The sequence below is a fragment of the Pseudacidovorax sp. genome (assembly GCF_017991995.1).
Taxonomy (GTDB): domain Bacteria; phylum Pseudomonadota; class Gammaproteobacteria; order Burkholderiales; family Burkholderiaceae_C; genus Xenophilus.
On record NZ_JAGOPN010000007.1, the window covers coordinates 1 to 227857 of the forward strand.

General features: G+C 68.2%; 208 protein-coding genes, 7 tRNA genes and 4 pseudogenes (1 of these 219 cut by a window edge). 71 read left to right on the forward strand and 148 right to left on the reverse strand.

The genetic code is table 11. The features are described from left to right. Both KBC94_RS10980 and rpoH read left to right on the forward strand, forming a co-directional pair. Nucleotides 1-1489: pseudogene (locus tag KBC94_RS10980) on the forward strand (hypothetical protein); the annotation flags it as partial. A gap of 270 nt (nt 1490-1759) precedes the next feature. Further along, entirely contained in the window at nt 1760-2695 is a 936-nt protein-coding gene (gene rpoH, locus KBC94_RS10985; protein ID WP_017761728.1) for an RNA polymerase sigma factor RpoH, read from the forward strand. 108 nt (nt 2696-2803) lie between these two features. Here rpoH and KBC94_RS10990 read toward each other — a convergent pair whose 3' ends face one another. From KBC94_RS10990 to KBC94_RS11010, 5 genes are read right to left on the reverse strand one after another with little or no spacing between them, the layout of a single operon-like run. Beyond that, nucleotides 2804-3448: an SCO family protein gene (locus KBC94_RS10990; RefSeq protein WP_294369923.1), complete on the reverse strand. Its 645-nt coding sequence runs from the start codon at nt 3446-3448 to the stop codon at nt 2804-2806. Then, on the reverse strand, nt 3445-4323 hold the full coding sequence (gene cyoE, locus KBC94_RS10995) for a heme o synthase (protein WP_294370366.1): 879 nt from the start codon (nt 4321-4323) through the stop codon (nt 3445-3447). The genes KBC94_RS10990 and cyoE overlap by 4 nt, the downstream gene beginning before the upstream one ends. Nucleotides 4324-4346: 23 nt before the next feature. Next, nucleotides 4347-5546 (reverse strand): heme A synthase, encoded by a 1200-nt coding sequence (locus KBC94_RS11000; RefSeq protein ID WP_294370367.1) that lies wholly within the window; start codon nt 5544-5546, stop codon nt 4347-4349. Further along, complete coding sequence (locus tag KBC94_RS11005; RefSeq protein ID WP_294369927.1) at nt 5546-6265, reverse strand: hypothetical protein; 720 nt, start codon at nt 6263-6265, stop codon at nt 5546-5548. The genes KBC94_RS11000 and KBC94_RS11005 overlap by 1 nt, the downstream gene beginning before the upstream one ends. Then, nucleotides 6219-7025: an SURF1 family protein gene (locus tag KBC94_RS11010; protein WP_017761733.1), complete on the reverse strand. Its 807-nt coding sequence runs from the start codon at nt 7023-7025 to the stop codon at nt 6219-6221. The genes KBC94_RS11005 and KBC94_RS11010 overlap by 47 nt, the downstream gene beginning before the upstream one ends. A gap of 50 nt (nt 7026-7075) precedes the next feature. On the opposite strand from KBC94_RS11010, the gene KBC94_RS11015 reads away from it, so the two are divergent. Then, complete coding sequence (locus KBC94_RS11015) at nt 7076-7297, forward strand: twin transmembrane helix small protein (protein ID WP_294369930.1); 222 nt, start codon at nt 7076-7078, stop codon at nt 7295-7297. 93 nt (nt 7298-7390) lie between these two features. Here the strand turns inward: KBC94_RS11015 and KBC94_RS11020 are convergent, their stop codons facing one another. The 8 genes from KBC94_RS11020 to KBC94_RS11055 form a co-directional block, all read right to left on the reverse strand. After that, complete coding sequence (locus KBC94_RS11020) at nt 7391-8272, reverse strand: cytochrome c oxidase subunit 3 (RefSeq protein ID WP_017761735.1); 882 nt, start codon at nt 8270-8272, stop codon at nt 7391-7393. A 55-nt stretch (nt 8273-8327) separates the two neighbouring features. Continuing rightward, on the reverse strand, nt 8328-8546 hold the full coding sequence (locus KBC94_RS11025) for a DUF2970 domain-containing protein (RefSeq protein ID WP_017761736.1): 219 nt from the start codon (nt 8544-8546) through the stop codon (nt 8328-8330). Next, complete coding sequence (locus tag KBC94_RS11030; RefSeq protein WP_294369934.1) at nt 8543-9166, reverse strand: cytochrome c oxidase assembly protein; 624 nt, start codon at nt 9164-9166, stop codon at nt 8543-8545. The genes KBC94_RS11025 and KBC94_RS11030 overlap by 4 nt, the downstream gene beginning before the upstream one ends. A 9-nt stretch (nt 9167-9175) precedes the next feature. Then, nucleotides 9176-9286 carry a cytochrome oxidase small assembly protein gene (locus tag KBC94_RS11035; RefSeq protein WP_294370368.1) on the reverse strand — a complete coding sequence of 37 codons (111 nt, stop codon included), beginning with the start codon at nt 9284-9286 and terminating at the stop codon, nt 9176-9178. 25 nt (nt 9287-9311) lie between these two features. Continuing rightward, nucleotides 9312-10946 carry a cytochrome c oxidase subunit I gene (gene ctaD / locus KBC94_RS11040; RefSeq protein ID WP_294369937.1) on the reverse strand — a complete coding sequence of 545 codons (1635 nt, stop codon included), beginning with the start codon at nt 10944-10946 and terminating at the stop codon, nt 9312-9314. A 48-nt stretch (nt 10947-10994) separates the two neighbouring features. Next, nucleotides 10995-12164: a cytochrome c oxidase subunit II gene (gene coxB, locus KBC94_RS11045; RefSeq protein ID WP_294369939.1), complete on the reverse strand. Its 1170-nt coding sequence runs from the start codon at nt 12162-12164 to the stop codon at nt 10995-10997. Between the two features lie 66 nt (nt 12165-12230). Further along, nucleotides 12231-12707: a DUF2244 domain-containing protein gene (locus KBC94_RS11050; protein ID WP_043112312.1), complete on the reverse strand. Its 477-nt coding sequence runs from the start codon at nt 12705-12707 to the stop codon at nt 12231-12233. Between the two features lie 149 nt (nt 12708-12856). Next, nucleotides 12857-13771, reverse strand: coding sequence for a biotin synthase (locus KBC94_RS11055; RefSeq protein WP_294369945.1), 915 nt, complete (start codon nt 13769-13771; stop codon nt 12857-12859). Between the two features lie 80 nt (nt 13772-13851). Here KBC94_RS11055 and KBC94_RS11060 point away from each other — a divergent pair, with 80 nt between their 5' ends. From KBC94_RS11060 to KBC94_RS11070, 3 genes are all read left to right on the forward strand, one after another. Beyond that, complete coding sequence (locus KBC94_RS11060; RefSeq protein ID WP_294369947.1) at nt 13852-14595, forward strand: ComF family protein; 744 nt, start codon at nt 13852-13854, stop codon at nt 14593-14595. Nucleotides 14596-14676: 81 nt separating this feature from the next. Next, nucleotides 14677-15147, forward strand: a complete 471-nt coding sequence (locus KBC94_RS11065) for a tRNA (cytidine(34)-2'-O)-methyltransferase (protein WP_294369950.1) — start codon at nt 14677-14679, stop codon at nt 15145-15147. A gap of 141 nt (nt 15148-15288) precedes the next feature. Further along, nucleotides 15289-15570 carry a DUF4148 domain-containing protein gene (locus KBC94_RS11070; protein ID WP_294369952.1) on the forward strand — a complete coding sequence of 94 codons (282 nt, stop codon included), beginning with the start codon at nt 15289-15291 and terminating at the stop codon, nt 15568-15570. Nucleotides 15571-15592: 22 nt separating this feature from the next. On the opposite strand, the gene KBC94_RS11075 is transcribed toward KBC94_RS11070, so the two are convergent. Both KBC94_RS11075 and KBC94_RS11080 read right to left on the reverse strand, forming a co-directional pair. Next, complete coding sequence (locus tag KBC94_RS11075) at nt 15593-16063, reverse strand: MaoC family dehydratase (protein WP_043115332.1); 471 nt, start codon at nt 16061-16063, stop codon at nt 15593-15595. An 83-nt stretch (nt 16064-16146) separates the two neighbouring features. Next, nucleotides 16147-16770 (reverse strand): ParA family protein, encoded by a 624-nt coding sequence (locus tag KBC94_RS11080; protein ID WP_294369956.1) that lies wholly within the window; start codon nt 16768-16770, stop codon nt 16147-16149. Nucleotides 16771-16856: 86 nt separating this feature from the next. Here KBC94_RS11080 and KBC94_RS11085 point away from each other — a divergent pair, with 86 nt between their 5' ends. After that, complete coding sequence (locus KBC94_RS11085) at nt 16857-17519, forward strand: NAD(P)H-dependent oxidoreductase (RefSeq protein ID WP_294369957.1); 663 nt, start codon at nt 16857-16859, stop codon at nt 17517-17519. 2 nt (nt 17520-17521) lie between these two features. Then, nucleotides 17522-19387: a glutathione-regulated potassium-efflux system protein KefC gene (gene kefC, locus KBC94_RS11090; RefSeq protein ID WP_294369959.1), complete on the forward strand. Its 1866-nt coding sequence runs from the start codon at nt 17522-17524 to the stop codon at nt 19385-19387. Nucleotides 19388-19399: 12 nt separating this feature from the next. On the opposite strand, the gene KBC94_RS11095 is transcribed toward kefC, so the two are convergent. Then, nucleotides 19400-20263 carry an amidohydrolase family protein gene (locus KBC94_RS11095; protein ID WP_017760568.1) on the reverse strand — a complete coding sequence of 288 codons (864 nt, stop codon included), beginning with the start codon at nt 20261-20263 and terminating at the stop codon, nt 19400-19402. A 103-nt stretch (nt 20264-20366) separates the two neighbouring features. Between KBC94_RS11095 and KBC94_RS11100 the strand changes: the two genes are divergently transcribed. The 8 genes from KBC94_RS11100 (at nt 20367) to KBC94_RS11135 (ending at nt 30868) form a co-directional block, all read left to right on the forward strand. Beyond that, nucleotides 20367-21140 carry a crotonase/enoyl-CoA hydratase family protein gene (locus KBC94_RS11100; RefSeq protein ID WP_017760569.1) on the forward strand — a complete coding sequence of 258 codons (774 nt, stop codon included), beginning with the start codon at nt 20367-20369 and terminating at the stop codon, nt 21138-21140. A 25-nt stretch (nt 21141-21165) separates the two neighbouring features. After that, nucleotides 21166-23064, forward strand: coding sequence for a feruloyl-CoA synthase (locus KBC94_RS11105; RefSeq protein WP_294369961.1), 1899 nt, complete (start codon nt 21166-21168; stop codon nt 23062-23064). A gap of 144 nt (nt 23065-23208) precedes the next feature. Beyond that, nucleotides 23209-23973, forward strand: coding sequence for an SDR family NAD(P)-dependent oxidoreductase (locus KBC94_RS11110; RefSeq protein ID WP_294369962.1), 765 nt, complete (start codon nt 23209-23211; stop codon nt 23971-23973). A gap of 72 nt (nt 23974-24045) precedes the next feature. Further along, nucleotides 24046-25851: a tannase/feruloyl esterase family alpha/beta hydrolase gene (locus KBC94_RS11115; RefSeq protein WP_294369965.1), complete on the forward strand. Its 1806-nt coding sequence runs from the start codon at nt 24046-24048 to the stop codon at nt 25849-25851. Between the two features lie 34 nt (nt 25852-25885). After that, nucleotides 25886-26872: a Bug family tripartite tricarboxylate transporter substrate binding protein gene (locus KBC94_RS11120; protein WP_294369968.1), complete on the forward strand. Its 987-nt coding sequence runs from the start codon at nt 25886-25888 to the stop codon at nt 26870-26872. A 72-nt stretch (nt 26873-26944) separates the two neighbouring features. After that, nucleotides 26945-28639, forward strand: a complete 1695-nt coding sequence (locus KBC94_RS11125; RefSeq protein WP_294369971.1) for a tannase/feruloyl esterase family alpha/beta hydrolase — start codon at nt 26945-26947, stop codon at nt 28637-28639. A gap of 17 nt (nt 28640-28656) precedes the next feature. Next, nucleotides 28657-30354: an acyl-CoA dehydrogenase family protein gene (locus KBC94_RS11130; RefSeq protein WP_294369974.1), complete on the forward strand. Its 1698-nt coding sequence runs from the start codon at nt 28657-28659 to the stop codon at nt 30352-30354. A 31-nt stretch (nt 30355-30385) separates the two neighbouring features. After that, on the forward strand, nt 30386-30868 hold the full coding sequence (locus KBC94_RS11135; protein ID WP_294369976.1) for a MarR family winged helix-turn-helix transcriptional regulator: 483 nt from the start codon (nt 30386-30388) through the stop codon (nt 30866-30868). A 183-nt stretch (nt 30869-31051) separates the two neighbouring features. Here KBC94_RS11135 and KBC94_RS11140 read toward each other — a convergent pair whose 3' ends face one another. The 4 genes from KBC94_RS11140 to KBC94_RS11155 all read right to left on the reverse strand — a co-directional run bounded on the left by KBC94_RS11140 (nt 31052) and on the right by KBC94_RS11155 (nt 36813). Then, complete coding sequence (locus tag KBC94_RS11140) at nt 31052-31816, reverse strand: SDR family NAD(P)-dependent oxidoreductase (RefSeq protein ID WP_294369979.1); 765 nt, start codon at nt 31814-31816, stop codon at nt 31052-31054. A gap of 67 nt (nt 31817-31883) precedes the next feature. Beyond that, entirely contained in the window at nt 31884-32654 is a 771-nt protein-coding gene (locus KBC94_RS11145; protein ID WP_294369982.1) for a sulfite exporter TauE/SafE family protein, read from the reverse strand. Nucleotides 32655-32770: 116 nt separating this feature from the next. Next, nucleotides 32771-35767, reverse strand: coding sequence for an EAL domain-containing protein (locus KBC94_RS11150; protein ID WP_294369985.1), 2997 nt, complete (start codon nt 35765-35767; stop codon nt 32771-32773). Further along, nucleotides 35764-36813 (reverse strand): TRAP transporter substrate-binding protein, encoded by a 1050-nt coding sequence (locus KBC94_RS11155; RefSeq protein WP_294369988.1) that lies wholly within the window; start codon nt 36811-36813, stop codon nt 35764-35766. The genes KBC94_RS11150 and KBC94_RS11155 overlap by 4 nt, the downstream gene beginning before the upstream one ends. Before the next feature lie 201 nt (nt 36814-37014). On the opposite strand from KBC94_RS11155, the gene KBC94_RS11160 reads away from it, so the two are divergent. After that, a complete protein-coding gene (locus KBC94_RS11160; protein ID WP_294369990.1) occupies nt 37015-37623 on the forward strand; it encodes a hypothetical protein in 609 nt (202 codons plus the stop codon). On the opposite strand, the gene pcaF is transcribed toward KBC94_RS11160, so the two are convergent. The 3 genes from pcaF to KBC94_RS11175 are packed head-to-tail and all read right to left on the reverse strand — an operon-like array spanning nt 37624 to nt 40236. Further along, nucleotides 37624-38829 (reverse strand): 3-oxoadipyl-CoA thiolase, encoded by a 1206-nt coding sequence (gene pcaF, locus KBC94_RS11165; RefSeq protein WP_294369992.1) that lies wholly within the window; start codon nt 38827-38829, stop codon nt 37624-37626. A 40-nt stretch (nt 38830-38869) separates the two neighbouring features. After that, nucleotides 38870-39529 carry a 3-oxoacid CoA-transferase subunit B gene (locus KBC94_RS11170; RefSeq protein WP_294369995.1) on the reverse strand — a complete coding sequence of 220 codons (660 nt, stop codon included), beginning with the start codon at nt 39527-39529 and terminating at the stop codon, nt 38870-38872. After that, nucleotides 39529-40236, reverse strand: coding sequence for a 3-oxoacid CoA-transferase subunit A (locus KBC94_RS11175; protein ID WP_294369997.1), 708 nt, complete (start codon nt 40234-40236; stop codon nt 39529-39531). The genes KBC94_RS11170 and KBC94_RS11175 overlap by 1 nt, the downstream gene beginning before the upstream one ends. 137 nt (nt 40237-40373) lie before the next feature. Here KBC94_RS11175 and KBC94_RS11180 point away from each other — a divergent pair, with 137 nt between their 5' ends. Together KBC94_RS11180 and KBC94_RS11185 are read left to right on the forward strand one after the other, a co-directional pair. Then, nucleotides 40374-41168 (forward strand): IclR family transcriptional regulator C-terminal domain-containing protein, encoded by a 795-nt coding sequence (locus tag KBC94_RS11180; RefSeq protein WP_294370000.1) that lies wholly within the window; start codon nt 40374-40376, stop codon nt 41166-41168. Between the two features lie 216 nt (nt 41169-41384). Next, on the forward strand, nt 41385-44456 hold the full coding sequence (locus KBC94_RS11185) for an EAL domain-containing protein (RefSeq protein ID WP_294370002.1): 3072 nt from the start codon (nt 41385-41387) through the stop codon (nt 44454-44456). 15 nt (nt 44457-44471) lie between these two features. On the opposite strand, the gene KBC94_RS11190 is transcribed toward KBC94_RS11185, so the two are convergent. The 3 genes from KBC94_RS11190 to KBC94_RS11200 are packed head-to-tail and all read right to left on the reverse strand — an operon-like array spanning nt 44472 to nt 46632. Next, a complete protein-coding gene (locus tag KBC94_RS11190) occupies nt 44472-45674 on the reverse strand; it encodes a beta-ketoacyl-[acyl-carrier-protein] synthase family protein (protein WP_294370008.1) in 1203 nt (400 codons plus the stop codon). Continuing rightward, nucleotides 45671-45922 (reverse strand): acyl carrier protein, encoded by a 252-nt coding sequence (locus KBC94_RS11195; RefSeq protein WP_017759745.1) that lies wholly within the window; start codon nt 45920-45922, stop codon nt 45671-45673. The genes KBC94_RS11190 and KBC94_RS11195 overlap by 4 nt, the downstream gene beginning before the upstream one ends. 26 nt (nt 45923-45948) lie before the next feature. Then, nucleotides 45949-46632, reverse strand: a complete 684-nt coding sequence (locus KBC94_RS11200) for a phosphatase PAP2 family protein (RefSeq protein ID WP_294370011.1) — start codon at nt 46630-46632, stop codon at nt 45949-45951. Nucleotides 46633-46723: 91 nt separating this feature from the next. On the opposite strand from KBC94_RS11200, the gene KBC94_RS11205 reads away from it, so the two are divergent. From KBC94_RS11205 to KBC94_RS11215, 3 genes are all read left to right on the forward strand, one after another. Beyond that, nucleotides 46724-47158: a DUF1841 family protein gene (locus KBC94_RS11205; protein WP_234197961.1), complete on the forward strand. Its 435-nt coding sequence runs from the start codon at nt 46724-46726 to the stop codon at nt 47156-47158. Between the two features lie 57 nt (nt 47159-47215). Beyond that, nucleotides 47216-48202 carry a tripartite tricarboxylate transporter substrate binding protein gene (locus KBC94_RS11210; protein WP_294370018.1) on the forward strand — a complete coding sequence of 329 codons (987 nt, stop codon included), beginning with the start codon at nt 47216-47218 and terminating at the stop codon, nt 48200-48202. A gap of 295 nt (nt 48203-48497) precedes the next feature. Further along, nucleotides 48498-49373: an SGNH/GDSL hydrolase family protein gene (locus KBC94_RS11215; RefSeq protein WP_294370026.1), complete on the forward strand. Its 876-nt coding sequence runs from the start codon at nt 48498-48500 to the stop codon at nt 49371-49373. A 73-nt stretch (nt 49374-49446) separates the two neighbouring features. Here the strand turns inward: KBC94_RS11215 and opgC are convergent, their stop codons facing one another. After that, entirely contained in the window at nt 49447-50640 is a 1194-nt protein-coding gene (opgC, locus tag KBC94_RS11220; RefSeq protein WP_294370028.1) for an OpgC domain-containing protein, read from the reverse strand. A gap of 164 nt (nt 50641-50804) precedes the next feature. Here opgC and KBC94_RS11225 point away from each other — a divergent pair, with 164 nt between their 5' ends. From KBC94_RS11225 to KBC94_RS11235, 3 genes are all read left to right on the forward strand, one after another. After that, nucleotides 50805-56795, forward strand: a complete 5991-nt coding sequence (locus tag KBC94_RS11225; RefSeq protein WP_294370029.1) for an MG2 domain-containing protein — start codon at nt 50805-50807, stop codon at nt 56793-56795. Between the two features lie 125 nt (nt 56796-56920). Continuing rightward, nucleotides 56921-57190 carry a DUF2164 domain-containing protein gene (locus KBC94_RS11230; protein ID WP_294370031.1) on the forward strand — a complete coding sequence of 90 codons (270 nt, stop codon included), beginning with the start codon at nt 56921-56923 and terminating at the stop codon, nt 57188-57190. Between the two features lie 47 nt (nt 57191-57237). Beyond that, entirely contained in the window at nt 57238-59247 is a 2010-nt protein-coding gene (locus tag KBC94_RS11235) for a U32 family peptidase (protein WP_294370032.1), read from the forward strand. Nucleotides 59248-59305: 58 nt separating this feature from the next. On the opposite strand, the gene KBC94_RS11240 is transcribed toward KBC94_RS11235, so the two are convergent. From KBC94_RS11240 to KBC94_RS11325, 18 genes are all read right to left on the reverse strand, one after another. Beyond that, on the reverse strand, nt 59306-59881 hold the full coding sequence (locus tag KBC94_RS11240; RefSeq protein ID WP_294370033.1) for a hypothetical protein: 576 nt from the start codon (nt 59879-59881) through the stop codon (nt 59306-59308). After that, complete coding sequence (locus KBC94_RS11245; protein WP_294370035.1) at nt 59878-60957, reverse strand: type VI secretion system ImpA family N-terminal domain-containing protein; 1080 nt, start codon at nt 60955-60957, stop codon at nt 59878-59880. Before KBC94_RS11245 ends, KBC94_RS11240 begins: the two co-directional genes overlap by 4 nt. 40 nt (nt 60958-60997) lie before the next feature. After that, complete coding sequence (gene tssG / locus KBC94_RS11250) at nt 60998-62164, reverse strand: type VI secretion system baseplate subunit TssG (protein WP_294370036.1); 1167 nt, start codon at nt 62162-62164, stop codon at nt 60998-61000. Nucleotides 62165-62204: 40 nt separating this feature from the next. Further along, nucleotides 62205-64085: a type VI secretion system baseplate subunit TssF gene (tssF, locus tag KBC94_RS11255; protein WP_294370037.1), complete on the reverse strand. Its 1881-nt coding sequence runs from the start codon at nt 64083-64085 to the stop codon at nt 62205-62207. 29 nt (nt 64086-64114) lie between these two features. Further along, the gene (gene tssE, locus KBC94_RS11260) at nt 64115-64723 is read right to left on the reverse strand and encodes a type VI secretion system baseplate subunit TssE (RefSeq protein ID WP_294370039.1); all 609 of its coding nucleotides are present in this window, start codon (nt 64721-64723) and stop codon (nt 64115-64117) included. A gap of 110 nt (nt 64724-64833) precedes the next feature. Next, nucleotides 64834-65892, reverse strand: a complete 1059-nt coding sequence (locus tag KBC94_RS11265; protein WP_294370041.1) for a TagK domain-containing protein — start codon at nt 65890-65892, stop codon at nt 64834-64836. Next, nucleotides 65876-66613 carry a type VI secretion system-associated protein TagF gene (gene tagF, locus KBC94_RS11270; protein ID WP_294370043.1) on the reverse strand — a complete coding sequence of 246 codons (738 nt, stop codon included), beginning with the start codon at nt 66611-66613 and terminating at the stop codon, nt 65876-65878. The genes KBC94_RS11265 and tagF overlap by 17 nt, the downstream gene beginning before the upstream one ends. 2 nt (nt 66614-66615) lie before the next feature. Beyond that, complete coding sequence (tssM, locus tag KBC94_RS11275) at nt 66616-70638, reverse strand: type VI secretion system membrane subunit TssM (RefSeq protein ID WP_294370045.1); 4023 nt, start codon at nt 70636-70638, stop codon at nt 66616-66618. A gap of 20 nt (nt 70639-70658) precedes the next feature. After that, nucleotides 70659-72032 carry a type VI secretion system protein TssL, long form gene (gene tssL, locus KBC94_RS11280; RefSeq protein WP_294370046.1) on the reverse strand — a complete coding sequence of 458 codons (1374 nt, stop codon included), beginning with the start codon at nt 72030-72032 and terminating at the stop codon, nt 70659-70661. 111 nt (nt 72033-72143) lie between these two features. After that, a complete protein-coding gene (locus tag KBC94_RS11285; protein WP_294370048.1) occupies nt 72144-72797 on the reverse strand; it encodes a hypothetical protein in 654 nt (217 codons plus the stop codon). 70 nt (nt 72798-72867) lie between these two features. After that, the gene (gene tssK, locus KBC94_RS11290; RefSeq protein ID WP_294370050.1) at nt 72868-74223 is read right to left on the reverse strand and encodes a type VI secretion system baseplate subunit TssK; all 1356 of its coding nucleotides are present in this window, start codon (nt 74221-74223) and stop codon (nt 72868-72870) included. A 30-nt stretch (nt 74224-74253) separates the two neighbouring features. Then, the gene (gene tssJ, locus KBC94_RS11295; RefSeq protein WP_294370052.1) at nt 74254-74829 is read right to left on the reverse strand and encodes a type VI secretion system lipoprotein TssJ; all 576 of its coding nucleotides are present in this window, start codon (nt 74827-74829) and stop codon (nt 74254-74256) included. 130 nt (nt 74830-74959) lie between these two features. After that, nucleotides 74960-75445, reverse strand: coding sequence for an Hcp family type VI secretion system effector (locus KBC94_RS11300; protein WP_234197943.1), 486 nt, complete (start codon nt 75443-75445; stop codon nt 74960-74962). 62 nt (nt 75446-75507) lie between these two features. After that, nucleotides 75508-77004 carry a type VI secretion system contractile sheath large subunit gene (gene tssC, locus KBC94_RS11305; RefSeq protein WP_294370055.1) on the reverse strand — a complete coding sequence of 499 codons (1497 nt, stop codon included), beginning with the start codon at nt 77002-77004 and terminating at the stop codon, nt 75508-75510. A 36-nt stretch (nt 77005-77040) separates the two neighbouring features. Beyond that, the gene (tssB, locus tag KBC94_RS11310) at nt 77041-77562 is read right to left on the reverse strand and encodes a type VI secretion system contractile sheath small subunit (protein WP_294370059.1); all 522 of its coding nucleotides are present in this window, start codon (nt 77560-77562) and stop codon (nt 77041-77043) included. A 130-nt stretch (nt 77563-77692) separates the two neighbouring features. Beyond that, on the reverse strand, nt 77693-80407 hold the full coding sequence (gene tssH, locus KBC94_RS11315) for a type VI secretion system ATPase TssH (RefSeq protein WP_294370060.1): 2715 nt from the start codon (nt 80405-80407) through the stop codon (nt 77693-77695). Between the two features lie 440 nt (nt 80408-80847). Next, complete coding sequence (locus tag KBC94_RS11320) at nt 80848-81681, reverse strand: ThiF family adenylyltransferase (protein ID WP_294370062.1); 834 nt, start codon at nt 81679-81681, stop codon at nt 80848-80850. A 38-nt stretch (nt 81682-81719) separates the two neighbouring features. Continuing rightward, complete coding sequence (locus KBC94_RS11325; protein WP_294370064.1) at nt 81720-82631, reverse strand: shikimate dehydrogenase; 912 nt, start codon at nt 82629-82631, stop codon at nt 81720-81722. 288 nt (nt 82632-82919) lie between these two features. Here KBC94_RS11325 and KBC94_RS11330 point away from each other — a divergent pair, with 288 nt between their 5' ends. Then, nucleotides 82920-83672, forward strand: a complete 753-nt coding sequence (locus tag KBC94_RS11330) for an IclR family transcriptional regulator C-terminal domain-containing protein (RefSeq protein WP_234197997.1) — start codon at nt 82920-82922, stop codon at nt 83670-83672. Between the two features lie 3 nt (nt 83673-83675). On the opposite strand, the gene KBC94_RS11335 is transcribed toward KBC94_RS11330, so the two are convergent. From KBC94_RS11335 to KBC94_RS11460, 26 genes and pseudogenes are all read right to left on the reverse strand, one after another. Beyond that, complete coding sequence (locus KBC94_RS11335; RefSeq protein WP_294370066.1) at nt 83676-84812, reverse strand: acyltransferase; 1137 nt, start codon at nt 84810-84812, stop codon at nt 83676-83678. After that, entirely contained in the window at nt 84809-85771 is a 963-nt protein-coding gene (locus KBC94_RS11340) for a nitronate monooxygenase family protein (RefSeq protein WP_017760954.1), read from the reverse strand. Before KBC94_RS11340 ends, KBC94_RS11335 begins: the two co-directional genes overlap by 4 nt. 106 nt (nt 85772-85877) lie before the next feature. Further along, a complete protein-coding gene (locus KBC94_RS11345) occupies nt 85878-87668 on the reverse strand; it encodes an acyl-CoA dehydrogenase (RefSeq protein WP_294370071.1) in 1791 nt (596 codons plus the stop codon). A gap of 368 nt (nt 87669-88036) precedes the next feature. Then, nucleotides 88037-88282: a DUF2274 domain-containing protein gene (locus KBC94_RS11350; RefSeq protein ID WP_012202365.1), complete on the reverse strand. Its 246-nt coding sequence runs from the start codon at nt 88280-88282 to the stop codon at nt 88037-88039. Continuing rightward, nucleotides 88279-89553: a TrbI/VirB10 family protein gene (locus KBC94_RS11355; RefSeq protein WP_016451557.1), complete on the reverse strand. Its 1275-nt coding sequence runs from the start codon at nt 89551-89553 to the stop codon at nt 88279-88281. The genes KBC94_RS11350 and KBC94_RS11355 overlap by 4 nt, the downstream gene beginning before the upstream one ends. Nucleotides 89554-89555: 2 nt before the next feature. Beyond that, on the reverse strand, nt 89556-90545 hold the full coding sequence (gene trbG / locus KBC94_RS11360; protein WP_012202367.1) for a P-type conjugative transfer protein TrbG: 990 nt from the start codon (nt 90543-90545) through the stop codon (nt 89556-89558). Continuing rightward, nucleotides 90542-91246 carry a conjugal transfer protein TrbF gene (trbF, locus tag KBC94_RS11365; RefSeq protein WP_012202368.1) on the reverse strand — a complete coding sequence of 235 codons (705 nt, stop codon included), beginning with the start codon at nt 91244-91246 and terminating at the stop codon, nt 90542-90544. Before trbF ends, trbG begins: the two co-directional genes overlap by 4 nt. An 18-nt stretch (nt 91247-91264) precedes the next feature. Next, nucleotides 91265-92637: pseudogene (trbL, locus tag KBC94_RS11370) on the reverse strand (P-type conjugative transfer protein TrbL). After that, nucleotides 92634-92933 (reverse strand): hypothetical protein, encoded by a 300-nt coding sequence (locus KBC94_RS11375; protein WP_012202370.1) that lies wholly within the window; start codon nt 92931-92933, stop codon nt 92634-92636. Before KBC94_RS11375 ends, trbL begins: the two are co-directional and overlap by 4 nt. A 12-nt stretch (nt 92934-92945) precedes the next feature. After that, complete coding sequence (trbJ, locus tag KBC94_RS11380) at nt 92946-93671, reverse strand: P-type conjugative transfer protein TrbJ (protein ID WP_012202371.1); 726 nt, start codon at nt 93669-93671, stop codon at nt 92946-92948. Then, nucleotides 93668-96121 (reverse strand): conjugal transfer protein TrbE, encoded by a 2454-nt coding sequence (trbE, locus tag KBC94_RS11385; RefSeq protein ID WP_016451558.1) that lies wholly within the window; start codon nt 96119-96121, stop codon nt 93668-93670. The genes trbJ and trbE overlap by 4 nt, the downstream gene beginning before the upstream one ends. Nucleotides 96122-96136: 15 nt before the next feature. Then, nucleotides 96137-96409: a VirB3 family type IV secretion system protein gene (locus KBC94_RS11390; protein ID WP_003103993.1), complete on the reverse strand. Its 273-nt coding sequence runs from the start codon at nt 96407-96409 to the stop codon at nt 96137-96139. Beyond that, nucleotides 96406-96789 (reverse strand): TrbC/VirB2 family protein, encoded by a 384-nt coding sequence (locus tag KBC94_RS11395; protein WP_012202373.1) that lies wholly within the window; start codon nt 96787-96789, stop codon nt 96406-96408. Before KBC94_RS11395 ends, KBC94_RS11390 begins: the two co-directional genes overlap by 4 nt. Next, nucleotides 96786-97847 (reverse strand): P-type conjugative transfer ATPase TrbB, encoded by a 1062-nt coding sequence (gene trbB, locus KBC94_RS11400; RefSeq protein ID WP_012202374.1) that lies wholly within the window; start codon nt 97845-97847, stop codon nt 96786-96788. Before trbB ends, KBC94_RS11395 begins: the two co-directional genes overlap by 4 nt. After that, nucleotides 97844-98308: a ribbon-helix-helix protein, CopG family gene (locus tag KBC94_RS11405; RefSeq protein WP_012202375.1), complete on the reverse strand. Its 465-nt coding sequence runs from the start codon at nt 98306-98308 to the stop codon at nt 97844-97846. The genes trbB and KBC94_RS11405 overlap by 4 nt, the downstream gene beginning before the upstream one ends. Further along, the gene (locus KBC94_RS11410; RefSeq protein WP_012202376.1) at nt 98305-100326 is read right to left on the reverse strand and encodes a conjugal transfer protein TraG; all 2022 of its coding nucleotides are present in this window, start codon (nt 100324-100326) and stop codon (nt 98305-98307) included. Before KBC94_RS11410 ends, KBC94_RS11405 begins: the two co-directional genes overlap by 4 nt. Nucleotides 100327-100543: 217 nt before the next feature. After that, nucleotides 100544-100771 carry an EexN family lipoprotein gene (locus KBC94_RS11415; RefSeq protein ID WP_016451559.1) on the reverse strand — a complete coding sequence of 76 codons (228 nt, stop codon included), beginning with the start codon at nt 100769-100771 and terminating at the stop codon, nt 100544-100546. A 13-nt stretch (nt 100772-100784) separates the two neighbouring features. Continuing rightward, nucleotides 100785-101711: a LysR family transcriptional regulator gene (locus tag KBC94_RS11420; protein ID WP_012202378.1), complete on the reverse strand. Its 927-nt coding sequence runs from the start codon at nt 101709-101711 to the stop codon at nt 100785-100787. Between the two features lie 147 nt (nt 101712-101858). Beyond that, nucleotides 101859-102143, reverse strand: a complete 285-nt coding sequence (locus KBC94_RS11425) for a CopK family periplasmic copper-binding protein (RefSeq protein ID WP_016451563.1) — start codon at nt 102141-102143, stop codon at nt 101859-101861. 128 nt (nt 102144-102271) lie between these two features. Further along, nucleotides 102272-103198 carry a copper homeostasis membrane protein CopD gene (gene copD / locus KBC94_RS11430; RefSeq protein ID WP_008063304.1) on the reverse strand — a complete coding sequence of 309 codons (927 nt, stop codon included), beginning with the start codon at nt 103196-103198 and terminating at the stop codon, nt 102272-102274. 4 nt (nt 103199-103202) lie between these two features. Next, nucleotides 103203-103589 (reverse strand): copper homeostasis periplasmic binding protein CopC, encoded by a 387-nt coding sequence (gene copC, locus KBC94_RS11435; RefSeq protein WP_008063308.1) that lies wholly within the window; start codon nt 103587-103589, stop codon nt 103203-103205. 141 nt (nt 103590-103730) lie between these two features. Then, nucleotides 103731-106037 (reverse strand): heavy metal translocating P-type ATPase, encoded by a 2307-nt coding sequence (locus KBC94_RS11440; protein WP_294370374.1) that lies wholly within the window; start codon nt 106035-106037, stop codon nt 103731-103733. 286 nt (nt 106038-106323) lie between these two features. Continuing rightward, nucleotides 106324-106596 (reverse strand): DUF2933 domain-containing protein, encoded by a 273-nt coding sequence (locus KBC94_RS11445; protein WP_008063316.1) that lies wholly within the window; start codon nt 106594-106596, stop codon nt 106324-106326. A 33-nt stretch (nt 106597-106629) separates the two neighbouring features. Continuing rightward, a complete protein-coding gene (locus KBC94_RS11450) occupies nt 106630-107115 on the reverse strand; it encodes a DUF411 domain-containing protein (RefSeq protein ID WP_003090303.1) in 486 nt (161 codons plus the stop codon). A gap of 37 nt (nt 107116-107152) precedes the next feature. Next, nucleotides 107153-108133, reverse strand: coding sequence for a copper resistance protein B (locus KBC94_RS11455; RefSeq protein ID WP_005408883.1), 981 nt, complete (start codon nt 108131-108133; stop codon nt 107153-107155). Nucleotides 108134-108158: 25 nt separating this feature from the next. Further along, complete coding sequence (locus KBC94_RS11460; protein ID WP_016451566.1) at nt 108159-110027, reverse strand: copper resistance system multicopper oxidase; 1869 nt, start codon at nt 110025-110027, stop codon at nt 108159-108161. Between the two features lie 255 nt (nt 110028-110282). Between KBC94_RS11460 and KBC94_RS11465 the strand changes: the two genes are divergently transcribed. Together KBC94_RS11465 and KBC94_RS11470 are read left to right on the forward strand one after the other, a co-directional pair. Next, nucleotides 110283-110975, forward strand: a complete 693-nt coding sequence (locus KBC94_RS11465) for a heavy metal response regulator transcription factor (protein WP_012202383.1) — start codon at nt 110283-110285, stop codon at nt 110973-110975. Further along, nucleotides 110947-112380, forward strand: coding sequence for a heavy metal sensor histidine kinase (locus KBC94_RS11470; RefSeq protein ID WP_012202384.1), 1434 nt, complete (start codon nt 110947-110949; stop codon nt 112378-112380). The genes KBC94_RS11465 and KBC94_RS11470 overlap by 29 nt, the downstream gene beginning before the upstream one ends. A 76-nt stretch (nt 112381-112456) precedes the next feature. On the opposite strand, the gene KBC94_RS11475 is transcribed toward KBC94_RS11470, so the two are convergent. The 9 genes from KBC94_RS11475 to KBC94_RS11515 all read right to left on the reverse strand — a co-directional run bounded on the left by KBC94_RS11475 (nt 112457) and on the right by KBC94_RS11515 (nt 119912). Then, the gene (locus tag KBC94_RS11475; RefSeq protein WP_294370378.1) at nt 112457-114439 is read right to left on the reverse strand and encodes a relaxase/mobilization nuclease and DUF3363 domain-containing protein; all 1983 of its coding nucleotides are present in this window, start codon (nt 114437-114439) and stop codon (nt 112457-112459) included. A gap of 448 nt (nt 114440-114887) precedes the next feature. Further along, entirely contained in the window at nt 114888-115475 is a 588-nt protein-coding gene (locus KBC94_RS11480) for a S26 family signal peptidase (RefSeq protein ID WP_012202386.1), read from the reverse strand. After that, nucleotides 115472-116029 carry a DUF2840 domain-containing protein gene (locus KBC94_RS11485; protein WP_012202387.1) on the reverse strand — a complete coding sequence of 186 codons (558 nt, stop codon included), beginning with the start codon at nt 116027-116029 and terminating at the stop codon, nt 115472-115474. The genes KBC94_RS11480 and KBC94_RS11485 overlap by 4 nt, the downstream gene beginning before the upstream one ends. Beyond that, nucleotides 116026-116301, reverse strand: a complete 276-nt coding sequence (locus KBC94_RS11490; RefSeq protein WP_012202388.1) for a hypothetical protein — start codon at nt 116299-116301, stop codon at nt 116026-116028. Before KBC94_RS11490 ends, KBC94_RS11485 begins: the two co-directional genes overlap by 4 nt. Beyond that, the gene (parA, locus tag KBC94_RS11495) at nt 116298-116936 is read right to left on the reverse strand and encodes a ParA family partition ATPase (protein ID WP_012202389.1); all 639 of its coding nucleotides are present in this window, start codon (nt 116934-116936) and stop codon (nt 116298-116300) included. Before parA ends, KBC94_RS11490 begins: the two co-directional genes overlap by 4 nt. Before the next feature lie 253 nt (nt 116937-117189). After that, nucleotides 117190-118047: a replication initiator protein A gene (locus tag KBC94_RS11500; protein ID WP_012202390.1), complete on the reverse strand. Its 858-nt coding sequence runs from the start codon at nt 118045-118047 to the stop codon at nt 117190-117192. Nucleotides 118048-118073: 26 nt separating this feature from the next. Further along, nucleotides 118074-118364, reverse strand: a complete 291-nt coding sequence (locus KBC94_RS11505) for a helix-turn-helix domain-containing protein (protein ID WP_016451569.1) — start codon at nt 118362-118364, stop codon at nt 118074-118076. A gap of 83 nt (nt 118365-118447) precedes the next feature. Continuing rightward, entirely contained in the window at nt 118448-119221 is a 774-nt protein-coding gene (locus tag KBC94_RS11510; protein WP_016451570.1) for a DUF2285 domain-containing protein, read from the reverse strand. A gap of 343 nt (nt 119222-119564) precedes the next feature. After that, nucleotides 119565-119912, reverse strand: coding sequence for a DUF2958 domain-containing protein (locus tag KBC94_RS11515; protein WP_012202392.1), 348 nt, complete (start codon nt 119910-119912; stop codon nt 119565-119567). Nucleotides 119913-120128: 216 nt separating this feature from the next. On the opposite strand from KBC94_RS11515, the gene KBC94_RS11520 reads away from it, so the two are divergent. Further along, nucleotides 120129-120422, forward strand: a complete 294-nt coding sequence (locus tag KBC94_RS11520) for a helix-turn-helix transcriptional regulator (protein WP_012202393.1) — start codon at nt 120129-120131, stop codon at nt 120420-120422. Nucleotides 120423-120786: 364 nt separating this feature from the next. On the opposite strand, the gene KBC94_RS11525 is transcribed toward KBC94_RS11520, so the two are convergent. From KBC94_RS11525 to cadR, 17 genes and pseudogenes are all read right to left on the reverse strand, one after another. Continuing rightward, a complete protein-coding gene (locus KBC94_RS11525; RefSeq protein ID WP_016451571.1) occupies nt 120787-121101 on the reverse strand; it encodes a DUF736 domain-containing protein in 315 nt (104 codons plus the stop codon). Between the two features lie 790 nt (nt 121102-121891). Continuing rightward, a complete protein-coding gene (locus KBC94_RS11530; RefSeq protein WP_012202395.1) occupies nt 121892-122284 on the reverse strand; it encodes a YkvA family protein in 393 nt (130 codons plus the stop codon). Beyond that, on the reverse strand, nt 122281-123234 hold the full coding sequence (dmeF, locus tag KBC94_RS11535; protein WP_012202396.1) for a CDF family Co(II)/Ni(II) efflux transporter DmeF: 954 nt from the start codon (nt 123232-123234) through the stop codon (nt 122281-122283). Before dmeF ends, KBC94_RS11530 begins: the two co-directional genes overlap by 4 nt. Nucleotides 123235-123280: 46 nt before the next feature. Then, nucleotides 123281-123553 carry a metal/formaldehyde-sensitive transcriptional repressor gene (locus KBC94_RS11540; RefSeq protein ID WP_012202397.1) on the reverse strand — a complete coding sequence of 91 codons (273 nt, stop codon included), beginning with the start codon at nt 123551-123553 and terminating at the stop codon, nt 123281-123283. Nucleotides 123554-123813: 260 nt separating this feature from the next. Next, nucleotides 123814-124023: a hypothetical protein gene (locus tag KBC94_RS11545; RefSeq protein WP_016451572.1), complete on the reverse strand. Its 210-nt coding sequence runs from the start codon at nt 124021-124023 to the stop codon at nt 123814-123816. 63 nt (nt 124024-124086) lie between these two features. After that, nucleotides 124087-126150 carry a ParB/RepB/Spo0J family partition protein gene (locus tag KBC94_RS11550; RefSeq protein WP_016451573.1) on the reverse strand — a complete coding sequence of 688 codons (2064 nt, stop codon included), beginning with the start codon at nt 126148-126150 and terminating at the stop codon, nt 124087-124089. Between the two features lie 64 nt (nt 126151-126214). Continuing rightward, a complete protein-coding gene (locus KBC94_RS11555; RefSeq protein WP_012202400.1) occupies nt 126215-127039 on the reverse strand; it encodes a DUF932 domain-containing protein in 825 nt (274 codons plus the stop codon). Nucleotides 127040-127749: 710 nt separating this feature from the next. Then, nucleotides 127750-128028 (reverse strand): hypothetical protein, encoded by a 279-nt coding sequence (locus KBC94_RS11560; RefSeq protein ID WP_012202401.1) that lies wholly within the window; start codon nt 128026-128028, stop codon nt 127750-127752. A gap of 65 nt (nt 128029-128093) precedes the next feature. Next, a complete protein-coding gene (locus KBC94_RS11565; protein WP_012202402.1) occupies nt 128094-128444 on the reverse strand; it encodes a DUF2958 domain-containing protein in 351 nt (116 codons plus the stop codon). 465 nt (nt 128445-128909) lie between these two features. Further along, nucleotides 128910-129347 (reverse strand): copper-binding protein, encoded by a 438-nt coding sequence (locus KBC94_RS11570; RefSeq protein WP_016451574.1) that lies wholly within the window; start codon nt 129345-129347, stop codon nt 128910-128912. Nucleotides 129348-129455: 108 nt separating this feature from the next. Further along, a complete protein-coding gene (locus KBC94_RS11575) occupies nt 129456-129761 on the reverse strand; it encodes a hypothetical protein (protein WP_016451575.1) in 306 nt (101 codons plus the stop codon). Nucleotides 129762-130178: 417 nt separating this feature from the next. Further along, nucleotides 130179-133349, reverse strand: coding sequence for an efflux RND transporter permease subunit (locus KBC94_RS11580; protein WP_016451576.1), 3171 nt, complete (start codon nt 133347-133349; stop codon nt 130179-130181). Continuing rightward, on the reverse strand, nt 133346-134983 hold the full coding sequence (locus tag KBC94_RS11585; RefSeq protein WP_016451577.1) for an efflux RND transporter periplasmic adaptor subunit: 1638 nt from the start codon (nt 134981-134983) through the stop codon (nt 133346-133348). The genes KBC94_RS11580 and KBC94_RS11585 overlap by 4 nt, the downstream gene beginning before the upstream one ends. Before the next feature lie 20 nt (nt 134984-135003). Then, a complete protein-coding gene (locus KBC94_RS11590; RefSeq protein WP_016451578.1) occupies nt 135004-136317 on the reverse strand; it encodes a TolC family protein in 1314 nt (437 codons plus the stop codon). A 134-nt stretch (nt 136318-136451) separates the two neighbouring features. Next, complete coding sequence (locus KBC94_RS11595; RefSeq protein WP_012202408.1) at nt 136452-136925, reverse strand: hypothetical protein; 474 nt, start codon at nt 136923-136925, stop codon at nt 136452-136454. Beyond that, nucleotides 136922-137431, reverse strand: a pseudogene (locus KBC94_RS11600) (MerR family DNA-binding protein); the annotation flags it as partial. The pseudogene KBC94_RS11600 and the gene KBC94_RS11595, both read right to left, overlap by 4 nt. A gap of 173 nt (nt 137432-137604) precedes the next feature. Continuing rightward, entirely contained in the window at nt 137605-138012 is a 408-nt protein-coding gene (gene cadR / locus KBC94_RS11610) for a Cd(II)/Pb(II)-responsive transcriptional regulator (RefSeq protein ID WP_016451579.1), read from the reverse strand. Between the two features lie 265 nt (nt 138013-138277). Here cadR and KBC94_RS11615 point away from each other — a divergent pair, with 265 nt between their 5' ends. The 4 genes from KBC94_RS11615 to KBC94_RS11630 all read left to right on the forward strand — a co-directional run bounded on the left by KBC94_RS11615 (nt 138278) and on the right by KBC94_RS11630 (nt 144719). Beyond that, nucleotides 138278-141151: a heavy metal translocating P-type ATPase gene (locus tag KBC94_RS11615; RefSeq protein WP_174484806.1), complete on the forward strand. Its 2874-nt coding sequence runs from the start codon at nt 138278-138280 to the stop codon at nt 141149-141151. Further along, on the forward strand, nt 141141-141647 hold the full coding sequence (lspA, locus tag KBC94_RS11620; protein ID WP_016451581.1) for a signal peptidase II: 507 nt from the start codon (nt 141141-141143) through the stop codon (nt 141645-141647). Before KBC94_RS11615 ends, lspA begins: the two co-directional genes overlap by 11 nt. Nucleotides 141648-141734: 87 nt before the next feature. Then, a complete protein-coding gene (locus tag KBC94_RS11625; protein ID WP_012202413.1) occupies nt 141735-142538 on the forward strand; it encodes an undecaprenyl-diphosphate phosphatase in 804 nt (267 codons plus the stop codon). Nucleotides 142539-142769: 231 nt separating this feature from the next. Further along, on the forward strand, nt 142770-144719 hold the full coding sequence (locus KBC94_RS11630) for a cytochrome c/FTR1 family iron permease (RefSeq protein ID WP_012202414.1): 1950 nt from the start codon (nt 142770-142772) through the stop codon (nt 144717-144719). 63 nt (nt 144720-144782) lie between these two features. Here KBC94_RS11630 and merA read toward each other — a convergent pair whose 3' ends face one another. Genes merA through merT form a run of 3 tightly spaced genes read right to left on the reverse strand, consistent with a single transcriptional unit; the run spans nt 144783 to nt 147124 of the window. Then, entirely contained in the window at nt 144783-146471 is a 1689-nt protein-coding gene (gene merA, locus KBC94_RS11635) for a mercury(II) reductase (RefSeq protein ID WP_012202415.1), read from the reverse strand. Nucleotides 146472-146482: 11 nt separating this feature from the next. Further along, a complete protein-coding gene (merP, locus tag KBC94_RS11640; protein WP_012202416.1) occupies nt 146483-146761 on the reverse strand; it encodes a mercury resistance system periplasmic binding protein MerP in 279 nt (92 codons plus the stop codon). Nucleotides 146762-146773: 12 nt separating this feature from the next. Then, the gene (merT, locus tag KBC94_RS11645) at nt 146774-147124 is read right to left on the reverse strand and encodes a mercuric ion transporter MerT (protein WP_012202417.1); all 351 of its coding nucleotides are present in this window, start codon (nt 147122-147124) and stop codon (nt 146774-146776) included. A 71-nt stretch (nt 147125-147195) separates the two neighbouring features. Here merT and merR point away from each other — a divergent pair, with 71 nt between their 5' ends. The 8 genes from merR to KBC94_RS11685 all read left to right on the forward strand — a co-directional run bounded on the left by merR (nt 147196) and on the right by KBC94_RS11685 (nt 151876). After that, nucleotides 147196-147603, forward strand: a complete 408-nt coding sequence (merR, locus tag KBC94_RS11650; protein WP_012202418.1) for an Hg(II)-responsive transcriptional regulator — start codon at nt 147196-147198, stop codon at nt 147601-147603. 175 nt (nt 147604-147778) lie between these two features. Then, complete coding sequence (locus KBC94_RS11655; protein WP_016451582.1) at nt 147779-148108, forward strand: helix-turn-helix domain-containing protein; 330 nt, start codon at nt 147779-147781, stop codon at nt 148106-148108. A 12-nt stretch (nt 148109-148120) separates the two neighbouring features. Then, the gene (locus tag KBC94_RS11660) at nt 148121-148591 is read left to right on the forward strand and encodes an ArsI/CadI family heavy metal resistance metalloenzyme (protein WP_012202420.1); all 471 of its coding nucleotides are present in this window, start codon (nt 148121-148123) and stop codon (nt 148589-148591) included. Nucleotides 148592-148603: 12 nt separating this feature from the next. After that, nucleotides 148604-149101, forward strand: a complete 498-nt coding sequence (locus KBC94_RS11665; protein WP_012202421.1) for an arsenate reductase ArsC — start codon at nt 148604-148606, stop codon at nt 149099-149101. Between the two features lie 10 nt (nt 149102-149111). After that, a complete protein-coding gene (arsB, locus tag KBC94_RS11670) occupies nt 149112-150197 on the forward strand; it encodes an ACR3 family arsenite efflux transporter (RefSeq protein WP_012202422.1) in 1086 nt (361 codons plus the stop codon). Between the two features lie 14 nt (nt 150198-150211). Next, a complete protein-coding gene (gene arsC, locus KBC94_RS11675) occupies nt 150212-150634 on the forward strand; it encodes an arsenate reductase (glutaredoxin) (RefSeq protein ID WP_012202423.1) in 423 nt (140 codons plus the stop codon). Further along, a complete protein-coding gene (gene arsH, locus KBC94_RS11680) occupies nt 150627-151349 on the forward strand; it encodes an arsenical resistance protein ArsH (protein ID WP_012202424.1) in 723 nt (240 codons plus the stop codon). Before arsC ends, arsH begins: the two co-directional genes overlap by 8 nt. Nucleotides 151350-151444: 95 nt before the next feature. Next, a complete protein-coding gene (locus KBC94_RS11685) occupies nt 151445-151876 on the forward strand; it encodes a hypothetical protein (RefSeq protein WP_012202425.1) in 432 nt (143 codons plus the stop codon). A gap of 89 nt (nt 151877-151965) precedes the next feature. On the opposite strand, the pseudogene KBC94_RS11690 reads toward KBC94_RS11685, so the two are convergent. The 7 genes and pseudogenes from KBC94_RS11690 to KBC94_RS11720 form a co-directional block, all read right to left on the reverse strand. Then, a pseudogene (locus KBC94_RS11690) lies at nt 151966-152106 on the reverse strand (transcriptional regulator); the annotation flags it as partial. Beyond that, nucleotides 152106-152630 carry an AlpA family transcriptional regulator gene (locus tag KBC94_RS11695; protein ID WP_012202427.1) on the reverse strand — a complete coding sequence of 175 codons (525 nt, stop codon included), beginning with the start codon at nt 152628-152630 and terminating at the stop codon, nt 152106-152108. The pseudogene KBC94_RS11690 and the gene KBC94_RS11695, both read right to left, overlap by 1 nt. A 4-nt stretch (nt 152631-152634) precedes the next feature. Continuing rightward, nucleotides 152635-152913 (reverse strand): hypothetical protein, encoded by a 279-nt coding sequence (locus tag KBC94_RS11700; RefSeq protein WP_012202428.1) that lies wholly within the window; start codon nt 152911-152913, stop codon nt 152635-152637. Nucleotides 152914-153088: 175 nt separating this feature from the next. Then, nucleotides 153089-154288, reverse strand: a complete 1200-nt coding sequence (locus KBC94_RS11705) for a site-specific integrase (RefSeq protein ID WP_016451583.1) — start codon at nt 154286-154288, stop codon at nt 153089-153091. Between the two features lie 235 nt (nt 154289-154523). Continuing rightward, nucleotides 154524-155456 (reverse strand): electron transfer flavoprotein subunit alpha/FixB family protein, encoded by a 933-nt coding sequence (locus KBC94_RS11710; protein WP_294370180.1) that lies wholly within the window; start codon nt 155454-155456, stop codon nt 154524-154526. Between the two features lie 32 nt (nt 155457-155488). Continuing rightward, nucleotides 155489-156238, reverse strand: a complete 750-nt coding sequence (locus KBC94_RS11715) for an electron transfer flavoprotein subunit beta/FixA family protein (protein WP_294370181.1) — start codon at nt 156236-156238, stop codon at nt 155489-155491. A 273-nt stretch (nt 156239-156511) separates the two neighbouring features. After that, the gene (locus KBC94_RS11720) at nt 156512-157846 is read right to left on the reverse strand and encodes a mechanosensitive ion channel domain-containing protein (protein WP_294370182.1); all 1335 of its coding nucleotides are present in this window, start codon (nt 157844-157846) and stop codon (nt 156512-156514) included. Between the two features lie 142 nt (nt 157847-157988). Between KBC94_RS11720 and KBC94_RS11725 the strand changes: the two genes are divergently transcribed. Next, complete coding sequence (locus tag KBC94_RS11725) at nt 157989-158324, forward strand: hypothetical protein (protein ID WP_017761807.1); 336 nt, start codon at nt 157989-157991, stop codon at nt 158322-158324. Between the two features lie 12 nt (nt 158325-158336). Here KBC94_RS11725 and KBC94_RS11730 read toward each other — a convergent pair whose 3' ends face one another. Next, nucleotides 158337-159296, reverse strand: coding sequence for a histone deacetylase family protein (locus KBC94_RS11730; RefSeq protein WP_294370188.1), 960 nt, complete (start codon nt 159294-159296; stop codon nt 158337-158339). Between the two features lie 77 nt (nt 159297-159373). Here KBC94_RS11730 and KBC94_RS11735 point away from each other — a divergent pair, with 77 nt between their 5' ends. From KBC94_RS11735 to KBC94_RS11760, 6 genes are all read left to right on the forward strand, one after another. After that, on the forward strand, nt 159374-160294 hold the full coding sequence (locus KBC94_RS11735; RefSeq protein ID WP_294370380.1) for an AAA family ATPase: 921 nt from the start codon (nt 159374-159376) through the stop codon (nt 160292-160294). A gap of 11 nt (nt 160295-160305) precedes the next feature. Continuing rightward, a complete protein-coding gene (locus KBC94_RS11740; RefSeq protein ID WP_294370191.1) occupies nt 160306-161274 on the forward strand; it encodes a DUF58 domain-containing protein in 969 nt (322 codons plus the stop codon). A gap of 7 nt (nt 161275-161281) precedes the next feature. Next, the gene (locus KBC94_RS11745; RefSeq protein ID WP_294370193.1) at nt 161282-163282 is read left to right on the forward strand and encodes a DUF3488 and transglutaminase-like domain-containing protein; all 2001 of its coding nucleotides are present in this window, start codon (nt 161282-161284) and stop codon (nt 163280-163282) included. Nucleotides 163283-163492: 210 nt separating this feature from the next. Beyond that, nucleotides 163493-164428 (forward strand): lytic murein transglycosylase B, encoded by a 936-nt coding sequence (gene mltB / locus KBC94_RS11750; RefSeq protein WP_294370381.1) that lies wholly within the window; start codon nt 163493-163495, stop codon nt 164426-164428. Between the two features lie 17 nt (nt 164429-164445). Next, entirely contained in the window at nt 164446-165087 is a 642-nt protein-coding gene (locus KBC94_RS11755) for an N-methyl-D-aspartate receptor NMDAR2C subunit (protein ID WP_294370194.1), read from the forward strand. Between the two features lie 167 nt (nt 165088-165254). Then, nucleotides 165255-166697, forward strand: coding sequence for a HAMP domain-containing sensor histidine kinase (locus KBC94_RS11760; RefSeq protein WP_294370195.1), 1443 nt, complete (start codon nt 165255-165257; stop codon nt 166695-166697). Nucleotides 166698-166719: 22 nt separating this feature from the next. Here the strand turns inward: KBC94_RS11760 and glpD are convergent, their stop codons facing one another. Then, entirely contained in the window at nt 166720-168330 is a 1611-nt protein-coding gene (gene glpD, locus KBC94_RS11765; RefSeq protein WP_294370197.1) for a glycerol-3-phosphate dehydrogenase, read from the reverse strand. Between the two features lie 73 nt (nt 168331-168403). Here glpD and KBC94_RS11770 point away from each other — a divergent pair, with 73 nt between their 5' ends. Further along, nucleotides 168404-169168 (forward strand): DeoR/GlpR family DNA-binding transcription regulator, encoded by a 765-nt coding sequence (locus KBC94_RS11770; RefSeq protein WP_294370199.1) that lies wholly within the window; start codon nt 168404-168406, stop codon nt 169166-169168. A 42-nt stretch (nt 169169-169210) separates the two neighbouring features. Then, nucleotides 169211-170815, forward strand: coding sequence for a glycerol kinase GlpK (gene glpK / locus KBC94_RS11775; protein WP_294370200.1), 1605 nt, complete (start codon nt 169211-169213; stop codon nt 170813-170815). 31 nt (nt 170816-170846) lie between these two features. On the opposite strand, the gene KBC94_RS11780 is transcribed toward glpK, so the two are convergent. From KBC94_RS11780 to KBC94_RS11790, 3 genes are all read right to left on the reverse strand, one after another. After that, nucleotides 170847-171803 (reverse strand): alpha-E domain-containing protein, encoded by a 957-nt coding sequence (locus tag KBC94_RS11780; protein WP_294370202.1) that lies wholly within the window; start codon nt 171801-171803, stop codon nt 170847-170849. Nucleotides 171804-171838: 35 nt separating this feature from the next. Beyond that, a complete protein-coding gene (locus tag KBC94_RS11785) occupies nt 171839-173392 on the reverse strand; it encodes a circularly permuted type 2 ATP-grasp protein (RefSeq protein ID WP_294370204.1) in 1554 nt (517 codons plus the stop codon). A gap of 75 nt (nt 173393-173467) precedes the next feature. After that, nucleotides 173468-175765 carry a DNA internalization-related competence protein ComEC/Rec2 gene (locus KBC94_RS11790; RefSeq protein WP_294370207.1) on the reverse strand — a complete coding sequence of 766 codons (2298 nt, stop codon included), beginning with the start codon at nt 175763-175765 and terminating at the stop codon, nt 173468-173470. A 229-nt stretch (nt 175766-175994) separates the two neighbouring features. Between KBC94_RS11790 and KBC94_RS11795 the strand changes: the two genes are divergently transcribed. The 7 genes from KBC94_RS11795 (at nt 175995) to KBC94_RS11825 (ending at nt 186671) form a co-directional block, all read left to right on the forward strand. After that, the gene (locus KBC94_RS11795; RefSeq protein ID WP_294370209.1) at nt 175995-179522 is read left to right on the forward strand and encodes a DUF2126 domain-containing protein; all 3528 of its coding nucleotides are present in this window, start codon (nt 175995-175997) and stop codon (nt 179520-179522) included. A 163-nt stretch (nt 179523-179685) separates the two neighbouring features. Continuing rightward, nucleotides 179686-182427: a circularly permuted type 2 ATP-grasp protein gene (locus KBC94_RS11800; protein WP_294370211.1), complete on the forward strand. Its 2742-nt coding sequence runs from the start codon at nt 179686-179688 to the stop codon at nt 182425-182427. 2 nt (nt 182428-182429) lie between these two features. Beyond that, nucleotides 182430-183503, forward strand: a complete 1074-nt coding sequence (locus tag KBC94_RS11805; RefSeq protein WP_294370213.1) for a transglutaminase family protein — start codon at nt 182430-182432, stop codon at nt 183501-183503. A gap of 97 nt (nt 183504-183600) precedes the next feature. Beyond that, nucleotides 183601-184056, forward strand: coding sequence for a RidA family protein (locus KBC94_RS11810; protein ID WP_294370214.1), 456 nt, complete (start codon nt 183601-183603; stop codon nt 184054-184056). 4 nt (nt 184057-184060) lie between these two features. Continuing rightward, entirely contained in the window at nt 184061-184360 is a 300-nt protein-coding gene (locus KBC94_RS11815; protein ID WP_294370215.1) for a hypothetical protein, read from the forward strand. Then, nucleotides 184357-185430 (forward strand): PLP-dependent cysteine synthase family protein, encoded by a 1074-nt coding sequence (locus KBC94_RS11820; protein ID WP_294370216.1) that lies wholly within the window; start codon nt 184357-184359, stop codon nt 185428-185430. The genes KBC94_RS11815 and KBC94_RS11820 overlap by 4 nt, the downstream gene beginning before the upstream one ends. 134 nt (nt 185431-185564) lie before the next feature. Beyond that, nucleotides 185565-186671 carry a carotenoid 1,2-hydratase gene (locus tag KBC94_RS11825; protein ID WP_294370218.1) on the forward strand — a complete coding sequence of 369 codons (1107 nt, stop codon included), beginning with the start codon at nt 185565-185567 and terminating at the stop codon, nt 186669-186671. Between the two features lie 82 nt (nt 186672-186753). Here the strand turns inward: KBC94_RS11825 and KBC94_RS11830 are convergent. The 12 genes from KBC94_RS11830 to folC form a co-directional block, all read right to left on the reverse strand. Beyond that, nucleotides 186754-186830: transfer RNA gene (locus tag KBC94_RS11830), tRNA-Asp, on the reverse strand. Nucleotides 186831-186877: 47 nt separating this feature from the next. Next, nucleotides 186878-186953 (reverse strand) — tRNA-Glu (locus KBC94_RS11835). Between the two features lie 21 nt (nt 186954-186974). After that, nucleotides 186975-187050 (reverse strand) — tRNA-Ala (locus KBC94_RS11840). A 60-nt stretch (nt 187051-187110) separates the two neighbouring features. Beyond that, nucleotides 187111-187187 (reverse strand) — tRNA-Asp (locus KBC94_RS11845). Between the two features lie 47 nt (nt 187188-187234). Next, a tRNA-Glu gene (locus KBC94_RS11850) sits at nt 187235-187310 on the reverse strand. Between the two features lie 46 nt (nt 187311-187356). Further along, a tRNA-Ala gene (locus tag KBC94_RS11855) sits at nt 187357-187432 on the reverse strand. Between the two features lie 64 nt (nt 187433-187496). Beyond that, nucleotides 187497-188891 carry a glutamate--tRNA ligase gene (gene gltX, locus KBC94_RS11860; RefSeq protein ID WP_294370220.1) on the reverse strand — a complete coding sequence of 465 codons (1395 nt, stop codon included), beginning with the start codon at nt 188889-188891 and terminating at the stop codon, nt 187497-187499. After that, nucleotides 188888-190114, reverse strand: coding sequence for an O-succinylhomoserine sulfhydrylase (locus tag KBC94_RS11865; protein WP_294370221.1), 1227 nt, complete (start codon nt 190112-190114; stop codon nt 188888-188890). The genes gltX and KBC94_RS11865 overlap by 4 nt, the downstream gene beginning before the upstream one ends. A gap of 2 nt (nt 190115-190116) precedes the next feature. Further along, nucleotides 190117-191637, reverse strand: a complete 1521-nt coding sequence (gene purF / locus KBC94_RS11870) for an amidophosphoribosyltransferase (protein WP_294370222.1) — start codon at nt 191635-191637, stop codon at nt 190117-190119. A 22-nt stretch (nt 191638-191659) separates the two neighbouring features. Continuing rightward, nucleotides 191660-192145 (reverse strand): CvpA family protein, encoded by a 486-nt coding sequence (locus KBC94_RS11875; RefSeq protein ID WP_294370224.1) that lies wholly within the window; start codon nt 192143-192145, stop codon nt 191660-191662. A gap of 12 nt (nt 192146-192157) precedes the next feature. Further along, nucleotides 192158-193084 (reverse strand): SPOR domain-containing protein, encoded by a 927-nt coding sequence (locus tag KBC94_RS11880; RefSeq protein ID WP_294370226.1) that lies wholly within the window; start codon nt 193082-193084, stop codon nt 192158-192160. A 71-nt stretch (nt 193085-193155) separates the two neighbouring features. Further along, entirely contained in the window at nt 193156-194463 is a 1308-nt protein-coding gene (gene folC, locus KBC94_RS11885) for a bifunctional tetrahydrofolate synthase/dihydrofolate synthase (protein ID WP_294370227.1), read from the reverse strand. A gap of 161 nt (nt 194464-194624) precedes the next feature. On the opposite strand from folC, the gene KBC94_RS11890 reads away from it, so the two are divergent. The 3 genes from KBC94_RS11890 (at nt 194625) to KBC94_RS11900 (ending at nt 196040) form a co-directional block, all read left to right on the forward strand. Next, entirely contained in the window at nt 194625-194978 is a 354-nt protein-coding gene (locus KBC94_RS11890; protein ID WP_294370230.1) for an ArsC family reductase, read from the forward strand. 79 nt (nt 194979-195057) lie between these two features. Then, nucleotides 195058-195630 carry a hypothetical protein gene (locus tag KBC94_RS11895; RefSeq protein WP_294370232.1) on the forward strand — a complete coding sequence of 191 codons (573 nt, stop codon included), beginning with the start codon at nt 195058-195060 and terminating at the stop codon, nt 195628-195630. 86 nt (nt 195631-195716) lie between these two features. Further along, nucleotides 195717-196040 carry a pyrimidine/purine nucleoside phosphorylase gene (locus tag KBC94_RS11900; RefSeq protein ID WP_294370233.1) on the forward strand — a complete coding sequence of 108 codons (324 nt, stop codon included), beginning with the start codon at nt 195717-195719 and terminating at the stop codon, nt 196038-196040. 8 nt (nt 196041-196048) lie between these two features. Here the strand turns inward: KBC94_RS11900 and murB are convergent, their stop codons facing one another. Beyond that, on the reverse strand, nt 196049-197104 hold the full coding sequence (gene murB / locus KBC94_RS11905; protein WP_294370236.1) for a UDP-N-acetylmuramate dehydrogenase: 1056 nt from the start codon (nt 197102-197104) through the stop codon (nt 196049-196051). 103 nt (nt 197105-197207) lie between these two features. Between murB and KBC94_RS11910 the strand changes: the two genes are divergently transcribed. Beyond that, the gene (locus tag KBC94_RS11910) at nt 197208-197693 is read left to right on the forward strand and encodes a YajQ family cyclic di-GMP-binding protein (RefSeq protein WP_234194989.1); all 486 of its coding nucleotides are present in this window, start codon (nt 197208-197210) and stop codon (nt 197691-197693) included. A gap of 264 nt (nt 197694-197957) precedes the next feature. Further along, on the forward strand, nt 197958-198623 hold the full coding sequence (locus tag KBC94_RS11915) for a TIGR02281 family clan AA aspartic protease (RefSeq protein WP_294370240.1): 666 nt from the start codon (nt 197958-197960) through the stop codon (nt 198621-198623). A gap of 30 nt (nt 198624-198653) precedes the next feature. Here the strand turns inward: KBC94_RS11915 and KBC94_RS11920 are convergent, their stop codons facing one another. The 12 genes from KBC94_RS11920 to KBC94_RS11975 all read right to left on the reverse strand — a co-directional run bounded on the left by KBC94_RS11920 (nt 198654) and on the right by KBC94_RS11975 (nt 209860). Next, nucleotides 198654-199409, reverse strand: a complete 756-nt coding sequence (locus tag KBC94_RS11920) for a hypothetical protein (protein ID WP_294370241.1) — start codon at nt 199407-199409, stop codon at nt 198654-198656. A gap of 64 nt (nt 199410-199473) precedes the next feature. Continuing rightward, on the reverse strand, nt 199474-199827 hold the full coding sequence (locus KBC94_RS11925) for a RidA family protein (RefSeq protein ID WP_114802493.1): 354 nt from the start codon (nt 199825-199827) through the stop codon (nt 199474-199476). 13 nt (nt 199828-199840) lie between these two features. Further along, a complete protein-coding gene (gene plsY, locus KBC94_RS11930; RefSeq protein ID WP_294370246.1) occupies nt 199841-200497 on the reverse strand; it encodes a glycerol-3-phosphate 1-O-acyltransferase PlsY in 657 nt (218 codons plus the stop codon). A gap of 116 nt (nt 200498-200613) precedes the next feature. Continuing rightward, nucleotides 200614-201111, reverse strand: coding sequence for an aminoacyl-tRNA deacylase (locus KBC94_RS11935; protein ID WP_294370248.1), 498 nt, complete (start codon nt 201109-201111; stop codon nt 200614-200616). Between the two features lies 1 nt (nt 201112). Next, nucleotides 201113-202174: an aldo/keto reductase gene (locus tag KBC94_RS11940; protein ID WP_294370250.1), complete on the reverse strand. Its 1062-nt coding sequence runs from the start codon at nt 202172-202174 to the stop codon at nt 201113-201115. A 121-nt stretch (nt 202175-202295) separates the two neighbouring features. Then, the gene (locus KBC94_RS11945) at nt 202296-203309 is read right to left on the reverse strand and encodes an XdhC family protein (RefSeq protein WP_294370251.1); all 1014 of its coding nucleotides are present in this window, start codon (nt 203307-203309) and stop codon (nt 202296-202298) included. A gap of 5 nt (nt 203310-203314) precedes the next feature. Further along, nucleotides 203315-203869: a CoxG family protein gene (locus KBC94_RS11950; protein ID WP_294370252.1), complete on the reverse strand. Its 555-nt coding sequence runs from the start codon at nt 203867-203869 to the stop codon at nt 203315-203317. A gap of 33 nt (nt 203870-203902) precedes the next feature. Beyond that, complete coding sequence (locus KBC94_RS11955) at nt 203903-205114, reverse strand: VWA domain-containing protein (protein WP_294370253.1); 1212 nt, start codon at nt 205112-205114, stop codon at nt 203903-203905. 16 nt (nt 205115-205130) lie between these two features. Then, on the reverse strand, nt 205131-206069 hold the full coding sequence (locus KBC94_RS11960; RefSeq protein ID WP_294370255.1) for a MoxR family ATPase: 939 nt from the start codon (nt 206067-206069) through the stop codon (nt 205131-205133). A gap of 10 nt (nt 206070-206079) precedes the next feature. Beyond that, nucleotides 206080-206871 (reverse strand): xanthine dehydrogenase family protein subunit M, encoded by a 792-nt coding sequence (locus KBC94_RS11965; protein WP_294370257.1) that lies wholly within the window; start codon nt 206869-206871, stop codon nt 206080-206082. 26 nt (nt 206872-206897) lie between these two features. Next, nucleotides 206898-209339, reverse strand: a complete 2442-nt coding sequence (locus tag KBC94_RS11970) for a xanthine dehydrogenase family protein molybdopterin-binding subunit (RefSeq protein ID WP_294370260.1) — start codon at nt 209337-209339, stop codon at nt 206898-206900. A 17-nt stretch (nt 209340-209356) separates the two neighbouring features. Next, nucleotides 209357-209860 (reverse strand): (2Fe-2S)-binding protein, encoded by a 504-nt coding sequence (locus KBC94_RS11975; RefSeq protein ID WP_294370262.1) that lies wholly within the window; start codon nt 209858-209860, stop codon nt 209357-209359. Nucleotides 209861-210017: 157 nt separating this feature from the next. Here KBC94_RS11975 and KBC94_RS11980 point away from each other — a divergent pair, with 157 nt between their 5' ends. From KBC94_RS11980 to trxC, 4 genes are all read left to right on the forward strand, one after another. After that, nucleotides 210018-211115: a GAF domain-containing protein gene (locus KBC94_RS11980; protein WP_294370263.1), complete on the forward strand. Its 1098-nt coding sequence runs from the start codon at nt 210018-210020 to the stop codon at nt 211113-211115. A gap of 116 nt (nt 211116-211231) precedes the next feature. Continuing rightward, entirely contained in the window at nt 211232-211552 is a 321-nt protein-coding gene (locus KBC94_RS11985; RefSeq protein WP_234194973.1) for a thioredoxin family protein, read from the forward strand. An 86-nt stretch (nt 211553-211638) separates the two neighbouring features. Continuing rightward, nucleotides 211639-211995 carry a hypothetical protein gene (locus tag KBC94_RS11990; RefSeq protein WP_294370265.1) on the forward strand — a complete coding sequence of 119 codons (357 nt, stop codon included), beginning with the start codon at nt 211639-211641 and terminating at the stop codon, nt 211993-211995. Nucleotides 211996-212064: 69 nt separating this feature from the next. Next, a complete protein-coding gene (trxC, locus tag KBC94_RS11995; RefSeq protein WP_294370267.1) occupies nt 212065-212529 on the forward strand; it encodes a thioredoxin TrxC in 465 nt (154 codons plus the stop codon). 178 nt (nt 212530-212707) lie between these two features. On the opposite strand, the gene KBC94_RS12000 is transcribed toward trxC, so the two are convergent. Then, complete coding sequence (locus KBC94_RS12000) at nt 212708-213055, reverse strand: DUF1304 domain-containing protein (protein ID WP_294370382.1); 348 nt, start codon at nt 213053-213055, stop codon at nt 212708-212710. Nucleotides 213056-213144: 89 nt separating this feature from the next. Between KBC94_RS12000 and KBC94_RS12005 the strand changes: the two genes are divergently transcribed. The 5 genes from KBC94_RS12005 to KBC94_RS12025 all read left to right on the forward strand — a co-directional run bounded on the left by KBC94_RS12005 (nt 213145) and on the right by KBC94_RS12025 (nt 220251). After that, complete coding sequence (locus KBC94_RS12005) at nt 213145-213726, forward strand: YigZ family protein (RefSeq protein WP_294370270.1); 582 nt, start codon at nt 213145-213147, stop codon at nt 213724-213726. A gap of 190 nt (nt 213727-213916) precedes the next feature. Next, on the forward strand, nt 213917-215641 hold the full coding sequence (gene poxB / locus KBC94_RS12010; protein ID WP_294370271.1) for a ubiquinone-dependent pyruvate dehydrogenase: 1725 nt from the start codon (nt 213917-213919) through the stop codon (nt 215639-215641). A gap of 186 nt (nt 215642-215827) precedes the next feature. Continuing rightward, a complete protein-coding gene (gene mutS, locus KBC94_RS12015) occupies nt 215828-218422 on the forward strand; it encodes a DNA mismatch repair protein MutS (RefSeq protein WP_294370384.1) in 2595 nt (864 codons plus the stop codon). A 35-nt stretch (nt 218423-218457) separates the two neighbouring features. Next, nucleotides 218458-219288, forward strand: coding sequence for a proteasome-type protease (locus KBC94_RS12020; protein WP_294370273.1), 831 nt, complete (start codon nt 218458-218460; stop codon nt 219286-219288). Nucleotides 219289-219450: 162 nt separating this feature from the next. Next, the gene (locus KBC94_RS12025; RefSeq protein ID WP_294370385.1) at nt 219451-220251 is read left to right on the forward strand and encodes an alpha/beta hydrolase; all 801 of its coding nucleotides are present in this window, start codon (nt 219451-219453) and stop codon (nt 220249-220251) included. Nucleotides 220252-220459: 208 nt separating this feature from the next. Here the strand turns inward: KBC94_RS12025 and KBC94_RS12030 are convergent, their stop codons facing one another. The 10 genes from KBC94_RS12030 to thrS all read right to left on the reverse strand — a co-directional run. After that, nucleotides 220460-221284, reverse strand: coding sequence for an undecaprenyl-diphosphate phosphatase (locus tag KBC94_RS12030; protein WP_017762249.1), 825 nt, complete (start codon nt 221282-221284; stop codon nt 220460-220462). Nucleotides 221285-221398: 114 nt separating this feature from the next. Next, nucleotides 221399-221475, reverse strand: a tRNA-Pro gene (locus KBC94_RS12035). 65 nt (nt 221476-221540) lie between these two features. After that, complete coding sequence (locus KBC94_RS12040; protein WP_294370274.1) at nt 221541-222068, reverse strand: MerR family transcriptional regulator; 528 nt, start codon at nt 222066-222068, stop codon at nt 221541-221543. Between the two features lie 160 nt (nt 222069-222228). Further along, nucleotides 222229-222609, reverse strand: coding sequence for an integration host factor subunit alpha (locus tag KBC94_RS12045; protein WP_017760992.1), 381 nt, complete (start codon nt 222607-222609; stop codon nt 222229-222231). 16 nt (nt 222610-222625) lie between these two features. Next, complete coding sequence (gene pheT / locus KBC94_RS12050; protein WP_294370276.1) at nt 222626-225055, reverse strand: phenylalanine--tRNA ligase subunit beta; 2430 nt, start codon at nt 225053-225055, stop codon at nt 222626-222628. A gap of 15 nt (nt 225056-225070) precedes the next feature. After that, complete coding sequence (pheS, locus tag KBC94_RS12055) at nt 225071-226114, reverse strand: phenylalanine--tRNA ligase subunit alpha (protein WP_294370277.1); 1044 nt, start codon at nt 226112-226114, stop codon at nt 225071-225073. 178 nt (nt 226115-226292) lie between these two features. Then, nucleotides 226293-226652: a 50S ribosomal protein L20 gene (gene rplT / locus KBC94_RS12060; RefSeq protein ID WP_017758897.1), complete on the reverse strand. Its 360-nt coding sequence runs from the start codon at nt 226650-226652 to the stop codon at nt 226293-226295. 28 nt (nt 226653-226680) lie between these two features. After that, on the reverse strand, nt 226681-226884 hold the full coding sequence (rpmI, locus tag KBC94_RS12065; protein ID WP_017758898.1) for a 50S ribosomal protein L35: 204 nt from the start codon (nt 226882-226884) through the stop codon (nt 226681-226683). A gap of 142 nt (nt 226885-227026) precedes the next feature. Further along, nucleotides 227027-227623: a translation initiation factor IF-3 gene (gene infC / locus KBC94_RS12070; RefSeq protein WP_081682094.1), complete on the reverse strand. Its 597-nt coding sequence runs from the start codon at nt 227621-227623 to the stop codon at nt 227027-227029. A gap of 105 nt (nt 227624-227728) precedes the next feature. Beyond that, nucleotides 227729-227857: the 3' end of a threonine--tRNA ligase gene (gene thrS, locus KBC94_RS12075; RefSeq protein ID WP_294370281.1), read on the reverse strand. Its footprint extends 1779 nt past the window's final position; the window shows 129 of its 1908 coding nt (coding positions 1780-1908); its start codon lies beyond the right edge, outside the window — the gene reads right to left on this strand; its stop codon occupies nt 227729-227731.

Consider the following 227857-nt stretch of genomic DNA (forward strand, 5'->3'; position numbering starts at 1 on the left):
GGTGGGCGGTCTGGTCGGCGAGAACGGCGTCGTGGGCGGCCTGCTGGGAGGCGAGCTCCTCGGCGGAGACCTGCTCGGCGGCGTTCTCGGTGAAGACGGCCTGCTCGGTGGCCTCACTGGTGGTGACTTGCTGGGCGGCGGCGTGCTGGGTGAAGACGGGCTGCTGGGCGGCCTCGCCGGTGGTGACCTGCTGGGTGGGGATCTGCTCGGCGGCGTGCTGGGCGAGGACGGTCTGCTGGGTGGCCTCACTGGTGGTGACTTGCTGGGCGGCGATCTGCTCGGTGGCGTGCTGGGTGACGATGGCCTGCTGGGAGGCCTCCTTGGCGACCTGACCGGCGGGGGCGACGGTGGCACGGGTAACCAGCTGCTGGACCCCGCGGTGGGCGTGGTCTCCGACACCGTCGCCAGCCTGGACAGCCTGCCCCTGGTGGGCGAACTGGGCCTGTCGGACACGCTGGCACCGGTCACGGGTCTGGTGGACAACGTGGGCGGCACGGTCAGCGGTGCGCTGTCGCCGCTGCTGGGCGACAGCTTCACGGCCAACGATCCGAACGTGCTGGACCCCGTGGATGACGTCGTGGGCACGGCCACCGGTGCGGTGGACGGCCTGGTCTCGCCGCTGAGCGAAGGGCTGCTGGGCTCGAACATCGTGCACGACGTCCTCTCCGGCGTGACGCAGCAGGTGGACTACGTGACCGACGGCGTGGCGAACATCACCGACGGTGCACTCGGCGGCGACCTGCTGGGCGGCGTGCTCGGCAGCGACGGCCTGCTGGGTGGCGTCACTGGGGGTGACCTGCTGGGAGGTGACTTGCTCGGCGGCGTGCTGGGCCAGGACGGTCTGCTGGGTGGGCTCACCGGCGGTGACCTGCTCGGCGGCATCGCTGGCGACACCGGCATCGTGGGCGGTCTGCTCGACACCGTGGCCGGCGACGGCGGCCTGCTGGGCAGCGTGACCGGCGGCGAACTCCTGGGGGGCGATCTGCTGGGGAATGTGCTGGGTGACGATGGCCTGCTGGGCGGCATCGCCAGCGGCAACCTGACAGGCGGCGACGCCGTCGGCGGCCTGCTCGGCGAAGACGGCATCGTCGGTGGCCTGCTGGATACCGTTGCAGGCGCCGACGGCGTGCTGGGCAACGTCACGGGCGGGGATCTGCTGGACGGCGTCCTGGGTGGTAACGGGCCGGTCGGTGGTGCGCTGAGCGGGGCCACCGGCGCCAATGACCTGTTGGACAGCGTTCTGGGCGACAACGGCGCGCTGGCTGGCGTGCTCGATACCGTCGCCGGAGACAGCGGGCTGCTGGGTGGCGGGCTCGCCGGCTCTGCAGGGGGCCTGCTTTCCGGTGACGGCGCGGTCGGCGGGCTGCTGGGCAGCCTGGTCGGCACCGTCGCGAGCACCACCGAGCCCGTGTCCAGCGGTACGGCCACGGGTGCGGCGAACAGCCCCGTGGGCGCCGTGTCGGGCCTGCTCCACAACCTGCTGGGTTGAGCCGGAAAGGCGCTGCGTTCCGCCCCGGCGGGAACGCAGCGCCACCAGCCGAGCTCTAACCCAGCCAGTCGGTGCTCTCCTTCGGGCGAAGCGGAGCTCATGGACTCCACCAAGGTGGGTTCAGCCCGAGCGCAGGACGCGTCGGCGTATCGGCGGCGTCCACGTCCTACCAATAAAAACTATCGACTATGCGGGAATGATGGGAACTCACCCGGGCGTTAGCACTCCAACCTCCCGAGTGCTAATATCCTCAAGCAAGGAGTAACCCCGATGTCCAACCTGTCTGCTGTGTCTTCGCAGTCACTGGCCGTTGCCAACCCGTGGGCGATGGTGCCCCCGCTGGGCAACCTGGACGCCTACATCTCGGCGGCCAATCGCCTGCCCCTGCTCTCCCAGGAAGAAGAGCGCAACTTCGCGCGCCGTCTGCGCGACGAAGGCGACCTGCAGGCCGCCGGTGCGCTGATCCTGTCGCACCTGCGTCTGGTGATCTCGATTTCCCGCCAATACCTGGGCTATGGGCTGCCGCACGGCGACCTGATCCAGGAAGGCAACATCGGCCTGATGAAGGCCGTCCGCCGCTTCGATCCAGACCAGGGCGTGCGGCTAGTGAGCTACGCGATCCACTGGATCAAGGCCGAGATTCACGAGTACATCCTCAAGAACTGGCGCATGGTGAAGGTGGCGACCACCAAGGCCCAGCGCAAGCTGTTCTTCAACCTGCGGTCGCTCAAGCAGGGTTTCAAGGCCGAGGCGGTTGATGCCGACACGCATCGGGAAACCCTCAACAGCGAGGAGATCGGCCTGGTGGCCGAGCACCTGAACGTCAAGCGCGAAGAAGTCGTGGAGATGGAAACCCGCCTGTCGGGTGGTGACGTGATGCTGGACCCGACGCCTTCGGACGGCGACGACGAGGCTTTCGGCCCCATCGCCTATCTGGCCGACGCAACGCAAGAGCCGACGGCGCAACTCGAGTCGCGCCAGCGCGATCGCCTGTCCACCGACGGCATCGCGACCGCGCTGGAGACGCTGGACCCGCGCAGCCGCCGCATCGTGGAAGAGCGCTGGCTCAAGGTGAATGACGACGGTTCCGGCGGCATGACGCTGCACGAGTTGGCCGCCGATTACGGCGTGTCGGCCGAGCGCATCCGCCAGATCGAGTCGGCGGCGATGAAGAAGATGAAGAAGGCGCTGGCCGAATACGCCTGAGCTTCGCCGCGCGCTACCAATGAAACCCGGCCGAAGCCGGGTTTTTCATTGGGCGTCCGCCCTCCGGCACACCTTGCGCGCGGATGGCGCACCCGTCAACGGTCTGGCTCAGCTCGACGCCAGCAGCGTCTTGAGGTCCGAGGCCATCGCGTCGGTGCCCAGGCCGTAGCGGGCGTACAGACGCAGCCGGCCTTGCGGGTCGTAGACGAAGCTCGCGGCCGAATGGTCCATCGAATAGCTGGTGGGCGTCTTGCCCTCCACCTTCTTGTAGTAGACCTTGAAGTCCTTGGCCAGCGCGGGCAGTTGCTCCGTCGTGGGGATCAGCGCCAGGAAGCTGGGGTCGAAGGCGGTCATGTAGGCCTTCATCACCTCGGCCGTGTCGCGCTCCGGATCGACAGTGACGAACAGCACCTGCACGCGCTGGCCATCGGCACCCAGCTTCTCCCGCACCTGGAGCATCTCGCTCATGGTGGTGGGGCACACGTCGGGGCACTGTGCGTAGCCGAAGAAGAGCACCACCGCCTTGCCCTTGAAGTCCGCCATGGTGCGCTCGCGGCCGTTCATGTCGGTCAGGCGGAAGTCCTTGGCATAGTCGGCACCGGTTATGTCCACGGCCTGGAAGCTGGGCTTGGGATCGGTGCAGGCACCCAGCGCCACGGCAGCGCAGCCGGCGCCCAGCAGTTGCAGCGCGCGGCGCCGGGCCGGCAACGTATGCGCGAGCGTCGAGGAAGGCGAAGGCAATCGGTCGGTCATAGGACGTAGTGGTCCACCAGCAATGCTGCGAACAGCACGCTCAGATGGATGAGCGAGAAGCGGAAGGTCTTGCGCGCCAGTTGGTCGGAATAGCGGCGCCGCAAGGCGTAGGCATAGCCGCAGAAGCCCACGCTCACGGCAATGGCGGCCAGCAGGTAGAGCCAGCCGCTCATGCGATAGATGAACGGCATCAGGCAGGCCGCGAACAGGATCAGCGTGTAGAGCAGGATCTGCAGCCGCGTGTATTCGTTGCCGTGCGTCACCGGCAGCATCGGCAGGCCGGCGCGGCGGTAGTCCTCCACACGGTAAAGCGCCAGCGCCCAGAAGTGCGGCGGCGTCCACAGGAAGATGATGAGGAACAGGATCAGCGCCTCCGGGTCGACGCTGCCCGTCATGGCGGCCCAGCCCAACACCGGCGGCATCGCGCCGGAGGCACCGCCGATCACGATGTTCTGCGGCGTGAGCGGCTTGAGCACCACGGTGTAGACCACGGCATAGCCCACGAAGGTGGCGAAGGTGAGCCACATCGTCAGCGGGTTGACCGCGAACCACAGGATGGCCGAGCCGAGCGCACAGAGCGCTGCAGAGAACAGAAGCGCCTGTCGGTCGGAGAGTTCACCACGGGCGGTCGGCCGCCAGGCCGTGCGCTTCATGCGGGCGTCGATGCCCTTCTCGACCAGGCAGTTGAAGGCTGCGGCCGCACCGGCGACCAGCCAGATGCCAAGGCAGGCCTCGGCCATGCGCAGCAGCTCTGCCAGCGTAGGCACCTCGGGCACGGCCAGCACCATGCCGATGAGGGCGCAGAACACGATCAGCTGCACCACGCGCGGCTTGGTGAGCGCGTAGAACTGCCGCCACACGCTGGTGGCCGGCATCTGGGCGGGATGGGCTGGCGCGCTCACGGTCGAGCCTCCTGCGGACCGAAGGCCGGACGCCGCGTCGGTGCCTGCGGCAGGCCGCCCCGTTGCACTCGGCTCTCGCACAGCGCCCAGGTCATCACCGTGGCCAGCGCGGCGGCACCGCCCGTGTGCAGCACGGCCGCAGCCAGCGGCCAGCCCAGCAGCACGTTGCCGAGACCGGTGGCCAGTTGCAGCAGAGCAAGGCCCCCGAGCCAGCGGGCCTGGGTGCGCAATGCGGGAACATGACGGAGCTTGAGGAAGAGCACGATGAGAACGGCAAAGACCGCGTAAGCCATCAGTCGGTGTGTGTAGTGGATGGCCGTGAGCGAGGCGAATTCGATGGGCGCCCCGGCGGTATCCATGCCGAGGTGGCGCCAGGGCTGGAAGCCCTGGGCGAAATTCATGGTGGGCCACCAGCTGCCCTGGCACTTCGGGAACTCGGTGCAGGCGAGGACCGCATAGTTGGTGCTGACCCAGCCCCCGAGTGCGATCTGCACGACCAGCAGGCCCATGCCCAGCCACAGCCATCCGCGCAACGACGAAGTGACGGCGGCCGGCCGCCGGGCCGCGGCCGCCTGCTGGTAGCGCACGGCCTGGATGCACAGCAGCATCAGCAGCACGACGGCGCCCATCAGATGCAGCGTGACGATGGCCGGGAACAGCTTCCAGGTGACGGTGAAGGCACCGAACGCGCCCTGCAGGCACACCCACACCAGCGTGGCCGCGGGCCACAGGGGACTGAGGACCTGCGGCTCACCGCCCTGGTGAAGCCGCTGCTGCCGCCGCGCCCACCAAGTCGCCAGTGCCAACGTGACGATGAGTGCCCCGACGCCCGTGGCCAGGTAGCGGTGGACCATCTCGATCCAGGCCTTGGCATGCGTGACGGGGCCCGTCGGCTGGGCCGACTGCGCCATGGCGATCTCGTGGCGCGCGCCCAGGGGGCTGGCATTGCCGTAGCAACCCGGCCAGTCGGGGCAGCCCAAACCGGAATCGGTGAGGCGCGTGAAGGCGCCGAACAGCGTGAGGTCGAAGGTGAGGAAGAGCGTCAGCACCGTGAGCGCATGCAGGCGGCGCGCCGCGCCCGCGCCGGCGTTGCGTCGCCACACCCACAGCACCGGGCCGAGCGCCAGCAGCGCACCGCCCAGCAGAAGCAGCGCAACGGGTTCGAAGTCATAGAGGGCCTGCGTCTGCACGTCGATCACCGCCCCGGCTGGTCCCACGAACTCGACGCGCGCAGCAGGCGGTCGAGATCGCGCTTGGCCTTGGCCGCGCCCTTGAGGTCCATGCGGGCGGGAAAGCGCATCATCCAGTTGCCCATCGGGTCCACCACGTACAGGTGCTCGCCCAACGATGCGCCTGAGGCCGGCGCCAGCCACCCCCCCAACGTGTCTGCGGGCACGCGCAGCACCGTCGCACCGTCGAGCGCCGCCTTCAGCCGCTGGGGAATGGGTGCATCGTCAGACACCAGCCAGACCCGATCCACGCGGTCCTTCTCACGGCCAAGCGTCTCCCGCAACTGGCGCTGCAGGTAGAGCTGCTGCTCGCACAGTTCGTTGCACGCGCCGCCGGCCACCGCCACCAACAGCCACTGGCCCTTGAGCTGGGCGAGCGGCTGCGGGGTGCCATCGGCCGTGCGGACGTCGATCGGCGGAAGCGGCCGCTGCGGATCGATCAGCTCGCCGAATACGCTGCGGCTCTGCGGCCGGATCACGTAATAGGTGAAGTAGGAGGCGATCACCGGTGCCGCGCAGCACAGCAGAACCAGCGTCATCTGCCAACGGCCCCGCTTGCGCTGTCGGCCGGCGTCGGCGCCCATGCCCAACGCCTCGCCCGGCGAAGGCATGGAATGGACGGTCAGGCCCAGGGGCTCGTCAGCGAGAGCGGCGACGGCGGGGCGCGATGAGTTGGAACCAGACATAGAGGATGACCACCAGGGCGGCGAGCCCGAACCACTGGAAGGCGTAGCCGTAGTGCTTTTCGATGCCCAGCGCCGGTGCCGGCCACTCGCGCAGCAGGCCTTCGGAGGCAGGGCCGACCTGCTGCAGCGAAAAATCGGTGCGCAGCGGCAGCCCGGTCTCGTTGCGGAAAGTCTCCAGGTCCAGATTCTGCCGGATGCGGGCGTGGGCCACGTCTGCGGGCTTTTCGGTTCCGGGCTGCGCGGCGGACGCGGGCTGGGCCGGCGGATCGGCACCCAACTGCAGCAGCTTGGCGGGCGGCAGTTCGATGCGGGCCTCGATGTCCACCAGGCCGGCGGGTGTGTCGATCGGCGGCAGTTGCGTGCGGTCCGAAAAATTGCGCGGGACCCAGCCGCGCTGGACCATCAGCGTCTGCGTGGTGCCCTCCAGGGCGAGGGGCGTGAGCACGTAGAAGCCGGGCTGCCCGTGCATCTGGCGGTTGTCGAGGAAGACCGTCTGCGTCGGCAGCCAGAGCCCGCGCAACCGCACCTTGCGATGGAGCTCGGTGGTGGGCTGCTCCACCGCGAGGAAGTCTTCCATTGCCAAGGCGGGATACGCCTGCTGCGTCTCGATGCTGGCCTGCAGAGCCTCCTTCTGCGCGGCACGGGAAAGCTGCCAGCGGCCCAAGGCGACCGCTGTGGCCGCGACCAGCAGGGCCGCCAGGGTGATGATCCAGAAACGCACGGCAGGGTGCGCGCGCGACGAGGAAGAGGAAACCCGCATCCGGTCACGCATGGCAATGAACGCGGCCAGGGCCGCACATAATCGAACTCATGAAATATCTCGTGGCCCTGGGCTTCATGGGCATCCTGGGCAGCCTGGCATGGGCGCTGTACCACATGCTCACCGGCGGACGCGACGGCAAGTCCAGGCCGGGTGGCATGGCTCGCGCGCTGACCGTTCGGATCGGGTTGTCGGTGGTTTTGTTCCTGTGCCTGCTGCTCGCCTGGAAGCTCGGCTACATCCAGCCGACGGGCTTGCCGGCCGGACGCTGAGTCCTCAGCGGACGACAACAAAAAAGCGCCTTGCGGCGCTTTTGTGCTTTCTGGACCTCGATCATAGCGAGGCCCCTTCGGCAGCCTTGTCGGTCAAAGCCAATAGACGAGCACGTACAGGCCAAGCCAGACCACGTCCACGAAGTGCCAGTACCAGGCCGCGCCCTCGAAGCCGAAGTGGCGCTCCGGCGTGAAGTGGCCCTTCATCAAGCGCAGCGTGATGAACAGCAGCATCAGCATGCCGACGAACACGTGCAGGCCGTGAAAGCCGGTGAGCATGAAGAAGGTAGAGCCGTAGGCGCCCGAACTCAGCTTGAGGTTGAGTTCGGTGTAGAGGTGGTAGTACTCGTAGCCCTGCACACCGAGGAAAATCACGCCCAGCAGCACCGTGATCCACATGAAGCGGATGGTCTGGGCACGGTGGCCGGCGCGCAGCGCATGGTGGGCGATGGTGAGTGTCACGCCCGAGGACAGCAGCAGCGCCGTGTTGATGGTGGGCAGCCAGAAGGGTCCCACGGTCTGGAAGGGCTCGACGATGCCGGCGGGCGAGCCAGTGGCACCGGCCTGCACGCTGGGCCACACGGCCCTGAAGTCGGGCCACAGCAGCGCGTTGTCCAGGCTGCCCAGCGCCGGCAGCGAGTGGGTGCGGGTCCACCACAGGGCGGTAAAGAAGGCACCGAAGAACATCACCTCCGAGAAGATGAACCAGCTCATGCTCCAGCGGTACGAGAGGTCGATCTTGGCGCTGTACTTGCCGGCCTCGCTTTCTCCCACCGCTTCACGGAACCACTGGAAGAGCACCACCCACCACCAGATCAGGCCGAAGGCGAGCGAATAGGCGCCCCATGCATGGTCATTGATCCACTGCCCGGCCCCGAGGATGACGAAGAACAGGCCGATGGCGGCCATCAGCGGATGACGCGATGGGCCCGGCACGAAGTAGTAAGGCGCGGTGCCGTGGGTGGTCGAACTCATGTTGCTCCTCAGGCTTGATCTCTGTCTTGTGGGTTGCAGGGGAACGGATGTCGGCTCAGGTCGAAACGGCGAACTTCACCAGCGCAAGCAGCACTGCGATGAGCACCAGCACCGCGACGAAGCCCACCGCCACGATGTGCAGCGGTGACAGGCGCGAAATGTCTTCCTGGTACTCGCTGTGCTTGCGCACGCCGAAGAAGCCCCAGGCCACTGCCTTGATGGTGCGCCACAGCGACGGCTTGGGCACCGGGCGGCCATCTTCCGGCGCGGTCACGAGCGCGGCTCCCCGTTGCCGGCCGCCGCCGTGGGCGCGGGCGGCGTACGGCCGCCGACCTCGAAGAAGGTGTACGACAGGGTGATCGTCTTCACGTCCTTGGAGATGCGCGGATCGATCACGAAGGCCACGGGCCACTGCTTCTTCTCACCGGCGTCCAGCGTGTACTGGTTGAAGCAGAAGCATTCCAGCTTGTTGAAGTACGGCGCGGCCTGCTGCGGCGCATAGCTGGGCACGGCCTGTGCAGCCATGCGGCGGTTCTGGACGTTCTGGAACTCGTACATCACCGTATGCAGTTCGCCGGGATGGACCTGCATCGAGCGCTGGGCGGGCGCGAAGTCCCACAGCCCGTGTGCATTGGCATCGAACTCCACCGTGATGGTGCGTGACAGGTCCACCTGCGTATTGGCCGGAACCTTGACCGCCGAGCCGCCCTTGGCGCCACCCGGCACGTCGAGTTCGGACCGGGCCAGCACATTGATGCCCGTGACCTCGCAGATGGCACGGTACAGCGGCACCAGCGCATAGCCGAAGGCGAACATGCCCGCCACCACGATCGCGAGCTTGCCCACCATCTGGAGGTTCTCGCGGCGCAGGCGCCGGGCAAAGTGCAGGGCCATGGAAGATCCTCAGTGGCCCAGCCAGGCCATCCGGATGATGAAGCCGATGAAGAACAGCACCGCGATGGAGGCCAACGTCAGGCCCATGCGGCGGTTGTTCTTCTTCTGGTCGGGCGTCATGGCAGCTGGGGACACGTGTTCAGCCTCAGCCGATCACCTTGGTCGCGGTGGCGTCCAGGCGGGGCGGGTTCTCGAAGGTATGGAATGGCGCTGGCGACGGCACTTCCCACTCCAGGCCTTCGGCGCCTTCCCAGGGCTTCTGGGGCGCAGGCTCGCCCTTGCCTCGCATGGCGGGCAGCACGACGAAGAGGAAGAAGTACACCTGCGCCAGGCCGAAGGCAAAGGCACCGACCGAGGCGATGGCGTTGAAGTCGGCGAACTGCATCGGATAGTCCGCATAGCGACGCGGCATCCCCGCAAGACCCAGGAAGTGCATCGGGAAGAAGGTGACGTTGAACGAGATCAGCGACCACCAGAAGTGCAGCTTGCCCCGCGCCTCGTCGTACATCACGCCGGTCCACTTGGGCAGCCAGTAGTACACGCCAGCGAACATGGCGTAGAGCGAGCCGGCCACCAGCACGTAGTGGAAGTGCGCCACCACGTAATAGGTGTCCTGCAGCTGGATGTCGATGGGCGCCACGGCCAGGATCAGGCCGGTGAAGCCGCCCATGGTGAACACGAAGATGAAGCCCACGGCGAAGAGCATCGGCGTCTCGAAGGTCATCGAGCCCTGCCACATGGTCGCGATCCAGTTGAAGATCTTCACGGCCGTCGGCACCGCGATCAACATGGTCGCGTACATGAAGAACAGCTGGCCCGTCACCGGCATGCCGGTGGTGAACATGTGGTGGGCCCACACGATGAAGGACAGGATGGCGATCGAGCTGGTGGCGTACACCATCGAGGCATAGCCGAAGAGCTTCTTGCGCGCGAAGGCCGGCACGATCTGGCTGATGATGCCGAAGGCCGGCAGGATCATGATGTAGACCTCGGGGTGACCGAAGAACCAGAAGATGTGCTGGTACATCACCGGGTCGCCACCGCCGGCGGGGTTGAAGAAGTGCGTGCCGAAGTGCCGGTCGGTCAGCGTCATGGTGATGGCGCCGGCCAGCACGGGCATGACGGCGATCAGCAGGTAGGCGGTGATCAGCCAGGTCCAGCAGAACATCGGCATCTTCATCAGCGTCATGCCGGGGGCACGCATGTTGAGGATGGTCACGATGATGTTGATCGAGCCCATGATCGACGAGGCACCCAGGATGTGCATCGCGAAGATGCCGGCATCCATGGAGGGGCCCATCTGCAGCGTGAGCGGTGCATAGAGCGTCCAGCCCGCTGCCGGTGCGCCGCCCGGCAGGAAGAAGGAGCCCACGAGCATGAGGGCGGCGGGAATCATCAGCCAGAAGCTGAAGTTGTTCATCCGCGCAAAGGCCATGTCGCTGGCGCCGATCTGCAGCGGGATCATCCAGTTCGCGAAGCCCACGAAGGCCGGCATGATCGCGCCGAACACCATGATGATGCCGTGCATGGTGGTGAACTGATTGAACAGCTCGGGATTCACCAACTGCAGGCCGGGCTGGAACAACTCGGCGCGGATGAGCAGCGCCAGGATGCCGCCGATCATCAGCATGGTGAAGGAGAACAGCAGGTACAGCGTGCCGATGTCCTTGTGGTTGGTGGCGAACATCCAGCGGCGCCAGCCGTGCGGGTGGTCGTGGTGTTCGTCGTGCACATCGCCACCGTGGGCGGTGTGGCCATGCGGGTCGAGGACTGCGCTCATGTCGTTATTCCTTGGCTGACTCTCGGAGGGACTGCAATGGCGCCGGCATCACTTGCCGCGCTGTGCCAGCACCTCGGCCGGCTGCACGAGCTGGCCTGTCTTGTTGGACCAGCTGTTCTTGGTGTAGGAGACGACTGCCGCGATATCGGTATCGGACAGTTGCTTCCACGACGGCATGGCGCCGTTGTTCTGGCCGTTGAGCAGCACATGGATCTGCTTCGTGTGGTCGGCGTCGAGCACCACGGCGGACCCGTCGAGGGGCTTGATGGGGCCGGCGCCCTTGCCGTTGGCCTGGTGGCAGGCCGCGCAGTTGGCGGCGTACACGCGCTCGCCGCGGGCCAGGATGTCGGGCAGCGTCCAGACCTTGTTGGGGTCGTCCTGCTTGGCGGCGGCTTCCTTCTTCTTGGTGTCGACCCACGCGGTGTAATCGGCAGCGGACAGGACCTTGACGTGGATCGGCATGTACGCATGCTCCTTTCCACACAATTCCTGGCATTGACCATAGAAATCGCCAGTTCGCTCGGCGCGGAACCAGGTGTCGCGCACGAAGCCGGGAATCGCGTCCTGCTTGATGCCGAACTGCGGCACGGCGAACGCGTGGATCACGTCGTTGGCCGTGGTGATGATGCGGATCTTCTGCTTCTCGGGCACCACCAGCGGGTTGTCGACCTTGAGCAGGTAGTCGTTGGGCACATCGCCCTTGGCACCAGCGTCGGACAGGGCACGGTGCGAGCTGTCGAGCGTGGAGATGAAGGACAGGCCTTCCCCTTCGCCCTTGAGGTAGTCGTAGCCCCACTTCCACTGGTAGCCGGTCACCTTGATCGTGAGGTCGGCGTTGGTGGTGTCCTTCTGCGCCACCAGGATCTTGGTGGCAGGCAGGGCCATCAGGATCACGATGATGAAGGGGACGATGGTCCAGACCACCTCGACCACCACGGACTCATGGAAGTTGGCGGCCTTGTGGCCCACGGACTTCCGATGCTTCCAGATGGAATAGAACATCACCGAGAAGACACCGACGAAGATCACGAAGCACAGCAGCAACAGCACGTTGTGCAGGAAGTGCTGCTCCTCCGAGATGCGCGTCGCCCCCACCGGAAGGTTGAGCTGGCGCACCATCGGGCCGCCCGGCAGATCCTCGACTGCATGCGCGGCGCCACTGAACGCCACGCCAGCCGCCAGCATCCATCTTGCCGGCACGGTCCAAATGCTCTTCATCGTGTTCACTTTTTTCAGACCTTCAAACAATCCACCGTCTCCACCATCCACCAGCGCCGCGCGAAGCTAGGCTTCGCGCAACGCGCTGCGGATCTCCCGTGCCAGTGCGGCCCGAAGCTCGGGACGCACATAGCGTCCCACGCAGACCGAACGCCCCTGCGCCGACACCTCGATCAGCGAGCGGTCGCTCGCCTGGGGCTCCACGCGCACCTGGTGCCGAAGAAATTCAGCCCGCTCGACGCTGCCGCCATGCTCGTGCTCGATCACGAGCCGACCGTCCTGCAGCGCGATGCGCTCGCCGTCCGTCGCATGCCGGGCATAGAACATGAACGCCAATCCCACCGCCGCCAGTTCCAGCCAGGCGAATGGCAACACGAGCTTGGCGCCCTGCAGCCAGAAGACACCGGCGATCCCGAGAGACACCACGCACAACGACGCATAGGCCCACCCGAGCTGGCTGGGCGTGATCGAGCAATTGCGCCGCAGGAACCAGTGGATGCTCTGGCCCGAAACAGTGGCGAAGCGAAACACGGGATTCGGCACGGGCGGGAGGGGCTCTTTCGAGGGGGTGCCGCTGCAGCCGAGGGCCAGTCCCAGGGCCGCAAGCACTCAAGAATTGTAGCGTGGCACCCTGTTTCGGCAGTCGGGGCAAGCCCTGCCCCGAAGCCCCTTCGCGAGCGTCGCCTGAGCGGTTAGGCGCCGTCGCGGCCGCGTCGCAACATTTGACGCATGTCATTCAGGCCGATGGCGCTTTCCGGGGCGACCGCCACCCGCGAAACCGGCTTGAAGGCATGGCCATAGATGATCTCGAAGGTCAGGGCGATGCGTCCGCCGTGCTCGTCGGACGCCAGGCCGGCCAGCAGGTCGAGCATCTGCGCGCGCCAGCGCCGCCCGCGCAGGGCCGGGAAGCGATCCCGATGCAGGTTGCGGCCCAGCGTGCGCAATTCGGCCAGCGCCGCCTCGGGCGTGCCCCAGGTCAGCACGATGCGCTCCATGTCCATGACCGGCTCGGCAAAGCCGGCATGCACGAGCATGTCGCCCCAGTCGTGCATGTCGGTGAAGGCATGGGCTGGCTCCGGCCAGCCGCGAGCCCGATAGGCGGAACGCAGTTCCATCAGTGTGTCGGGGCCGAGGCCGGAGAACATCAGGAAACCGTCGGTCGCCACGCGGCGGTGCCATTCGGCGATCAGGACCTCGGGGTCCGGCGCCATGTGCAACCCCATGTTGGCCCACAGCAGGTCGACGCCCCCTTCAGGCAAGGCGCCGAAGACTTGCGGCCGGCCGCCCCGCCAGCGCTTCGCGCTCCACCAGGGTGCGGCAAAGGCGGCCGCCGTGAGGGCGTGCAGGGCCGGCTCCGGCTCCTGCACATAGGCAGCCGCCTGGGGATAGCGCTGCGCCACCCGCTCATGCACCTCCAGGCCACCTCGAAGCGGCGACCAGTCGGCCCAGTGCCGCGGCGTGGCCTTGATCCACTGCAGGCGCTCTTCCATCCGCCGGCCCACTTCCTCGTGGAGCCAGGGCGCCGCATCGCCGGGCGCCTGCCGCGCCCAGCGGCGGGCGGCCACCGGGTCGATGGTGGGCGGCCGGGATGCGGAAGAAGAAGACATGTCGATGAAGAGGCGCGCCGCGTGCGAATCGTCACGGCGGCGGGCGGGGTCGGCGAGGGGCGCGCCAGTATATTGAGCCGATGCCGACCTCTGCGCCGACCCGGCTTCGCCTCCCGGCTGCCCGACTGTTCAGCGCCCTGCTCGACCTGCTTCCCAGCCAATGCGCGCTCTGCCGGGCCTGGCCGGACGAGGTGCTCTGCCGCGCCTGTCTGGACCAGTTCGCCGTCCCCGTCCCGCGATGCCGGCACTGCGCACTGGCGGTGCCGCCGGGCCAGCCCGTCTGCGGTGCCTGCCTGCGCGATCCGCCGCCCCTGGACGAATGCGTCGCCGCCTGCGACTACGACTGGCCCTGGAGCGCCTGCGTCTCGCGCTTCAAGTTCGCGGGCGAAGCCGGCTGGGCGGCGCCGCTGGCGGCCGTGCTGCGCCGCCACCCACGGGCGGCGGACCTGATCGACGCCGCCGACCTCGTGCTGCCGATGCCGCTGTCGCAGGAACGGCTGCGCGAGCGCGGCTTCAACCAATCCCTGGAACTGGCACGCCGGCTGGCGCCGGGCCGCTGCAATGCCCACGTGCTGCTGCGGCCGGTCCACACACTGCCGCAGTCGGGCCTGAGCCGGGCCGACCGGCTGCGCAACCTGCGGGGGGCCTTCGCGGTGGAGCCCGCGCGCGCTCACGGCCTGCGGGGCCGCGCCGTGCTGCTGGTCGACGATGTGATGACCACCGGCGCCTCACTGAGTGCCGCCGCCCGGGTGCTTCGGCAGGCCGGCGCGGCGCAGGTGACGGCCCTGGTGCTCGCGCGCACGCCCGCCCCCGGCGACGCGTGACGGATGCACCATCGCCGCGTCGCACGGGGCCATCCAGCGGCGGTTAAGCTCGCCGCCCCTCCCTGCCTGGTCGACCGTCCCATGTTCCGCATCGTTCTCGTCGAGCCCGAGATCCCGCCCAATACCGGCAACGTGATCCGTCTCGCGGCCAACACCGGCTGCGAGCTTCATCTGGTGGAGCCGCTCGGTTTCTCGATGGAAGACCGACTGCTGCGGCGGGCCGGCCTCGACTACCACGAGTTCGCCCGCGTCGAGCGCCATGCCAGTTGGCAGGCGCTGGTCGACCGGCACGCGCCGGCGCCCGAGCGCCTGTTCGCCCTCACGACGCGCGGCACGCGCATGGTGCACGACGTCGCCTTCCAGCCCGGCGACTGGCTGGTGTTCGGGGCCGAGACCCGCGGACTGGCGCCCGAACTGCGGGAGCGCTTCGCCCCGCCGCAGCAGTTGAAGCTGCCGATGCGGCTGGGCCAGCGCAGCCTCAACCTGTCGAACGCGGTGGCCGTGACGGTGTTCGAAGCCTGGCGACAGAACGGGTTCGCCACGGAAGGTTGAGTCGGGGCGGCGCCAGGGAACGTGTATCCGTTGGCTACACGTGAATCCAGGCAGAGGGCGCGGGCGTATCTGGATCAGGCCCCTGTGCAGCCTCACGGCGGCCAAGCGCCATCCCTCCACCTCTTACCAAGGAAGCCTCCCATGATCCGCAAGCTCACCGCCGTTGCCCTCGCCACCCTGTTCACCGCGGGCGCTGCCCATGCCGTGGACGGCGAGATATCGCCCAACCCGCCGGCCCCCTTCCAGTCCACGCTGTCACGGGCACAGGTGCAGGCAGAGGCCGGCAATGCGCCGACGCCCAACAACGGCAGCACCGGCGTGCTCCAGGTGCGCGGCAACACGGATCGGGCCGTGGTCCAGGCCGGTGCGCGGGCCACGGCGCGCGAGGGCTGCGCCAACTGCGCCGAAGTCGGCACGCTGTGAGCCGCCGCGGCGCGCCCTGATTTCAGGGGTAGCGCCGCACCACCGACTCGGCCACGCAGGCGGGCTTCGCGGCGCCTTCGAGTTCGATGGTGCTCTGCCAGACCATCTGGTAGCCGCCGCCTTCGATGGCTTCGCTCGACAGCAGCTTGATATGGGCCCGCAACCGGCTGCCGACCGGCACCGGCGACATGAAGCGCACGCGATTCAGGCCATAGTTGACCCCCATGCGGGCCTCGACCACTTCGACCGCGGTGTCGAAGAAGGTCGGCAACAGCGACAGCGTGAGAAAGCCGTGAGCGATGGGCGCGCCGAACGGGCCGGCCTTGGCGCGCTCCACATCCACGTGGATCCACTGGTGGTCGCCCGTCGCCTCGGCGAACTGGTTGACCTGGGCCTGCGTCACGGTGGTCCAGTCACTGGTGGCGATGTCCTGGCCGACGCAGGCGCTCAGGTCGGCAAGGGTCTGGAAGATGCGCTTGGTCATGCGGCGGATGATGCCCCGGGCCCGCCAGCCCTGCTGTCTGCGCCGGGACAGGAGCGGTCGGTGCTTTCCCGCAAGCGGCTGGCGCCAGGCCGTCAATCGTCGAGCCACTGGATCAGCGGCTGCCACTGCGCCAGGTCGCGCTCGTAGCGCGTGGGCGAAAGGTCGAACAGGGTCAGGCCGTGGGCCGCGAGCTGCACATAGTTCTGCGTCTCGCGCAGTTCCGTGACCAGCGGCATCTTCATCTGCATGGCGAATTCGCGCAGCCGTTCGGCGGCCAGCGTGCGCGCCCCTACCCGCATGCCCACCAGGCCGATGCGCGGCGCCCTCTTGCCCGGCAGGCGCTCCGCCAGCCGGTCGAGGAAATCGCGGGTCGCGAAGATGTCGAACAGGCTGGGCTGCACGGGCACGACCACCTTGTCTGCCAGCGCCAGCACTTCCTTGAAACGCCAGCCATGCAATCCGGCCGGCGTGTCCAGCACGGCGTGGGTTGTCCCCGCGGGTGGACGCACGATGCTGCCCTGCCCCTGCGCCTCCCAGCCGCGGATGCCGACGGCCTGCGCCGGCCGCAGCGAGAGCCAGAGCCGCGAGGACTGCTGCCGATCCACGTCGCCCAGCATGACCGGATGGCCCCGGCTCGCGAAATAGCCCGCGATGTGGGTCGCAAGCGTCGACTTGCCCGACCCACCCTTCGGATTGGCGACGAGAACCACCGGCATGCAGCGCTCCTGGCGTTGAACCAGGCTGCATGGTAGGCCCAGCCGATGCCGGCAGGCCGACACGCGTTTGCGCTATGGTCGCCGCCATGCCGACCATTCCAACCTCAACATCCGGCGCCCCCTCCAGCGAGCCTGACGCGGCCGCGGTCTATGTGCTGGCGGCGCATCCCCACTGGCGGGAATCCCGGGCCAACCGGCGCCTGCGCGACGCCGCCCTGGGTCTTCCACACGTGCAGGTCAACGACCTGTACGCCACCTACCCCGACTACGCCATCGATGTGGCGACCGAGCAGCGGCGACTGGACGCCGCCGAGCTGGTGGTGCTGATGCATCCGATCCAGTGGTACAGCATGCCGCCCCTGCAGAAGCTGTGGCTGGACGAGGTCCTGGGCTACGGCTGGGCGTACGGCCCCGGTGGCCATGCACTGCGCGGCAAGTCGATGTGGCTGGTGGCCAGCACCGGCGGCGCCCAGGACAGCTACCACCCCGCAGGCTACAACCGCTATTTCTTCGACGCCTTCCTGCCGCCCTACGAACAGACGGCGGCCCTGTGCGGCATGCGCTTCCTGCCGCCGCTGCTGCTGCACGATGCCCGGCGCGTGCCCGAGCCCGAACTCGCGGCGCATGTGGAGGTCTTCGCCCAGCGCCTGAGCAGCTATCCGGACTGGCCCGAACTGGCGGAGCTGGAGGACTGCCCCGAATGCCTGGTGCCTGCGGGCGACCGACCCCAGGCCCAGGGGGTGCGCTGAGCATGGAACACGCACCCGCCTGGCTGACCAACAGCCTGATCTACCTCGGCGCCGCCGTGCTGGTCGTGCCGCTTTCGCGCGCGCTCGGCCTGGGCGCCATCATCGGCTACCTGGTGGCCGGCATCGCCATCGGCCCGGCCGGCCTCGGGCTGGTGTCCAGCGTCGAGGAGGTGCTGCACTTCGCCGAGTTCGGCGTGGTGCTGATGCTTTTCCTGGTGGGGCTGGAACTGGAGCCGCGCCGGCTCTGGCTGCTGCGCCGGCCCATCTTCGGCTGGGGCAGCGCCCAGGTGCTGGGCTGCGCCGTGGTGCTCTTCGCGGTGGGTTGCGCGGCCGGCGCGCCCTGGCGGGTGTCACTGGTGGCGGCGCTGGGGCTGGCGCTCTCCTCCACGGCCATCGCGCTGCAGGTCTTCGGCGAGCGCAAGCTGCTCAAGACGGCCAGCGGCCAGGCGGGTTTCTCGATCCTGCTGTTCCAGGACGTCGCCGCCATTCCCATCCTGGCCTTGCTGCCGGTGCTGGCCAGCGGACCGGCCGACGCGCCGCTGGACGCCACGGCCCGCGCGCTCGAAGCCGCCAAGATCATCGGCGTGGTGGGGGGCATCGTGCTGGGCGGCCGGCTGGCGCTGCGGCCGATCCTGCGCTGGATCGCCCGCAGCAACACGCCCGAGATCTTCACCGCGGCCTCGCTGCTGCTGGTGGTGGCCATCGCGGCGCTGATGCAGTTCGTGGGCCTGTCGATGGCGCTGGGCGCCTTCCTGGCCGGCGTGCTGCTGGCCGAGAGCGAATACCGCCGTGAGCTGGAGACCGACATCGAGCCTTTCAAGGGCCTGCTGCTTGGCCTGTTCTTCATCGCCGTGGGCATGAGCATCGACTTCCGCGTGCTGCTGGCCCAGCCGCTGCTGATGGCCGCGCTGGTGGTGGGCTTCATGGCGCTCAAGTTCGGCGTGATCCTGGGGCTGGCGCGCGCCATGGGGCTGCCGGCGCGCGAGCGGCCGGTGTTCACGCTGCTGCTGGCGCAGGGTGGCGAGTTCGCCTTCGTCGTCTTCCAGGCGGCCGTCGGCGCGCAGGTGCTGGCGCCCGAAACCTCGTCGCTGCTGATCGGCGCGGTGGCGCTGTCGATGCTGCTGTCGCCGCTGCTGCTGGTGCTCTTCGACCGCCTCATTCCCGACCCGCAGATCCGGGCGCAGGTGGAGGAGATCTCCGAGCCGCAGGAAGCGCAGGTGCTGATCTGCGGCTTCGGCCGCTACGGCCAGATCGTCGGACGCGTGCTGCTGTCGCAGGGCATGCCGGTGACGGTGCTGGACCATGATCCCGACACGGTGCAAGGCCTGCGGGAGTTCGGTTTCCGCGTGTTCTATGGCGACGCGACGCGACTCGATCTGCTGCGCATCGCAGGCGCCGGCCAGGCCCGTGCCATCGTAGTGGCGGTGGACGAGGTGGCCACCTGCCTGGCCATCGTCGACCTGGTGCGGGAGCACTTTCCGCAGGCCGAGATCATCGCCCGCGCCCGCAACCTGGGGCACTACTACCAGTTGCGCGACCGCGGCATCACCCTGGCCGAACGCGAGCTGTTCGAGTCGTCGCTTCGCAGTGCGCGCTCGGTGCTGGAGACGCTGGGCTGGCCCGCGCACGAGGCCAGTGAGGCGGCGATGCAGTTCCGCCTGCGCAACATGCGCATCGCGGAAGACAGCTATCCGCACTACAAGGACCGCAAAAAACTCATTGCGGTGGCCAAGGAAGGCCGTCAGCAGTTCGAGGAACAGATGGCCCGTGAGCGCGAGGAGCGCCGACGGGCCCGCGACTCGTGGGGCGTGCGGCACGAGGCCCAAGGCGGCGCGACGCAGCAGGCCGGCAGCGCCGACCGGCCGTGACGCGCCTGCCGATCACTTCAGCCCGAGCAGACGCACCGCGTTGTCCTTCAGGATGCCCGGCATCACCTCCGGCTTGAAGCCGGCCTCCTGGAAGTCCTTCATCCACCGGTCGGGCGTGATCAACGGATAGTCGCTGCCGAACAGGATGCGGTCCTTCAGCAGCGTGTTGGCGTACTGCACCAGCTGCTTCGGAAAATACTTGGGGCTCCAGCCCGACAGGTCGATCCAGACATTGGGCTTGTGCGTGGCCACCGACAGCGCCTCGTCCTGCCACGGAAAGCTGGGATGGGCCATGATGATCTGCATGTCCGGGAAGTCGATGGCGACGTCGTCCAGGTGCATCGGGTTGCTGTACTCCAGCCGCAGTCCGCCGCCGCAGCGCATGCCCGAGCCGATGCCACTGTGACCGGTGTGAAAGATGGCCGGCAGCTTGTGCTCGGCAATCACCTCGTACAGCGGCCAGGCCATGCGGTCGTAGGGGTGGAAGCCCTGGACCGTCGGATGGAACTTGAAGCCCTTGACGCCATGCTCCTCGATCAGCCGGCGCACCTCGCGCGCCCCCATCTTGCCCTTGTGCGGATCGACGCTGCCGAAGGCGATCATGATGTCGCTGTTCTTCTGCGCCGCCTCGGCGATCTCCTCGTTCGGGATGCGGCGGCGGCCCAGGTTGGACTCGCTGTCCACGCCGAACATCACCAGCCCGATCTTGCGCTCGCGGTAGTAGTCGATGCTCTCCTGGATGGTGGGGCGGCGGCTGGAGCGGAAGTACTTGTCCGCCGCGCGGTCGTATTCCTCGCCGTAGTTGTCGAAGGGGTTCCAGCAGCTGATCTCGGCGTGGGTGTGGATGTCGATGGCGCTGAGGTTCGCGATGTCCATGAGGCGCGTCTCCGTTCGGGTAAGTACTGATGAGTTGGCCGTTCAGGGCCGTTGAATTGATTATTTTGGATAACCATAATCGATCCAACTTCCGAACGCAATCATGACTCATCAGGACCTCAGCCTCGACATCCAGGGCGACATCGCCATCGTCCGCCTCACGCGCCCTGCCAAGCGCAACGCGCTCAACGACGGCCTCATCCTGGCGCTGCGCAATACCTTCGAGAGCCTGCCCGACACCGTGCGTGCGGCCGTGATCGACGGAGAAGGTCCGCACTTCTGCGCCGGCCTCGACCTGTCCGAAATCAGCGAGCGCGATGCCGGTGGCGGCCTGCGCCATTCCCGCATGTGGCATGCCGCGCTGGAGCTGGTGCAGCACGGCCCCGTGCCCGTCGTCGCGGCGCTGCACGGCGCCGTGGTGGGTGGCGGCCTGGAACTGGCCAGCGCCTGCCACATCCGCGTGGCCGATGCCAGCACCTTCTACGCGCTGCCCGAAGGCACGCGCGGCATCTTCGTGGGCGGCGGCGGCTCGGTGCGCATCCCGCGCCTGATCGGGGTGGCCCGCATGACCGACATGATGATGACCGGCCGCGTCTACAACGCCGAGGACGGCGAGCGCGCCGGCTTCGCGCAGTACCTGGTGCCCGAAGGTGCCGCGCTGGACAAGGCTGTCGAGCTGGCCCGCCGCATCGCCACCAACGCGCCGCTGACCAACTATGCGCTCATGCACGCCCTGCCCCGCATCGCCGAGCAGAACGCCGACCACGGTTTCTTCACCGAGGCCTTGATGTCCGGCATCGTGCAGGACGCGCCCGAGGCCAAGGCCCGCGTGCGCGCCTTCCTCGAAGGCAAGGCCGCCAAGGTCAGCAAGGGCTGAGGCCCAGGCACCGGAGGACAAGAACATGCTGGAGACACTCGACATGCCCGCAGCCCAAACTGCAGCGCCCGCCGCCCGCTACCGCGCGCTCGAATTCGGCATCACCCGCGCCGTGCTGCGCGAGGCCGAAGGCGGCGTGCAATACCTGCAGGCCGACAAGCCGCTGGGCCACCATGCCCACCGCATGACGGACCGCCTGGTGTACTGGGCCGCCATGGCGCCCGACCGGACCTTCGTGGCCCGCCGCGCGCGCAATGCCGACGGCAGCACCGGCGACTGGATCCGCATCAGCTATCGCGAGGCACTGGCCAAGGTCCGTGCCATCGGCCAGGCGCTGCTGGACCGCGGCCTGAGCGAAGACCGGCCGGTCGCCATCCTCAGCGAGAACAGCATCGAGCACCTGCTGCTGGCGCTGGGCGCACTCTATGTCGGCATTCCGCACTGCCCGGTGTCGCCGCCCTACTCGCTGGTCAGCAAGGACTACGACAAGCTGCGCCATGTGATCGGCACGCTCACGCCCGGACTGGTGTTCGCCAGCGATACGCGCTACGCCGCCGCCATCGCCGCCGTGGTGCCGGCCGACACCGAGGTGGTGCTGGGCGGCGGCGCGCTGGAAGGCCGCACGGTCACGCCGCTGTCGCAGCTGCTGGCCACCGAGCCCACCTCTGCCGTCGAGGCGGCCATGCACGGCACGCACCCGGGCACCATCACCAAGTTCCTGTTCACTTCGGGCTCCACCAAGAACCCCAAGGCGGTCATCAACACGCACCGCATGTGGTGCGCCAACCAGCAGCAGCTGCGCGCCTCCATCCCCGCGCTGGGCGAGGAGCCGCCGGTGCTGGTCGACTGGCTGCCCTGGAACCACACCTTCGGCGGCAACCACAACGTCGGCATCGTGCTGGACAACGGCGGCACGCTGTACATCGACGACGGCAAGCCCACGCCCGCAGGCATCGCCGAAACGCTGCGCAACCTGCGCGAGATCGCGCCCACGGTCTACTTCAACGTGCCCACCGGCTTCGAGTACATCGCCAACGCGATGGAGGAAGACCCGGTGCTGCGCAAGAAGCTGCTGTCGCGCTGCCGCATGTTCTTCTACGCCGGCGCCGCGCTGCCGCAAGCCGTGTGGGACCAGCTTCACCGCCTGCAGGAGGCCGAGATCGGCGAACGGCTGGTGATGGGCACGGGCCTGGGCATGACCGAGTCCGGCCCCTTCGGCCTGTACATCACCCGTCCCGAAGTGCGCACCGGCGACCTGGGCCTGCCCACCGCAGGCATGGAGATCAAGCTGGTGCCCACCGACGGCAAGATCGAGATCCGCTACCGCGGTCCCAACGTCACGCCCGGCTACTGGCGCATGCCCGAGGCCACGCACGAGGCCTTCGACGAGGAAGGCTTCTTCAAGACGGGTGATGCCGTCACCTGGATCGACCCCGAAAACATCCACCTGGGCCTGCGCTTCGACGGCCGCATCGCCGAGGACTTCAAGCTGGCCACCGGCACCTTCGTGAGCGTGGGCCCGCTGCGCGCCAAGGTGATCGCGTTCGGCGCGCCCTATGTGCAGGACGTGGTGCTCACCGGCATCAACCTGAAGGAAGTGGGGGCGCTGATCTTCCCGACCCAGGCGGTGCGCGAGCTGGCTCCCTCGCTGCCGGGCGATGCACCGCTGAAGTCGGTGCTGGAGCATCCGGAGGTTCAGCTGCACTTCCAGAAGGTGATCGACCGCCTGGCCGGCGACGCCACGGGCAGTGCCAACCGCATCGCCCGGGCCGCGCTGGTGGCAGAGCCGCCCTCCATCGACAAGGGCGAGATCACCGACAAGGGCTCAATCAACCAGCGCGCCGTGCTCAAGCACCGCGACGCCGCCGTGCAGGCCCTGCACGCCGACACGCTGCCTTTCACCATCAAGCCCCAGTGGCAGTAGCCATTGGCTCCCTCCCCCACTGGGGGAGGGCTGGGGTGGGGGCCTGCGGCGGTCGAAAAGCTGCAACGCATCCAGCGCCCAGGGCCCCCATCCCCACCTTCCCCAAAAGGGGGAAGGTGCAAGACCCGACAAGGAGATGAAGTCATGAAGATCGAAGGACAAAGCGCACTCGTCACCGGTGGCGCCTCCGGACTGGGCGAAGCCACGGCCCGCGAACTCGCCCGGCTGGGTGCCCGGGTGGCGGTGCTGGACCGCAATCTCGATCAGGCGAAGAAGGTCGCCGCCGACATCGGCGGCACGGCCTTCGCCTGCGACATCACCGACACGGCGAGCGTCGACGCGGCCCTGAGCGCCGCGGCCGAAGCCCACGGCCCGGCCCGCATCCTGATGAACGTGGCCGGCATCGGCAGCGCCAAGCGGATCGTCGGCAAGGACGGCAGTGCCGCCCCGCTGGAGGACTTCGCGCGCGTCATCCAGGTCAACCTGATCGGCACCTACAACGTGAGCCGTCTTTTCGCGGCCCGCTGCGCGAAGCTGGAAGCGCTCGAAGGCGGCGAGCGCGGCGTGATGATGTTCACCGCCTCGGTGGCTGCCTTCGATGGCCAGGTGGGCCAGCAGGCCTACAGCGCCTCCAAGGGCGGTCTGGTCGGCATGACGCTGCCCATGGCGCGCGACCTTGCGCAGCACGGCATCCGCGTTTGCACCGTGGCGCCCGGCATCTTCGCGACGCCCCTCCTGCTGGAACTGCCCGAGCCGGTGCAGCAGTCGCTGGCGGCCGCCATCCCCTTCCCCCCCCGTCTGGGCAAGCCCTCGGAATTCGCCGAGCTGGCCTGCCACATCGTGACCAACGGCCACCTCAATGGCGAGGTGATCCGGCTGGACGGCGCGCTGCGCATGGCGCCGCGCTGACCCCCGGAGCGGCCGAGGGGCCGCTCTTTCCTTGTGCGAGACCTTCACGAAGAACCACCACGGAGACACACCATGAAGAAGGAAGACGGCAAGACTTTCGCGCTGCGGGCCCTGGCGGCCGCCGCACCCCTCGCGCTGCTGGCGGCCTGCGGCGGCTCGGGCAACGACAACAACCAGAACGCCGCGCTGGCGGCGGCGCTGATCGCCGCCAACCGGCCCGCGCCTGCACCCGCCCCTGCGCCGGCGCCCGCACCGGCGCCTGCAGTCGAGACCATCCCGCAGCTGTCGGCCGCGGTGGGCGCATCGCTGCAGTCGTGCACCGATCTAGCCACGCGCATCAGCTTCGCCAACACCACCATCGCGTCTTCGACGCTGGTCGCGGCCGGCACGCTCAAGGTGGCCGGCACCGATGTGCCCGAGCACTGCCTGGTCACCGGCAGCATGTTCCCCCGCACCAGCAGCGTGGACGGCAAGAACTATGCGATCAAGTTCGAGATGCGCCTGCCGCGCGCCTGGAACGGTCGCTTCTTCTACCAGGGCAACGGCGGCCTGGACGGCAGCGTCGTGACCGCCACCGGCACGCTGGGCGGCGGACCGCTGACGGGCGCCCTCTCCACCGGCTTCGCGGTGCTCAGTTCCGACGCCGGCCACGACGGCAGCCTGGGCGCCACCTTCGGCATTGACCCCCAGGCGCGCCTGGACTACGGCTACCAGGCCGTGGCCAAGCTCACGCCCATGGCCAAGAGTGCCATCCAGACCGCCTACGGCAAGGGCCCCGACCGCTCGTACTTCGGCGGCTGCTCCAACGGCGGCCGCCACGCCATGGTCGCGGCCTCGCGCTATGCCGACCAGTACGACGGCATCATTGCCGGCGACCCCGGCACCCGCCTGCCGCTGGCGGCCACCGCCAACATCGCCGGCGCCCAGACCTATGCCACGCTGGCGACCACGCCGGGCGACCTGAGCACGGCCTTCACCCAGGCCGAGCGCACGCTGGTCACCAAGGCCGTGCTCGCCCAGTGCGACGGCCTGGACGGTGCCGCCGACGGCATGGTGCAGGACACCGCAGCCTGCCAGGCCGCCTTCGACATCAACCGCGACGTGCCCACCTGCGCCACCACGCGCAACGGCACCTGCCTCTCCGCCGACCAGAAGGCCAAGATCGACAAGCTGTTCAAGGGCGCCACCACCAACAGCGGCACGCGCATCTACAGCAGCTTCCCCTACGACGCGGGCCTGGACACGGGCGGCTGGTCGTTCTGGAAGTTCACCGTGCCGCTGATCCTCGACTCCGGCTCCGTCGGCCTGGTCTTCCAGTCGCCGCCGGAAGACCCGAGCTTCAACGGCCCGAGCTTCGCGCTCAGCACCAACCTGGACACCATCCTGGCCAAGGTGACCGGCACCTCGGGCATCTACACCGAGAACAGCATCTCCTTCATGACGCCGCCCAACTACGGCAAGCTGCCGGCGCTCAAGAAGCGCGGCGCCAAGCTGATGGTCTACCACGGCACGGCCGACCCGATCTTCAGCAGCGACGACTCGGTCGACTGGTACCAGCAACTGCAAAAGGACAACGGCGGCGACGCCTCCAACTTCGCGCGGCTGTACCTGATCCCCGGCATGAACCATTGCTCAGGCGGCCCCGCCACCGACCAGTTCGACATGCTCAGCGCCATGGTCAAGTGGGTGGAGCAAGGCCAGGCCCCTGACCGCGTGGTGGCCAGCGCCCGCGGCACCGGCAATGCCGGTGGCGCCAACACCGACCTGCCGGCGACCTGGTCCGCCACCCGCACCCGGCCGCTGTGCCCCTATCCGAAGGTCGCCCGCTACAACGGCACGGGCAGCCTGGAGGACGCGGCCAACTTCAGCTGCCGCTGACCCCGTTTTCTTCCTTCGCTCTCCGGAGACATCCATGCAACATCGTCGTCAATTCCTCCACACCCTCGGCGGCGCGGCCGCCCTGGGCGCCCTGTCGCCCCTGTCGGCCTTCGCCCAGGCCATCGAGCAGGTCAAGATCATGTACGGCTTCCCCGCCGGCAGCGCCGGCGACACCGTCGCCCGCCGCGTGGCCGAGAAGATCGCCGGCACCGCCTATGCCAAGGGCGCCTACGTCGAGAACAAGCCGGGCGCCGGCGGCCGCATCGCGGTCGAGACGCTGAAGAACTCGCCGCCGGACGGCTCGGTGCTCACGCTGGCGCCGGTGTCGGCCCTGTCGGTGTACCCGTACATCTATCCCAAGCTGGCCTACAAGCCGGAGGACGTCACGCCCGTCTCCATCGGCGCCATCATGTTCCACGGCCTGGCCGTGGGCCCGGCGGTGCCGGCCGAGGTGAAGACGCTGAAGGACTTCCTGGCCTGGGCCAAGGCCAACCCCGGCCAGGCCAGCTACGGCTCGCCGGGCGCAGGCTCCATGCCGCACCTGCTGGGCGCGCTGCTGGGCATGCGCTCGGGCGTGGAGCTGAAGCATGTGCCCTACCGCGGCACCGTGCCCAGCATCACCGACCTGGTGGGCGGCCAGATCGCCGCCGCCATGAACCCCAGCGGCGACTACCTCCAGTACATGAAGAACGGCCGCGTGCGCGTCCTGGCCACCTCCGGCAAGAAGCGCTCGCCCTACCTGCCCGATGTGCCCACCTTCACCGAACTGGGCTACCCGGACGTGACCTCGGAAGAGTGGTTCGGCTTCTACGCGCCGGCCAAGACGCCGGCCGCCACGCTGGCCTCGGCCAATGCGGCGATCAACGCAGCACTGAAGGACAAGTCGGTGATCGACTCGCTGGCGCTGGTGGGGCTGGTGGCCCACGGCACCACGGCGCAGGACATGGCAGCCGACCAGAAGGCGGAATACGAGCGCTGGGGGCCCCTGGTCAAGCAGATCGGCTTTACGGCAGAGTCCTGATCACCCCAGGCTGACCGATCGCGAAGCCGGCTCTTACGATGCCGGCTTCGCGCCGTTTGCGAGACCCCGACCATGAACACCTTCCGCCTTGCCGCCATCGGCGGCGCCATCTCCCTGCTCAGTGCCTGCGGCTCGCGGCCGCCCGAAGCGGCCACGGCCATGAAGGCGGCGCGCCCCGGCGAACTGCACACCTGCGAACGCCTCGAAGCCGCGCCCGGCGTGGTGTTCACCGCGGTGCGCAGCGTGCCGGCCGGACCGGTGGCGGTGCGCGGCGGCAGCGAGCAGGCGCCGGCGCATTGCCTGGTGCAGGGCCGCATGGCCGAGCGCACCAGCACGGTGGACGGCCAGCGCTACGCCATCGGCTTCGAGCTGCGGCTGCCGCAGGCCTGGAACGGCCGCTTCCTGTTCCAGGCCAACGGCGGGCTGGACGGCGTGGTCGTGCCGGCGCTGGGCGGCATCGGCGGCGGCGGGCCGCGCACCAACGCGCTGTCGATGGGCTTCGCGGTGGTCAGCAGCGACGCCGGCCATCCGGCGCCCAATCCGCGCTTCGGCCTCGATCCGCAGGCGCGGCGCGACTACGGCTACAGCGCCGTGGCCCAGCTCACGCCCGTGGCCAAGCAACTCGTCGCACAGGCCTATGGGCGACCGGCCGACCGCTCCTACATCGCGGGCTGCTCCAACGGCGGGCGCCACGCCATGGTGGCGGCCTCGCGCCTGCCGCAGGCCTTCGACGGCGTACTGGCCGGCAACCCGGGGTTCCACCTGCCGCGCGCGGCCGTCGCGCAGCTGTATGGCGCGCAGCAGTACGCGGCATTGGCTACGGGCAAGACGGCGCAGGGCGAGCCGGATCTGCAGACCGCCTTCACGCCTGGGCAGCTGCAGACGCTCTCGCGGGCCGTCCTGGCGCGCTGCGACATGCTCGACGGCCTGACCGACGGCATCGTCGGCGACCTCAAGTCCTGCCAGGCCCGCTTCAACCTGGGCCGCGACGTGCCCACCTGCACCGCCGGCCGGCAGGACAGCTGCCTGGATCCGGCCCAGAAGATGGCCCTGGCCCGCGTCTTCGCCGGCGCCCGCGACAGCAATGGCCGCCAGATCTACAGCAGCTTCCCCTTCGACCCCGGCGTCTCGGGCGCCAACTGGCGCGAATGGAAGCTCGCCAGCCCGGCCACCCGCGACGCCGGTGCCGTGGCCTTCATCTTCAGCACGCCGCCGATGGCCGACCGGCCACAGGGCTTGGCCTTCGCGCTCGGCTTCGACATGGACCGCGATGCACCCCGCATCGATGCCACGCAGGCCCCGTACGACGAATCGGCCATGGCCTTCATGGCGCCGCCCAATGTCGAACGCCTGCAATCGCTGCGGGCCCGGGGCGGCCGGATGATCGTCTATCACGGCACCGGCGATCCGGTGTTCTCGTCCGACGACACGGCCGCGTGGTACGACCGCCTGCAGGCCACGCACGCCGGACGCGCGGGCGAATTCGTGCGCTACTTCCCGGTGCCCGGCATGAACCACTGCAGCGGCGGCCCCTCGACCGACCAGTTCGACATGCTCACGGCACTGGTGGACTGGGTCGAGGGCGGCCACGCGCCCGAGCAGGTGCTGGCCGAGGCCCGCGGCCCCGGCTCGCCGCAGCCCAACCCCGAGGTGCCCGCCAGCTGGGCGCCCGACCGCACCCGTCCCCTGTGCCCCTATCCCGCCGTCGCACGATTCCGCGGCGGCGACACCGAACGCGCGACCAGCTTCGCCTGCGTCGCGCCCTGACTTCCTGCCCGTTTGCCATGGATTACGCCCCTCGCCCTGAAGACGTCCGCTTCCTTCTCGACTCCGTCCTCGGTGCCTCCCAGCAGCTGTCCCGGCTTGCTCCCTTCGCCGAGGTCGATGCCGACCTGCAGGCCCAGGTGCTGGAGCAGGCAGCCACCTTCGTCGGCGAGGTGATCGCCCCGCTGCAGCGCGACGGCGACGAGATCGGCTGCCGCCTCGAAGACGGCCAGGTCCGTACGCCGCCCGGCTTCGCCGCCGCCTACCAGGCCTTCGTGGAGGGCGGCTGGCCCAGCCTCTCCGCCGCGGCCGAGGACGGCGGCCAGGGCCTGCCCGCCGTGCTGGAGGCCGTGCTCTACGAATGGCTGGCCGGCGCCAACCACGGCTTCACCATGGCGCCGGGCCTGCTGCATGGCGCCTACGAATGCATCCACCACCATGCCAGCGACGACCTCAAGGCCCGCTACCTGGGCAAGGTCGCCACCGGCGAATGGCTGGCCACCATGTGCCTGACCGAGGCCCATGCCGGCAGCGACCTGGGCCTGGTGCGCACCCGCGCCGTGCCGCAGGCCGATGGCAGCGTGCGCGTCTCGGGCACCAAGATCTTCATCTCGGGCGGCGAGCACGACCTCACGCCCAACATCGTCCACCTGGTGCTGTGCCGCCTGCCCGATGCGCCGGCCGGTCCCAAGGGCCTGTCGCTGGCGCTGGTGCCCAAGGTGCTCGACGACGGCGAGCGCAACGCGTTGCAGTGCGAGCGCATCGAGGAAAAGATGGGCCTGCACGGCAGCCCCACCTGCGTGATGCGCTTCGACGACGCCACCGGCTGGCTGGTGGGCGAGCCCGGCCGCGGCCTGGCCGCCATGTTCGTCATGATGAATGCGGCCCGTCTGCATGTGGCGCTGCAGGGCATCGGCCTGCTCGACGCCGCCTGGCAGAAGGCGAATGCCTATGCGCAGGAGCGCCGCCAGATGGTGGCCCCGGGCGCCGACCGTGCGGCCGGCCCCAGCCTGATCGCCGAGCATCCCGCGGTGGCGCGCGTGCTCGACGTGCAGCGGGCCTGGATCGACGGCGGCCGGCTCATCGCCTACCGCACCGCCTTGCAGCTCGACGTGGCGCGCCATGCCGAGGATGCCAAGGCGCGCGAAGCGGCGCACAAGTGGTGCAGCTACATCACGCCCGTGCTCAAGGCGGCGTGCACGCAGCAGGGCTTCGATGGCGCCAGTGCCTGCCTGCAGGTGTTCGGGGGCCACGGCTATGTGCGCGAATGGGGCATCGAGCAGATCCTGCGCGACGCCCGCGTGACCATGATCTACGAGGGCACCAACGAGATCCAGGCCATCGACCTGCTGGTGCGCAAGGTGCTGCCCGATGCCGGCGCCGGCTTCGCGGCCACGCTGCTGGCGCTGCGCGACGAACTGGACGCCTCGCGCGACATCGATGCCGACGCCCAGCGCCGCCTGGCCCAGCTGCGCTACCTGACCACGCAGATCGCCATGGCTGCCCACGCCCAGCCGCGCCTGCCCTACGAGCTGGCCGACGACTATCTGCGGCTGGTGATGGTGACGCTGCTGGCCTGGGCCTGGGCCCGGATCGAGCAGGCACCCGGCGCCGGCGAGACGCAGGCCCGCGCCGCGGCCGCCTTCCGCCGCTGGGTGCTGCCCGAGTTCGACATGCGCGCGGCGATCATCAAGAAGGCCTGCGAGCCGCAGAAGTGAGCGGGCCCTGCCGCTCTAGACTGCGCATGCCATGACCACCTCCAAGCCCCGCCCGCGCAAGCCCGTCCCGCCCCCGACCACCGCGCCCGAGCCGCTGGACAGCCATGTGCTCGAAAGCCTGGTGGGCTACAACGCGCGCCGCGCCTACCTGGTCGTGTATGTCGCCTTCGCCGAGCGGATGGCCGTCTATGGCCTCAAGCCGACGGATTTCTCGGTGCTTTCGCTGCTCGCGCACAACCCGGGCGCCACCTCGCGCCAGCTGTGCGCGGCGCTGGACATCCAGCCGCCTAACTTCGTGAGCCTGGTCGCGGCCATGGACCGCCGGGGTCTGATCGAACGACGACCCCATCCGCACGACGGCCGCGCGGTGGGCCTGCACCTCACGCCAGCCGGCCATCAGCTCATGGTCGAGGCGGAAGAGGCCGTGATCCAGCTGGAGAAAGAAGCCAGCCACAAGCTCACCGACCGCGAGCGCGAGACCTTGATCCGGCTCTTGCAGAAGATTTACCTGTAGCGGCGCCAGCGCGCCGCCCGGCATAGACCTGGCGTCACCTTCCTGATCGAACGGCCGCGGAGCAGGCCATGCCAGTGCACCCGAGGAACTGGCTTTGCCAGGCCTCCGGGTGCGCCCCCCTCCCGAGCCGAAGGCGACAGAGAGAGGGGGGAGCCGCGTAAGCGGCTTGGGGGGTGCTTCAGTTCAGGATTTCCGCACATCCCCCACCGGCTGGGCGCCAAAGTCCGGCCGATCCAGCCAGGCCAGCACCTTGCGGGCGGCCGACTCGGGCGAATCCAGTTGCCCGTTGCGGTGCAGGGCCTCGAAGCGGCCGCGATCGGGAAAGAGCGCCGCGTCGGCGCTGCGCAGCGCGATCTGCATGTCGGTGTCGATCACGCCGGGCGCCAGCGACACGATGCGGGCGCCGCCTTCCTCGGCCTCCTCCAGCGCCACGGCGCGCGAGAAATGGTCCATGCCTGCCTTGGCCGCGCAATAGGGCGCCTGGCTGCCCATGGCATTGCGGCCCAGCCCCGAAGAGATGTTGAGCACCTGCCGCGGCATCGACCAGCCGGCGGTCGCCGACAGGAAGGCGCTGGTCAGCAGCAGCGCCGCCTCCAGGCCCACGCGCAGTGCCGCCGACAGCTCGCCCAGCGAAGCCCGGGCCAGTGGCGCCGTGCGCCCCACGGTGCCCGCGTTGTTGATCAGCACGGCACGGCCAAGGGCGGAAGGGTCCTGCTCGGCCAGCCAGGCGGCCAGCCGCTCGGCCACCGGCAGCGGATCGGCCAGGTCGGCCGACCACTGCAGCACCTCGCTGCCCGCGGCGGCTGCTTCGGTCTCCAGCGTGGCATCGGTGCCGCGGGACAGGCACAGCAGCCGCACGCCGCCGCGCGCGAGCAGCTGGCTGGCCATCGCACGGCCCATGCCGCGCGAGGCGCCCGTCAGGACGATGAGTTCGTGGACAGAAGCCATGGGCGAAAAACTCCTTGCAATGGAAAGTCGAGGATGGGCGAGGCAGGCCAGCGAGCGCGCGCCGCCTTCAGAAGAAACCATCCCACACCAGCTTGAGGCCGGTGAGGAACATGCCGCCGTAGACGCAGCGGTAGAACCACGTCGGATCGATGCGCCGTGCCACGTGCACGCCCGCCCACACGCCCAGCGGCGCAAGCGGCATCAGCAGCAGCGAGGTGCTGAAGCTGCGCGCGTCCAGCAGGCCCAGCCAGGCGTAGGGGATCCACTTGGCGAGGTTCACCAGGAAGAACAGGTAGGCCATCGTGGCCGTGAAGACGATGGGCCGCAGCTTCAGCGGCAGCAGGTAGGCGTTGATGGGCGGCCCGCCCGCATGCGAGATGAAGCTGGTGAAGCCCGACAGCACGGTGAGCACCCAGCCCGCGGCGCGCGAGGGCGGCGGCGCATCGGGGCGCGGCGGAAACAGCAGCCGCTGCGCCAGGAAGAGCAGCGTGCACACACCCACGATGCCGGCCACCGTCGCCGCCGACAGCGCATGGAAGAGCAAGGCCCCCAGCACCACGCCTACCAGCGCCGGCGGCACCAGGAAGGCCAGCAGCCGGCGGTCCAGGTCGCGGCGGAAGGCGGCGATGCCCAGCACGTCCATCACGAACAGCAGCGGCATCAGGATGGCGGCCGCGCGCGGCACCGTGATGGCCAGCGACATGAGCGGCACCGCCAGCGAGCCGAAGCCCGCGCCGAAGCCGCTCTTGCTGATGCCCAGCAGCAGCACGGCGGGGACGGCGACCAGGTAGAAGGCAGGGTCCGCGATCGGCGGCGCGAAGAACTCGGGGAAGGACAAGGCGGGGCGGCCGCGCGGCGGGCCGTGGCAGGAAGAGCGAAGCGGGCATTGTGCCGAGGGCCGCCCCGGCGTGCAGGACGCGGCGCGGGACGCCGGGCCGGCCCGCGCCCCTGCCTTCAGAGCGGGATCAGCTCCGTGTCGAGCTGCGACTCCAGCACCTCCACCGGCTGCGGCCGTCCGAAGAGGAAGCCCTGGCACACGCGGCAGCCGTTGCGGGTCAGGAAGTCCAGCTGCGCCTGCGTCTCCACACCCTCGGCCACCACCTCCAGGTCGAGGTTGGCCGCCATGCCGATGAGCGTCTGCACGATCAGCTCGATCTTGGGATTGGTGCCGATGCCGCTGACGAAGAACTTGTCGATCTTGATCTGGTGCAGCGGCAGCTGCGCCATGTACGACAGCGACGAGTAGCCCGTGCCGAAGTCGTCCATCGAGAAGCGGATGCCGATGGCGGCCAGCGACTTCATCTTGCGGATGGTCTCGGCCACCTCGTCGTGCAGCAGGCTTTCGGTCAGCTCCAGCTTGAGCTTGGACGGATCGGCGCCGGTGCGGATCAGCACCTCGCGCACCTTGTCCGCGAAGTCCTCCTTGCGGAACTGGCGCGCGCTCACGTTCACGGCCAGCGTGAGGTGGCGGCGGCGCGGATGGTTGCTCCAGTCGTCCAGCTGCTTGCAGGCCTGCTCCAGCGCCCACAGGCCGATGGGCGAGATCAGACCGGTCTCTTCCGCCACGTCGATGAAGGCGGCCGGCGGGATCAGCCCGCGCTGCGGATGCAGCCAGCGGATCAGCACTTCGGCGCCCACCACGCGCCCTTCGGAGGTCACCTGCGGCTGGTAGTGCAGCAGGAACTGGCCGCGCGCCTTCAATGCCGCGCGCAGCTCGCTCTCCAGCGAGGCGCGCGCATTGACGGTGGTCTGCATGTCGGCCTCGAAGAAGCGCAGCACGTCGCCGCCGGCCGTCTTGGCGTGGAACATGGCGATGTCGGCCTGCTTGAGCAGGTCCTCCAGCGAGGCCGAGCTGGCGCTGATCAGCGTGGCACCGATGCTGCAGGTGCCGTGGTAGGTCATCGCCGGCAGCTGGATGGGCCGGCCCAGCTCGGCCAGCACCGCCTCGCCGAAGGCCTGGGTCTGCATCACGGCGGTGGCGGAGTCGGCGCTCAGGCCCTCGATCAGGATCACGAACTCGTCGCCGCCAAGGCGGGCCACGGTGTCGCCCTCGCGCATGAGCTGCTGCAGCCGCTGCGCCACCTGCTTGAGCAGCACGTCGCCGGCATTGCGGCCCTGCGCGTCGTTGAGCGTCTTGAAGTGGTCCAGGTCCAGGAAGAGCAGCGCCGCCTGGCGCTCGCGCCGCACGTTGGCGTCGATGGCCGACTGCAGGCGGTGCAGCAGCATGCGCCGGTTGGGCAGGCCCGTCAGGTTGTCGTAGAAGGACAGATGGTCGATCTGCAGCTGCGCCGACATGCGGTCGGTGATGTCGCGCAGGATGACGATGAAGCGCGCGTCCGCGCCCTCGCCCACCAGCTTGCGCGAGGCTGAGATCTCGAACCAGGCCGTGCCCTGCGAGGCGCGGCGCTCGAACTGCTTGCCGAAGGACAGGCCCTTCAGATAGGCCTCGCGCATGGCGGCCATGATCTGGATGGCGGCGTCGCCGGGCAGCACCTCCGACAGGGTGCGGCCCACCGGGTCGCCGATGTCCAGCAGCGAGGCGCGCGCCGAATGGAAGCCGATGCAGCGTCCGTCCAGGCACAGCTCCAGCAGCACGTCGGGCAGCGCGTCGAGCGTGGCCTGCAGCTGGGCCTTGCCTTCCACGATGTCGGCCAGGTGGCGGCGCTTCTCGCTGGTGTCGCGGTAGACGCAGACCATGCCTCCGTTGGGCGTCGGGCTCTTGACGACGACCACCGTGCGGCCGTCGGGCAGTTCCAGCTCCTGCTCGCCCGGCGCGGGCAGGCTCGGCGGCAGCAGGGCCGCCTCCTCTGCGCTGCGGCCCGAGACGGCACTCTCGACCGCCACCATGTGCATGCGCGCCTCCAGCGCGACGCGCGCCTGCGGAAAGATCTCGGCGAAGCGCCGGTTCCAGGCCGCCACGCGGCCTTCGGCATCCAGCAGCACGAAGCCGTCGGACATGGATTCGAGGGCCTGGTCCAGCATGCTCTTGGCATGCAGCGCCTCGCGGCGGCGCAGCCACTGTTCGCGCAACTGGTGCAGCGCGTAGGCCGACACGCCCACCACCATCAGCATCAGCAGCACCGTCACGCCCACGATCAGGTTGCGCTCGGTGCGGAAGCCCTCCAGCACCTCCTCCATGGGCAGGCCCGCGCTGAGCACGATGTCCTGGTTGAGCGTGGGGCGCAGCGCCATCAGCGCGTCCTGCCCCATGAGGCGCGAATTGGCACGCACGATGCCGCGCGCATCGGCGGCGCTGCGCAGTTCGGGCAGCGAGGCCGAGCCTTCGGCGATCTCGCTGCGCGGAGGCACGCTGACCAGCAGGCCCTGGCTGAGGCTTTCGAGCGTGACCTCCATGCCGTCGATGCCCGCCCCATGCGCCAGCAGCCGGGCCAGCGACGCCACCTGCACCTCGGCCAGCGCGATGCCTTGCGTGCCGTCGGGCAGGCGCACCATGCGGGTGAAGTACAGCACCTGCTGCGAGGTGCGCGGGCTGAGCGAGGGCGCCGTGGTCATCAGCTCGGGCACGGGCTGGCCCATCAGGCGGGCGGTGAAGGCGGGCGACAGCTGCACCGCCTCGCCGCCCGGAGGCGAGACCACGCTGCCGTCCGGACGCAGCACCTCCAGGCGCTCGACCAGCAGGCTGTGCCGGGCGAGCGACTGCATGCTGGTGGCCGCCCGCTGCGCCGCCGCGGCCATGTCCTCGTTGCCCACGGGGCGCAGCAGCATGCCCAGGTCGGCCAGCAGCAGATCCACGCCCAGCAGGTTCTGGTTGACGGCCGCCACCGACCCGCTGAGGAAGCGGTCGATCTGGTCGCGGGCGTCGTCGACGGCGCGGCTGCGCATCTCCAGCACCGCGAACACGGAGAGGCCGAAGACCACCACGATGAACAGCGTGGCCAGCGCAAGGGTGGACGCGGCCAGTTGCCGCGGCGGGCTGCTGGTCGACTTCATGGCGTCCGCGCCGCCTTGCCGTCGACCACGGGCGCAATCGTGCGCTGCCATAGCCGCGTGCACTCGGTACCGCAGCGCTGCAGCCAGTTGACCAGGATGGTGGAGCGGAGGATCTGGCGGCGCAGGCGGTCGTCCTCGGCGGTGGGCGCGACGGCCACCATGGCGCCGGGCGTGCCGCCGTCGCAGGGACCGGCGCCGGTGTTGCAGGCGACGGCGAGGTCGGTGTCGCGGATGGACTGGTCCCAGATGCGGCGTTCGAGCTGCGGCAACTGCTGCTCCAGCACGATGCGCAGGTCGGCCGGGAGCACCGCCCAGGCGTCGGCATTGGCGCCGAAGATGGCCAGGCCCCAGTTGATCGGCATGGTGAAAAGCGAGCGGGTGATGCGGTGCAGCCCCAGGGTGTTGCCCGAGGCCCCGCCGGTGATGGCGCAGTCGGTGTTGCCCGAGGTCATGTTGCTCATGAGTGCGGCGAAGGCGGTCGGCACCGGGGTGCCGCCCAATGCCTGAACGAAGTCGGCCTGGGTGCCGCTGGAGACCCGGACGCGCCGGCCCTTGAGGTCGGTCAGGCCCTTCATCGGCGTGGCACAGAAGATGACCTGCGCCGGGTAGATGTACATGGCCAGCAGCTTCACGTTGAAGCGCTCGCGCAGCATGCGGTCCATCTCGGGCCGGAAGGCATCGACCACCCGCCGCAACGTGGCGGCATCGGCGCTGAGGCCGGCCACGTCGGGCAGGGCGAGGGCCGGATGCTCACCGCCCACCTGGCTGAGCAGCACGGTGCCGAAAGGCACCACGCCGGTCTCCAGCAGGGTGAGCATCTTGTTGCCGGGCACCCCGGCCTGGTCGAAGGGCGCGATGGTCGCAGCCACCCGCCCCTGCATCAGCCGGGGCAAGGTCTGCGTCCAGAAAGGCGCCTCGTGCTGCGTGTACTGGGCAACGCCGGCCAGCCCCCCCACAACCCGCAACTGCAGGGGCGTGTCCTGTCCTGCCGCGGGCCAGGCGGCGGCCCAGACACAGCAAAAAAAAATCCTCAGGAAGAGGCGCATGGGGCAGAAATGAACGTGCGGCGCGCAATCAATCCCCGCATCTTGAAGAGGAATTGGCCATGTTGCAAATTGTGTCTCGACCTTAGGACTTCGCGACACATTTTTGGAAACCTTAAGTATTCGTTCTGACGTTGCGCGCGCGGCAGGTGTTGCAGACCTGCCTACACTGCCTCGTTTTCGGCATTTCCCTGCGGAACTTTCATGGACTTCCTGGCCTTGCTGGCCCTGGCCGCGCTCGGCCTGCATTTGTTGAAACGGCGCGATCAACAACGTCGCATCGCGCTGCTCGGCGCGAAGCTGGCGCCCTACCGCATCGAACCCCAGATGGAGACGCTGCTCGACGGCTATCTGCGCTGGCTGGACGAGGCGGACGAGGACCGCCGCCGGCAGATCTGGCAGACGCTGTGCGCGACGGAGGAATCGCTGGCCGAGCAGCTGCGGCGCTTCGCTGCCGACGTGGCCGGCACGGAGGCACCGCTGGCGCAGATGAGCAAGCTGCCGATGTGGCTGCCCTGGGCGCAGCCGCTGTTGTCGGGCGGGCTGCTGTTCGATGTGCGGCGCGCCTTCGCCATCCATGCGAAGGGCATCGCGGCCGTGGCGGCCAACGAGCCCGGGCTGGCCGACAAGCCGCGGGCCTTCATGATGAGTGCGGAGCTGCTTCTGCTGCAGCACACCTGCCACTGGTTCTGCCGCTCCAAGGCCGTGGCCAGCGCGCGGCTGCTGGCCCGGCACGGCACCTCGTACGAGCAGGTGCTGGCCTCGGTGTCGCCGCGCACGCGCAGCGACTACCTGGCGCTCATCGGCCGCTGATCAGACCTTTTCGAGGATCAGGGCGATGCCCTGGCCCACGCCGATGCACATGGTGCACAGCGCATAGCGGCCGCCGCCGCGGTGCAGTTGGTTGACCGCCGTGGTCGCCAGACGCGCGCCACTGGCGCCCAGCGGATGGCCCAGCGCGATGGCGCCGCCGTTGATGTTGACGCGCGCGTCGTCGTCCTTCAGGCCCAGCATGCGCAGCACGGCCAGGCCCTGGGCCGCGAAGGCCTCGTTCAGCTCGATGACGTCGATCTGGTCCAGCGAGAGGCCGGTCTGCGCCAGCACCTTCTGCGTGGCCGGTGCCGGACCGATGCCCATGATGCGCGGCGCCACGCCGGCCGTCGCCATGCCGACGATGCGGGCGCGCGGCGTCAGGCCGTTCTTCGCGGCCGCCGCTTCGCTGGCGATGAGCAGCGCACAGGCGCCATCGTTCACGCCGCTGGCATTGCCGGCCGTGACCGTACCCTCGGGCTTGACCACGCCACGGAGCTTGGCGAGCGACTCCAGGCTGGTGTCGCGCGGATGCTCGTCCTTGGCCACGACGATGGCGTCGCCCTTCTTCTGCGGGATCGTCACGGGCACGATCTCGGACTCGAAGAAGCCGGACTTCTGCGCCGCCACCGCGCGCTGCTGGCTGGCCAGGGCCATGCGGTCCTGCGCCTCGCGCTCGATCTTGAACTGCTCGGCCACGTTCTCGGCCGTCTCGGGCATGGAGTCCACGCCGTACTGCGCCTTCATCAGCTTGTTGACGAAGCGCCAGCCGATCGTGGTGTCGTAGACGGCGTTGCTGCGGCTGAAGGCCGACTCGGCCTTGGGCATGACGAAGGGCGCGCGGCTCATGCTCTCCACACCGCCGGCGATCATCAGCTGCGCCTCGCCCGCCTTGATGGCGCGGGCCGCGCTGCCCACGGCGTCCAGGCCCGAGCCGCACAGGCGGTTGATGGTGGCGCCCGGCACCTCGATGGGCAGGCCGGCCAGCAGCGCGGCCATGCGCGCGACGTTGCGGTTGTCCTCGCCGGCCTGGTTGGCGCAGCCGTAGAGCACGTCGGTCACGGCCTGCCAGTCGACCTTGGCATTGCGTTCCATCAGCGCCTTGATGGGGATCGCGCCCAGGTCGTCGGTACGCACGCTGGCGAGTGCGCCGCCGTAGCGGCCGAAGGGGGTGCGGATGGCGTCGCAGATGAAGGCGTCGATGGTCATGCGGAAGGTCTCCTTGGGAATCGGATGAAAGAGGGGGGGTTCAGTCGGCAGCCGTGTCTTCGGCAATGGGCAGGCCCACCAGCCGTTCGAGTTCCTGCAGCGACAGGCCCGGCACGCGGTCGATGCAGCGCAGGCCCTGCGATGTGCAGGCCAGTGTCGCCAGGTCGGTGTAGATGCGCTTGACGCACGCGAGACCCGTGAGCGGGTAGCTGCACTGCGCCACGACCTTGCTCACGCCCTGCTTGGTCAGCAGGTCCATCATGACCCAGGTCTGCTTGGCACCCGTGGCCAGGTCCATGGCGCCGCCGACGGCCGGGATGGCGCCGGGCTCGCCGGTGCTCCAGTTGGCCAGATCGCCCGTGGCGCTGACCTGGAAGGCGCCCAGCACGCAGATGTCGATGTGGCCGCCGCGCATCATGGCGAAGCTGTCGGCATGGTGGAAGTAGGCGCCGCCCGGCAGGAGCGTCACGGGCTGCTTGCCGGCGTTGATGAGGTCGTAGTCCTCCTCCCCCGCGGCCGGCGCCGGGCCCATGCCCAGGATGCCGTTCTCGCTGTGCAGCACCACCTCGCGGCCCGCGGGCAGATGGTTGGCCACCAGCGTGGGCTGGCCGATGCCGAGGTTGACGACGGCACCGTCGAAGATGTCCTGTGCCACGCGGGCGGCGAGCTGGTCCTTGGTTCGGCGTTGGTAGTCGGCCATCACGCCACCTCCTTCTTCTTGAAGCCGCCGGCCTGGGTGGCCGTGCGGTCGATCTTTACCACCCGGCTGACGAAGATGCCGGGCGTGACGATGGCCTCGGGGTCGAGCGTACCCAGCTCGGCCACCTCGTGCACCGTGGCGACGGTCGTCTTCGCGGCCATGGCCATCACGGGGCCGAAGTTGCGCGCGGCCTTCCGGAAGGTGAGGTTGCCCCAGCGGTCGCCCCGCTCGGCCTTGATGAGGGCCAGGTCGCCGTGGATGGGGAGTTCGAGCACGTAGTGCTTGCCATCGATCACGCGGGTCTCGCGGCCGGCCGCGAGTTCGGTGCCGTAGCCTGTCGGGCAGAAGAAGGCACCGATGCCGGCACCGGCGGCGCGGATGCGCTCGGCCAGATTGCCCTGGGGCACCAGCTCCAGCTCGATCTTGCCGGCGCGGTAGAGCCCGTCGAAGACGAAGCTGTCGGCCTGCCGCGGGAAGCTGCAGATGATCTTGCGCACCCGGCCGGCCTTGAGCAGCGCGGCCAGGCCGGCCTCGCCGTTGCCGGCGTTGTTGTTGACCACCGTGAGGTCGCGCGCACCCTGCGCGATGAGGCCGTCGATCAGCGCGTCGGGGATGCCGGCCGTGCCGAAGCCTCCGATCAGCACCGTGGCGCCATCGGGCGTACCCTGGAGCGCCTCCTCCACCGAGGCGGCGAGTTTGTCGATCATGCGGGGTTCCTTCTTCAGGGACGCCAGCCTTTGCACGGGCGGGCGCGGGTCACGGGAAAGTCGACGGGGAAAAGCCGGAAGATGTTCGCAATACGAACATTTGTTCTTAGAATGAATTCTAGCCCGCTTCCTCGACCATGCCATCCACCCCGTCTTCCACCGAAGTCCCCGAAGCGCCACGCCCCGGCGACGGTTTCGTGCAGTCCTTCGCCCGCGGCCTGCAGGTCATCCGCTCCTTCAGCGCCAGCGCGCCGCGCCAGACTTTGAGCGAGGTCGCGGCCGCCAGCGGCCTCACCCGCGCCGGGGCGCGCCGCATCCTGCTCACGCTGCAGACGCTGGGCTATGTGGAAAGCGACGGCCGCTTCTTCTCGCTCACGGCGCGCATCCTGGACCTGGGCTTCGCCTACCTGTCGTCGATGCCGATCTGGAACCGCGCCGAGCCGGTGATGGAGTCGCTGGTGGCCCAGGTCAAGGAGTCGTGCTCGGCCGCGGTGCTGGAGGGCACCGACGTGGTCTACGTGATGCGCGTGCCCACGCACAAGATCATGCGCATCAACGTCGGCATCGGCTCGCGCCTGCCGGCCTACTGCACCTCGATGGGCCGTGTGCTGCTGGCCGCCCTGCCCGAGGACGAACTGCAGCGCCGCCTGGCCGCCTCGCCCATCGCCCCGCTCACGCGCCACACGCTGACCGATCCCGAGGCCATCGCCGCGCGTATCGCCCAGGCGCGGCGCCAGGGCTGGTGCCTGGTGAACCAGGAGCTGGAGGAAGGGCTGATCTCCATCGCCGCACCGGTGCGCGACCGCGCGGGCCGGGTGCTGGCCGCGCTCAACATCAGCGGCCAGGCCAACAGGACCAGCGCCAAGGTGATGCAGGACAGCCTGCTGCCGCCGCTTCTGGACGCCGCGGCGCGGGTGTCCAGCCTGCTGTAGGGTCGCCGCCGAACCCGTAGATTTGATCTAGCGCAATACAAGCAGGGGCGGCGCTGCCCAGAATCGGCGCGCCATGCGCCCTCCCTCCCTGCCCCCGCGGCCCTCCGGGCGCCTGCACCCGCCGCCGCGGTCCGATGCCATGGCCGGATGCGGCGCCATGCCCGCCCGGCCGCACCGGCTGGCACCGTCACCTCAGGCCTTGCCGAAGGCCGCCCCGTGAGCGCGGCGCCCTCCGCCCCACCCTCGGACTGGGGCAGCCTCCAGCCGCGGCACGCCCTGGCCGCGCCGGCGGCGGCCCCCGATGCGCGCCCGGTGCAACTGCCCCGCGCCTGGTACCTGCGGGTGGGCGCGATGGCGGCGCTGCTGCTGGCGGGCCTCACCCTCACCTACCTGCGCGCCGATCCGGCACCGGCCAGCGCGCACATGGCCTTCCTGTGCCAGTTGCTGGGCGTGCGCGAGGCCGATGCCGGCTTCGATGCGCAACTGCTTTCGCTACAGGCCGGGCGCACGGTGGACGACCGCGCGCTGTCGCAGTTCGCCACCCGGGCCGCGCAGCAGATCCAGCAGCTGCAGGCCCTGCCCGACGTCGTACCCGCGGCGGATCGGCCCGCGCTGCAGCAGGCGCTCGCCGCCCTGCGCACGGCCATGGAGGCCAAGGCCGCCGGCCTGCCAGACTTCCGGCGCAGCCACCTCGGACTGGTGCAGGCCCAGGCCGGCCTGCCCTCTGCCGCCCAGGACCTTCTGCAGGCCACCGAGAGCACGCCGCTGCAAGGGGCTGCCCGGCGCTACGTGCTCGGCTTCCTGCCGGGCAGCGGCAACAGCGACAGCGACGGCGCGGAGGCCGACGCGGCGGCCGAGGCGCTGCGGGTGGCCGCCCAGTCCGACCCCGCGCTCGCCCTGCCCGTGCAGCGCCTGCTCACCCAGGGCGACACCATCCATCGCCTGCGCAGCGCCCGCGACGGCGCGGTGGACGCCGTGCGCAGGCTCGACACCACGGCCCGCATCCAGGACGTGCAGCGCCGCTACGAGGAAAGTTGGCGGCGCCTGGACGCCGAGGCCCACGCCTGGCGCCTGGTGCTGTTCGGCCTGGCCATGCTCATGGCCGCTTACCTGAGCTGGGCCTTCCTGCAGTGGCACCGCATGCAGCGCCAGCTGGCGGGCGCCCATGGCGAGCTGCAGCGACGCTACCAGGCGCAGCTGGCGGCCGAGCAGCGCCTGAAGCTGCATGCCACCGCCTTCGAGAACGCCTACGACGGCATCACCCTGACCGACGCGCGGGGCAACATCGTCGACGTCAACCCGGCCTTCTGCCGCATCACCGGCTACAGCCGCGCCGAGGTGATCGGCCGCAACCCCAGCATGATGCAGTCGGGCCGCCACGACCGCGCCTTCTACACGGCCATGTGGAAGCGCATCCTGGAGACGGGCAACTGGAACGGCGAGATCTGGAACCGCAACAAGTACGGCGAGGTGTACCCGGAGCTGCTGTCCATCTCGGCCATCCGCGACGGCCACGGCCAGGTCAGCAACTTCGTCGCCGTGTTCGCCGACATCCGGCACCTGAAGGCGCAGGAGAAGCAACTGGCGCGCATGGCCTACTACGACGCGCTCACCGGCCTGCCCAACCGCGTGCTGCTGGCCGACCGGCTGCAGCACGCCGTGGCACGGGCCCGCGGGCGCGCCACGGTGCTGGCCGTCTGCTACATGGACCTGGACAACTTCAAGCCCGTCAACGACGGCCATGGCCATGCGGCGGGCGACCTGGCGCTGGTCCAGGTGGCGCGGCACCTGCAGGCGGCCGTCCAGCCCGACGACACGGTGGCGCGCACCGGCGGCGACGAGTTCGTGCTGCTCTTCGAGCGCAGCGACACCGAAGGCTGCCACCGCATGCTGCAGCAGGTGGTGGATGCCATCACGCTGCCGCTGCAGGTGGGCGGCGGCAGCCACACGCTCACCGGGAGCATCGGCGTCACCTTCTTCCCGCAGGACGAGGTGGAACCCGAAGCCCTGCTGCGCCATGCCGACCAGGCCATGTACCGCGCCAAGCAGGCCGGCGGCGGTCGCTTCCATGTCTTCGATGCCGAGGACGACCGCCATGCCCGCGATGTCGGCCACCATGCGCAGCGCCTGCGGCAGGCCATGCGCAACGGCGAGCTGGTGCTGCACTACCAGCCCAAGGTGGACATGCGCCTGGGCACGGTGCTCGGTGCCGAGGCGCTGATCCGCTGGCAGCATCCCGAACGCGGGCTGCTGCCGCCCGGTGCCTTCCTGCCCCTGCTGGAGGACGATGCGCTGACCATCGACCTCGGCGAATGGGTGATCGAGCAGGCGCTGGTGCAGGCCGGACGCTGGGCAGCCGCCGGCCTGCGACTGCCGGTGTCGGTCAACGTGGCCAGCGCGCAGCTGCAGGCGGCCGACTTCATGCGCAAGCTCGGCCTGGCGCTGGAGCGGCATCCGGACGCGGCGGACCTGCTGGAGCTGGAGATCCTGGAGACCACCAGCCTGGACGACGTGGTCAAGGCCGCCCGCATCATCGAGCAATGCCACGCCCTCGGCGTGCATGTGTCCATCGACGATTTCGGCACCGGCTATTCCTCGCTCACCTACCTCAAGCGCCTGCCCGCGCGCACCATCAAGCTGGACCAGAGCTTCGTGCGCGAGTTGCTGGAGGACAGCGACAACCTGGTGATCGCGCATGGCGTGATCCGGCTGGTCCACGCGCTGGACCGGCGGGTCATCGCCGAAGGCGTGGAAAGCGAGGCCCACGGCCGCCTGCTGCTGCAGATGGGCTGCGACCGCGCCCAGGGCTACGGCGTGGCCCGCCCCATGCCGGCGGCCGACCTGCCGGTCTGGGTGCAGGTGTGGCAGCCGCCGCAGGCCTGGCGCGACTGCGCGCGCGTGCGCTGGACGGACGAGGTCTATCCACTGCTGCTGGCCGAAGTGCAGGCGCGCGGCCACCTGCAACAGCTGCGCCATGCGCTGCAGCACGGCCGGCGCCTCACAAGTCCGGTGATGCCGCCGCTGCCGACCTTGCCCGACCCCGCCGCAGCACCCACCCTGTCCGCCGTCGACCGCCTCGCGCTGGTCGACCGGGTGCGCCAGGAGCACGCCATCGTGCGCCGGCACAGCGACGAGGTCGGACGGGCGCTTGCTCTGGGAGCGATCGACGAAGCCCGCTCCCGCGTCGACACCTTGCAGGCCGCGCATGCGCAACTGCTGCGGGCCCTGGCCGACATGCAGTTCGCGCTGGCCTCGCCTGCCACCGCGCGACAGGCCGTGCCCGGCTGAAAGCCGGGCGCGCGGTCAGGATCGTTCGAACAGCAGCACCGCGTTGGAGCCGCCGAAGGCGAAGGAGCTGCTGACGGCCGCCCGCAGGTCGGGCGCATCCAGGCCGGCCGCCGGCACCAGGTTCAGGCCGAAGGCCGGGTCGGGCTGCTCGGCATGGGCATTGGGCGGCAACTGGCCGTTCTTGACCGCCAGCACGGTGATGGCCGCCTCCAGCGCGCCGGCCGCACCCAGCAGGTGGCCATGCAGCGCCTTGGTGGAGCTGACGCGCAGCGCGCCGATGGCATCGCCCCAGACGGCACTCAGCGCCTCGGCCTCGACGCCGTCGCCGATTCGGGTGGCGGTGCCATGGGCATTGCAGTAACCGACATCGGACGGCTGCAGGCCGGCCACCTGCAGGGCGGCGCGCATCGCGCGGGCCTGGCCGGCCGCGTCGGGCTTGGTCAGGTGGGTGGCGTCGCAACTGTGGCCCCAGCCGGTCAGTAGGGCATGCGCCGCGGCGCCGCGCGCGCGGGCGCGCTCGGCCGATTCGAGCACCAGGAAGGCCGCACCCTCGCCCAGCGCGAAGCCGGCCCGGTCGGCCGCGAAGGGCCGCACGGCGCGCGATTCCTCGCCCGCCACCACCGGCGCCAGCGTCTGCATGGCCTGCCAGGCCAGCACCACGCCGGGCACGATCAGCGCCTCGCTGCCGCCCGCGATGGCCACATCGACCTCGCCGCGCTGCACCGCCTTGGCGGCCTCGGCGATGGCCACCGCCGACGAGGCGCAGGCCACCGAATAGGTGAACACCGGCCCGCGCGCATTCAGCCGCATCGCCACCTGCGACGCCGGCGCGTTGGGCATGAAGGCGGGAATGGTCAGCGGAGGCACCCGGCCGTTGCCGCGGTAGGCGGCCTCCAGCGCCGTGGCGCCGCCCATGCCACAGCCGCCGTAGACACCGAGGCGCTCAGGCGCCACATCGCGCAGTGCGCCGGCATCGCGGACGGCCATCTCGGCGGCGGCGACCGCCAACTGGCTGACCCGGTCCACGCCGGGCAGCTGCAGCTTGGTGAACCAGCGGGATCCGTCGAACTGCAGCGTGGCCGCGGCGGCGGGCTTGGGCAGGTCGGGAAAGACGGGCCGGATGGCGGATTCGCCCCGCATCAGGGCCGCGAACATGGCCTGCGCGTCCTCGCCATGCGGCGAGACCACGCCCAGCCCCGTGATGGCGACCTGCGTCACGAGGCCTGCTTCGCGGCCGCCTCGGCACGCGCCTTGTCGACCACCGCGGCCAGGCCGGCGAGGGTCTCGATGCTCGGATCCGGATCGGGCATGGAGATCTTGAAGCGGTCCTCGATCTCGAACAGGAATTCAACCAGGGCGAGGGAATCGAGCCCCTTGTCGCGCATGGACTCGTTCGGGTCCAGGGTGGCAGGGTCGATGCCGTATTTCTCCTGGATCAGATCCTGCAATTCCTTCAGCGAGCTCATGAGTCTTGTGTCTGTAATGTCAAATTTCATGATAGCCGTTCGATCCGCGGGGCCTCGTCCGGCTCGCGCCAGCGCCACCGCAGCGAGGCCGCAGCAAACACCAGGCCCAGCGCCGTGCCGCCCACCACGTCCCAGGCCACATGCTGCCGGGTGGCCAGCGTGGACCAGGCGATGGCCAGCACCCAGGCCAGGCTCGTCAGCCGAAGCGCCGCCGGCGCCCCCACGCGCCGCAGCAGGTGCTCGATCCATACCGCCGTGAAGACGGAGATGGCCACGTGCATCGACGGGCAGGCATTGCCCGCCGCGTCGATGCCGGCCAGCAGCGCGAAGCCGGGCGCATCGGCGCGGTCCAGCGGCAGCGGAGGAATCTGCGTGGGCCACAGGTAGAAGATCATCAGCCCACAGGCGCACAGCGCCCCCGCCCAAACGCCATAGACCAGAAGCGGCATGAAGCCGCGCAGCAGCCCCGGGGCGATGCCCACGTACAGCCACAGCGACAGGTAGGGCACCAGCGCAAGGGGCTCGAAGGGCACCCAGGCATCGACCCAGGTCAGCGGCATGACCAGGGGTGGCCGCGCCGGGTGGCGCAGCAGGTAGAAGTAGCCGATGAAGAACACCCACACCCAGATGGTGGTGCCGACGATCTTGAGCGGGGCGCGCTCGCGCATTCGGGAGCCCAGTTCGCGGGCCCAGGGGGGCAGGTTGGTCATCCGGACGGTGAAATGGGGAATCCGCGATCTTGCCTGATGCGCAAGACAGCCCCGCGGCGGCAGCGTGGTGGCCGGTGCTAACCTCGGCAGGATGTTCAATCCCACCCAGGAAGACGTACGGCGCTTCTTCTGCGCCGTCCACGCCAAGCACCGCGCCGGCCAGCCCATGGAGGCGCTCGAGATCATCGCCGCGGAGTGGATTGCGCAGCACCCCGAATACCACGCCGACCTGGCCGACGCCGACGCCGCCGTCGCCCGCGTCTACGACGGCAAGGACGGCCGCGAGAACCCCTTCCTGCACCTGTCGATGCACCTGTCGATCAGCGAGCAGTGCTCCATCGACCAGCCGCGCGGCATCCGCCAGGCGGTGGAACTGCTGGCCGCGCGCCGCGGCTCGCTGCTGGAGGCGCACCACGAGGCCATGGAGTGCCTCGGCCGCATGATGTGGGAAAGCCAGCGCGCCGGACGTCCACCCGACGGCCATGCCTACGTCGACTGCGTGCAGCGCAAGGCGACGCGCGACTGAGCGCGGCTGCCGGATCTCCCCTCTTTCCCCTCTTCCCTCCCTCGCCAAGAACGAGACATGCACAGCAAACGCCAATTCCTAGCCCATTCCGCCGCGCTGGCCGCCGGCAGCCTGCTGCCCGGCCTGGCCGGGGCCCAGGGCACCTTTCCGTCGCGCCCGATCCGCATCGTGGTGCCCAATGCCGCCGGCGGCGGCGCCGACCTGACGGCCCGTGCCGTGGGCCAGGCCATCGCCGGCCCGCTCGGTCAGGCGGTGGTGATCGACAACAAGCCCAGCGCCGGCGGCATCGTGGCGGGCGAGACCGTCTCGCGCGCCGAGCCGGACGGCCACACCCTGCTGCTGATCTCCAGCGGCTCGGCCGTGAGCGCGGCACTGTTCAAGACCATGCCCTTCGACACGCTGAAGGACTTCGCGCCCATCTCGCTGCTGGCCACCTTCGACCTGGTGATCGCGGTGGCCGGCAACAGCCGCTTCAAGAGCCTGCCCGAGATGGTCAGTTGGGCCAAGGCCAATCCCGGCAAGCTCAACATCGGTACGCCGCAGATCGGCACCACGCAGAACCTGGCGGCCGAGATGTTCAAGCTCACGGCTGGCATCGACGCGCAGGTGGTGCCCTTCAACGGCACCCCGCCGGTGGTGACGGCTGTGCGCGGCGGCGAGATCGACGCCATGGTCGACATCCTGGGCCCGCTGGTGACGCAGATCTCGGGCAAGACGCTGCGTGCGCTGGCCGTGCTCGGCAAGGACCGCGCGCCCCAGCTGCCCGACGTACCCGCCGCCCGCGAGACCGGCCCGGCCTTCGCCCAGATGAACCTGAGCTCCTGGAATGGCCTGGCCGCGCCCGCAAAGACGCCGCCCGCCGTGGTGGACCGCCTCAGCAAGGAGATCCAGGCGGCCCTGGCCAAGCCCGAGTTGGTCCAGCGCCTGCGCGACCTGAACCTCACGGCGCGCAGCAGCACGCCGCAGCAGGCACGCGACTTCCTGGCGGCCGACATCCAGCGCTGGAGCGACGTGATCGCCAAGGCAAAAATCCAGAAACTTTGATCCCCCCATGCCGCTTCGCGGCTCCCCCCTCTCTACAGCCTTCGGCTTGGAGGGGGCGCACCCAGAGGCCTGGCGGAGCCAGTTCCTCGGGTGCCCTGGCATGGCCTGCTCCGCGGCCGCTCGATCAGGGCAGAGGCATGCCGTCCCTTGCCAATAAGAGGAGCCGTCGCCCGCGTGGCGAGTGCGGGAATGGGCGGCCGCGCTGGCGCATCGGCGACAGGCTGACCTAACATCCGTTGCTTTTCGGACAGCCGTCAACCGATTGCGCTGCCGTTCGGTTGAGTTCTTCGTGCCGATGACACTCCTGCCCCACCTTTCGTCCCGCCTCGGTGCGCGCGTGCGCCCGGTGGCCCTCGGTCTTGCCGCCCTGCTGGCGACCGCTTCGGCCCTGGCGCAGAGCCCGGTGGCCGTCGCCGCCAACGCGCCCTCGCCCGCCTACCTGGCGGCCCATGCGCGCTGGAAGGCCTCTCTGGAGGCCTTCGAGAAGGCGGACAAGGCGGCCCTGCCGGCCGAAGGCGGCGTGCTCTTCGTCGGCAGTTCCACGGTGCGGATGTGGACCAACCTGGCCCAGGACTTCCGCAATTGGCCGGTGGTCATCAACCGCGGTTTCGGCGGCTCGACCATGGCCGACTGCAGCCTCTTCGTGCGCGACCTGGTGGTGCGCTACAAGCCCAGCCATGTGCTGGTCTACGCCGGCGACAACGACCTGGCCGAAGGCCGCACGCCCTTCCAGGTGCTGGAAGACTTCGCCCTCTTCGTCAACACCGTGCAGAACGAGCTGCCGGACACGCGCATCAGCTACATCTCGATCAAGCCCAGCCCGTCGCGGGCCCACCTGCTGCCGAAGATCCGCGAGACCAACGACATCATCGCGGCCTACCTGCGCACCCAGGCCAAGTCGGACTTCATCGACATCTTCAACCCCATGCTGGGCGCCGACGGGCAGCCGCGGCCCGAACTCTTCCTGCCGGACCGGCTGCACATGACCGAGGCGGGTTATCGCGTCTGGCATTCGGTGATCGCCAGCCAGGTGCAGCCGACGGCCGGGGCGCAGGCGGCGACGCCCGTGCAACCCCCGCCTGCGGTGGGCGCCTCCAGCGCGGCGGCCGCACCCTCGGTGCCGGCGATGGCGCCGACGGGTGCAATGACGACGGCCAGCCGGCCGCACTGACCGGCGACACCCGGCCGGCCCTGCGTGGGTCCGGCGGCGACATGGCCGCGGGCGGTACCCCAGCCGCCCGGCTTCAGGTCAGGCCGGCAGATCCGGCGGGCGCAACGGCCTTCGCCGACCCCAGGTCCTCGGGCGGCTGAACCGTCTCTTCGGGCGGCGCGGCATCCGCGTTCTGGGTATAGCGCGCCACGGCCCACATCCACGCCAGCACCACGGCCAGCAGCAGCGTGTCGCCCCACCAGGGCCGCGAGGTCTGGCTGTCGCCGAAGATGGCCAGCACGGTCAGCACCGCCACCAGATGGGCGCAGAAGGCCGGCAGGGAGGCTCGGCCCATCGTCTCCAGCCAACGCACACGCGGCAGCCAGCGGGCCCAGGTCGGACCGAAGCGGATGGCCACGATGCCCAGCGCGATCAGGTTGAGCAGGCGCAGCGGCCCCAGCTGCCACTTGTCCACCCACAGATTGCGGGCGATGTCCGCGCCGAAGGGCGCCTGGCCATGCTCGCCGAAGTGCCGCCAGTACAGCCCCACCAGCGCCACCGCCACCGCCGGCAGAACCACCGCCCAGTGCAACCGCAGGGGCCGGGCATGCGGCGCGCTGCGCGTGAAGCCCAGCCACAGTCCACCGAACCACAGGAACTGCCAGGCATAGGCATTGAAGGCGCCCATCTCGTTGAAAGGCACCGGCAGGCCCGTCAGCGCGAAGGTCCAGCCGTACAGCCATTCGCTCATCCCGTACTGCGCGCCGATCCACAGCAAGGCGCTGGCCACCATGACCGCCGGCCAGCCCCAGCGCTGATGGCGCAGTGCGAAAGCCAGCACCCAGGGGCTCAGCAGCATGAAGAAGATGTACATCGGCAGGATGTCCAGCAGCGCCGGCTCGTAGACCAGCAGCAGGCCGAAGACGAAGCCTTCACCGGGCTGCGCGAGGTACCAGGACACGAGATTGGTCACCGCCGGCTGCATGCGCCGCACGCCCAGCGCCGTGATCACGGTGAACAGGAAAAGCAGCAGCGCCGCATGCGCCAGGTAGATCTTGAGCACCCGCCGCCAGAAGGCGCTGCGCATCGACTCCACGCCATCGCGCCGTGCATAGCGGCTGTAGACCAGCCCCGCCATGAAGGCCGACAGCAACACGAAGCCCTCGGCCGCGGACACCCAGCCGAAGGGCTGGCCGAGCGGGTCGGTGAAGTGGGTGGGCAGGTGGGTGACGGTCATCAGCACGAGCATCAGCCCGCGCAAGGCGTCGATTTCCCAATGGCGTTTCATGAGGCGGGTGGCGGCGGTCGGGCCTGAAGCGAAACGGCTTACTGCCACCCACGCGCACGGCCTGCGGACGAGGGCGCGATTGTAGGAGGCGGCCGGTTCTGCGGCGGGTATGCCGCGGACATCCGCTAACCTGCCGGGTGCTTTCCGAGTCAGAGGGACAAGAAATGAGACTTGCACGACGCCTTCCGTCCGTCGCCGCCCTGTTTGCGGCCGGCTTGACGGCCCTGGGCGCCCAGGCCCTGCAGATCGCCAACCTGTCGCCCCAGGGCGAGGTGGCCCGCGTGCGGCAGGTGGTGGCCAGCTTCGACCAGCCGGCCGTACGCTTCGGCGACGCCCAGGCCCCCGCGCCGCTCACCGTGAGCTGCGACAACGCCCAGGCCGGCCGCGGCAGCGGCCGCTGGACCAGCGACCGCCGCTGGGTCTGGACCTTCGAAGACGACCTGCCCGCCGGCGTGCGCTGCACCGCCACCCGTGTCGCCAGCTTCAAGTCGCCCGCAGGGGATGCGCTGTCCGGTCCGCAGAGCTATGCCTTCAGCACCGGCGGCCCGGCGGTGCGCAACCACTGGCCCAGCTACGGCAAGATCGACGAGGAGCAGCTCTTCCTGCTCCAGCTCACCGGCCCCGCCACGCCCGAGAGCCTTCAGTCCAACCTCTGGTGCGCCGCTGATGGAATGGGCGAGCGCATTCCGGTCAAGCTGGTCGAGGGCGAGCAGCGCGCGGTGCTGATCAAGGCACGCGGCGTCGAAAGCCTCGCGAAGAAGGAGCCCCTGCGCTTCGTCGCCCTGCAATGCAACCGAACGCTCACGCCCGGCAGCCGGGTGCAGCTGGTGTACGGCAAGGGGGTGGCGACGCCTTCGGGCGTCGCCAACTCGGTGGAGAAGCGCCTGTCCTTCGAGGTGCGCGAGCCCTTCGCTGTCAGCTTCAGCTGCGAGCGTGAGAACGCGCAGGCCGCCTGCCTGCCGCTGCGCCCAATGACGCTGAGCTTCAACGCGCCGGTCACCCGCAAGCTGGCCGGCCAGATCGAGGCCAAGGGCGGCGGCAAGACCATCAAGCCGGTGCTGGAGGACAACGGCGGCGGCGACGACGCGGTGGTCGATTCGGTCACCCTGCCCGCGCCCTTCCCCGAGCGCACCGACTTCACCATCTCGCTGCCCCGCGGCTTCCAGGACGCCTCCGGCCGCACGCTGGGCCAGGAGGACGGCTTTCCGATGAAGACCGCCACCGGCGCCATGCCGCCACTGGCCAAGTTCGCCGCCTCGCCCTTCGGCGTGGTCGAGCGCCTGGCCGAGCCGAACGGCGTGGCGCTGATGCCGGTGACCGTGCGCCGCGTGGAGCCTGCCCTGCGTGTGGAGGCGCTGACGCCCGGCAAGGTGAGCGACCTCAATCCGAAGACCGACGCCGAGATCATCGCCTGGTACCGCAAGGTGCAGCGCTACGACCAGACCACGGTGGCGCGCGACGAGGCCCGCCGCGACAGCCGCGCACCGCTGCCGCCGGTGGTGGACCGCGACAACGCCAAGCGCGTGGAGACGCGCGCCGTCTCGCTGCTGACCAGCCAGGCCGGCGCACGCCAGCTGGACATGCCCAAGTCCGATGCCGCCGACGACCGGCCCTTCGAGGTGGTGGGCATTCCGCTCACGCCCGGTTTCCATGTGCTGGAGATCGCCTCCCGCAAGCTGGGCGAGGCCCTGCTGAACGAGGAGTACGGCGCCAACCGCACGATGTACGTGCGCACGACGGCGCTCGCCACCAATCTGGCGGTGCACTTCAAGCTGGGCCGCGAGAACAGCCTGGCCTGGGTCACCACGCTCGACAAGGGCAAGCCGGTGGCCAATGCGCAGGTGCGCGTGTCGGACTGCCTCGGCAGGGAAATCGCCACGGCCCGCACCGATGCCAACGGCCTGGCCCGTCTGGCCGACGTGCCCTCCGAGCCGACGAGCTGTTCGGGCGAGGACGACTACTACAGCGAGGCCGCCTGGTTCGTCAGCGCCCGCGCCAAGGACGACAAGGGCGTGGAAGACCTGGCCTTCGTCTGGAGCAACTGGCAGCGCGGCATCGAGCCCTGGCGCTTCAACGTGCCCACCAGCATGGACGCGCAGCCCGACGTGGTGGCGCATACCGTGCTCGACCGGCCGCTGCTGCGCGCCGGCGAGACGGTGTCGATGAAGCACCTGATCCGCACCCAGACGGCGCAGGGCTTCGGCCTGCCGACGGACCGGCCGGGCCGACTGGTCATCACGCATGTGGGCAGCGGGCAGGAATTCACCCAGCCGATCAACTGGCGCTCCACCGGCACCGGCGGCCTGAGCGCGGAGAACACCTTCCAGGTGCCGCCGGCGGCCAAACTGGGCGTCTACCAGATCGAGCTGCGGAGTGGATCAGCGCCGCAGCGCGGCGAGGCCGAGGAAGACGGCGATCGCAGTGGCCGCAGCTATTCGACCGGCCAGTTCCGCGTCGAGGAATTCCGCCTGCCGGTGCTGGAAGGCCGCGTGGCGCCCGCCGACAACAAGCCGCTGGTGGCCGTTACCAGCCTGCCGGTGGCGGTGCAGGTGAACTACGTCTCGGGCGGTCCGGCCACCAACCTGCCGGTGCGCGTGTCGGCCATGGTGCGCGGCATGGTGCCGAACTACCCGGACTTCGACGGCTTCAGCTTCTCGCCGCCGCGCAAGGCCGAGGAGCGCTCATCCAACAGTGATGAAGAACAGCCCGAATCCACGCAGGACACCCGCGTCGTCGCCGACAAGCTGCCGCTGACGCTGGACCGCAGCGGCGCCGGCCGCGTCAACGTCGACAAGCTGCCCGCCACGGCCGACACCGGCCCGCGCGAGCTGCTGCTCGAAGCCAGCTATGCCGACCCCAACGGCGAGGTGCAGACGCTGCGCAGCACGCGCACGCTGTGGCCGGCGGCGGTGGTCGCCGGCATCAAGACCGAGGGCTGGGTGTCCACCGACCGCCAGCTGCGCTTCCAGGCCCTGGCGCTGGACCTGGCCGGCAAGCCGCAGCCCAACGCCAAGATCAAGGTCGAGGCCGTGGCCCGCATCACCACCACCAGCCGCAAGCGCATGGTGGGCGGCTTCTACACCTACGACAACAAGACGGAGGTGAAGCCGCTGGGCACCGTCTGCAGCGGCCAGAGCGACAGCCGCGGCCTGCTGCTGTGCGAGGCGCAGATCAAGGAGGCCGGCGAGGTCGAGCTGGTCGCCACGGCCACCGACGGCGAAGGCCGCGCGAGCCGCGCCGCTGGTTCGGTGTGGGTGACCAAGCAGGGCGAGCTGTGGTTCGGCGGCGAGGACAACGACCGCATCGACGTGCTGCCCGAGAAGAAGAACTACCAGCCCGGCGAGGTCGCCAACTTCCAGGTGCGCAGCCCCTTCCGCTTTGCCACCGCGCTGGTGTCGGTGGAGCGCGAGGGCGTGCTCGACACCCAGGTGGTGCAGCTCAACGGCCAGGACCCGACGGTCAACCTCACCATCAAGCCCGAATGGGGCCCGAACGTGTACGTGAGCGTGCTGGCCCTGCGCGGCCGGCTGCGCGAGGTGCCGTGGTATTCCTTCTTCAGCTGGGGCTGGAAGGCGCCGCGTGAATGGTGGACGGCCTTCTGGGTCGAGGGCCGCGAGTATGTGGCGCCGACGGCGATGGTGGACCTGTCCAAGCCGGCCTATCGCCTCGGCGTGGCCGAGATCCGCGTCGGCACCGAGGCGCACCGCCTGGATGTGAAGGTGGCCACCGACCAGCCCAAGTACACCGTGCGGGGCAAGGCGCAGGTGACCATCACCGCCCGCCTGCCGGGCGGCAAGCCGGCGGCGGGCGCCGAGGTGGCGCTGGCCGCCGTCGACCAGGCGCTGCTGGAACTGATGCCCAACGACAGCTGGAAGCTGCTGGAGGCGATGCTGCAGCGGCGCAGTTGGGGCGTGTCGACCTCGACGGCGCAGATGGAGATCGTCGGCCGCCGGCACTACGGCAAGAAGGCCGTGCCCGCGGGCGGCGGCGGCGGCAAGGCCGCCACGCGCGAGCTGCTGGACACGCTGCTGCTGTGGAACCCGCGCGTGGTGCTCGACGCCAACGGCCAGGCCACGGTGACGGTGCCGCTCAACGACGCGCTGACCACCTTCCGCATCGTCGCCGTGGCCGACTCGGGCACGAATCTGTTCGGCACCGGCGAGGCCACCATCCAGAGCACGCAGGACCTGCAGATCATCAGCGGCCTGCCGCCCCTGGTGCGCGAGGACGACCAGTTCCGCGCGCAGTTCACGCTGCGCAACACGACGGCCAAACCGATGAAGGTGGAGGTGGCGCCGCGCGCCACGCTGCTGACGCTGGAGCCGCGCACGGTGGACATCCCCGCCGGCGAATCGCGCGAGCTGGCCTGGGACGTGACCGCCCCCGCCCAACTGGGCCAGACGCGGGCCGAGGCCATCCTGTGGGAGATCGAGGCCAAGGACGTCTCGGGCAACGCGCGCGACGCGCTCAAGGCCAGCCAGCGCATCCTGCCGGCCGTGCCGGTGACGGTGCAGCAGGCCACGCTGGCGCAGGTCGATGGCATGTTCACGCTCGACGTGCAGGCGCCCGCCGGCGCCCTGCCCGGCCGCGGCGGCATCCAGCTGGCGCTGCAGCCGCGGCTGGCCGAGGGCCTGCCCGGCGTGCGCGACTGGTTCGCCCGCTATCCCTTCGCCTGCCTGGAGCAGAAGACCAGCAAGTCCATCGGCCTGCGCGACGGCAAGCTGTGGCAGTCGGTCGCGGCGCAGATCCCCGGCTATCTGGACGGCGACGGCCTGGCCAGCTACTTCCCGCCACAGGGCGGCGACGCCAATCGGGGCAGCGACATCCTGACCAGCTACCTGCTGGCCGCGACGAACGAGGCCGCAGGCATCGACCCTGCCTTCGCCCTGCCCGACGCCGTGCGCACGCCGATGGAGAACGGCCTGATCGCCTTCGTCGAAGGCCGCATCCAGCGCGACTTCTGGAGTCCGCGCAAGGACCTGGACGTGCGCAAGCTGGCCGCGCTGGAAGCCCTGTCGCGCTACGGCCGCGCCACCGGCGCCATGACCGGCAGCCTGACCATCGCGCCCAACCAGTGGCCCACCAGCGCCGTGATCGACTGGATCAACGTGCTGCGTCGCGTGAAGGACGTGCCCCAGCGCGAGCAGCGCCTGCGCGAAGCCGACCAGGTGCTGCGCGCGCGCCTCTCGTATCAAGGCACCAAGCTGATCTTCAGCACCGAGCAGGAAGACTACTGGTGGTGGCTGATGGCGGGCGGCGACGTCAACACCGCGCGTCTGCTGCTCACGGTGATGGACGACCCGGCCTGGAAGGACGACCTGGGCCGCATCGCCGCCGGCTTCATCGGCCGCCAGCAGCGCGGCGCCTGGAACACCACCACGGCCAACCTGTGGGGCAGCCTGGCGCTGGAGAAGTTCAGCCGCGCCTTCGAGAGCGCGCCCGTGACCGGCATCACCGGCGCCACGCTGGGCGACGCCAAGGCGCAGGTGGATTGGGCCCGCGTCGAGCGCGTCAAGGCCAGCGACCCGACCGGCGCGCCGCACCAGGGCAGCGCCATCGGCGCCCCGGCCGCCGCCGGCATGCTGCGCAACAACACCATGAGCCTGCCCTGGCCGGCAGGCGAAGGCCGCGGCACGCTGCTGGTCACGCAGCAGGGCAGCGGCCGGCCATGGCTCACGGTGCAGTCGATGGCCGCCGTGCCGCTGACGGCGCCGGTGGCCGCGGGCTACAGCATCAAGAAGACCATCACGCCGGTCGAGCAGGCCAACGCCGGCCGCTACAGCCGCGGCGACGTGCTGCGCGTGGCGCTGGAGGTGAACGCCAGCACCGACATGACCTGGGTGGTGATCAGCGACCCGATCCCCGGCGGCGCCACCATCCTGGGCAGCGGGCTGGGCCGCGATTCGCAGATCGCGACGCAGGGCGAGAAGTCGGCCTCCGGCCGCGCCGCGCCGGCCTTCGAGGAGCGCAGCTTCGAGGCCTTCCGCAGCTACTACGAGTACCTGCCCAAGGGCGTGGTGAAGATGGAATACACCGTGCGCCTGAACAACGCCGGCGACTTCGCCCTGCCGCCCAGCCGGGTCGAGGCCATGTACGCGCCCGAGATGTACGGCATGGTGCCGAACGCGCGGATGAAGGTGGAGGTGAAGCCATGAGCGCCCGCCCGGCCGCTCCGAAGGGCGCTCACACCGAAGGCGAAGCCGGAGGTTCCTCCGTGCTCACCCGCCCGGCCGCTCCGAAGGGCGCTCGCGCTGCAGCGCGCCAGCGCGGAGGCTTTTGAATGACCATCGAGCTGGAACGCGAGCAGCGCCAGGAGGCCGTGGCCTCCATCGAGCGCTACTTCGCCGAGAACATGGAAGAGCGCATCGGCAACATCGCGGCCGGCGCCCTGCTCAACTTCTTCCTGGAGGAGATCGGCCCGCTGGTCTACAACCAGGCGGTGGCCGAGGTGCAGGAGCGCCTGGGTCGCCGCGTGGCCGAGATCGACCTGGAGGTGCACGAGGACCCCTTCACCTACTGGCAGAAGCAGGGCAAGGCCAAGCGCAAGTAGGCGAGGAACAAGGGAAAACGGGCGCGCTGGGATAATCCGCGCCCACCATGTCGCTCCTGCCCCACCAGCTCGAACTGCTCTCCCCTGCCCGCGACGCCGACATCGGCATCGAGGCCATCAACCACGGCGCTGATGCCGTCTACATCGGCGGCCCGGCCTTCGGCGCACGGGCCGGCGCGGGCAACGACATGCAGGGGCTGGAGCGGCTGATCCGCCATGCGCACCGCTTCGGCAGCCGCATCTTCATCACGCTCAACACCATCCTGCGCGACGACGAGTTGGAGGCCGCGCGCCGCATGGCCTGGCAGGTGTACGAGGCCGGCGCCGATGCGCTGATCATCCAGGACATGGGCCTGCTGGAGCTGGACCTGCCGCCCATCCAGCTGCACGCCAGCACGCAGACCGACATCCGCACGCCCGAGAAGGCGCGCTTTCTGCAGGACGCCGGCCTGTCGCAGATCGTGCTGGCGCGCGAGCTGACGGTGCAGCAGATCGCCGCCGTGCGCGCCGCCACCGACCCCAGCCGCTGCACCATCGAGTTCTTCATCCACGGTGCGCTGTGCGTGGCCTACAGCGGCCAGTGCTACATCAGCCATGCCCACACCGGCCGCAGCGCCAACCGCGGCGACTGCTCGCAGGCCTGCCGCCTGCCCTACCAGGTGATCGACGACGCGGGCCGCTTCGTGGCCCACGACAAGCACGTGCTGTCGATGAAGGACAACAACCAGTCCGACAACCTGCGCGTGCTGATCGACGCGGGCGTGCGCAGCTTCAAGATCGAAGGCCGCTACAAGGACATGGCCTACGTCAAGAACATCACGGCCCACTACCGCCGGCTGCTGGACGAGATCGTCGAGGAACGCGAAGGCGGCGCCGCGCCGCTGGCCCGCGCGTCGAGCGGCACGACGCGCTTCTTCTTCACGCCCGACCCCGAACAGAACTTCAACCGCGAGTTCACCGACTATTTCGTCAACGGCCGCCAGCAGGACATCGGCGCCTTCGACACGCCCAAGAACCCCGGCCGTGCCATCGGCTGGGTGACACAGACCGGCCCCAATTGGTTCGAGCTGGAGACCGCCGACCACGCCGCCGTGCTGCACAACGGCGACGGCCTGTGCTACTACGACCTGCAGCGCGAGCTGGTGGGCGTGGCCATCAATCGCGCCGAGGCGGTGGGCAAGCCGGGCGCGGGCAAGTGGCGCGTGTTCCCCAAGGACCCGATGGAGGGTTTCAAGGACCTGCGCCGCGGCACCGAACTCAACCGCAACCGCGACATGGACTGGGTGCGCATGCTCGACAAGAAGTCGAGCGAGCGCCGCATCGGCCTGTGGGCCCACCTGGCGGAGACGCCCAAGGGCTTTGCGCTCACGCTGACCGACGAGGACGGCTTCGTCGGCGCGGCCGACATCGCGCTGCCGCATGAGGCGGCCAGCGATGCCGCCAAGGCCGAGGCCAGCCTGCGCGAGCAGCTGGGCCGCTTCGGCAACACCGTGTTCGAGTTGATCGACCTGCAGCTGGCGCTGTCGCAGCCGTGGTTCGTGCCGGCCTCGCAGCTCAATGCCCTGCGGCGCGAGGCCGTGGAGGCGCTGGAGTCGGCGCGCGCCGCGGGCTTCCAGCGCCTGCCGCGCGCGCAGCCGGTGGAGCCGCCCGTGTCCTACCCCGAGGATTCGCTGAGCTACCTGGCCAACGTCTTCAACCAGAAGGCCCACGACTTCTACGCCCGCCACGGCGTCAAGGTGATCGATGCGGCCTACGAGAGCCAGGAAGAGGAAGGCGAGGTGAGCCTGATGATCACCAAGCACTGCGTGCGCTTCTCGCTGAGCCTGTGCCCCAAGCAGGCCAAGGGCGTGATCGGCGTCAAGGGCACCATCAAGGCCGAGCCGCTGCACCTGGTCAACGGCAAGGAGAAGCTCACGCTGCGCTTCGACTGCAAGCCCTGCGAGATGCACGTGGTGGGCCGCATGAAGCGCTCCGTGCTGAAGCAGCAGCGCAAGGAGATGGAGGCGGTGCCGATGCAGTTCTACCGCACGCGGCCGATGCCCGGCGTCGGGCACTGAACCACGACGTCCGCACCGGCCGGTCCTGAGGGAAGCCGGGCCGCGGCGCAGAGCGGGCTCAGAGCCGCTTCACCGGCAGACCGGCCGGGGGCCGCAGCGGCGGCTTCACGCGTCGCGAGGGCAGCGGGAGGTCGGCAGGCAGGGCGTCAATCTCCGCGTCGCTCAAGTGCGGCAGTGCGCGCGGCGCCTGCGCACCATCGACCACGGCCGGCCCGGGACTGGCCGGCCCGAGCGGCGGCGCCACGCCGGGGCCGGCAGTTGGCGGCCATGCGGGTGCGGCGGGCACCGGTGCGGGCGCGGGGGGCATTGGCGGGGCGGGCATCCAGCCGTAGGCGGCCAGGGCGCCGCGCAGCACCTCACGCAGCTCGGCCGCATGGTGCGCATCGCGCTCCGCCTGTTCGCGCGCATGGAACTCCAGTTCGACCTGAAGGGCCTGCTGCACGCTCTGCGGCAGGCGTTGCTGTTCCTGGCGCAGGGCGGCGATCTGCGCGGCGAGGCGCTCTTCCACCATGCGTGCGGCACCCGCCTGCAGCTTGCGCCAGAAGACGGCCAGGGCGAACGCCGCCCCCAGCGCGCCGCCTGCACCGGTCAGCAGCAAGCCCAGCGCGATGATGGCGCCTTCGTCGAGGTTCATGGCCGGCCTCCCCGTGACGTCTCCTGTTCGTCGGCGGCCTCCCACTGGCGCAGCAGGTCCAGCGGCACCCAGTCGGCCACCTCGCTGAAGCGCCGCCCGACCATGCGCTCCGCCTGCCGCAGCAGCGCCGAGACGGGGCTGCTGGGTTCATGCAGCTCGAACCAGTCGCGCACCTGGCGGATGGCGGCGAGCGCATCGTCGCGCGTGACCGGTCGCAGGCCCGCGGCCAGCGGCGGTCGGCGCAGGTCCACCACGGCGGGCGTCGAGGTCGCCGCCGGCGAAGGCGGCACGGCGGTCACGGCTTCGAGTTCATCGGCCGCGGGAACGAAGAGCGCCAGCATGCGCTGCAGGGGCAGGAGGTCGGGCGCCTGCTCGCCCAGATGGCTGCGGCACCAGGCCGCGATGGTCTGTACATGGCGGCAGGCGGCGGCCAGCTGGTGCACCGGCACGTCAGGATCCCCCACGGCCGCCCGGCGCAGGGCGGTCAGTTGTCGGCGCACCGACTCCGGCGACCGTGCATCCTCGGGCCGCGGCACCGCCAGGGCCCGCTCCACATCGCGCACGGTCAGGCGCACGCCGGCCCCGGTGTCGAGCGCGATCTCGCGCACGTCGCCCACCAGGCCCTCCGGATCGGCCAGTGCCGCCAGCGCATTGGCGCGAACCGCCGGCTCGGCCTCGCCGTCGATGACCGGCTGCGGATGGATCGTGTCGGGCCAGGCACGCAGTGACTGCACCAGCATGTCCAGGCCCTGCAGCAGCCCCGCCGCCTGGCCCAGGCGGGTGCGCGCGCGGGTGAGGCAGATGATCAGGTGCAGGTCCTTGGTGCGCAGCAGCAGCCGGCGGCAATCGCGCTCGACCTCGGCCCAGTTGGGGCCTTCGGGCGTGTCGACGAAGCTGCCGTATTGCGCCTCGCCCCGCGGCTGCAGGCGCGTCCAGAGCATCGCGTACTCCGGGTCGTACTCCAGATTGGGACCGCAGGGTTCGATGTCGCTGACGGGCAGCAACCAGTCGGCCGAGGCGCCGAGGACATGGCGAGCCCCGGCCAGCGGCGCGGAGTGGGGGACGGCGAGGGTCATGGGAAGGAAACGGAAGAACGTAGAAATGAGGCGGCGTCGGTCAGGCCGGGAGGTAGCGTTCGGGCTCGAAGATCATTCCCACGGCGTGGTCCTTCTCGGGCCCGGCACGGGATGCCACGCGCGGCCGGCCCCGCGGCGGGGATGCGTCATGGTCGGGACCCGCCGCGCCGGTGGACGGCGCGGGCATGCCGGCAAGGCCCAGCCAGGTCGTCCAGCCCAGGCGCTCGCCTTCTTCCAGCCGGGCGGGTGGGGCGCTGTCACGCAGGACGCGCAGCTCGACCTCCCAGGCGAACTCGAAGCCGACGAAGCCGCGCACCCACTCGATCAGCACCGGCAGGTCGGCCCCTCCCGGCGTGAAGCGCAGGTACTGCTGCAACGACAGGGGGCCGATCACCAGCCGGAACTTGTTCTGGCGGTCGGGCACTTTCTCGCCAGCGATGGCGCCCTGGCCCAGCAGTGCGGCCTCGTTGGCCTGGCCAAGCCGACTGCAGTCCGGCTTCTCGATGTCGATCCAGTGCATCACGAACTCCTGGAGCTCGACATGCACCTTGAAGAAATGGGCCAGGGTCGCCGCCAGCCCCGCCGGGTGGCGGGTGCCGCCGGCCAGGTGCGGGGCCGCCGAGAGCCGCGCATGCACAGGCAACGGTCCGTGCTGGATCTCCCCCAGTTCATGCCCGGTGAGCCACGCCACGTACCGGCTGAAGCGCTCGTCGTCCGGCCGGTCGAGCCCGGCCGCCGACTGCCCTTCGGCCCAGGCGCGGTAGACCAGGCTCAGGTAACGGTGGTGGAACAGATCGAGGAAGTCCGCCAGCGTCGGGTCGCCGAGGTTCTCCCAGCGCTCGCGCACGATCTCGGTGTAGTGCAGGGGCAGCGGACCGTTGGGCCCCAGCAGGCCCAGGCCGAAGACACGCACGGCGGGCAGCGCCGGGTTGTTGCCCCGTCGCGGATGGGCGCTCGCATAGGGCGCCGCCGTGGCACGTGCCGGCAGCACGGCTTCGGCGATCTCGCGCGGCGCAAAGGCCAGCGAGGCGCGCTGGCCCAACCGCACCGGCTCCTGCTGTGGCCGTTGCGCATGGCCGATGCGGGGCAGCGCCGGATGCAGGGCCCCCAGGCGCCGAAGCAGCGGCAGGAAACCGAACTTCCAGGGCTGGCGGCTCAGGGCCTCCAGCAAGGCATGGGCACGGGCCGCGGCGGGTTGCTGTCCCATGCCGGTTGCCGGCTCCTGGTCGGTCGCTTCAGCCATGTGCCTAGACGATGCCGCGGCCGCCCATGCGCACCGGCCACTGTGCCACCAGGCCGCGCTGCATCGACTCCAGACGGGTCTGCGTGAAGACGTTGATGCTGACGTGCCGCGCCAGGTACTGCTCCAGCACCAGCCCGAACAGGTAGGGGCTGGCGCCCGAGAAGCCCTGCTCGTCCACGGTCAGGGTGCACTGCACGCCACGCCCGTACACCAGCGGACCGCTGCCGGGCAGGCGGCGGGTCACCGGCTCGATGCGCGAGCCCACCAGGCTGTCGATCTGGCGCAGCTGCGACTCGTCCGCGCCGTTCACGAACAGCCGCAGCAGGTCCCGCAGGCCCTGCGCCCCCGGACGATGGCCGATGTCCGCCAGCGGCAGATGGTTGAAGTTGAGCTGCCGCACCAGCCGCCACGCGAGCTCACGCTCCGCGAACGGCGGCTTGGGCAGGCTCGGCGCACGGATCAGTCCCACCGCCTCCACCGGAATGGAATCAGCCACGCGCAGATCCGCGCGGCCGTTGCGTGGCATGAGTGCCGGCAGGTCGCGGTTGGTGAGCAGCGCCCGCAGCGACAGGTAGCGGATGGCCTCGGGATAGGGCGCCTCGTTCTGGTCGACGAGCGAGATGAACACTTCGGTGCCGACGTAAGGGGTGCGCGTGCCGTAGCGGCGCGCCGTGTCCGACGCGGTGCGCGCCTCGCGGCGGACGCTGAAGTAACGGCCGAGGTTGCCTTCGTCCTCGTTGAGGCTCTGGTAGAGCGGCCGGAACTCCACACCGGCCGTGGTGCGGGCCTGGTGGCCTTCGACGGACCGGATGGCGTAGACCTCGAAATCGAGCGGCCGCGAGCGATCGGGCACCACATGGAACTCGGGCTGGGCGGCATTCATCTCGAGCCGGTCGGTGCGGCGCTCGAAGAGGTTGGCCACCGGCGTGCAGAAGAGCGCGAACTGCCCCTTGTCCACCACAGCCGCCAGCGCGCCGGGCGGCCGGCTCAGCAGCACGACGATCTCCAGCTCGTTGTGCGCCACCTGCCTCACGCCCGGCCCGAGCCCCGCCAGCGAGAAGAAGTAGAAGCGCTCCGGACAGGCGAAATACTCGTGCAGCAGGTTGTGGCCGTGGAAGCTGCGCCATTCGAGCGGCAGCAGGCCCTGTCCGGGCTCCAGCCCATGTTGGACCAGGGCCTGGGACGTGACCGCATGGGGCCGCACCAGCAACTGGCCCGGCGCCCCGGTGAACGACGCCACGGCCGACGTGTGCAGCAGCTCGAACAGATGCGATGCGACCGACGGGTCGCCGCACAGGTACACCGGCAGGCTGTCGAAGCCTGCCAGGTCGTGGAAGCGCAGATCGCCCGCCGTCCTCAGGCGCAGTCGGAGCGCACCGGCCACCTGCACATGGGCCGGCAGGTGCCGCTCCAGGCCGGGCAGATCCGGTGGAGCGCCCGTGAGCCGGGCATCCACGATCTCGATCGGCCAGAGCGTGACATCCTGGCCGGACCGGAACTCGCAAGGCGTCTCCTCACCGGCCGGCACCTGTCCGTGAAAGGCCGTGTCCCGGGGCACCACGAAGCCACGCGCAAGATCGCCCTCCTGGTAGTTGGGGTGGAGCTGCGCGACCGCCATCGACGGCGTGGGCGCCAGATAGTTGGGGTAGAGCACCTCCAGCAGCCGCTGGGTGAAGCGCGGGAACTCGGCGTCCAGCTTGATCTGCATGCGCGCCGACATGAAGCAGAAGGCTTCGATCAGGCGCTCCACATAGGGATCGGCCACCTCGATGCCGAGCATGCCGAGCCGGCCTGCGATCCTGGGATGCGACGCCGCGAATTCGCGCGCCGTTTCCCGCATGTAGACCAGTTCCCGGTTGTAGTAATCGAGCAGTTGGGGATCCATGGTTCCTCACGCCACGCAGCAGGTGGCCGTCATGGGTGCCGGGTGTCCAGGGCGGGGGCCGCCGGCCGCACGGCGATCCGGCTGTTCTCGAGATCGAGCGAGCTGCGCACCGTCAGCTCCAGCGGAAAGGGCTTGCAATCGATCATGGCGTGGATCTCGAAGAGCAGCACGTTGTAGGCGTCCCGGGCCTCGTCGGTCAGCAGCGGCCGCACCTGCACGGTCTGCGGGATCAGGCGCGGTTCGTAGTCGGCGATCGCACGGCGGATGATCCGTTCGATGTCGGCCCAGCGCCGCTCGGACGCATAGCCTCCCGCCAATGCCGGCACACCGAAGTTGAGGGTGGACGACGCGGCGGCCTCATGGCGCCGGCGATCGATCAGGTCTTCGACATTGGTGGTATTGAGCAGGTAGCCGAGGTCGCGCTGCACGATGTCGCGCAACTGGGCGGGCGTGATGCCGTGCTCGGCGCCCGCGCCGGCAGCACGCCCGGGCGCGTCGTCGCGCAGCCGGTCGAAGAGCGTGGGCAGCAGCCGCCCATCGGCGCGCCAGGTGCGCTCGGCCGGCAACCGGGTGAGGCGGACACCCGGGTGCATGGCGCGCTCGCCGCGCTCGTGCGCACGGGTCTGCGGCGCGGCCATGGGCGGCTCCGCCCCGAGCCGCGGGGCCCGGAGCTCGCCGCGCGCTTGCGGCGCGGGCACGGCACCGGCCTGGGGTGCTTCGCCGGATGGGGGGCGCATGTCCTGCGCCGTCATGGCCGCTCGCCCTTGGGAGGGACCGCATCGCCGCCGCCGATGCCGTTCATCGCGCGGCCCAGTCGTACCGCACTGTCTGCGGCCAGGGCATGGTGCTCCCGGCGGGTCAGGTCGGGCAGCCCCGGGGACAGGCCCGCCACGAGCTCAGGCGCGAAGAGCCGCAGCACGTCCGGTTCACCCTCCACGGCCAGCAGGTCGCCCTCGCCCAGGGAGGGGAACTGGTCGATGAGCCTGTCCATGTCCTCCCGGGGTTGAAGGATGTCGCGCAGCAGGGCAAAGGACCGGGCTTCCTCGCACAGGGCCTCGAACGAGGGCGCCTGCCCCCGCGGGTCGGGCGACGTCTCCGGCCAATCCCAAGGCCTTGGGAGCCCGGTGGGGTCGCGCACCGCCCGCACGAACTCCTCGTGCAGTTGCTCGAGCAGCGGCACGCCCGGCTGCGCCGCCCGGGCCGAAGGCTGGGCCGCAGACGGCGGCGCAGACACGGCGCCCACTGGCCCGGGATCCAATCCGAGCAACGCCAGCCACGGGTCCTCAACCGCCGCCGACCGTACGGCGTCCAGACCCAGGACACTGAAGGGGTCCTCCGTGGCGCGTTCGGACTCGACGACCATCGGGCCAGCGACCGACGTCCCGGCGAGGTCCCGCAGGTCGAACTCGGGTTCTGCCTGGCGCCCGGCGGCGGGCCACGCCCGCGGTTCGCGCTCCTCCATCACGCCTGCGATGCCGGCGCCCTCGACCACCAGACGGACCAGGCCGATCTCGAGCTCGTCCCCCGCACGCAAGGCCACCGTCTCGCCCAGCGCCAGGCGCCGGCCGTTGAGGGTGAAAGCCAGGCCCGCCCCCCCATGGCTCAGTTGCCACTGCTGCGCCGCGGCCTGCCAGGCGAGCTGTCCATCGCCCTGCGACCCAAGGTCGGCCGCGTCTTCACCCAGACACTGCAGCACCCGTCCCACGGCCATGCCGGCCGGCTCCAGGACCAGGCGGGCATCGGCCGCCCTGCCATGGCTGTGCGTGAGCCGCAGCCGCAACGGTGGCGCCTCAACCATGCCGTCCATGCCGGCCCTCCCATAGCGATACAAGGTTCTCGGAGGCATTGACGAAGCGCCCGGCCACGTCCTGCTGCCAGAAGGCGCAGTGGCCGCGCACGCCCTGCAGGCGCCGAGGCCAGTCCGACCATGGCAGGTGCCGCACCCCATGCAGCGCGGCCGCGGGGTCGTGGAAGCCATGCGCTGGCGCGCGGACCGCCGGGGCATCCGCGGCCTTGCCTGCCGGGCCTCCGGAGCCACCGTCGCCCAACTCGCACCACAGCCGGTCGACGTGCTGCGCCAGTTGCCGCAGCTCGCAGTCGGCCCGCGCCTGGACATGCTGGGCCAGAAGCCGCGCCAGCCCAAACTGCCAGCTCCGGGGCTCATGAACGTGCCGCTCGTAATGGCGTTCGATCCAGACCCGGCGCGCCACCTGGTAGACCACGAGAGGATGCCGCCTGCCCACGCGGTCGGTCGACGGCAGGATCACGCCGAGCACGAACCGCCCCTGCGCAAACGGCACATGCCCCGGCGGCAGCACGAACGCGATGGGAATCGAGGTACGCAGGGCCCGGCCGGCATCCGGCTCGTGCTGCGAGGACGCTCGGCCGAGTGCGCCCCTCAGCCATGCCTCCCAACCTTCGGCCTCGCCGTGGCGCACACCGTGGCGCACGAAGTCGGCATGCGCCGGCAGGCGCCCCCAGATGGCCGGCGACGTCACCGGTCGGGCATTGAAGAGGTGCGCCAACATGTTCAGCCCATCGCTCCGGGGCAGTGGAACCCGCTGAACAGATCGCTGTTGAGCGGATTCGGCTGGCTGCCGGTGCCGAGATCGAGCACCGCCTTGCGACCATCGAGCACGAACTCCACGGCCACCCTGCCGGGTGTGGCGGTGTTGACGACCCGGCCCTTCTGCATCAGCCGCAGCAGCGCCCACGGCCCCTGGGCCATCAGGGTCGAGCCCGCGGCGGAGATCCTCGGCTGGGCCGTGATCTCCGCCGAGGCGCCCCCGCGCGGCCCCGGCCATTTCACCGGCAGCGGCTCGACCGGGCCATGCACGTAGCGCTGGCCCTGGCCATCGATGTCCAGCATCAGCGCCGTGATGCTCGGCTCGAGTTCGGCGACCCGCACGTCGACCTTCCAGGCCAGCCGCCGGCCGTCGCCCTCGCGGAAGTAGAGGTCGCGGATCTGCTGGGCCCGGTAGAAGGTGTCGAGCCGGGGCCCGCCCTGCTCCAGCAGCTTGAGCAGTTCGCCGACCAGCGTCGGGCCCGTGGAGGCCGGCGCGGGCGCCACGCCATTGGCCACGTTCTCGGCCCCGACGAGTGCATTGCCGGTCGACGGTGGCTTGTATCGCCAGGGGCGCACACCCGTGTCGACGAAGGCGGCCAGGTACTTGGTGAAGAAGGCGTCCGCGGCGCCGCCTGCAGCGAAGACGGCCGTCACGTCCTCGATGGAGGCATCCTGCCCGGATGCCAGGAAGGGATAGCGTCCCTCGATACCCCGGCGGCAGGGCTCGGTCACCTGCATCGCCATCAGGCCCATGATCCGGTCGAACTGCTGCTGAGCCTGCTTCCTGAGGATCTCGGTGGCCCCCTGGTTCACCTTGTCGGCACCGCTCTGCGCCAGGGCGCTCAGCACCTCGCGAAAGGGGGCCGGCAACTTGCCGGCCTCCAGTCTCATGCGTGCGCCGACGTCGTTGCTCGTCGGGGGCAGGCTGCCGGCCGTGATGGCGGTGTCTGCGACCACCAGGACGGTGTAGAACTCGTTGATGAGGCCCAGCACGCTGTCCAGCCCCTGCCGGCCCGCACCTGCCGGCGCGACGCCAGCCGACACATCGGCTTGGCCGGTGACCACCTCCCGCAGGGCGGCGAACCGGTCGTCGACCCCTTCGCGCTCCATGCGCTCCTCGGGACGGATGCCCAGGTTGCGGCCCAGTTCGCGCGTCTTGAGGTCGAGCTGCTCGGTGGCCCGGTCCAGCAGGCTCTTGTCCTGCTGCCGCTCGGCGTCGAGCACGCGAGACAGGGTTGTCTCGCGTGCCGCCGCGCGGGCCAGGCGGGCCAGCGGCGAGTCCGGCGACGACAGCTGCCGCAGCACGGCCAGGTCGAAGCCAAGACTGGTGCCACCTTCGCCCGCACCCACCACGCGGATGGAGTCGAGGAAGGCCGTCCAGCGCTCGGCATACTCGCTGAGGTATTGCCGGCGGACATCCTCGATGAGCACGGCGTTCTGCCTGATCCGCTCGGCCTCGGTGCCCATCGCCTTCGCTGTCGCAGCCGCGTCGGCACGGCCCATGACCCAGGCATCCTCCTGCAGTGCCCGATCCACGAACGCCCCCAGGCGCTTGTTGAACACGGTGTGGTAGCCCGCGTAGGTGAACAGTCCCGGCACGCCCCGGTCGAGCGGTTGCCCGTCGGCACGCGAGAAGACGGTGCCGACCTGCGGCCCAACCGCGCGGATCAGGCTGAACTCCTGGGGCGCCTCGGTGGTCATGGCCGACTTCGCACGCTCGTACACCCGCTGGGTCGACGTGTTGCCGTCGAGGAAGGCCTGGACGTCGCGGATGAGGACTTCCTTGGGAACAGCACCGGACTGCACGAGCCGGTCGCCGGAGAACAGCCGGTCCACGTGCCCCACCATCGCGGCACGCCCGCCGAAGAGGGCATCGCTGTCGCGCCGCTCCCAGTCCTTCATGACCCACTCGCGGACATCCCGCGCGCCGCCCTGCATGTAACGCTCCGGATCATGGAGGAGCTTGTAGGCACGCAGCGTGGCGTAGGCGGAGCGGGTGTCCCGCTCCCGGACGCTGCGGGAGAGTTCATCCTCCATGCGGGCGATCACCACGGGAAGCAGCAGGTCGTCCTGGAGGCCCGCGTAGAGCTGGCGCGCCGCCGCCACGATCGGTGGTGCGCTGTAGAGGCCGAACTGGAAGGAGAGTGGCGGATGGTCGAGATCCAGTCCCGCATAGGCCGGCAGCGCGTGGGCGGCGTCCAGTACCGCGGGCACCTGGGCCGGGTCCACCGTCCGCCCCGCGGTCAGGCCCTGGGCGGCCAGGGCCTGCACCCGCTGCGCCATGATGCTCAGGTACTGGCCGTTGTTCCGGAAGCTCAGCGCCATGCTGGTTCCAAGCCAGGCCAGGACGATCAGCACCAGCGCATGCCCCAGCAGTTGCAGCAGCCGGAAGCGCAGCTCCCACCGCAGATTGGGGCGGACGAGATGAGCCTCAGGGATGATGATCCGCGCGAAGACGTCGTGCAGGAAGAAGCCCCAGTGGCCCGTGGCGGCTTCCATTCCGGCATCGATGGACGTACGCCGCCCGGCGCCGGCCAGCGCCCGCCTGAGGCGGCCGAACACCGTATCGGCAGGGGGTGGCAGTGGCGTCCTGGCCTGCGCACCGCTGGTGAAGTACACGCCGCGCAGCATGGCGTGGGATTGCGTGTCGTCGAAGCGGGAATCCAGGAAGACCTCCTCCAGCACCTGCACGAGCGGCTCGCGCAGCGCATCGAACTCCTGCGGCAGCGCGAACAGACGCCGGCGATGGCCGGTGTCGAATTCCTCGATCAGGCGGCCGCGCAAGCCAGCGGACAGGCGCTCGTGCAGACGGTCCAGTTGCTCGTCCAGTGCCAGCCGCATGGCGGACTGACGGTTGCCCCCCGACACCCGCGCGGCGTCGACCTTGTCGGCCCCGACAGGGAAGGTAAAGCCCCAAGGCTGGGCACGCCCCTCCGAGGTGAGCGAGAGGAAATACTCTTCGAAACCCTGCAGCAGATCGGCCTTGGTCACCAGGACGTAGACCGGAAAGCGGATGCCCAGCGTCCTGCGCAGTTCCAGCAGGCGATCACGGATCAGGGCGGCATGGTCCACGCGTTGGTCCGGCGTGAACGTGCGCAGCTCCGCGACGCTGAGGGCGACGATGGCCCCGTTGATCGGCGCACGTGGCCGGTGCTTGCGCAGCAATGCCAGGAAGCCGGCCCATTCCTCGGTGTCCTTGCCCTTGTCGCTGTCCTGGGTCGTGTAGCGGCCGGCGGTGTCGATGAGCACCGCCTCGTTGGCAAACCACCACTGGCAGTTCAGGGTGCCGGCGCCCGACTCGAGCACGGAGACCCGGGACGCATTGCCCATCTGCCGCGAGACCGGGAACTGGAGCCCGGAGTTGAGCAAAACGGTGGTCTTCCCCGCGCCGGCGCTGCCCACGATCATGTACCAGGGCAGTTCGTAGAGATACCGCCGCCCCTCGAAGATCCGGCGAAGGAATCCGCGACGCAGACGCAGGGTCCGCAACTGCCGAAGGGCTCTTGCGACGATCTCGGACACTGTCTTCAGCTCCTCCGCGGCGACCGCCTCGCGTCGGGCACCGCTTCCGAAGTCCAGCACCTTGCGCAGGAACTCCGTGTCCGTGCGCATGGCCTGCCAGAGCCGGTAGACGCCATAGAGCAGGTAGGCCAGCAGGATGATGGCCACGATCACGACGCGCACCTGCGTCGAAGCGAGGGGCGCGACCTGGCCCACCGCGAGCAGAGGGCCCAGGTGCCAGATTGCCAGGCACAGGGCCGGGATGCCGACAAGGCTCAGCGGCCATGCGACCAGCCACAGGCTGAGCAGCACCAGCAGCATCACGATGACGGTCACGCGCGCAGCGGCGGAAGCGAGCGGCCGCGCACCATCGAACGACAGCAGCGGGCCCACGAACCAGATAGCGCAGGCCAGCGCCACCACGGTGACGAAGGCCAGCATCTGCCGCGAGAACAGGAACTTCAGGAATTGGGTGAGGGCTTGCATCGGTGACCTCCGTGGGGCGCTCAGGGCATGCCTGCGGCAGTGGAAGACGCACGCGGCGCGGCGGCCTTGTCGGCGCCGGGAACGCGCCCACCGCCACCATTCGCCTGCGCAGGCATGGCCGCCGCGGCCGCGCCTTCGGCCGACGCCTCGTCCACCACGATGTCGACCCGGCGGTTCTTGGCCCGACCCGCAGGCGTGAGGTTGTCTGCGAGCGGCAGCGTGTCACCCCTGCCCTGCACGGTGATCCGGTCGCCCCGGACGCCTCGCTGCCGCAGCACGGCGGCCACGGCCTCGGCCCGGCGCTCGCTGAGTGCCTGGTTGCTCGCGAACTCCTGGCTGCGGATGGGCACGCTGTCCGTGTGTCCGGTGACCTGCACCCTGCCCGGGACGCGCGCGATCTCGTCAGCCACCTTGTTCAGCACGGGAAGGATCGCCGCATCCAGGGTGGCGCGTCCCGGCATGAACATGGCGTCGCCGCTGAAACTCACTGCACTGCGCTGCTGGTCCTCCCTCACACTGACGAGCCCCTTGGCAATCTCGCCCGCCAGCAGATCCCGCAGCCGCAGCGAGGCCTGCGGCGCCGGCGGGGCGGCTTCCCCGACGGCCGCCCCGGAGGCGATGGCGCGGATCTTCTTCTCGACAGCGAGCGTGGACTGGTCCAGCTGATAGCGATACCAGGCGAAAAGACCCAGCGCGGCGGCGCAGGCCGCGGCGGCGGTGAGCCAGACCGGCACGCTGCGCAACAGGCCGAGCCGGCCCGGCGCACCGCCCCGCCACTGCGCCGACAGCGCCTGCGGCACCTCGCCACGGACCGCCGTGATCTGGCCCTGAAGGCGGTGGCGGATGGCCTCCAGTTGCCGGCGCCCGTTCGAAGCCGTGCTGAACCGACCTTCGAAGCCCAGGCCCAGCACCAGGTACATCAATTCCAGCAGGTCGATGTGGTCCTGCGGGCTCGCGGCCAGCCGGCCGATCAGCAGGAAGAACTTGTCGCCACCACGGATGTCGCCATGGAATTGCGCCGCCAGCGGCCGGGCGGCCCACACGCCCGCAGATCCGGCTTCGGCACCGCCCCATTGCGTACTGCTGGCGGCTTCGTCGAGGGCCGTGCACAGCGCATAGCTTGCGGCGACGGCATGCTCGTGGCGGATCTGCGCGTCGTTGCACAGCGACTGGAAGACAGCGATCTCCCGCTCCAGGAGGTCGCGCAGCACGCCCACAGCGGTGGGGTCGAGGTCGGTGTCCATGTCTGCCAGGGCACGCAACAGGGGCTGCGCGGCTTCCAGCAACGGATTCGTGGCCGCCTTGACGCAAGCGAGCCGCTCCGCTGCCGCAGGGCCGGGCGCGACGCGAAGGTGGGCCGCGCTTGGATCGCCTTCGGCGACGCCGACGGGCATGTCGTTGGGCAATGCCTCGGGACTCTCGTGATCTGTGATTTCGCCGTCACGCATACAGGGCTGTAGAGAAGAAGGGAAAGGGGCGGTGGCTCGCGGCCAGGGAGCCGGCGTTCAGGACTCGCATTCGGACCCGTCGTTGACGATGCGGTCGAACCGGCTGTTCTGGATGTGGCTGGTCTGCATACGACACGCCACCATCCGCCAGAGGCCCGTGCCCTGGCATCCGTCGATCAGCACGCGGGCCGCCAACGGGGTGCCGCGGTCGGCACGCCGCCCGATCGCGAAGCTCATGTCGGAGAAGCGGCAGCCTTCCATCGTGAGTGCCGTTCCCGCCACCAGCACCTCGCCAGACCCGATGCAGTTGCGGAAGGTGACTTCGCCGGTGCAGCCGATGCCCCGGAAATCCTGCGGCGCCGAGCCGCCTCCGGCAAAACTGCATTGCTCGAACACGACCGCCGTGCTGCCATCGCGCCCACAGACGATGGTGCGGCCCTGGCTGGCGCATTGGCGGAACCGGACTCCCTGCATCACGCCGAAGTCGTGGTCTGCACTGAGGAAGCGGCAGGTCAGGAAGCTGCAATCGCTCATGGCCGCCAAGGCGACGTTGCCACGGCCGCCAAACACGCAGTCGACGAAGCGCACACCGGTCCACGCCACCCCCATGAACGAGCCCGCGGTCATGTCGGCGCCGACGACGGTGATCCCGCCACCGCCTGCGGACAGCACCGCGTGCTCCTTGGCCATGGCCGTGATGGGTGTGGTCATGCGCGGCCTCCACCACCCAGGCCGACGGGGACCCTGGGCGCAGAGACGGGACAGGGCAGGAAGGCAAGGCTCACCGCTCTCGCACTCCCCACAGTTCGAGCCTCAGGCCCGGAAAGTCGCCCGCAAGGTGAAGGGCAAGCCCGCCGAACTTGAGCAGGTGCTCCCAGAGTGGCCCCCGGCTGTCGAGCTGGAAATAGACGAAGCCCGCGTTGAACGGAATCTGGCGCGGCGCCACCGGCAGCGACTGCAGTGCGATCCCCGGCAGATGCGAGCGCAGCAACTCCGTCAGCCGATCGCTCGGCCCCACCTTGCAGCGGGCGGCAAACTGCGCCATCAGCTGGTCGGCAGGCATCTGCGCCGACACGGCGAACACCAGGGCCGTGAAGTCCTGCAGTTGGGTGGGATCGACGCTGGCCACGCGAACCCCATGCGGCCGCTCCTCCAGACGGATGCTCTGGGCACTGCGCACCAGGACGTCGTTCAACTGGGCCTGGATGTCCAGCACCAGGTTTCGCAGCGACAGGTAGGGATCCAGGTGCTGGTAGGCCGGGTGTGGCGGCGGGCGTCGCGAGCCCGTCCGGATGTACGTCGACAGCTCGCCGCTCATCATCTTCAGCGCGGCATAGACCTGTTCGGGCGAGGTCTCCCGCACCCGCGTCCAGTGCTCCAGGAGCGGCTCATAGCGGTTCAAGATCTGGAGCAGCAGGAAATCGGACACCTCGGCCGCTTCGGACGACTTGCCGTCGCTGGCCGTCAGCCGCGCCGCCAGCGACTGCGCGCGCAGCCGGCACAGGCCATGCAGATGGGTGATCCAGTCCGACAGCAACGCGCTCGCGCCATAGCCGGTGACGGGCGGGATCAGGTTCTCGTCCAGGACGATGCTGCCGTCGGAGCGGATCAGCGTGACCCGCGCGAGTGGAAGGCCGATCCACCCCTCGGTCAGTTCGCGCTCCGGCAGCAGCCGCAGGCGCAGATGCGACAGCTGCACGGCCTTCGGCCCCTGGCCGAAGGAGTTGGCATCGCGCAGCTCGGTCTCGAAGACGGAGAAGCGCGCCAGCGAGCCTGCCGCGTCCGCGGAGTCCTCGAAGGTGGTCTCCTCGCCGTTGGGCGTGCGGATGGGCACACCCAGATGGATGACCTGCTCCAGATGCTCTGGACGGATGGTGAGCGGTGGCGGCAGGGGTGCCTGGGCAGGCGCCTCGAAGGGAGTGCCGTCCGCAAAGACGCCCGCCGCTGCCGCCAGCACCACCTTGCCGAGCGCCAGCGATTCCGGGTCGATGGTGTAGCGGCTGAAGCCCCAGAAGAAGGCGTTCAGGGTCGCGGCGCGACGGTGCGCCACGTACTCGAGGTAACGCTCCTGCTGCTGGAAAAGCTGGGGGCGCAGGAACAGCCCTTCGCTCCATGCCACCTTGTTGTACCAACTCATCTGCTCATCCCTGACATGTCTTCGGCGCGCTCATTCACGTTGGAGCACACGCACGCCACGTGATCCGATACGGATGTCGAGGCTGGCCTTGTTGGAAGGCAGCACGGCCCGGTACCAGGCCGCCTCGGGCGCGGGCTCGATCTTCTGGACCGCCCGCCAGTCCGAATTCACCAGGTCCTTGTAGCCCGCGACCACGCCGATGGCATTCACGTCCGGATGGGAGCGTCGCCGCAGGACGCGGGTCTCGCCAGGCTTCAGGACCAGTTCGTCCCGCACGAGCAGGTCGTCGGCGAGCACGGCCTTGTCGCTGTTCTGCAGCGAAAAGTAGTCCGCGGCCAGGAAGACCGCGTCACCCTTGAGTTCGTAGAGGCGGACCATGATGGGCGCGGCACGGCCTTTTTCATCGGGGTTGACGTCCTCGGCCGCCGAGACCCTGATCTCCAGCCGCGTCTGCTCGCGCGGATAGGCAAACTGGGCCTGGGCGGGGCTGAATGGGGCCAGCACCCCCACCATGCCTGCGACCCCGCTGATCAGCGCCGATCGGACGCAAGACAGGCATGTTCTGACCGGCAGCGACAGCGCTGCGCGCACGTGGATGGCGAGCAAGTGAATACCCATGTTCGATCTGCAAGGCGAAACCACGACAGCGGAAGGACCAGACGGCCCCTCCGGCACTTGGCGGAGACACGCACGGGCATCCCCGAGCCGTTGCCGACCCGGGTGCCCCGTGCGCGGGTCACATCTCCTTGTTGGCCTTGATGTCGTAGCCGGCGGTCACCGCGCCGCCGCTGCCACCCTGGGCGTTCTGCACGGCGTACTCCTGCTTCACCTTGGTGAAAGACAGCCGCACCCGTTCGCGGACCCGCAGCTCGTCGTCATTGGAGCCGTGCGGCTGCACGCTGGTGATGATGACGTCCGTGAAGGTGAACTTGAGATATTCGAGAGGGCTGCCGCCCGCCTTGCGCACCACCAGCTTGGCCTCCGGCACATGCTTGCCGGTCAGGCAGTACTTCATCAGATTGGGACTCGAGCGGTCGACGAAATGGATGAACTCGAGGTCCTCCACCGTGGCCTTGCCGGCACCACCACCAGAGCCCGAGTGCATGGTGGACTCCTGGAACACCTTCCAGTCGAAGCTGAGCACTTCGATCTCGTTCTTGTGGTCGGCGTCGAGCGCCTCGCCTTCGATGCCGTTGATCTTCAGAAAGATATCTTGAGACATGGTTTACTCCCTGGGCGGGTCGCCCTTGTTTTGGTCAATGAACAGAGGTGTGACAGCGTGACTCAGGCCGCCTCGCGCAGCGACGGCAACTTGGCGACCAACCGCAGCGACACGGTCAGGCCTTCGAGCTGGAAGTGCGGGCGCAGGAAGAACTTGGCGTTGTAGTAGCCGGGATTGCCCTCGATCTCGTCCACCACCACCTCGGCGGCAGCCAGCGGACGGCGGGCCTTCGTCTCCTGGGAGGAGTTGGACGGGTCCGCATCCACGTAATTCATGATCCAGCCGTTCAGCCAGCGCTGCATGTCGTCGCGCTCCTTGAACGTGCCGATCTTGTCGCGGACGATGCACTTGAGGTAGTGCGCAAACCGGGTGGTCGCAAACAGGTAGGGAAGCCGCGCCGACAGATTGGCATTGGCCGTGGCGTCGGCGTCGTAGTACTCCTGCGGCCGCTGCAGCGACTGCGCGCCGATGAAGGCCGCGTGGTCGGTGTTCTTGCGGTGCACCAGAGGGATCAGGCCGGCCTTGGCCAGCTCGGCTTCGCGGCGATCGGAGATGGCGATCTCCGTCGGGCACTTCATGTCGAAGCCGCCGTCGTCGGTGGGAAAGGTATGGCAGGGCAGGTTCTCGACCGTCCCGCCCGACTCCACCCCGCGGATCATCGTGCACCAGCCATAGAGCTTGAAGCTGCGGTTGACGTTGACCGCCATGGCGTAGGCCGCGTTGCTCCAGACGTAGTTCCTGTGGTCCGCGCCGTCGGTCTCTTCCTCGAAATCGAACTCGTCGACGGGGTTGGTCTTGGCCCCATAGGGCAGTCGTGCCAGGAAGCGCGGCATGGCCAGGCCCACGTAGCGCGAGTCCTCGGTGTCGCGCAGCGAGTTCCACGGCGCGTGTTCGAGGTTGGAGGTGATCTTCGCCAGATCCCGCGGGTTGGCCAGTTCCTGCCACGACTCCATGCCCAGCAGGGACGGCGCAGCGCCCGCGATGAAGGGCGTGTGCGCGGCGGCCGACACCTTCGCCATCGCGTTCAGCAGTTCGACGTCCGGCGGCGTGTGGTCGAAGTAGTAGTCGGCCACCAGGCAGCCGTAGGGCTCGCCACCGAGCTGGCCATATTCCTCCTCGTACACGCGCTTGAAGATGGGACTCTGGTCCCAGGCCACGCCCTTGTGGCGACGCAGCGTGCGCCGCACGTCGTCCTTGGAGATGTCGAGGAAGCGGATCTTCAGCTTCTCGTCCGTCTCGGTGTTCGACACGAGGTGATGAATGCCGCGCCAGGCCGACTCGAGCTTCTGGAACTCATCCTTGTGCAGGACCAGGTTGATCTGTTCGGACAGCTTGCGGTCGATCTCGGCGATCACGGCCTCTATGCTGCCGTAGGCGTCGTCGGAGATCGTGACCGCGTTGATCAGCGCCTGCTCGGCCAGGGTGCGGACGGCCGCCTCGACCGCACTGCGCGCCTCGTCGGTCTTGGGCTTGAATTCGCGGTCCAGCAGGGCGGCGAATTCACCGGGGTCGGCCAGCAGCACACTGGACTCTGCGGACTCGATGGTGTCGGTACTCATGAGCTTGTCTTTCCTGGATGGTGGAGGTGCCGCCCTTCAGCGGTCCGTCGTGGCCGGCTCGGCATCGATCTGCCTGGGTGCCGCGCTCAAGGCCTTCAGCAATGCCGGGTCCTGCATCAGCTGGTTGATCAGGCTTTCGGCGCCAGCCTTCCCGTCCATGTAGGTCTGCAGGTTGGACAGCTGCGTCCGGGCCTCCAGCAGCTGCCGCAGCGGCTCGACCTTGCGCGCGACGGCTGCGGGCGAGAAGTCCTCGATGCTTTCGAACGTGATGTCGACCATCAGCTGGCCTTCGCCCGTGAGCGTGTTCGGCACGGCGAAGGCAACGCGCGGCTGGATCGCCTTCATGCGCTCGTCGAAGTTGTCGATGTCCACGTCCAGGAACTTGCGCTCGCCCACGGGCGGAAGCGGCTGCGCGGGCTTGCCCGACAGATCGGCCAGCACTCCCATGACGAAGGGCAGCTCGATCTTCTTTTCCGACCCGTAGATCTCGACGTCGTACTCGATCTGCACACGCGGCGCGCGATTGCGCGCAATGAACTTCTGACTGCTGTTGCTCATAGGCTCCCTGCTGGTTGATGAAGAAGGCTGACGACTCAGGAACGGAGCACGCGCTCCGGCGAGAGGCTTTGCGGTCCGGGCCTGGCTGTGCCGGCAGTGCGGATCCCAGGGTGGCAGCCCGCACGCACGCTCACGCCGGCACCTCCAGCGTGCTCGCGGCGCAGCGGATGCGGATCTGCGGCGTGGCGGCGCGAGGATCGCGCGGCTCGGACGTGGATATGTCGGCGTCGATCACCACCAGCGGCCGGCCCTGCTCCAGGGCAGTGAGCCAGCAGCGAGCGAGTTCGGGCAGCAGTTCCTGCTCGATGGCGGTGATCAGGCGGCGGACACCCGCTTCATGGTTGCCGCCCACCTCGCGCAGATAAGCGGCCAACCGCGCGCTCGCCTGCATTCGGATGCCGTGCTGTTCCTGGAGACGCCGGGCCACCCGGCCCAGTTGAAGGTCGACGATGGTCGACAGGTCGCGCGCTTGCAGGGGCCGGTAGGGGACGACGGTCACACGCCCCAGGAAGGCGGCTGGAAACACACGTCTCAGGGCCGGCATCGCGACCTCGGCGCTCAATGGCGCGTCCCCGGCGCCGGACGCCAGGTCGGCGGCGTCCATCAGCGCCTCCGCGCCGACATTGCTGGTCAGCAGGATGATGCAGTTCCTGAAGTCGATGCGACGACCCTCGCCGTCCTCCATCCAGCCCTTGTCGAACACCTGGAAGAAGAGCTCGTGCACATCCGGGTGGGCCTTCTCGATCTCGTCGAGCAGCACCACGCTGTACGGGCGGCGGCGGACCGCCTCGGTCAACACCCCGCCTTCGCCATAGCCCACATAGCCGGGCGGCGCTCCCTTGAGCGAGGACACGGTGTGCGCCTCCTGAAACTCGCTCATGTTGATGGTGACCATGTTCTGTACGCCGCCATACATGGCGTCCGCCAACGCGAGTGCCGTCTCGGTCTTGCCCACGCCGGAGGGTCCCACGAGCAGGAACACGCCCACCGGCTTGTCGGGGTCGGTGAGCCGTGCCTTGGCGGCCTGCACCCGGTCGGCGATGGTCTGCAGCGCTGAGTCTTGGCCGATGACCCTTGCAGCAAGCAGCGCCTTGAGCTGGAAGACCGCCTTCGCGTCGTCGCTGACCATGCGCCCGACGGGAATGCCCGTCCAATCCGCGAGCACCTGGGCCACGACGGACTCGTCGACCTGGGCCAGCGCCAGACCTGGCCGCTCGCGGACTTGTTGGTCCAACGCCGCGAGCTCCGCCGACACTGGTGATGCCGCGCCATCCGCTGCGTCGACGCCATCGCGCAGAAGGTCCTGCCGCAAGGCACTGATGCGCTGCACCAGCGCCACCTGCGCTTCCCAGCCCTGGAGCTGCCCGGCCAGCTCGTCGCGGGCCTGCGAGAGCGTGGTACGGACTGCCTGCAGGGACACCTCGGCGGAACCGCCGCTCAACCCGAGCCGGATCTGCTTCTGCAGCAGGTCGACCTCGACCTCGAGCGACGCCACCCGGTGGCGCAGCCGCTCCACGCCGGCAGGCGGTGCGTGCATGGACAGACCCACCCGTGCGCAGGCCGTGTCCAGCAGGCTGATCGCCTTGTCGGGCAACTGGCGGGCCGGCAGATAGCGGCGCGACAGCGTGACTGCCGCACGGATGGCTTCGTCCAGGATCACCACGCCGTGGTGGCGGGCAAAGGCGTCCGCGAGGCCGCGGACCATGTCGATGGCGGCGGCCTCCTCGGGCTCGGCGATCTGCAGCACCTGGAAGCGCCGCGTGAGTGCCGGATCCTTCTCGATGTGCCGCTTGTATTCCGCCCAGGTGGTCGCGCCGATGCTGCGCAATGCGCCTCTGGCCAGTGCCGGCTTGAGCAGGTTGGCGGCGTCGCCCGTGCCTGCCTGCCCACCCGCACCGACCAGCGTGTGGACTTCGTCGATGAAGAGGATGACCGGCGGCACGGCCTTGGTGGCATCTTCGAGCAGTCCTTTGAGCCGGCTCTCGAACTCGCCCCGGACACCCGCACCCGCAAGCATGGCCCCGACATCGACGCTCAGCAGCCGATGCTCGCGCAGTGCCGGCGGCACCTCGCCGGCAGCGACGGCCAAGGCGAGGCCTTCGACGACGGCGGTCTTGCCCACGCCCGCTTCGCCGGTGAGCAAGGGATTGTTCTGCCGGCGACGCAGCAGGATGTCGATGAGCCCGCGAACCTCCAGCTGACGTCCGACCACCGGATCGACCTGCCCGGCCCTGGCCTTTGCCGTGAGGTCGGTGCAGTAGCGCTCCAGGCCCGAGGCATCGTTTCTGCTGAGGGGGCCAGCACCCAGACCGGGTGCTGCTGCGGCATTGCCAGCGACTGCGCTCGCGCCGTCTTGAGGACCTTCACGCCCTTCGGGCGAGCCCTCGACGACCCGGGCCCAGGCCTGCGACAGCCGATCGACATCGATGCGGGCGAAGGCCGGGACGATGCGCAGCAGTGGCGCACGCCGGTCGGCCGATTGCAGGAGCGCCAGCAGCAGCCACGCACCTCGCACGCACTGGCCGCCGTACTCAATGCTGGAAATCACCCAAGCCCACTCCACCGCATCGCTGACATGGCGAGAGATGTCGGAGAGCGAGCTGGCACCAGCGGGCAACTCGGCCAGCGACGCCGCCAGGCCCGCCTCGATGTCTTCGGGCCGGAGATCGAAGTGGCGGACGATGCGGTGCAGGTCGCTGTCACCGGCCTGCCAGAGCTGATGCAGCCAGTGCGTGAGTTCGACGTAGGGATTGCCGCGCAGCCTGGCAAAGGCTGCGCCGGATTCGATGGCGCGGAACAGCGTCGTGTTCAGCCTGCCGAAGAGCGCCTTGCGGGAAACGGCCATCGCACAATGCTCAGCGGGGCGCTGTAAGGTTGTGCGTGGCGCACGCTGCCACCTCGCGCCGGGACATGCGCGGCGCCGCCATCATGGATGTATTCACGAGATCCTCCCTGCCATCGAAATCATGCACCTCGCTTTCGGGTGCTCGCTTCGATTTAAGCCGAGATGCGCAAGGATTCGGCGCCGCGGCCCCAGTAATGAAGAGACTTCGTGAAGTAGTCCACCAGGCTTTACGCGCCGATGTGGCGAAGCGCCTCAGGCGATGTGAAGGAAGGTTGCCGCAGCGTAAGAGGGCATGGATGCGCGCGTGGAAACCGGACACATCCCCTGCGCCTGGCGAAAAAAATGCCGCCGACCTTCACAGGCCAACGGCATCGATGCGGGCCCTGGCGGACCCGGTGCCTACGCCATCCCTGGCGGATGGCCGAGCGACGCTCGAGCGCTCAGTACTTCAGCGTCGCACTCTCACGCAATTCGTCCGCGGTCGCGGTGCCGAAGCCGAAGAACTCCAGGTACGCAGGAATCATCTCGAACAGCATGTCCGTGCCCACCTGCACCTGGCAGCCGCGCGCCATGGCGGCTTTCAGGAGCGGCGTGTACTCGGTCTTCATCACCACCTCGCCGACGAAGGTGGTCGGTGCGATACGCTCCACGTCGAAGGGCAGCGGATCGCTTTCCTTCATGCCCAGCGGCGTGGCGTTCACGACCACGTCGTAGCCAGCCGGGTCGTTGGAGCCCGTGCTCACCGTCAACTGCGGATAGTGGGCGCGCAGGCGCTCGGCCAAGCCTTCGACGGACGCCGTGTTCAGGTCGAACAGCGAGAGGTGCGCCGCGCCCGCCGCCGCGATGGACGCCGCAATGGCGCAGCCCACGCCACCCGCGCCGGAGACGAGCACGCGCGCGCCACGGAAGCTGCGCCCCTTGCGCTCCACGCCGCGCACGAAGCCGGCGCCATCGAACTGGTCGCCGAGCAGGGTGCCGTCATCGCGCAGCAGCACGGCGTTGCAGGCACCGGCGATGCGGGCCGTGGGCGTGGTCTCGTGCACCAGCGACATGGTGGTCACCTTGTGCGGCATGGTGACCAGCGCGCCGCGGATGTTGCTCATCCTGAACAGCAGCGGCAGGAAGGCCACGTAGTCTTCGGGCTTCACGCCCATCGGCACCACCACCGCGTCGATGCCCTTCTTGTCGAACCAGGGGTTGTAGATCATCGGAGCCTTGAAGCTCTCGGTGGGGTAGCCGATGTGGGCGATGAGGGTGGTCTTGCCGGAGATCATGGAAGCAGTGATGGGGGGCGGAAGAACGCGAAAAGCGATCAGCCCTGGCGGCCCCGTGGCGCCTGGGCGATCTCGGCCTGAAGTTCGGCCGGATAGATGATCTGCCGCAGAAAGCCGGCGTCCTCGCGCACGAGGGCCGCGGCCTGCGGCAGGTCGAAGTAATCGAAGTAATGCGCCATCTGCTGGATCAGCATCTCGAAGCCGGGCTGGGCCTGGAGGCCGCGCGCACGCGCGGCGCGCACCAGCGGCGTGGGCTGGCCGCGCAGCAGGATGTCGAACACGGCCGCGTGCGGCGCCATTCGGGTGACGTCGCAGGGCAGCGCTTCTTCGCCCTTCAGGCCGACCTGGGTGGCATTGATGACCAGGTCGTAGCCCGACGGATCGGCCGAGGGCGCGGCCACTACCTCGGCGTCGAAGGCGGCATCGATGCGGGCTGCGGTGCCCGCGGCCTTGCCCGCGGCCGGGTCATAGAAGGCGATGTGGCGCGCGCCGTCGTCGCCGCCGCCTTCAGCCAGCGACACGCCGATGGCGGCAGCGCTCACGCCCGCGCCCAGGATCAGCACCCGCTGCCCGCGGAAAGGAATGCCGAACCAGTCCAGCGCACCGACGATGCCTTCGCCATCGAACAGGTCGCCTTCGAGCTCTCCGCTTTTCGTGCGGCGCACGATGTTGACCGAGCCCGCCACGCGCGCGAACAGGCCGCAGCCGTCGAGCAGGTCCACCGCCAGCGGCTTGTGAGGCGGTGCGATCAGCATGCCCCGGACGTTGTGGCCGAGGAAGCTGGCCTTGAGCCACACGGCAAAGTCGCGGGCGCGCACCTGCACCGGCACCATCACGGCGTCGATGCCGCAGCGCTCGAAGACGGCGTTGAACATGCGCGGCAGGCGCACATTGGTGACGGGATCGCCAGGGATGAGGTAGAGGTCGGTCTTGCCAGTGATGGAAGCCATCGGGTCGTTCACTCCAGGAATCGGATGCGCGAATCGGATCGGTGTCGAGGCCGCAAGAACAACGGCCCGGACTGTAGACAGCAGGGTGCGGGGCCGTCAGTCGGGGGCGGATCGCGGCGTTCGATAATCGCCCAGCACTGAACGATCAACGAACGTCTTAAGGGTTTGTACGTGGTCTCTCGCCGCCTTGCCTCCACCCCCGTCTCCGAGCCATCGCACGAGGACGAAAGCCCCGATTCTCCGTCCTCCCCCGCAGGGAATGCACAGGACGGTCAGGCGCCCGCCGGCCTGGACCGGCGCGACTGGATCGCCGGCCTGGAGCGCGGCGTCGGCATCATTGAGGCCTTCGACGACGCCCATCCCCGCATGACGGCCAGCGAGGCCGGCCAGCGCACCGGCCTCACGCGCACGGCAGCGCGGCGCTACCTGCTGACGCTGCAGCACATGGGCTATGTGGCCAGCGACGGCAAGCTGTTCTGGCTCACACCGCGCGTGTTGCGGCTCGGCCAGTCGTACCTCGATTCGGCGCGGCTGCCGCGCATTGCACAGCCCTTCCTGCAGCGCGTGGCCGTCGGCACGCACGAGACGGCCTACCTCAGCGTGCTGGACGGCGACGATGTGGTCTACATCGCCCGCAACGGTCCGCAGCGGCAGATGAGCACCGGCTACGTGCTGGGCGCACGGGTGCCCGCGCAGGTGACGGCGGCCGGGCTGCTCATGCTGGCCCTGTTGCCCGAGGCCGCTTCGGCGGCCTGGTGGGCCGCACGCAAGCTGCAGGTCTTCACCTCCTTCACGCTGGCCGACCCCGCCGACCTGCGGCGCGAGATGGCCCGCGTCAAGGCCCAGGACTGGGCGCTGTCCGAACAGCAGCTGGACCTGAATTCACGCGGCATCGCCGTGCCGCTGCGCGACCGGCGCGGCGACGTGCATGGCGCCCTGAACATCACGATGCCCATGGGCCAGGAGAGCACCGAGACCGCCGTGGCCCGCGTGCTCCCCGTGCTGCGCGAGGCCGCGCAGGCGATGCGCAACCTGATCTGAGCCTCAAAGGCCGACGGCCAGGCCGCTGAGCAGCAAGCCGGTCCCCCAGACGGCCGGCGCGCGCCACGACATGGCACGCAACTCCACCCGCTCGTGCAGCATGCGGGCCGCGCCCACCGAAAGCACGAAGGCCGCAACCAGGGCGGCGAGGGCCTGCCACGGCGTCAGGGGCGCCAGGCCCGTCTGCGCCGAGGCGCTGACGAGCAGCAACACGGGAAAGTGGATGAGGAACAGCGCGTACGCCCAGGTCCCCAGCCGCCCCAGCGGCGCCCACACCGACAGCGCCAGCCATCCCCGCGGCTGCGCCAGCATGAGCAGCAAGGTGGCGACCAGCGCCAGCGCGATGCGGCTGCGCCAGTCGATCCACAGGGCGACGCCGCCCAGCAGAGCCAGCGCCAACCCGGCAGCGATGCGGGATCGGGGCGCCCGCAGCCGTCCTGCCCAGAAGGCCAGCATGCCCAGGCCATAGCTGCCGAAGAAATAGATGCCCGTGTCGTCCAGCGCGCTGTGCCGGTTGAAGACCACCAAAGAGGCGGACGTCAGCCCCGTCACCATGAGCACCGCCAGCGCCCGGGCCACCGAGGCGTCGAGCCGGCCCTGCCGCCGCCACAGTGCCGCCACCCAGAACAGCAGGAGCGCCAGGCCGTACAGCTGGAAGTCGACCGCCACGTACCACACGCCAGTGGACAGCGCGGGCTGGTTCAGCAGGTCCTGCAGCAGCAGCGCATGGGCCACCATCTGGACGAACGACGGCTGGCCCGGCACGTCGTCGCCCGGCAGCGCCGGACGCACGAGGGCTTCCACGAGCACGCAGGCCACCAGGGCCGCCAGATAGGGCGAAGCCAGCCGCACGTAGCGCTGGACAAGTCGCAGGCAGGGATGCCCCGCACGCAACTCACCCTCGGGTGCCAGGCTGGCCGCCGTCAGGAAGCCACCCAGCACCAGGAAGACCTGGACCGCCAGCCGGCCCTCGCGCCCCAGGACCTCGAACAGCGTCGGCGCCAACGGCCAAGCCGCCACGGGCAAGGGCCCGTAGCGGCTGAAGTGATGGGCCACGATCAGCAGGCAGGCCAGTGCCTTGAGTGCGTCGATCAGGGGCCAGCGAGGCGGCGGCGCGCGGCCGCCGGCGGCAGGGTTCAAAGTGCCAGGCGACGGCGGGCTTCTTCGTACTCGCGCCGCAGCGTGGCGACGAAGTCGGCCGTGGGCTGCACCTTCTTGATGGCGCCGATGCCCTGGCCGGAGCCCCAGATGTCCTTCCAGGCCTTGGCCTTGCTGCCCTCGCCCGACGCGAAGTTCATGGTCTTGACGTCGCCCTCGGGCAGGTTGGCCGGGTCCATGCCTGCCGCCACGATGCTGGGCGCCAGGTAGTTTCCATGCACGCCGGTGAACAGGCTGGAGTAGACGATGTCGTCCGAGTTGCTGTCGACGATGGCCTGCTTGTAGGCGTCGCTCGCGCGGGCTTCGTCGGTGGCGATGAAGGCGCTGCCGATGTAGGCGAAGTCGGCGCCCATGGCCTGCGCGGCCAGCACGGCACCGCCGGTGGCGATGGAGCCCGACAGCGCGACGGGGCCATCGAACCACTCGCGGATCTCCTGGATCAGCGCGAAGGGGCTCTTCACACCCGCATGGCCACCGGCACCGGCCGCAACGGCGATCAGGCCGTCGGCGCCCTTCTCGATGGCTTTCTTGGCGAAGGTGTTGTTGATCACGTCGTGCAGCGTCACGCCGCCATAGCTGTGCACGGCCTCGTTGACGTCGGTGCGCGCGCCGAGGGACGTGATGATGATCGGCACCTTGTACTTCACCACCAGCTCCATGTCGTGCTCGAGCCGGTCGTTGCTCTTGTGGACGATCTGGTTGATGGCGAAGGGCGCGGCCGGCTTGTCGGGGTTGGCCTTGTTGTAGGCCGCCAGTTCCTCGGTGATCTCGGCCAGCCATTCGTCCAGCTGCGCCGCGGGCCGCGCATTGAGCGCAGGCATCGAGCCGACGACGCCGGCCTTGCATTGGGCGATCACCAGCTTGGGGTTGCTGATGATGAACAGGGGCGAGCCGATGATGGGCAGCGGCAGGTGGGCGAGTGCGCCAGGCAGTCTGGACATGGGAAAGTCTCCTCTCGTGTGAATCGATGGTTCGGGCGAAGTTATAGGGGCCGACTGCCGCGCCTGCCGTCCGATGGGCGACAGGTGGGCATGGCCGGCGGCGGCCTCAGAAGGCTTCGAGCGGCAGGGCCGTGACGCTGGCCGCGCCACCGACGATGGCGTCGCGCGTGGCACCGGCCTTCACCAGAATGTGTTCGGCGTAGAAGCGCGCCGTGGCCACCTTGGCCTGCATGAAGGCCGCGTCCTGCTCCTGGGCCTCGGGCGTCAGCGCCACCAGCAGCGAGCGGCCCAGTTGCCAGCCAGCCACCAGGTTGCCGGCCAGCATCAGGTAGGGCACGCTGCCCGCGTACACCGCATTCGGGTCGCCCTTGGCCTGGCCGGCGATGAAGTCCACCACGTCCAGGTAGGCCTCACGCGCGGCCTTCAGGCGCTGCGCCACAGCTTTCGCGTCGTCGCTGGGGCTGGCCAGCAGTTCGGCCTCGGTCTTCTCGACCTGCGCCGCGATGGCACGCGCGGCCTGGCCGCCGTCACGCGCCGTCTTGCGGCCCACCAGGTCGTTGGCCTGGATGGCGGTCGTGCCTTCGTAGATGGTCAGGATCTTGGCGTCGCGGTAGTACTGGGCGGCACCGGTCTCCTCGATGAAGCCCATGCCACCGTGCACCTGCACCCCCAGCGAGGTCACCTCCAGGCTCATCTCGGTGCTGTAGCCCTTGACCAGCGGCACCAGGAATTCATAGAAGGCCTGGTTCTGTTTGCGCACCTCGGCGTCCTCGTGGTGGTGGGCGGCGTCGTAGGCCGCGGCCGCCACGCTGGCCATGGCGCGGCAGCCTTCGGTGTACGCCCGCATGGTCATCAGCATGCGGCGCACGTCGGGGTGGTGGATGATCGGCGCGCTCTTCGTCATCGAGCCATCGACGGGGCGACTCTGCACCCGCTCGCGGGCATAGGCCACCGCATGCTGGTAGGCCCGCTCGGCCACCGCGATGCCCTGCACGCCCACCGCATAGCGGGCGGCGTTCATCATGATGAACATGTACTCCAGGCCGCGGTTCTCCTCGCCCACGAGATAGCCGATGGCACCCCCGTGGTCGCCGTACTGCAGCACGGCCGTCGGGCTGGCCTTGATGCCCAGCTTGTGCTCGATGCTGACGCAGTGCACGTCGTTGCGCGCGCCCAGCGAGCCGTCTTCATCGACCATGAACTTGGGCACCACGAACAGGCTGATGCCCTTGACGCCCTCCGGCGCGCCGCTCACCCGGGCCAGCACCAGGTGCACGATGTTCGGCGCCATGTCGTGCTCGCCGTAGGTGATGTAGATCTTGGTGCCGAAGACCTTGTAGCTGCCGTCGGGCTGCGGCTCGGCGCGGGTGCGCACCAGGGCGAGGTCGCTGCCGGCCTGCGGCTCGGTGAGGTTCATGGTGCCGGTCCATTCGCCGCTCACCAGCTTTTCCAGGTAGGTCGCCTTGAGCTGCTCCGAGCCGGCCGTGAGCAGCGCCTCGATGGCGCCGTCGGTCAGCAGCGGGCACAGCGCGAAGCTGAGGTTGGCGCTGTTGACCATCTCGCCGCAGGCCGCGCCGATGGTCTTGGGCAGACCCTGGCCGCCGAAGTCGACCGGATGCTGCAGGCCCTGCCAGCCGCCTTCGGCGTACTGGCGGAAGGCCTCCTTGAAGCCGGGCGTGGTGCGCACCGCGCCGTCCTTGAAGGACGAGGGGTCGCGGTCGCCGGCCACGTTCAGCGGCGCGATCACGTCCTGCGTCAGCTTGGCGCACTCTTCCAGCACGGCGGCGGCGGTGTCCAGGCCGGCGTCGCCAAAGCCCGGCATCTGGGCGATCTTGTCGATGCGCGCCAGATGCTGGATGTCGAACAGCATGTCCTTGATGGGCGCGGTGTAGCTCATGGAAGTCTCCTCGGATGAAAGTGGCGGAACGGGTGACCGCCCAGGCGCAGGCGATCCCGCGGGGTATGCCGCCCCGCTGCCGGCGATGAAAAATGTCCGCTGTCAAGTCTTTTGTGAGGTCATGCAGCGGCGCAAAAGGTCTTATGGGGCAATAGGTTAGCCTAGATTCGGGCTGCGGCGCGCGCTTGCTGCATTTCTGGCTAGGTGCCACATGGGCGCTTTGCGGTGGCAAACGCAGGGGCGCCGCAGCGGGCAAGATCGCATAGCCATCTTATGCCCCGGCCTGTCGCAATCCATCCCCAGAAAGCGAAAGCGCAACCCGAGGGCTGCGCTTTCATCGTGAGTGGGTGGTGGATGCGTCCACATCGTCAACCCGACTTCGGCGGTGCGGCCTTGCCCCTGCTTCCCTTTCTGAATCCCCGATCCCCCGCCATGAACGTCTCCAGCATGTGCGGGATCAACGTCGTTGCATCGACGGCCTCGCCATACGTCTGCGCGTGCAGTGCGGCGTAGGCGTCCAGGTCGGCTTTCAGGCTGGCCGGGCAGGTGAACGTCAGCTTCGTGCTACCGCTGGACGGCAACGGGCCGAGGCGGAGTTTTCGGGCGGTACTCATCGCGCACCTCCAAGCTGATAGAACATGGGTTGGTAAGGACGCAACACGAGGTCGCGCGCCACGATCACCCGAACCGGCAAGCCCGGTCGTGCTGTCAGCGTCGGCTGGATGTTCATGTTGCGCCGAGTGATCTCCTGGCCGACCTGATTGATGCTGTCCTGTGCGCTGTCGCGCCCGGCGATGACGATGCGGTTGCCGTCCTGGCGGTTCTCCGGCGCGGCCAGCTCGGCGCCCACGCCCAGCAGCGTCGTCAACACGGCGCCGGCGAAGACGCGGTTCCAGTGCCAGTCCACGTCGTCTTCCAGGCCGGCGTAGCCGGCCGGGTCGGTGCCCACGAGGTTGTCGAGCGTCAGCGATGACGTGTCGGGCAGGATGACCCGGTTCCATACCACCTGTACGCGGCTCTGCCCGTAGCTGACCTGGCTGTTGTAGCGCCCGAGGATGCGCGATCCCTGCGGGATCAGCAGGAACTTGCCCGTGGCCGTGTCATAGACGGGCTCCGTGACGGTGGCGATCACATCGCCCGGAAGATCGGACTTGATGCCTGTGACCAGCGCCCCGGCGATCACCGTACCGGCCATCACCTGATACGGCGACGCCGGCAGCGCCAGGTTGCCGGAATTGCGGGTTTCCGTAGAGCCGCCTTTCAGGAACGCCTCCTTCTGGTCTTGCCGGTTCTGCGTGGCGGTCGGGTCGGCGGGCTGGGCCGCCGTCGAGGCCGGCCCGGCGGCGAGCGGGTCGAAGGCTGCGAGCGCGCTTGCAGCACCCGGCGCACCCGGCGCCGCCTGCGCCACCGTTGCGGCCTGGCCTTGGCCCTGGCCGCCGGAGCGGAAGAACACCGACGAAGCCGCAGCGGCTTCCGCCTCTTTGCGCAAAGCGTCATTCGGATCGTGGCCGGGGGCCGCGTAAGCGGCTACGGCCGGCTGCTGCGAAGCGACGATGGCGGGGCCAAGATCGCCCGGCAGCGGCGGCCCCAACTCGGGCACCTTCCGCAGCTTCGAGTAGTCGGAAGGCAGGCCATCCAGCCCCTCGGACTTCGATACGCGATCCACGTTGTAAAGCTCGGTCTGTTCGCCAGTGCCGCGCCGATGCGGCTGCAATGACCAGATCGTGGCCCCGAGCACGGCGACCGACAGGCCGCCGACGAGGACGGCCAGCGTGCGCCGGTTCAGGCGCGTGACCGGACGCGGCTGGGCGCGTAGCGCCACCGCCTCGGGCGCGACCTTGCCCGCCTGCGGCGTGGTGAGGTCGGGGGTGTCGTCCTGGCTCATGGTCAGTTCCCCCGCGTGCCGTCGGTGCGCTCGATCCGCACCACGTCGCCCTTGTCCCCGCCCAAGCGCAACTCGGCAGCGCCGAACAAGCGATCAACGATGAAATACGGCGAGCGGAAGCGGTAGTTCACCAATTGCCCGTCGCCCTGCGCACCGATCACGAACAGCGGCGGCAACTCGCCCTGGGCGATGCCGGCGGGAAACTGGATATATACCTTCTCGCCGTCATCGAAGGCGCGCAGCGGCTTCCACGGCGGATTGCTGCCACTGATGGCATAGCGGAAACGGATCTTCTCCAGCGACAGCCCGGTCTCGACCGGCGCGGCGGCGCTGGCCGCCTGCGCCTGGCGCTGCAAGGCGAGCATCTTGTCCTTGGGGTACTCCCAGGATATCGACGCCATCCATGTCTTCTCTGTCGAGGTCAGTTCCAGCAGATAGGTGCGTCGGCTGGTGGTTACAACGAGATTCGTCTTGAGGCCCGAGCGGATGGGCTTGACCATCACGTTCACGCGCAGCGCATCCCCGCTGCCGCTCGATGTGTCGCCCACGATCCAGCGCACCGTGTCGCCAGCGGCCACCGTCACCAGTTCCTCACCGGGCTGGAGCGCGATCACGGTCACGCGGCCCACGGCCGCATAGACCTGATACAGCGCGCCGTCCGTGAAAGGCCACACCTGAATCGCGTTGACGTAGCCCTCGCGCGTGGGCGCGACGCGCGCCTCGGTATTGGCCCGTGAGACGCGCACCTTCTCGTCGACCGGCTCCGGCGCCGGCTTGGCTTCTTCGCCCTCGGGCGCTGGCTTCAACTGTGCCGGCATCGGCAGCACCTCGGGCACAGCGACCGCCTCCACAGGTGCAGGCGGCTCCGGCAGCGGCTGCGCCTGCACCGGCTCATCGAGCGAGATGGTCGGCGGCGGCTTGCCCTGGGTGGCGCAGCCCGCCAGGGCCGCGAGCGCCAGCACGGAAACGTAAGTACGGAAAGACGGGTTCATGGCTTGGCTCCTTCGGAAGAATCCAGTTCGCGGCTCCACGACAGGCCGTTGACGTAGATGCCCAACGGGTTCTTGCGCAGGCGCTGTTCGGTGCGCGGGGTCTGCTGCACGATGGAAATCACCGCGTTCCAGCGTTCGGTGCCAGCAGGAGCGCCGTTGACGAAGCGTTGTTCCGTCCAGCGCACGTTGAAAGAGGCGTCGCTGGCGCGGGTCACGCTGGTGATCTGCACCGTCACCGACTCCTTGCCGATGCGCGCGAACGGATCGTTCACGCGGGCGTACTCGTTGAGCACCACGGCGCCCTTGTCGGTGGTGTAGTCGTAGGCGTCCAGCCAGTTCTGCCGCACCACGATCGGGTCGATGGACAGCGAGCGCACCAGGCCGATGAAGCGGCCCAGGTGGTAGGCGATCTGCGCATCGCTGGGCCGGTACGGCGTAGCGGCCTCGCCCACGGCGCGCACTTGGCCCGCGTTGTCCACCTCGATGACATAGGGTGTCACGATGGATTGCGCCGAGCGCCAGACCAGGCCCCCGGCCATCAGCACGGCCAGCGTGAGACAGCCGAAGGCCATGAAACGCCAGTTCTTCGCCTGCACGCGGGCCGAGCCGATGCGCTCGTCCCACACCTGTGCGGCGGATTGGTACGGAGTAGCAGGCTGCGGCGTGTCGGCATAGCGCACCTGCGGTCGTTTGAATCGCATGGGTGTTCTCCTTGAAGATCAGGAATCGGAATCGCGCAGACTCGGCCCCTGGCTGGAACTGCCGCCGTCGCCCCCGCGCAGCGTGTGGGCGGCGGTGGTTGCGGCATGGGTGAGTTGCTGGCGGCGATGCAGGCGTTTGGCCCAGGCGGGTTGCTCCTGCGGCGCGGTGGAGGGCGTATCACCACCAGACGCTGGGCCGCCCGATGCGGCGGCTGTACCGCCTCCCGCCGAAGTCGTGCCTTCCTGGCGGAAAGCTGCGGCGGCACGTTCCTTCATCGAACGCGCGCCATCGGCCACCTTCTGCCCGGCTGCCTGAGCGCCTGTCTTGGCGACATTGCCGAAGCCCGCAGCGGCACCCTTGAGGCCGCCGCCGGCCGAAGCGGAACCGGCCTGGAACGCCGACCGTGCACTGCTGGCAGCCCCAGCGGCAGCCCGCGCGCCGCTGCCGGCCAGCTTGGCGGCAGCGGGCGCCATGCGCGCTCCAGCAGCTACCGCGCCGCCGACGCCCGTGGCTGCGGCGCCGACGGCAACGGCAGCGCCCGCAGCGCCCAGCGCAGCACCGGCCATCGCACCCGCGCCAAGCTGCGGCCCGCCAGACACCAGCCCGGTTGCAATGCCTGGCCCGAAGATGCCCAAGGCCAGCAGGGTCAGCGAGGCCAGCATCACGACCACGGAGTGGTCGATGGATGGCTCGGCGGGATGTACCTGAAACTCGGCGAACAGCCCCGAGCCGATGCCCACAATGACGGCGAGCACCAGCACCTTGATGCCGGACGACACCACGTTGCCCAGCACCTTTTCGGCGAGGAACGCGGTCTTGTTCCACAGCGCGAACGGCACCAGCACGAAGCCGGCGAGCGTGGTCAGCTTGAACTCGATCAGCGTGATGAAAAGCTGGATCGCCAGCACGAAGAAGCACAGGATGACGATCAACCACGCGAGGAACATCACGACGATGGGCGTGATGTTCACGAACACCTCGGGGAAGCCCGCCATGTTGCCGATCTGCTCAAGGATCGGCGCACCGGCGTCGATGCCGACCTTGGCCAGCCGCCCAGGGTGTAGGAAGTTCTCCATGCTCAAGGTCGAGCCGCTGGCCGTTAGGCCCAGCCCGGCGAAGGAGCGGAACAGGATGCCGGCCAGCGTGTTGAAGTTGCCGATGATGTAGGCGAAGGCACCGACGTACAGCACCTTGCGGATCAGCTTGGCGATACGTCCTCGCCCTGGCCGACGGCATGGCCCATCGCCCAGAACAGCCCGGCGATCGTCATGTCGATGACGATCAGCGTGGCGGTCAGAAACGCCACCTCGCCATGCAGCAGTCCAAAGCCCGAGTCGATGTAGCGCGAGAAGGTATCGAGGAAGCGGTCGATGATCGTTACGTCGTTCATGGTGAGTCCTCCTGCCCAGGCGCATCGGCATCGGCGGGTTCATCGAAGCTGGGCGGAATCGGCGGCAGGTCGGCTAGCGTCTGATACTCGCTCGGCCCGGTCTGGCCGGAGAGAAAGCGCCGCAGGTCGGCCTGGGCCACCTGCGCGCAAAACGCGCCGTCGTGCGCGCCCGTGCGGCACTGCGCGCGCAGCGTGTGCAACCGGGATGGATCGGCGGCCAGTGAAGCCACCGACAGCGGCTGATCGCAGCCGGACAGCAGGAACGCGAGAGCGAACACGACAGGCGCGTACTTCATGGCCGCACCTCGTCAGTGGTTGTAGAAATCGACGGCTTGCGGCGTGTACGGCGTGCCACTGCCCAGGAAGCGGCGCGTCATCTCACGTCCGCGCTCCGTGGCCGCCGCCTGCCGCGCCAGTTCCAGCGCGGCAGCGCGATCCTGCGTGATCTGGAGCCGCTGCGACTGGATCGACTGCTTGGCCTGCAAGGCCAGCAACTGGTTCATGGCCTGCATCGCCTGCAACGCACCTTCGGCTGACTGGCTCTTGCCCACGAGGTCGGCGAGCACGCTTTCGTCTTCGCCCAGGTTCTGCGAAACCTGGGCCTGCATCCGCATCGTGGTCTGCAAGCCGTTGAGCGTGTTCTTCCATCGCTCCTGCGTGTCGCGGTACATCTGGTCGCCGCTCACCGTGGCGGCGTACTGCTCGGGATACAGGCGCTGAAACTCCCGATCCAGATTCGTCACGTCGTAGGCCAGGCCGCGCGCCTGGTCGATCAGCCGCTGCGTGGTCGCCAGATTGGCGCGCAACTGGCCGACCACGCTGGATGGCAGGCTGGCGAGATTGCGCGCCTGGTTCATCAGCATCTGCGCTTCGTTCTGAAGCTGCTGGATCTGGTTGTTGATCTGCTCCAGCGTGCGGATCGCGGTCAGCGTGTTCTGCACGAGGTTGGTGGGATCGACCACGACCCATTGCGCATGGGCGGTGGCGGTGCAAAGCATGGCCGCGATTGCGGCGGCGACAAGACGCTTTTTCATGACAGGTTCTCCAGGGGTTGATCAGCGAGGGAACCCGGCGCAAGGCCGGGGAACGAGGGCAGCAGGTCGGCCGCCCAATCGAGGCCGCGATGGCGCAGCCAGGCGCCCGCGAAGCCGGGTACGCCGGCGTCCAGCAGCACGCGGTCTATGTCGCGCTGGTCTTGCGGCGTGGAAGCGCCCGCAAACGCCAGCGCGGCCGGCCCCAGGTCGAGGTCGAACAGGCGGTTGCCGAGGCGGGATTGGTAGTAGTAGTCGCGCTTGGGCTGCGCGGTGGCGACGATCTCGATCTGCCGGCTGTTGAGGCCGAAGCCTTCGTAGATCGTGCGAATCTGCGGCTCAGTCGCCTGCGGGTTCGGCAGGAAGATGCGGCTGGCGCAGCTTTCGATAATCGCGGGGGCGATGCTCGAATCCTTGATGTCCGCGAGCGACTGCGTGGCGAAGATCACCGACACGTTTTTCTTGCGTAGCGTCTTGAGCCACTGGCGGATACGCGCGGCAAACACCGGGTCATCGAGGAACAACCACGCTTCATCGAGGATCAGCAGCGTGGGCGATCCGTCGAAGCGTTCATCGAAGCGCGCAAAGAGGTAATGCAGCACGGCCATGACGGCGGCCTTGCTGTGCATCAGCTCCTCCATCTCGAAGCACTGCACGTCGGCCATGCCGAGCCGGTCGTGGTCAGCGTCCAGCAGCTTGCCGTGCGCACCACCGAGCACGTAGGGCGCGAGCGCCTGGCGCAGCGCGTTCGATTGCAGCAGCACCGACAGGCCGGTCATCGTGCGCTGCTCCACCGGCGCACCGGCGAGGCTTCCAAGCGCCGACCAGATAGCCGCCTTCTCGTCGGGGCCGACCGCCACGCCTTCGTGCAGCAAGCGGCCTTCGACCCATTCTGCGGCCCAGGTGCGGTAGCCCTCGCGGTCGATGCGTGCCAAGGGCTGGAAGGCGATTTCGCCATCCGTGCCCAGGTCGTAGTGTTCGCCGCCCAAGCCCAGGATCGTGGCCCGCATCGAGCGGCCCATGTCGAAGGCGAAGATGCGCGAACCGCGATAGCGACGGAACTGCATCGCCAGCGTGGCGAGCAAGACCGACTTGCCCATGCCGGTCGGGCCTGCGACCAGCGTGTGGCCCACGTCGCCGATGTGCGTCACCAGCCGGAACGGCGTCGCGCCATCGGTGCGCGTGACGATCAGCGGCGGGCCGTCGAGGTGGTCGTTCTTTTCCGGCCCCGCCCATACTGCGGACACCGGCATCATGTGTGCTAGGTTCAGCGTCGAGACGATGGGCTGGCGCACGTTGGCGTAAGCATTGCCCGGAATGGATGACAGCCACGCATCCACGGCGTTGAGCGTTTCCGGGATGGTGACGAAGCCGCGCCCCTGGATGACCCGCTCCACCATGCGCAGCTTCTCGTCGGCTACGGCCGGGTCGGCATCGAGCACCGTCACCGTGGCGGTGAGATAGCCGAAGGCGACCTGATCGCTGCCCAGCTCCTGTAAGGCGGCATCGGCGTCGGTCGCCTTGTTGCTGGCGTCAGTATCGACCAACGGGCTTTCCTGCTGGAAGATCGTTTCGCGCAGCAGCGCGATGACGTTCTTCCTTTTTGCAAACCACTGGCGGCGCAGGCGGGTGAGTTCCTTTTCCGCCTCGGATTTGTCGAGACAGAGAAAGCGCGTACTCCAACGATATGCAAAGCCCAAGCGGTTGAGGTCGTCCAGAATCCCCGGCCAGGTCGAGGTCGGAAAACCGCGCACCGACACCACGCGCAGGTGCTGGTCGCCCAGCATGGGCGCCAGGCCACCGACCAGCGGCGAGTCGGTCAGCAGGGCGTCGATGTGGAACGGCACTTCGGGCACACCGACGCGGTAGCGCCGCGTCGAGATGGTCGTGTGCAGGTAGGTCAGCGTCTGGCTGTCATCCAGCCAGACGATTTCCGGCATCACGCCGTCGAGCAGGTCAAAGACGCGATCCGTTTCCGCGACGAAGGCTTGCAGCCGCTCGCGCCAGTCCACGCCATTCGTCGGTGTGTTCTCGTAGAGCATCTTGGCTGCACGGGCGCGGGATTCTTCCGGCGGCAGGTAAAGCAACGTCAGGTGATAGCCGCTCTCGAAGTGATGGCCCGATTCCTCGAAGGCGGCCCGGCGTTCTTCCTCCACCACCCACGAAAGCGGCTCGGGAAACTCCGAGTGCGGATAGTCGGCCGCAGGCCGGCGCTCGGCTTCCATGAACAGCGCCCAGCCCGATCCCATGCGGCGCAGCGCGTTGTTCAACCGCGCCGACGTGGCGATCAGCTCGCCTTGCGTCGCGCTGTCGAGGTCAGGCCCGCGAAACCGGGCCGTGCGCTGGAAACTGCCGTCCTTGTTCAAGACGACGCCCGGTGCGACCAGCCCGGCCCAGGGCAGCCAGTCGGCAAGCAAGGCCGGGCGCTGGCGGTATTCGGCGAGGTTCAGCATCGCGGCGTCCTCCCCTCACACGTCCAGCAGCGGGCGGTGCTTGATGTGCCGGGCGAAGACCTGCATGAACTGCGGATCGACGCGCGCACCCCACACCGCCAGCGAATGGCCGACGATCCAGAGCACGACGCCCGGAATCCACAGTTGCAGGCCCAGGCCGACAGCGGCGGCCAGCGTGCCGTTAGCGATCGCTACGGTGCGCGGCGCACCGCCCAGCAGAATCGGCTCGGTCAGCGAGCGATGCAGCGGCACCTCGAAGCCGTCCGCGAAGGTGTCAGGGGCACTCATACGACCGCCCCGCCGGAGAAGCTGAAGAACGACAGGAAGAAGCTCGAAGCGGCGAACGCGATGGACAGACCGAATACGATCTGGATCAGCTTGCGGAACCCGCCGGACGTGTCGCCGAACGCGAGCGCGAGGCCCGTGGCGATGATGATGATGACCGCGACGATGCGCGCCACCGGCCCCTGGATGGATTCGAGGATGGATTGCAGCGGGCCTTCCCACGGCATCGAGGAACCGGCGGCCTGCGCGGCTCCGGCCAGGAACAACAGCAACGCGGCCAGCAGCAGCCCTTGCCCCGCAGGACGGGCCAGGCAGCGCAGCCGCGCAAGACGCAAAGCCGGATTTGCAGAAAAACGGAAAGCAGGAATGGTCATCTGCGTCATGGCAGTTCTCCAAGTGAGTCAAGGGATGAGGAAGTCGCCGCAGCGGGTACGGCATCGGGGTTTGGCGACAACTCGGGAAACGGCGTGTCCAGCGCGTCCGCCTCCCAATCCGCCAATCGGTAGCCCACGCCGTCAAAGCCGACGACGCGGGCGATGCTCTCGATGCGGCGCTTGCGCCCGCGCCCGGCGATATGGATCACCACGTTGACCGCCTCGGCGATCAGCGCACGCGGCGGGTTCACCGCCACTTCGAGAATCAGTTGCTCCAGGCGCAGCAGCGCGCCGAGCGCGGAGCCGGCGTGGATCGTGGCGATACCGCCCGGATGGCCGGTGCCCCACACCTTGATGAGATCCAGCGCCTCGGCGCCGCGCACCTCGCCGACGACGACGCGATCAGGCCGCAGGCGCATGGACGACCGCACCAGTTCGGTCATGGACACGACGCCGGCGCGCGTGCGCAGCGGCACATGGTCGCGGGCCGCGCATTGCAACTCGATGGTGTCTTCGAGCACCAGTACGCGGTCGCCCGTGGCGGCGATCTCGGCCAGCAGCGCATTGGCGAGCGTGGTCTTGCCGCTGCTCGTGGCTCCTGCGATCAGGACGTTCTGGCGCTCGCGCACGGCGCGAACGAGAAAGCCCGCCTGCTCGGCGGTCATCATTCCGTCCTCGATGTAGCGCGACAGAGGGATGACGCCGATGGCGCGCTTGCGCAGCGCGAAGGCCGGCCCCGGCGCAGCGGGCGGCAAGATGCCCTCGAAGCGTTCGCCGGTTTCGGGCAACTCGGCGGACAGCAGCGGTTGCCCGCGATGGACTTCTGCGCCAACGTGGGCCGCGACCAAGCGGATGATTCGCTCGCCGTCCGTCTCCGGCAACTCCGCGCCCATCGGCGCGCGCCCACTGGAAAGCCGATCCACCCAAAGGGTGCGATCGGGGTTCAGCATCACCTCCACCACGTCCGGGTCTTCGAGCGCGGCGGCGATCAGCGGCCCCATCGCCGTGCGCAGCATCTGGATGCGGCGGTCGAGCGAGGTGGTGAGGGATGAAGGCGCGGCGCTCATGAGGCACGCTCCTGCGCTTGCGCGGCTGCCGCCGCGTCTTCCATCCGCATTGGGTCGGGATGCAGTTCCTCCACCACGTCGCGCACCAGGCTGCGGCCCCGCAGCAGGTGGCGGCCAAGCTGCTCGGTGAACTGCTCGAAGCGCGCCTTGCCTTGCGCGCGTGCCGCGTCTTGGTGCGCCTCGGGAACCGGAGTGCTCACGGTCAGGTAGTAGCGGATGAACAGCGCCAGCGTTTCGATGGCGATGTTCTGGTCGCGCTCCATGCGATCGGCCTGGCGCGAGAGGCGATCCAGCCGCTTGGCAATGGCCGCCTCGCGCTGGTCGGCGGCATCGGGCGACAGCCATGATGCGAGCGCCGCCGCGACGATGGACGACTTGGACACGCCTTTCTTGGCGGCCAGCTCATCGAGCCGCTTGGCGTGCTCCGGCTGGATGAACAGGTTGAGGCGATAGTGGCTCATAGCTCGATTCCGTCGTTGGGGTCGAGGGAAGCCAGCCGGGCGCTGCGCTGCATGGCCGGATCAAGCTGGCGAGGAAGGGGAAGCGGCAGGTCGTCGTCGTCATCGAGCAGCGCGAGGTCGGCCGTGGGAGCGGCCAGCTCGGAGTCGTAGGCGACGGTTTCGGAGAGTTCGGGCTGACGGCGCGGGCCGCCGTCGTCGGCCGAACCCAAGTTCTCCAGGCCATCAGCGGACGCGGCGGCCAGTGCAGCGGGCACGGACGGAATCGCCAACCCGCTCCAGTCGTCGGGCCGCAATGGCGGCGCGTCGGCGTACTGCCCATCCGCCAGCGCGGGCGGTGGCAGCACGCGACGCTTGAAATTGGCGTCCGCGTAGTAGCGCAGCTTCTTCGCCTTGATCGGCGCCACGCTGGACACCATCACCACGGCCTCGTCAGGCGGAAGCTGCATGACTTCGCCCGGCGTCAGCAGCGGGCGCGCGGTTTCCTGGCGCGACACCATCAGGTGGCCCAGCCACGGCGCGAGCCGATGGCCCGCGTAGTTGCGCTGCGCGCGCAGCTCGGTAGCGGTGCCGAGCGTTTCGGAAATGCGCTTGGCCGTGCGCTCGTCGTTCGTGGCGAACGTCACGCGCACATGGCAGTTGTCCAGAATCGAATGGTTCTGGCCATAGGCTTTGTCGATCTGGTTGAGCGACTGCGCGATGAGGAAGCTGCGGATGCCGTAGCCCGCCATGAAGGCCAGGGCCGTCTCGAAGAAGTCGAGCCGCCCCAGCGCCGGGAACTCATCGAGCATCAGCAGCAGCTTGTGGCGGCGCTGAATGCCGTCGGAGCCGTCGAGCGATTCGGTGAGGCGCCGGCCGATCTGGTTGAGGATCAGGCGAATGAGCGGCTTCGTCCGCGAAATGTCCGAAGGCGGCACCACGAGGTACAGCGATACCGGATGCTCGGCAGCGATCAGGTCAGCGATGCGCCAATCGCAACGCGAGGTGACTTCGGCCACCGTGGGATCGCGGTACAGGCCGAGGAACGACATGGCCGTGGACAGCACGCCCGAGCGTTCGTTATCGCTCTTGTTGAGGACTTCGCGCGCAGCGGATGCCACCACGGGATGTGGGCCACCACCTTCCTCGTTCACGAGGTGCGGCGTAGTCATCATCCGATGCAAGGTCAGCTCGAACGGACTGGCCGGGTCGGAGAGGAAGTTGGCGACGCCGCGCAGAGTCTTGTCTTCGCCTGCGTAGAGCACATGCAGGATGGCCCCAACCAGTAGCGCGTGCGAGGTCTTTTCCCAATGGTTGCGCTTCTCCAGCGCACCTTCGGGATCAACCAGAATGTCCGCGATGTTCTGCACGTCGCGCACCTCATGCGCGCCGCGCCGTACCTCCAGCAGCGGGTTGTAGGCCGCTGACTTCGCATCGGTCGGGTTGAACAGCAGGCAATGCGAGAAGCGCGAGCGCCAACCGGCGGTGATCTGCCAGTTCTCGCCCTTGATGTCGTGGATGACGGCCGAGGCTGGCCAGGAAAGCAGCGTCGGCACCACCAGGCCCACACCTTTGCCCGAGCGCGTGGGCGCGAAGGTCAGGACGTGTTCCGGGCCTTCATGCCGCAGGTACTGGCGGTCGTGCTGGCCGAGGAACACGCCGGCCGGCTGCGTGAGGCCAGCCTTGCGAATGTCATCCGCGTTCGCCCAGCGTGCCGAGCCGTAGGTCGTAACCAGCCGCGATTGGCGCGAGCGCCAGATCGACATACCGATGGCGACCACCACCGCCAGCAGGCCACTGCCGCCCGCGATGGCGCCGCCGGTATCGAACACGCGCGGCGCGTAGGCATCGAAGAAGAACCACCACTCGAACAGTTTCCACGGGTGGTAGATCGGTGTGCCGAGAAGATCGAACCAGGGCGAGCCAAGGCGTAGCTGGTAGCCAAGGGCTGCTGCTGTCCATTGCGTGGCGCTCCATACGCCAGCGATCACGATGCCGAATACCACGGCGATCTGACCGAACAGCACGTTCGTCCCTTGCATAACCTCGCCTCCGATCACCGCACACAGAGGTGCCGCAGCACTGAGGATCAAGGCGTTCGCGCAGGTCGGTCAAAGGCCGATGTGGCGGCAATTTAGGCCCAAAAAGTCAGATTTCCTTTAGTGGCGAAAGCAATAAAAACGCCGCAAGCGCGAGCGCATTGCGGCGTAGTGAGGTAACAGCGAGAACTTCGTCGCAGCGAAGCGACCGAGAGATAACCTACTTGGATTTTTGCTCGGGCCGATCACCGAAAAATCGCCGTTTGGCGGCTTCGGCAGCACGCAGACATAGTTCGTCGCCAACCTTCGCGCGGTCTTCCTTGCATTGACGTTGAATCTCTTTGATGCGTTCGGGATTGGCTACGAGCGCATCCACGGTTTCCGAAGGTTGAGAAGGACCGCATGCAGGCAGTGCAGTGACCAATATCAGCAATATCACTTTGTTCATAGCCTTATTCCTACTATCGGTCGCGTGGAAGGTCTTCGGGGATGCCGAGTTCATCAGCCGAATCAATAAAATCTACTCGTTCGATAAATCGAGCCAGCATTTCGGACGGCTCCGTATCGCGGCGCAGCAGATAGGTCATGAGCATAGTCGGCTTGCCCGCCAAGCGCCGGGCCACGACTCCCGGCTCGCGGCTGGAAGCAATGTGCGCCTCGCCCGCCAAGCCCAATGCTAAGCCGGCGGAGACTAAAGTCATCATCACGTCGAAGGTCGCCACGCGCTGCGCGATCAGCGGCTCTTGTCCGCATGTGCGTAGGAACCGATCGACCTGGCGCGCGTGGCCTTCGCACACTGCTGGGTCGCCCAGCGCCAGCGGATGGCGCAACACCTCCTTCAGCGGGATCTGTTTGAAGGCAAGCACCGGATGGCGGGCTGGTACCGCCACCATCAATTCGTCTTCCCATGCAGGAGTGACGATGATGCCATCACCTGCATCCTCTGCCATCGAGAAGCCCGCGTCATACAGGTCGCTATGAAGCCCCTTGATCTGCTGATCCAAAGGCACCTCGAACAATCGGATTTCCACCTCGGGGTCCTCTTCGCGGCTGCGCGCCAGCAATGCCGGCAGGCGCGAAGGCGTGACGCCATCGGACAAGGCAATACGCAACTGGCCGCAAAAGCCGTTGGCGGCGGACTTGACACTATCGCGGGCCTGCTCCAGCACTGTAAAGACTCGCTGAACGTGCTCCAGAAACAGCCGTCCAGCGCGGGTCAGTTGTGTGCTGCGAGTGGTGCGGACAAACAGGCGTGCGCCGAGTTCTTCCTCCAACTCCTTGATGGTGCGAGATAACGGAGATTGGTCGATGTGCAACCGCTCGGCAGCGCGGGCAAAGTGAAGCTCCTCTGCTACAGCGAGGAAACACCGTAGATGACGAAGCTCCACAAATCAATCTCCTATTAAGTGTTATTTGAACCTACACATTGAATCTTCTGTCCGGGGTAGTCACCGAAGGCCATGCGCCTATCCGAATCGGACAGGCGCTGGGACTTCTTTCTGACGCCATTGGGAGGCATCAGCAGATCGCGCGAATTACCCGCCGTGCTCCTGTTCAAGCAGCGAGCTGAGGCGAGCAACTTCATTGCTGGTAATGGCAATGTTCCGCCCGTCCTTCGTCGCCACTGAGGCGCCGATGGATTGATACACGGCGCGTCCGAAGCGACTTTCCTGTGCCATCTTTCCATCCTTGAAGACGTACAGCGTTCCCCCGTCAGCCAGCGGAACCATCTCCTTGGCTGCCTGGGCTGCTGCATGACCGGCGAAGGCAGGCACGGAGAGGGCGCTCAACAGGGCGGCAATGACAATTTGCGATTTCATGATCGACTCCTTTGTGAAAACGACGACAACTTGCGCCGCGCCGTTAAATGTAGAAGCGCGCGATCTACAGATCGCTTACCCGTGCATTACATTCAATTCATGTGCTGTCATTTGGTGCCAGTCAAGGATTAGGTGCCGTTGGGAGAAAGGATGCCAAGCCACGCAACGCTCGCCAAAACCAGAACGGCTAATGTCGCCTCCGTGAACAGACTCTGCCGTAGCTTGACGACCGCGTGTGCGTGGTTGCCTGTTCTCAATGCCGCCTCCAGACTTGGGCTCAGTCGAAACCGATTGGCTGCCGCCAGCGCGAGCATTCCTCCGAACAACAGGAGTTTTCCTACGAGCAGGCGGCCATAGAGCGTTGAGAAGAGCGGATCAAGCGATGGCCCAGCGATCAACAGGTAATTCAGGGCTCCGGTCACGACGAGTGCCGCCACGATCACAGTACCTATCCGAGCGAAACCATTGGATGTTCGGCTCAGGATCTCTACTGAGCCTTGCCCGGTATTTGGTTTGTTCGCCGCAAGCACCAAGAACGCGATCAATGCGCCTACCCAGGCACCGGCCGCCCAGAGGTGCGTGATGTCCGAAGCGAGATGAATGTATCCGCGCACGCCGTCATCCATGGCGCCATGTCCCGCCCATGCAAGGGTCGCCAACGCCACACCACTGGAAGCGGCCATCGCTGCAAAACGCAGTGTTGAATTCATGCGCAACACTGCGATGAGCACACACGTCACTAACGCCAGGATGCGAATGCACCAGGCGATGCCCATGTGCGTGCCCGTAATGAGCATGTCGAAAACGTGCGTTGACAGCTCCGCGTAGCTTTGGGCGCCGGACATGGCCTTGGCCATGACCGTCATGCCCCACATCGACAGGACAATGCCGATGGCGGCGGATGCGCCAATGAGTACGCGATAGCGGCGCGAGATCGTCGAGGATCGCTCGTCGTTGCCCAAAGCATAGAGTCCGAACATGGCGACGCCAAACGCCGCCGCCAGGTCCAGATAAAGCGCCAGGCGCAGGACGATGGTCAACCAATCCCCGGCCATGGGCTTACTTCACCTTGAAGGTGACGTTACCCGTGATCGGATGCGTGTCCGAGGAGACGGCACGCCATTCGACGCGATAGTCGCCCGGCTGGAGCGCCTGTGCCGGCGTGATGACCATGGTCTTGCCGTCGCCGGCACCCGCGACGCTGGCGTTGATCTTCATCGGGCCATGGCTCGCCATTCCCGGCATGCCCGTCATGACAAGGCTTGCGGCGGAGAACTGCGGCACCAGCGTTTCGGAGAACTTCAGCTCGATGGTGGCTGGCGCGGAAACCTGCGACTTGTCGGCCGGCGTTGAAGACACCAGCGAAGGATGCGCGAATGCGGCGGTGGCGAACAGGCCAGCAGCGATCGGCGCGACGAGCTTGGCGATGAAATGTGAACGGGTCATAGAAGTTTCTACCTGGATGTGTGAGGTGTGGTTTAAGAACGAAATGCCGAGATAAGGCTTGCACCTTCGCAACGGCGTGGAACGAAAGAAACGGTTCGCTGGGCGATAGCAGACTCCTGTTGGTTCTGAAAGATGTTTCGGTCACAGTCGGCTCGCTCTCAGCCGCAAGGCGTTGCCCACGACCGATGCCGAACTCAGGCTCATCGCCAATGCTGCGATCAGGGGCGACAGCAACCAGCCCGTGAGGGGATAGAGAACCCCGGCGGCGATGGGGATGCCCAGCGCGTTGTAGAGGAAGGCGAACATGAGGTTCTGCTTCATGTTGCCCACGGTACTCACCGAGAGCGTGCGAGCGACAGCAATGCCACGCAGGTCGCCCTTGACCAGCGTGACCTGAGCGCTGTTCATCGCCACGTCGGTTCCCGTTCCCATGGCGATGCCCACGTCTGCCTTCGCCAAGGCCGGCGCGTCGTTGATGCCGTCTCCGGCCATGGCGACGATGCGGCCTTCTTTCTGCAGCCGCTCGATCAACATGAGCTTGTCCGCCGGCTTGACCTCACCATGCACCTCGTCGATGCCTAGGCGTGCACCGACGGCTTTGGCGGTGGTCTGCCCGTCCCCGGTGGCCATGATGACCCGCAGGCCCGCAGCCTTCAACGCGGCCAGGGCCTCGGGGGTGCTGCCCTTGACCGGGTCGGATACGGCGAGCAAACCCGCGAGTTGCCCGTCCACAGCCAAGTACATGACGCTGGCCCCTTCGCCGCGCAGAGTTTCGGCCTGGGGTACGAGCGGTTCCACCGATACGCCAGACTGTTCCATCAGCACTGTGTTGCCCAACGCCAGTTGCCGGTGCTCAACCTTTCCGCGCACGCCGATGCCGGTTCCCGATTCAAAGCTCTGAGGCTTCACGAGTTGGAGGCCCTGGGCACGCGCGGCCTGCACGATGGCGTCGGCCAGGGGGTGTTCACTGCCCTGGTCCAGGCTGGCCGCAAGACGCAGCACCTCATCGTTCGTAAAGCCGGGTGCTGCGACGACCTGATCGAAAGCAGGTCGGCCTTCGGTCAGGGTTCCTGTCTTGTCGATGACGAGGGTATCGACCTTGCGAAGATTCTCGATCGCCGCGGCATCGCGGAACAACACGCCCTGCGTGGCGCCACGGCCCGTTGCGACCATGATCGACATCGGCGTGGCCAGACCCAGCGCGCACGGGCAGGCGATGATCAGGACGGCCACCGCATTGATCAGTCCATAGACCCAGGTGGGCTGTGGCCCGAAGAATCCCCATACAAAGAGCGTCGTGACCGCAATGGCGACGACGGCCATCACGAAGTAGCCGGCAACGACATCGGCCATGCGTTGCATCGGTGCCTTGGAACGCTGCGCCTGGGCGACCATCTGGACGATCTGCGATAGAACGGTGTCCGAGCCGATCCGCTCCGAACGCATGACCAGCGCGCCGTTGGTGTTGAGTGTGGCCCCGATGACCTTGTCGCCCGCGCGCTTGCTGACGGGCAGCGGTTCGCCGGTCAGCATGGATTCGTCAATCGAGCTGCTGCCCTCGTGCACGATGCCATCCACCGGCACCTTCTCGCCGGGTCGGATGCGCAGCAGGTCGCCGACGTGCACATGGCTGAGCGGCACGTCTTCCTCGCTGCCGTCCGCATTGATGCGCCGCGCGGTCTTGGGCGCCAGCCCCAGCAGCGACTTGACGGCCGCCGAAGTCTGGGAGCGGGCCTTGAGTTCCAGCACCTGGCCGAGCAGTGTCAGCGAGATGATGACGGCGGCGGCCTCGAAATACACGCCGACCCGTCCCATGGACATGAAGGAGGCTGGAAACACTTCCGGCGCAACGGTTGCCACGACGCTGTAGATGAATGCCGCACCCGTTCCCAGGCCGATCAGTGTCCACATGTTCGGGCTGCGGTTGACCACGGACAGCCAGCCGCGGGAGAAGAAGGGCCAGCCGGCCCACAGCACGATCGGCAACGACAGCACCAACTCGACCCAGCTCTGCGTAGCCATGTCCATCAGGTGCAGCCGCTCGCCCAGCATCGCCAGCGCCAGGACCACGAGCGTCAACGGCAAGGTCCACCAGAAGCGACGCGAGAAGTCACGCAACTCCGGGTTGTCGTCGTCGAGGTCGGGCAGCAGGGGCTCCAGCGTCATCCCGCACTTGGGGCAGGTTCCCGGATGATCCTGGCGGATCTCCGGGTGCATCGGGCAGGTGTAGATCGTTCCGGGTGCGGTTGGCGATGCCGCCGGGGCCGGTGAAACTGCGGTGCTGGCATGGTGATGCGGCGCATGGCCGCTGCCTGTGCCTATGCCCGCGCCACCGCTGGCATATCGCGCCGGATCGGTGTCGAATTTGGCCTTGCATCCGGTGCTGCAAAACAAGTACGTGTTCCCCAAGTGCGTGGAGCGGTGCTCCGACGCCGCCGTGACCGCCATGCCACACACCGGATCGCGCGTCGCGGCATCGGGCTGCGAGTGGCTTGAGGACCCGCCCGCGTCGTCACTGCCGGCATGGCTGGCGTGATGGTGGTGCGTATGCGGGCCGGACGTTGTGGCACCCGCCGCCATGCCTGCGTGCTCATGTCCTGAAGACTTGCTGGGTGAATTCATAGTGACAAGTGCCCTCCGCCGTTAACCGTTGGTGTCTGGTGATCGCAGCAGGCCGCAGGCGCGCAAGGAGACAAGCGCGGCGTCGCGTGCTCGCACGGTGCGAGCACGCGACTCATTGCTTCTGCTCCTTGGCGGGTGCGGCACCTTCCTCACCCTGACGCGCGGCATGATCGTGTCCGCCGTGGCCGTGACCACGGTGCATGAACAGGTGCATCAGCGGACAAGCCGCCAGCAGCAGGAAGGGGAGATAGCCGGCAACATGTGCCGTGTGCTCCTTGAGCAGGAAATACGCGGCGACAGCGGCGATGATGAGGAACGCCACGCCGTAGCGCGATCGCCAGAACCGGGGACGATCGCTGGGGGTCTGTGTGTGCTGATGCTGCATGGCATATCTCCACGGAAAAGGGTTGATGGATGGTCAGCGATGCGACTGATAGACCGTGCTACTACCGTTTTTCCCGATCAGCAGCACGTCGTAGGCGTCCTTGCGTCCACCATAGGCCGGACCATCCATGCCGGGCGAACCGACCGGCATGCCCGGCGCCGCGAGGCCGATGGCCTGCGGGGCTTCGCGCAGCAAGCGTTGAATGTCCGAGGCAGGCACATGACCCTCGATGGCATAGCCGCCGATCTGCGCCGTGTGGCACGAACCGTACTTCTGCGGGATGCCCAGCCGCGTGCGCGCTGCCGTGTTCCCGGTGTCAAGAACCTGCACATCGAAGCCTGCGCCTTGCAGGTGTGAGACCCAGTCCTTGCAGCAACCGCAGCTCGGGTCCTTCCACACCTTGGCGATCGGTCGGCTCTGCGCCAGGCTCGGTCCTGCGAGTGCCATCACCAACAAGCCAGCGATCAATGCTTGGCGTCTCGGCACTTTGCCCTGGCTTCTGTCGTAGTGCATGTTCATAGATTGCCTCTCATCAGATGATCAAACCCACAAGGTTCTAGAACCAGAATCGCACGCCAGCCACCCAGCGCGTCTGCTGCGCGCGGCCACCTTCGGCGCGCACATAGTCCGCGGTGCGTCCGAAGCTGCCCGCCCGTTCCACGCCGATGTAGGGGGCGAACTGGCGACTGAATTCATAGCGCAGGCGCAAGCCAGCAGACGCTTCGGCCAAGCCCTTGCCGATACCGCGTTCCGGGTCGTCCTTGCCATAGAACTGCAATTCGGCACGAGGCTCCAGAATCAGTCGCTGGGTCAGCAGCAGCTCGTAGCTTCCTTCGACACGCAGCGCCGTACGTCCGCCACTTCCCACGTAGCCCGTCGCCTCCAGCTCGAACCAGTAGGGGGCGAGGCCCTGGATGCCGAAAGCCAACCATTGACGGCTCGGGCCTTCTCCGTTATCCACCCGAACGCCGAGCTGGGTGTCCCAGTACGGTGCGACGGCGTGCCCCCAGAGAAGCTCGGTACGCGATTCTTCGAGCTTTCCTTTGGCGATATCGCCTTCGGCCTTCACGACGGCCTTGTTGTAGGTCGTCCCATACCAAGCCTGGAGGTCGTAGGCCGTGGAATCGTCCCCTTTGCGCGTGAAGCGGCGTTCCAGGGTTTCGCCGCGCAACGAGAAGAACCTGTGTTCGTCGGCCAGCATCAGCCGCGGCACACCGGGTACGGCGTAGTCGCCCGATCCCAATGTCAGGCCATTGGAGTAGCCATGCGGATCGCGGGCGTCAGGAGGCGCCGACCCGCCCTGCATCTGCATGTTGCCGTGATCCATGGCCGGGGCCGCGGTCGAGCCGCTCGCCGACGTCGCGTGACCCGCGTGCGGGTCGGCGGCAGGAGCCACGGTCTGAGTGGATGGCGCGGCCGTTTGAGCGTCGGCCTGGCCGTGCGCTGCATGGTCGTTCTGTGCTTGTGCCTGGGCGGCGACGCTTACCAGGGCCAGAAGCGTCGTGGCCAGTGCGCGAGTGGGGAGTGCTTTGGACATTCTTGGTCTTCCTTGTGCGCTGGGTTCAAGACACCACGACTTCGCGGAACATGCCGGCATCCATGTGGAACATCAGGTGGCAGTGCCACGCCCAGCGGCCGAGCGCGTCGGCTGTCACCAGGAAGCTGATGCGTTGTGCCGGCTGCACCGGCAGGGTGTGGCGGCGCGCAAGGAAGCGACCGTCGGGGCTTTCCAGCTCGCTCCACATGCCGTGCAGGTGCATGGGATGGGTCATCATGGTGTCGTTGTGCAGAATGACCCGCAGCCGCTCGCCGTGTTTGAAGTGCACCGGCGTGGACTTTCCGAACTCCAGCCCGTCCAGGGACCATGCGTAGCGTTCCATGTTGCCCGTGAGGTGCAGTTCGACCTCCCGGCCAGGGCCTCTCTTGTCCAGCGGCCCCGACGGGGTATGCAGATCCGCGAGGGTCAACACGCGCCGACCGTTGTTGCGCAGTCCGATGCCGGGGTCATCGAGGTTGGTGCGCGCCATGTCAACGCGCATGTCCGTGCTGGCACCATACTCGGTGCGAGCGTGGCGAGCAGTAGTGCTGGGCACGGCCAGTCCCCCCGCAGCCGCGGCGTGTTGGCTGTGATCCATCGCCATGCCACCGTGGTTCATGGCGCCGTGATTCATGCCAGCCATCGCCCCATGATCCATCCCGGTCATCCCGGTCATCCCGGTCATGCCCGTCATCTCCATGGCTTGGCCGGACCCGCCGTGGTCCATGCCCCCCATCATGCTGCCCATCATGTCGTTCATGGTCAGCCATTCGACCGGATCGAGGGCAGGCACGGGAGCTTGAAGACCTTCACGCACGGCCAGCGTGGCCCGCGCGTAGCCTGTCCGGTCCATCGCCTGGGCGAAGATCGTGTAAGCGTCATCCCGTGGCTGGACGATCACATCGACGGTTTCGCCCGGACCGAATCGGAACTCATCGACCGTCACCGGCTCCACGTCAACACCATCGACGTGCACCACCGTGAGTTTCAGTCCGGGAATGCGTACGTCGTAGAAGGTGTTGCCCGCACCGTTGACCATGCGCAGCCGCACGCGCTCACCCGGTCGGAACAGCGCCGTCCAATTGCCGGCGGGGGTGACGCCGTTGGCCAGATAGGTCAGCGTGGCGGCGGACAGATCGGCGAGATCCGTCGGATTCATCCGCATCTCGTTCCACATCTTGCGCTTGTCGATCGCAGCGGCCATGCCGTCGCGCGAGGCGTCCCGGAAGAAGTCGAAGACGGTAGGTTGGTTGTAGTTGTAGTAGTCGCTTTGGGACTTGAGCTTGGTGAACACCCGCATCGGGTCTTCGTCGGTCCAATCCGAGAACAGCAGCACGTGGTCACGGTCGGCGCGGATGGTCTCGGCACCAGCGGGGTCGATGATGATCGCCCCGTACATGCCCGTGAGTTCCTGGAAGCCGGAGTGCGAGTGGTACCAGTAGGAGCCGCTTTGCTGAACCTTGAAGCGGTACGTGAAGGTCTCGCCGGGAGCGATGCCATTGAAGCTGATGCCCGGCACGCCATCCATCTGATACGGCAGGATGATCCCGTGCCAGTGGATGGATGTGGCTTCACGCAGCTTGTTGGTCACACGGATTGTGACGGTGTCACCCTCGCGCCAACGCAATGTCGGTGCCGGCAGCGAGCCGTTGATGGTCGTAGCCACGCCTGGCTTGCCCGTGAAGTTCACGGGCGATTCGGCGATCACCAAGTCGAACTCGGTGCCCTTCAGCACAGGGGCGGCACCGCGCGTCGCGGAGCCTTGTTGGGCAAATGCCCTGAGCGCCGGGGTGGACAGCCCGGCCAGGACGCCGCCAGCGGCCAGCCCCTGAACAAAACGCCGACGAGACAGGCCCAGTGGGGGCGCGATTACAAAGGGCGAACGAGGCGGCATGGCCTGAAATCCTCCATAGATAACTTGAAAGTCGTCTTTAGAGCCGCCTTTGGTCTTGGGCGGCACGGTTCGACGCATGGAGGTCATGCTATGGAGTGACCACTTTCGGATGAATGACCCTTGGATTACATTCATGTAATGGTCGCGTCATCTTCGTGGCAGGAAGCGACTATTACATTGCCCCTAAGAAGCAGATGAATGGGGCATCGTGGGCGGCAAAATTCCTTACGCCGCAGCGATTTCATGGGGCATGCGATGAAGCTGTTGGTCGTTGAAGACGAGAACAAGACGGCGGATTACGTCCGCCAAGGTCTCATGGAGGCAGGGTTCGTCGTGGATCTGGCGCGTAACGGATTGGACGGACACCACTTGGCCATGAGCGAGACCTACGATTTGGTGGTCTTGGATGTCATGCTGCCGGATGTCGATGGCTGGCGCATCGTGCGTTCGCTGCGAGATGCTGGCAAACAAGTCCCTGTGCTATTTCTAACCGCACGTGGCAGCGTAGATGACCGCGTCAAGGGGTTGGAACTGGGGGCAGACGACTATCTCGTCAAGCCGTTCGCGTTCTCGGAATTGCTGGCGCGGGTGCGGACGCTGCTGCGACGCGGAAGCGCTCCGAGCCAGCCTGATCGCATCCAAGTTGCCGATTTGGTGCTGGACTTGCCGCGCCGACGTGCAACGCGCGCTGGTCAGCGCATCAATCTCACCAGCAAGGAGTTCGCGTTGCTCGAACTGCTGGCACGCCGACAGGGTGAAGTTCTGCCGCGTTCGTTGATTGCGTCTCAGGTATGGGACATGAATTTCGACAGCGACAGCAACGTCATTGATGTGGCCATCCGTCGTCTGCGCGCAAAGATCGACGATGCGTTCAATCCAAAGCTCATCCACACTGTACGTGGCATGGGATACACGCTCGATGCGCCTGATGATGACCTCGCGCCATAAGCCACGGCGAAGCCGTCCCGCGTCGCTTGCATTGAGGGTCACGGCCCTGGTTGGCATTGCCACTACCTTGGTATTTCTAGCGTTCAACTGGGTTGTCGTTAGATCCCTGGAGCACCACTTTGCCCAACAGGACGCCCATGAACTGGACGCAGTGGTCACGGCCTTGGCAGAGCCGTTGCGACAGATCGCTAATGACATGGACAAAGATGAGTTGCGGCAGCATTTAGCCAATGCAGTGGCAGGACATCATGGGATGACCTATGGTGTCTATGATCGGCCGGGCAATACCATCTATGCCACGCCGGGTCCTGACCTGTCGAAACTTGCCAGCAGCAAAAAGTTGGTCAACCGCATCACCGCCGACGATTTGACGGTGTGGCAAGAGAATCAGAGGTCTTATCGAGGTGTGGCGCTACAACTGCCTGCCGACGATTCGGCGGCACCTGGCTACCGCATCGTCGCTGCCATGGACATCGGCTTTCATCTCGATTTCTTGGCAGAGTTCAAGCGCATGCTCTGGTGGGCGACCTGCCTTGTTCTCTGCATTGCGCTCGGGGTGGCTTGGCTGGCCGTGCAATGGGGCCACCTTCCAATCCGCAAGGTCAACGAGGAGATTCGCACGATCCGCTCTTCAAAGCTAGATGTGAGACTTGATCCTCTGGACGTACCTATAGAACTGGCTGAACTTGTGGTCGCCTTCAACGACATGCTGGCCAGAATCGAGGAAGGGTTTGTCCGCCTGTCGCACTTTTCCGCCGACATTGCGCACGAGTTGCGTACACCCGTTACCAACCTGATTACGCAGTCCCATGTGGCGCTCGGGCAACCCCGCAGTGCAGAGGAATATCGGGAGATCCTCTACTCCAACTTGGAGGAGTTTGATCGCATGAGTCGCATGATCGGCGACATGTTGTTTCTAGCTCAAACGGAAAATGACCCTCGAAATCTCCGCCTCGGCGAAATCGACTTGGCTGAGTTGATCCGAGGTTTGTTTGACTACTTCGAGGCATTAGCTGAAGACCGCAACATCACACTTTACGCAAAGGGTGCTGCCGAACCAATACGAGCGGATCGTGAGATGTTGCTGCGGGCGCTCAACAATCTTCTTTCCAACGCAATCCGTCATACTCCCTATGGGTCGCGTATTACAGTCGCTTTGGCGCAAGATGAACGATGGACAACGATAAGTGTCGAAAATCCGGGCGAGCGAATTTCGGAGGCTGATCTGCCGAAGTTATTCGATCGCTTTTTCCGAGTAGATCCTGCCCGCCAACGAAAGAACGCAGGTGCAGGGCTAGGGCTGGCCATCGTCAAATCAATTGCCGAAGCTCATGGTGGACATGTGCAGGCAACGTCCAGCGATACAGCGACTAAATTTGATCTAACGCTGCCTCGCATCGCTTAAGTTGGCCTCTCGCCATTGCGGGAGAATGCAGATCGTGGATGGGCGCAGTTTCGACTCGTCGGAAGCAGGTTGCTCGTCAGATGATGGACATGCCTTTCTGCCGTCCAATCTCCCATGACACGCCACCGCCGCGTACAGTGGCAGCAAGTTGCTGACCTAGCCGTTGCTCGATCACTGGTTTCCACGGCACTAGGCTGAATCCCATGCCGTCATCGAGCATCGCGTAGCGCCCGCTGGCGAGCATGACGCTGCGCCGGTAGATGCCGGCCACGCGCTGCCCATCGGCCACCGGGCGATGCTCCAGGCCGGTTTCGCCGGCAATGTCCTTCGCGGCCTGTGCCAGTTCCCGGTTGCGCAGCGTGCCCAGCAGGTTGCGCGCCAGGATCACGCGCTGCCCGCGCCGCTCGGCCAGTCCCTGTTCGGCCAGGAAGTCGGCGCGCTGCTGCATCGCCTGCTTGGCCTCGCCGCCAAAGCCCAGGTCGCCCAGACCCGAGCCGCCGCCGATCAACTGCTGGTCGAGCCAGGTGGCCCCGATCACTCGGGCCTGCCGCTCGATGGGCAGGTGCGATTTCAGCTCCACGGCCACGCCGCCCAGGCGCTGCGCGTCGTAGCGGCGGCCCTGCTCGGGCAGATCGTCCGGCACCTTCCATAGACCTTCGGCCACGCGCTCCACAATGCCGGCGCGGCGCAAGGCTTCCAGCCGACGGACATGGGCTGCGACGACTTCCTGTGGATCGCGGCCGGGCATGGCCTGACCCTGCGCGATGGCGAGGTGGTGGTCGGTGCGGTACAGGCCATCGCTCGCCAGCGCGGCGATGTTCTTGTCGGCCGCGCGCACATCGGCCGATCCCTTCACCTCCACCACCGCGTCGGCCGGATAGTTCGCCAGTTCGTCGCGGGTGTTGAGCGCGACGTAGTGGGCCTTGCCGTCCACGCCGTCGATGACCAGATAGCCCCGGTCGCGCAGCTCGTCGGCCAGCCCCTTCGCGGCCACGCGGCCGAGGATGGTTCGGCCATCGTCGCCCGCCTCGAACACCGCCAGCTCGCGCGGCTCGCCGCGCATGGCCCGCTGCATGGTGCGGATGATGTCGCCACGCTCGCCCAGGGCGCGCAGCGTCTTTTCGGCATCGGCGTGGACGGCCCAGGTGCCCGGCTGCATCTCGTCGGCCAGGCCCAGGCGCTGCAAGCGTTGCAGGCGGCCGATCAGCAGCAGGCGCTGGCGTTGCAGCCGCGGTTCGTTGAACCGTTCGACATGCACCAAGCCATCGTCGCCCAGTTCGCGTTTGAGCGTGCGATCCAGGCTCGTCCATCGCTCCTGATCCACTTCACGCTGCAAGGTCTGCTGGATCTCCAGCTCGGTGCGTGGCCCCAGCCATTCGGTCGCCAGCTCGGACGCGCGATGCCGGAAGCCATCGGCGATGTAGTCGCCCGCGATGATGAGGTCTTTGCCGGTGTCGTCGCGTCCGCGCACGATCAAGTGGGTGTGCGGGTTGTCGGTGTTCCAGTGATCGACCGCCACCCATTCCAGCCGTGTGCCCAGGTCGGCTTCCATGCGGCCCATGAGATGCCGCGTGTAGGTGCGCAGGTCGTCCAGTTCCGCGCCATCCTCCGGCGAGAGGATGAAGCGGAAATGGTGCCGGTCGTCGGCGCAGCGTTCCTTGAAGGCGTCGAGGCCGGCAGCATCGGTCTGCGGCCCATAGGCTTGGCCTGGCTCGCCGTCGCGGCCGGCGCCGTCGCGCTCGATGTAGCGCAGGTGCTTGGCGAGCGACTGCGGACTGGCCCGCTGCTGATTGACCAGCAGCGTCTTGATGGTCACGCGCCGCGACATGGGCGTGAGCTTCGCGCCCGCGAAGCGCGCCGCCGTGTGGCCGCGTCCCAGCCGCGAGCCGGGCCGCTGGCCGATGCCGGCGCCCTTGCCACTGCCGCCAGGACGGCGCACCGCCGACTTGCCGCTGCTGGCCTTTCCTGCCTGTTTGAGCACCTTGGAAACGAAGCCCTGGCCCCGGTTCTTCGGGGCGCTGGGGCGGATGCGGAAATCGTCATCGCGGCGGTTGGTCATGGCTGGGCTCCCTGCAAGCTCTGGCGTGTCCGGGCGTGCGAAGCACGTGGACATGACTGCATCGGCGCGGGCTTCGCGCCCCAAGCGGCACGGCGGCAAAGCCGCTCCGTGCCGCGCCACCCCCACGTGCAGACAGGCTTTCGACGCGGCCCGGTGCCGCGTCCTTTTGTCTTGCCTTCCGCATTTGCCTCCCGCATCCGCTCCCGGCAATCGCGGCCCGGTGGCGCTGCTGCACCAGCAGCCAGCGCGCCGGCGAACGCGGATACGGCCGCAGGCCGGGCGCGTTCGAGGCAAGACGCCTGCACGTTGGACGGCTGCGCCGGAGACAGCGCGAAGTGCGGTGCGAATGCACCCGCACTGCACGCGCGACGACACGGCGACGACCAGCAGGACGACACGCCCGATGGCACGATGAGATGCATGGCAACGTGCAGCGAATCGACGGCCATCATGGGCGGGATTCCAGCCAGATCGGATGCGCGACGCCGATCACGGCGGATGCGCTGACCGGCCCGAAATACCGGCTGTCGAACGACGCCGGGTTGGTCACGCTCAAGAGGAACAGTTCGCCAGGCCGAAGCTGGCGGCACTGCCGCCAGGAAGGCAGCGGACGGCCCAGCCGGTCGGCGGGCAGCACGGCGGCCACCGGCACGCCGTCGATCCAGACCAGCGCATCAAACACGCACACCGTTTGCGGCGCGACGGCGCCCACGCGCTTGAGCAGCGGCACGCGCGCCGGCAGGTAGCGGCGCTGCGCGGCCAGCGCGGCGGTGTCTGCCGGCAACGTGGTCAAGACGATGCTGCCAACGGACAAAGGCTGGTGCAGCGAGTCGGTACGCTGGTGGAGCGGTTCCACGCGATACCAGCCGACCGCCACGCTGTCGGACGGGTTGTAGATGATGCGCGGCAGCGGATGCACGAAGGACGCCCAGGCCAGCGCAGCGAGGCCGCAGGCAGACAGGCACGCGAGCACGATGCGAGCGCGCAGGCGTGAGCGAGGACGCGGCGCGGTGCCGACAGTCGAAACGGCGGTCATGGCAGCGCCCTCCCGATGAGCCATCCGGCGTGCCGCTCGGCGGTGTATTCGGGCAGCGGCAGGCGCGCAGCGAGCCGGTTGGCGAGCGTGCGCCAGTACGCGGGTGAAGCGGCGGATGGCGCGATCCCCAGCGCCTCGATGGCGTCGATGCGCTCCAGCACGGCGCGCACCTGGTTCTCGCCCTCGGTGTGCAGCAGCAGGCGTGCGCCCGGCTGCACACCGGGGATGCGCTGCGCCGCGTCCAGCGGCGTGCAAGCCTGCATCACCATGAGCTGCCAGCGAACAGTGCCGTAGTCGGTGGACTGCCAGCGAATGCGGCAGAACATGGCATTCGGCATGAATACGGCGAGACTGCGCCAGCGGTCGAGCCGCAGCGTGCGCGCCGGTTCGCCGAAGCGCAGGTAGAGCTTGAAACGGTGCTCCAGGAAGGCCAGCGAAACGCGCGTTAGCGGCGTTGATGTTGGCCCCGTCGCGTGTGCTAGGAGTGGCGGCGACGGTGCAGCCGTGGCCGCGAAGGCAACAGGCGCGGGGGCAGACGAAGCGGATGCGGTCATGGTGTGTTCTCCCTGCGTTGTTCTGGAAACTCGCGCTCCAGCAGGCCGCGCAGCAGTTCGGCCACCGTCACGCCTTGCGTGAACGCCGACACCTTGATGCGCGCCCGCATTGCGGGCGTGATGTCGAGCGTCAGGCGTGCGGTGTAGAGGTCGCCCTTGCCCAGCGCATCGGCGTCGCCCTGGCGAATCCACGCCTCGGCGTGCGGATTCGCGGGCGGACGCGCGCCGATGCCGACGCGCTTTGTCGTGCGCTTGCTGGCGGGGCTGCTCATGTCGGCCACCGCAGCAGTTCGTCCACCAGTGCGGTGATTTCGCGCGCGGCGACGCTGTCCGGCGCCGTCTCGCGTGCCAGCCGGCCAGCAGCCACGCTGTCGGCGAACACGATGCGTTGATGCACTTCCGCGCGCAGCGCAGGAAGCGGCTGCTCGGCCAGCGCGCCGCGTGCTTCGCGTCCGATCACCGTGGTGCTCACGCGCCGGTTGATGACGAAGGCCGCGCGCAGCGCAGGCCGAAACACCTGCGCCTCGCGGATCAGCGCCACCATCTCGGCGCTGGCCCACAGGTCGTAGGGGCTGGGCTGCACCGGGATCAGCACGCGCTCGGCCGCCAGCAGCGAGGAGCGCGCCAAGGCGGCGATGCGCGGCGGCCCGTCGATGACGACGTGATCGGCCCGCCTGGCGAGTTCTGGCGCTTCCTGGTGCAGCGTTTCGCGTGCGAGGCCCACGGCGCTGAACAGCCTTGGCAAACCTTGCTGGCTGCGGCGCTGCGTCCAGTCCAGCGCGGAGCCTTGCGGGTCGGCGTCCAGCAACACGACGTGTTGGCCGCGCATCGCCAGCTCGCCAGCGATGTGGGTAGCCAGCGTGGTTTTGCCGACGCCGCCTTTCTGGTTGAGCAGCGCGACGATCATGGCCTGGCCCTCCCTGTTGGAAAGCCCGGTTGTTGCCGCTGTGCTTCGCGCCGCGTGGCGGTTTTCCACCGAGGTGCGGCGCTTCTACTACCAGTTAGATGTTTTAAGTTAGGGAAGTTAGGGGAGGCCGAAACCCGCGCCGTTATTGGCTTTGCGGCCGATCCGTACTCCTGATAGCACGAGAGTCGTACTCCCGATAGCACGATACCTCGTACTCCTGATAGCACGAGCCCGTCCACAAGCTGCGCACCGTTTATCCCCGTGCCGCGAACGGCACGGGCCGGAAGGTCAGCAGCTCGGCGCTGTTGTCCGGCATCCGCTCGATGCCTAGGACGTAGCCGGGCAGCGACTGCCGCGCGACCAGTGCGCGCAGGTCGTAGGCGAAGTCTGAGAAGCGCGTGGCACTGCCCGATTTCCGATACAGGTGTCGGAAATCGAATTGCCAACCACCCGGCTGTCGCCCGCCGTGTTTGCGCACCAGCCGGTACAGCCATCGCTCGATGCCGCCCGTGAGCCGGAAATACGCTGGGTCGATGGTCAGCACCAGCGCGGCATCCATGACGCCCGCGTAAAACCAGTCCGGCAGGATCAGCTCCAGCCCTAAGGGCGTGCCCTTGGTATCGGCCAGTTCCTTCCATTCGTTGATCCACGAGAAGCGGTGCAGCCGTCTTCCCGTGGTCTCCCGAATGGACGTGGCCACCGTCGTGGATTGCAGGCGATCCAAGGCCGCCTTGAGGCGCTGGTAGTCGCGCAGCGACGTACCGCGCCCAATGAATCGCTGGATCTCGTAGGGCGTGGCCTGCATGAGCCGCGATGGACGCAAGCCCGCGTCGCGCGCCTCCACAATCTGCGAAGCCGCCCAAATGAGCACATCTGCATCCCAAATCGTGGCGATGCCATGCTCCTGCGTTCCCTCCACGCGGATCGTGATGCCGCTGGCGCGGAAGTCGATCGGCGCCACGCGCCGCGACTTCGCCAGCGAGAAGAACGGAAAGGCCATCAAATCCTGGCTGTCGCGCGGCGCCATGTCGCCCGGCAGGGCACGGAACAGGTCGAGCTGTTCGCGCTCTGGCACGAGCCGCTGCCGGGACGGCAGCGCAGGGCTGGACATGGCGAAAGCCACCCGCGCGCCAGCGGTCAGCGCGCACGGCTGTCCGCCGAATGCTGCTCGGCGTACTCGGGATCGGATGTGCTCTCGAAGCTGCGCTCGGAAGCCCAGGCATCGAGATCGGCCACGGCGTACATGACGCGGCGGCCGAATTTGCGGAACTTGGGGCCGCCGCCCAGCACGCGCTGCTTTTCCAGCGTGCGCGGTGACAGTCGCAGGTAGTCGGCGGCTTCGTCGTTGGTGAGATAACGCTGCGGTTGCGCGACAGCGGCCGAGGTGGTTGCGGGAGCGGCGGCAGGCCGCAAGGGAGCAGGACGCATGGTGAGAACCTCCATCGGTTGCAGGGCTCCGGCCACACAGCGCAACCGGATGGAGGCAGTCTCAGAAAATGAAGCTCTCTTGCTCAGGGTCGTTTTGCGTGGCCTTCAAAACGACCCTTCTCAAGCGGCGCAAGCTGTGCTAGGCGGCGATAGCCGCCGCGCATCAGCGCATCGCCGCGCCGCGTCAGGCGGCGCACCTTGGAGCGCAGGCCGCCGTCGCTGTACCAACCGGCTGCGGCATCCACGCCGAACAAGCCTTCGGCCACATCGCGCAAGGACGCACCCGCCAGGGTTGCGTCGAGCGCCTGCAAGGTGTGCAGTTCCAGCAAGGCCGAATGCGATGGCCGGGGCCGAGCATTGGCCAGCGCCGCACCGGGCGCATGGCCGCGTGCAGGTGCGGCAGCACCGCCGTGATGGGCATAGGCGACAGCCATGCCGTCCTCCAGGCCGGGTGCCAGCGCGAAGCGCAGGCAATGGCCAGGGCTGCGCGCGATCAGCACCAGCCGCTTGCCATCGTGGATCAATTGCTTGTGACCAGGGATGCGCCAGAACGCGAAGGCGGTGGCATTCTGCGGTGGGTCGGCATCGGGGTAGAGCTGCACCACGCCGGCATGGCCGGGGAGCCAGGCCGGATGCGCGTCGCGCGCATCCAAGGCTGGGTCTTCCAGCAGGCGTAAGCCCCAGCGATGCGCCGCGTGCTGTGCCGCCTGCGGCCGGCGATGACGGTGCAGCCAGTCGAGCCGGTAGTCGGGATGGCGCCGCAGGTACTCCCAGGCCAGTGCGAGTGCATCGAGCCGCAGAACGTAGAGGTAGGCGGCGGTGGGATACCAGTGCGGGAAATGGTGAGGGCTGACCATGACGAAAGCTCCTGTCGAACAGCAGGAACGTCGCCACGGGCCGATCAAAACGAAGCTATCGCATCCAGATCAAAACCATCATCTGCATCAATTCAAGCATGTAACATGCGGTGTCAAGACTGATTGGCTCCGGTGTATTGCGAATCCCGTCCGAATGCGACGACCGCCCGACCCGACAACGTCATGCGGCACAAAACACCGTGCCCGTACCCGCATAAAAGATCGTGACTGATTGGGTCACACCAGCACGGGTTGAATGCAAGAGTGCGGATTCAGACCGGACAGGTCTGGAATAAGACTGAAATAGTCCCAATACGCCCCGCTTGGCCGCAGTGCGAACGGTTCAATCGAGGATGGAACCATTCTCCTGGGCCAGCCGCAGATATTCCGACAGCGGGCGTGCCGCCTGAAAATACCGATCCCGCATCACGGGCTGCTTGCGTGGCCCGACGATGGATTCCAGATCGGACAGCTTCACGGTGCCCAGCTCGGGCATTCCCAGCCCCAGGTCGATCAGGCCAAAGGCCGTATCGCCATCGGCCGGATCGAGCGCGGCCAGCAGCCAAGTGAGATGCGCGTCCGGCGTGAACAACCGCACCACGGGCAACGGGTCGATGGAGCCGCCAGCGGCGCGATTCTGGCCGTGGGCCAGCAACTGCCTGCGCTCGTCCTCGGTGATGAGTCGGTTCATGGGCAGCCCTTTCTTGGAACAAATCCACCGAAGCGTGAAAGCGTAAAGCCGTATCGGCGGATTTGAGGAAATGCACGGATTCGGTTTTGTGCTTCCGTGAAAAACCGCAAATGCGTATTTCTGTAAAGACGTAGAAGCACGAAAAAGGATTGATTCGGAATGAATGAGTTAAAGATAACGTGGTTTTAATTGTGCTGCGAATTGACGCTTCTGTCTATGCAGAAGCGAACCGTCCAGCGCGGCCGACCGGCCGGCTCCACCACCCATGACGCCGAGCTGGCCCACGCCTTCGGCGCGGCGGTGCGTGCTCTGCGGATGGAGCGCGGCATCGCGCAGGAATCGCTGGCACACCAGGCCGGCATCGAGCGTTCCCACATGGGGAAGATCGAGCGCGGCGAGCACATGCCCACGCTGGCGATCATTTTCAAGATCGCTGGCGCGCTCGAATGCAGCACGGCAGTGCTAATGAGCGAGGCTGAAAGCCAGCTCGCAGCGGCGGCCCCGCCGTAGGCGCTGGCCCGGCCGATCCGGCGCAAGCCGGTTCGGCGGTGTTCAAGGGGCGCCAAGTGCAGCGCGGCGGGGATGGGCCTTGCGCCGATCCCCTGGAGCAAGCGACGCGCGCAGCGCCGCAGGCGCGAAGGCGTGAGGGATTGGCGCCGAATGGCCGTGACGACAAAGACGGCACGGGGCGCAGCCAGCTAAGCCCGGCGGTGCAAGGCACCGACACGCCCGGCCGTTCTTGCAGCCGCAGACTCGCCCCATGCCTCAACAGAAGCGGCCCAACATGGGCCACGCTCCTGCAATGACCAGGCTTCCATGCAGCTCTGCGAAAGCGGCACGGCGCCCCGCCGCGTGGGCGGGGCGCTGGCGGCCATCAGGCCGCCTGGGGCTTGCTGCGCGACCAGATCAGCGTGTGCGTGCCGTCCTCTTCCTCGATCAGCCGGGCATAGACCGTTGCTGGGAACGAAGGATCGTCGAGGGTCACGGACACGTAGGGCCGTTCGGCCTTGCTGACTTTCTTCCACGCCGCGCCGATGTCGAAGCCCGCCGCCTGCACGCGGAAGTCGGGGGCGTGTTCGTTGTCCCCCTTGTCGTTGGGAACCAGCTTGGCCTTGACGTTGAGGGTCAGGGTGCGCAGCGTGCCGGTGAAGCCGTCTTTGTCCGCGGTGAAGGTGCCGATGGTTGCCATGATGAATCTCCTTACGATTGAACAAGGTTCGCGCCCATCGCGTCCTTGTTGTGATCCGACCGGCGGGAGACGGGCTGGCTGCACCGCTTGCGGTCGCAACGCAGTGGAGAACCGGGAGGCGAAAAGAATTTGTCCCGCGAGGAATGCGCGCAGCGCAGGGGGAAATTGTTTTCGCCGGACGGTTGCAGCCATAAAGCCCGAGGCGCAGCCGTGCCACCGCCAGGATTCACAACAAGACAAGGACGCCTTGGGCCGAACCGCTTCGAAAGGAGACAGGGCTGACTCGGCATCCCCGCACGAACGCTGCACTGGCTCGCTCCCAGACGCGGGCCAGGTCAACACCCCAATGACGGGCGAGAACGCCCCGGTCACACCTTGCGGCGCCAGTCTTGAGGCGTGGCATGGAAGCTCCATAGCGATGCCGGGCGGGATGCCCGTGAACCGTCCTTCGTAACGTGATGGGCAGGAACCGTCAGCGTCGGGGACGGCACGCATCCGTACAACCTGCCGCAGCAAGCTCCAGCGTATTCGCCAGTTCCCCGCCCATCGCGGCGGGGGCGCCGGCTTGGCCGATCCGGCGTTGCCGGTTCGGCGGTATTCGACGGGCGTCAAGCACCGCGCGGCAGGGATGAGCCTTGCGCCGATCCTCAGGAGGCAAGCGCAGGCGCGAAGGCGTGAGGGATTGAAGCCGAATGGCCGTAATTCGGCACGAAGCACGGGACGCAGCTCGAAAGCCCGGCGGCGCTTCGCGCCGACACGCCCATGCCATTCAATATGCCCTCAGGAAAAACTAAAGATGCGGCATGAGCCAGAACCACAATGCCACCCCCATCACCAGCCACAGCGCCACGATCATCACTGCCCCGAACCGGCTCCGCGGCTTGGCGCCTTCCGCCAGCATCCATTCATCGGCCTGAATACGGCATTGCGCCAGCACATCGGATGGCAGCAGCTTCACAGTCAACCAGATCAGCACGGGCAACAAGATCACATCGTCCACATAACCCAGCACCGGAATGAAGTCTGGAATCAGGTCAATGGGACTGAGCGCATAGGCCACCACGAACAGCCCCAGCGCCTTGGCATACCAAGGCGTGCCGGGATGCTTGCCGGCAAACCACAGCGTCACGCCATCACGCTTGATCCGCCTGGCCCAAGCCTTCAAGGTGACGCCGATGCTCATGCGGCCCCGCGCTGCACTTCGATCGTGACATGCGACAGTTCGTGAATATGCGCGAGCAGTGCCTTGTAGTGCGCGGGCTCCTGGGGCTCCCGAGCCACCAGTGAGACGATGGCCGCGAAATGCCCTGGCCCCACCTGCCAGACATGCAGATCTGTAACCTCGCTTCCCGTCGGCTCCACGGCCTCCCGAATCTCCTGCCGCACTTCCTCGCCCTCGACTGCCGCATCGAGCAACACGCTGCCGGAGTCCCGGATCAGCCCCCATGACCAGCGGGCAATCACCAGCGCGCCCACCACACCCATGACCGGATCAGCCCACAGCCAGCCGTAGCTGCGGCCGAGCAGCAGCGCGACGATGGCGAATACGGATGTCAGCGCATCGGCCAACACATGGATGTACGCGGCGCGCAGATTGTTGTCGCGGCTCTTGCCTGGCACATGATGGTCGTGATCGTGGTGGTGATGTCCATGATTGTGACCGTGATGCGCATGGTCGTCCTTCAGCAGCCAAGCGCAGACCAGGTTGACGCCCAGGCCCACGACAGCCACGGCGATCGCCTGGTTAAAGTCGATATGGATGGGTTGGGTGAGCCGTACCAGACTTTCCCAAGCGATCAGCAGGGCAATCAAGGCCAGGACGATCGCGCTGGCGAAGCCGGCCAGATCGCCGAGCTTGCCCGTGCCGAAGGTAAAGCGCGGATTGCCCACATGCTGGCGCGCAAAGCGGTAGGCCAGCGCGGTAATCAGCATCGCGCCCGCATGGGTGGACATATGCCATCCATCGGCCACCAGCGCCATGGAGCCGTAGATCGAACCGGCCACGATTTCCACCAGCATCATGCTGGCCGTGAGAGCGATCACCAGCCACACCTTGCGCTCATTGCGCTGGTGGTCGCTGCCGAGAAAGAAATGGTCGTGGCCTGAGGCCGAGGGGGTATAGGTCATTGTCATCGGGGAGTCCCTGTCATCTGGAAAAGGTCGCCGGCGGGCGGCGGGTTTATTTCATGTAGGCTCGGATGACCTCGACCATTTCCTCGCCGCCCTGGCGGCGCTCCTTGTCCGTTTCAACTTCCAGGACGTGCTCGCGCAAATGGTCTTCCATCACCTCGGCGGTCAGGCCATTGACCGCGCCGCGCACTGACGCGATCTGGCGTAGCACTTCCACGCACGCCGCGTCTGATTCCAAAGCGCGCTCGATGCCTTCCAACTGCCCTTTGATGCGGCGAACACGGGCGACCAGCTTGTCTTTCTGGCGAGAGGTATGGGACATGACAGCCGACAATTAATATAGTCTAGGGGGCTATATTATAACAACAGCAAAGACGGCATGAGGCGCAGCCGGAAAACCCGACAGCGCGTTGCCGGGCGTGACGCCCGGCAATTTCAACGCCGCCGCCTGAGTGCCAGCGAAGGCGGCGGCGTTCTGATGGAGCTGTTGGGCCTTCAACACCGGGCGCGGCCACCGCCGCGCCCGGATTGGGCTTTTACCGCGCCCAGGACGGAACGGCCTGGGCGCGGTGCTGATCGCGGTTATTCCTTCGTTTTGATGAGCCACCACACGGCGCGCGGCAAGGCGCGTCCCGTGATGGGGTGAATGTCGGCGAGGTCGGCGCGCGTCGTCCAGCCCGAGGGCGGGAGGTAGCCGCACACGTCGCCATCGCCGCGCCAGCGGCGGGCGCGCACCGTGCCGGGCGCGTAGATCGCCTCCATGCGCGGGCGGCTGGTCGTGGTGCGGGTCATGGGGCGGTTCTCCTTCCAGCGAAGCGCCCCGGTCAAGGCCGGGGCGATTGCCATTGGCGCGGGTCAAGCAGCCAGCGCCTCGGCGGGTTCATCCGCCATTACCTCGGCATCCTCCGGGGCGTCCTGTTCCGGGCCTTCCTCCTGCGCAGCTCCCTGCGAGCCTATGGCCTTGAAGATGGCGGGCATCCAGCCCGTACCATCGGCCAGTCGTTCGGCTTCGCTGGCAATGTCGGCTTTCTTCAGCTTTGCCAACCGGGTGACGTGCTCGGGCGCGTACTCGCCCACGGCTCGCAGAATCACGGCCTTTGGAACATGCCGGAAATACCCCTCGGCAGTCGGCTGCCACCACGCGGCCATGTCCAGCCCCACGGCCTGCGCTAGTTCCGCGCCCGGCTGCTGCACCGTGGCACGCGGCGTCACCACGTCCACCGTCGAAGCCACGCACACGGCCAGCAGCTTGACCAGTTCGCCTTGCTCCATCGCCAGCAGCGCAGCGAACAGTTCGGCGCTGTCCTCGGGCAGCTTCTCGCCCCATGCCTGCTGCGCCTCGTGCAGAGCCACAGCAGCAGGCGATTCCGGCCAGTCCGGGGCCATGCCTTCCAGCCTGTCCTGCACCGTGAGGCGAACCCCCAGCGGCAGATCGTGGCCGTAGTGACTGCCCTGCAAGATGGTTTGCACCATGCCATGCACCAGCGCCGCCAGCGCCACCTGCGGATGCCGGGCGACTTCGGTTTGCAGCGCGGCGGTGCGGTGGGCGCTCAAGCGTTGGGCCAGCCGGTCGGACATGGCTGCGGCCTTGGGTGCTTCGTCGGCATCTTCGCCGTCGTCGTCGCCTTCGATTTCCGCGCCGCTAAAACCTTGGCGCAGCTTCTCCAGCGTGCGCAGCGCCTTGGCCTCGGCTTCGCGCAGCAACCCGCGATGAATGACGGCTTCGCCGTTGCGGTCGATGGTGACGATGGCACCGGCTGCGGCCTTCACGCTCGCGGCATAGTCCAGCAAGCCATCCTCCAATGCCTGCAACTGCTCGCCCAGGCGCTCGCCTTCTTCCTGCAAGGCTTCGGCCTTGTCCTCGTCGTCGGCGTCCATCGCGGCATCAATGGCTTCGGCCACTTCCTGCATCTTGGCCTGCAACTTCTCGATGCGCTGTGCGTCGCGCTTGCCCGGTGCGCGGCGCTCCCTCGGCGCACGCTGAAAGGCGTGCAGGTCGGCATGGGTCACGCCCGGCGTGGCATCCACCCATGCCCAGCCCTCGGTGCGGATTGTGTCGGCAATGCTCGCCAGCTTCTGGCGCACCAGCGTTTCCAGCAGAGCGGCATCGTTGAGGTACACGCCCGCATCGCCTTCCGCGAACAGGTCGCGGCGGATGCCTCCGCCTGCCTGCTCGTAGGTGTCCAACCCGACAAAGCGCACCAGCGGATGCGATGCCCCAATCTCGCGCTCGGTCAGCCGCTCGCGCAAGTTGGACGGGTTGCGCTGCCACTGTGGCGCATCATAGAACGCGGCCTCCTGCGCGGCGTGGTCGTCGGTGATGGACAGCGCCATCAACTGATCCAGCGTCACGGCATCGGCGCGATAGTCGGCCATCAGGCGGGGCGAGACATTCGCCAGCTTCAAGCGGCGCTGCACCACCAGCGGCGTGACGGAGAAATCCGCCGCAATGTCCTCGATGGGCCGGCCCTCGGCCACCAATGCCGCAAACGCTTCAAACTGATCTGCGGGGTGCATGGCTTCGCGCTGCACGTTTTCGGTGAGGCTGGCCGTGCGGGCCGTGCCATCGGCCACCTGCAGGCAAGGCACCTCCCAATCCTTGGCGATGCGGTGTTTCTTCGCCAGCAGCTTGAGGGCTGCAAGGCGTCGGCCACCGGCCACCACCTCGTAATGCTCGCCATCAGCGGCGGGAATCACGATCAGGTTTTGCAGCAGGCCAACGCGCTGGATGCTCGCGGCCAGTTCGGGGATGGACATGCGCGGGGTCTTGCGCACATTGCGGCCCGTGGGGCGCAGCACCAGCCGCGACAGCGGAACCAGAATCATGTGCTTGCTCGGGTCGGCGGCTTGCAGCACGTTCGCTGCGCTGCTGGCTGCGGTGTGGACGGCGCGGGCTTCGGTAGTGGTAACGGCGTTCATGGTGAATCTCCAATAAGTGAAACAAGGAAATGGAGGGGAACCGCCCCTCCGGCGGGGGAACGGTTCAAGCCTTAAGCTGGCGCATACCATCGGCCAGCAGCCACAGGGCACGGTTCAGCCGAATGTCGGAATCAATGCCCTGCACGGGGCGGGTCTGCTGCCTGCGTCCGTTGGTGCTGCGCCCGGACAGGCCGCCTTTGGTGAGGTTTTCTTGAGTGCGGTTGAACACGCTCCACAAGTCCGGGCGGCGGTCGTCGAAGCGGCGCGGCATCAGAATTTGCGATTCGGTGACAGGCGCTGGCTTGTCCGGGTCGTCGTACTTCAACGCCAGCGCAGCACGGGCGAACACCTCCGATTCGCCATCGTCCAAGGTGATGCCGCGCATCAGGTCGCGCGATTCCTTCACCCGCTCGAAGCCGCTCAACACCTCATAAGCGCCTTCGATGACGTGCCCGGCCACGTTGCCTTTGTGGGGTACGCGCACATCGGCCACGGTGTCACCGCACACCAGCCCATTGCTGCACACGAAGCGGAACATTCCGGCCAGCATCTGGTAGCTGCTCGTGCCGTCATGGGAGTTCAGCAGCACGATTTCGTTAGCTTCCGCGCCGTTGATCTGGCTGGCATGGCGCAGGCGCAGCATGTGTTTCGTGTGCTCGCGCTTGCCTTCATCGCGCACGCGGGTCTGCGTCACCATGAAGGGTTGAAACCCCTCTTTGCGCAGTTCGGTCAGCACGGCGGCGGTGGGGATATAGGCGTACCGCTCGGAACGGCTCTCATGCGGTGCATCCGCGAAGATGGACGGGGCCACCCTGCGAATCTGGTCATCGGACAGCGGGTAGCCGCTGCGCAGCGCCGGGGAGTGGGAAGCGAAACGGGTTGCAAGCATGTCGTTCTCCTGAACAAAAAGGCTGTTGAAGAAAACCGCACACCGGATTCCTAGATTCGGAGCCCAGCCTTTCGGCTGTTCGGTGCGGTCGGCACGAGGAACCCGGTTGGCCCTGTTGCCACCGTCCTTCCTGAGTTCATCGCCCGCGACGGTCAGGAGCGCGCGGACGGGGGCCGTCAAGGAGACAAGCGCAGGGTTGGTGCGGCCCGCAGGCGCAGCCGAGGACACGGCCCTGCGCGCCTTGACGGCACACAGCCGCGGGCTACAGTCGCGGTGAAGGTGATGAAGTCAGGGAAGACGGCTGGACATGGCAACGGCCGTCCCTACACACCGACCGCACGGCAAGCGAAGCGCGCAGGCCCGAAGCTGGAAGCCGGGCCGGAGGCGTCAGCCGAGCGGAGCGAGGGAACGATGGAAGCCCGAAGGGGCGAGACGCCGCAGGCGGCTCGATGCGCCACGCGCACGACAGCGCGACCGGCTATCTCCCAGGTGGCCGGGGACGCCCAGCCTTCAAAGTGGAATGAACAACTGGATCAGGATGAGCAAACGCGAGGCATCGTCGATCTGCGGCTGATGTTGTCTGGCCGATCCGGCGCAGCCGGTTCGGCGGTCTTTGAGGGGTGCCAAGCATCGCGCGGCGGGGATAGCCCGCAGGGCTTTCCCCTGGAGGCAAGCGAAGCGCGCAGCGCCCCGTCAGGGGCGCGTAGGCATCATGCCGAGTCGTCAGGACGCAGGCTGGATTCCGCAACCGGCATCCACGGCGATGACGAGTCCAGCAGGTATCGCGCACCGCGCGCGTACAGACCCGACAGCCCGGTGGGCTGGTAGAACCCGGTGACGCGGCGCCGGAACTGTGCGCCGTACTCGTTGGTGTAGATCACCGCGTCGCCGATCTTGAAGCGCAAGGGCTGGCCGTTCTCCGGCGCGAACGGCTTGAGCGCATCGTGCTGCGCCGTGATTTCGATGATGTAGTCGTGATGGCTGCTCATGGCATTGATCTCCTTCGATGGTCGAGAAAGCACAAGGAGCGCCTTGCGGCGCTCCCAAGGCCAGGTCAGACAGCGATCCGCCCGGCCAAGCGCGCATCGCGCGCATAGGCGCTCAACCGCTTCTCGGCGCGGAAAGACAGGTCACGCTCGATCGGCAACCCCAGCCGCCCGCGCACCGCTGCCAGCTCGCCCAGGCTGACCCAGCCGATTTCCGGCATCCCCAGGCCCAGGTCGCAAAGACCAAAGACGTGGTCGTGGTCGTCGGGATCAATCTCGGTCAGCAGCCAGGTCGCGCCCGCATCGGGCGTGAACAGCTTGACTACGGGCGCCGGATCGAAGTCCGGGTTCTCCAAGGATGCGCGGCCGTTGGCCAGCAGCAGCGCACGCTGCTCGTCGGTGATGAATGCGTAGTTCATGCTGAACTCCTGAAAGGATGCCGGGCGGAATTGCCCAGCCCCTGCGGGTCACGGCGCAGCGCAAGCCGTCAAGGGGCACGACGGCCGCAGGCCGCAAGCGCCCATGGCGCGCCGCCCTTTACGGCGCGAACGCCGTGGCACCATGGGGAGACAGCAAGCCGCCACACCCCACCATCCAGCTACACCCGGTCTTGGCAAGCGCAGCGCGCAGGCCCTGGTCAGCAAGTTGGGCCGGAGGTGTCAGCGATGAGAGCCCGCATGGGGCGAAACCCGCAGGGGTTCAATGCGCAGCACGACAGCGTGGCCGGCCATGCTCCAGTGGCCGGGATCGCCCTGCATCTGCGGTGAAACAGAAAAACGCCTTGGGTGACGATGCTGATCACCTTGATCAATTTGCAGGAAGGATGCGACTACGAAACGCGTGCGCGTTCACCGTAGTCGCAGGCTCACATCGTCTGCGGCGCGTTATTTGACCGAGGTCACGACGTAGCCGTCACCCTCTTTCTTGAACCCGACGTGGACTTTCGCGCCCACGGCGAGTTTGTCGTACAGGGCCTTGTCCTTGACGCCAAACGCCATGGTCATCGCGGGCCACCCCAGGCTCTTGACGGGGCCATGCGCAAGGGTGACCTTGCCCTGGACCGCGTCAAATTCCTTCACCACGGCATCGGCCTCATGGGCCGCGGACTTGGCGGTGCCTTTGGCGTCCATGCCTTTCATCATGTCCTGGCACTTCTTGGCATCCATGTCCTTCATGTCCATGCCCTTCATCCCCTTCATGTCCATGCACTCCTGCATGCCCTTACCCTCCATCTTCATGCTGCCCATGTCGCCGGATTGGGCGAAGGTGGCAGCAGAAAACGCCAAGGCGGCGATCAGCGTTGCGGTTGAGACGAGTTTCATGATGGATTTCCTTTTCTGAGCTTTAAAAATGGGGCCGGCCTTCTGGCAGGCCCCGGATGGAACGCGGCCACTGGGAATGGCCAGCGTTGGAGAGTCATGGGCTGGTGCTCACGACCCGGGGTTCGTGCATGCCTTGACCTGGGCCTCGTAACGCGCCTTGCGCATCCGGTTTTCTCCAGGCGTCGTTTGGGCACGCGGGCCGTGATCCAGCGGCAGCACCAGCGGGTCGGTCGGGCAGTTCACCCGCTGACCTGTGGTGCCGTCGACTCGGGTGGTACTGGCCGTTTGCGATGCTGCTGCCGCCTGTTTGGCTGCGCGTGCCTTCTCGATGGCCTGGAAGTCGGGGCCGGCCAGTGCAGGCAGAGAAGCGCCCAGCGCCAGGGCGGCGATGAGGGGGAGCAGTGATTTTTTCATGATGGTTTTCCAAGGTTGGTTGATCCAAAAAGTCCGAGAGGAGCCTCATCGGATCAATCCAGCCACCGGCAGAACGCTAGGCGTACAGGCCATCGCAGTCGACCGCCTCCCGCATCAAAGAACCAGGTCGGCGCCGGCGCCACCGTCGCAAGCGCGAGCCAGGCCACCGGAGCCTGCTCTCGCGCTTCGCCTTCGCCGGTGAATGCGTGAGCCGCTGGTGCCGGTGCGATGGCACAAGCCGGGCATACCTGGCAATCGTCGGCGCTGCTGGGCAACGGGCGCGAGGCCACCATTGCCGTCATCACCGGGCCGGCGTGCTGAATCTCCTGGGCGGAAACGGCAGCGCGTGTCGCTGTGCCCAGCAGCAGCGACAGGCAAAGCACCGCCGCACCCCATGCGCGGCCGCCACCGGAGCGTTCAAGTGGCCGCATGACGACGCCTCCAGAACATCCGCCGCGATGCCTTGCGCTCGCGCGGCCGCCGCATCAACAGGTAGGCCGCGGGAATGACGAACATCGACAGCAACGGGGCCGTGACCATCCCTCCCACCATCGGCGCGGCGATGCGCTGCATCACCTCGGAGCCGGTGCCCGTGCCCCACATGATCGGCAGCAGGCCGGCCAGGATGACGGCCACCGTCATCGCTTTGGGCCGCACGCGCAGCACGGCGCCCTCGCGAATGGCATTCAGCAGATCGGCCTCGCTGGTCGTGCCGCGGCCGACTCGCTCCTGCCAGGCGTTCTTGAGGTACAGCAGCATGATCACGCCGAATTCGGCGGACACGCCAGCCAGTGCGATGAAGCCCACCGCACCCGCGATCGACAGGTTGTAGCCCAGCAGGTACAGCAGCCAGATGCCGCCCACCAGCGCGAATGGGAGCGCAGCCATGATCAGAAGCGCTTCACCGAACGCGCCGAAGGTCAGGTACAGCAACACGAAGATGATGAGCAGCGTGAAGGGCACCACTACCTTGAGCTTGGCGGTGGCCCGCTCCAGGAACTCGAACTGTCCCGACCAGGAGATTGAGTAGCCCGGCGGCAGCTTTACCTGCTTGGCCACGGCCTGCTGCATGTCCTGCACCGCGGAGCGCAGGTCGCGGTCCCGGATGTCGACGTACACCCAGCCCGACAGGCGCGCGTTCTCGCTGCGCAGCATCGGCGGCCCGTCGGCAATGCGGATGTCGGCCACGTCGGACAGCACCAGGCGCTGGCCGCGCTCGGTCACGACGGGCAGGGAGCGCAGTTTTTCCAGCGAATCGCGCATCTCGCGCGGGTAGCGCAGGTTGATCGGGAAGCGCTGCAGGCCTTCCACCGTCTCGCCGATGTTCTCGCCGCCCACGGCGGACGAGACCACCGACTGCACGTCGGCGATGTTCAGGCCGTAGCGGGCCGCATCGTCGCGCCGGATGTTCACATCCACATAGCGCCCACCCGTGAGCCGCTCGGCCAAAGCGCTGCTGACGCCGGGCACGTCCTTGAGCGTGCGTTCGATCTCTGCGGTGATGCGATCGATGGTTGCTAGGTCGGTGCCCGCGACCTTAACCCCCACAGGGCTCTTGATGCCCGTGGCCAGCATGTCAATGCGGTTGCGGATCGGCGGCACCCAGATGTTGGACAGGCCCGGCACCTTGACGATGCGGTCAAGTTCCTCGACCAGCTTGTCGGTCGTCATGCCGGCGCGCCACTGGTCGCGCGGCTTGAACTGGATCGTCGTCTCGAACATCTCCAGCGGAGCGGGGTCGGTGGCGCTCTCCGCGCGGCCGGCCTTGCCGTAGACGCTCGCGACCTCCGGCACCGTCTTGATCAGGCGGTCGGTCTGCTGCAGCAGCTCTCCCGCCTTTCCTGCCGACAGTCCCGGCAGCGCCGAAGGCATGTACAGCAGGTCACCTTCGTCCAGCCGCGGCATGAACTCGCCGCCGATGTGCTGCAGCGGCCACAGGCTGGTGGCCAGCACCACGACCGCCACCACGAGCGTGAGCTTTGGGGCGCGCAGCACCCTGTCGAGCAGCGGCCGGTAGACCGCGATCAACAGGCGATTGAGTGGATTGTTTTTCTCATCGGGGATGCGGCCACGGATCAGGTAGCCCATGAGCACCGGAATCAAGGTCACCGACAGGCCGGCCGCAGCCGCCATGGCGTAGGTCTTGGTGAACGCCAGCGGCGAGAACAGGCGTCCCTCCTGCGCTTCCAGCGTGAACACAGGCACGAAGGACAGCGTGATGATCAGCAGCGAGAAAAACAACGCCGGCCCCACCTCCGCCGCCGAGTCACCGATGACCCGCCACCGGGCCGGCCCTTCGAGCACCTCGCCGGGGTGCTCATGGCTCCAGTGCTCCAGATGCTTGTGGGCGTTCTCGATCATCACCACCGCCGCGTCGACCATCGCACCGATGGCGATCGCGATACCCCCCAGCGACATGATGTTGGCGTTGACGCCCTGGTAGTGCATCACGATGAACGCCGCCAGGATGCCCAGGGGCAGAGAGATGATCGCGACCAGCGCCGAGCGCAGGTGGAACAGGAAGATGAAGCAGACCACCGCGACGACGATGAACTCCTCGATCAGCTTGTGCGTGAGGTTGTCGACCGCGCGTTCGATCAGCCCGGAGCGGTCGTACACCGGCACGATCTCCACGCCCCGCGGCAAGCTGGACGCCAGGCCCTTGAGCTTGTCCTTGACCGCGGCAATGGTCTGCAGCGCGTTCTTGCCTGAGCGCATGACGATCACGCCGCCGACGGCTTCGCCCTCGCCATTGAGTTCGCCGATACCGCGGCGCATCTCCGGACCGATCTGCACCCGGGCCACGTCGCCCAGGCGCACTGATACGCCGGCGGCTGTCGTCATCAGCGGCACCTTCCTAAAATCCTCAAGACTCCCCAGGTAGCCCGAGGCGCGCACCATGTATTCGGCCTCGCCGAGTTCGAGCACCGAGCCGCCGGTCTCCTGGTTCGCGCGCTGGATCGCCTCCACGACCTTGGTGTGCGGGATGCCGTAGGCCGCGAGCTTGTCCGGATCAAGCACGATCTGGTACTGGCGCACCATGCCGCCTACCGAGGCAACCTCGGCCACGTCGGGCACGGTCTTGAGCTCGTACTTGAGGAACCAGTCCTGCAGGGCGCGCAGTTGCGAGATGTCCATCTTGCCGCTGCGGTCGACCAGTGCGTACTCGTAGATCCAGCCCACGCCGGAAGCGTCCGGACCGAGCGAGGCCTTAGCCTGGGCCGGCAACCTCGACTGCACCTGGTTGAGGTATTCGAGGACGCGGGAGCGCGCCCAATATTGGTCGGTCCCGTCCTCGAACAGCACGTAGACGAAGGAGTCGCCAAAGAACGAGTAGCCGCGCACCGCCTTTGCGCCCGGCACCGAGAGCATCGTCGTCGTCAACGGGTACGTGACCTGGTTCTCGACGATGCGCGGCGCCTGGCCCGGATAGGTGGTGCGGATGATGACCTGCACGTCCGACAGGTCGGGCAGCGCGTCCAGCGGCGTTCGCTGTACCGCATAGATGCCCCAGGCGCTGAGTGCCAAGGTGGCCAGCAGCACGAGGAAGCGGTTGGCGATGGACCAGCGGATCAGCTTGGCGATCATGGCTTGCCTCCGGCCGCCATCGGCGTGACGTGCGTGAGCTGCGGCAGGTCGTCCGCGCCCATGAAGAACTCGAAGCGCACGCGATCACCGACCTGCACGTTGCGCGCCGCGCCGTCGGGCGGCAGTTTGAAGTCCATCGTCATCGGGCCCCACTTCATTGTGGGAATGGCGCCGTGCGACAGGGTCAACGCGTCCTTGCCGACGCTGACGACCTTGGCCTCACCGACATGCCGTGGCGCGCTGGCGGCCACCGGGGCCGAAGGCGAAGCTGGGGCAACCACGGCCGGCTCGCTGTTCAAGCGGGCCTCGACACCCTTGAGGCTGGCCTCCGAGTCGATCAGGAACTGCGAGGACACGACGACGCGCTGCCCCGCCGACAGGCCGCGCTTGATCTCGGTCTGGCCACTGTTCTCCAGGCCCGCCTCGACATCGACCGGACGGAAGCGCCCGTTGTCTTCGGCCACGATCACCACCGTGCGTTTGCCGGTCTGGATCACCGCCTCGGTGGGCACGAGCAGCGTCTTGTCGGGCCGCATGTCCACGAAGTTCATCGTGACGAACATCCCCGGTACCAGCCGGCTGCCAGGATTGGCGAGCTCCAGGCGAGCCTTCAGTGTGCGCGTGCTCGGATTCACCTCGGGCAGGATCGCCTGCACCTTGCCATCGAAGCTGCTGCCGGGCGCGGCCGGGCTACGGGCCTGCACCTTGGCGCCCGGGCGCAGCAGCGCGGCCTGGCTCTCGGGCACCTCGGCGTTGGCCCACACGGTGGACAAGCCGTTGATGCGGAACAGCGTCGCGCCCGGCATCACCGTCATGCCTTCACGCGCCAGCAATTCGACCACCACGCCGCCGATGGGCGCGCTCAGCGTGATGCGTGGCTGGGTCTTGCCGCTGCGCTCGACCAGCGCGATCTGGGCATCGTCCATGCCGACCTGGCGCATGCGCTGGCGCGCACCGTCGACCAGCCCACCCAGGTCCGTGCCTTTCATGCGCCGTACTGACAGGAACTCTTCCTGCGCAGCAACCCAGTCCGGGACATAGAGGCTGACCAGCGGTTGCCCCTTGGCGACCGGGTCCAGCGTGGCACGCACGTACAGGTGCTCGACGTACCCGGTGGCACGCGCTTGCACGATCGCCTGGTCACGCTCGTTGAAGGCGATGCTGCCCACCGCCGACACCTGCGGCGACAGCGTGCCTTCGGTCACTTCGGCGGTGCGAACGCCGAGGTTCTGCTGGATGCGCGAGCTGACAGTGACGTTTCCCTTATCTGCATCCCCGTCGGCATAGACCGGCGACATCATCATGTCCATGAAGGGTGACTTGCCCGGCTTGTCGAACTTGTTCGCCGGTACCATGGGATCGTTGTAGTACAGGATCTTCTTGCCATTGGCGGGATCGACGTCGCCGGCCTTGAGGCCGGCCGCGATATGCCGCCGCGTGGCGTCCTCGCCCGACTCATTGGCAGGCGCAGCAACAGCGGGAGTCGCCGCTTGCGGCGATGCCATGCCACTGGGATTCGAAGGCGTGGCCGGCATGTCGGCTCCGTGGCGCATGCCGAGGGTGTAGAGGCCGTAGCCGGCGGCGCCCAGCACGCCGGCGGCGACGAGGGCCATCACGAGGTTTTTGGTTTTCATGGGAGGTCTCTCGGTTGTGCTCAGGGGCGGGGTGCGGCCGTGTCGTGACCAGCCGGCACCAGGTAGTTCAGTTGTGCCCACAGGCGCGCCGCGCCCATTTCCAGGCGCAAGCGTTCGACGCGCGTGTCAATCTCGGCGCGGCGTGCCTCTAGCACCGCGGTCAAGGTGCCCGCGTTGCCGCGGTAGGCGGCGATCGAGGCGCGCGTGCGCTCGGTGGCCAGTGGCAGCAGCGAGCTGTCGTAGCGCGCCAGGCGCTCTCGGTCGCTGCGCCATTCCTGCAGCATCGCCAGTGCCTCGGCCACATGGGCGCGCGTGGCTTCCTCGCGCTCGGCGCGCTTTTGCTCGACACTGGCGAGCTTGGCGGCCAGCTCGCGGTCCTGGCGGTTTTTCTGGTCCCACTGCAGCGGGATCGAAACATTGAGCGAGACCATGTTCGAGTAGGCCGGGCCGCGCTGGCTGTACATCAGCTCGACGCTCACATCGGTCTTCTTGTTGGCTTGCGCGATGTCGGCTTCGGCCTGCGCGACCTCTTCCTGCTTTTGCATCACGGCGATTTCAGGGTGGTGGGCCAACTGGGCTTCCAAATCCTGCGGGCTCAGGCGAACCGTATCCAATGCCGGAACCGAGCCCAGGGGATCGCTTGCGACGGAGCCAATCCAGCGCGCCAGTTGCGTGCGGGCCGTGGCGACCTGGCGCTCGGCCTGCTCGATGCGGTCGTCGATCTGGGCGACCGCCGAACGGGCGGCGAACACATCGGCTTGCGTGCCGCGCCCGCCCCGGTAGGCGGCATCAGCGGCGTCGATCTGCAGGCGCGCTTCGTCGCGCTGGGTCACCAGCATGTCGCGCACACGCTCCTGGAAGAGACGGTCCAGCCAGGCCAAGGCGGTGTCGCGCTGCAGGTTGGCGAGCGCCAGGCTGCGCCCGGCCTCGGCGACTTCGGCCTCGCGCTCGTAGCGCCCGGCACGGGCCTTGAGTTTGTCTTCGCGTGTGAACTCCTGCATCACGCCGATGGAGCGCATGGTCATGAAGTCGCGCGTCGGGCTGAACCGATCCGCGCCGTTGACGGGCAGGTTGTTGATGCCGAGCTTGAGGGTGGGGTCTGGCCGCTGTCCGGCGGCGACCGCCATGTCCCGTGCGGCCGATGCCGTCGCATCCTGGGCCACGAGCGCGCGAGAACGGGTTTGTGCCAGGCGCAGCGCCTGATCCAGCGTCAGGCCGTCGGCGGCATGGGCTGCACCGGCGCCCATGGCGAATGCCGCAACGATGCCGGCAGCAAGCCTGCGCCATGGCACAGCGCCGCCCGGCGTGCGGAAAGAAAAAGAGTCGATGAACATGGGATCTCCAGTTGACGAATGCCATCAGGTCGAATGGAGCTTGGCGGGGGCGAGCGGAAACTCGCGGACACGCGCAAGCGCGACCGATCGGTCTGGTTCAGCCGGCTCAGGCCGGCCGCACCAGCGTCAGGAGATCAAATGCGAAAACAGCAGTGCAGGATGGCGTGCGGCGGAGACGCCGCGACGCGCCGGAATATCACGTCGGCCGAAGGCCAGCCATGCCCGAGAGGCTCGGGTTGCACCGGAAGGGTGTAGAGGGTCGTCAGCAGCGCCGCGGGTACGGTCGGGGCCGACGCATGGTCGGCGCTTTGCTGGCCGAAACGGCAGTGCTCTACGCACAAGTTGGCGGCGTTGTCGTCGATTTGGTCGCAGCTCGCCATGGCGGCCATGTCTGACGTTGCGACCATGTCGGGCGACACGGCCATCGCAGCACCGGCCTCATCACCGGGCATCGCCGCGGCCGACGCATTCAGGGCCATCGTCGGAAGCGACTGCGGCATGCCCGACAGTGCGGGGCAGGCGTAGGCAGCGATGGCCAACTGGCCGAAGACCAGCACACCGAGCATCAGCCGGCAGACGAATCGCCTGAACATGCGCGTCATCGTCATGCGGCCACCCCATCAGTGCGGTGATAGGCTTCAGCGCCCGGCCGCACGGATCTGCGTCGGCCGGCAACGCTTGCCTGCGCAACGAGGCTCGGATCGGCGATGGCCGGATCTAAGTCCTGCTCCCCGGTCAGCGCGGCGATGATCGAACAGGCCGAACCTTCTGGCGCTTTGGCGCAGCAATCGGCCAGATTTTCCAGCGCCGAGGCCATCGACTGCAGGTCGGCCACGCGCTCCCGGATCTCCGCGATGCGTTCGCGGGTGATTTCCCGCACGCGCAGCCGATCACGCTTGGTACTCAAGGACATCAGTTCGGCGATGTCCTCCAGCGAGTACCCCAATGCCTGAGCCCGCTTGATGAAGCGCAGACGACGGACATCGTCCTCCGAATTGCCGGAAGCCGCCGTCCACGCGATCCGGCGCAGCCAGCAATCCACCGCGCTGGTAATAGCGCACCGCCTCCACGCCAACGCCTGCCGCGTCGGCGAGTTTGCGTATGGTGAATGCATGGGTCGGCATGGGGAAAAGAATGGCTCAGGCGATCGAACGACGAAAAGACTCTATGTCTGTTGTTTGGTACGTAGTTTAGGCGGTCTTGCCGGCGCATGTCAACACAGCCTTCGCCTGCTGCCAGTGCTTGCGCACAGGCGTCTTGCCCTGCGCCATCGATAGATCTGTTTGACTACGCTTCCCGCTGCGCTGCAGAGACCAGCTCGCCAAGGATGCCGCACTCTTTCGCTTGATGTCCTGCGGAGCAGCGGGCGCGCAGCGTCGTCAGTTGCCTTTCCAGTGCTTTCAAGCTGGTCAGGCGGGCACGCACCCTCGCAATCTGCTCGTCGACCAGCCGGTTGATGTCCGCGCAATCCTCATCCGGACGGGATGTGAAGTTCAGGAGCCGCCTGACATCGGCCAGAGGAATGTCCAAGGCCCGGCAGTGGCGGACAAAGGACAGTCCATCGATGTGTTCCGTCCCGTATACCCGGTATCCATTGGTCTGCCGAGCTGGCGGCGGCAACACCCCCGTCCTCTCGTAGAACCGGATCGTGTCGGTGTCCACGCCGGTGGCGTGGCTCAACTCGCCAATTTTCATCGCAGAACACTCACATGTTGTCAGGACATGCATCGTAGCCGCTTGACCTTGGAGCTACTCCAAGGTGTGAAATAGCCCTTGTAAATGAAAGCACAAGGGGAACGGCACCTGTCGCAACGCTGTCGGCGTCTGCGCTTTGGCTCTCCTGCGCGGAGACTGGCAAAGCTGGCCCGTCTCACCACCTGACTCTTGAAGAAGAACGGATCGATCCATGAAAGCAGACACCGAAACCTCCTGCACCACGGCGTGCTGTTCAGCGAGCGCCATGAGCGCAGCGGCGACCGTTGAGCCACTCGTGACCCACTTCGGGATAGCCAACATGGATTGCCCCAGCGAGGAGGCTCAGATTCGCAAGCGCTTGGCGCAGGTCGATGGCGTCCGGGATATGGCTTTCGACTTGACCCGTCGCCGCCTTGAGGTCACACACGAACCAGCTGGACAGAACGCCATCCTGCGCGCGCTGCACGACATCGGCATGCGGGCGGTCGTGGAACCCGCGCCGCAGCAGGTCATCTACTTCATCAAGGAGATGGACTGTCCCAGCGAAGAGCGCCAGTTGCGCTCGATGCTGGAGCCACTGGCGGGCGTGCAGGCGGTGGACTTCGATCTGAAGGCCCACACGCTGACGGTGACCCATTCGCTGACCGATACAGCCCCGATTGCCAGGACCATCGAAGGCCTGGGAATGAAGCCGGTGGAAAAGACGGCGGGCAGCATGCCAATCGCTGTCGAAGCCCTCATCCCCAGCACGGCGGCGTCGCAAACCCCGGCACCGGCGACAGGGAACGGTACACGCTTCCTTATTCCGAACATGGATTGCCCTACCGAAGAGGCAACGATCCGCAAGCGCCTTGGTGCGGTCGATGGCATCGAACGGCTGGATTTCGACCTGATGGGGCGACGGCTCGATGTCCAGCACCGTCTGCCCGACCCCGCGCCGATCCTCAAGGCCCTGAACGATGTAGGCATGAAGGCCAGCATTGAGCACGCTGACGACACCGGGCCGCAGGGCCAGGCCGTGTACCTGATCGAAAAAATGGACTGCCCGACCGAGGAGGGCCTGCTGCGCAAGGCGCTCGAAGGCATGCCTGGGGTGAAGGCCCTGGATTTCAACCTGATGGGCCGCACGCTGACCGTGAGCCACGAGCTTGTCGATCTGGCTCCGGTGACCAGCGCGATCGAGCGGCTCGGCATGGCTCCAGTGCTCCAAAGCGCCTCCGACCCGGCGCCATCCGCTCCCCGTGAGTTCGGCACCGGCATCTCGCGCGGGCAATGGATTCGGATGGCGGTCTCCGGCGTGCTGGCGCTCGGCGCGGAGGCCATGGTCTTCGCGGGTGCTCCCGAGGCCTCCTGGCCCATCATTCTTGCTTGCCTCGCGGCCATCGGCCTGGGTGGGGTCGAGACCCTCAAGAAGGGCTGGATCGCGCTGAAGACGCGTTCGCTGAACATGAACCTGTTGATGACGGTCGCCGTCATCGGCGCGGCGCTGATCGGCCAGTGGCCCGAGGCGGCGGTGGTCATCTGGCTCTTCGGCATCGCCGAGATGATCGAGGCCTTGAGCCTGGATCGGGCCCGCAATGCCATCCGCAAGCTGATGGACCTGGCGCCAGAGAACGCATTGGTGCGCCAGCCCGACGGTCAATGGCGCGAGGTCAAGGCGGATACCGTGCCACTCGGAAGTGTTGTGCGGGTGCGTCCGGGCGAACGCATCGCACTGGATGGCGAAGTCGTCGCGGGACAGTCGTCGGTGAACCAGGCGCCGATCACCGGCGAAAGCATGCCGGTGGAGAAGACCGCCGGTGCCACGGTCTTCGCCGGCACCATCAACGAGCGCGGCACGCTGGAGTTCCGCGTTACCTCGCGCAAGGGCGAAACCACCCTCGACCGCATTGCACGATCGGTCCAGGAAGCGCAGGGACAACGCGCGCCCACGCAACGCTTCGTGGACAAGTTCGCCGGCATCTATACACCCGCGGTGTTTGCGCTTGCCCTTGCCGTGGCGGTCATTCCTCCGCTCGCTTTCGGGCAGCCCTGGTTCGAATGGGTCTACAAGGCGCTGGTGATGCTGGTCATTGCCTGCCCCTGCGCATTGGTGATCTCCACGCCGGTTACCGTGGTCAGCGGCCTGGCAGCTGCCGCACGCCGAGGCATCCTGGTCAAGGGCGGTCTTTACCTCGAACAAGGGCGGCACCTGAAATCGGTGGCCCTGGACAAGACCGGGACCCTGACCCATGGGCGCCCCGCACTGACCGATGTCATATCGCTGCGCGGCCTGCCGAAGGAAGAAGTTCTGCGCATTGCAGCGAGCATCGATGCTCTGTCGGAGCATCCTGTGGCCACCGCCATCGTGGCGGGCTACAACCAACCGCATGCCCAGGTGGACAAGTTCGAGGCGATCCCTGGACGCGGCGTCAAAGGCAACGTCGATGGAGATGTCTATTACGTCGGCAACCACCGGCTGATCAAAGAGCTGGGACTTTCAACACTTGAGGTCGAGACTCAGCTCGATGCGTTGGAGTACCAGGCCAAGACCGTTGTGCTCCTCGCCACGGACCAGCAAGTACTCGCCCTGCTGGCCGTGGCCGACACAGTGCGCGACACCAGCCGGCAAGCGATCGCCGAACTCAAGTCGCTGGGAATCGAACCAGTCATGTTGACTGGCGATAACGCGAAAACCGCGCAAGCCGTGGCTGCCCAGGTCGGCATCACCAGCGCCAAGGGCGAGTTGCTGCCGCAGGACAAGCTGCAGGCAATCGAAGAACTGCTCTCACGCGGGCCAGTCGGCATGGTGGGCGACGGCGTCAACGACGCACCGGCATTGGCCAAGTCGAGCATAGGCTTCGCAATGGGCGCAGCTGGCACCGACACGGCAATCGAAACGGCCGACGTCGCATTGATGCAGGACAACCTGCGCAAGCTTCCAGAGTTCATCCGGCTGTCACAGCGCGTAGCCGGCATCCTGACGGCCAACATCGTCTTTGCGCTTGGAACAAAGGCGGTGTTCATGGCCTTGGCCTTTACTGGACATGCAAGTCTGTGGCTGGCGATTCTGGCCGACATGGGTGCCAGTCTGGCGGTCGTTTTCAATGGGATGCGCTTGCTGCGGTCGTCTGAGGACATCAAGCCACATGGCCATTGATAGGGCTGTCTTGCGGATGTACCTGTTGGCCGTGACGGTGCTTGCCGCCGACGTAGCGACCAAGGCGGCCATCGTCGCGTGGATTCCCTTGTATGGCTCCCATGAAATCACGCCATGGTTCAACATCGGGCATTGGCTGAATCCAGGCGCGGCCTTCAGCTTCTTGGCGCAGGCGGGTGGGTGGCAACGCGGCTTTTTTATTGTTATTGGCGTCGCTGCTTCTGCCTTTCTCACCTGGCTCATTGCCCGCGAGAAGACTGCAACACCTGAGGCCGTGGGCTATGCAGCAATTCTCGGCGGCGCGCTCGGCAATGTTCTTGATCGAGTGCGGCATGGGGCCGTGGTGGACTGGCTCGATTTTCATTGGGGCGATTGGCACTGGCCTGCGTTCAATGCAGCCGACGTTGGCATCACCCTGGGAGCGGGGCTTCTGCTGATCGCCGCGTTTCGCGGCCGCGGCCGAAACGGCGCAGATTCCCATTCGCCAGCACGATGATCCAGATTTTCATTGACACATGCGGAGCCGTGAGCACGGCTTCGGAGAAACCGATGTCCCACTCGGCGCTACCACTGCCGCCTGCAAATGCACGCTGAACTCGTTCTCAAGACGCTAATGATGGGCGTCGTCGAAGGCATCACGGAATTCTTGCCAGTCTCCTCGACGGGGCATTTGATCCTAGCGGGCAATGCGCTCTCATTCCTTGCGAAAGAGAAGCGCGACGTCTTTGAAGTGTTCATCCAGTTCGGCGCGATGCTCGCGGTCATCTGGGAATATAGGGCTCGTCTGGCAAGCGTTGTTGTCTCAGCGCATGCCGACCAAGGCTCCCGCCGGTTTTTAGTGAACCTTGCCATTGCATTTATGCCCGCGGCAGTGCTCGGACTGCTGATTGGATCTCATGTGCAGAGGCTGCTTTTCAGTCCGGGGCCGGTGGCCGTCGCACTCGTTGTCGGTGGCATCGCGATCCTGTGGGCTGAGCGACGCCCCGTGCAAGTGAAGGCTGAGCGTGCCGAACAGATCAGCCGAATCGACGCACTGAAGATTGGTTTCGTGCAGTGCCTTGCGCTCTGGCCGGGTACTTCGCGCTCAGGCGCGACGATTATCGGCGGGCTATGGTTCGGGGCTTCGCGGCAGGCTGCGACGGAGTTTTCGTTTTTCCTCGGCATTCCAATCTTGGGGGCCGCCTCGGTATACAACCTCTTCAAGCACTGGGGCGCATTGTCGAGCGACGACATCGGCGTTTTTGCAATGGGTTTCATTGCTTCTTTCGCATTTGCGCTGCTTGCGATACGCCTTCTGATGCGTTATTTGACCGGACATGGATTTGGAGTTTTTGCGTGGTATCGCATTGCACTGGGAACGCTAATCTTGGTAGCGGTCGCCACGTAACCTTTCACTGGCGATGACGACGACCCATGTGGACGCTGTTGAAGGCCTTCTGCACAACAGGCCGTGGCGCAGGGCCATACGTGCAGCGAAAGGTGCGCGGCGTAGTTAGCCCCATCATTTTTCGCCGGCAACAGGCAAATCTTCGTTTTAGAACCTTCGCTCGCACTGCATCGTGCAACGCCCAGTGGTCCGAGTCATCGATAAAATGAGAATCAATAACATTTATACATCATGAAAATGCTTTCTCTTTGCGCCAGGCGATTCCTGGCAATAGCCGCGTTGTTCGCACTCTGGTCGGCTTCTCCCGCCTGGGCTGCCGCCCCTGCCGCCAGCGACCAGGCCAAGCAGACCTGGCAATTGCTGGACTACCTCGCGGTTGACTACGGCGGCGCGGTGAGCAACGGCCAGATTCAAAGTGCCAGCGAGTACGAGGAGATGAAGGAGTTCGCGGCAACCGCCGCACAGCAGCTTGCCGCACTGCCGAGCACTGCGGCGCTGCCCGAGTTGCAGCGGCAGGCCAAAGCGCTCGGAGACCTCATCGCCGCAAAGGCGGACGCCAAGGCCGTGGCCGACAGCGCCCATTCGCTGGCCGCAGCGCTGGTCAAAGCCTATCCGTTTCCGCTCTCGCCGACCCAGCCGCCGGATCTCGCACGCGCCAAGGTGCTGTTTGAAGCCAACTGCGCGGCATGCCACGGGGCAACCGGTGCAGGCGACGGCCCGCTCGGCGCCAAGCTCGAACCGCCGCCGATCGCCTTCACCGATCGTGATCGTGCCCGTTCGCGCAGCGTGCTCGCGCTGTACCAGGTCATTTCTCAAGGCGTGACCAGCACGTCGATGCCCAGCTTCGCCACGCTCTCCGACGAGGATCGGTGGGCATTGGCATTTTTCGCCGGCACACTGTCGCATGACGATGCCATGCGCGCACGCGGCGAACAGTCCTGGGGGCGAGACGCCAGCGCCAAGGCTGTCTTTCCCGACCTGGCTGCTGCCGCCACCTTGACCGAAGCCGCCTTGTCCGAGCGGATGCCCCCGGACGCAGCCCGCGACCTCACCGCCTATGTTCGCCGCCACCCGGAAGTCACCGCTGCCGCGAGCGGCTCGGGCGGACTGGCCTTGGCCCGCACACGCCTTCAGGAGAGCCTTGCCGCGGCGCGCGCGGGCGACCGGGCCAGCGCAACGCGCCTGGGCCTGTCGGCCTACCTGGATGGATTTGAGCCTCTGGAGCCGGCATTGCGCGCACGCAACCAGACACTTCTCACGGAAGTCGAAAACGCCATGCTGGCCTATCGCGGCGCGCTCGCCGGCGGGAAACTGGAACAAGCCGATGCCACGGCGCAGAAGCTGGACTATCTCTTTGCCCAGGTGGACGCCGAACTCGGCGCGGACAAGGCAGACCCGCTGACCACGTTCATCGCCTCCCTCACCATCCTGCTGCGCGAAGGGGTTGAAGCGCTGTTGATCGTCGTGGGCATGCTGGCCTTCCTGAAGAAGGCAGAACGGCGCGATGTGCTGGGCTATGTGCATGGCGGCTGGATGGCCGCACTGGCTTGCGGTGGCCTGACCTGGGCGGTGGCCACCTACTTCGTGAGCATCAGCGGCGCAAGCCGTGAGGTGACCGAGGGGGTTTCATCCCTGTTTGCGGCCGTTGTGCTGCTGAGCGTCGGGCTCTGGATGCACCAGAAAAGCACGGCGGGCAAGTGGCAGGCCTACCTGAAGGAAAAACTCTCCGCAGCCATGACGCGGCGTTCGGCATGGGCATTGTTCGCCTTGTCGTTCATTGCGGTCTACCGCGAAGTTTTCGAGACGGTGCTTTTCTATTCGGCCCTGGCCGGCGACGGCAACAATGGAGCCCTGCTCGGTGGATTGGTGGGCGGAGTGGCCGTTCTGGCCGTCCTCGCATGGTTCATGCTGCGCACCAGCGCCCGCATGCCGATCGGCAAATTCTTCAGTCTCAGCTCGATCCTGGTAGCGGTGCTCGCGGTCGTGCTCGCCGGCAAGGGGGTTGCCGGCCTCCAGGAGGCCGGCCGGTTGAGCGCCAGCCCGATCCATTGGCCGCGCATCGAAGTGCTTGGCATCTATCCGTCAGCGGAAACCGCCATTGCGCAAGCCGTGGTGCTTGCCGTTGCTCTGGCAGGCTTTGCCATGAACGCCGTGAAGGCGCGAAATCCCCGGCCCGCGTGAAACAAGCCGGCGTCACTGCCGAGCGTGACTCCTGGAAAAAATCGCGCTCAGCAAGAGATGACGCTATCCGGCACAGCAGGACAGCTGCTTCACGTCCTTGCTGAAGGTCTGCGCCGCGAGCTTCAGGCCCTCGACCATCGTCAGGTAGGGGAATAGCTGATCGGCCAGCTCCTGCACGGTCATCCGGTTGCGGATCGCCAGCGCCGCCGTCTGGATCAGTTCGCCCGCTTCCGGCGCGACCGCCTGCACGCCGATCAGCCGTCCGGTGCCGGCCTCGGCAACCAGCTTGATGAAGCCGCGCGTGTCGAAGTTGGCCAGCGCCCTCGGCACGTTGTCGAGCGTGAGCGTGCGGCTGTCGGTCTCGACGCCGTCGTGGCGCGCTTGCGCCTCGCTGTAGCCCACCGTCGCCACCTGCGGATCGGTGAACACCACGGCCGGCATCGCCGTCAGGTCCAGCGTCGCGTCGCCGCCGGTCATGTTGATGGCGGCGCGCGTGCCGGCCGCCGCCGCGACGTAGACGAATTGCGGCTGGTCGGTGCAGTCGCCGGCCGCGTAGATGTGCGGCGCGCTGGTACGCATGGTGTGGCTGACGAGGATGGCCCCCTGGGGATTGACCTCGATGCCCGCCGCTTCGAGGTTCAGCGTGCGGGTGTTCGGCGCGCGCCCCGTGGCAATGAGCAGCTTGTCGGCGCGCAGCTCGCCGCGATCCGTCGTCAAGATGAACTCTTCCTCTGCATGGGCGACTCGACTGGCCTGGACATGCTCCAGCACCTCGATGCCCTCGGCACGGAACGCGGCCGTGACGGCTTCGGCGACGGCGGGGTCTTCGCGAAAGAGCAGTGTGCTGCGCGCGAGGATCGTGACCTGGCTGCCCAGCCGGGCAAAGGCTTGCGCCAATTCGACTGCCACCACCGACGAACCGATCACGGCCAGCCGCGAGGGAATGGCATCGCTCGCCAGCGCCTCGGTGGAGGTCCAGTAGGGAGTGCCCTTCAAGCCAGGAATCGGCGGGAGCGCGGGGCTCGCACCAGTGGCGATGAGACAGCGGTCGAAGGCCACCGTGCGCTCACCGCCTTCCGCCAGTTGCACGGTCAGGCAGTTTTCATTCATGAAACGGGCCTCGCCATGCAGCACGGTGATAGCCGGGGTGCTCTGCAGGATGCCTTCGTACTTGGCATGGCGCAGCGCATCGACGCGGCCTTGTTGCTGGGCCAGCAGCCGCTCGCGCAGAATGGACGGCGGCGTGGGCGGCAGGCCGGCATCGAACGGGCTTTCCCGGCGCAGATGCGCAATGTGCGCGGCGCGGATCATGATTTTGGACGGCACGCAGCCGACATTGACGCAGGTGCCGCCGATGGTGCTCCGCTCGATTAGCGTCACGCGCGCGCCTCGCTCGACCGCCTTGAGTGCCGCCGCCATCGCCGCGCCGCCACTGCCGATCACGGCCACATGCAGCGCCCGCTCGCCACCACCGTGACTCGGTTCGCTGCCCAGCCAGCCCAGCGCCTTGCCCAACAAGCCCGCAGCCTTGTTCGGCGTGTCGGACACCCGTGCGCGGTAACCGAGCGCGGCCATCGCCGCGACCAGCGGACCATGGTTCATGTCCGCATCCGCCTCGACCTCGGCCCGTCGCCGCGGATAGGACACCGAGGCCGAGCGCACCCCGGGCACCTTCTCCAGCGCCTCTCTGACGTGCTCGGCGCACGACGCGCAGGTCATGCCGTCGATGTGCAAGGCGATCGCTTCGGCCATGGCGGGCAACCTCACTGCTTGACGGTGGCGGGGTAGCCCGCGTTTGCGGTGGCCTTGGCCAAGGCCCCGGCGTTGGTCTTGGCATCGTCGAAGGTCACGACGGCTTCCCGCTTTTCATAGCTGACCTCGGTCTTCTGGACCCCGGCCACCTTGAACAGGGCCATCTTGACCGTGATCGGACACGACGCGCAGGTCATATCGGGCACCGACAGTGTGACGGTCTTGGTGGCGGCCCACGCCGGAGCGCCCAGGGTAACGGCCAGGGCAATAGCGGTGGCAAGTTTCTTCACGGTGGATTCCTCTCAATAGAACAACGGCAGGACGTACGGAAAAGCGAGGGCAATCAAGACCAGCGCGACCACGATCCAGAAAATGATCTTGTAGGCCGTCCGCACGCGGGGCACGGCGCAGACCTCATCCGGCTTGCAGGCGTGAACCGGCCGGAAGATGCTGCGCCAGGCGAAAAACAGCGCCATCAGGGCCGCGCCGATGAAAATCGGCCGGTAGGGTTCCAACACGGCCAGGTTGGCGATCCAGGCGCCCGAGAAACCGAGCAAGACCAAGATGAGGGGGCCGAGGCAACAGGCCGACGCAAGAATGGCGGCGAGGCCGCCAGCGGCCAGGGCGCCACGCCCGCTCTTGGGTTCCGACATATGGTTTTCCTTCCGGGACTTCGCTTGATGCTGTAAGGTTACTTCCGTAGTCAACTACGGAGTCAAGCGTCATGGAAAGCGCCTCGGACAATCTGACCATCGGCGCCTTTGCCAAGGCGGCCACAGTCAATGTGGAGACGATCCGGTTCTATCAGCTCAAGGGCTTGTTGCCCCAGCCGGAGCGGGCCTACGGCCGCATCCGCCGCTACGGGCCGGCAGATGTGGCGCGGGTGAAGTTCGTGAAGTCAGCCCAGCGCCTGGGGTTCAGCCTGGATGAAATCGGCCAGCTTCTGAAACTTGAGGACGGCACCCATTGCAATGAGGCGGCGGAGCTGGCCTCGCTGCGGCTGGCCGATGTGCGCGCCCGCCTGGTGGACCTCACACGGATTGAGGCGGCATTGTCGAAATTGGTGGGTGAATGCGACGCGCACCATGGCAATGTGTCCTGCCCGCTGATCGCGGCATTGCACTGCTGTTGAGCGGAGAAGTTCGGCCGTTCACCTCGCGGCGAAGGGGCGGACAGGCAAGCGCGGCGCGCGAACCAGATTTAAGGTATTGAGCCGGAGGCGCGATGGGATCAAGACCGGATGGCCACAATTCGGCGCGATAGTGCCCTTTTGCACATTAATTCAATAAATGTTGTATTATCGAAATATGAAAGAGACCCAAGCCGTTTCCGCCCTCGGCGCCCTGGCCCACACCCAGCGCCTGCGGGTTTTCCGCGCCCTGGTGGTCGCCGGCCCCGAAGGGCTGACACCCAGCGCCCTCGCCGACCAGCTCGACGTGGCCCGCAATTCCCTGTCCTTCCACCTGAAGGAGCTGGCCCATGCCGGCCTGGTCACCATCGAGCAGCAGGGCCGCAACCTGATCTACCGCGCCGACTTCACCCAGATGAACGGACTGCTCGGCTACCTGACCGAGCACTGCTGCCAAGGCAGCACATGCGAGGTCAGTGATTCCTCCTCTGCCTGTACTTCCTGCTGAAAGGATCTCCCCATGAAGCGCTTTCACGTTCACCTGCACGTCGATGACCTGAACCGCAGCATCGGCTTCTATTCCCAACTGTTCGCCGCGCAGCCCGCGCGTGTCGAGGGCGACTACGCCAAGTGGATGCTCGAAGACCCGCCGGTCAACTTCGCTATCTCCACACGGGGCAACAAACCAGGCATCGACCATCTGGGCATCCAGACCGACGATGCGGAGGAATTGGCCGTGCTGAAGGCACGCGCCGAGGCGGCCGACATGGCGCTGCTCGACGAAGGCACCACCACCTGCTGCTACGCGCGCAGCGAGAAGCACTGGATCACCGATCCGCAGGGCGTGGCCTGGGAACACTTTCATACGCTGGGCAGCATCCCGGTCTTCAACGAAGCGGCGCCTGCAACGGGTTCTGCCGCAGCCTGCTGCGCCCCGGCGCGCGGCAAGCCGGTGGGCGTTGCGGTGAAGCCGGCTTCGTCCTGCTGCTGATGTGAGACATCCATGACCACCAACAAGACCTACAACGCCCTGTTCATCTGCACGGGTAACTCGGCCCGCTCCATCCTGGCCGAAGGCATCCTCAATGAATTGGGCCAGGGGCGCTTTCGCGCCTACTCGGCGGGCAGCCACCCCAAGGGCGAAGTCCACCCGCTGGCGCTTGCCACGCTGGAACGGCTGCATATGCCGATCGTCGGCTACCGCAGCAAGAACTGGGACGAGTTCGCGGCGCCCGGTGCACCGGAGCTGGATTTCATCTTCACGGTGTGCGACAACGCCGCCGGCGAGGTCTGCCCCGTATGGCCTGGGCGCCCGATGTCAGCGCATTGGGGTGTGCCTGATCCTGCAGCCGTTGAAGGCACCGACGAGCAGAAGCGCAAGGCGTTCACGGATGCGGCGCTGACCTTGCGCCGGCGCATTGAGCTGTTCCTGTCGCTGCCATTGCAGCGGCTCGATGCCATGTCGCTGCAGCACGAGCTGCGCAGCATTGGTACGAAGTGAGGTCTGCGCGATGAGTGTTGGAACCCAAACGGCCGGCCGCGTGCCGGCCACCTCCACCATGAGCGTCTTCGAGCGCTACCTGAGCGTGTGGGTGCTGCTGTGCATCGTCGCCGGCATCGCGCTGGGCCAGTTCGCACCCAACGTATTTCAGGCCATTGGCCGCATGGAGATCGCCCAGGTTAATCTGCCGGTCGGTCTGCTGATCTGGATCATGATCGTGCCGATGCTGCTGAAGGTGGACTTCGGTGCGCTGGGCCAGGTCAAGCAGCACTGGCGCGGCATCGGCGTGACGCTGTTCGTCAACTGGGCGGTCAAACCGTTCTCGATGGCGCTGCTGGCCTGGATCTTCGTCCGCCAGGTCTTCGCTCAGTGGCTGCCGGCCGACCAGCTCGACAGCTACGTTGCCGGCCTCATCCTGCTGGCCGCCGCGCCCTGCACGGCGATGGTGTTCGTCTGGAGCCGGCTGACCGGGGGCGATCCGGTATTCACGCTGTCGCAGGTGGCGCTGAACGACACCATCATGGTGTTTGCCTTCGCGCCCATTGTCGGCCTGCTGCTGGGCCTGTCGTCCATCACGGTGCCGTGGGCCACGCTGCTGGTATCGGTCGGCCTGTACATCGTGATTCCGGTCATCCTGGCCCAGCTCTGGCGCCGTGCTCTGCTGAACAAGGGCCAAGCCGCCTTCGACCGGGCGCTGGAGCGCATCGGCCCGCTGTCGATCGCGGCGCTGCTGCTCACGCTGGTGCTGCTGTTCGCCTTCCAGGGCGAGGCCATCATCCGCCAGCCGCTGGTCATCGCCATGCTGGCGGTGCCGATCCTGATTCAGGTGTTCTTCAACTCCGGCCTGGCCTATTGGCTCAGCCGCAAGGCCGGCGAGCAGCACAGCATCGCTTGCCCCTCGGCGTTGATCGGCGCCTCCAACTTCTTCGAGCTGGCTGTAGCGGCCGCCATCAGCCTGTTCGGCTTCCAGTCCGGCGCGGCGCTGGCCACCGTGGTCGGCGTGCTGATCGAGGTGCCGGTGATGCTGCTGGTCGTTCGGATCGTCAACCAAAGCAAGGGCTGGTATGAGTGCGGCCCGAACCCTGCCCGCAGATAAGCAAGGCATTTCCCATGAGCAGTATCACGATATATCACAACCCCGTCTGCGGCACGTCGCGCAACGTGCTGGCCCTGATCCGCAACAGCGGCGAGGAACCCACGGTCATCGAATACCTGAAGACACCGCCCGACCGCGAAACCCTGCAACGCCTGATCACGGACATGGGCGTGCCGGTGCGCGCGGTATTGCGCGAGAAGGGCACGCCCTACGCGGAACTCGGCCTCGATGACCCGAAGTGGAGCGATGCGCAGTTGATCGACTGCATGCTCCAGCATCCCATTCTGATCAACCGCCCTATCGTGGTGACGCCGCTGGGCACGCGGCTGTGCCGGCCTTCGGAGGCCGTGCTGGACATCCTGCCGCAATCACAGCGCGGCGCGTTCAACAAGGAAGACGGCGAAGCGGTCGTGGACGCGGAAGGCCGCCGTGTCTGAATCCAGAATCGACCTACCCAATATCGACACCGCGCTATTCCAACTGCCCGATACCCAACGGCTGCTGACACCCGAGCGCGCCACGCACGCGCCGCGCTTCCTATTGCTCTATGGCTCGCTACGCGAGCGCTCGTTCAGTCGCTTGGCCGCTGAGGAAGCGGCTCGCATCCTGCGCGCGCTCGGCGGTGAGACGCGCATGTTCAATCCCTCGGGCCTGCCACTGGTGGACGATGCACCCGCCGACCATCCCAAGGTCAAGGAACTGCACGAGCTGGCCCAGTGGGCCGAAGGCATGGTGTGGAGTTCGCCCGAGCGCCATGGGGCCATGACGGGGTTGATGAAGACGCAGATCGACTGGATTCCGCTGTCGGCCGGCGCAGTGCGCCCGACGCAGGGCAAGACGCTGGCGGTGATGCAGGTCTCGGGCGGCTCGCAGTCCTTCAACGCCGTCAACCAGATGCGCGTGCTGGGCCGCTGGATGCGGATGCTGACCATCCCCAACCAGTCCTCGGTCGCCAAGGCGTACCAGGAGTTCGACGAGGCCGGGCGCATGAAGCCCTCGGCCTACTATGACCGCATCGCGGACGTGATGGAGGAGCTGATGAAGTTCACCCTGCTCACGCGCGATGCGGCGCCGTACCTCGTGGACCGCTACAGCGAGCGCAAGGAAAGTGCGGAAGCACTGAGCCGGCGCGTCCAGCAGACGGCTATCTGAACACTCCCCCTAAAAAACAAGCACTTCACTCACCAATCCGTCGTGACGCTAATCTGATGCGCCATCGCAGCGACAGAAACGGATCGGAGAACAGAATGGGAATTTCCAGCAGCAAGGTCTACAAGCAGGCCGATGAGGCCGCTGCGTTTGCGCATATCAGGGAGCTCGCAGAAAAGGAACCCGTCGATGACGAGACGGCTTCGGAATTGTGGCTTGAGGCAGAAGCCATCGTGGACACCTACATCGAGGCCGCTGAGTCGCGGTCCATAGAGGACTTGCCCTCCAGGCAGGAACTGGGCGAGTCCTGCTTTTGGCTGTTGTTCCAGACGAAAGTTTTGCGGGAGGACGAGCATTACCGGCTGATCGTCGAACTGCTGTCGCCACAGCTCGGGCTGTCCCTGTTCGATTTGCTGCCCCGCGTCCGAAAGCTCCGCGAAGCGGCCCTTGACGCACTGGAGGCCATGGTCAAGAAGCCATCAATGGATCGTCCGACAGCGCCGCAAGCGTGCGAGGACGACCTTTTCTGATGGGAAGCTGGTGGCACCTCCGAGCCGAAATTCTCGTATCAGCGATACGAGAATTCATCGGCTGCGGAAGATCGAGCGTCAGCACCGAACGTCCGCGCCATCTGGCGCAGCACAGTCGGCAGTTCGGCCTGGTCGCCGTCCTCCAGAACACCGTTGATGACTTCGAGCGCGAGCGCCGGGTCGCTGCGGTACAGCTCGGCCATCGCTTCGTCATGGGGTCTGCTTTTCATCAGCCCACCAGCGCTTCCAGTTCCTCGAACGCCAGGCGCGGCAAGCGCCGGCCTTCCTTGGCCACGTTGACCTGCAGGGCGGCCCGCGCCACGTCCAGCACCTCCCGCGCCAGGGCATAACCGCCCTTGGCCTGCATCCAGCCCAGCACATCCGCCAGATGCCAGATCGACGCGCTGCCCTCATGCACCGGCGCCGGGAAGCTACCCGGATGGGCCAGCATCAGCTTGCGCATATTCTGCCGCGACACGCCCACGATGTCGGCCACATCGGTCAGCCCAACCAGATCAGGCGCCACTTCGATCAGCCGGGCCGAGGGTGCGGCACGGCGCACATCGGCCAGCGCGCTGCGCACTGCCTCATCTGCATCCACCGCCTCGCGGGTAAATTCCAGCGCCAGCCGCCCCGGCTGCCCGATGCCGACCAGGGCATCGTCGCAGCCGGCTTCACCCAGGCGCTCGACCAGTGTCTGCGAATCGCGGTCGTCATCGGTGAGCTGGTATTTGAGGGTAAAGGTGTATTCCATCGCGCTATTCCTGGGTGCCATCGTCATCCGCCTCGCGCTGCTGGCGGTCCATGGTGCAGTTGTCCACGGCGCGCCGTAAGGCGCGGGCATGGTTGCCGGGGTTCTTCGGCGTGCTCCATACACTGGTAATGCAGAACTCGCCGCAACGGCATTCCTCATCGTTGTACGGGCAGTACATCCGCCCCCAGGCATGGCTACCGCCGACTTCGACACGCCAGCCTTGCCCTTCGGCGTGTCGCAGCGCATCCTCGACCTCTTTCTTCGGGTGAGAGGAACGGGCCATCAGCGACCTCCAGTATGGGGATGATGCGCAAGGTTGTCAAGTGACAACCTTGCTGCAAGGCTTGGTGACCCACGCTCGAATTGTCGCGACAGCGTCGCGACAATTCGGCGGGCCTGATTTCCGACACGAAAGGCTGGCAACGCCGCGCCTGCCGCAGCCGACGGCATCTTGCCGTTCATGCGGACGCCTGCTCGGTGCGTTGCGCCCCGGTGATCGTCTTGCGCCGGTTCGCCACCAGCTCGGCGGCCTGCCGCACCGGATCGTCCTCCGTGTGGACGTACCGCATGAACATCGCCACGGTCTTGTGCGCCGTCAGCGCCATGCCCACCTTCACCGGAATCCCCGAGTTGGCGATGTCAGTGGCCGAACGGTGGCGGATGCCATGCGTGCCCACGTGCGTAGCGCCCGCCGCCTTCAGGATGCGGCACCAGGCACCGTAATACTCGCCCTCGGTGAGATGCTTGGCCGGGTCGTTCGGCGACGGCAGCACGTAGGGGCAGCCGTCCCGGCGCGGCGCGGTGGACAGCAGCCGGTAGGCTTCCTCGCTCAAGGGCTTGGACATGCCACCTGTCTTGCTATCGGGCCAGACCACGCGGCGGTTGTCCAGATCCACCCATGCCCATTCCAGCGAGATGATCTCGGAGCGCCGCCCGGCAAACTCGAATTGCAGGCGGATCGCCAGCGGGATGACGTAGTTCTCCAGCCCTTCGGCCTCGATACCGTCAAGGTGCCGGAACAGCTTGCCCATGTCCTCGTCGCTGATGAGGTGGGTGGCCTTGCCGTCGGGGTACACCGGGACGTGGCGGCATGGGTTGGTGCCGTCCGGCCGATAACCCCAGACCTCGGCCAGGTTGAACATCTTGCGCATGACGCTGAAAGCGCGGTTCGCCTCGGCGGGCTTGTGCGCCATCTTCTTCATCGCCCCGGCCACGTCCGGGCGCTTCACGTCCTGAACCTTGATGCGGCCCAGGAAGGGGACGATGCAGCGGTCGATGACGCCCTGGTAGCCCCGGCGGGTGCTGGGCTTGTTGCGTTGCTTGGAGTGATCCTCCATGAACTTCACGCACAGTTCCGTGACCGTGGGCGCCTTGCGCGCCGCCGCCTTGTCGGCGGCCGGGTCGCCGCCCCGGCGTACCTGGGCCAGCCATTCCTGGGCCAGCGAGCGGGCCTGCTCGACGGTCAGTTCGCCATACAGGCCCAAAGCGGGTTTGCGGCGCTCGCCGGCGTTCGTGCGGTACTGGAGCATGAACACCTTGCGGCCCGCTGGTGTAATCTTGCACAGGAAGCCGGGCACCAGCGTGTCCCGCAGTTCGACGGCCTGCGCCTGGGGTTGTGCCGCATCCACTGCGGACTTGGTGAGCTTGATTTTTGCCACGATGACTCCTCGGAAAGACCCGGTTTCCAGGGGCCACATGGGAGCCACGAGGCAGGAAGCCGGATCAGGTTTCAGAAAGCACCGGCATATGATGAACGCGCCTAAGTTATTGATAAACCTGCTGTATCTGGCTTCGGCGTAGTCCAGCGAATTACGGTACTGAAGTCAGTGTGAAATGAAAAAAGGGCATCGCGAACGATGCCCTTGAAGTTGCGCTTCGGCGGTGGCGAGGGCCTCAGAGCGCCTTCACCAGCTCCGGCACGGCCGTGAACAGGTCGGCTTCGAGGCCGTAGTCGGCCACGCTGAAGATCGGCGCTTCGGGGTCCTTGTTGATCGCCACGATCACCTTGGAGTCCTTCATGCCGGCCAAGTGCTGGATGGCGCCCGAGATGCCGGCGGCCACGTACAGCTGCGGCGCCACGATCTTGCCCGTCTGGCCCACCTGCAGGTCGTTGGGCGCATAGCCCGCGTCCACCGCGGCGCGGCTGGCGCCGATGGCGGCACCCAGCTTGTCGGCCAGCGGCGTCATCACTTCCTGGAACTTCTCGCTGCTGCCCAGCGCGCGGCCGCCCGAGACGATGATCTTGGCCGCCGTCAGCTCCGGACGGTCGTTCTTGCTCACCTCGCGGCCCACGAATGCACTCTTGCCGCTGTCGGCAGCGGCGTCCTTGGTCTCGACCTGCGCGCTGCCACCGGTGGCAGCGGCGGCGTCGAAGCCCGTGGTGCGCACGGTGATCACCTTCTTGGCGTCGGCCGATTGCACGGTGGCGATGGCGTTGCCGGCGTAGATCGGGCGCTCGAAGGTGTCGGGGCTGTCGACCTTCGTGATGTCGCTGATCTGCGCCACGTCCAGCTTGGCGGCCACGCGCGGAGCGACGTTCTTGCCCGCGGCGGTGGCCGGGAACAGGATGTGGCTGTAGTCGCCGGCCAGGGCCAGCACCTGGGCCGCGACGTTCTCGGCCAGGCCCTCGGCCAGGCTCGCGCCGTCGGCATGGATCACCTTGGCCACGCCGGCGATCTGCGCGGCGGCCTGGGCGGCGGCGCCCGCGTTCTGGCCGGCCACCAGCACATGGACATCACCGCCGCAGGCGGCAGCGGCCGTGACGGTGTTCAGCGTGGCGGGCTTGATCGACTGGTTGTCGTGTTCTGCAATGACGAGTGCGGTCATGTCTTGTCTTTCCTTCGTCGTGTTTGTGCCGATCAGATGACCTTGGCTTCGTTCTTGAGCTTGTCGACCAGGGTGGCGACGTCGGGCACCTTCACGCCGGCACCGCGCTTGGCCGGCTCGCTGACCTTCAGGGTCTTCAGGCGCGGCTTGACGTCCACGCCCAGGTCCTCGGGCTTGACGGTGTCCAGCGGCTTCTTCTTGGCCTTCATGATGTTGGGCAGCGTGACGTAGCGCGGCTCATTGAGGCGCAGGTCGGTGGTGACCACGGCCGGCAGGCTCAGGCTGATGGTTTCCAGGCCGCCGTCGACTTCGCGCGTGACCTTGGCCTTGTCGCCTTCGACCTCGACCTTGCTGGCGAAGGTGGCTTGCGGCAGGTCGGCCAGGGCGGCGAGCATCTGGCCGGTCTGGTTGGCGTCGTCGTCGATGGCCTGCTTGCCCAGGATGATGAGCGCGGGCTGTTCCTTGTCGACCAGGGCCTTGAGCAGCTTGGCCACGGCCAGGGGCTGCAACTCTTCGGTGGTCTCGACCAGGATCCCGCGGTCGGCGCCGATGGCCATGGCGGTGCGCAGCGTTTCCTGGCACTTGGCCTCGCCGCAGCTGACGGCGATGACCTCGGTGGCCACGCCCTTTTCCTTCAGCCGCACCGCCTCTTCGACGGCGATCTCGTCGAAGGGGTTCATGCTCATCTTGACGTTGGCGATGTCCACCCCGCTGCCGTCGCTCTTGACGCGCACCTTCACGTTGTAGTCGACGACCCGCTTGACGGGGACCAGAATCTTCATTGGCTTGACTCCGTTGATTGCAAAAGGCGTGTTGCTGCGCAACTCAGCAAAACATTCTAGGGCGACCCCTCCGGCGGGCGTGCTTTGCCCGCTGGGGCGACGCGGGCGGCCAGCGCCGGCGCCATAAAAAGAACGATCGTGCTTTTTTGAAGATTATAGTGACGGATTCCTCGTGCGCTGCAGCATTGGCGACACGAACCGAGGGACAAGGCCGGCGCTGGAAAGGCCGTTCATCACCGGTCGGGCCCCTTTCGCGGCCCGCAACGGCCTCGTTCAGGCGCCTCCGGTGGCGATCCGGTCCCCAGCCGAGGGCTGGCTGTCGCCGCCCCCGCCCGGGGGCGTCTGCGGGCCCGCACCGGCCGGCAGCGACGCCACCCGCACGACGCGCTGCGGAAAAGGAATGTCGATGCCGGCTCGCCGCAGTCCTTCCAGCACCGCGATGTTGACCGCCGAGCGCACGTTGTCCCTGCCCTTGTCCGGATCGCTGATCCAGTAGTTGAGCGTGAACTCCAACCCGTCGGCACCAAAGTTGGTGAGGAAGGCCACCGGCTTCGGGTCGGCCAGCACCCGGTCCTGCGCGGCGGCGGCCTCGCACAGGATCGCCTGCACCTGCGTCGGCTCGCTGTCGTACCCCACGGCGATGACGGTGTTGAGATTGGTCTTGAGGTCCGCGAGCGTCAGGTTCTCGACGCGGCCCGTGATGATCGACTCGTTGGGCACGATGGCCTGCCGGCCGTTGCCGGCGCGGATCAGCGTATAGCGGGTTTTGATGTCCGTGATGCGGCCTTCGAACGTGTCGACCTTGACGCTGTCGCCGATGCGGATCGAGCGCTCCAGCAGGATCACGAAGCCGCTCACATAGTTGGCCGCGAGCTTCTGCAGGCCGAAGCCCAGGCCCACGCCCAGCGCGCCGCCCAGCACCGAGAGCGCGGTCAGGTCCACGCCGACCGCCGACAAGGCAAACAGCAGCCCGACCAGCAGCAGCCCGGCACGCACCGCGTTCGAGGCCACCTTGCGCATCGACAGGTCACTCACCGCCGGCGTGAGCAGCCGCTTCTCGATGGTGGACGAGATCCACAGCGTGATCATCAGCACCACGCCGCACGACAGCACGCCTTCAAACAGCGTGCGCAGGCTGACCCGCGTCTTGCCGAAACCGAGGTTGATCGCCTCCAGCTCGTCCAGCACGGGCGGCAGCAGCCCCACGATCCAGAGAATGGCGGCCGCCCACGCCACCCATGAGATGGTGCGCTCCACCAGCCGCACCAGCGCAGAAGCCGGGAACACCCGCCGCAACACCCGCGCGAAGAGCCGGATGGCCAGCAGCGCCAGGAAGATCGACACCGCCACCCGCAGCAGCAGCGTGGGCTGCACCGTCAGCAGCAGCCGCCGCGCCAGATCCGTGAAGGCCAGCGCCAGCAGGGGAAAGAGCAAGCCGTCGAAGCTCTTCTCGCCGAACCACAGCGAATCACCCGGCTGGTCGCGGCCGAACCACCGGGTCACGCCCCAGGCCAGCAGCAGGCACAGCACCAGCGCGGCGATCTCGGTCCACAGTGTGCGGGCATGCACCTCGGAGAGGCGCTGTACGAATCCATTCCAGTCGAGCATGCGCTGGCGGCTTCCCCTTCGGGGAAGATCACGGGAGTTGCGGGAGGCGCGAGGGTAACAAGCGGCGTTGGCCCGGCAAGCAGACGTCGATGTCAGCCGGCAACCTTCGGCATGCGGGGTGCCGACGCACAATCATCGGCCCATGCCGCGCCGCCGCTCACGAGACCACCACCACGTCTACGTCGTGCTGCTGTCCGAGCGCGTGTGGAACGAGCCGGCCTTCCGGCGCGCCAACCCGGACCACGACATCCTCAAGCCCTGCGTCTACGTCGGCATGACCGGCCTGGACCCGGACCTGCGCTTCGACCGCCACATGGCTGGGGTGCAGGCCAATCGCTTCGTCTTGAAGTACGGCGAGCGACTCATGCCCGAGTTGTACGAGGCCTACAACCCCATGCCCTACCGCGCCGCCGTCGAGATGGAGGTGGAACTGGCGATCGGCCTGCGCGAGGCCGGCTATGGCGTATGGCAAGCCTGAGCGCGCCAGCGCTCAGAGGTCGGCCAGCACCCGCACATGCGCCTCGACGCTGCGCGCCAGCGCGTCGAGGTTGTAGCCGCCTTCCAGCATCGAGACGATGCGGCCCTTGGCATGCCGGTCGGCCACCTCGCGGATGCGGCTGGTGATCCAGATGTAGTCGTTCTCGTTGAGGCCGAGCTGGCCCAGTTCGTCCTCGCGGTGGGCGTCAAAGCCGGCGCTCACGATCAGCAGCTCGGGCCGGAAGGCCTCCAGCCGGGGCATCCACACCGCCTCGATCATCTCGCGCACGTCCATGCCGCGGGTGTACGCCGGGATGGGCACGTTGACCATGTTGTCGGCCGGATGGTCGGTGCCGCTGAACGGGTAGAAGGGATGCTGGAAGATGCCCACCATCAGCACCCGTGGGTCGCCGGCCAGGATGTCCTCGGTGCCGTTGCCGTGGTGCACGTCGAAGTCCACCACCGCCACGCGCGAGATGCCGTGCTCGTCCAGCGCATGCCGCGCCGCGATGGCCACGTTGTTCAGGAAGCAGAAGCCCATGGCCTGCTCACGGCAGGCATGATGGCCCGGCGGGCGCACGGCGCAGAAGGCGTTCTGCAGCTGCCCGCCCATCACCGCGTCGGTGGCCGCGATGGCGGCACCGGCCGCGCGGCGTGCCGCCAGCAGCGTGCCGCGACAGAGGGAGGTGTCGGGGTCGACGGGGGCATGGTCAGGGCCGCCGGCGGGCGCATCGGCCACCAGGCGCTGGGCCAGGGCTTCGAGCCGCTCCATATGCTCCGCGCTGTGGGCCCGGGTGATCTGGGCCAGCGTGGCCAGGGGAATGTCGTCGTCGTGGCGCTCCAGCGCATCGGCCACGCCGGTGACGAGCAGCCGGTCCTCGATCGCGTCCAGGCGCTCGGGGCATTCCGGGTGGCCGCGCCCCATTTCGTGCTTCCAGAAATCGCGGTGCGTGTAGTAGCCGGTGTTGCCCATGTCTCGTCTTCTCGTGCATGGCCCCAGGCGGCGGCCGGCCGGGGCGCATGCGCTATCTTCTGCGGATGGATACCAAAATGGACGTGGCCGCCAAGCTCGCCGCCTTGCTGAATCAGCTTAACACGGTGATCGTCGGCAAGGCCGCCCAGGTGCGCGACGGCGTGGCCTGCCTGCTCGCCGGCGGGCACCTGCTGATCGAGGACGTGCCCGGCGTCGGCAAGACCACGCTGGCCCATGCCCTGGCCCATACCTTCGGACTGCAGTTCTCGCGCGTCCAGTTCACCGCCGACCTGATGCCGGGCGACCTGTCGGGTGTGTCCATCTACGACCGCGGGCAACAAGGCTTCGTCTTCCATCCCGGCCCGGTGTTCACCCAGGTGCTGCTGGCCGACGAGATCAACCGCGCCAGCCCCAAGACGCAGAGCGCGCTGCTCGAGGCCATGGAAGAAAAGCAGGTCACCATCGAAGGCCAGACCCGCCCCCTGCCCGAGCCCTTCTTCGTCATCGCGACGCAGAACCCGCTGGATCAGCTCGGCACCTTCGCGCTGCCCGAGTCGCAGCTGGACCGCTTCCTGATGCGCATCTCGCTCGGCTACCCGGACCGGGCGGCCGAGCTGGAACTGCTCTCGGGCGCCGATCGCCGCCAGATGCTGGGCACGCTGCCCGCGCTGCTGACCGCGGGCGAGCTGCGGGCGATCCAGCAGCGCGTGCTGCAGGTGCATGCCGCCCCGGCACTGCTGGCCTACCTGCAGGACCTGATCGAGGCCACGCGTTCCGGCCGATGGTTCTTGCAGGGTCTGTCGCCGCGCGCAGGCATCGGCGTGCTGCGGGCCGCCAAGGCTCAGGCGCTGCTCGCCGGCCGCGACTATGCGGCGCCCGACGACATCCAGGCCGTGCTGCCGCAGACCATCGCCCATCGCCTCAACCCGGTGGGCGATGCCGGCCGGGGCGCCGTCGAGCAGGTGCGCGCCATGATGGCCGCCGTGGCGCTGCCCTGACACACGCGCTCATGGCCCTCGCCCTGCGCCAGCGCATGGAGACCTGGCTGCTCGCGCGCCGGGCGCCCAGCGACCAGGTCACGCTCACGCAAAGGCAGGTGTACATCCTGCCGACCCGCGCCGGGCTGCTGCTGGCCGCCACGCTGCTGGTGCTTCTGGTGGCCTCGATCAACTACCAGCTCAACCTGGGCTACCTGCTGACCTTCCTCATCGCTGGCTGCGCGGTGGCGGGCATGCATGTGGGCCACGGCACGCTGCGCGGCCTGCAGATGCACCTGCTGCCGCCCGTGCCCGGCCATGCGGGCACGGCGGCCGTGCTGCGGGTGGTGCTGCACAACACGGGCCGGCGCACGCGCTTCGGCATCGGGCTGGCCGTGCGAGGCAGCGGGCATTGGTCGTGGACGGATGTGCCCGCGCAGGGCGAGACCCCGGTGGACATCGGCTTCCTGCCGCCACGCCGCGGCCTGCATGCCGTGCCCATGCTCACGGCCGAGACGCGCTTTCCGATGGGCGCCTTCCGCGTCTGGACCGTCTGGCGCCCGGCGGCGCAACTGCTGGTCTGGCCTGCCGCCGAGGTGGGTGCGCCGCCGCTGCCCACCGGCCCCGCGGATGCGGACAACACCAGCCCGGCCCGGCGCCAGGCCGGCGGCAGCGGCTTCGAAGGGGTGCGCGTCTACCAGCGTGGCGACCCGCTGCGCCAGCTGGTGTGGAAGCGCGTGGCCCGCGCGCAGGCGGCCGGCTCCGAGGAATTGGTCAGCCGCGACAGCCAGCAGTCCTCGCGCCATTCGCTCTGGCTGGATGCCGCCGCCACCGGCCTGCCCGATGCCGAGGCGCGGCTGTCCCGCCTGACTGCCTGGGTGCTGCAGGCCGACCGGCTGGAGCTCGACTACGGCCTGCGCATCGGCGGGCGCAGCCTGGGGCCGTCGCGTGGCGAAGCCCACCGACGTGCCTGCCTCGAAGCCCTGGCCCTTGCCCCGTGATGCCGCCATGACCGCCCTGTCCCCGCGCCTTCGCGCGCGCGCCGCCGGCCTGCCGCGCGACGCGCGCGACACGCTCTTCCTGCTGGCCGTCATCGCGGTGGTGCTGCTGCCGCAGGTGCCAACGCTGCCCCTGTGGACCAGCGTCCTGGCCGGCGCCGTGCTGGTGGGGCGCGGGCTGCTGGCCTGGCGCTCTGCGCCGCTGCCGGGGTGGCGCTGGCGCGTGGGCATGTTGCTGCTCGCGCTGGCGGCCACCTGGCTGAGCTACCGCACGCTGATCGGCCGCGAGGCAGGCGTCACGCTGGTGGTGGTACTGCTGGCGCTCAAGACGCTGGAACTGCGCGCCCGGCGCGACGCCTTTGTGGTGTTCTTCCTGAGCTTCTTCGTGATGCTCACCAGCTTCTTCCAGTCGCAGTCGCTGCTGACGGCGGCGCTGATGCTGTTGGCGCTGATGGGGCTGCTCACTGCGCTCGTCAATGCCCACATGCCGGTTGGCCGGCCGCCGCTCGCGCAGTCCGCGCGCATCGCGGCCTTCATGACCCTGGCCGGCGCGCCCGTCATGCTGGCCTTGTTCCTTTTCTTCCCGCGGCTGGCGCCGCTGTGGGGCACGCCCAACGAGGGCATGACCGGGCGCAGCGGCCTTTCGGCCACCATGCGCGTGGGCACCATCGCGCAGCTGGCGCTGGACGACGGCATCGCCGCGCGCGTGCGCTTCGACGGCGACGCCCCGCCCACTCGCACCGCGCTGTACTTCCGCGGGCCGGTGCTGTCGCGCTTCGATGGCGTCGAATGGACATCGCCCGAGCCCTGGGAGCGCGGCCTGCCCCAGCTGCGCAGCCGCGGCGAGCCAGTTGGCTACGAGATCACGCTGGAGCCCAGCAACCGCCCCTGGCTGCTGGCCCTGGACGCCATGCGCACGGCGCCCGCCCTGCCCGACGGCCTGCGCGCGCTCCAGGGCGGCGACCTGCAGTGGAGCACCAACCGCCCCATCGGCGACCTGCTGCGCTACCGCGGCCAAAGCCAGTTGGATTTCACGAGCGGCCCGGTGCGCCGAGCCGGCCTGCCCGGCTTCTACCTGGCGCTGCCGCCCGGCAGCAATCCGCGCACAGCCGAGCTCGCCCGCCAGTTGCAGGCCCAGGCCGGCGGCAGCACGACCGCGCTGGTCGACGCCGTGCTGCAGCGGCTGCGCACGGGTGGCTACGTCTACACGCTGGAGCCCGGCGTCTATGGTGCACAGACGGCCGACGAGTTCTGGTTCGACCGCAAGGCCGGCTTCTGCGAGCACATCGCCTCGTCCTTCGTGATCCTGATGCGGGCTGCAGGCGTGCCGGCGCGCATCGTCACCGGCTTCCAGGGCGGCGAGATCAACCCGGTGGACGGCTACTGGACGCTGCGCAACAGCGACGCCCATGCGTGGGCCGAGGTGTGGGAGGAAGACAAGGGCTGGTGGCGCGTGGACCCGACGGCGGCCGTGTCGCCGGGCCGCGTGGGCCAGTTCCAGCGCCTGGTGCCCCCGCCCGGCTTCTTCGCCGGGGCCATCGGCGCCATGAGCCCGACGCTGATGCAGCACGCCCGCGCGCTGTGGGAGGCGGTCAACAACGCCTGGAACCAGCGGGTGCTGAACTACACGCAGACCCGGCAGCTGGACCTGCTCAAGGCCCTCGGCATGGACAGCCCCAGCCCGGCCGACCTGGCCCGGGTACTGCTGATGGCACTGGTGGCCGCCAGCCTGGGCGGCGCGGCCTGGGCCTGGCGCGAGCGTCGACGCACCGACCCGTGGCTGCGGCTGCTGGCCCGGGCGCGTGCCCGGCTCGCCCGGGCCGGCGTGAGCGTGCCGCCCGACAGTCCGCCGCGGCGCATGGCGGAGCTGCTCGCCGCGCGTTTCGGCGAGGCCGCCACACCGACGCGCGACTGGCTGCTGCGGCTGGAGGCCCAGCGCTACGCACGCGATCCGGCCGACGACCTGGCCGCGTTGCGGCGCGACTTCCGGCGCCTGCGCTGGCCAGGGTGAGCGATGCGCGCACCCTTCGGCACAATCGGCCGGATGCGCTCCTTCCCGTTCCTGCCGCTCGCGCTGTGCGCGTCGCTGGCCCTGCCGGCCCTCGATGCCGGCGCCACGTCCAGGCGCGGCGACGCTGCCCGCTCCGCCAAGCAGGGCGGCAAGCAGGCCGCCAAGCGCACCGCTGCCGTCGGCGAGGCCTATGCCGGCCGCGCCGATGCCATGGCCTTTGCCGACGAGATCGCTGCCCGCCAGAGCCTGGACCCCGCCTGGGTCCGCGCAACGCTCGGCCAGGCCCGCCTGCTGCCCAACGTGCCGCGGTTGATGCTGCCCGCACCGGCCGGCAGTGGCGCCAAGAACTGGGCCGCCTACCGCAGCCGCTTCGTCGAGCCGGTGCGCATCGGCGCCGGCGTGCGCTTCTGGCGCGACAACGCCGCCACCCTGGCGCGGGCTGAGCGGGACTACGGGGTGCCGGCCGAGATCATCGTGGGCATCGTCGGCGTCGAGACCATCTACGGCCGCCAGATGGGCAGCTTCCGCGTGCTGGATGCGCTGGCCACGCTGGCCTTCGACTTTCCGCAGGCCCATCCGCGCGCCGCGCAGCGCCAGGCCTTCTTCCGCGGCGAGCTGGAGAACTTCCTGACGCAGGAGGGCCGCACCCACGCCGACCCCACGACGCCGGTCGGCAGCTACGCCGGCGCCATGGGCATGCCGCAGTTCATGCCCAGCAGCATCGCCAAGTACGCGGTGGACTACGACGGCGACGGCCGCATCGACCTGGTGAACGATCCGCAGGACGTGATCGGCTCGGTGGCCAACTACTTCAAGGCCTTCGGCTGGCAGCCGGGCCTGCCGGCCACCTACGGCGTGCGCGTCGATGCGGCCCGCGCCCAACTGCCCGTGCTGCTGGCGCCCGACATCGTGCCCAGCTTCAGCGCCGATGCCTTCGTCGCCGGCGGCGCACAGCTCGACGCCGACGGCCTGCGCCACCGGGGCCTGCTGGCCCTGATCGAGCTGCAGAACGGCCCGAGTGCGCCGGCCAGCTACGTCGCCGGCACGCAGAATTTCTACGTCATCACGCGTTACAACTGGAGCAGCTACTACGCCATGGCGGTGCTCGAGCTGGGCGCCGCCGTCCGCGCCGCGATGGCGCAGTGAGCGAAGAAGCCGCCGCCATGGACCGCGACACCTTCCTTGCCCGCCATGGCGCCGGCTGGCTGCAGGCCTGGACCGAAATCGGCACGCGAGCACCGGCTGGGCTGCTCGAACAGCTCTGCACCCGCTATGTCGAGCCCCAGCGCCACTACCACACGCTGCAGCACCTGGACGAGTGCCTGCACCTGCTGGCCGCGCACCGCGATCTGGCCGAACGGCCCCCCGAGGTCGCGCTGGCCCTGTGGTTCCACGACGCCGTGTACGACGTGCAGGCCGGCGACAACGAGGCGCGCAGCGCCGATTGGGCACGGGATGCCCTGATCACGGCGGGCGCGCCCGCCGAAGCGGCCGGACGCGTGCATGCCCTGGTGATGGCGACGCGCCACGGCCAGCCCGGCGCGCAGGCGCCGCAAGACCTAGACACCCGGCTGCTGCTGGATGTGGACCTGGCCATCCTCGGCGCACCGCCCGCCCGCTACGCCGAGTACGAGCGCCAGATCCGCGCCGAATACGCCCATGTGCCGCCCGAGGTGTTCGAGCCGCGGCGCCGGCAGTTGATGGCGGGCTTCCTGGCGCGCCAGCCGCTCTACCTCACGGCCGGCATCCGTGCCGAACGGGAGCCGCAGGCGCGGCGCAACCTCGCTGCCGCCGTGGCGGGCTGACCGCCAGCGCACGCCGACCCGGCAGGCGGCGGGCGGCTGGCCAGGTCGGCCTCTTGTCCCACTCGAACTTTGGTGTTCATCGTCCGTCCGGAGCCGGCCACCCCCGCCAATGTCCTACAAAGGCGCGACACTGGGCGCCTCCGCCCCCCCGGACCCACTTTCCACCCATGAGCGCTGACGCCCTTTCCTTCCCGACGCCCGGCGCGGGACCCCAGCGCATCACCGGCGCCTCGGCTGCGGCGCTCTGCCCGCCTGAATCCGAGATCGACCTCGCCGTCCGCGAACCTGCCCGCGTCGCGCTGACCGCAGCACTGGGCCTGCTCGACCGCGACGTGGACGAAGCCGTCGGCCATGCGGTGTCCCTGGTCCGCAGGCTCACGCATTCGCCAGTCTCGTTCTTTGGCGCCATCGGGCCCGAGGTCGACCACTACAAGGCGATCGAAGGTGCGGGGCCTCCGCTGTCCGACACCCGCACCATGGCGGGACGCACCTTCTGCCACTACACCCATGCGCTCGGCCGGACACTGGCCATCGAGGACACCCGGGCCGAGTCGCCGTGGCGCGAGGTGCCGACGGTACGCACGCTGGGCGTGGCCGCCTACCTGGGCGTGCCGGTGCGGCACCAGGGGCAGGTGGTCGGCAGCCTGTGCGTCATCGACCAGGTGCCGCGGCGCTGGGGCGAGCAGGAGATCGACCTGCTCGAGGCCATGGCCCAGTCCATCGAGCGTGAACTGGCCTTGCGGGCCACGCTGCGCGTGGCCCGGGAGGACATGCGGCGCCAGGCCGAGCTGGTGCTCGAACGCGAGACGCTGGTGGCCAACGTGCTGCACGACCTGGCCACGCCCATGTTGTCGCTGCAGCTGAGCCTGGCCATGCTGCGAAAGCGCCATCCCGGCGAGGCCGACGCCCTGGCCGGCCTGGGCCATGCCACCGACATGCTGCGCGAGCTGGTCGGTGCCCTCAACGGCCGGCGGCTGGCGCGTGGCGGCGGCGCCGACATGCCCCCGATGCCCGCCGAGCCCACATCGCCCACCAAGGCGGGCCTCGCCTCGCGCGAGCTGCAAGCCACGGTGCCCGCGGCCGACGAGCCGGCCACCGGCCCCCTGGCGCTCGACGCCGTGCTGGTGGACGTCGCCCGCATGGTCCAGCCCATCGCGGCCCGCGACGGGCTGCGCCTGCAGACCCATCTGGACAGCGGCGGCCGGGTGGCCGTGGGCCGCGGCGAGTTGCTGCGCGTGGCGGGCAACCTGCTCAACAACGCCATGAAGTTCAGCCGGCCCGGTGGCACGGTCACCCTGGCCAGCGGCCGCGACGCACAGCCCGGCTGGGTCTGGATGGCAGTGCGCGACGAGGGCGTGGGCATGACGCCCGAAGAGGTCGCCCGCTGCACCGAACGCGGCTACAGCAACGGCAAGGGCCGCGCGCATAGCACCGGGCTGGGCCTGGCCATCGCCCGGCAGTTCGCCCTCGAAGGGGGCGGCGAACTGCGGGTGCGCAGCGAGGTCGACCGCGGCACCGAGGTGCTGATCCGGTGGCCCGACAGCCGCCCCTCTGCGCAATCCGGCGCATCCTGGTGGGGCACGCCGGCCCAGTCCTCGACCGTCGGCTGAGGGCCAAGGGGGGCGCCCGGGCTCAGTGGGCTGCGCGCAGGCTGGGCCCGATGGCGAACTGGCGCATCCAGGCGTCCACCGCCTCGCGCTGCGACGGATCCAGGTGCAGGCCAAGCTTGGAGCGGCGCCAGAGCACATCGTCGCCGGTGCGTGCCCATTCCTCGTCGGCCAGGTAGCGCAGCTCGCGCTCGAACACGCCCGGCGCCACGGCGGCCCCCAGGTCCGCCATGGCCGCCGCATCGCCGAGCACCTGGGCGATGCGGGTGCCGTAGGCGCGCGACCAGCGCCGCGCCAGCGCCGCCTCGAGCCAGGGATGGCGCCGCTGGACTTCCTGCACGAAGCGCTCGAACTGTGCATCCGGCGGCAGCCGGCGACTCTCCGGGGACAGCCAGCTTGCCAGCTCGCCGCCGGCCAGCGGGGCGGTCTCGGTCCAGGCCGGACGCCGGTCGTTCAGCATCTCGCCGACGGCATCGGCCGCATCCTCGGCCAGCTTGCGGAAGGTGGTGATCTTGCCGCCCCAGACCGACAGAAGCGGCGCGGCCTCGGTGTGGCGCTCCAGCAGGTAGTCGCGCGTGACCGCGGAGGGATCGCCCGAGGCGTCGTCCAGCAGCGGGCGCACGCCGGAATAGGTCCACACCACGTCGGCCGGCGTCACGGCACGCTCGAAGTAGCGGCTGGCCTGTTCGCACAGGTAGTCGATCTCGCCCGGGGTGATGCGGCCGGCCCGCGGGTCATGGCCTTCCAGTTCCAGGTCGGTGGTGCCGATCAGCGTGAAGTCCTGCTGGTAGGGGATGGCGAAGATGATCCGCTGGTCAGGGTTCTGGAAGATGTAGGCATGGTCGTGCTCGAACATCCGCGGAACGACGATGTGGCTGCCCTGCACCAGCCGTAGGCTGCGCTTGGCCAGCGACTCGCCGCCCGCGGGCGTGGCCGCGCCGCGCAGGAATGCCTCGGCCCAGGGGCCGGCGGCGTTGACGAGCGCCTTGGCCTGCACGGCGCGGGCGGCATGGTCGGCCGTCTCCAGCGTGCAGGTCCAGCCCTCGGCGCTGCGACGCGCCGCCACGCAGCGGGTGCCGGTGAGGATCTGCGCGCCGCGCGCCCGTGCGTCGAGGGCGTTGAGCACCACCAGTCGGGCGTCGTCCACCCATCCATCGGAATAGACGAAGCCGCGCTTGTAGCGCGACTTGAGCGGCGCACCGGCCGGGTGGCGGCGCAGGTCGACGCTGCGCGAACCCGGCAGCACTTCCCGCTTGGCCAGATGGTCGTAGAGGAAGAGGCCGGCGCGGATCATCCAGGCCGGCCGCATGGCCGGGTCGTGCGGCATCACGAAGCGCAGCGGCCACATGATGTGCGGCGCGCTCTTGAGCAGCACCTCGCGCTCGGCCAGCGCCTTGCGCACCAGCGAGAACTCGTAGTACTCCAGGTAGCGCAGACCGCCATGGATCAGCTTGGTGGAGGCCGAGGAAGTGTGCGCGGCCAGATCGTCCTGCTCGCACAGCACCACCTTGAAGCCGCGGCCGGCCAGGTCGCGCGCAATGCCGCAGCCGTTGATGCCGCCGCCGACGACCAGCACGTCGCACTGGATGGGGTCGAGCTCGAAGCTGGCGGCGCGAATGCTTTCGGATTCGTTCATTTCGATTCCTTTTGGCGCGATTTTGCCGCAAATTTTTGCCCTTATCATTTCGTTTGTTTTCGGATCGACGCGCGTGAACCACTCCAACCCTCGCCAAGTCCAGCTGCTGGACACCGTCCGCACCCGCGGAAGCGCCACCGTGGAGGAGCTGGCGGAGGAACTGGGCGTGACGCTGCAGACGGTGCGCCGCGACGTGCAGCGCCTGGCCGACGCCGGCCTGCTGGCTCGCTTCCATGGCGGCGTGCGGGTGCCGGTTTCCACCATCGAGAACATCGCCCATCCGCAGCGGCAGATGCTCCATGCCGAGGCGAAGGCCCGCATCGCGCGGGCCGTGGCGGCGCAGGTGCCGCACGACTGCTCGCTGATCCTCAACGTGGGCACCACGGCCGAGGCCATCGCCCGGGCGCTGCTGCAGCACCGCGGGCTGCGCGTCATCACCAACAACCTGCATGTGGCCCACATCCTGGCCGGCAACGAGGCCTGCGAGGTCATCGTGGCCGGCGGCACGGTGCGCGCCCGCGACCGCGCCGTCGTCGGCGAGGCGACGATGGATTTCATCCGCCAGTTCAAGGTGGACATCGCCCTTGTCGGCTGCTCGGGCATCGAGCAGGACGGCACCGTGCGCGACTACGACCTGCGCGAGGTGAAGGTGGCCCAGGCCATCATCGGCCAGGGTCGGGAAGTGTGGCTGGCGGCCGACGCCAGCAAGTTCAACCGGCCGGCGATGGTTCAGGTGGCAACGCTCACGGCCATCGATCGGCTCTTCACCGACGCCGAACCGCCGGCGCCCTTCCCCGACCTGCTCGCGCAAGCGCAGGTGCGCTGCGAGATCGCCTGAACGGCGGCGACCCAGCGCCAACCATTCAACGGAGACGACACCATGGCATCCCCCACCGACTACCTGCTCGCCCTGGACCAGGGCACCTCCAGCTCACGCAGCATCGTGTTCGACCGCGGCGGCCGCATCGTGGCCATGGCCCAGCGCGAACTGCCGCAGATCTATCCGCAGCCGGGCTGGGTGGAGCACGACCCGATGGAGATCTGGCGCGGCCAGTTGGCCACCGCCCGCGACGCGCTCGCCAAGGCCGGCCTGAAGGCCAGCGACGTCCGTGCCATCGGCATCACCAATCAGCGCGAGACGACCGTGCTGTGGAACCGCCGCACCGGCCAGCCCGTGCACCATGCCATCGTCTGGCAGGACCGCCGCGCCGAGCCGCTGTGCGCAGAGCTGCGCGCCCAGGGCATGCAGGCCGAGATCCAGCGCAAGACCGGCCTGGTCATCGACGCCTACTTCTCCGCCACCAAGCTGCGCTGGCTGCTGGACGAAATGCCCGGCCTGCGCGCGCAGGCCGAAGCGGGCGAGCTGGCCTTCGGCACCGTGGACAGCTGGCTCATCTGGCAGCTGACCGGAGGCCGCGTGCATGCGACGGACGTGACCAACGCCTCCCGCACCATGCTCTTCGACGTGCATCGCAATGTCTGGGACGACGAGCTACTGGCTGCGCTGGACATCCCAGCCGCGCTGCTGCCGCAGGTGCAGCCCTCCAGCAGCCTGTTCGGCGAAACAGACCCAGCCCTGCTGGGCGCCGCCCTGCCCATCGGCGGCGTGGCCGGCGACCAGCAGGCGGCCCTTTTCGGCCAGGCCTGCTTCGACGCCGGCATGGCCAAGAACACCTATGGCACTGGCTGCTTCCTGCTGATGCATACGGGCGAGCGCTTCCAGCCGTCGAGCAATGGCCTGGTGGTGACCAGCGCTGCTCAGTTGACGGTAGCGCCTGCCGGCCGTGGCGCCGCGCCGCGGGCCACCGGAATCCAGAACGGCCTTGTCGCTGGAGGCGGCGCGCCGGGCGCGGCTACAGCCCAGGCTGCGGTCGCCCAATACGCGATGGAAGGCAGCGTCTTCGTCGGCGGTGCCGTGGTGCAGTGGCTGCGCGACGGCCTGCAGGCCATCAAGGGCAGCGCCGAGGTGCAGGCCCTGGCCGAGAGCGTGCCCGATGCCGGCGGCGTGATGATGGTGCCCGCCTTCACCGGCCTGGGCGCGCCCTACTGGAACGCCGACGCCCGCGGAACCATCACCGGCCTGACGCGCGGCACGACCGTGGCCCACATCGCCCGCGCCGCGCTGGAGAGCATCGCCTACCAGAGCGCCGCGCTGCTCGCCGCCATGAGCCGCGACGTCGAGGCCGCCGGCGGCACGCCCGTCGCCGAGCTGCGCGTGGACGGCGGCGCCTGCGTCAACGACCTGCTGATGCAGTTCCAGGCGGACCTGCTGGGCATTCCGGTCGTCCGCCCCGCGGTGGTCGAAACCACGGCCCTGGGCGCCGCCTTCCTGGCCGGCCTGTCGAGCGGTGTCTACGCCGGCACGGAAGAGCTGTCAGCTTTGTGGAAAGCAGAGCGCCGTTTCCTGCCCACACTCAGCCGCACGCAGGCCGAGGCGGCCATGGCGCGGTGGGAACACGCCGTACGGCAAGCGACGGCAGGCTGAGCAGCCACCGCAAAGCGGCTGAGGGGGTTCCTTAATTCGTCGGAACCAGGAAATCCTGGCTGACCCGCATCCCCAGCTCATTGATGCGATCCAGGAATTGCGTGAGATACGCATGCAGCCCGGTGGCCAGGATCTCGTCCACGCGGCCGTACTGCAGTTCGGCCAGCAGCTTGCCGGCGCGGCGCAAGGTTTCGGCGCTCTGGTCGTTGGCGACCTTGCTCAGGTTGTTGACCACCTCGACCAGGCTGGCGTGCAGCGAGCGCGGCATGTCGGCGCGCAGGATCAGCAACTCGGCCACGCGCTCCGGCTTGATCACGTTGCGGTAGACCTTGCGGTAGACCTCGAACGCCGAGACGCTGCGCAGGATCGCGCTCCAGTGGTAAAAGTCGTATTCCTGGTGCTCTTCGGTGCCGCCACCGAAGAACTCGCTGTTCATGGCGTGGAACTTCACGTCCACCAGCCGGGCCGTGTTGTCGGCCCGCTCCAGGAAGGTGCCCAGGCGCAGGAAGTGGTACGCCTCGTCCTGCAGCATGGTGCCCTGCGTGACGCCGCGCGACAGGTGCGAGCGGAACTTCACCCATTCGAAGAACTGGCCCGGGTCGCGCTCGAACTCGCCCTGGCGCAGCATGCGAAGCACGTCCAGCCAGGTGGTGTTCTGCGTCTCCCACGACTCGGTGGTGAGGGCGCCCCGCACCGCGCGGGCGTTCTCGCGCGCGGCCTTGAGGCAGGACACGATGGAGGACGGATTGCTCTCGTCCTTGACCATGAACTCCATGACGCCCTCGGGCGTGATGGCGTCATGCTTCTGGAAGTAGGCGGGCCGCAGTTCGCTGATGGACAGCACGCCCTGCCAGCCCAGCTGGGCCACTTCGGCCGACTGGGGCAGCAGGGAGGTCTGGTAGTTGACGTCGAGCATGCGCGCCGTGTTCTCGGCCCGCTCGGTGTAGCGCGACATCCAGTAGAGGTGGTCGGCGGTACGGGACAGCATGGGTCTTGTCTTTCTCGAAATCGAAGGGTGCTGCCTCAGGCCGCGGAAGAGGACGAGTTCATCGACTGGCTCTGGGACTGCGACTGCCCCTGGCCACCCTGGGTCTGCGACTGGCTCTGACCGTTCTTGCCGGCGAAGCGGCGGTCGGGCTCCAGCACCCAGGTGTCCTTGGTGCCGCCGCCCTGCGAGGAGTTGACGACCAGCGAGCCTTCCTTGAGTGCCACGCGCGTGAGGCCGCCCGGCACCATCTGCACTTCCTTGGCCGACAGCACGAAGGGTCGCAGGTCGATGTGGCGCGGCGCGATGCCGGCGTCGACGAAAGTCGGCGACGAGGACAGGCTCAGCGTGGGCTGCGCGATGTAGCCATCGGGCTTGGCCCGCACCACCTCGCGGAACTCGTCGATCTCGGCCTTGGTCGACGCCGGGCCGATCAGCATGCCGTAGCCGCCGGCGCCGTGCACCTCCTTGACGACCAGGTCTTCCATGTGCGCGAGCACATAGTCCAGGTCGTCCTTGTTGCGGCACATCCAGGTGGGCACGTTCTTCAGGATCGGCTGCTCGCCGAGGTAGAACTCCACCATCTTGGGCACGTAGGGGTAGATGGACTTGTCGTCGGCGATGCCCGTGCCCACCGCATTGCAGATGACCACGTTGCCCGCCTTGTAGGCGCGCATCAGGCCGGCGCAGCCCAGCGTCGAATTGGGGCGGAACACCTCGGGGTCGAGGAAGTCGTCGTCCACGCGGCGGTAGATCACGTCGACGCGGCGCGGGCCGCGCGTGGTGCGCATGTAGACGAAGTCGTCCTTGACGAACAGATCCTGGCCCTCGACCAGTTCCACGCCCATCTGCTGGGCCAGGAAGGCATGCTCGAAGTAGGCGCTGTTGTACATGCCGGGCGTGAGCACCACCACCGTGGGCTCGGCCGTGGCCGGCGGCGCGCTGGCGCGCAGCGTCTCGAGCAGCAGGTCGGGATAGTGGGCGACGGGCGCCACGCGGTTCTGCGCGAACAGCTCCGGAAAGAGCCGCATCATCATCTTGCGGTTCTCGAGCATGTAGCTCACGCCGCTGGGCACCCGCAGGTTGTCTTCCAGCACGTAGTACTCGCCCTTGCCGGCGCTGTCGGGCGCGCGGACGATGTCGATGCCGGAGATGTTGGAATAGATGTTGTTGGGCACGTTCACGCCCATCATCTCGGGGCGGAACTGGGCATTGCCCTGGATCTGCTCGGCCGGCACGATGCCGGCCTTGACGATCTCCTGGTCGTGGTAGATGTCGTGGATGAAGCGGTTGAGTGCCGTCACGCGCTGCACCAGCCCCTTCTCCATCGACGCCCACTCGTCGGCCGGGATGATCCGCGGCAACAGGTCGAAGGGGATGAGGCGCTCGGTGCCCGAGCCATCCTCGTCCTTGGCGCCGTACACGGCAAAGGTGATGCCGACCCGGCGGAAGATCATCTCCGCCTCTTCACGGCGCGAACGCATCACCTCGGGGGGTTGCTTCGCGAGCCATTGGTCGTATCGCTGGTAGTGCTGTCGGATCGCGGCCCCTTCGTAGGGGAGCCGCTCATACATTTCATCGAACTTGTGCATGGAACGACCAATCTCCTTGAGCCATAGCTTAGCAAGTTCAAGGCCATCTCCCGGCCCCACCGTGCGCAAAAGTTTTCATTCTTGACCTTCGGGCGGCGGCGGTCGGTGGTGCCAGTACAGGGCTGCATGCACCCGCTCGCAGCGGACGGCATCCGGCTCGGTGCTGCGCCAATGGGCCGCCCCGCAGCGCGCGGATTCGAAGAAGGGGATGCCCTCGGACAGGTAGCGTGCCCGCACCTCGGGCGCCGGGTGGCCGAAGGGATTGCGCCAGCCGTTCTGGGCGACGGCCACGCGTGGCCGCACGGCACGCAGCCAGGGCAAACTGGACGAGCTGCGGCTGCCGTGGTGGGCCACGATCAGCAGGTCGGTGCGAAGACTGTCGCCCCTTTCCTGCACGAGTTGCAGTTCCTGCGCCTGCTCGACGTCGCCGGTCAGCAGGGCGCTGGCGCGGCCGTTGTCGATGCGCAGCACGCAGGAATCGGCATTGCGCTGGGCCAGCGGCTGGGCGGCCTCGGGCGCGGGGTGCAGCACCTCGAAATCGACGCCTTCCCAGCGCCAGCGCAGGCCGCGTGCGCAAGGAGCGCCGAAGTCGGCCACCGCCGGCTGGGCGGCGCGCACGGACTCGGCGCCGCCGGTGTGGTCGGTGTCGCGGTGACTCAGCAGGAGCCGGTCCAGCCGCAGGCCCAGGGCGCGCAGCAGCGGCACCAGCACCCGCTCGCCGGCATCGCTGCGCGGGCCGTAGCGCGGGCCTGCGTCGAACAGCAGCACATGGCCCGCCGTGCGCACGACGATCGCACTGCCCTGCCCCACGTCGGCCGCCAGCACCTCGAAGTCGCCGGGCGTCACGGGCTCGGCCTTCCACAGCAGCACCGGCAGCGCAAGCGGCAGACCGAGCAGCCGCCAGCGCCAGGGGCCGGGCATGACCAGCAGCATGCCGCCGAGCACGCCCGCGGCCGCCGCCCACAGCGGCGGTGCGGCCGCACTGAAGGTCGCACCGGGCAGCGTCGCCGCCCAGGCCAGCGCGCTGCGCAGCGCCTCCACCGCCAGTGCCGCCATATCCCAGCAGGCCGGCACGGCGATGCCTGCCATGGCCAGCGGCGTCACGACCAGCGTGATGGCCGGAATCGCAATCAGATTCGCCGCCAGGCCCACCACCGAGACCTGCTGGAACAGCATCAGCCCCAGCGGCGCCAGCGCGACGGTCACCACGCCCTGCTCGCGCAGCAGGCGCCGCAATGCCGCACCCCGCCCCTGCGGGCCCACGGCCGGCCCCGCATCGGTGGCGAACAGTACGGCGACCGCGACGAAGCTGAGCCAGAAGCCCGCCTGCATCAGCCCCCACGGATCGATGGCCACCACCAGCGCGAAGACCACCAGCCATGCCACCGGCCAGGGCCAGCGCCGGGCCGACAGCCGCAGCAGCACGGCCAGCGCGAGCATCCACACCGTGCGCTGCGAAGGCAGCCCCCAGCCGCTGAAGGCCGCGTAGAGGGCCGCCAGCAGCACGCCGCCGGCCAGACCGGCATGCTGGGCCGGCCAGCGCAGCATCAATCGCGGGCTGAGCCGCCAGAGCCAGCCGACCACGGCCGCTGCCAGCCAGGCGAACATGGTCACGTGCAGGCCCGAGATGCTCATCAGGTGGGCGACGCCCGTCAGGCGGAAGACGGTCCAGTCGGCCGGCGCGATGGCCGACTGGTCGCCGGTGACCAGCGCCGCCACCACCCGGCCCGCGCTGCTGCCGCCCGTGCGTTCGAGGATGCGGTCGCGCACGGCCTCACGGGCACGCTCGAGCGGCCACTCCCACCACGAGGGCGTCTGCAGTCGCAGGGGAGCCGGCGCAGGTCGTACCGAGCCGGTCGCCTGGATGTCCTGCTCGAACAGCCAGAGCTCGTAGTCGAAACCGTGCGGATTGAGCGTGCCGTGCGGTGCACGCAGCCGTACCGGCAACCGCCAACCCTCGCCCACATGCAACGGCGCGGGCGACGCGACGGCGTCCGGCCAGAACAGGATCAGCCGACCGGGCAGCGGCGCCTCGCCCTCGGTCGTGAACTCGAAGCGCAGGCCGCCATCGCGCCGCTGCGGCATGCCCGTCACGCGCCCCTGGAGGATGAGATCGCGGCCTTCGAGGGCCGGCGCCAGCGCCCCGGCCAGGCGATCAACGGCACGCCAGCCCGTCTGGGCGAATCCCCCCGCCAAGCCGGCCACCAGCGCCAGCAGCAGGCCGGCGCGATGGCGCTGCACAGGCAGGAGGCCAGAGAGCAGCCAGGCCGCCAGCCCCACCAGCGCCGCCACGGCATAGGGCCCGACCGGCCAGAGCGCGGGCTGCCGCAGCTGCAGCGCGATGCCGACGATGGCGCCGGCCAGCCCCGCCATCAGACCCGGCCATCCCCTGCCCCGCCATGACCCCGTCACGGCGCGCAGGCACCCTCCTGCGCGCACCGCCACCCTGCCTGTGTTCAAGCCTGTTTCTCTCCCTGAACGGCCCGCCGCATGGGGGGTCCGATGGCGCAGTCCTTGCTTGCTTCTCGGCTAGCATGCGCCCTCGGGCCCGTCATTGCTGCACGCGCGCCGTCACCAGAATAAGCCCAAACCACCGAGTCCCATGTCGATCCACGCCGCCCTCCACCACGTCACACGCTACAAGTACGACCGGCCCGTCCAACTGGGCCCGCAGGTCGTGCGGCTGCGCCCCGCGCCGCACTGCCGCAGCAACGTGATCTCGTACTCGCTGCGCGTCGAGCCGGCCGAGCACTTCATCAACTGGCAGCAGGATCCCTTCGCCAACTACCAGGCGCGGCTGGTCTTCCCGAAGAAGACGACCGAGTTCACCGTCACGGTCGACCTCGTGGTCGAGATGGCGGTCTACAACCCCTTCGACTTCTTCCTCGAGCCGCACGCGGAGACGGTGCCCTTCAAGTACTCCAAGGCGCAGGCCGAGGAACTGGCGCCCTACCTGGTGACGGAGCCGGCCACGCCGCTGGTGGCGGCCTACCTCGAGAAGATCGATCGCAGCGAGAAGCGCACCATCGACTTCCTGGTCCAGCTCAACCAGCAGGTGCAGCAGGACGTCAAGTACCTCATCCGCATGGAGCCCGGCGTGCAGACGCCGGAAGAGACGCTCGAGAAAGCCAGCGGCTCCTGCCGCGATTCCGGCTGGCTGCTGGTGCAGTTGCTGCGCCACATGGGCCTGGCGGCGCGCTTCGTGTCGGGCTACCTGATCCAGCTCACGCCCGACGTCAAGTCGCTCGACGGCCCGAGCGGCACCGAAGTCGACTTCACCGACCTGCATGCCTGGTGCGAGGTCTACCTGCCCGGCGCCGGCTGGATTGGCCTGGACGCCACCTCCGGCCTGCTGGCCGGCGAAGGCCACATCCCGCTGGCCTGCACGCCCAACCCGTCGAGCGCCGCGCCCATCGAGGGCCTGGTGGACGAGGCCGAGGTCGAGTTCGACCACGAGATGGTCGTCAGCCGCATCTACGAATCGCCGCGCGTCACCAAGCCCTACACCGACGACCAGTGGGCCGAGGTGCTGGCCCTGGGCGAGGCGGTCGATGCCCGCCTGGCCGCTGGCGACGTGCGCCTGACCATGGGCGGCGAGCCCACCTACGTGGCCACCAGCGACCGTGACGCCGCCGAATGGAACACCGACGCCCTCGGCCCCACCAAGCGCGGCTATGCGACCGAACTGGTGGACCGCCTGCGCGCCGAATACGGCCACGGCGGCTTCCTGCATTTCGGCCAGGGCAAGTGGTACCCAGGCGAGCAGTTGCCGCGCTGGGCACTGTCGATCTTCTGGCGCGCCGACGGCCAGCCGATCTGGCACAACCCCGCCCTCTTCGCCGACGAACGCAAGCCCGCCCACTACACCAGCGCCGACGCCGATCGCTTCACCCGCACCCTGGCCGGCAAGCTGGGTTTGTCGGAGCGCTTCATCCAGGCAGGCTACGAGGACGTCTACTACTACCTCTGGCGCGAGCGCCGGCTGCCGGTCAACGTCGACCCCTTCGAGTCCAACCTCGACGACGAACTGGAGCGCGCCCGCCTGCGCCGCGTGTTCACGCAGAAGCTCGATGCCGTAATCGGCTACGTGCTGCCGCTGGAGCCCTCCTCCAACGCGACGGACAACCCGTCCCTGGCCGGTGCCGGCTGGAAGACCGGCCCCTGGTTCCTGCGCGACGACCGCATGTACCTGATCCCGGGCGATTCGCCCATGGGCTACCGCCTGCCGCTGGATTCGCAGCCCTGGGCGGCCAAGGGCGACTTCCCCTACCTGATCGACCGCGATCCGCATGCGCCGCAGGCCGCGCTGCCCCCGGCCGCCGAACTGCGGGCCCGCTATGCCGAAGCCTGGGGACAGGGTGGCATGGGCGCCGCAGCCGGTGACGTGGCCTATGTGCAAGGCGCACCGCGCAGCGCCAGTGCCACGGTGCGCCTGCAACCGCCGAGTGCGACCGGTGCCACCGGCGGGGACGTGGCCCCCGGCGACGGCAGCGCGCGCCATGTGGCGGACGGCGCCAACGTCCGCTTCCCGAGCCGCGGCGAATCGGCGCACTGGATCACGCGCACGGCCCTGTGCGTGGAAGCACGCGACCCGCGCCGCGCCAACGGCCCGGCCGCCGAGAAGGTGGGCCAGGCCTCGGGCGTGCTCTACGTCTTCATGCCGCCCCTGGCCTTCCTGGAGGACTACCTCGACCTGCTCTCCGCGGTCGAAGCCACGGCCGAGGAGCTGGGCATGCAGATCGTGCTCGAAGGCTACCCGCCGCCGCGCGATGCGCGCCTCAAGATGCTGCAGGTCACGCCCGACCCGGGCGTGATCGAGGTCAACATCCACCCCGCGCACAACTGGGGCGAACTGGTGCAGCACACCGAGTTCCTCTACGACGCGGCCTTCCAGACGCGCCTGACGGCCGAGAAGTTCATGACCGACGGCCGCCACACCGGCACCGGCGGCGGCAACCACTTCGTGCTGGGCGGCGCCACGCCGGCCGACAGCCCCTTCCTGCGCCGGCCCGAGCTGCTGGCCAGCCTGGTGCTGTACTGGCACAACCATCCCTCGCTGTCGTACCTGTTCTCGGGCATGTTCATCGGCCCGACCAGCCAGGCGCCGCGGGTGGACGAGGCCCGCAACGACCAGCTCTACGAGCTGGAGATCGCCATCAAGGAGATCGTGCGCAACCGCGAGCTCTACGGTCAGGGCATGCCGCCCTGGCTGGTGGACCGCACGCTGCGCAACATCCTGATCGACGTCACCGGCAACACGCACCGCAGCGAGTTCTGCATCGACAAGCTCTACTCGCCCGACGGCCCGACCGGCCGCCTGGGCCTGCTCGAGTTGCGCGCCTTCGAGATGCCGCCCCATGCCCGCATGAGCATCGTGCAGCAGCTGCTGCTGCGCGCCCTCATCGCCCGCTTCTGGGACACGCCCTACCAGGCGCCGGCCACCCGATGGGGCACCGAACTGCACGACCGCTTCCTGCTGCCCACCTTCGTCAAGATGGACTTCGACGACGTGATCGCCGAGATGCGCCAGGCGGGCTTCCCCTTCGAAGCCGAATGGTTCGCGCCGCATTTCGAGTTCCGCTTCCCGCTGGTCGGCGAGGTGCAGGCCATGGGTGTGGAGCTGTCGCTGCGCAACGCGCTGGAGCCCTGGCACGTGATGGGCGAACAGGGCGCGCCCGGCGGCACGGTTCGCTATGTCGATTCGTCGCTGGAGCGGGTGGAGGTGCGCGTCACCGGCCTCAACCAGAGCCGCTATGTCGTCACCGTCAACGGCAAGGTGCTGCCGCTGCAGCCCACCGGCGTGGCCGGCGAGTACGTGGCCGGTGTGCGCTACAAGGCCTGGAACCCGCCCTCGTCGCTGCACCCGACCATCCATCCGCATGCGCCGCTGACCTTCGACATCGTCGACACCTGGATGAAGCGCTCGCTGGGCGGCTGCCAGTACCACGTCGCCCACCCGGGCGGGCGCAACTACACCACCTTCCCCGTCAATGCCTACGAGGCCGAAAGCCGGCGCCTGGCGCGCTTCTCGCGCATGGGCCACACGCCCGGCATGCTGCGCACGCCGCCGGCCAACATCGAGGTGGTGGGCAGCCGCGAGTTCCCGTTCACGCTGGACCTGCGGCGGTGATCGCCGGGGCCGCGGCCTGGCCCGCGGGCGGCCGGTGCGGCCGCCCCTGGCGTGCGCCGCGGCTCTGCGCCACGCCGGGCCGTCGTGCAATCGATCACGGTCAGCGGGCCGCCCTCGGGCGCCCGCCGGTCCTCTGTGAATCCGATGTGACAATCCGCCGGCTGTGGATCCGCTGAACGACTCTCTCTTCGACGCCCAGGGGCTGGAAACACCAGCCGCCTTCGCGGCCGCCTTGGCGCCCGCGGCGGAGCCGGGCCACTTCGACGAACTGCGTGGCCGCACGAGCCCGCAGCGGCCGGCTGTGCCGCCGGCCGGCCCGGTTTCCACCGCTGCCCCCGCGCTTGCCCTGGCCACCGCAGAGCCCGTCGCCGATGAGGCCGACGAAGCGCCCACGCCCCCGGACGAAGCAGCCGGCACACTGACGCCGGCCTGGACGCAATTCTTCGAGGAACTGGGCCCCGAAGGTTTCGCCGACCTGCCGCGCCGGGCCCTGAGCCTGGAACGCCAGATCCGCGACAACGGCGTCACCTACAACGTCTATGCGGACACCGACGGGCCGCAGCGGCCCTGGTCGCTGGACCTCTTCCCGCTGATCGTGCCGCCCGGCAGCTGGGCGCAGATCGAGACCGGCGTGCTGCAACGCGTGCGCATCCTCGACCGCGTGATGGCCGACGTGTACGGCCCGCAGGCCCTGCTGCAGGAAGGCCTGCTGCCCGCCGCCCTGGTGCGCGGCCATCCCGGCTATCTGCGCCAGATGCACGGCGTGAAGCCGCCCGGCGACACGTGGCTGCGCATTGCCGCCTTCGACCTGGCGCGCGGGCCGGACGGCAACTGGTGGGTCGTCTCCCAGCGCACCCAGGCGCCCTCGGGTCTGGGCTACCTGCTGGAGAACCGGCTGGCCGTGTCGCGGCAGTTTCCACAGGCCTTCGAGTCGCTGCAGGTGCAGCGCCTGGCCGCCACCTACACGGCCATGATGGACGGCCTGCAGCGCATGTGCCCGGCCGGCTCGCCGCCGCACATCGCCCTGCTGACGCCAGGGCCGTACAACGAAACCTACTTCGAGCACGCCTATCTCGCGCGCTACCTGGGCGTGACGCTGGTGGAGGGCAACGACCTCACCGTGCGCGACGAGCGCCTGTATCTCAAGACGCTGCAGGGCCTTCGCCCGGTGCACGGCCTCATCAAGCGGCTGGACGATCCCTTCCTCGATCCGCTGGAGCTGCGGCCCGACTCCACCCTGGGCGTGCCCGGCCTGCTGCAGGTGATCCGCGCCGGCAATCTGCTGATCGCCAACATGCCGGGCTCGGCCTTCCTCGAATCGCCCGCGCTGCTGGGCTTTCTGCCGGCGCTGTCGCGGCGCCTGCTGGGCGAGGAACTGGCCCTGCCGGCCCTGCCCACCTGGTGGTGTGGCGAGCGGGCCGCCATGGAAGCCGCCCTGCCCCGCCTGGCCGAATGCGCGGTCAAGCCCACCTATCCGGGCTCGACCATCCATCCCAGCTTCGAGGCCGTGCTCGGCACCCAGCTGGACCAGCGTGCGCTGGACGAATGGGCCGGCCGCATCATCCGCCAGAGCGACGCCCATACGGTGCAGAGCTACCTCCCGCTGTCCCAGATGCCCACCTGGGCGCAGGACCTGGGGCCCGGCCGCATCGTGCCCAAGGCGGTGATGCTGCGCGTCTTTGCCGTCAACGACGGGCCGCAGAGCTGGCGCGTGCTGCCCGGCGGCCTGGCCCGGCTGGCCGGCCAGGATGCGCAGATCGCCTCGATGCAACGCGGCGGCAGCAGCGCCGACGTGTGGGTGCAGACCGAGGGCGAGGTGGACCGCAGCACCCGCCTGGCGCCGCAGAGCACGCCGGCTTCGCTGCAGCGCCACCGCGCGCCAGTCACCAGCCGCGCGGCCGAGAACATGTACTGGCTGGGCCGCTACACCGAGCGGGCCGAGAACACGCTGCGCCTGGCCCGGCTCACGCTCGAGAACCTGAGCGGCGAGGACCAGTTCTCCCGCCCGCTCGTGGCCTGGCTGCATGAGATGGCCCTGCGCAACGCCCTGGTGCCGCGCGAGGTGCCCGGCCTGGCACGCCAGCACGAAGGCGCCCGCGCCGCGCACAGCCGGCGCCTGTTCGAGCGCGCGCTGATCGCCGAACTTGGTCAGGCGCAGAACGGCCGCAGCGTGGGCTTCAACCTGCGCTGCCTGCGCGAGGCGGCGCAGGCCGTGCGCGAGCGCCTGTCGCAGGAGCACTGGAATCACATCGTGCGCGCCGAGGCCGACCTCGTGCGCCGCTTCCAGGAGCAGGCCGGCGAGAGCGGCGAAGGCCGCTATGCCGTGGGCGCCACGCTGCGCACGCTGGAGGCCACGAGCGCCGCACTTGCCGCCATCACCGGTGCCCAGACCGACCGCATGACGCGCGACGACGCCTGGCGGCTGCTGTCCATCGGCCGTCACATCGAGCGGCTGGCCTTCCTGGCCAGCGCGCTGGCCGCGGGCTTCGAGCACGGCACCGTGCACGAGGCCAGCGGCTTCGAGGCGTTGGTGGGCCTGTTCGACAGCACCATCACCTTCCATGCCCGCTACCAGCAGCGGCGCGACGTGGCCTCGCTGGTCGATCTGCTCGTGCAGGACGGCGACAACCCGCGCTCACTGGCCTGGGTCACGCACACGCTACGCAAGCGCCTGGCGAAGCTGGCCGGCAGCGCGCCCGACCGGCTCACGGCGCTGTCGTACGAATTGCCCAATCCGGACGACTGGTCGCTGGAGCTTCTGTGCGACCCCGGCCCCGACGGCCGCTACGGCACGCTGATGCAGACGCTCGCACGCTGCGAGACGGCGGCCTACCACGTGTCGGACGCCATCGGCGTGCGCTACTTCACCCTCACCTTCGAGACCGTGCGCTCGGTGGGCGTCTGACCATGCTGCTGCACGTCACCCACGAGACCCGCTACGACTACGCGCCCGCCGTCGAGACGGCCCAGCACATGGCGCACCTGCGCCCACGCGACCTGGGCTGCCAGGCCGTGCTGGACCATCGCCTGGCCATCTCCCCCGCGCCCGTGCACCGCAGCGAATCGGACGACATCTACGGCAACCGCCGCACCTTCTTCGCCCTCGAGTCCACGCACGACCAGCTGGTGGTCACTGCGGAAAGCCTGGTGCGCACGGCGCAACCGGCGCTTTCGCCGCAGGCCGACACACGCCTGGCCTGGGACGTGGTGCGCGAGCGCTTCCGCTACCGGGCGGGCCAGCATGACGATGCGGCCTCCGACTTCGTCTTTCCGTCGCGCCACGTGCCGCCGCACGACGACTTCGCCGCCTATGCGCGGGCCAGCTTCCCGCCGGGCCGGCCGCTGTTCGAGGCAGCCATGGAGCTCACGCTGCGCATCCACCGCGACTTCGAATACGCCAGCGGCAGCACCGAGATCAACACGCCGGCCGTGCAGGCGCTGGCGCAGCGCCGCGGCGTCTGCCAGGACTTCGCCCACATCATGATCGCCTGCTGCCGCGCGCTGGGCCTGCCCGCGCGCTATGTGAGCGGCTACCTGTTGACGCAACCGCCGCCGGGCCAGCCGCGGCTGGTGGGCGCGGACGCCTCGCACGCCTGGGTGGAGGTCTACCTGCCCGGCGCCGGCGCCGGCGCCGATGCGCAGCATCCGGCCTCCGGCCTGGGCGACTGGGCCGGCTTCGACCCCACCAACGGCCGCCAGCCCGGCCCGGACTATGTGGTGCTGGCCGTGGGCCGCGACTTCGCCGACGTCTCACCCATGCGCGGCGTGCTGCACGGCGGTGCCCGCCATGTCCTGGACGTGGGCGTCACCGTGCAACCCTTCGACGAACTGCCGGCCGCCCGGCGCGAAGGCCTTGCGGCGGCGCTGGCACAGGACGTGGCCGCGACGTCGGCCGTTGCTGCTTCCTCGATCGCGCCTGCCGCGGCCGGTGCCGAGGACCGCGACGGCGGCCGGCCCGCGCCCATGCCGGACAATCGCTGACCCTGCGCCTGCCGCCCGACGGCGGGCAACCCTGCCGGCGACGGCGCCCGTCCCGGCCGCGACCCTACTTTCTCCATCCCGAATCCCGGAGTCCTCCATGTCCATCCAAGACACGCTCAAGCAACTCGGCATCGAACTGCCGCCCGTCGCCGTTCCCGCCGCCGCCTACGTGCCCTTCGTGCAGACCGGCAACCTCGTGTTCCTGTCCGGCCACATCGCCAAGAAGGACGGCAAGCCCTGGGTGGGCCAGCTGGGCGTGGACATGGGCACCGACGAAGGCAAGCAGGCCGCCCGCGCCATCGCGATCGACCTGCTGGGCACCCTCCAGGCTGCCGTGGGCGACCTGGAGCGCGTGCGCCGCATCGTCAAGGTGATGAGCCTGGTCAACTCGGCCCCCACCTTCACCGAACAGCACCTGGTGACCAACGGCGCCAGCGAACTCTTCGCCGCGGTCTTCGGCGAACGCGGCGCCCATGCCCGCAGCGCCTTCGGCGTGGCGCAGATCCCGATGGGCGCCTGCGTCGAGATCGAGCTGATCGCGGAAGTGGGCTGAGCCGATGCGCGTACGCCTTCTCGCGCTGGCAGGCACAGCCGCGCTTCTTCTCGGCGCCTGTGCGGCGCCGGCGGACGGCCCGCGGCCCGTCGATGCCATCCCTCTCGCGCCCCCGCCACCGCGCATCGTCGGCGCGGACGGCAACGGCGCCACCGAGGGCCCGCAAAGCTGCAAGATATCGGCCGGCTACCTGTGGTGCCAGGCCGTCCAGCGCTGCGAGCGGCCCTGGGAGCTGGCCCGGGACAAGGGCTTCCCCAACACCCTCGAAGGTTTCCAGGCCTTCTGCCAGCCGCCTGCGAAATGAGTCAGTTCTCGCAAGACAGCGCGCGTGCCTGGCTGAACAACGCGATGCGCCGCATCGAGGCCGATTACCAGCGCAGCGCCGACACCCACCTCATTCCCCTGCCGCTGCCCGCCTTCGAGGCGGCCGGCATCGACCTCTACCTGAAGGACGAATCCACCCACCCGACCGGCAGCCTTAAGCACCGGCTCGCGCGCTCGCTCTTCCTGCACGCGCTGGTCAACGGCTGGGTGCGCGAAGGCACCACGGTGATCGAGGCCTCCAGCGGCTCGACGGCTGTGAGCGAGGCCTACTTCGCCCGGTTGCTGGGTCTGCCCTTCGTGGCCGTGATGCCGCGCAGTACCTCGGCCGAGAAGGTGGCGCAGATCGCCTTCTACGGCGGCCGCTGCCACTTCGTGGACCACGCGTGGGAGGTCTACGACGAGGCGGAAGACCTGGCCCATGAATGCGGCGGCCACTACATGGACCAGTTCACCTATGCGGAACGGGCCACCGACTGGCGGGGCAACAACAACATCGCGGACAGCATGTTCCAGCAGATGGCGCAGGAGCGGCATCCCGTGCCGGCCTGGATCGTGGTGGGCGCCGGCACGGGCGGTACCAGCGCGACCATCGGCCGCTACGTGCGCTTTCGCGGGCATGCGACACAGTTGGCGGTGGTCGACCCCGAAGGCTCCGCCTTCGCCGAGTTCCACGCCACGGGCGACTGGGACTGCGAAGGCGCCGGCTCGCGCATCGAGGGCATCGGCCGTCCACGCGTGGAGCCGAGCTTCATCCCCAGCGTCGTGGATCGCATGATCCCGATGCCCGACGTCGCCTCCATCGCGGGCATGCGGGTGCTGTCCAATCTGCTGGGCCGCAAGGTGGGCCCGTCGACGGGCACCAACTTCGTCGGCATGCTGGCGCTGGCGCACGAGATGCGCGAGCAGGGCCGCAGCGGCTCGGTGCTGTCGCTGCTGTGCGACTCGGGCGAGCGCTACCTTGCGACCTACCATGACGGGCGCTGGGTCGAGGGCCGGTTCGGCGACTGCGCCGAGGCTGTCCGGGGCATCGAGGCGGCGCTGCACGGCTGAGGGACTCGAAGCGGGCCACCGCCGATGCGCTCGGCAGGCCCGTGCCGCGCGCACTCACCGTCCCACGCCTCCGGTGAGAGGATGGTGCTACCCCGCTTCTGCCGCGGGCGTGCGCCATCGGCGATCATCCACCGATGCCTTTTGTGCCCTTGAGTCCGCTGCTCGCCGGCCGGACCGCCACCCGGCGACGCGTGTTGGCCCTGCTGGCTGGCGGGTTCTTGCCATTGCCTTCGTCCTGGGCGCTGCCTGCGCGCGCCCTGCACTTTCCCCGTGACCACGGCAGCCATCCCGGACTGCGCACGGAATGGTGGTACGCCACGGGGCATGCCGAGTCGCCGCAAGGCGCACGCTACGGCTTTCAACTCACCTTCTTCCGCTCGCGGGTGGACGGCACGCAGTCTCTGCGGTCGGCGTTCGCGGCACGGCAACTGCTGTTCGCCCATGCCGCGCTGACCGACCTGCAGGCTGGCAAGCTGCACCATGACCAGCGCATCGCCCGTGCCGGCTTCGGCATCGCCGAGGCTGCCGAGGACGACACGCACGTGCGGCTGCGTGACTGGTCGCTGGTGCGCAATGCCGACAGCGGTGCCTATGCCGCCGAGGCGCCGGGCGCCGATTTCGGCCTCTCCCTGCGCCTGCAACCCACCCAGGCCGTGTTGTTGCAGGGGAAGGCCGGCCTTTCGCGCAAGGGCCCCGAGGCGGCGCAAGCCAGCTACTACTACAGCCAGCCGCAACTGGCGGTGCAAGGTCGCATCGCCGTCAAAGGACAAGCACCCCTGCGGGTGGAGGGACGGGCCTGGCTCGACCACGAATGGAGCGAGGCGCTGCTGCACCCGCAAGCGGTAGGCTGGGACTGGATCGGCATGAACCTGGACGACGGAAGCGCCCTCACGGCCTTCCGCCTGCGCCGTGCGGACGGCAGCGCGCTCTGGGCGGGCGGCTCGTGGCGGCCGGCGGGCGGGCAAGCGCAGGCCTTCGAAGACAAGGACGTGCGATTCGAGCCGCTTCGGTTCTGGACGAGCCCGCTCTCGCGGGCACGCTACCCGGTGCAGTGCCAGGTCCATACACCCGCCGGCCGCTTCGAGGTCCGCGCCCTGGTCGACGACCAGGAACTGGACAGTCGCGCCTCGACCGGCGCCATTTACTGGGAAGGCCTGAGCGATCTGCTCGACACGACCGGTCGCCGCGTCGGCCGCGGCTACCTCGAAATGACGGGGTATGCGCAGGCATTGAGGCTTTGAACGGCGGCAAGGCCCCTGCAGTGCACTGCGCAGGGCCCAAAGAAAAAGCCCTTGCTGCAGAACGGCAAGGGCTTTGGATGACTGGCGGAGTGGACGGGACTCGAACCCGCGACCCCCGGCGTGACAGGCCGGTATTCTAACCAACTGAACTACCACTCCTGGCAGGCAGCATTGCGCTCTGTAGACAGAGCCAAGCGCTACGAACTTGGCGACCCTACGGGGATTCGAACCCCGGTACTCACCGTGAAAGGGTGATGTCCTAGGCCTCTAGACGATAGGGTCTAAACCTGGACTGGTTTGAAGTGGTGGAGGTAAACGGGATCGAACCGATGACCTCTTGCATGCCATGCAAGCGCTCTCCCAGCTGAGCTATACCCCCACTGATCTTGGCTTTCACCGAGACCTTGAGATCGAAGGCTTGCGCCTGCGAACTGGAATCTGGCGGAGTGGACGGGACTCGAACCCGCGACCCCCGGCGTGACAGGCCGGTATTCTAACCAACTGAACTACCACTCCTGGCAGGCAGCTTTGCGCTCTGCTGACAGAGCCAAGTGCTACGAACTTGGCGACCCTACGGGGATTCGAACCCCGGTACTCACCGTGAAAGGGTGATGTCCTAGGCCTCTAGACGATAGGGTCAAAACCTTGGACGAAAGTCTTGCGACTCTCTACGACGACACCTTGATGGTGGAGGTAAACGGGATCGAACCGATGACCTCTTGCATGCCATGCAAGCGCTCTCCCAGCTGAGCTATACCCCCGTTTCGACCGACGCTTTTGACGTCGACCCTGTCAGGTGTCGAGCCTTGCATTATATGCAGGTTTTTACGCGTTGCGCAATCTTTCTTGCACGGTGTCCGGAGAAAAAAGCGCGAGCACGGCGTCGAGTGAAGGCGTCTGCGGCGTGCCCATCACCAGCACGCGCACGGGCATGGCCAGGGCGGGCATCTTGAGGCCGTGCTGGGCCAGCACTTCCTTGATCGCCGCGGCGATGGAGGGCTTGTCCCAGGCCGCCACTCCGGCCAACTTCTCGGCCAGCGAAGTGATCGCCGGGCGCACAGCGTCGGTGATGTGCTGCGCGCGATCCGCCTCGCTGGCGGTGACGGGCGCGTAGAAAGCCGCGCTCCAGTCGGCCAGTGCCACGGTGGTGTCGCAGCGATCCTTGAACAGGCCGCAGATGGCTGGCAGGCGCTCGTCCGCCGTGATGCCGCGCTTGGCAAGCTGGGCTGCCACCAGCGGCGCGAGCTGGTCGTCGGCCATGGCCTTGAGGTGCTGGGCATTCACCCAGCGCAGCTTGGCCTCGTCGAACTGGGCGGCGCTGCGGCCCAGGTGGTCCAGGTCGAACCATTCCAGGAACTGCGCGCGGCTGAAGATCTCGTCGTCGCCATGGCTCCAGCCCAGACGGGCCAGGTAGTTGACCATGGCGTCAGGGAGGTAGCCCTCGTCGCGGTACTGCGTCACCGGCTTGGCGCCGTTGCGCTTGCTCATCTTCTCGCCCTGCTCGTTCAGCACGGTGGGCAGGTGGGCATAGACCGGTGGCTCCTTGCCGAGAGCGCGGAAGATGTTGATCTGCCGCGGCGTGTTGTTGACGTGGTCGTCGCCGCGGATGACATGGGTGATGGCCATGTCGATGTCGTCGACAACCACGCAGAAGTTGTACGTGGGCGTGCCGTCGGGCCGGGCGATGACCAAGTCGTCCAGCTCGTCGTTGCGGATCTCGATGCGGCCCTTGACCTTGTCGTCCCAGGCGACGACGCCGCCGACGGGGTTCTTGAAGCGCAGCACCGGCTGCACGCCCTCGGGGACTGCCGGCAGCGTCTTGCCGGGCTCGGGCCGCCAGGTGCCGTCGTAGCGCGGCTTTTCCTTGGCGGCCATCTGGCGCTCGCGCAGAGCGTCGAGCTCCGCCACGCTCATGTAGCAGGGATAGACCAGGCCCTGGGCCTGCATCTCCGCCAACACCGCCTTGTAGCGGTCCATGCGCTGCATCTGATAGAAGGGACCTTCATCATGGTCCAGGCCCAGCCAGGCCATGCCTTCGATGATCACGTCGACGGCGGCCTGGGTCGAGCGCTCGAGGTCGGTGTCCTCGATGCGCAGGATGAAGTCGCCGCCAGTGGAGCGGGCGAAGGCCCAGGGGTACAAGGCCGAGCGGATGTTGCCCAGGTGGATGAAGCCCGTCGGCGACGGGGCGAAGCGGGTCCGGGTGCGTGCGTTCGTCATGCGGGAAGGGAGCTCAGGCCGCGGTCGAGGTCCGCGGCGACATCGTCGGTGTGTTCGAGGCCCACGGCCACGCGAATCAGGCCCTGGCCCACGCCAGCAGCCTGGCGCTGCGCCTCGGTCAGGCGACCGTGCGAGGTGCTGGCCGGGTGCGCGCACATGGTCTTGGTGTCGCCCAGATTGGTGGCCAGCGACAGCCACTGCATCGCGTCCAGCACATGGAAGGCGCGGCGGCGAGCCTGCTCAGGGTCGGAAGCCTTCACGTCAAAGGACAGCACCGCCCCGCCGCTGCCCGATTGCTGCGCCATGGCCAGTTCATGCTGCGGATGGCTGGCAAGGCCAGGGTAGTACACGCGCCCGACGCCGGGATGCGCCTCCAGCCAGCGCGCCAACGCCAGCGCCTTGGCGGCCTGCGCCTTCATGCGGATGTCCAGCGTCTCCAGGCCCTTGAGCACCACCCAGGCGTTGAAGGGCGCGAGCGTCATGCCGGCACTCTTGAGCACCGGCAGGAACTTCTCCGTGACCATCTTCTGGCTGGCGCACAGCGCGCCGGCCATCACGCGGCCCTGGCCGTCGAGATACTTGGTGCCGGAGTGCATGACGATGTCGGCGCCCATGGCCATGGGCCGCTGCAACGCCGGCGTGGCGAAGCAGTTGTCCACCGCCATCAGCGCGCCGTTCTCGTGCGCCAGATCTGCCAGGGCGGCGATGTCGCACACCTCCGTCAGCGGATTGGTGGGCGTCTCGGCGAAGAGCAGCCGCGTGGTACCTGGCCGCACGGCGGCCTTCCAGGCCGCGATGTCGGTCTGCGGCACGAAGCTCGACTCGACGCCAAACTTGGCCAGGTCCGAGCCGATCAGCTTGATGGTGGAGCCGAACATCGACTGCGAGCACACCACGTGGTCGCCGGCCTTGAGCAGGCCCATGCACATCATCAGGATGGCCGACATGCCCGAGGCGGTGGACATGCAGGCCTCGGCGCCCTCGAGCGCGGCCAGGCGCTGCTCGAAGCTGGCGACCGTCGGGTTGCCGTAGCGGCCGTAGGTGAAGCCTTCCTCATCGCCGGCGAAGCGGCGGGCGGCGGACTCTGCCGACGGCTGGACGTAGCCGCTCGTCAGGTACAGCGCTTCGGAGTTCTCGCCGTACTGGCTGCGCGCCGTGGCGCGGCGCACGGCCTCGGTCTCGGGATGCAGGCCAGCCGGCAGTTCGCGATCTTGCGGGCTCATGGTCATTCGCTGTGGTTGGGCAGGGTCAGGCGCGAGGAATCGATGTCGGTCTCCTCAATGCGCGGACGGTTGCCGTTCATGCGCGTGATGGCCTCGGTGTCGATGTCGCCGGTGACATACACGCCGTCGAAGCAGGAGGCCTCGAAACCGCCCAGCGGCACGGCGCCGGGCGTCTTGGGCGCGGCCTTCATCACGGCGCGCTTCATGGCGTCCACGTCCTGGTAGATCAGGGCGTCGCAGCCGATGATCTGGCGGATCTCCTCGATGGTGCGGCCGTGGGCCACCAGCTCGTCCTTCGTCGGCATGTCGATGCCGTAGACGTTGGGAAAGCGCACCGGCGGCGCGGCGCTGGCCATGTAGACCTTGCGGGCGCCGGCGTCGCGCGCCATCTGAACGATCTCGCGGCTGGTGGTGCCGCGCACGATGGAATCGTCCACCAGCAGCACGTTGCGGTCCTTGAACTCGCTGGCGATCACGTTGAGCTTCTGGCGCACCGATTTCTTGCGCACCGCCTGGCCCGGCATGATGAAGGTGCGGCCCACGTAGCGGTTCTTGACGAAACCCTCGCGGTACGGCACGCCCAGCAGGTGCGCGAGCTGCGTGGCGCTCGGGCGGCTGGACTCGGGAATCGGCACGATCACGTCGATCTCGCTCGGCGGCACGGTCGAGACCACGCGCTGCGCCAGCGTCTCGCCCAGGTTCAGGCGGGCCTGATAGACGGAGATGCCGTCCAGCGTGGAATCGGGCCGCGCCAGGTAGACGAACTCGAAGATGCAGGGATGCAGGCTGGCGTTGGGCGCGCACTGGCGCGCATGCACCTGGCCTTGCAGGTCGATGAAGACGGCCTCGCCCGGCAGCACATCGCGCTCGAAGGTGAAGCCCGAGCCTTCCAGCGCCACCGATTCGCTGGCCACCATCACGCCGCCGTCAGCATTGCGGCCGAGGCACAGCGGGCGGATGCCGTACGGGTCGCGGAAGACCAGCAGGCCGTGGCCGGCGATCATCGAGATGACGGCGTAGGAGCCGCGCAGCCGACGGTGCACCGCCTCGACGGCCGTGAAGATGTCCTGGATGTGCAGGGGGATGCCGCGCGTGGCGCGCTCGATCTCGTGCGCCAGCACGTTGAGCAGCACCTCGGAATCGCTCTCGGTGTTGGTATGGCGATGGTCGGTCGAGAACAACTCGGCCCGCAGCGCATGCGCGTTGGTGAGGTTGCCGTTGTGCACCAGCACGATGCCGAAGGGCGCGTTGACGTAGAAGGGCTGGGCCTCTTCCTCGCTGTAGGCATTGCCCGCCGTCGGATAGCGCACCTGGCCCAGGCCCGTGGTGCCCGGCAGCGCGCGCATGTTGCGGGTGCGGAACACGTCGCGCACCATGCCCTTGGCCTTGTGCATGAAGAACTTGCGCTCCAGCATCGTCACGATGCCGGCGGCGTCCTGGCCGCGGTGCTGCAGCAGCAGCATGGCGTCATAGAGCAGTTGGTTGACGGGCGCGTTGCTGAAAACGCCGACGATTCCACACATGGGAGATCCTTGATTTCCTGAACTACGGAAGGTAGCTGGCCAGTTTCTGCGGCAGCGCGGGCTTGAGACCCTGCAATGCCGCATCGATGAAGGGCGCGCCGGCCGACTCGCGCCACCAGGCCTGGTCGTGCCAGGCCATCACATGAACCACCACGGCGATCGCCAGCAGCGCCACGGCTGCGCGGGCGGCGCCGAATAGTGCGCCGAGCGACCGATCCACCGGCCGCAGCCCGGCCACGGTGATCAGGCGGCGCGTCATCGACGCAATGGCGCCGCCCACGAAGGCGACGACGATGAAGATGAGCGCAAACGCCACCCCGTAACGCCAAGGTGCCTCCGGTTCACCGAAAGGCAAGACCGCAGCCAGACTGCCCGCCAGCCACTGCGCACACAGGAAGGCCGCGACCCACCCCGCCAGCGACAGCACTTCATAAACCAGCCCGCGCCACAGGCCCATCAGCATCGACACCGCGATCAGCATCACGGCGATCCAGTCGAAGAGCGCCATGGCGCAGCGCGATCAGAGTGTGAGCACGGCAGCCGGCAGGGCCAGCGCCTTGATGCGGGCGGCGGCCTTGTCGGCGTCGGCACGCGAGGAAAAGGGCCCGACCCGCACCCGGGTGCGCTCGCCCTGGGGCGTCTTCGCCACATGGGTGTACGTCTTGAGACCGGCACGCTCCAGCTTCTGGCGCGTTTCCTGGGCCTTGGCGGCGTCGGCGAAGGCGCCCACCTGGACCACAAAGCGTCCGGCGACCTCGGCGGGTGCTGCGGCCGCGGGCTGTGCCTGCGCCACGACCTGCTGCTGCGGGGCCTTGCCTTCGAGCAGGGCGCGGGCGCGGGCGCCGTCGTCGCGGCCCGGCGCCGGCGCCGGCGAGGCTGGCTTGGCGGGCTCGGGCTTCGAGGGCTCGGCCTTGGCGACCTCGCTCTTGGCTTCGGTCTTGGGGGCCTCGGACTTGGTCACCGGCGTCTTGGCCGGTTCAGGCTTGGCGTCGACACGCGCTGGCTCCGTGCGCGGTGCCTCGCTCTTGGCCGGTTCGGAACTGGCAACGGCCTCGCGGCGCGGCTCCGGTACCGCGGCAGGGGGCGCCACCGCCACCTCACTGCCATCGGCGCGTTCCGTGATCACACCATTGGCGGGCGGCGGCAAGGCGATGCCGCCGGAAGCGCTGCGCGAGGTGTCGGCCGCCGGCGCCTCCGCCTGTGCCAGCGGCTTGACCTTGGCCCGGTCCGGCATTTCGATGGGAATGTCGACGGCCACGGGCCGCGGCTGGGTGTCGAACAGGAGGGGAAAGCCGATCACGCCGAGTAGCACCAGCACGGCGGCGCCGACGAGGCGGTGTCGCGCGCGGCGGCGCAGCGATTCGACGCTTTCGGCCGGTGCGGCCGAGACGTTGCCGCGGCCTTCCTTGCCCGGGGAACCTTTGGATCGAAGCTTGAAGAAAGCCATGTGGACGTCGAATCCCCGAGCGGAGCGGCTGTCTGGCGGACGAAGGGCGAATAGCGCCGCAGCGACCGAATTCAGGTACCCGGCTGCAGATGCCGGGCTGTCAGCCGGGGCACACCGTGCGCGAGAACACCGCCGACGGTGAAGAAAGAACCAAAGACGACGATTCTATCAGCCGGGTCTGCCGCCGCCGTGGCCGCGGAGAGGGCCGCCATGGGGTCGGCGTGCAGGGAGGCACTGGCGTCCGTGCGGCGGTTCAGCGCCGTCCACATGCGCATCAGGTCCGCGGCCCGCGCGGCGCGCGGCGTGGGCAAGTCCGTAAAGTACCAGCGATCCACCAGGGGGCCCAGGCGTTCGAAGATGGGCGCCAAGTCCTTGTCTGCCATGGCGCCGAAGACGGCATGCGTGACCGGAAAGAAGCCCATCGCGTCCAGGTTCTCGGCCAAGGCCGCCGCCGAATGCGGGTTGTGGGCCACGTCCAGCACCAGCGCCGGCTGGCCGGGCACGATCTGGAAGCGGCCCGGCAGCTCGACGGTGGCAAAGCCCTGGCGGATGGCCTGGGCCGACACCGGCAGCCGCGGGCGCAGGGCCTCCAGCGCCGCCAGCACGCCCGCCGCATTGATCAGTTGGTTGGCGCCGCGCAACGCCGGATAGGCCAGGCCCGCATAGCGGCGCCCACGGCCCGACCAGGCCCACTGCTGCTTGTCGCCGCTGACGGTGAAATCGCGGCCGGAGAGCCACAGGTCGGCGCCCAGGTCCTCGGCGCGGGCCACCACGCTGCGCGGCGGCATCGGATCGCTCACGATGGCGGGCCGGCCCGCGCGCAGGATGCCGGCTTTTTCCGTGCCGATGCTTTCACGGTCGGTGCCGAGGAATTCGATGTGGTCGATGTCCACGCTGGTGATCACGGCGCAGTCGGCATCGATGATGTTGACGGCGTCGAGCCGGCCGCCCAGGCCGACCTCGAGGATCGCGGCATCGAGGCCCGAGGCTGCCATGCACGACAGGATGGCGAGGGTGGTGAACTCGAAATACGTCAGCGCAACGGCTTCGCCGCCGGCCGTGCGCGCGGTCTCGACGGCGTCGAAATGCGGCAGCAGCGCCTCGCCCTCGACCGATTGCCCGCCGATGCGCAGGCGCTCCTCGAAATGGACCAGGTGCGGCGAGGTGTAGACGCCGGTGCGGTAGCCGGCCTGGGCCAGGATGGCCTCCAGCATGGCGCAGGTGGATCCCTTGCCGTTGGTGCCGGCCACGGTGATGACAGGGCAGGTCAGCGCGAGGCCCATGCGCCGTGCCACGGCCTGGACCCGGTCCAGCCCGAGGGCGATGTTCTTGGCATGCAGTTGCTCGGCGTAGGCGAGCCAGTCGGCGAGGGTCTTCATAGGAGGGCGGCATTGTCGCCGAGCCCTCTGACGCGCTCCCCGGCCCCGAACCAATGACCGGCCAAGCGACGGGAGATGCCCCGGGACGGCGCTCGCCGCGCCGCGGCAGGGGGCGCGCCGCGCGCCACGGGCCGCCAACGGCTGAGGCATCATCGCGCCCCATGATCGACGTCTACGGCATCCCCAACTGCGACACCGTCAAGCGCGCCCGCACCTGGCTCGACAGCCAGGGCCAGGCCTACACCTTCCACGACTTCAAGAAGCAGGGCGTGCCCGAGACGGCCCTCGCCCGCTGGCTGGCGGCCCTCGGCTGGGAGCCGCTGGTCAACCGCCGCGGCACCACCTGGCGGCAACTGGACGAAAGCGCGCGCCAGGCGGTGGTCGACGCCGATTCGGCCGCCGCCGCCCTGCGCGCCAACCCCAGTCTGGTGAAGCGCCCGGTCGTCGAATGGCCGGGTGGCGCGGTTACCGTTGGTTTCGATGCCGACACCTGGAAGGCCCGCATCGGCCATTGAGGGATTGAACCCGCCGCAACGGGTGGCGTCCAATCGAGGTTGCGGCGCGTCCGCCGCCTCTCACACGCAGGAGATGTCCATGACCTTCCCCCGTCCATCGCTCGGCGCTCTGGCCTTGGCCGTGCTCGGCAGCCTCGCCGCCCCGACCTTCGCCCAGAGCCAACCCCAGTACGCCGAGGGCCGCGTGCTCTCGAGCACCCCGGTCGTCGAGAACGGCCGCACCAGCTACAGCGTGCGCTACGAGTACAACGGCCGCACCTACACCACCCGCACCGACACGCCGCCCGGCCAGACCATCGGCCTGCAGGTGAGCGACCTGGGCGTCAGCACCTACCCGGTGACGCCGCAGCCGAGCATGCAGACGGGCCAGGTTCCGCCTCCTGCCGGCAACACCTACGCCACCCGCGCCCCTTGGGAGCAGGTGGCCCCGGAGCCCGGGGTCGTGGTGTCGAATGCACCGATGCCCGTTGCCGCGCCCCAGGCCGTCGTGGCGCCCGGCTATCCCGTCTACACGACCACGTACCCGGCGCCCGTCTATTACCCCGCCCCGGTGGCTGCGCCGGTCTATGCCTACCCGTCGCCTTATGTTTACCCGCCGGTGGGCCTGTCGCTCAACTTCGGCTACTCGCGCGGCTGGCACCGGCGCTGGTGAGCGAGCCCGGCAGGGCTGCGCCGGTGCGCGACCGACCGGCCCCTAGAATCCGCGGCCCTGTTCCATCCTCCTCATCGCTGCAGTCCATGAGCATCCAGAAGACCCTCGACGGCGTGTCCGTCGCCACCTCGGCCAATGTGTATTTCGACGGCAAGTGCGTCTCGCACGGCGTGACGCTGGCCGATGGCCGCAAGTGCACCGTCGGGGTGATCCTGCCGTCTTCGCTGACCTTCAGCACCGGCGCGCCCGAGATCATGGAATGCACCGCCGGCAGCTGCGAATACCGCCTCGACGGCGAAAGCGACTGGAAGCGCTCCGCCGCCGGCGAGAAATTCAGCATCCCCGGCAACGCCAAGTTCGAGATCCGCGTGAGCGGCGAACCCTACAGCTACATCTGCCATTTCGGCTGAACGCGCGTTCAGACGACGACCGGCTCCGGCTCCAGCCGGATGCCGAAGCGCTCGTAGACGCTGGTCTGGATGGCCTTGGCCAGCGTCATCACCTCGCCACCGGTGGCGGGGTGCGTGTTTCCCCCGCGGTTGACCAGCACCAGCGCCTGCTTTTCGTAGACGCCGGCATTGCCCACCGACTTGCCCTTCCAGCCGCACGCGTCGATCAGCCAGCCCGCCGCCAGCTTCACCGTGCCGTCGGGCATGGGGTAGTGAACGATGCGCGGCTCGCGGGCGATGATGTCCGCGCACTGCTCCGGCGTGACCGTCGGGTTCTTGAAGAAGCTCCCGGCATTGCCCAGCACGCGCCAGTCCGGCAGCTTGGCCTGACGGATGGCGCAGACCCAGTTGAAGACCTGCATGGGCGTGGGCTCGTCGATGCCGCTCTCGGCCGCCTTGCGCGCCAGGTCCAGATAACCCAGCTCCGGCTTCCAGGGCCGCGGCAGGCGCAGCCGCACCCGTGTGATGAACGCGCGGCCGGCCAGGCCGAAGTCGTTGGGGCCGCTCCCCGGCGGATGCTTGAACACCGAATCGCGGTAGCCGAAGGCGCACTGGGCCGCGTCGAGGGTGAAGCGGCGGCCAGTTTCCAGGTCGATGCCGTCGAGCGACTCGAAGCGGTCCTGCAGTTCGACGCCGTAGGCGCCGATGTTCTGCACCGGGGCGCCGCCCACGGTGCCCGGGATCATGGCCATGTTCTCCAGGCCCGGGCAGCCCTGCTCCAGCGTCCAGCGCACCGTGTCGTGCCACAGCTCGCCGGCGCCGATCTCGACGATGCAGCCCTTCGGCGTGTCTTCGACCACGCGGCGACCGGGGATCTCGACCTTGAGCACCAGTGGCTTGACGTCGCCGGTGATGACGATGTTGCTGCCGCCACCGAGGACGAACTTGGGCATCTCGCGCCAGTCCTCGCGGGCCAGCACCTCGGCGATGTCGTCCTCGCTGCGGATGCGGACGAGTTGCTGCGCGCGGGCGACGATGCCGAAGCTGTTGTGGGGTTGAAGGGGGACGTTGCGCTCGGCGATCATGGGAGAATTTTCGCATCTGCTGCCTCAGGGCTTCGTCCGCGGGCGGCGCCCTCTTCCGTCCCGGCGCAGGCGCCCGGGCGCGACACCTTCAGGAGAACACCCCATGCCGTCTTTCGACACCGTCTGCGAACCCAACATGGTCGAGGTGCGCAACGCCATCGACACCGCGTCCAAGGAAATCGCCACCCGCTTCGACTTCAAGGGCACGCCGGCCTCGGTCGAGCTCAAGGACAAGGAAATCATCCTGATCGGCAATGCCGACTTCCAGCTGGCGCAGATCGAGGACATCGTGCGCGGCAAGCTCACCAAGCGCAACGTGGACGTGCGCTTTCTGGACAAGGGCGACGTGCAGAAGATCGGCGGCGACAAGGTCAAGCAGGTCTTCAAGGTCAAGAGCGGCGTCGACTCGGACACGGGCAAGAAGATCCAGCGCCTGCTCAAGGACAGCAAGCTCAAGGTGCAGGCGGCCATCCAGGGCGATGCCGTGCGCGTGACCGGCGCCAAACGGGACGACCTGCAGGCGGCGATGGCGCTGATCCGCAAGGATGTGGCCGATCTGCCGGTCTCTTTCGACAACTTCAGAGATTGATCTTTTGAACCCCCCATGCCGCTTCGCGGCTCCGGGCGGCCGCCAGAGGCGGCTGCTCTTCGGGCACGTCCAAGCCTGCGCAGGCAGGCTTGGAGCCGCGACCCTCAGCCCCTCTCTTGCGCCTTCGGCTTGGAGGGGGGCGCACCCCGCGGCCTGGCAAAGCAAATTCCGCGGGTGCACTGGCATGGCCTGCTCCGCGGCCTTCGGCACAGGGAGCGATGCTGTGCCGTCGGCGGTGTCGATGCGTTGCGGCGGATCGCGGCGATGAAACGGACACGCGCACACATCCTCGCCGCATTGCTGGCAGCGGGTTTTGCGGTCGCCACGCAAGCGCAGGCTCAGACCCAATCGATCACGCTGACCGGCACCATCGGCAGCCGCGCGATCCTGATCGTGGGCGGGGGCGCGCCCCGGACGCTGGCGCCCGGAGAGAGCCTGCAGGGCGTGCGGCTGGTGAGCGTGCAGGACGGCGAGGCCGTGGTGGAGTCCGGCGGCAAGCGGCTCACGCTGCGCATGGGCGCGCCGGTGAGCGTCGGCGGCTCTGGCGGCGGCGGCGGCGGCAGCAGCCGCATCGTGCTGACGGCGGACAGCCGCGGTCACTTCGTGACGGCCGGCGGGATCAACGGCCGACCGGTGACCTTCATGCTGGACACGGGCGCCACCGCGGTGGCCCTGTCCATGGCCGACGCGCAACGCATCGGCCTCGATCCCACACGCGGGCAGCCGGTGACCATGAACACGGCCAACGGCACGGCGCCGGGCTGGCGGATCAAGCTGGATTCGGTGAAGGTGGGCGACGTGACGGTGTACGACGTCGATGCCGTCGTCTCGCCACAAGCCATGCCCTATGTGCTGCTGGGCAACAGCTTCATCAACCGCTTCTCGATGCGGCGCGACGCCGACCAGATGGTGCTGGAACGGCGCTACTGACTCGCCCGGACCGCTGGCGACGGGCGCGTATCAGAGTTTGGCGACGATGAGCTGACCGAAGAACTGCAGCATCAGGATGGTCATCGTGGCCGCCGTCGCGAAGGCCCACAGCCAGTTCATCTCGGCCCGCAGCACCAGGCGTGCGCGGGCGTCGAACCGTCCTGCGTCCCGCCGGCGCCGCTGGCGGTGGGTCAGCGCGACGGCCAGCAGCCCGAAGACGACCAGGGGCAGGTAGCCGAAGAGCAACATCGGCAGTTGCCGCCGGGTGGCCGTGCCCGAGCCCAGCCGCCAGACCAGCCGCACCAGCTCGACCTGGTGTTCATAGGGCATGAAGCCGTACAGCAAGCCGGCAAGCGTGAGCACGTAGAGCAGCGCATGCCGCGCGCGCAACGTCCACGGCCAGGACACAGGCGGCGCCGGGGGCGTGGATCGAGGACCGGGCGGCGGCACCCGATCGCCCGGCCGCCATTCACCGCGAGCCACGGCGCGTTCCTGGTTCCAGAGCAGCCGGTACATCATGCGCTGGATCAGGAAGAGCATGACCACGGCGATGAAGGGCACCAACACGTACAGCAGCGCCACCGCCCCGGCATTGCGGTCCGTCGAACCGCGCCACAGCGCCACTCCGATCCACGAGGCGAACAGCCCGCTGAAGAACACGACGAAGATCACCGCGCCTACCATAGCGCGGCGCAGCGGGCGGCCTTCCATCCAGACCCACAGGCGATCGATGAACCGGGGTGGGCCGACCGTGAGTGCCTCGTCGTCCGGGCTGCTGCCGTGCATCGCGGTCCGAAGTCGCGTCGTGCTCGAAGCGCTCGCGCGCCGTCGCGCCGTCGCGCCGTCGCGGTCAGGCCAGCGCGGCCGTGACGACTATCTCGATCTTGTAGGCCGCATTGGCCAGCGCCGCCTGCACGGTGGCGCGCGGCGGAGTGTGGCCCGCGGGCACCCAGGCATCCCACACCTCGTTCATCGCCCCGATCTCGCTGATGTCGGTCAGAAAGATCTGCGTCATCAGGATGCGCGTCTTGTCGCTGCCGGCTTCGGCCAGCAGGCGGTCGACCATCGCCAGCACCTGGGCCGTCTGGCCGCGGATGTCCTGCGTGGTGTCGTCCGGCACCTGGCCAGCCAGATAGACGGTGCCGTTGTGGATGGCCATCTCCGACAGGCGGGGGCCGACGTGGAAGCGCTTGAGTTCTGCCATGGGGAAATCCTGATCAGGAGGAAGGAGTCTTGGCCTTGGCCTTCGCCTTGGCGCCGAGCCGCGATTCGGTGCCGGCCAGAAGCCGGCGGATGTTCTCGCGATGGCGCCACACCAGCAGCAGACCCATGACCACGATGGCCGCCAGCACGCCGCGGTACAGGGGCCAGGCGATGCCGCCGCCCAGCAGGTAGTAGGCCGGCGCGAAGAAGGCGGCCACTAGCGCGGCCAGCGAGGAATAGCGGAAGAAGAAGGCAATGATGATCCAGGTCAGCCCCGTCGCCAAGCCCAGCATCCAGTCGATGCCCAGCAGCACGCCAGCGGCCGTGGCCACGCCCTTGCCACCCTTGAAGCCGAAGAACACCGGGTACAGGTGGCCCAGGAAGGCGGCCAGCCCGGCGAGTGCCGCCACGTTCTCGTCCAGCCCGTAGGCCGCGCCGAAGCGCCGCACCAGGAACACCGGCAGCCAGCCCTTGGCAGCATCCAGCAGCAGCGTGGCCAGGGCCGCGCCCTTGCGGCCGGAGCGCAGCACGTTGGTGGCGCCCGGGTTGCCGCTGCCGTAGCTGCGCGGATCGTCCATGCCCATCAGGCGGCTGACGATCACGGCAAAGGACAGTGAGCCGATCAGATAGGCGGCAACGACGACGAGGATGGAGGACAGAGGCAGGCTCATGGAAGGACCTTCGCCGGCCGCTCAAGCGCGGCCGTTGGGCGCCGCGCATGAGGCGGCGTCTTGGCATTCGGGAATCGTGGGATACGTGGTCGGGACGGCCTGGTTCGGGCCGCGCCTCATTCTGCCAGCGCGCATTGCACCGGCTTGGCACCGAGCAGTTGCACGCACACCTGCGGATCGATGCCGACCAGGTAGCCGCGCCGCCCGCCGTTGATGCAGATGCGCGGCAGGTCGAGGATGGTCGACTCGATGTAGACCGGCATCTCCCGCCGCGTGCCGAAGGGCGAGGTGCCGCCCACCTGATAGCCGCTGTGGCGCTGGGCCACCTCGGGCTTGCACGGCTCCACCGACTTGGCGCCGATCTGCCGCGCGAGGTTCTTGGTCGACACGGTGCGGTTGCCGTGCATCAGCACGATGAGCGGTTTGGCGTCCTGATCCTGCATCACCAGCGTCTTGACCACCGTGAACGGGTCGAAACCCAGCACCGCCGCGCTGTGCTGCGCGCCGCCGTGTTCCAGGTATTCGTACGGATGCTCAGTGAAGGCCACCTTGGCCGCGCGCAGCACGGCCGTGGCCGGGGTCTCGGAAACGTGGGCCTTGTCCTTCTTGGCCATGTCAGTTCGCGGGGTCGCGCAGCTCCCAGCGGATCTTGTCGATCTCGGCCAGCAGCTCGGGCGACAGCGTCGTGCCCCAGGCGTCCAGGTCCTCATCCAACTGGGCCTTGGTGGTGACGCCGATGATGGTGCTGGCCACCTGCCACTTGGTGTAGCAGAAGGCCAGGGCCAGGCGCGCGGGCGTCATGCCGTAGTCGCGCGCAAGCTGGTTGTAGCGGCGCGCGGCGACCAGCGCCTCGGGCCGGCCCCAGCGCTGCTTGCGCACCGATTCGTAGCGGGCGATGCGGCCGCTCTTGGGCGCATCCGGGCCTTCGGTGCCGCTGGCGTCGTACTTGCCGGTCAGCAGGCCGAAGCCCAGCGGCGAATAGGCCAGCAGCGAGACGTCCAGCCGGTGCATGGTCTCGTCCAGGCCGTTCTCCAGCGCGCGGCTGAGGAGGCAGTAGACGTTCTGCACCGTGGCCACGCGCGGCAGGTTGTGCTGTTCGGCCAGTCGCACAAACTCGTGCACGCCATAGGGCGTCTCGTTGGACAGGCCGATGTAGCGCACCTTGCCCGCCTTCACCAGTCCGGCCAGCGCTTCGAGCTGCTCGTGGATCGAGGTCTGCGTGCGCTCCTTGGTGGGGTCGTAGTACATGGTGCCGAAGGCGGGCACGTTGCGCTCGGGCCAATGGATCTGGTAGAGGTCGATGACGTCCGTTTGCAAACGGCGCAGGCTGCCCTCGCAGGAGGCCACGATGTCGGCAGCCGTCATGCCGCCCCCTTCACGCACCCAGGGCATGCCGCGCGAGGGGCCGGCCACCTTGGTGGCCAGCGTGAGCTTCTGGCGCAGGCCCGGGTTCCTGGCGAACCAGTGGCCGAGGATGGTCTCGGTGGCGCCGTAGGTTTCCTTGCGGGCGGGCACCGCGTACATCTCGGCCGTGTCCAGAAAATCGACGCCGCGGGCCACCGCATGGTCGAGGATGTCGTGCGCGGTGGGCTCGTCCACCTGTTCGCCGAAGGTCATGGTGCCCAGGCAGATGGGCGTGACGTGCAGATCGCTGCGACCGAGCTGGATGCGTTGCATGGCGGGAAAGAGCTGAAGCGGAAAAGCCCGGCACTGTAGCGCGACGGGTGCGGCCTTGCAGGCGCGCGCGCAGTGCCCCGCCCGGGCCGGCACCCCAAACCGGCGCCGATGTGGCCGCCGCCTACCCCGTCTGCGCGTTCAACTGTTCCTTGGCCTGCGCCACCGCCATCTCGCGCGGCAGGGCCACGCCGTTCTTCACGGCCAGGATCTCGGCCATCACGCTCACTGCGATCTCGGGCGGCGTCTTGCTGCCGATGTACAGGCCGATGGGGCCGCGCAGGCGGGCGAGCGACTCGGGCGTCTGGTCGAAGTGCTCGATCATCCGTTCGCGCCGGGCCTGGGCGTTGCGGCGCGAGCCGATGGCGCCGACGTAGAAGGCGTCGGTCTCCAGCGCTGCCAGCAGCGCCAGGTCGTCGAGCTTGGGGTCGTGCGTGAGGGCGACGACGCAGCTGCGCCGGTCGGGCCGGAAGGCGGCGACGGCGTCATCGGGCATCTCGGTAGACAGGCGTACGTTGGGCAGCGACCAGGCGCCGCGGTATTCCTCGCGCGGATCGCACAGCGTGACGGCGAAACCGCTGAAGCTGGCCATGGTCGCCAGGTACTCGGCGAGCTGGCCGGCGCCGATCAGCAGCATGCGGTACTCGGGGCCGAAGGTGTTGACCAGCCGGGCGTCGTCGATGGTCAGCTCGGCAGGGGCGTGCGCCGCTTCGAGCATGACGGCGCCATCGCTCAGGTGCACGATGCGCTGCGTGAGCTGGCCGCCTTCCAGGCGTTGGACCAGCTCGGCCAGTTGGCCCGCGTCGGGGTCGAACTCCAGCACCAGCTCCAGCGTGCCACCGCAGGGCAGGCCGAAGCGGTGCGCCTCGTCCGCGGTGATGCCGTACTTGACACGCGCCGGTGCGCCCGTCGGCATGGCCTGCTGGCCCACGCGGCTGTGGCGGGCGATCAGGTCGTCCTCGATGCAGCCGCCGGAAACGGAGCCAACCACCGCGCCGTCTTCCGCCAGCGCCATGATGGAGCCCACCGGCCGCGGCGACGAGCCCCAGGTGCGCACCACCGTCGCCAGCAGCGCCCGGCGGCCGGCCTGGCGCCAGTCGCGCAGCTGGCGCAGCACCATCACATCGAGGTTTTCCATCGTGTTCAGCCCTCCTCGGGCTTGTCTTTCTTGCCGAAGCCCATCTTCTGCATGAGACCGGCGACGGCGCCGGTCTTGGGCTCTTCTGCCGGCTCGGCAGCGTTGGGGGGCACGCCGTGCACGCGCTGCATCTCGGCATCGAAGCGCTTGAAAAAGTCGTCCGCCATGGACTTGGCCGCGCCGTCGATCAGGCGCTGGCCCAGTTGCGCGATCTTGCCGCCCACCTGTGCCTGCACGGTGTAGCTGAGCGTGCAGCCGGTGTCGGTGGGCGCCAGCGAGACCGAGGACGCGCCCTTGCCGAAGCCGGCCACGCCGCCCTGCCCTTCGAAGCTGAGGCGGTAGCTTTCGGGCGGCTGGATGTCGCTGAGCGTGACCTTGCCCGCGAACTTGGCCGACACCGGGCCCACCTTCACGGCCATGGTGACGGTGTACTGGCCTTCGCCCGTGGCCTCGAACTTGTCACAACCGGGCAGGCAGCGCTTGAGCGTCTCGGGGTCGTTGAGGGCCTCCCAGGCCTGTTGCTGGGTCACGCCCAGGGGGCGGCTGCCTTGCATGTCCATGTGGGTCTCCTGAAATGAATGAAGGTGAGGGATTCAGCGCAGTCGGCGCAGCAGCGCGGCCAGACTGTCGGCCAGTTCGTCCAGCGCCTGCAGGTTGTGCACGGCCAGCATGGCATCGGCGTGGCGGTCGAGCAGTGCGGCGCCGCGCGCCAGCGGCGCATAGCCGGCGAAGCGCAGAAGGGGATTGAGCCACAGCAGCGCGCCCGTGTGGCGACGCAGCCATTCCAACTGGGCATCCAGCTCGGCCGGCTCGCCGGTGTCCAGCCCGTCGCTGATCAGCAGCACCAGCGTGCGCCGGCCGACCAGGCGACGCGCATGCTGCCGGCGCAACTGAGCCAGGGCCTCGCCCAGGCGCGTGCCGCCGGCGAAGTCGGCGATGGCACGGCCGGCCTCGGCCAGCATGATGTCGGTGTCGGCATGGCGAAAGGCGGGCGTGAGGTCGGTCAGCCCAGTGCCGAAGGCGAAGACGTCGCGCCGCGCGCCCTCGCCCACCAGCGGCCGCGTGGCCGCATGCAGGTAGGCCAGCAGCAGTCGCGCATAGCGCTCCATGGAGCCGGAGACATCGACCAGCACCAGCAGCGGCCGGGGCCGTGCGCGCCTGACCTGCCGCGGCAGGCGGGGGATCTCGCCGCCGTGCCGCGCGGCCTGGCGCCACACGCCGGGCCAGTGGATGCGGGCCGACGCACCGGCCTGCGCCACCGGCCGCAGCCGGCGCGATGCATAGGAGGGCACGGGCAGCGCCTTCTCGCGCGCCAAGCGCTCGACCAAGAGGTACTCGGCAGCGCCCAGGCTGTTGAAATCCGCATGCTGCAGGCGCTCGCGCGTGCCGGCACTCATGGCGGCGTCGAGCTGCAGTTCCTCGTCCTGGGGGGCGGGCTTGAGCCTGGTCGGCGCGGCGAGGGCCTCGCGCACGCGGTTGCGGCGCTGCACCGGCTCGGCCCGGCCCTCGGCGTTGGGCAGCATGCGCGCCAGCATCTTCTGGGCGAGGGCCGGGTCCTGGAACCAGGCGTCGAAGAGTTCCCGGAAAACCAGCCGGTCCTGCTCGCGGCTGACCAGCACCGATTCCAGCGCCGCCTGAAGGTCGGCCCGTTGCTCGATGCCCACCAGCAGCGCCGCCTCCAGCCCCAGCGCGATGCGCGAAGGATCGATGCGCACACCGGCCCGCCGCAGCGCCCGGCCGAAGCCCGCCAGGTGACCGGCCAGCTTGCCGCGTCGCGCGTCGCCGAGTTGCTGGATGCCTTGCATGGCCACAGCACCCTCGTCAGGCGGCTTCCGGCGCGAGCAGATCGGTGGCCAGCTGGTGGTTCAGTGCCGCCACGTCGTCGCGCTGCTTGAACAGGATGCCGGCGGTGTCGACCACCACCTCGGGGTCGAGCACCACGGTGTCCAGCGCCACCAGCGCGCGCGCCCATTCCACGCTCTCGGCGATGCCGGGCGCGCGCTGGAAGGCATTGGCGAAGGGTTGGGCACGCACGCGTTGCACGAAGTCCGCCACCTGGGCCGACAGCGCCTCGCCGGCCTGCGGCACCTGGGCGCGAACGATGGCCAGCTCGCGTTCGCGCTCCGGGTAGTCCAGCCAGTGGTAGAGGCAGCGACGCTTGACCGCGTCGTTCAGGTCGCGGGTGCGGTTGCTGGTGAGCAGGGTCACCGGCGGCACCGCGGCGCGCACCGTGCCCAGCTCGGGAATGCTCACCTGGTACTCGCCCAGGTATTCGAGCAGGAAGGCCTCGAAGGGCTCGTCGGCGCGGTCCACCTCGTCGACCAGCAGCACAGCGCCGGGGGCCGGCGCCTGCAGGGCCTGCAGCAGCGGGCGCTGGATCAGGTAGCGCGGCTGGTAGACCTCGGCCTCCGCGTCGCGTGCGCCCTCACCTCCCGCGGCGCCGCCGGCCTCGGAGGCGCGAAGGTGCAGGAGTTGTGCCGCGTAGTTCCATTCGTACAGCGCCTCGCGCTGCTCCAGACCGTCGTAACACTGCAGGCGCAGCAGCTGGCGGCCCAACAGGCCGGACAGCGCCTTCGCCAGCTCGGTCTTGCCCACGCCCGGCTCGCCCTCCAGCAGCAGCGGACGCTGCAGCTTCAGGGCAAGAAAGACGGCGGTCGCCAGCCGCCGGTCGGCCAGGTACCCGCGTGACGCCAGGCCCCGTTCCAGCGCGTCGATGGAGGAAAGGTCGGGCGCGGGCGCAGGGCGGTGGGCGTCGGTCATCGTGCCGAGCTTAGCGGCTCGCCTTGATCACCGCGCGCTGGGCCAGCACGCTGATCAGGTTGGCGCGGTAGGCCGCGGTGCCGTGCAGGTCGCTGTTGAGCTCGCTGGCGTCGATCTCCACACCGCCGGCCGCCTGGGCCGTGAAGGCCTGCGACAGCGCCTGCTCCAGGCCTGCATGGCGGAACACGCCATTGCCCGCGCCCGTGACGGCCACACGCACGCCGTCGTCGAAGCGGGCCACGAACACGCCCACCAGCGGGAAGTGCGAGGCCTTCTGGCGCAGCTTCTCGTAGGCCGCCTGTTTGGGCAGCGGGAAGCGGATCGCCTTGATCAGCTCGCCCTCCTCCAGCGACGTGGCGAACAGGCCCAGGAAGAAGTCGTCGGCCGCGATTTCACGCTGCGTGGTGACGATGGTCGCGCACGAGGCGAGCACGGCGCTGGGGTAGCAGGCGGCCGGGTCGTTGTTGGCTACCGAGCCGCCCAGCGTGCCCATGGCCCGCACCTGGCGGTCGCCGATGCGCGAGGCCAGGTCGGCCAGCGCGGGATAGGCTTCGCGCACCTGCGGATTGACCGCGACCTCGGCATGGCGCGTCATGGCGCCGATGACCAGCTCGCCGTTCTGCAGGCCAATGCCCGACAGCTCCTTGCAGCGGCCCAGGTCGACCAGCTGTTCGGGTGCCGAAAGGCGCAGCTTCATCGAAGCCAGCAGCGTCTGGCCACCGGCCAGCGGCTTGCCGCCCGCGGCTGCCAGGCGTTGCGCCTCGTCGAGTGCGGTGGGCTGTTCGAAGGTGAATGCGTACATGGAAAAGGCTCCTTCCTTCGAGGGTTTCAAGCGGCCGGACGGCCCTGGGTGCTGGCCGCCAGCGAGGGCGTCTGCGGTTGCTGCTGGGGCGTGGTGCTGCCGCGCTGCATGGCTTCCCACACGCGGGCCGGGGTGGCGGGCATGTCGAACTCCTTGACGCCCATCGGCGCCAGCGCATCGAGCACGGCGTTGATGACGGCCGGCGGCGAGCCGATCGCGCCCGCCTCGCCGCAGCCCTTGGTGCCCAGCGGGTTGTGGGTGCAGGGCGTGCAGATGGTGTCGAGCTTGAAGTTGGGAAAGTCCGCGGCCCGCGGCATGGCGTAGTCCATGAAGCTGCCGGTGAGCAGCTGGCCGGTCTCGTTGTCGTAGACGCAGTTCTCCAGCAGCGCCTGGCCGATGCCCTGCACGATGCCGCCCTGCACCTGCCCTTCCACGATCATGGGGTTGATGATGGTGCCGAAGTCGTCCACGGCGGTGAAGCGGTCCACCTTGACCTCGCCCGTGGCCTTGTCGATCTCCACCTCGCAGATGTAGGTGCCGGCCGGATAGGTGAAGTTGGTGGGGTCGTAGAAGGCCGTCTCGTTCAGGCCCGGCTCCAGCTTGTCCAGCGGGTAGTTGTGCGGCACATAGGCCGTCAGCGCCACTTGGCCGAAGGGGATCTTCTTGTCGGTGCCCTTGACGCTGAATTCGCCACCACTGAAGTCGATGTCGGCATCGCTGGCTTCCATCAGGTGGGCGGCGATCTTCTTGGCCTTGGCCTCGATCTTGTCCAGCGCCCGCATGATGGCCGCGCCGCCCACGCTGATCGAGCGCGAGCCGTAGGTGCCCATGCCGAAGGGAATGCGGCCGGTATCCCCGTGCACGATGTCCACGTTCTCGACCGGAATGCCCAGCCGCGCCGCCACCACCTGCGCGAAGGTGGTCTCGTGCCCCTGGCCGTGGCTGTGCGAGCCGGTGAACACCGTCACGCTGCCGGTGGGATGCACCCGCACTTCGCCGGCCTCGAACAGGCCGGCGCGCGCACCCAGCGCCCCGGCGATGTTCGACGGCGCCAGGCCGCAAGCCTCGATGTAGCTGGAATAGCCGATGCCGCGCAGCTTGCCGTTCTTCTCGCTCTCGGCGCGGCGGGCGTCGAAGCCGCTCACCTCGGCCAGTTCCTGCGCGCGCTTCATGCAGGCCTCGTAGTCACCCACGTCGTACTGCAGCGCGACGGGCGTCTGGTACGGCCATTCGCGGATGAAGTTGCGGCGGCGGATCTCGTCCTGGCCCAGGCCGATCTCCCAGCCGCAGCGGGTGACCAGGCGTTCGAGCAGGTAGGTGGCCTCGGGCCGGCCGGCACCGCGATAGGCATCAACCGGCGCCGTGTTGGTGAACCAGGCATCCACCTCCACGTAGATCTGCGGCGTGGTGTACTGCCCGGCCAGCAGCGTGGCATAGAGGATGGTGGGCACCGCCGTCGAGAAGGTCGACAGGTAGGCGCCCAGGTTGGCGTCGGTGTGCACGCGCATGGCCAGGAACTTGCCGTCCTTGTCCATGGCCATCTCGGCATGGCTCACATGGTCGCGGCCATGGGCGTCCGAGAGGAAGCACTCCGAGCGCTCGGCCGTCCACTTGATGTTGCGGTTGAGCTGCTTGCTGGCCCAGGTCAGGGCCACGTCTTCCGCGTACAGGAAGATCTTGGAGCCGAAGCCGCCGCCCACGTCGGGCGCGATCACGCGCACCTTGTGCTCGGGCAGGCCCAGCACGAAGGCGGTCATCAGCAGCCGCTCGACGTGCGGGTTCTGGTTGGCCACGTACAGCACGTACTCGTCGCCGGCGCGGTTGTAGCCGGCCACGGCCACGCGCGGCTCGATGGGGTTGGGGATCAGGCGGTTGTTGACCAGGTCCAGCTTGGTGACGTGGGCGGCCTTCTCGAACGCGGCATCGACCTGTGCCTTGTCGCCCAGCGTCCACTTGTAGCACTGGTTGTCGGGCGCGATCTCATGGATGGCGGGGCCGGTCTTCTTGGCTGCGTCGACGAGGCTCACGACGGCGGGCAGCACGTCGTACTCGACCACGATGGCCTCGGACGCATTGCGCGCCTGCTCCACCGTTTCGGCCACCACCATGGCCACATGGTCGCCCACGTAGCGCACCTTGCCGATGGCCAGGATGGGATGCGGCGGCTCCTTCATGGGCGAGCCGTCGGGGTTGTTGATCTGCCAGCCGCAGGGCAGGCCGCCCATCTTTCCGTCGATGTCGGCGCCAGTGAAGATGCCGACCACGCCCGGCATCTGCTTCGCGGCCGAGGTGTCGATGGACGTGATGGCCGCATGCGCATGCGGCGAGCGCAGGAAGACGGCATGCGCCTGGTTGGCCAGCACCACGTCGCCGGTGTAGTTGCCGGCGCCGGTCAGGAAGCGCAGGTCTTCCTTGCGGCGGATGGCCTCGCCGATGTGCGGCAGCTTGGAGAAGTCGGATGCACCCATGGCGGACTCCTTTTCGCTCAGGCCGTGGCGGTGGCGGATGAGGTGGCCGACTGGCCTTCGGCCATACCCTGGCCGCCCATCTTCACGGCCTTGACGATGTTCTGGTAGCCGGTGCAGCGGCACAGGTTGCCGTCGAGCAGCTCGCGGATCTCCTGCTCGTCGGCACCGGGATGCTGCTGGCACAGGTCGATCGCGCTCATCACCATGCCGGGCGTGCAGAAGCCGCATTGAAGGCCGTGGCATTCCTTGAAGGCGGCCTGCATCGGGTGCAGCGTGCCGTCGGGCTGGGCGATGCCCTCGATGGTGGTGATCTCGGCGCCAGCCGCCTGGGCCAGCAGGATGTTGCAGGACTTCACCGCACGGCCGTTCATGTGCACCGTGCAGGCGCCGCACTGGGCGGTGTCGCAGCCCACATGGGTGCCGGTGAGCTGCAGATGCTCGCGGATGGCCGTGACGAGGAGGGTGTTGGGCGGCGCGTCGAGGTTAACGGCGCGGCCATTGACGCTGAGGGATACCTGCATGCTGGCTGTCTCCATTCGAGGGGATGGCTGGGTGGCACGAGGGCCGAAGCGTCTCATGTTCCGCGCGCACCCAGGGGCGGCGCTCAGGCAAAACCCTAGCGCGATGGACGGTCGGGCCCGAAATTCTCAAAATGGAACACCCCCACGAAAGCCCCCCATGGAGACATTGGTCCATCGCGCGCCCGACCGTGCCGGCGCCATCGCGCTGGCGCGCGGGCACTGGCTGCATGGCACACAAGGACGCCATGCGCCCCCCATCGAACCCTGGATTACGCGCTCCTGGCAGCGCTGCCTGGCGGCCGGTCGCCAGCCGGGCGAGCGAGTGCAGTTCGACCCCATCTCGGCGCCCCGGCTGCGCCAGGCCATCGAGGGGAGCCGGCGACTGATCGAGGCTGCCCGGCCGGTGATGGGCCGGCTCTCGCGCGCCATCGCCGCGACCCGCTACTTCGCGCTGCTGACCGATGCCCAGGGCATGGTGCTCGAAGTGGGCACGCTGCCGGCGCAGGACGAGCGCGCCATCGCGGACATCGCGCGCGTCGGCGTCGACCTGTCGGAACGCGCCGTCGGCACCACCGCCATCGGCGCGGCCTTGGCCGAGCAGGCCCCGGTCTGGCTGCACCGCGGCGAGCATTTCTTCGACGACACCAGTGTCTACACCTGCGCCGGCGCGCCGCTGTTCGACCCACAGGGCCGCTGCATCGGCATGCTGGACCTGACCGGCGTGCAGGTGGACGAGCGGCCCGAGCTGCAGCACCTGGCCCGCCACGCGGTCCAGACCATCGGCAACCGGCTCCTGCGCGCGCAGCCTCATGCGCTGCTGCTGCAGTTGAACTGGCCGGGCTGCCTGGCCCCGGTCGAGGGCGCGGACGGCGACGGGCTGCTGGTGCTCGACGCCGACGGCCGCATCACCGGGGCGAACGCGCTCGCGCGGCAACTGCTGGGACTGCAGGGCACGGGGCCCTGGCCGGCGGAAGAGGTGTTCGCTGCACCGGCGCATCTGCTCTTCGATGCCGCCACCCGCGGCGGGGCGCCGCTCGAAGTCCCGCTCTGGAGCGGCCTGCGCACCCAGGTGCGTGCCACGCGAAGCGGCGGCACCAGCCCCCGCGTCGCCGCGCGCCCGCGGCTGAAGGAGGCGCAGGCCGCGTGGATCCGCCAGGCCGTCGACGACGCCCAGGGCAATGTCGCCGAGGCGGCGCGGCTGCTGGGCGTGAGCCGGGCCACGGTCTACCGCAAGCTGGCGCGGCGCGGCGGCTGAGCCCGTCGCCCGCCTTGCGGCCCGCCGCTCACGTCCCATCATCCGACTCCCCCTGCCGACATCCCACGCCGGCACCGCCGCACACACCGCCCGCGCAGCGCTGCCACACTCGCCCCATGACACGACCCTACGAACCCGAAAGCCTGCGCCAGGACGAGGTGGCCGCCCTCACCGGGCCCACCGTCCTCGAATTCGGCGCCAACTGGTGCGGCATCTGCAAGGGCGCCCAGCCCGCCATCGCCGAAGCCCTGGCCGAAGCGCCGGAAGGCCTGCGCCACATCAAGGTGGAAGACGGCAGCGGCCGGCCGCTGGGCCGGGCCTTCGGCGTCAAGCTGTGGCCGACGCTGGTCTTCCTCAAGGACGGCCGGGAAGTGGCCCGCGTGGTGCGGCCCGCATCGGCCGACGCCGTGCGGGAACCGTTGCGGCAGTTGGCCTGAGGCACAGCAGCAGGCGCCCCGCGCACGCCTGCGGCGGCGCGGGGGCGCCTCTTGCAAAGCGCCTGTATGCCCCAAAACTCGGTGGCATGAACACCTCTCGCACCCACACCCCCCATGCCGTGCTGCTCGCCCACGATCTGGAGCGGATGGAGCGCGGCCACCCCGATGCCGGCCAGTACCGGCTGGTGGCGCAGCGGCTGGCCGCCGCGCTGGACCAGGTCCAGGACACGGACGTGCTGCAGCCGCTGCTGCAGGCCTCGCCGGCCGCAGCGGCCATCTACGAAAACCTGCGCTATCAGCACGCCGGCCTGTGCCGGGCGCCGCTGGAGGCGGCACTCGCGGCCGAGCAGAGCGCCCGCGCCGCCATCGCCCGTGCGCAGGATCGCGCCCGCGGTGGCGCCACCCCGTCGGGCGAAAAGGCGGAAGGTCCGTCAGCCGCCTGACCGCGCGGCCCGTGCCGCCACGACGCCGCCCCGTCACCGCCATTGCCGCCGCAGGAAGGAGACCCCTCCATGACCACCGCCACCGCAGACAGCCTGCACGTCGTCTGCCCGCACTGCCAGACCACCAACCGCGTGCGTACGGCTCAGCTCGGCAGCGCGCCCGACTGCGGCCAGTGCCACCAGCCCCTGTTCACCGGCCATCCCGTGGCGCTGGATGCCGCCGCCTTCGACCGCCATGTGGGCCGCGGTCAGTTGCCGGTGCTGGTGGACTTCTGGGCGCCCTGGTGCGGCCCCTGCCGGCAGATGGCCCCGGCCTTCGAACAGGCCGCCCGCACGCTGGAGCCGCAGGTGCGGGTGGCCAAGGTCGACACCGAGGCGCAGCCTGGGCTGGGCGCACGCTTCAACATCCGCAGCATCCCGACGCTGGCCCTGTTCGTCGGGGGCCGGGAGATCGCACGCCATCCCGGGGCGATGGGTGGCGCGGACATCGTGCGCTGGACGCAGCAGGCGCTGGGGCGTGCGGCAGCTGCGTGACAGGTGGCCCTCCCCGATCAATCACCGCAAGTCAGGCGCCACCGTTCGGGCTGAGCCTGTCGAAGCCTCGCATCAGCGCTTCGACGGGCTCAGCGCGAACGGGCGTGCGGCATTGAGCAGAGGTGTCGCATCGCGCGAGGTCACGTCACAGGGAGCAGACAGCCCCCATGGCGCGGCCTCAGCCCAGCAACAGTGCCGCCATCGCCAGCACGGCCGGCACTGTCTGCACGAACAGGATCTTCCGGCTCGACGTGGCAGCGCCATACAACCCTGCCACCGCCACGCAGGCGAGGAAGAACAGCTTGACCGCGATGCCCGCGGCGCCGAGCCACAGGCCCCAGAACAGGCCCGCCGCCAGGAAGCCGTTGTACAGGCCCTGGTTGGCCGCCAGCACGCGCGTGGCACGGGCGAACTCGGGTTTCAGGCCGAAGGCCTTGTGGCCGCGCGGCGTGTCCCAGAAGAACATCTCCAGCACCAGGATGTAGACGTGGATGAGGGCCACCACGGCCGTCAGCAGGTTTCCGATCACGTTGTTCTCTCTTTCCTCTCGACCGCCATTCGGCCTGCGGCATCATCGCCGACCCGCCCTTCATGGCGCCTTTCGCCCTCTTCCTCATGCCTTTCTCCATCGCGGCGCCTGCCGGCTTCGAACTGCTGGTGCGCAAGAGCCGCTTCCTGGCCTGCGTGCAGGCGGTGCCCGACCGGGCGGCCGCGCAGGCCATCGTGGCGCAACTGCGGGCGCAGCATCCGGATGCAGCCCACGTCTGCTGGGCCCTGATGGCGGGCGGCCAATCCGCGGCCGTGGACGATGGCGAGCCTGCGGGCACCGCCGGCCGGCCGATGCTGGAGGTGCTGCGCCACCATGAGCTCGAAGGCGTTCTGGCCACGGTCGTGCGTTACTTTGGCGGCGTGAAGCTGGGCGCCGGCGGCCTGGTGCGCGCCTATACCGACGCCGTCGCACAGGCGCTGAAGGCCGCGCAGACCGTGCCGCTGCAACGGCGCGTCGCGCTGAGCTGCGAAGTGCCCTACGCCCTGGAAGGCACCGTCCGCCGCGAACTGGCACACGCCGGCGCCGCCCTGCTGGAGGTGACCCACGGCAGCGTCGTGCGGCTTCGCTTCGAGATGGTCGACGAGGCGGCGTCCGCGCTGAAGGCCACCATCACCGATGCGGCGCAGGGGCGCGTGGGCTGGGGCTGACACGCTCCGAGGGCAAACGGCCAAGCGTCACAGGGGCGCAGGCGCTGACGGCCCCGCGCCGTGCGGACCGCCTGAGGCGCAGGCCGCACGCATCGAGGTCCGGTATCGCTCCGTTCCTACGCTAGCGCCCCAGCGAAATTCTTAGGATGAATGCGAGTCCATTCGTATTTACCCTTGATTTGGAGCTGCCATGCCCTTCACCGTCGCCGACCTCCTCGCCCACAGCCTTGCCGACCTCGGCGTCGAGCGCATCTGGGGCGTGACGGGCGACAGCCTCAACGGCCTCAACGACAGCCTGCGACGTCTGGGCCGCATCGAATGGATGCATGTGCGGCACGAGGAATCGGCCGCCTTCGCCGCGGGCGCCGAGGCGGCGCTGACCGGCCGGCTGGCGGTCTGCGCCGGCAGTTGCGGGCCCGGCAATCTGCACCTGATCAACGGTCTGTTCGACTGCCAGCGCAATCGGGTGCCGGTGCTGGCCATCGCGGCGCACATTCCCTCGTCGGAGATCGGGCTGGGCTACTTTCAGGAGACGCATCCGCAGGAGCTTTTCCGGGAATGCGCGGACTATGTGGAGCTGGTCTCCAACCCTGCACAGATGCCGGCCGTGCTGCACCGCGCGATCCAGACGGCCGTGGGGCGTGGTGGCGTGGCCGTGCTGGTGATTCCCGGCGATGTGGCGCTGGCCGCCGCGCCGGTGGAAAAGGCGCCGCGCATCCCGCTCGCACCGCGGCCGCGCGTCGTGCCGCCGGACGCCGCGCTCGATGAACTTGCCGCCCACCTGGACGGAAGCCGGGCCATCACCCTGCTGGCCGGCAGCGGTTGCGCGGGCCACCACGACGCTGTTGTGGCCCTGGCCGAACGGCTGAAGGCGCCCATCGTCCATGCGCTGCGCGGCAAGGAACATGTGGAATGGGACAACCCCTACGACGTGGGCATGACCGGCCTGATCGGCTTCGCCTCCGGCTACCACGCGATGGAGAACGCCGACACCCTGCTGATGCTGGGCACCGACTTTCCCTACCGCGCCTTCTATCCCAAGGAGGCGCACATCGTGCAGATCGACCGCGACCCCGGCGCCCTGGGCCGCCGGGCGCCGCTGGCGCAGGGCCTGGTCGGCGACGTGGGCGACACAATCGCCGCACTGCTGCCGCGGCTCCAGGACCACGACGACCGGCGCTTCCTCGATGGCGCACTGGCCCACTATGCGAAGGCGCGCGAAGGCCTGGACGACCTGGCCGTGGCCGCTGGCATAGGCCGGCCACTACACCCGCAGTACGTGGCGCAGCGGGTGAGCGCCATGGCGGCCGACGACGCCGTCTTCACGGCCGATGTGGGCACGCCCACGGTATGGGCCGCGCGGTACCTCAGGATGAACGGCCGGCGCCGGCTCATCGGCTCCTTCAACCATGGTTCGATGGCCAACGCCATGCTGCAGGCCATGGGCGCGCAGGCGGCAGCGCCCGGGCGGCAGGTGGTCTCGCTCTCGGGCGATGGCGGCTTCACCATGATGATGGGCGACTTCCTGAGCCTGGTGCAGCTGGGCCTGCCGGTGAAGGTGATCGTCTTCAACAACGGCAGCCTGGGCTTCGTCGCCATGGAGATGAAGTCCGGCGGCTATCTGGACACCGGCACCGACCTGGCGAATCCGGACTTCGCGGCCATGGCGACGGCCATGGGTGTGCGAGGCATCCGCGTCACCAATTCGGCCGAGCTGGACGGCGCCCTCGCCGCCGCCTTCGCGCACGACGGCCCTGCGCTGGTGGACGTGGTCACCGCCAAGCAGGAGCTGGTGCTGCCGCCCAAGATCGAGGCGGAACAGGCCAAGGGCTTCGGCCTGTACCTGCTCAAGGCCATCATCAATGGCCGCGGGGACGAGGTGGTGGAACTGGCGCGGACGAACCTGTGGCGCTGAGGGCAGGGCGTCCGGGTCGATAATCCACGCCCTTCGTCGGCCCGCCCCGCAGCGGGCCGACCTCGCGCACAGCATTCGCCATCCGGCAGCAGGCATGCGCGGCCCCTGGACATCGACAAGCAATTGCAAGACCCGAGCACCGCCCTGCCGACGCCGGCCAGCGCCGACTTCTCCGCCCACACGCCGATGATGGCGCAGTACCTGCGCCTCAAGGCCGACCATCCCGAGACGCTTCTGTTCTACCGGATGGGCGACTTCTACGAGCTGTTCTACGCCGATGCCGAGAAGGCGGCGCGCCTGCTCGACATCACCCTCACCACGCGCGGCCAGTCGGCCGGCTCGCCGGTGGTCATGGCCGGCGTGCCCTTCCATTCGGTCGACACCTACCTGGCGCGCCTCATCAAGCTGGGCGAGTCGGTCGCCATCTGCGAACAGGTGGGCGAGGTCGGCGCCGCCAAGGGGCCGGTCGAACGCAAGGTGGTGCGCGTGGTCACGCCCGGCACGCTCACCGACGCCGAACTGCTGGCCGACAAGAACGATGCCATCCTCATGGCGGTGCATGCCGGCGCGCGTAACGTCTGCGGCCTGGCTTGGCTCAGCGTCACGGGCGCCGAGGTGCACCTGGCCGAGTGCGACGCGAATGCGCTGGAAGGCTGGCTGCAGCGGGTGGGCCCGAGCGAGTTGCTCTACAGCGCCGAGGTCACGCCCGCCTTCGAACAGCGCCTGAAGCTGCAGCGGGAGCCCGGCGGCTTCACGCTGTCGGTGCGGCCCGCCTGGCAGTTCGACCCCGGCCTGGGCGAGCGCAAGCTGCGCGAGCAGCTGGGCGCCGCCAGTCTGGCGGCCTGGGGCGCGGAGTCGCTGGGCCAGGCCCATGCCGCCGCCGCGGCGCTGCTGGGCTATGCCGAGCACACGCAGGGCCGCACGCTGTCGCACCTGCAGCGCCTGGCCGTCGAGCGCGATGGCGAGTTGATCGAGCTGCCCGCCACCACGCGTCGCAACCTGGAGTTGGTGCAGACGCTGCGCGGCGAGGAGTCGCCCACCCTCTTCTCGCTGCTGGACACCTGCATGACCGGCATGGGCAGCCGCATGCTCAAGCGCTGGCTGCTGGCCCCGCGCCGCGACCGGGCCGAGGCCCAGGCCCGGTTGGGCGCCATCGCTGCCCTGCGCGCACCCGCGCCCGGCGAAACCGCGGCACCCTGGAAGCTGCTGCGCGAGCAGCTCAAGAACACCAGCGACGTGGAGCGCATCGCCGCGCGCGTCGCCCTGCGCCAGGTGCGCCCACGCGAGCTGGTCGCGCTGCAGCTGGCGCTGGTCAAGTGCGAGCGCCTGGGGCCGCTGCTGCCCATGGGCGCGCCACTGCTCGGCTACTTCGCCGAAGAGCTGGTGCCACCGCCCGGCTGCGCCGGGTTGCTGGCCCGCGCCATCCAGCCCGAACCCGCCGCGCTGGTCCGCGAGGGCGGCGTGATCGCCACCGGCTTCGACGCCGAGCTGGACGAGTTGCGGGCCATCGGCGAGAACTGCGACGGCTTCCTGCTGGAACTGGAGACGCGCGAGCGCGCCCTCACCGGCATCGCCAACCTGCGGGTGCAGTTCAACCGCGTGCATGGCTTCTACATCGAGATCACGCAGAGCGCCCTGTCGCGCGTGCCCGAGCACTACCGCCGACGGCAGACGCTGAAGAATGCCGAGCGCTTCATCACGCCCGAGCTCAAGGCCTTCGAGGACAAGGCGCTGTCCGCGCAAGACCGCGCCCTGGCGCGCGAGAAGTGGCTCTACGAGCAGTTGCTCGACCAGCTACAGCCGCACGTGCCGGCCCTCACGCGTGTTGCGGCAGCGCTGGCCTCGCTCGACGCCCTCGCGGCGCTGGCCGAACGCGCTCACATGCTCAACTGGAACGCGCCCAGCTTCGTGGCCCATCCCTGCATCGAGATCGAGCAGGGCCGCCATCCGGTGGTGGAGGCACGCCTGGCCGAAAAATCGAGCGGCGCCTTCATCGCCAACGACACGCGCCTGGGGCCCAGCCAGCGCATGCAGGTCATCACCGGCCCGAACATGGGCGGCAAGTCGACCTACATGCGGCAGGTGGCGATCATCGTGCTGCTGGCTTCCATCGGCTCCTGCGTACCGGCCCACAGTTGCAGGCTCGGGCCCATCGACGCCATCCACACCCGCATCGGCGCGGCCGATGACCTGGCCAACGCCCAGTCCACCTTCATGCTGGAGATGACCGAGGCCGCGCAAATCCTGCACAGCGCCACGCCGCATTCGCTGGTGCTGATGGACGAGATCGGCCGCGGCACCAGCACCTTCGACGGCCTGGCGCTGGCTGCGGGCATCGCGGCGCATCTGCATGACCGGGCGAAGTCCTTCACCCTCTTCGCCACCCACTATTTCGAACTGACGGAGTTCCCGGCCACGCACCGCGCCGCGCTCAACATGCACGTGAGCGCGACCGAGAGCGGCCGCGACATCGTCTTCCTGCACGAGATGCAGCCGGGCCCTGCCAGCCGCAGCTACGGCATCCAGGTGGCGCGGCTGGCGGGCATGCCGGCGGCGGTGATCCACCATGCCCGCGGCGCGCTGGAGGCGCTGGAGTCGCAGCAGACCCAGGCGCAGGCCCAGGTCGACCTGTTCGCGCCACCGCCCGTGGCCCAGACGCCGCAGGAGAGCCCCGTAGAATCCGCGTTGGCCACGCTCGACCCCGATGCGATGAGCCCCCGGGAGGCGCTCGAAGCGCTCTACACACTCAAAAAGCTGCACCAACGCGAGCGTCGGGACTGAAGCCTCCGCGGCCCGCCCGCCGACCGCGCATCACCATGACGTACTGCGTAGGCATCAAACTCAACGCCGGCCTGGTCTTCCTGTCGGACTCCCGCACCAACGCGGGCGTGGACCACATCAGCACCTTCCGCAAGACCATCGTCTACGAGAAGCCCGGCGACCGCACGATGGTGCTGCTGTCGGCCGGCAACCTGTCGATCTCGCAGTCGGTGCGCGAGATCCTGCAGATCGAAGAGCTGGAAGAGCGCGGCCGCGAGGGCCCGCCCATCACCATCTGGAACGCCCGGAGCATGTTCGACGCCGCCCGCGTGCTGGGCTCCGCCGTGCGCCATGTGTACGACCGCGATGGCGAGGCGCTGAAGGCGGCCGGCGTGGACTTCAACGTGAGCTTCATCCTCGGCGGCCAGGTCAAGGGTGAGGGCATGCGGCTCTTCCTCGTCTACTCGGCCGGCAACTTCATCGAGGCGACGCCCGAGACGCCCTACTTCCAGATCGGCGAGGCCAAGTACGGCAAGCCCGTGCTCGACCGTGTGCTCACGCCCGACACACCGCTGGACGAGGCTGCCAAGTGCGCGCTGGTGTCGATGGACTCGACCATGAAGTCCAACTTGTCGGTGGGCCTGCCGCTGGATCTGGTGGTGTACGAAGCCAACCGCCTGCAGACCGACAAGGTGATCTGCATCGACGCCGACAACCCCTACTTCCGCATGATCCGCGACGGCTGGGGCCGCAAGCTGCGCGAAGTCTTCGACAGCCTGGAAGACCCGGTCTGGAACGACGACCACACGGCGCACCCGCTGAAGATGCCGGCCGGCCGCCACGGCGCGCTGCGCAAGATCTCGACGCGGGACGAGAAGCTCATCTGAGAAGGCCCGCCCGCTCGGCCTGCGGATTCGTCCGCGCATCGTGGCCGGGCGGTGCCGCACCCCGTCCGGCGTCTGCCCCTGTCCTTCCACCCCGATTCCCGATTCCACCGCTTGCTGCCGACCGTGCCTGCCTCCGCGCCCTTGCCATCCGCCGCGGCCACGCTGCCGCCCATCGTCTTCTCGCATGGCAACAGCTTTCCGGCCAGCACCTACCGGGTGATGCTCGACAGCCTGCGCGCCCGCGGCTTTGCCGTGCACGCCATCGAGAAGTTCGGCCATGACCCGCGCTTTCCGGTCACGGACAACTGGCCGCACCTGGTCGAGCAGTTGGCCGAGTTCACGGCCCCCATCGCCGACGGCGCGGGCACCGCGCCCTTCCTCGTCGGGCATTCGCTGGGCGGCATCCTGAGCGTCATGTGTGCGTCGAAACATCCCTTGCTCGCACGCGGCGTGGTGATGATCGATTCACCCATCATCGACGGCTGGCGTGCCGGCACGCTGGGGCTGGTCAAGCGCACGCCGCTGATGCGCCGCGTCTCGCCGGGCATGGTCAGCCGCAAGCGCCGCGACAGCTGGGAAGACCGAGAGGCGGTGTTCGAGCACTTCCGCCACAAGAAGGCCTTCGCGCGCTGGGATCCGCAGGTGCTGCACGACTACATCGACCATGGCACCTTCGTGCATGGCGATGCCCGCGCCCTCGCCTTCGACCGCGATGTCGAGACCGCGATCTACGACAACCTGCCCGACAACATCGGCCGCCTGCTGCGCAGCCGGCCGCTGCAGTGTCCCTGCGCCTTCATCGGCGGCCGCCAGTCGGTGGAGATGAAGCGCGCAGGCATGGCGGCCACGCTGCGCCTGACGCGCGGGCGCATCAGCATGCTGGACGGCACGCACCTCTTTCCGATGGAAAAGCCGATCGCCACGGCAGCAGCCATCGAAGCGACGCTGCGCAACCTGCTCTGAGGGCTTTCTCGGACCGCGTGGGACATGGGGGTCGGCGAGCGCCACGCGGTGCGCCAAAGGACAAAAGCCACCGGCCTGCGACCGGTGGCTTTTCTGTTTGCACCTCATGTGCAGGCTCAGGGAACCGCGCTGCACCCGGCGTATGCGCCCTCCAACCGTTCGGGCTGAGCTGGTCGAAACCGGGGCGCGATGACCCGCCCCGCGCCACTCAATCCGCCCAGACCACCATCCCGCTCCAGGCCGTACCCAGCACGATCAGGCCGAACACGATGCGGTACCAGGCGAAGGGAATGAAGCTGTGGGTGGAGATGTAGCGCAGCAACCAACGCACGCACAGCCAGGCGCTGATGAAGGAGAACACGAGGCCGACGGCGAACATCGGGATGTCCGCCACCGACAGCAGCGCGCGCTCTTTGTAGAGGCTGTAGACGCCCGCGCCGATCAGCGTGGGAATGGCCAGGAAGAAGGAGAAGTCGGTCGCCGCCTTGCGCGAGAGGCCCAGCAGCATGCCGCCGATGATGGTGGAGCCGCTGCGGCTGGTGCCGGGGATCATGGCAAAGCACTGCACCAGGCCGACCTTGAGCGCGTCCCAGGGCGTCATGTCATCCACATGCTCGACGCGCACGGCACCCGGCGGCCGCTTCTCGGCCCAGAGGATGATGAAGCCGCCGATGATGAAGGTGCTGGCCACCACGGTGGGGATGAACAGGTGTGCCTTGATGGCCTTGCCGAACAGCAGGCCCAGCACCACGGCGGGCAGGAAGCCGATCAGCACATTGAGCGCCAGACGTTGCGCTTTTCGCTGACGGGGCAAGGCCACGACGGTGGACTTGATCTTCTGCCAGTAGACCAGGATCACCGCGAAGATCGCGCCGGTCTGGATCGCGATGTCAAAGACCTTGGCCTTGCCGTCATCGAAGCCTAGCAGCGAGCCGGCGAGGATGAGGTGACCCGTGGAGGAAATCGGAAGGAACTCGGTGAGCCCTTCCACGATGCCCATGATGGCGGCCTTGGTCAGCAGAACGATGTCCAAAACGGAACTCCTGTTTTCGAAAGCCGGGCCGTTCAGCCCGCGAGACACACAACACCCAAAACAAAAAAGCCGCTGTGGATTTGACTCCACAGCGGCTTTCAGCTTCTTTAATAGTGGTCGGTGTGAAAGGATTCGAACCTTCGACCCCTTGCACCCCATGCAAGTGCGCTACCAGGCTGCGCCACACACCGAAGCCATAAAGTATATACCGGATTTGACCGTCTTCGCGAACTTCGAAGAGAGAAATTCGCTTCGCTCAGTAGAAGCTGAGCAGGTCTCGGATCTCCACCAGCTCGCGGCGCAGCAGCGCCACGGGATAAGCGTCCGAGATCATCGGCAACGGCGACCCGACGACCAGTTCGGCGTCGGCCGCGACACGATGCGCCGAGTGGCGCGCGCCCTCCGCCACGAACGCGGGCGGCTCCTCGAAGACGGGCTCGTCGTCGAAGGACGGCTCGGCGAAGGCAGGTTGGGCGTCGACCTCGTCGACAGGCATGTCCCCACGGCGGCGACGCTCGCGCTCGGCTTGCGCCAGTTCCTGCAGCCGGTTGCGGGCGCCGCTGATCGTGAAGCCCTGCTCGTAGAGCAGGTCCCGGATGCGGCGGATCATCAGCACCTCGTGATGCTGGTAATAGCGGCGATTGCCCCGGCGCTTCATGGGCCGCAACTGAGTGAATTCCTGCTCCCAGTAGCGCAGCACATGCGGCTTGACCCCGCACAACTCAGCCACCTCACCGATGGTGAAGTAGCGCTTGACGGGAATCGGAGGGAGGCTGTTCTCCATCGAAATCAACACGGTGCGAGGCAAACGTGCGAGGTTACTCCAGCAGTGCAGCACATACCAGACACCGAACGTTCAAAGTGCGCGCAGATGTGACCGGGTCCTCGTGCCCGGGTGCCGCAGCACTGCGTGCGCTTGGGCGCCCTGCGGGCTCGCACTGACATCAACCAAGCTCGGCGCGCTCGGCCTCGATGGGGGCGGCCGTGACCGGCGATGCGGCGTCGGCCGCGACGGCTTCGTGCAACTGCTCCTTGAGCTTGGCGCTGGCGTGGAAGACCGCCACCCGGCGCGGGCCGATCGGGATCGATTCGCCCGTGCGCGGATTGCGCCCCGGCCGCGCCGCCTTGGTCCGGATCTGGAAGTTGCCGAAGCCCGAGATCTTGACTTCGTCACCTTCGATCAGGCGCTGGGCGATGACCTCGAAGAAGGCCTCGACCATGTCCTTGGCTTCGCGCTTGTTGAGGCCGATCTGCTCGAACAGCAGTTCCGACAGCTGCGCCTTGGTCAGCGCGGGCGTCTCGATGGCGTCGATCTTGAATTCCATGTCGTCGTCCTCGGTGTCAGCCACGCAGGCGGGCGCCGACCTGTTGCTGGGCCTTCGCCACGATGGCCGCCACGGCGGCATCGACCTGCTCGTCGGTCAGCGTGGCCTCCCCCAGGAAGGCCAGGCGCACGGCCATGCTCTTCTCGCCCGCGGCGAGGGCGCCGGCCGCGGCAACATTCGCCTCAGGCGCCGGCCGATAGATGTCGAACAGCGCCGCATCGCGCAGCAGGCCACCGGTGTCGGCGGCGCGCACGGCGTCCAGCAGGGCGTCGTGGCTCACCGATTCAGCCACCACCACGGCGATGTCGCGCTCCACGGACTGGTGGCGCGGCACCGGACGCAGGGCCGGCATGGCTCGCGCCGTCACGGCGTCGAGGGACAGCTCGAACAGCATGGGCGCGAAGGGCAGATCCCACTGCTGGCGCCAGCGCGGGTGCAACTCGCCGATGAAGCCGACCGGCTGGCCATCCACGAGCACCCGGGCGCAGCGGCCCGGATGCAGCGCGGGATGCTCCGCCTTCTCGAAACGCACGGCGCGCGGCGCGAGCAGCGCTTCGACATCGCCCTTGGCGTCGTAGAAATCCACGCGCTGCGGCTTGCCGTCCCAGCGCGCAGCCTCGTCATCGCCCCAGGCCAAGCCCGCCACATGCACCGGCTGGCGTACGCCCTTGACGCTGCTGTCGCTGGTCACGACGGCGTCGTCGCGCACGAACACGCGGCCCACCTCGAACACGCGCACGCGCGGCGCCTTGCGGTCCAGATTGAACTTGAGCACGGCCAGCAGCGAACCCATGAGCGAGGAGCGCATCACGCTCATCTGGCTGGCGATGGGGTTGAGCAGTTGCACCGGGTTGGCGTTGCCCGCGAGGTCACGCTCCCAGGCGGCCTCGACGAAGCTGAAGTTGATCGTCTCCTGGTAGCCCAGGTCGGCCAGGCGACGGCGCACGGCGAAGCGGCTGCGCTGCGCTTCCGAGAGCACGCGGGCGCGGATGGGCGCCAGCGGCGGCGTGGACGGCAGGTTGTTGTAGCCGACGAGGCGGGCGACCTCCTCGATCAGGTCTTCCTCGATGGCGATGTCGAAGCGGTGCGGCGGCGGCGTGACGGTGATGGTGCCCTCGCCTTCGGTGAAGTCGAGGTGCAGCTTGCGCAGCACGTCGGCGCACTGGGCCTGGGTGATCGGCATGCCGATCACACGCTCGGCGCGAGCGACGCGGAGGGTGACCGGCGCGGCCTCGGGCAGCTTCAAGACTTGGTCGTCGATGGGGCCAGCCTGGCCGCCGCAGATCTCCTGCACCAGGCGGGTGATGCGCTCGATCATGGCGACGGTGCGACTCGGGTCCACGCCACGCTCGAAGCGATGGCCGGCGTCGGTCGAGAAGTTGAAGCGGCGCGAACGGCCTTGGATCGCGGCCGGCCACCAGAAGGCCGCCTCGATGTAGATGCTGCTCGTGTCGTCGGACACGGCCGTGGCGTCGCCACCCATGATGCCGGCCAGGGACTCGACCTCGCGCTCGTCGGCGATCACACCCACCTGTTCGTCGACAGTGACGGTGTTGCCGTTGAGCAGCTTGAGCTGCTCGCCCGCGCGACCCCAGCGCACCGTCAGGCCGCCGTGGATCTTGTCCAGGTCGAAGATGTGCGAGGGCGAGCCGTACTCGAACATCACGTAGTTGGAGATGTCCACCAGCGGCGACACGCTGCGCTGGCCGCAGCGCGCCAGGCGGTCGACCATCCAGGCCGGCGTGGCGGCGCGCGTGTTCACGCCGCGCACGATGCGGCCGGAGAAGCGGCCGCACAGGTCGGCGGCTTCAACGCGCACCGGCAGCTTGTCGTCCAGCTGTGGCTGCACGGGCTCGATCACCGGCGTCTGCAGCGGCGCACCCGTTAGCGCCGAGAGTTCGCGCGCGATGCCGTAGACCGACAGGCCATGCGCCAGGTTGGGCGTGAGCTTGATGGTGATCAGCACGTCGTCGAGCTGCAGCAGATCGCGCACGTCGGCGCCCACCGGCGCATCGCCAGTGAGTTCGAGCAGGCCGCCGTGGTCGTCGCTCAGGCCCAGCTCGCGGGCGGAGCACAGCATGCCCTGGCTTTCCACGCCGCGCAGCTTGCCCAGCTTGATCTTGAAGGGCTTGCCGTCCTCGCCCGGAGGCAGCTCGGCACCGACGAGCGCGCAAGGCACCTTGATGCCGACGCGGGCGTTGGGCGCGCCGCAGACGATGTTAAGCAGCCCACCCTGGCCAGCGTCCACCTGGCACACGCGCAGGCGGTCGGCATTCGGATGCTGCACGGCCTCCTTGATCTCGCCGACGACGATCTTGGTGAAGGGTGGCGCGGCGGGGCGGCGCTCCTCGACTTCGAAGCCGCCCATGGTCAGCGTGTCGGCCAGGGCTTCGGAGGACAGGGGCGGATTGCAGAAGGCGCGCAGCCAGGATTCGGGGAATTGCATCGGGTCGCCCTCGTCTTATTGGAATTGGTTCAGGAAACGCAGGTCGCCGTCGAAGAAGAGGCGCAGGTCGCTCACGCCGTAGCGCAGCATGGCCAAGCGGTCGATGCCCGAACCGAAGGCGAAGCCGATGTACTTCTCCGGGTCCAGGCCCATGTTGCGCACCACCTGCGGATGCACTTGGCCGGAGCCCGAGACCTCCAGCCAGCGGCCGGCCAGCGGCCCCTTCTCGAACATGATGTCGATTTCGGCGCTGGGCTCGGTGAAAGGGAAGTAGCTGGGGCGGAAGCGCAGCTTGAGCGCGCTGGTCTCGAAGAAGGCCTGGATGAAATCCAGGTACATCACCTTCAGGTCCTTGAAGCTGACGTTCTGGCCGATCCACAGGCCCTCGACCTGATGGAACATGGGCGAATGCGTGGCATCGCTGTCCACACGGTAGGTGCGGCCCGGCGCGATCACACGGATGTCGGGCATGCTCTCCTGGCCGGCGTACTGGCGCGCATGAGCCTGGGCATAGCGCACCTGCATCGGCGAGGTATGCGGGCGCAGGTTGAACAGCTGGCCGTCGTCGTCCTTCATGTCGACGTAGAAGGTGTCCTGCATCGAACGCGCCGGATGGTTGGGCGGGTTGTTCAGCGAGGTGAAGCTGAACCAGTCGGTCTCGACCTCGGGGCCGTCGGCCACGTCGAAGCCCATGCTGGCGAAGATGGCCTCGATGCGTTCCTGCGCGCGCGCCACCGGGTGCAGGCCGCCCCCGACACGGCGACGGCCGGGCAGCGTGACGTCCAGCGCCTCAGCCTGCAGCTGTGCGTTGAGTTCAGCATCGGCCAGTTCCTGGCGCCGGGCATTGAGCGCGGCCTCGATCGCCTGCTTGGCCACGTTGATGGCGGCGCCGCGGCTCTTCTTCTCGTCGACCGGCAACTGGGCCAGGCCCTTCATCAGTTCCGTGACGCGGCCGGACTTGCCCATGAACTGCGCCTTCGCGTTCTCGAGCTCAGCGGGTGCCCGGGCGCCAGCGAAGGCGGCACGGGCTTGGTCGACCAGGGTGTCCAGTTCGTTCATGGAATGCGTGCGATGCGGAGAAATGGAGAGGGCCGTGACCGCTGGGGGCAAACGCACCAACCTGGGGTCGATGCGCGCGCTGCGGGGCCCATGAAAAAGGGCCGGAGCTTTTTCAAGCGCCAGCCCTGGAACCGTGGGCGTGCGCGGCTCCGCCGGAGCGGACGCGCACTGGGCGGAATCAAGCAGCCAGCTTGGCCTTGACCTGCTCCACGATGCCGGCGAAAGCCGCCTTGTCGTGCACGGCGATGTCGGCGAGGACCTTGCGGTCGATCTCGATGCCGGCCTTGCGGATGCCGTTGGCGAACTGGCTGTACGTCAGGCCCAGTTCACGGGAGGCGGCGTTGATACGCGCAATCCACAGACGACGGAAGACGCGCTTCTTGGCGCGGCGGTCACGGTAGGCGTACTGGCCCGCCTTCATCACCGCCTGCTTGGCGATGCGGAAGACGTTGCCGCGACGACCGCGGAAGCCCTTGGCAAGGGCGAGAACCTTCTTGTGGCGGGCGCGAGCGGTTACACCACGTTTGACGCGAGGCATGTTGAATCCTTCCTAGTTCGTCGGTTGATCAAATGCCTTGGCCGGGCAGCATGGCGGCCATCGAAACCATGTTGGTCTCGTGAACCGTCACCGCACCGCGCAGGTGGCGCTTGTTCTTGGTGGTCTTCTTGGTCAGGATGTGACGCTTGAAGGCTTGACCGCGCTTGACGGTGCCACCGGGACGAACGCGGAAGCGTTTCTTCGCGCTGCTCTTGGTCTTCATCTTGGGCATGTGAATGCTCCTTTTACTTGTGCTCGCAAGGCGCCGGGAATCCTTCCCGAACTTGTTGGCCTTCGAGGCACTTCTTCATCCCGCCACCCGCGCCTTGCGGCGCCGGCGGCGAAATCCTTTGCAGGCAGGCGAAGCTCGCGCTTCAGGCCTGGCCGGACGTTGCCGGCTCGGCGGCCTTGGGAGCCGCCCCACCCTTCTTGCGGCCCGGCGCGATCATCATGATCATCTGCCGGCCTTCCAGCTTGGGGAACTGCTCGACCACGATGGCGTCGCCCAGTTCGTCCCGGATGCGCTGCAGCAGGGCCAGGCCCAGCTCCTGGTGCGTGATCTCGCGACCGCGGAAGCGCAGCGTGATCTTGCACTTGTCGCCGTCGTCCAGGAAACGCCGGATGTTGCGCATCTTGATGTTGTAGTCGCCATCGTCGGTACCGGGCCGGAACTTGACTTCCTTGACCTCGATGACCTTCTGCTTCGACTTCGCCTCGGCGGCCTTCTTCTGTTCGAGGAACTTGAACTTGCCGTACTCGATCAACCGGCAGACCGGCGGATTGGCGGCAGCAACCACCTCGACTAGGTCCACGTCGTGCTCGCCGGCCAGACGCAATGCCTCGGAAAGGCTCACAACGCCCAGGGCCTCGTTTTCGGGTCCGAACAGGCGAACTTCCGGGGCCATGATTTCCCGGTTCAGGCGGTGTTGGCGTTCCTCGCGTTGGCGACGGTCGCGAAATGCAGTAGCGATGGCTTCAGTCCTTCATCAGATGCTACAAATTCTGTAGCTAACGCCGTTGTTGGCACGCACCCAAGTAAAGCGCAGGCCCGGCAGGAAAGCCGGACCTGAGGGTTGTCAACGCTTGCTGGAGATGTCGTCGGCGATCTTTTGGGAGAACGCCTCCACCGACATGACACCGAGGTCGACATTGCCTCGGGCGCGCACCGCAACGGCACCGGCTTCCTTTTCCTTGTCACCCACGAC

Coding starts and splice junctions, on each gene's coding strand:
- rpoH (WP_017761728.1), top strand. CDS start 1,760: ATGTCCAACCTGTCTGCTGTGTCTTCGCAGTCACTGGCCGTTGCCAAC.
- KBC94_RS10990 (WP_294369923.1), bottom strand. CDS start 3,448: ATGACCGACCGATTGCCTTCGCCTTCCTCGACGCTCGCGCATACGTTG.
- cyoE (WP_294370366.1), bottom strand. CDS start 4,323: ATGCCGGCCACCAGCGTGTGGCGGCAGTTCTACGCGCTCACCAAGCCG.
- KBC94_RS11005 (WP_294369927.1), bottom strand. CDS start 6,265: ATGTCTGGTTCCAACTCATCGCGCCCCGCCGTCGCCGCTCTCGCTGAC.
- KBC94_RS11010 (WP_017761733.1), bottom strand. CDS start 7,025: ATGCGGGTTTCCTCTTCCTCGTCGCGCGCGCACCCTGCCGTGCGTTTC.
- KBC94_RS11015 (WP_294369930.1), top strand. CDS start 7,076: ATGAAATATCTCGTGGCCCTGGGCTTCATGGGCATCCTGGGCAGCCTG.
- KBC94_RS11020 (WP_017761735.1), bottom strand. CDS start 8,272: ATGAGTTCGACCACCCACGGCACCGCGCCTTACTACTTCGTGCCGGGC.
- KBC94_RS11030 (WP_294369934.1), bottom strand. CDS start 9,166: ATGGCCCTGCACTTTGCCCGGCGCCTGCGCCGCGAGAACCTCCAGATG.
- KBC94_RS11035 (WP_294370368.1), bottom strand. CDS start 9,286: ATGACGCCCGACCAGAAGAAGAACAACCGCCGCATGGGCCTGACGTTG.
- ctaD (WP_294369937.1), bottom strand. CDS start 10,946: ATGAGCGCAGTCCTCGACCCGCATGGCCACACCGCCCACGGTGGCGAT.
- coxB (WP_294369939.1), bottom strand. CDS start 12,164: ATGAAGAGCATTTGGACCGTGCCGGCAAGATGGATGCTGGCGGCTGGC.
- KBC94_RS11055 (WP_294369945.1), bottom strand. CDS start 13,771: ATGTCTTCTTCTTCCGCATCCCGGCCGCCCACCATCGACCCGGTGGCC.
- KBC94_RS11060 (WP_294369947.1), top strand. CDS start 13,852: ATGCCGACCTCTGCGCCGACCCGGCTTCGCCTCCCGGCTGCCCGACTG.
- KBC94_RS11065 (WP_294369950.1), top strand. CDS start 14,677: ATGTTCCGCATCGTTCTCGTCGAGCCCGAGATCCCGCCCAATACCGGC.
- KBC94_RS11070 (WP_294369952.1), top strand. CDS start 15,289: ATGATCCGCAAGCTCACCGCCGTTGCCCTCGCCACCCTGTTCACCGCG.
- KBC94_RS11080 (WP_294369956.1), bottom strand. CDS start 16,770: ATGCCGGTGGTTCTCGTCGCCAATCCGAAGGGTGGGTCGGGCAAGTCG.
- KBC94_RS11085 (WP_294369957.1), top strand. CDS start 16,857: ATGCCGACCATTCCAACCTCAACATCCGGCGCCCCCTCCAGCGAGCCT.
- kefC (WP_294369959.1), top strand. CDS start 17,522: ATGGAACACGCACCCGCCTGGCTGACCAACAGCCTGATCTACCTCGGC.
- KBC94_RS11095 (WP_017760568.1), bottom strand. CDS start 20,263: ATGGACATCGCGAACCTCAGCGCCATCGACATCCACACCCACGCCGAG.
- KBC94_RS11100 (WP_017760569.1), top strand. CDS start 20,367: ATGACTCATCAGGACCTCAGCCTCGACATCCAGGGCGACATCGCCATC.
- KBC94_RS11105 (WP_294369961.1), top strand. CDS start 21,166: ATGCTGGAGACACTCGACATGCCCGCAGCCCAAACTGCAGCGCCCGCC.
- KBC94_RS11110 (WP_294369962.1), top strand. CDS start 23,209: ATGAAGATCGAAGGACAAAGCGCACTCGTCACCGGTGGCGCCTCCGGA.
- KBC94_RS11115 (WP_294369965.1), top strand. CDS start 24,046: ATGAAGAAGGAAGACGGCAAGACTTTCGCGCTGCGGGCCCTGGCGGCC.
- KBC94_RS11120 (WP_294369968.1), top strand. CDS start 25,886: ATGCAACATCGTCGTCAATTCCTCCACACCCTCGGCGGCGCGGCCGCC.
- KBC94_RS11125 (WP_294369971.1), top strand. CDS start 26,945: ATGAACACCTTCCGCCTTGCCGCCATCGGCGGCGCCATCTCCCTGCTC.
- KBC94_RS11130 (WP_294369974.1), top strand. CDS start 28,657: ATGGATTACGCCCCTCGCCCTGAAGACGTCCGCTTCCTTCTCGACTCC.
- KBC94_RS11135 (WP_294369976.1), top strand. CDS start 30,386: ATGACCACCTCCAAGCCCCGCCCGCGCAAGCCCGTCCCGCCCCCGACC.
- KBC94_RS11140 (WP_294369979.1), bottom strand. CDS start 31,816: ATGGCTTCTGTCCACGAACTCATCGTCCTGACGGGCGCCTCGCGCGGC.
- KBC94_RS11150 (WP_294369985.1), bottom strand. CDS start 35,767: ATGAAGTCGACCAGCAGCCCGCCGCGGCAACTGGCCGCGTCCACCCTT.
- KBC94_RS11155 (WP_294369988.1), bottom strand. CDS start 36,813: ATGCGCCTCTTCCTGAGGATTTTTTTTTGCTGTGTCTGGGCCGCCGCC.
- KBC94_RS11160 (WP_294369990.1), top strand. CDS start 37,015: ATGGACTTCCTGGCCTTGCTGGCCCTGGCCGCGCTCGGCCTGCATTTG.
- pcaF (WP_294369992.1), bottom strand. CDS start 38,829: ATGACCATCGACGCCTTCATCTGCGACGCCATCCGCACCCCCTTCGGC.
- KBC94_RS11170 (WP_294369995.1), bottom strand. CDS start 39,529: ATGGCCGACTACCAACGCCGAACCAAGGACCAGCTCGCCGCCCGCGTG.
- KBC94_RS11175 (WP_294369997.1), bottom strand. CDS start 40,236: ATGATCGACAAACTCGCCGCCTCGGTGGAGGAGGCGCTCCAGGGTACG.
- KBC94_RS11180 (WP_294370000.1), top strand. CDS start 40,374: ATGCCATCCACCCCGTCTTCCACCGAAGTCCCCGAAGCGCCACGCCCC.
- KBC94_RS11195 (WP_017759745.1), bottom strand. CDS start 45,922: ATGAGCTCGCTGAAGGAATTGCAGGATCTGATCCAGGAGAAATACGGC.
- KBC94_RS11200 (WP_294370011.1), bottom strand. CDS start 46,632: ATGACCAACCTGCCCCCCTGGGCCCGCGAACTGGGCTCCCGAATGCGC.
- KBC94_RS11205 (WP_234197961.1), top strand. CDS start 46,724: ATGTTCAATCCCACCCAGGAAGACGTACGGCGCTTCTTCTGCGCCGTC.
- KBC94_RS11210 (WP_294370018.1), top strand. CDS start 47,216: ATGCACAGCAAACGCCAATTCCTAGCCCATTCCGCCGCGCTGGCCGCC.
- KBC94_RS11215 (WP_294370026.1), top strand. CDS start 48,498: ATGACACTCCTGCCCCACCTTTCGTCCCGCCTCGGTGCGCGCGTGCGC.
- opgC (WP_294370028.1), bottom strand. CDS start 50,640: ATGAAACGCCATTGGGAAATCGACGCCTTGCGCGGGCTGATGCTCGTG.
- KBC94_RS11225 (WP_294370029.1), top strand. CDS start 50,805: ATGAGACTTGCACGACGCCTTCCGTCCGTCGCCGCCCTGTTTGCGGCC.
- KBC94_RS11230 (WP_294370031.1), top strand. CDS start 56,921: ATGACCATCGAGCTGGAACGCGAGCAGCGCCAGGAGGCCGTGGCCTCC.
- KBC94_RS11235 (WP_294370032.1), top strand. CDS start 57,238: ATGTCGCTCCTGCCCCACCAGCTCGAACTGCTCTCCCCTGCCCGCGAC.
- KBC94_RS11240 (WP_294370033.1), bottom strand. CDS start 59,881: ATGAACCTCGACGAAGGCGCCATCATCGCGCTGGGCTTGCTGCTGACC.
- KBC94_RS11245 (WP_294370035.1), bottom strand. CDS start 60,957: ATGACCCTCGCCGTCCCCCACTCCGCGCCGCTGGCCGGGGCTCGCCAT.
- tssG (WP_294370036.1), bottom strand. CDS start 62,164: ATGGGACAGCAACCCGCCGCGGCCCGTGCCCATGCCTTGCTGGAGGCC.
- tssF (WP_294370037.1), bottom strand. CDS start 64,085: ATGGATCCCCAACTGCTCGATTACTACAACCGGGAACTGGTCTACATG.
- tssE (WP_294370039.1), bottom strand. CDS start 64,723: ATGGCCGCGCCGCAGACCCGTGCGCACGAGCGCGGCGAGCGCGCCATG.
- KBC94_RS11265 (WP_294370041.1), bottom strand. CDS start 65,892: ATGGACGGCATGGTTGAGGCGCCACCGTTGCGGCTGCGGCTCACGCAC.
- tagF (WP_294370043.1), bottom strand. CDS start 66,613: ATGTTGGCGCACCTCTTCAATGCCCGACCGGTGACGTCGCCGGCCATC.
- tssM (WP_294370045.1), bottom strand. CDS start 70,638: ATGCAAGCCCTCACCCAATTCCTGAAGTTCCTGTTCTCGCGGCAGATG.
- tssL (WP_294370046.1), bottom strand. CDS start 72,032: ATGCCCGTCGGCGTCGCCGAAGGCGATCCAAGCGCGGCCCACCTTCGC.
- KBC94_RS11285 (WP_294370048.1), bottom strand. CDS start 72,797: ATGACCACACCCATCACGGCCATGGCCAAGGAGCACGCGGTGCTGTCC.
- tssK (WP_294370050.1), bottom strand. CDS start 74,223: ATGAGTTGGTACAACAAGGTGGCATGGAGCGAAGGGCTGTTCCTGCGC.
- KBC94_RS11300 (WP_234197943.1), bottom strand. CDS start 75,445: ATGTCTCAAGATATCTTTCTGAAGATCAACGGCATCGAAGGCGAGGCG.
- tssC (WP_294370055.1), bottom strand. CDS start 77,004: ATGAGTACCGACACCATCGAGTCCGCAGAGTCCAGTGTGCTGCTGGCC.
- tssB (WP_294370059.1), bottom strand. CDS start 77,562: ATGAGCAACAGCAGTCAGAAGTTCATTGCGCGCAATCGCGCGCCGCGT.
- tssH (WP_294370060.1), bottom strand. CDS start 80,407: ATGGCCGTTTCCCGCAAGGCGCTCTTCGGCAGGCTGAACACGACGCTG.
- KBC94_RS11320 (WP_294370062.1), bottom strand. CDS start 81,681: ATGATCTCCGGCAAGACCACCCTCATCGCCCACATCGGCTACCCCACC.
- KBC94_RS11325 (WP_294370064.1), bottom strand. CDS start 82,631: ATGGCTTCCATCACTGGCAAGACCGACCTCTACCTCATCCCTGGCGAT.
- KBC94_RS11340 (WP_017760954.1), bottom strand. CDS start 85,771: ATGTCCAGACTGCCTGGCGCACTCGCCCACCTGCCGCTGCCCATCATC.
- KBC94_RS11345 (WP_294370071.1), bottom strand. CDS start 87,668: ATGAGCTACACCGCGCCCATCAAGGACATGCTGTTCGACATCCAGCAT.
- KBC94_RS11350 (WP_012202365.1), bottom strand. CDS start 88,282: ATGAGTACCGCCCGAAAACTCCGCCTCGGCCCGTTGCCGTCCAGCGGT.
- KBC94_RS11355 (WP_016451557.1), bottom strand. CDS start 89,553: ATGAGCCAGGACGACACCCCCGACCTCACCACGCCGCAGGCGGGCAAG.
- trbG (WP_012202367.1), bottom strand. CDS start 90,545: ATGAACCCGTCTTTCCGTACTTACGTTTCCGTGCTGGCGCTCGCGGCC.
- trbF (WP_012202368.1), bottom strand. CDS start 91,246: ATGCGATTCAAACGACCGCAGGTGCGCTATGCCGACACGCCGCAGCCT.
- KBC94_RS11375 (WP_012202370.1), bottom strand. CDS start 92,933: ATGAAGTACGCGCCTGTCGTGTTCGCTCTCGCGTTCCTGCTGTCCGGC.
- trbJ (WP_012202371.1), bottom strand. CDS start 93,671: ATGAAAAAGCGTCTTGTCGCCGCCGCAATCGCGGCCATGCTTTGCACC.
- trbE (WP_016451558.1), bottom strand. CDS start 96,121: ATGCTGAACCTCGCCGAATACCGCCAGCGCCCGGCCTTGCTTGCCGAC.
- KBC94_RS11390 (WP_003103993.1), bottom strand. CDS start 96,409: ATGAGTGCCCCTGACACCTTCGCGGACGGCTTCGAGGTGCCGCTGCAT.
- KBC94_RS11395 (WP_012202373.1), bottom strand. CDS start 96,789: ATGACGCAGATGACCATTCCTGCTTTCCGTTTTTCTGCAAATCCGGCT.
- trbB (WP_012202374.1), bottom strand. CDS start 97,847: ATGAGCGCCGCGCCTTCATCCCTCACCACCTCGCTCGACCGCCGCATC.
- KBC94_RS11405 (WP_012202375.1), bottom strand. CDS start 98,308: ATGAGCCACTATCGCCTCAACCTGTTCATCCAGCCGGAGCACGCCAAG.
- KBC94_RS11410 (WP_012202376.1), bottom strand. CDS start 100,326: ATGCAAGGGACGAACGTGCTGTTCGGTCAGATCGCCGTGGTATTCGGC.
- KBC94_RS11415 (WP_016451559.1), bottom strand. CDS start 100,771: ATGAACAAAGTGATATTGCTGATATTGGTCACTGCACTGCCTGCATGC.
- KBC94_RS11425 (WP_016451563.1), bottom strand. CDS start 102,143: ATGAAATCGCAAATTGTCATTGCCGCCCTGTTGAGCGCCCTCTCCGTG.
- copD (WP_008063304.1), bottom strand. CDS start 103,198: ATGGCCGGGGATTGGTTGACCATCGTCCTGCGCCTGGCGCTTTATCTG.
- copC (WP_008063308.1), bottom strand. CDS start 103,589: ATGACCCGTTCACATTTCATCGCCAAGCTCGTCGCGCCGATCGCTGCT.
- KBC94_RS11440 (WP_294370374.1), bottom strand. CDS start 106,037: ATGGCGGTCACGGCGGCGTCGGAGCACCGCTCCACGCACTTGGGGAAC.
- KBC94_RS11445 (WP_008063316.1), bottom strand. CDS start 106,596: ATGCAGCATCAGCACACACAGACCCCCAGCGATCGTCCCCGGTTCTGG.
- KBC94_RS11450 (WP_003090303.1), bottom strand. CDS start 107,115: ATGAACATGCACTACGACAGAAGCCAGGGCAAAGTGCCGAGACGCCAA.
- KBC94_RS11455 (WP_005408883.1), bottom strand. CDS start 108,133: ATGTCCAAAGCACTCCCCACTCGCGCACTGGCCACGACGCTTCTGGCC.
- KBC94_RS11460 (WP_016451566.1), bottom strand. CDS start 110,027: ATGCCGCCTCGTTCGCCCTTTGTAATCGCGCCCCCACTGGGCCTGTCT.
- KBC94_RS11465 (WP_012202383.1), top strand. CDS start 110,283: ATGAAGCTGTTGGTCGTTGAAGACGAGAACAAGACGGCGGATTACGTC.
- KBC94_RS11470 (WP_012202384.1), top strand. CDS start 110,947: ATGCGCCTGATGATGACCTCGCGCCATAAGCCACGGCGAAGCCGTCCC.
- KBC94_RS11475 (WP_294370378.1), bottom strand. CDS start 114,439: ATGACCAACCGCCGCGATGACGATTTCCGCATCCGCCCCAGCGCCCCG.
- KBC94_RS11480 (WP_012202386.1), bottom strand. CDS start 115,475: ATGACCGCCGTTTCGACTGTCGGCACCGCGCCGCGTCCTCGCTCACGC.
- KBC94_RS11485 (WP_012202387.1), bottom strand. CDS start 116,029: ATGACCGCATCCGCTTCGTCTGCCCCCGCGCCTGTTGCCTTCGCGGCC.
- KBC94_RS11490 (WP_012202388.1), bottom strand. CDS start 116,301: ATGAGCAGCCCCGCCAGCAAGCGCACGACAAAGCGCGTCGGCATCGGC.
- parA (WP_012202389.1), bottom strand. CDS start 116,936: ATGATCGTCGCGCTGCTCAACCAGAAAGGCGGCGTCGGCAAAACCACG.
- KBC94_RS11500 (WP_012202390.1), bottom strand. CDS start 118,047: ATGTCCAGCCCTGCGCTGCCGTCCCGGCAGCGGCTCGTGCCAGAGCGC.
- KBC94_RS11505 (WP_016451569.1), bottom strand. CDS start 118,364: ATGCGTCCTGCTCCCTTGCGGCCTGCCGCCGCTCCCGCAACCACCTCG.
- KBC94_RS11510 (WP_016451570.1), bottom strand. CDS start 119,221: ATGGTCAGCCCTCACCATTTCCCGCACTGGTATCCCACCGCCGCCTAC.
- KBC94_RS11515 (WP_012202392.1), bottom strand. CDS start 119,912: ATGAACCGACTCATCACCGAGGACGAGCGCAGGCAGTTGCTGGCCCAC.
- KBC94_RS11520 (WP_012202393.1), top strand. CDS start 120,129: ATGCAGAAGCGAACCGTCCAGCGCGGCCGACCGGCCGGCTCCACCACC.
- KBC94_RS11525 (WP_016451571.1), bottom strand. CDS start 121,101: ATGGCAACCATCGGCACCTTCACCGCGGACAAAGACGGCTTCACCGGC.
- KBC94_RS11530 (WP_012202395.1), bottom strand. CDS start 122,284: ATGAGCATCGGCGTCACCTTGAAGGCTTGGGCCAGGCGGATCAAGCGT.
- dmeF (WP_012202396.1), bottom strand. CDS start 123,234: ATGACAATGACCTATACCCCCTCGGCCTCAGGCCACGACCATTTCTTT.
- KBC94_RS11540 (WP_012202397.1), bottom strand. CDS start 123,553: ATGTCCCATACCTCTCGCCAGAAAGACAAGCTGGTCGCCCGTGTTCGC.
- KBC94_RS11545 (WP_016451572.1), bottom strand. CDS start 124,023: ATGACCCGCACCACGACCAGCCGCCCGCGCATGGAGGCGATCTACGCG.
- KBC94_RS11550 (WP_016451573.1), bottom strand. CDS start 126,150: ATGAACGCCGTTACCACTACCGAAGCCCGCGCCGTCCACACCGCAGCC.
- KBC94_RS11555 (WP_012202400.1), bottom strand. CDS start 127,039: ATGCTTGCAACCCGTTTCGCTTCCCACTCCCCGGCGCTGCGCAGCGGC.
- KBC94_RS11560 (WP_012202401.1), bottom strand. CDS start 128,028: ATGAGCAGCCATCACGACTACATCATCGAAATCACGGCGCAGCACGAT.
- KBC94_RS11565 (WP_012202402.1), bottom strand. CDS start 128,444: ATGAACTACGCATTCATCACCGACGAGCAGCGTGCGCTGCTGCTGGCC.
- KBC94_RS11570 (WP_016451574.1), bottom strand. CDS start 129,347: ATGAAACTCGTCTCAACCGCAACGCTGATCGCCGCCTTGGCGTTTTCT.
- KBC94_RS11575 (WP_016451575.1), bottom strand. CDS start 129,761: ATGAAAAAATCACTGCTCCCCCTCATCGCCGCCCTGGCGCTGGGCGCT.
- KBC94_RS11580 (WP_016451576.1), bottom strand. CDS start 133,349: ATGATCGCCAAGCTGATCCGCTGGTCCATCGCCAACCGCTTCCTCGTG.
- KBC94_RS11585 (WP_016451577.1), bottom strand. CDS start 134,983: ATGAAAACCAAAAACCTCGTGATGGCCCTCGTCGCCGCCGGCGTGCTG.
- KBC94_RS11590 (WP_016451578.1), bottom strand. CDS start 136,317: ATGTTCATCGACTCTTTTTCTTTCCGCACGCCGGGCGGCGCTGTGCCA.
- KBC94_RS11595 (WP_012202408.1), bottom strand. CDS start 136,925: ATGACGATGACGCGCATGTTCAGGCGATTCGTCTGCCGGCTGATGCTC.
- cadR (WP_016451579.1), bottom strand. CDS start 138,012: ATGAAAATTGGCGAGTTGAGCCACGCCACCGGCGTGGACACCGACACG.
- KBC94_RS11615 (WP_174484806.1), top strand. CDS start 138,278: ATGAGCGCAGCGGCGACCGTTGAGCCACTCGTGACCCACTTCGGGATA.
- lspA (WP_016451581.1), top strand. CDS start 141,141: ATGGCCATTGATAGGGCTGTCTTGCGGATGTACCTGTTGGCCGTGACG.
- KBC94_RS11625 (WP_012202413.1), top strand. CDS start 141,735: ATGCACGCTGAACTCGTTCTCAAGACGCTAATGATGGGCGTCGTCGAA.
- KBC94_RS11630 (WP_012202414.1), top strand. CDS start 142,770: ATGAAAATGCTTTCTCTTTGCGCCAGGCGATTCCTGGCAATAGCCGCG.
- merA (WP_012202415.1), bottom strand. CDS start 146,471: ATGGCCGAAGCGATCGCCTTGCACATCGACGGCATGACCTGCGCGTCG.
- merT (WP_012202417.1), bottom strand. CDS start 147,124: ATGTCGGAACCCAAGAGCGGGCGTGGCGCCCTGGCCGCTGGCGGCCTC.
- merR (WP_012202418.1), top strand. CDS start 147,196: ATGGAAAGCGCCTCGGACAATCTGACCATCGGCGCCTTTGCCAAGGCG.
- KBC94_RS11655 (WP_016451582.1), top strand. CDS start 147,779: ATGAAAGAGACCCAAGCCGTTTCCGCCCTCGGCGCCCTGGCCCACACC.
- KBC94_RS11660 (WP_012202420.1), top strand. CDS start 148,121: ATGAAGCGCTTTCACGTTCACCTGCACGTCGATGACCTGAACCGCAGC.
- KBC94_RS11665 (WP_012202421.1), top strand. CDS start 148,604: ATGACCACCAACAAGACCTACAACGCCCTGTTCATCTGCACGGGTAAC.
- arsB (WP_012202422.1), top strand. CDS start 149,112: ATGAGTGTTGGAACCCAAACGGCCGGCCGCGTGCCGGCCACCTCCACC.
- arsC (WP_012202423.1), top strand. CDS start 150,212: ATGAGCAGTATCACGATATATCACAACCCCGTCTGCGGCACGTCGCGC.
- KBC94_RS11685 (WP_012202425.1), top strand. CDS start 151,445: ATGGGAATTTCCAGCAGCAAGGTCTACAAGCAGGCCGATGAGGCCGCT.
- KBC94_RS11695 (WP_012202427.1), bottom strand. CDS start 152,630: ATGGAATACACCTTTACCCTCAAATACCAGCTCACCGATGACGACCGC.
- KBC94_RS11700 (WP_012202428.1), bottom strand. CDS start 152,913: ATGGCCCGTTCCTCTCACCCGAAGAAAGAGGTCGAGGATGCGCTGCGA.
- KBC94_RS11710 (WP_294370180.1), bottom strand. CDS start 155,456: ATGACCGCACTCGTCATTGCAGAACACGACAACCAGTCGATCAAGCCC.
- KBC94_RS11715 (WP_294370181.1), bottom strand. CDS start 156,238: ATGAAGATTCTGGTCCCCGTCAAGCGGGTCGTCGACTACAACGTGAAG.
- KBC94_RS11720 (WP_294370182.1), bottom strand. CDS start 157,846: ATGCTCGACTGGAATGGATTCGTACAGCGCCTCTCCGAGGTGCATGCC.
- KBC94_RS11725 (WP_017761807.1), top strand. CDS start 157,989: ATGCCGCGCCGCCGCTCACGAGACCACCACCACGTCTACGTCGTGCTG.
- KBC94_RS11730 (WP_294370188.1), bottom strand. CDS start 159,296: ATGGGCAACACCGGCTACTACACGCACCGCGATTTCTGGAAGCACGAA.
- KBC94_RS11735 (WP_294370380.1), top strand. CDS start 159,374: ATGGACGTGGCCGCCAAGCTCGCCGCCTTGCTGAATCAGCTTAACACG.
- KBC94_RS11740 (WP_294370191.1), top strand. CDS start 160,306: ATGGCCCTCGCCCTGCGCCAGCGCATGGAGACCTGGCTGCTCGCGCGC.
- KBC94_RS11745 (WP_294370193.1), top strand. CDS start 161,282: ATGACCGCCCTGTCCCCGCGCCTTCGCGCGCGCGCCGCCGGCCTGCCG.
- mltB (WP_294370381.1), top strand. CDS start 163,493: ATGGCCTTTGCCGACGAGATCGCTGCCCGCCAGAGCCTGGACCCCGCC.
- KBC94_RS11755 (WP_294370194.1), top strand. CDS start 164,446: ATGGACCGCGACACCTTCCTTGCCCGCCATGGCGCCGGCTGGCTGCAG.
- KBC94_RS11760 (WP_294370195.1), top strand. CDS start 165,255: ATGAGCGCTGACGCCCTTTCCTTCCCGACGCCCGGCGCGGGACCCCAG.
- glpD (WP_294370197.1), bottom strand. CDS start 168,330: ATGAACGAATCCGAAAGCATTCGCGCCGCCAGCTTCGAGCTCGACCCC.
- glpK (WP_294370200.1), top strand. CDS start 169,211: ATGGCATCCCCCACCGACTACCTGCTCGCCCTGGACCAGGGCACCTCC.
- KBC94_RS11780 (WP_294370202.1), bottom strand. CDS start 171,803: ATGCTGTCCCGTACCGCCGACCACCTCTACTGGATGTCGCGCTACACC.
- KBC94_RS11785 (WP_294370204.1), bottom strand. CDS start 173,392: ATGCACAAGTTCGATGAAATGTATGAGCGGCTCCCCTACGAAGGGGCC.
- KBC94_RS11790 (WP_294370207.1), bottom strand. CDS start 175,765: ATGGCGGGGCTGGCCGGCGCCATCGTCGGCATCGCGCTGCAGCTGCGG.
- KBC94_RS11795 (WP_294370209.1), top strand. CDS start 175,995: ATGTCGATCCACGCCGCCCTCCACCACGTCACACGCTACAAGTACGAC.
- KBC94_RS11805 (WP_294370213.1), top strand. CDS start 182,430: ATGCTGCTGCACGTCACCCACGAGACCCGCTACGACTACGCGCCCGCC.
- KBC94_RS11810 (WP_294370214.1), top strand. CDS start 183,601: ATGTCCATCCAAGACACGCTCAAGCAACTCGGCATCGAACTGCCGCCC.
- KBC94_RS11815 (WP_294370215.1), top strand. CDS start 184,061: ATGCGCGTACGCCTTCTCGCGCTGGCAGGCACAGCCGCGCTTCTTCTC.
- KBC94_RS11820 (WP_294370216.1), top strand. CDS start 184,357: ATGAGTCAGTTCTCGCAAGACAGCGCGCGTGCCTGGCTGAACAACGCG.
- KBC94_RS11825 (WP_294370218.1), top strand. CDS start 185,565: ATGCCTTTTGTGCCCTTGAGTCCGCTGCTCGCCGGCCGGACCGCCACC.
- gltX (WP_294370220.1), bottom strand. CDS start 188,891: ATGACGAACGCACGCACCCGGACCCGCTTCGCCCCGTCGCCGACGGGC.
- KBC94_RS11865 (WP_294370221.1), bottom strand. CDS start 190,114: ATGAGCCCGCAAGATCGCGAACTGCCGGCTGGCCTGCATCCCGAGACC.
- purF (WP_294370222.1), bottom strand. CDS start 191,637: ATGTGTGGAATCGTCGGCGTTTTCAGCAACGCGCCCGTCAACCAACTG.
- KBC94_RS11875 (WP_294370224.1), bottom strand. CDS start 192,145: ATGGCGCTCTTCGACTGGATCGCCGTGATGCTGATCGCGGTGTCGATG.
- KBC94_RS11880 (WP_294370226.1), bottom strand. CDS start 193,084: ATGGCTTTCTTCAAGCTTCGATCCAAAGGTTCCCCGGGCAAGGAAGGC.
- folC (WP_294370227.1), bottom strand. CDS start 194,463: ATGAAGACCCTCGCCGACTGGCTCGCCTACGCCGAGCAACTGCATGCC.
- KBC94_RS11890 (WP_294370230.1), top strand. CDS start 194,625: ATGATCGACGTCTACGGCATCCCCAACTGCGACACCGTCAAGCGCGCC.
- KBC94_RS11895 (WP_294370232.1), top strand. CDS start 195,058: ATGACCTTCCCCCGTCCATCGCTCGGCGCTCTGGCCTTGGCCGTGCTC.
- KBC94_RS11900 (WP_294370233.1), top strand. CDS start 195,717: ATGAGCATCCAGAAGACCCTCGACGGCGTGTCCGTCGCCACCTCGGCC.
- murB (WP_294370236.1), bottom strand. CDS start 197,104: ATGATCGCCGAGCGCAACGTCCCCCTTCAACCCCACAACAGCTTCGGC.
- KBC94_RS11910 (WP_234194989.1), top strand. CDS start 197,208: ATGCCGTCTTTCGACACCGTCTGCGAACCCAACATGGTCGAGGTGCGC.
- KBC94_RS11915 (WP_294370240.1), top strand. CDS start 197,958: ATGAAACGGACACGCGCACACATCCTCGCCGCATTGCTGGCAGCGGGT.
- KBC94_RS11920 (WP_294370241.1), bottom strand. CDS start 199,409: ATGCACGGCAGCAGCCCGGACGACGAGGCACTCACGGTCGGCCCACCC.
- KBC94_RS11925 (WP_114802493.1), bottom strand. CDS start 199,827: ATGGCAGAACTCAAGCGCTTCCACGTCGGCCCCCGCCTGTCGGAGATG.
- plsY (WP_294370246.1), bottom strand. CDS start 200,497: ATGAGCCTGCCTCTGTCCTCCATCCTCGTCGTCGTTGCCGCCTATCTG.
- KBC94_RS11935 (WP_294370248.1), bottom strand. CDS start 201,111: ATGGCCAAGAAGGACAAGGCCCACGTTTCCGAGACCCCGGCCACGGCC.
- KBC94_RS11940 (WP_294370250.1), bottom strand. CDS start 202,174: ATGCAACGCATCCAGCTCGGTCGCAGCGATCTGCACGTCACGCCCATC.
- KBC94_RS11945 (WP_294370251.1), bottom strand. CDS start 203,309: ATGGAAAACCTCGATGTGATGGTGCTGCGCCAGCTGCGCGACTGGCGC.
- KBC94_RS11950 (WP_294370252.1), bottom strand. CDS start 203,869: ATGGACATGCAAGGCAGCCGCCCCCTGGGCGTGACCCAGCAACAGGCC.
- KBC94_RS11955 (WP_294370253.1), bottom strand. CDS start 205,114: ATGCAAGGCATCCAGCAACTCGGCGACGCGCGACGCGGCAAGCTGGCC.
- KBC94_RS11960 (WP_294370255.1), bottom strand. CDS start 206,069: ATGACCGACGCCCACCGCCCTGCGCCCGCGCCCGACCTTTCCTCCATC.
- KBC94_RS11965 (WP_294370257.1), bottom strand. CDS start 206,871: ATGTACGCATTCACCTTCGAACAGCCCACCGCACTCGACGAGGCGCAA.
- KBC94_RS11970 (WP_294370260.1), bottom strand. CDS start 209,339: ATGGGTGCATCCGACTTCTCCAAGCTGCCGCACATCGGCGAGGCCATC.
- KBC94_RS11975 (WP_294370262.1), bottom strand. CDS start 209,860: ATGCAGGTATCCCTCAGCGTCAATGGCCGCGCCGTTAACCTCGACGCG.
- KBC94_RS11980 (WP_294370263.1), top strand. CDS start 210,018: ATGGAGACATTGGTCCATCGCGCGCCCGACCGTGCCGGCGCCATCGCG.
- KBC94_RS11985 (WP_234194973.1), top strand. CDS start 211,232: ATGACACGACCCTACGAACCCGAAAGCCTGCGCCAGGACGAGGTGGCC.
- KBC94_RS11990 (WP_294370265.1), top strand. CDS start 211,639: ATGAACACCTCTCGCACCCACACCCCCCATGCCGTGCTGCTCGCCCAC.
- trxC (WP_294370267.1), top strand. CDS start 212,065: ATGACCACCGCCACCGCAGACAGCCTGCACGTCGTCTGCCCGCACTGC.
- KBC94_RS12005 (WP_294370270.1), top strand. CDS start 213,145: ATGCCTTTCTCCATCGCGGCGCCTGCCGGCTTCGAACTGCTGGTGCGC.
- poxB (WP_294370271.1), top strand. CDS start 213,917: ATGCCCTTCACCGTCGCCGACCTCCTCGCCCACAGCCTTGCCGACCTC.
- mutS (WP_294370384.1), top strand. CDS start 215,828: ATGATGGCGCAGTACCTGCGCCTCAAGGCCGACCATCCCGAGACGCTT.
- KBC94_RS12020 (WP_294370273.1), top strand. CDS start 218,458: ATGACGTACTGCGTAGGCATCAAACTCAACGCCGGCCTGGTCTTCCTG.
- KBC94_RS12040 (WP_294370274.1), bottom strand. CDS start 222,068: ATGGAGAACAGCCTCCCTCCGATTCCCGTCAAGCGCTACTTCACCATC.
- KBC94_RS12045 (WP_017760992.1), bottom strand. CDS start 222,609: ATGGAATTCAAGATCGACGCCATCGAGACGCCCGCGCTGACCAAGGCG.
- pheT (WP_294370276.1), bottom strand. CDS start 225,055: ATGCAATTCCCCGAATCCTGGCTGCGCGCCTTCTGCAATCCGCCCCTG.
- pheS (WP_294370277.1), bottom strand. CDS start 226,114: ATGAACGAACTGGACACCCTGGTCGACCAAGCCCGTGCCGCCTTCGCT.
- rplT (WP_017758897.1), bottom strand. CDS start 226,652: ATGCCTCGCGTCAAACGTGGTGTAACCGCTCGCGCCCGCCACAAGAAG.
- rpmI (WP_017758898.1), bottom strand. CDS start 226,884: ATGCCCAAGATGAAGACCAAGAGCAGCGCGAAGAAACGCTTCCGCGTT.